Here is a 230686-nt window from a genome sequence, read left to right on the forward strand (position 1 = left end):
CGTCGAGACCGCCGTCGGCATCGGTACGACCATGCTTGCGGGGATAGGCCTGGTGGCCCTGTCCATGGTCCTCATGCTGCGCGTCACTCCCGAGGCTGATCCCCTCGCCCGCGAGGACCTGGCTTTCGCGTTGTCCATCATTTTGCTGGGGCTGCTGGTGATGGTCACCCGCCGCAACGCCGTCAGCCAAGTTGTCGGATTCATGTCGCTCGAGAACGGTCTGGTCCTCGCCGCCACTGGGGCCAAGGGCATGCCCCTGGTCGTCGAGATCAGTGTCGCCTTCTCGATCCTTATTGCCTTCATCGTCATCGGAGTCTTCCTGTTCCGCATCCGCGAGAGGTTCGACTCGGTGGATGTCGGCGCGCTCGACGACTACAGGGGAGAACACCGTTGACCGCGTTTTCTCTCGATGCGGTGGCCGCCATTTTGCTGATACCGGTCTTCGCGGCCGCACTCCTGGCGGTGCTGCCGAAATACCGGCTATCGGCGGGCGTCAATGTCGCTGCGAGCTTGCTGACCTTGCTCGCCGCACTGTCGCTTCTTGTCACCGACCGCCCGCAGCCCGGGCAGTATCTGCTCGTCGACGATCTCAATATCGTCTTTATCGTGCTCAACACATTCGTCGGCTTCACCACCAGCGTCTTCAGCGCTTCCTACATTGCCCACGAACTGGAGATCGGGCGGCTGACAGTCCCGAACTTGCGGTTTTATCACGCAATGTACCAGGTCATGATGTTCGGCATGAACCTGGCGTTCGTCTCGAACAATATTGGCTTGATGTGGGTGGCGGTGGAGCTTGCCACGCTGACCACCGTGCTCATGGTCGGCATCTACCGCACGCACGAAGCGCTGGAGGCAGCCTGGAAATATTTCATTCTGGGCAGCGTCGGCATCGCGCTCGCACTGTTCGGCACCATCCTCGTCTACATGGCTGCACAGCCGGTTGTTGGCGAGGGGACGAATGCGATGGTCTGGACGGTGCTCATCGCTCACGCCGCGCGCTTCGATCCGGCTCTGCTCAATGTCGCCTTCATCTTTCTGCTGCTCGGCTACGGGACGAAGGTCGGCCTTGCGCCCTTGCATGCCTGGCTGCCAGACGCGCATGCTGAGGGTCCAACGCCGATTTCCGCAGTGCTGTCGGGCTTGCTGTTAAACGTCGCGCTCTATGCCGTGCTGCGCTTCAAGCTGTTGCTCGCGGCAAGCCCGGAAGCGATCGCACCTGGGCCATTGATGATCACGATGGGACTGACTTCGCTTGTTTTCGCGGCCTTCATGCTCTACCGCCGCCGCGACATCAAACGCCTGTTCGCGTACTCCTCGATCGAGCACATGGGCATCATCGTGTTCGCTTTCGGCATAGGAGGCCCGCTCGCCAATTTTGCCGGCCTGCTGCACATGGTCATGCACAGCCTGACCAAGTCGGCGATCTTTTTCACGGTCGGCCACATTGCCCAGGTCAAGGGGACACAGAACATCGCCGAAATCCGGGGGCTGACGGAGACGCATCCTGCGCTTGGCTGGGCGCTCGTCATCGGCGTCGTTGCCATTGCCGGCCTCCCTCCGCTCGGCATCTTCATGAGCGAATTCCTGGTCGTGAGTTCGACATTTGCAAGACACCCCCTTTTGGCGATGCCGTTGGTTTTCGGGATTCTGCTCGCTTTCGGCGCCCTGCTGCTTCGACTGACCGGCGTCGCTTTCGGCGAACCGCGCGGCAGCACGGCACCCGCCGAGGCGTCCTACATTCCGATGTATTCCCATTTGGCGTTGGTGTTTGCCGCCGGCATCTATCTGCCGCCACCGCTGGTCACATGGTTCCAGCACGTCGCAAGTATCCTGGGGTGAGAGAGGAGAGAAAGAGCATGCCCGCGCTGATCGATCTCATCCTTGCTGGCCAACGTGTCGAAAATCATTTCCCGTGGTCGCGCGCCGTGGTGACTCCGAAAAAATGGGGCTTTGCCGTCGAGCAATTGGCCGAGGGCCACTGGAGCCTGCTCGGCCTATGGGGTGAGCCAGGCGCCGTCCACATGGCACTTCTCGATGAAAGCGCCGGGGACATCGGCGTTGTCAGCCTGGAATGCCCCAGTGGCCGCTACCCATCGGTCGGCCGGCTGCATCCGCCCGCATTGCGGCTCGAACGTGCGGCTGCTGACCTGTTCGGGCTCCTGCCACAAGGCGCGCCTGATACGAGACGGTGGCTTGATCATGGCCATTGGGGTGTCAGCTATCCGTTGAGTACCCGCGTCCGGACGTCTGCTGCGACAGCCTCCCCCTACAGTTTCCTGCCTGCCGAGGGGGAGAGCCTGCATCAGATCCCGGTCGGACCCGTGCATGCTGGCATCATCGAGCCGGGCCATTTCCGGTTCACGGCGAGCGGCGAAACGGTCGTCCGGCTGGAGGAGCGCCTCGGATACACGCACAAGGGCATAGAAGGCCTGATGGCGGGGTCCGACATCGACCGCGCAGCCAAACTGGCGGGCAGAACCTCCGGCGACAGTACCGTGGCATACTCGCTCGCTTTCGCCCGCGCGGTCGAGGCGGCGCTGGGTGTCGAGATTCCCCCGCGCGCGGTCTGGCTGCGAGCCCTCATGGCCGAGTTGGAGCGCCTGGCCAATCATCTGGGCGACATCGGCGCTATCTGCAATGATGCCGCCTTCGCGCTCATGCATGCCCACTGTGGGGTGCTGCGTGAGCGCGTATTGCGGGCAAGCGATGCTGCCTTCGGTCATCGTTTGATGCGCGACCGCATCGTGCCCGGAGGCGTGGCAAGCTTCCTGAGCGATGAGGGCACGACAGCGCTCAGGTCCCTGATCGCAGAGATCAGGCAACGGTTTCCCGCGCTGGTCGAGCTCTATGATAACACGGCGTCGCTGCAGGATCGGACTGTCGCAACTGGCCGGCTGAAGGTGGAACTCGCCCGACAGTATCGCGCCGGAGGGTATGTTGGCCGGGCCTCCGGTCGGGACTTCGATGCCCGCCGCAATCTCGCTTATCCACCCTATGGCGAACTCGCCTTCGATGTGCCTCTACTCCAGGAAGGCGACGTGAACGCCCGTGTCTGGATTCGTATCCGCGAGGTCGAACAGAGCCTGTCCCTGATCGAACAAGTTCTGCGACAACTGCCAGACGGACCGATCCGTGTCGATTTCTCGCAGACAGACCAACCGCATGAAGGCATGGCGCTAGTCGAAGGTTTCCGCGGCGACATTCTGGCATGGCTGCGCATTGGCAAGGGCGGCTTGGTCGAGCGCTGTCACCTCCGTGATCCGTCTTGGTTTCAATGGCCGCTCCTTGAAGCGGCGATCGAAGGAAACATCGTTGCCGACTTTCCGCTGTGCAACAAATCGTTCAACTGCTCTTATTCGGGCCATGATCTCTGAAGGCACGCTGTCATGCGCAAGCTTCTTTTTGAAAGCCTGATACGCCCCCCTCTCACCGAGCGTCCGCCGTTGGCAAGCAGCACGGCGGTCGACGAACTCGCACGCGCGCTCGACGGGGCTGCTCACAAACGATTGGGGCGAAGCCTGTCGATCCGGGCGATCGATGCCGGTTCCTGCAACGGCTGCGAACTTGAGATGCACGCGCTGAACAATGCCTTCTATGACATCGAGCGTTTTGGGATCCGGTTCGTCGCATCACCCCGCCATGCCGATGTACTGCTCGTCACCGGGCCGGTCACAAAAAACATGCGCGAGGCATTGAAGCGGACCTACGACGCAACACCCAACCCAAAATGGGTGGTCGCACTCGGAGATTGCGCAGGTAATGGCGGCTGTTTCGCCGGCAGCTATGCCGTGGTGCGCGGAGTGTCCGAGGCCTTGCCTGTCGATCTGCACATTCCAGGTTGTCCGCCGCCGCCAATCGAAATTCTGAAAGGCCTGCTCGCCTTGCTTGAGGGCGTGAATTCCAAGACTGGTGCTGCCCGAAGGTGACTATGCAGAGGCTTTGCCAAGGTTGGCCTTGTCGCTGCATAGATCCAACCAATGCGTAGCCGTGAGTTTAAGGGCATCAGCCAACCTGTGTCCCAAAATTGGAAGGCGCTCGGCGGCGGGAACGGCTAAAGCGCCTGCTTTTTCGACGGCGGCTCAGCCCCATTCCGTCGAAGGGTGAACCCGTTCCCTAGTCCGAAATGGTTACTTGCGCTGCAGCTAATGTAGTTACAATCTTGTGCCGTCGGAAGCTGCATTGGCCGGGCAGGCGTGAGTACCGTCTTCGCCGGCGACTCAAAGCAGTCGACCACACTTTTGCGGTGCACTAAGAGGGAAATCGATGAGATTGACGATTGTTTGCGCGGCAATTTTGATTGCCGTATCCACCGCCGCCATTGCGCACGAGAAAAAGAGGGTGGTCAGTACAGAAGTAACGTCGGCCTGCGCCGACCTGTCGGGCAGCACGATCAAGAAAAACAGGGAAACAAAATTGGATTGCAGTTCAACCGGAACTGTCTCCAGCGCGATTTCGAAAGACAAATCGGAGCCGCGCCTGGGCTATGAAACGGTTAATCCTGCAATCATAACGATCTATTAGCTGAGGAAACAGCAGCAGGTCTATCGGAGCTCAGGCTTCGGGAGCAGGGCAAGGACCGACTCGCGGCCATTACCTGCGTACCACATTCAAGCATCGCTTGGTGGCGGCGCGCGGCCTCATTGCGCAGGCTTGATCCTGCGGGTCGGAAATTGCCACTGCCTGCGCTCAATGTTTGATGCGGTCACGCATTGCATACCAAAGCATGCCGAGCACATAGAGCGGGCCGCGCAGCGCCGTGCCGCCGGGGAACGGAAGCGGGCTTAGGGTCGAAAACAGATCGAACCGCGAAGCATCACCGGTGATCGCCTCAGCGAGCAGCTTGCCCGACAGCGTCGACAGGATCACTCCCTTGCCCGAATAGCCATGCGCAAAATAGATCTCGCCATAGCGACCGACATGCGGCAGGCGCGATGTCGTCACCGAGACCAGCCCGCCCCAGGCGTGATCGATGCGGCGGCCGCGCAATTGCGGAAAGGTCTTTTCCATGTGCGGCCGCACGAAGCCGGCAATGTCCGCGGGCGGCGACGGCGTATAGCGCTCGCCGCCGCCGAACAGCAGGCGTCCATCCGCCGACAGCCGGTAGTAATTGACGACGAAGCGTGTGTCGGAGACGGCCACATTGGTTGGGATGGCGTCGCTCGTGTCGCCCAGCGGCTCGGTGGCGATAATGTAGTTGCCGACCGGCATGATGCGGCTGTTGACGCGCGGCTCAAGCCCGTGGAGCAGCGCATCGCCGGCCAGTACGACATGCCTGGCCCGGACCGAGCCTTTGGCCGTCGAAACCCGGGGGGAAGGTCCCCGCTCCAGCCGCAGCGCCACCGAATTCTCGTGGATGGTGACGCCCGCCGCAGCCGCGGCGCGAGCAAGACCGAGGGTGTAGTTCAGCGGATGCATATGGCCACCGAGCTTCTCGTACATCGCGCCGTGATAAGATGTGTTCACCATTCCGCGCGCCTGCGCTGCCGACAGCATCTCGACATCATGAAAGTTCATCATCGTAGAAAGGCACTCGGCCTCTTCTTCGAGGTCGCGCAGGTCGGAACCGTTGACCGCACCGGCCAGATGGCCGGTGAGCCTGAGGTCGCAATCGATGGCATGGCGCTCGATCAGACCGAGCACCAGGGCCCGCGCCTCGAAGGCGAGATCGAACAGCGCCCTCCCCCGTTCCGGCCCATATAGCTTGACCAGCCCCTTGGCGCCCTTGCGCAGGCCGGGGATCATCTGGCCGCCATTGCGCCCCGACGCCCCCCAGCCGATCTTGCCGCCTTCGAGCAGCACCACCTTCAGGCCGCGTTCGGCTGCATGAAGGGCTGCGGAGAGGCCGGTACAACCGCCGCCGACCACCACCAGATCGGCGTCGACGTCGCCCTGCAGCGCCGGATGGTCTGGAGCCGGATTGGCCGTCGCGATGTAGTAGGATTTGCCGATATCCAGGCCGGAGTTGAAGCCCCCAGAATTGAAGCCCATCATCACACCTTGAGCAGCAGATGGTCGCGTTCCCAAGAGGTGACGACGCTCTGGAACAGGTCGAGCTCAACGCTCTTGACGCGCAAATAGGTCTGGAAGAAATCCTCGCCGAGCACCGCCCGAACCGGATCGCACGCAGCGAAACGGTCGAGCGCTTCTTCCATGGTTTTGGGCAGCGTGCTCCTGCTGCGATAGGCATTGCCCAACGCTTCCGTCGAACGAGCGATCTTCTCCTCGACGCCGAGATAACCGCAAAGCAGCGAGCCGGCTATCGCCAGATAGGGATTGGCATCGGCGCCGGGCAGCCGATTTTCCACGCGCCGCGCGGTGCGCCCGCCGGCCGGCACACGCAGGCCGCAGGAGCGGTTGTCGTGCGACCACTCGATGTTGGCGGGTGCACTGTGGTTCGGCCGGATGCGGCGGAACGAATTCACGTTCGGCGCAAACAGCGGCATCACCTCGGGAATGTATTTCTGCAGGCCGCCGATGAAATGCCCGAACATCTCGGTGTCGGCGCCGTCACGCCCGGCAAATAGCGTGTTGCCGGCCTCGTCGACGACTGACATATGGAGATGCATTGAGCTGCCGGCTTGCGCGGCTATCGGCTTGGCCATGAAGGTCGCCTGCATGTCACCTTCCTGCGCGGCCTGGCGCGTCATTCGCTTGAACAGCAACACCTTGTCTGCCAGCGGCAGCGCGTCGCCATGCAGGAAATTGATCTCCAGTTGGGCCGTGCCCGATTCATGGATCAGCGTGTCGAGCGGCAGTCCGGCTGCCGCAGCATAGTCATAGAGGCGCCGGATCACCGGCTCGAATTGCTCCAGTGCCGCCATGTCATAGGGATGCTGCACGCTTTCGGAGCGGCCATTGCGCCCGACCGGCGCCGTCACCGGCCAATCGGGATCGGGATTGGGCGCGGTGAGATAAAATTCAAGCTCCGGCGCCACCACCGCCCGCCAGCCGCGCTGGCGATAGAGATCGAGCACGCCCCGCAACACGTGCCGCGGCGAAGCCATCCACGGCCGGTCGTCCATGTGGAACGCATCGGCCAACACATAGGCCTTGCCTGGTCCGCCACCGGGCGCCAGACAGAGTGTCGCGACATCCGGCACCATCCGCATGTCGGGGTCCTGGTAGGCGAACCCCTCGTCGACGGAACCGGAATAGCGGCCGTCGATGCTGACCAGGAACGCGCTGCTCGGCAGATAGAGTGCTCGGTCCTCGATCGCCTTGAGGAACTTGGCCGCTGGCAGGGCCTTGCCGCGCAGCACGCCGTTCATGTCGGGCACCAGGCACTCGACGTCGCTGATAGCGTGAGCGGCCAACCAGTCTTTCGGGTCGTTAGTGCCGTTCATGGTCGAGGCATCCGTTGTTGTGGTGTCAAGCATCAGACCGGGTCCTTGCGAGAGCGAGAATGGCTTCGGCGGCCACGTCCGTTCCGGGTGTCAGCGCCATATGCACTGCATTCTCCCGGAGGCGTGCGCGCATAGCAGCATCGGCCATCAGGCCGAGAATGGCTCGCTCCAATTCGTCTTCCGTCCAGCCATCGCGGCTGATGTGGCGCCCGACGCCGGTTTCCTCGGCACGTTGCGCATTGTCATGCCCGTCCCAGCAATAGGGCATGACCAGCGACGGCACGCCGAAACGCAATGCTTCGCAAAAGCTGTTGTTGCCGCCGTGATGAATGAAGAGGTCGCATTTCGCCACGACGGAAGGCTGTGGAAACCAGGCGTCGAGATAGACATTGTCCGGAACGGCGCGATAGCTGTCGCGCAGACCTCCGGCATTGACAATGAAGCGGGCCGGCAGCCTGTCGAAAACGGCGAGCATGCGCTGGATCAGGCCGACATCCATGGCGCCAAGACTACCGAAACTGACATAAACCAGCGGTCCGCCATTGCGCGGAAAGACCGGTACGTCGAACGGCCCCTCCGAGCGGACGCAGCCTTCGAGATAGACGAAGCTGGCAGGGTCGAGCGGCTCGGCGCGCTGCCTTCGCACAATCGTTGGGGTCAGCAGCAGATTGAGGGCGGGCGAAGGTTCCAGAAAAAGACCCGTTGGCAAGGGCGCAAGACCGGCGTCGGTCCGAAGCCGATTGAACCGGTCGTGCGCCGGAGCGACCGCTGCCAGATAGCGCGCCTCGAACGCCGCGCGGCTCGGGTCGTCGGCGGCGAGACCGGACAGATAGGGTGGCACATTGGCATCGGGAAGCTCAGTTTCGGCGCAGGAGACGACGCGCACCCACGGGCAACCGGCTGTCGCCAATGCCGGGAACATGACGACGTTGTCGAGCACCACGGCGTCCGGCTTCAGCCGCGCCAGCAATTGGCGCAGCGGCGCCTCGGCATTGACGGCAGTGTCTACGATTGCTTGCCAGGTCGGGGCAACATAGGTTTCGAGCTGATCGATGGGGCTCAACCTGAAATGCGGCAGATGACGGCGCACGAAGGCCTGCCAGTAGCTCTGGCGTTCGCTGTCGGTCAACGGATCGTCAGTCGGCAATTGGTATTCCTGAAACCCATAGTCGGCGAACACGCCAGAAAAGCCGGCATGGCAGATGAACACCGAACGGGCGTCACGAGCGCGCAGGGCCTGCGCTATGCCAACGCAATTCAGCGCAGCGCCGAAGCTCGCTTCCGGAAACAGTGCGATGGTCGGGCTGCCTTTGCGCATGATCCTCGTTATTCCGGCCGGCTGATCATGCCGAACAGCGCGGGCGCCCCGCGACTGGCCGCCTGCGGTCGCTGGCTGCGGGAAAGCCGCAGATGGACCCGAAGCAGATCGGCTGCAACCTCGTACTGCTGGCTCTCCAGATGGTCGAGTATGGTCAGATGCTCGCGCAATGATTGCTTCAGCCGGAAGACATTGACGCCGGCATACGTTCCCGGCAGCCGGCGCAGCCTGAGATGATCGGCCAACGCCTCGGCGACGAAGCGGTTGGCGGAACCACCGGCGATCATCCCGTGAAAATCGATGTCCAGCCGTTGGAACTCTCTGGAATCGAATGCCGCGTCGGGCAGAGCCAGCAGCATTTCCATGCCCTGTCGCAAGGCTGCCGCGCGCGTCCCATCCAGCCGGAACCCAGGCGCCAGAAGGGCGGCGGGTTCCAGCAACAGCCGGAATTCATAGCTCTCCCCTTGTGCGCCAGGATCGTCAGGCACTCTCCTGAAAAGCCAGGACTGCCCCGGCGCGCGGTCCAGAAGATTTTCCTCGGCCAGTTTCTTCAGCGATTTTAGTACTGTCCTGCGCTCGGCACTATACCGTCGCATCAGCGCGCCGACGGTGACCGTCTGGTCCAACCGGCGCGCCGAGCGGTCTCGCAGGATCATGTCGGCAAGTTCATCCTCCTCGGCGCTCGGCAGGTCGGCGGCGACGGTCGCCTGGCTCGTGAGGTCTAAGGCCAAGCGATAGCCGGACTCAGCCTCCCATTGAACTACGCCTTTTTCAGTGAGCAGACGCAACGCGGCCCGCACCGGAGTTCGGGATACGTTGCAGAGCGAAGCGATCTGCTGCTCCGGGAGATGAGCGCCGGGTTCAAAGCCGCGTTGCCGGGCCACATCGAGAATGCGCTGTGCAAGGTCGAGATGGTTGGTGCGGGGACGTCGGGCTGCAACTTGCATGGCAATTCTCATGAAGGACTTGGCGGCTGAGGTTTGGCCGATTGCCCTTGCGGATGCGGTCGGCCGGGATTCCCCCGTGCTTTGACAAATTATGGATTGACGTACTTTTTTCTGCAATAGTACTGTGAGATCAATCGGCAATAAAAAGACCGGGGAACAGGATCGAAGCGGCCCTACGGCTGCAAGCGCTGGTCCGACGACTAAGTTCGATGATCAACCAGAATGGGAGTCTGTCATAACCACCACCACCCTGCGGCACCGTCCGTTAAGGAAATCCTTGATCGCACTTGGCCTTGGCCTGGCGCTATCAGCGCCGGCGGCTGCCTCCGACCTCGTTATCTCCAACTGGGACGGCTACATGGCGCCGGATGCCATGAAAGCTTTCAAGGCGGCGACCGGTGTCTCCGGCGAAGTCGTGGTTCACGCCACCAACGAGGAGATCATGGGCAAGCTCGTCGCGTCCGGCGGCAAGGGCTATGACGTGGTCTTCGTCTCCTCGCCCTTTGCCGAAGTGCTGAACAAGCTCGGCCTGATCGAGGCGATCGACCATGCCAAGATCCCTAACCTCGCCAATCTCTATCCCGAGGCGGCGAAGCTGCCGCACGACGCCGGCAACAATTTTTCCGTGCCCTACACTTGGGGCACCACCGGCCTTTGCTACCGTTCGGATCTGGTGAAGGCGGAGCCGGTGAGCTGGAACGACCTTCTCGCCCCGTCCGACGCGCTCAAGGGCAAGACGACGATGCTGGCGACCGACCGCTGGCTGCTTGCTGCCGGCCAACTCGCCAAGGGCTATTCGGTGAACGAGACCGATCCGGCAAAGCTCAGCGAAGTCAAGGACCTGCTGATCTCGGCCAAGAAGACCTTGCTGGCCTATGACGACACGACCTTTTATTCAAAGCTGGTCTCGGGCGAGGCGCTGATGGTTCAGGCATGGGATGGCTGGTGCAATTACGGGATCGCCGAGAATTCACAAATTAAATACACCATACCGAAAGAAGGCTCGGATCTCTGGGTCGATACAATGGTCGTGATGAAGGCATCGGCCAACAAGGACGCCGCCTTCCAGTTCATCAACTTCATGCTGGACGCCAAGAACCACGCCTGGGCGGCCCAGAACATCGACTACAAGGTACCGAACAAGCCGGCTATGGAAAGCCTGCCGGCCGATTTTCTCGCCAAATTTCCCAATATGAGCATGCCGGTGGCAGAGTTGGTCAAGTTCGAGCAGTTGCGCGATGTCGGCGATGCCCAACGCGACTACTCGAAGATCGTCAGCGAAATCAAGGCCGCGCAATAACCGACATCAAAATCAGAGATCCCGGTCGACGGCGGGGTTTTCGCCGCCGACCGTTGAATGCGGTACCGCAATCTTGTCCCAAACCAGACTTCGCTCATCCTTGCTGATGACGCCGGCGCTGGCCTGGCTCACCGCCTTGATGGTCGTGCCATGCGCGCTGGTGCTGGCGCTCGCCTTCTTCCGGCGCGGCATCTATGGCGGCATCGATTACACTTTCACGCTGGAGAATTTCGGGCTGGTGTTCGACCCGCTCTATGCCGGCATCTTCCTCAATTCGGCGCGCATTGCCGGTACGGCAACCCTGGTCGCGGTGGTGATCGGCTATGCCGCCGCCTATGCGATCGCGGCAGTACCCCGCCGGCTGCAGCCGGTGTTTCTGTTCTTTGCCGTCTTGCCCTTCTGGTCCAATTACCTGATCCGTACCTATGCCTGGATCGTGCTGCTCAACCGCGAAGGGCTGATCACACAACTGTTGCGCTGGTTCGGCTACACCGGCGAGCCGCCGTCGATGCTTTATACCGAAGGCGCCGTCATCGCCGGTCTGGTCTACAACTATCTGCCCTTCGTCATCCTGGCCTGCTACGCGCCGCTGTCGCGGCTCAATCCGGAGCTCGCAGAGGCCTCGCGCGATCTCGGCGCGTCGACCGTGACCACATTTCGCCGGGTCATCCTGCCACTGACCGTGCCGGGTATCGCCGCCGGTGCTGTTTTCGTCTTCGTGCTGTCGATCGGCAATTTCGTGACCCCTGCTCTGCTCGGCGGCGGGCGTTTCCAGATGATCGGCAATGTCGTCTACGAGCAGTTCCTGACCGCCAATGACTGGCCGTTCGGTGCGGCACTGGCAATGGTGCTGATCGCCATCATGCTGCTGGTGCTGACGGCGCAGGCCCTGGCTGCTGATCGCGCCTTGGGCCGTACCGCCGAAGCGAGAGGAGGCGCCGATGGCTGAGCGCTCCCTCGCGACGAGGCGCGCGCTCTGGCTCGTGCTTTCACTGGTCCTGGCCTTCCTCTACATCCCGATCGCCGTGCTGGTGGCGCTGTCGTTCAACCAAGGCGGGCTGCCGACCGTCTGGTCGGGCTTTTCGCTGAAATGGTATGTCTCGCTAATCGGAAACGCCGCAATCCTTTCTGCCGCCCTCAACACACTGATCGTGGCGCTTGTCTCGACCGCCATCGCCACGCTGCTCGGCACACTGCTGGCGATCGGCGTCGAAATACGTCGGCAATACGGCAAAGGTCTCGAGGCGCTGATCTTTGCGCCGATGATCATTCCCGACATCGTGCTGGCGATCGCGCTGCTCAGCTTCTTCTCGATGCTTGATCTCACCTTGGGCCTGCACACCATCATCCTCGCCCATGTCGTCTTCAATCTCGCCTTCGTCTGCTCCGTGGTGCGCGCGCGGCTGAAAAGCTTCGACTGGTCGATCGTCGAGGCCTCTGCCGATCTCGGCGCTTCCGCGCTCACAACATTTCGGCGGGTGACGTTGCCGGTGATCCTGCCTGCCGTCGTCGCCGGCGCGCTGCTCGCCTTCACCCTTTCGGTCGACGAATTCATCATCGCCTTCTTCACCGCCGGCGCCGGCCGCGCCTCGACCACGCTGCCGATGCAGATCTATTCGATGATCCGCTTCGGCATCACGCCGGAGATCAATGCCTTGGCGACTATCGTCATGGCGGTCTCGATCACCGCGCTGACCCTGTCGCAGCGGCTCAACCGTGGGGTGATCGGCCAATGAACGAGCCCCGCACGCTGCTGGCGATCGACAACGTGTCGAAGAAGTTCGGCCGGGTGACGGCGGTCGACGGCATTTCACTGGATATCCGCGAGAACGAGTTCTTCGCCTTGCTTGGACCTTCGGGCTGCGGCAAGACAACGCTGCTGCGCATGCTGGCCGGCTTTGAGACGCCCAATGACGGGCGCATCCTGCTCGACGGCCGCGACATCGCCAGGACCCCACCCAATAAGCGGCCGGTCAATCTGATGTTCCAGTCCTATGCGCTGTTTCCGCATATGAGCGTCAGGGCCAATGTTTCCTACGGCCTCGAAATGGAACGCTTGCCTGCAAAGGAAATCCGCTCCCGTGTCGACGCCATTTTGGTGACGACCGAACTCGTTGCCTTCGCCGACCGCAAGCCGGAGCAATTGTCCGGCGGGCAGAAGCAGCGCGTCGCGCTTGCCCGAGCGCTGGTCAAGCGACCACGGCTGCTTCTGCTCGACGAGCCTCTCGGTGCGCTCGACAAGAAATTGCGCGGGGCCATGCAACTGGAGCTGAAGCGGCTGCAGCACGAGGTCGGCATCACCTTCGTCATCGTCACCCACGACCAGGAGGAATCGCTGGTCATGGCCGACCGTATGGCAGTGCTCAGGGACGGCAAGCTGCTGCAATGCGATACACCCCATGCGGTCTACGAGCATCCGGGGGACCGTTTCGTCGCCGACTTCATCGGCGTCATGAATTTCGTACCGGGCAAAGCCGTCGGCGACGGCGTGCTGGCAAGCAACGGCGTGCGGATCACCGGCGATGTTCCCGCAACACTTTCGCCCGGCGCTGCGGCGGTAGCTTCAGTCCGGCCCGAACGCATCCGGCTGTTCCCGTCGGCAGAAACGGCCAACCGTATCTTCGGCGCGGTCGAGTCGCTGGCCTATCAGGGACTCGATCTGCAACTGCATGTCCGCACCGCCCTGTCGCCAAAGCCGTTCCTGGTGCGCATCACCGCCGACGCCGCCGACCGCCGCCCGGTCTCGTCGGGCGATACAGTCGAGCTCGGCTGGGATGCGGCTGACGTCAGAATTTTCGCAGATTGATCGAAGGAGAACCTCTCATGGCGCAGAAGACGATCGCGTTCTTTCCGGAGGCCGCTTATGGCCCCGCGCTCAATTCCGTCGGCATAGCCCAGGCGATCGAGGCGCGCGGCCACAGAGCGGTGTTCCTGTCTGACCCGGGCTTCGTCGACGTCTACAAGGGCTACGGCTTCGAGGCTCATCCGGTAAACCTGTCCGAGCCGATGCCGCCGGAACAGATGGCCAAGTTCTGGGAAGACTTCATCAACGGCCACATCCCGAACTTCCGCAAATCGCCCTACGACCAGGTCGACAATTACGTGAAGGATTGCTGGACGGCGATCGTCGACAGCGCCAAATGGGCTGAGAAGGATCTGCCTGGCGTGCTTGCGACGATCAAGCCTGATGTCATCTGCGTCGACAACGTCATCCTGTTCCCGGCGATCAAGCAGTATGGCAAGCCCTGGGTGCGCGTCATCTCCTGCTCGGAAAACGAGATCGAGGACGAGGACATTCCGCCACATCTGTCCGGCTGCGGCGAGAACGACCACGCCTGCCATCAGCGTTACCGCGACCATTTCAACGCCGTCATCAAGCCGATCCATGACGACTTCAATGCGTTTTTGAAAGCGAACAACGAAGCGCCGTATCCGATCGGCCAGTTCTTCGAGGCCTCGCCCTACCTCAATCTGCTGCTCTACCCCGAGGCGGCAAAGTTCAAGCGCCGCTATCCGCTCGACCCGGCAAAATTCCAATATCTGGAAGGCTGCGTGCGGCAGGAGAAGCCCTACACCGTGCCGGTTTTTGCGAAGAATAATGACGGGCCGCTGCTCTATGTTTCCTTCGGCAGCCTTGGCGCCGGCGATGTCGATCTGCTGAAGCGCATCGTCGCAACGTTGGGCAAGACGCGCTACCGGGCGCTGGTCAATGTCGGCGGCTACAAGGAGCAGTACGCGCAAGTGCCCGAAAACGTCATCATCGACAGCTGGTTTCCCCAGCCCTCGGTCATCCCGCAGGTCGATGCGGTGATCCACCACGGCGGCAACAACTCGTTCACCGAGTGCCTGTATTTCGGCAAGCCAGCGATCATCATGCCCTACGTCTGGGACGGCCACGACAATGCGACGCGGGTCGAGGAAACCGGCCACGGCTTCGGCATGCCGCGCTACGACTGGAGCGACGCCGAGCTCATCGCCAGGATCGAAACCTGCCCGACCGACCGGGCAATCAAGGCCAAGCTGGCCAAGACGTCGGCCCAGATGCAATCGCAGAATGGCCCCGAAAAGGCGGCTGGTTTGCTGGAGAAATTGCTGTGACCTCCGCCCCACACCTCCACCAAGCCTCGACCCGCACCGACCTCGTCGACTGGGGCACCCAGCCCGATGCGCTGGAAGGCGCTTCGCACTCCACCGGCAGGCTGGTGCACAAGGGGCCGAACAACCAGCCGGAATCCGGCATCTGGGTCTGCACGTCCGGTTGCTGGCGGCTGGCGATTCCGCGCGACGAATTGTGCCATTTCGTTGCCGGCCGCGCGACCTACAGATCGGACGACGGCGAGGTGATCGAGGTATCCGCCGCCACGGTTGTCATGTTCCCGGCCGGTTGGACCGGCGAATGCACCGTCCACGAGACCATCCGCAACGTTTACATGCTGGCCTAAAGGCGGCCACTGGAGCTCCCGACATGCCGACACCAATCATGAAATCGCCGCTCGCCATCACCGACCTTGTCGACTGGGGTGTCATTCCGAAAATGATCGAGGGTGAATCCCGCACCTCGGGCAAACTGCTGCACAAGGGGCCGGAAGGCCGCTCCGAATGCGGACTATGGGTCTGCACCCCCGGCAAATGGCACTGCCATGTCACCCGGGACGAATTCTGCCACTTCCTCGAGGGACGCTGCACCTATGTCCATGAATCCGGCGAGGTGATCGAGATCGAACCGGACACCGCAGCGTTCTTTCCGCAGGACTGGAAAGGCGTCTGCACCGTCCATGAGACGATCACGAAGGTCTACATGATCCGCTGAGCGGGCTTGAAAGGACGACCATGGATTTTTCAGCTGACCGGCCGGCCTTTTTCGTCAATCCGGATTATCGGTCGATGACCGGCACGAAAAAACCGGTAATCGATCCGGCGACACTGGAGACCGTCGGCGTAATAGCCGCCGCCGGCGACACTGAAATCGACGCCGTGCTCACCGCAGCGACCAAGGCGCAAACGGCCTGGAAAAGGCTCGACGCCAAGAGCCGTGCCCGGCATCTGCACGCCGTCGCGAACGCCATCGAAGCGGCTGACTTCATGCGCTGTGCCGAGCTGATGGTGCGCGAGATGGGCAAGCCCTATCCGGAGGCGATCGGCGAGATCGCCAATTGCGCGCCGATCTTCCGCTACTACGCCGAGATGGCCCGTGATGATGCCGGCAAGATCGCCGGCACGACGCAGGCCGGTTCGTTCCAGTATGCCCGCTACGAGCCCTACGGCACGTCGGTGCACATCATGCCTTACAATTTTCCGATCCTGCTGATGTGCTGGACCGTCGCCGCCTCGCTTGCCGCCGGCAATGCCTGCGTGATCAAGCCCGCCGAAGCGACGACATTGTCGACGCTGGATTACATGACCGTGTTCCGCTCCCTGCCGGAGGGCCTGGTTTCCTGCATGCCAGGTGGAGCAGCAACGGCGCAGGCGCTGATCGCCTCGGACCGCACGCATGTGGTTGCTTTCACCGGTTCGGTCGCCGCCGGCAAGGCTGTCGCCGTCGCATGTGCAGAGCGCATGAAGCCTTGCGTCATCGAGGCCGGCGGCAGCGATCCCCTGATCATCAGCAAGCACGCCCCGCTGGACGTGGCGGCGGCCGGCAGCGTCACTGCCGCGTTCCATCTTACGGGCCAGGTCTGCACTTCGGCCGAACGGTTCTTCGTGGTTGATGCCGTTCACGACCGCTTCGTCGATCTGTTTGCCGAGAAGACGCGCGCGCTGCGTATCGGCAACGGGCTGGACAAGAGCGAGATCGGACCGCTGGTTAGCGAGGCCGCGCGCGCGAAGGTCATCCTGCTGGTCGACGATGCGATCCGCAGCGGTGCCAAAGCGATCACCGGCGGACGCATTCCGCCGGCACATAATGTGGGCTGGTTCTACGAGCCGACCATCCTGACCGGCATCACCCCCGACATGGCAATCGTGCGCGAAGAGTGTTTCGGGCCGGTCGCCGCGATCTGCCGGATCAAGGATTTCAACGAGGCGATAGAGCTTGCCAACGACAGCCCCTTCGGTCTCGGCGCCTCGGTCTTCACCACCGATCTTGCCGAAGCGCATGAGGCCGCGGAGCGGCTCGAGGCCGGCATGGTCTGGGTGAACAATCCGCTGATCGACAATGACGCGTTGCCGTTCGGGGGCTGGAAGGCTTCGGGCCTCGGCCGCGAGCTCGGCCGCCAGGGTCTGGATGCATTCCGCCGCTCGAAGATGGTCATCATCGACCACAGACCGGAGATTCAGGGCTGGTGGTATCCCTATCCTGACAGCTGGTTCCGCGAGGCAGGCGGGCGCAAGACTATCTTCAGGCGTGCTGCCAGCTAATTGTTTAGGATATCCGTCTCCGAATACCTGGCATATGCATCGAAACCGTAGCCGAATGAAGCCATATCGGGCGTGGCGTTGTAGCCGGAGTCGGAAAGGCACCTGCGCTCAACGGCCATTCGCCCGGCGGACCCGCCAGATGACGTTACCGACGTCATCGGCGACGAGCAGTGCGCCAGTCTGATCGATTGCAACGCCGACCGGACGGCCCATCGCCTCGCCATTTCGCCCGATGAAGCCAGTGAGCACATCTTTCGGAGGACCGCTCGGTTTGCCACCACGGAACGGCACGAAGATCACCTTGTAGCCGCTGTGCACGCTTCTATTCCACGAGCCGTGCTGGCCGACGAAGGCGCCGTTGCCGTAGGCCGGACCGAGCCGGGCGCCTTTGGAGAAGGTCAGTCCCAGCGAGGCGGTATGAGAGCCCAGGGCGTAATCGGGCTTGATCGCCGCCGCCACGAGATCGGGGCGCTGCGGCTTGACGCGTTCGTCGACGTTCTGTCCGTAGTAGCTGTAGGGCCAGCCGTAGAAAGCGCCGTTACGAACCGAAGTCATGTAATCCGGCACAAGGTCGTCGCCGATTTCGTCACGCTCGTTCACGGCGACCCAAAGCTCGCCAGTTTCAGGATTCCAGGAGAGCCCGTTCGGGTTGCGCAGGCCCGAGGCGAAGACCCGAGTGCGGCGGGTCGACCGATCCACTTCAAGGACAGCGGCGCGGTTCTTCTCCGCGGCTATGCCGTTTTCTCCAACGTTGCTGTTGGAACCAATTGTGACATAGAGCTTGCGGCCATCCGGAGTTGCGATCACGTCCTTGGTCCAATGATGGTTGAGGTCTCCGGCCGGCAAGTCGATGATCTTTTCCGGCGACGTGCTGACTCGGGTCTGGCCATTGGAGTAGGGGAAAGCGACGAGCGCGTCGGTATTCGCGACAAAGAGCTTGCCTTTGGACAGCGTCATGCCGAAGGGCGAATTGAGGCCTTCCGCGAATGTCGTGCGCACATCCGCAATGCCATCGCCATCGGTGTCGCGCAGGAGCGTGATGCGGTTGGCACTTTTGGTCGCGGCGCCAGCCCGCTTCATGGCCAGGTCCATGAACACCTTTCTAAGACTAAAGCCTTCGTCATGCTTGGCAGGGGCATTGGTTTCAGCAACCAGAACGTCGCCGTTCGGAAGCACATGCAGCCAGCGCGGATGGTCGAGGCCGGTGGCGAAGGCGTTCACTGTCAGCCCCTTCGCCGGGGTCGGCATACCGCCTTTCTGCCAGCCTTTCGCCTCGGCGATGTTAACAGTCGGGATCAGTGTCGGTCGTGGTTTCGGTAAGGTGGGATTGGGGCCATAGCCGGTTATTGCCCCGGTTTTTTGCGCCGGCCCGGTTTTTTGCGCCGGAATGCCAGCGCAGCTTGCCACGACGGCGCCCAATACCGCTACGAGTACGCTTCCTCGGAAGCCGGCATGCATTGGACGTCCTCCGCATGGATCTGTGTCGCGCTCTTTGTGTAAACGCAAGTCAGGGGCTTATTCTTCCAATTGGTTCGAAGCAGCGGCACTCGTGATCCGAGGGCCAGGAATTCGCGACAGATCTGCTCTCGGTAGAAATATGGCGCAAGAAGATTGCGGCAACCGCGCGAATATTTGTCGCGATATGAATCTCAGATTCGTATCGCGCGAAATCGATACGGCTTGCGCTTTTCGGTATCGAGTTGCTCATGGGCCAACAGGCGTTCGAATGGAACGAGACCATGAACGGCGGGACCCACAATGACCCACCGATTGCACCAGTTGGTCAAACAGCTGTTGTTGCTGCTTAGCAAGACGCTGCAAATCTGCTAAAGTCTGCGGTGGGAGGAGACGGACATCCAATCGCTGCCGATAGTACATCCAAGTGTAGCGAAGGCGACACCCGGCGCATCACTTCCGCTCGCCTATTCCCTCGCGACGCTCTGCTGGCTCCTGTCGGCCGGCGTCTATATCGCTGCCAAGTGGGTTGCCCCCGAGATGCCGCCCTGGGCGCTCTGCTTCTGGCGGCTGACGCTTGCCTGCGCGATCCTGCTGCCTATCGTCCATCGTCATCACGGGGCGATGCTCGTGCTGATCCAATCCCGGGTGATCGAGGTGCTGGTCATCGGTGCCATCGGGCTGACCTTGTGTCAGGGCATGATCTACACGGGCCTCAACTACACCAACGCGACAACTGCCGGCATCATCATGGCGCTGTCGCCGATCATGACCATGGTGCTTGCCCGTTTTGTGCTCGGCGAGTCCCTCGGTGTCTGGAAAGCGCTTGGAGCGCTGGTCGCTCTGGCCGGCATGGTGGTGATCGTGGCGCGCGGCGACCTTGCTGCGCTGACGCAGCTGCAATTCAATCCCGGCGAGTTGTGGATCGTCGGCAGCGCGTTTTGCTGGGGCCTCTACACCGTGCTGCTGCGTCGCGCCAAATTCGCTATCGAGCTTCTGCCGATGGTGGTCCTGCTGCTGGGAGCCGGCGCGCTGGCCGCACTGCCCTTCTATCTCTGGGAACTGTTTTCCGGGGATCGTTCGGCGCTGCATGCGAACGGCCTTCTGGCTCTCGCCTATGTGGCTGGCCCGGGCGGCGCTCTGATGTACTATCTCTACAACCGTAGCGTCGAGACGCTTGGCGCGGGGCGCGCCAGCATGCTGCTCTATCTCCAGACCGCCTTCGTCGCCGTTCTCGCTTATCTGTTCCTTGGCGAAAGCTTGCAAGACTACGATCTCGCCGGTGCCGCCCTCATCGTCGCCGGCCTGCTGCTCGCCACCGCGATCAAGCCGAGGCAGCGCACGGTGCGTGTCGCGTAGTGAACCTCACCTCCGCCGGAGCGGCGAGGCAGCTCGCAAAATCAGAGCACCACCCGAAGCGAAGCCGGGTCACTGAAGCCGGCTGTTGTGGCGCAGCACGAGGCCGACCGCGCCGAGCAATGCATCGTTCTCCGTGTGCTTGCCAACGATTATCCGTGTGCGCAACGCGGGTGCCACATCGCGGGACTTGATGAGCGTATGGCGTTCATATGACGCGATCAGCGGTGCCAGGAGAATGTCGCCCGCCAACGCCATGCGGCCGCCGATGATGATGAGCGGCGGATTGAGCACCGAACCGATCAAGCCAAGGCCACGACCGGCGAACTCGGCGGTGTCCTCGATCATCCGCAGCGCCCTCACGTCGCCCTTCTCGGCCATCATGATCACGTCGTCCATCGTGACCGGCCGCCGCACGATGCGCGAAATCTGCTCGAGCGGCCGGGCAAAGCTGGCATAGAGCTCCAGGCATCCTCGATTGCCGCACCGGCAAAGGTCGCCACCGGGATCGATGCTGATGTGCCCGAATTCGCCGGCGCCGCCGGCGATGCCGCTCACCAGCCGGCCGTGCTGGACAATGGCCCCGCCGACGCCCAGATCGACCTTGAACAGCACGAAATCGTCCTGGCCGACGGCCGCACCCCACATCAGCTCGGCAATGGCCGAGCAGTTGCTCTCATTGTCGGCGAAGATCGGCTGTTCGAGGACCGGCCCGAACACATCGCGGATGTTGACCCCGGCCCAGGTCGGAACGATACTCGCGCGCAGCACCACTCCTTCGCGGCTGACTGGGCCCGAGACGGAGACCCCAACCCCCAGGAGCCCCGCCATCGGCAGACCGTTCTCTTCGTAGCATCGGGCAATTACTGACTTGGCAAGCTGGGCCGCCTGTTGCGGCTGGTAGTCCAGACCCATGGGGATAGTTTGTTCGGCAACGAAAGAATGCGACACGTCGGCGACGACACACCGCATTTCGTCGAGGCCCAGATGGATGCCGACGCAGGTGCCCGCAGCGGGATTGAGCGTCAATGTCGTGGCAGGCCTGCCAATACCCCTGGCCGCGTCATGATGGGCCGAGGATTCGATCACCATCCCCGACTTTCTCAAGCCGTTGAGCGCAGTTGAAACCGTCGACCGCGCCAAACCGGTAATGCGGGTAATTTGCGACGCAGAAAGCACGCCGCGCTCACGCAGGCATCGGACGATCAGGCTCTCCGGCGACGCAGACGGCCTGTCGATCAGCCAATTTCTAAGCGAAGGTTTGTTCATGATGAGCACAAAGCACGTTGACTGATAGCCCAAATATGTCATCTTGGAAAGAACGGAGATTACTGCATCTCGCCGGCCACGACCTCAAATCGCGGGCCACAAGCGGTCGATACGAACCGTGCATCACATATGGGAGTGAAACGATGAAATACCTGAGGACGGCCTTTGCGGCCGCTACCGCCTTCACTTTGATTACCGGAACAGCGCTCGCAGAGCCGAAGACCAACCTCTTGCATCAATGGGCCACCGGATCGGACGCCCAGGCTATCGCCAAGCTCGGCGAGATGTTTACCGCCAAGGGTGGCACCTGGCAGCAGACCTCCATCGCAGGCCATACGGCCAATACCCTGGCCAAACTGCGTGCCGATGTGATCGCCGGCAACGCACCTCCCGCTGTGCAGCTCAAAGGCCCCGAGATCGCCGAATGGAACGAGACGGGCATGACAGCCAATCTCGACGACCTGGCGAAGGCGGAAAATTGGGAGAAGGTCGTCGCTCCCGAATTACTGCCGGTGATGAAGCCGACCGGGAATTGGGTGGCCGCGCCGATGAACATCCACCGCATCAACTGGCTGTGGGCATCGCCGAAGGTCATGAAGGACGCGGGCGTCACCGAGATGCCGAAGACATGGGCGGAATTCAACGCCGCCTGCGACAAGATCGTGGCCAGCGGCAAGATCTGCATTTCGCACTCGACCGCCGACTGGACCGACTCGACCGTCTTCGAAGTGGTCGTGTACGGTCAGGACCTCGATCTCTACAGGAAAGCTTTCGTCGAGGGCGACGTCGATGCCATGCGCAGCGATGGCATGGTCAAGGCCTTCGAGCAGTTCCGCACCATGACCTCGAAGTACATGGACCCCGGCATGAACGGGCGTGACTGGGATACCATGTCGCATCTCGTCGGCCGCGGCGAGGCCGCCTTCCACATCATGGGCGACTGGACGATCGGCCTGCTGACGGCCGGCGGCTTCAAGGAGGGCACCGACTATGTCTGCGCCCAGGCGCCGACCGATTGGGGCAAGCCGGGTTTCATCTTGAATTCAGACTCGGTCGTGTTCTTCAAACAGAAGGACCCGGACTATATCGAGGGACAGAAGCTGCTTGCCAGCATCATCCTGTCGCCCGAATTCCAGACCATTTTCAATCAGACCAAAGGGTCCATTCCGGCCCGCCTCGACGTCGATCTTTCGAACGGCTTCAATCCCTGCCAGCAACTCTCGCAAAAGGATCTGCAAGCCTCGATCGCCGCCGGCACGCTCGTGCGTTCGATGGCGCACAACATGACGGTTCCGCAAAAGGTCCGCGGCGCAATAATGGATAGCATCACGGAGTTTGTAGCAACGCCGGATATGAGTGCGCAGGACGCGGCCAACGCGATGGCGGATGCGGCCGAAGCGCAGAAATGACGCTGCCGATGATGGCCGGGGGCGAAGCTCCCGGCCAGACCTCGCCGGAGCAGCCCGATGTCCACCCATGATCTGATTGTACCAGCTGCAGCTGCCGCGGCCCGACCGTGGCGCGAGCGCCTGGGCACGATGGTGCCCATTCTGGTGCTGGCGCCGTCGATAGCTGCGAGTTTCATCTATGTTTTCGTCTTCACGCTCTGGACGCTCTACATCTCGCTGTCCAATTCGTCGCTGTTGCCGACCTATGGGTTCGTCGGCTTGGACAATTACGCTTCGCTCTGGGCAAACCGGCGCTGGAACATCGCCTATACCAATCTCTTCCTGTTCAGCGGCTTCTATATCGTTGGCTCGATGGCGGTTGGCCTGCTGCTCGCGATCGCGATCGACCAGCGCGTCCGCGGCGAGGCGGTTTGGCGCACGATCTTCCTCTATCCGTTGGCGGTGTCCTTCATCGTCACCGGTACGGTGTGGAGCTGGCTGTATAATCCTGTCGACGGTATCCAGGCCTTCGTTCGAGGGCTTGGCTGGACCGACTTCAGCTTCGCCCTGACGGCCAACCGCAACACGGCGATCTATGCTGTGATCATAACCGGTATCTGGCAGTCGTCCGGCTTCGCCATGGCACTTTTCCTGGCCGGTCTGCGGTCCGTCGATCCGGACCTCGTCAAAGCCGCGCAAATCGACGGCGCGTCGATTTTCCGGACCTATCGGAGGGTCATCCTGCCAACCATCGCCCCGATATTCCTGGCGGTGGCGGTCATTCAGATACAATTCGCTATCAAAACCTTCGACCTGGTTGCGGCGTTGACGCGAGGCGGGCCAGGTGTGTCCACCACCTTCCCCGCCATCTATGTCTACGACCTGATGTTCCAGCGCGGCCAAATCGGCGAAGGTGCCGCCGCGGCGATGATGATGCTCGCGGCGGTCGCGGTGGTGCTGGTGCCGTACTCCTTGTGGATCGTCTGGCGCCGGCGGGCGGAGGGCCGCGATGGCTGAAATTACCCCCAATGCCCGTTTTGATCCGGAAGAAGCCGCGGCCACGCGCCGGCATTTCTGGAGCCGCTTCCTTGTCTATGCGGTGCTGACGCTGTTTGCGGTCGTCTATCTCGTGCCATTGCTGGTGGTGATCTTCAACTCATTGCGCGAGCAGTCGGAGATTGCCCGCAACGGCCTCATCTCCGTACCGCGCAGCTTCCGCCTCGACGCGTGGGCGCAGGCCTGGGGATCCTACTGTGTCAGCGGTACCTGCGAGGGAATGAAGCGCAATTTTTTCAACTCGCTGGCGATGACGATCCCCGCCACCATCATCTCGACCATTCTCGGCGCCATGAACGGCTACATCCTCTCCAAATGGCGCTTCAGGGGCTCTGAACTGATCTTCAATCTGATGCTGCTCGGCGTATTCATGCCCGGCCAGATTTCGCTGATGCCGTGGGCATTCCTGCTCGGCAAGCTCGGCCTGACCAATTCCACATATGGGCTGGTGCTGATCCACGTCGTCCAGGGCATCTCGTTCACCACCCTGTTCTGCCGCAATTTCTACGTCAGCATACCGGACGACCTGATCAAGGCGGCGCGCATCGACGGCGCCGGCTTCTGGCGGATCTTCCGCAAGATCATCCTGCCCCTGTCGCCGCCCATTCTGATCGTCACCGTCATCTGGCAGTTCACCGGCATCTGGAACGAGTATTTGTTCGGCGTCGTCTTCACATCTGGCCAGCAGCAGCCGATCACGGCGGCGTTGGTAGCACTCACGGCCGGCGGCACGACCGCGCGTGCTTACGATGTGATGAGCGCAGCCGTGCTGATCGGCGCGCTGCCTCCGCTGCTGATCTATCTGTTCGGTGGAAAATACTTCGTGCGCGGCCTCACCCAGGGCGCCATCAAATGAGGCGTCACCCATGTCCGCGTTGATGATCCGCAACCTTCACAAGAGCTACGGCTCGCTCGAGATTCTTGCCGGCATCAATCTCGAGGCTAAGACCGGAGAATTCGTCGCCCTTGTCGGCCCGTCAGGCTGCGGCAAGTCAACCTTGCTCGCCATGATCGCCGGCCTGGAAACCGTCACGTCGGGAGAGATCTGGATCGGCGACCGGCTGGTGAACTCGGTGCAACCTAAGGACCGCGACATTGCGATGGTGTTCCAGTCATACGCCCTCTACCCCACGATGACGGTGCGCCAGAACATCACCTTCGGCATGGAAAGCCGCGGCGTGCCAAAAGCGGTGCAAGCAGAAGCTGTCCAGCGGGTTGCCGCCCTTCTGCAGATCGAACAGCTGCTCAAACGCAAGCCCGGCCAGCTCTCGGGCGGCCAGCGGCAGCGCGTCGCGATGGGGCGTGCCCTCGTCCGCGACCCGAAGCTGTTTTTGTTCGACGAGCCCCTGTCCAACCTCGACGCCAAGCTGCGCGTCGACATGCGCACCGAAATCAAGAAGCTTCACCATCGCGTCGGCAAGACCACGGTGTATGTCACCCACGATCAGGTCGAGGCGATGACGCTTGCATCCCGCATTGCGGTGATGAACCAGGGCTCGGTACAGCAGTTCGACACGCCGAAGCGGATTTACGACCGGCCGACCAACATGTTCGTTGCCGGTTTCATGGGATCGCCGGCGATGAATTTCATTCCCGCCCGGCTTACTGGCCCGACCAGCATCTCGGTACGCGCCGCTGACGGCAGCGACGCCAGCCTCGCCCTTGCCGCGCCGATGCCCGGTGCGCCAAAGGACGTCGTGCTCGGTATCCGGCCGGAACACATCTACCGTTTCACGACCGACCTGAAGTCGCGCAAACCGGCTGTGGCGTCCATGCAGGCGCCGGTCGAACTGGTCGAGCCGACCGGGGCCGAGACGCTTGCCGTGCTCAGGCTGGGCGACCTGGAGATCACCGGCCGTTTCGAGCCGGACGACGCTCCCGTCATGGGCGAGACGATAACGCTGGGCATCGACATGTCGCGCGCCTGCCTGTTCGATCCAACAACCAAGGCGCTTCTGTAATTTGATGTCCGTACAATTCGCAACCTATCCGAGCTTGGCCGATCGGGTCGTGCTGATCTCCGGCGGCGCCTCCGGCATCGGCGCCGATATGGTCCGCGCCTTCGCCTCGAATGGCGCCCGGGTGGCCTTTCTCGATGTGCAGGATGAGCCAGCTGAGGCGTTGGTGCGCGAGCTCGGTGGTGCCGCCGGGCAGGGTCCCTTGTACCTCCATTGCGATGTAACCGACGTCGACGCGCTAAAGGCGTCGGTAGCAGGCGTGCGCATGCGGCTTGGTCCGATCGCCGTCCTGGTGAATAACGCTGCCAATGATCAGCGCCATCCCATCGACGGGGTAACGGCCGAATATTGGGACCGCAGCTTCGACGTCAATCTGAGGCATCACTTCTTCGCCGCCCAGGCTGTGCATCCGCATATGAAGGAACTCGGCTTCGGCTCGATCATAAACTTCTCCTCCATTGCGTGGCGTTTCGGAGCGGACCAGATGGTGGCCTATGCCACAGCCAAGGGGGCCGTGGTGGCGCTGACGCGTGCGTTGGCGCGGTCGTTCGGACCGGATAACATCCGCGTCAATGCGATCGAACCCGGCGCCGTCATGACCGAGCGGCAGCGCGAACTGTGGTTCAAGACGCAGGAGGCAGTCGACCAGACGGTGCAGCGGCAATTGATCCGCCGCGTCCTGCTGGGTGAGGAGATTGCACGCACCGTGCTCTTCCTGGCAGCAGACGACAGCCGCATGATCACCAAGCAGTCCATCACCGTCGATGCCGGTCTGCGCTAGTGACCCCTCCCCGCCCTCCACTGGAACCGTCAAGCTGATGCTTCGTCTCGGCCTCAACCCCTACGGACTGACCTACCATCTCGGCCTGCAGGGCCGCGGCACGCCGCGGCACAATCCGGACGGCGCGGGGCTGGAAGGCTTCATAGCACTGGCGCAGGAACTGGGCGCGCGCACGCTCGAGATCTACGAACCCTGGTTGACCGACTTGACGGACGCCGAAATCGTCGCCCTGCGCAGGCGTCTTGCCGCGCTGGATATCGTCCCGGTGGTGAGCGGCGGATTGCTCGTGGCAGGTCCGCTGGACAACGCCTTTCGGGCTGCGCGCCTGCTCGAGGCGACGACGATCCGCATCGCACTGACGCCCGTCCTGTGCGGCGACCGCAATGCGTGGGGTCCGAAATGGAGCGAGTTCAACGCAATGATTCGCGCTGCCTTGACGGAATGGGGGCCGCGTGCGGCGGCCGAGGGCCGGGTGCTCGGCATCGAGAACCATCAGGACTTCGGCAGCGACGAACTGGTTGCGTTCTGCGAACTCGGCGGGCCGGGCGTTGGCATCACCTACGACACCGGCAACACCTTTCCTGTCGGCGAGGCGCCGCTTGCCTTCACGCGCCGGATCGCGCCCCATGTCCGGCACGTTCACCTCAAGGATTATCGCGTCCAGTTCACGGATGAGGGCTACCGCCTGGTCCGCTGCGCGATCGGCGACGGCGCCGTGCCTTTCGCCGAACTGGCAGCCATCCTTGGCGAGCACCACGGCACGCTGACGGCGGTGCTTGAGCCAGGCGCGTTGGAGGCCCGTCACGTTCGCTGTCTCACCGACGACTGGTGGAACGGATATGCGCCGAAGACCGCCCGCGAATTCGCGGCCTGCCTGAGTGCGGCGCGCCTGAACCGCCTTGCGGACGACGCCGACTACCGCACGCCATGGGAGCGCGACGATGACGGTGCGCTCGTTTCGTACGAGCTCGACATGATCCGGCGCAGCGCCGCCAACATGATGAAGTTCGATTTCATTGCAATGGAGAAACCAGCATGACTGCGCGAGAACTCAGCGGCCTGACCGCCTTCGTCACCGGCTCGGGACGCGGCCTCGGCCGCGTGATGGCCTATCGCTTGGCCGAACTTGGCGCAAACATCGCGGTCCACGACCTCGATTGGGCCCGGCCATCTCAATATGGCGAATTCGCGGACCTCGGCGACTCTGCCAGGGGCTTGGAGAAGCATGGGACGCGCATCACCGCGGTCACCGGCAACATCGGCGACAAGCAGGCCGTCGCCGAAATGAAGAGGAAGATCGAGGCGGATCTCGGCGACGTGCACATTCTGGTGAACTGCGCCGGCGGCGACATCGGCGCCAAGGGCGTAAAGCCCAATCCCAACAACGCACTCGACATCGACTACGAAGACATTAAGGTTCTGACCGAGAACAACCTCATCGGCACGATGCTGGTCTGCCAGGCGTTTGTTCCGCCCATGGTCAAGCGCGGCTCGGGCTCGGTGATCAACATCGCCTCGGCGGCAGCGCATATCGGATGCTCGCCCGAAGTAGTCTACTCGACGCTCAAGGCAGCCGTCGTCCATTATACGCGCTGCCTCGCCAAGGAACTGATCGACGAGGGCGTACGCGTCAATGCGGTGAGCCCTGGCGCCACCAAGACGGCACGGTTCCAGGCGAGCCGCGTGGTCGATCCGCAGCGCATGGATTCGAGCAAGAAATCGCTGAACCGGTATGCGGAGCCTGAAGAGATCGCCGAAGCGGTGGCCTTCCTCGCCGGTCCGCGCGCGCGCTTCATCAACGGACAGGTAATCCGCGTCGACGGCGGCTTCACCCTCTTTCCAGGTTAAGCCGCGACCGTTGCCGGTTTCGGATGAGTATTTGGTTGTGCCGTGATCCGATAAAGCTGTTATCGTGCCCTCGCGTCGGGGGCGAAGCCATGCAGATCGCGGGGGTGGGTTCAGGCAGCATCGGCTGCTGTTTGGCGGTTGTTCGCCGGCCAAGGCGCTACGCTGACGGCGTTGGTGCCGCCTCGAAGCGCTGCTCCGGCGCTAGCACCCGGATCCGCGACAAATGACGGATGACGCCAACATCCTTGATGCGGTGGTGGTCGGGGCCGGTTGGGCCGGCCTGGGCGTCAGCTATTCGCTGGCACGGCAAGGCTTGCGCCATGCCGTATTGGAGCGAGGCCGCATCGGAGAGACCTGGCGCACCCAGCGGTGGGATTCTTTCCGGATGAATACCCCCAACGTTCAGACCGTCATGCCAGGCGACTTCTATGACGGTTCAGATCCGTTCGGTGCCCTGACGCGCGACCAGTTCGTCGCCCTGCTTGAGGACTTCGCCAAACGAAACGAACTCCCGGTCGAACCGGACACTGTGGTGACCGAGCTCGCCGGCGGGCACGGGAATGGCGGCTATCGGCTGACCACCTCGCGCGGCACAGTTTTGGCACGCAACGTGGTGATCGCAAGCGGCGACTTGAATTGTCCGGTGCGCCCAGTGTTCGCCGCTGCGTTGCCGCCGGGCCTGCGCCAGATCGATGCTTCTGATTATCGCAGCGCCGCCGATCTCCCGGCTGGAGCGGTGCTGGTGGTCGGAAGCGGCCAGTCCGGTGCCCAGATCGCGGAAGAACTGGCGGAAGCAGGCCGAAGAGTCTTCCTTGCCACCAGCCGGGTCGGGCGGCTCTCGCGGCGCTACCGAGGTCGCGACATCATGCTCTGGCTCGTCGAAAGCGGATTTCTCGACGTGCGTCGAGACGAGATCATTCGACTTGCGGGGCGCATTCCACCTCGTGGTCTGCTTGGGGTAGAACACACGATAAGCCTGCAAGGGCTCGGCGCCCAAGGTGTCGTGCTGCTGGGGCGGTTCGCAGGCGTCGAAGATGACGGCCGGCTGTCGTTCGCCGACGATCTCGAAGAGCATGTTCGTTTTGCGGATGAGGCCTCCGCCAACGTTAAACGCTATATCGACGAATACATCAGCCGCTCCGGAATCGATGCCCCCGTTTCGGAACCCGACCCAGCGGAGACTGTCGCAGCGCAGCTGCCGAATCCGGCTGTCCGTTCTCTTGATGCTGCCGAGTCCGGCATCACGACCGTCGTGTGGTGCACCGGCTTCAGGGGTGACTTTAGTTGGGTGAGGCTTTCCGGTCTGCTCGACCCGGAAGGACAGCCTGTTCACGAGGATGGCGTAGCCGCCCTGCCAGGCATCTACTTTGCCGGGTTGGATTTCGCCTCCACGCGCAAATCAGGCATAATATTGGCGATCGCCGAGGAGGCACATCGCCTTGTGGAACACATCGTGCGGCATTCGTGACGACCTGGACACCGTCGGCGGGTTTCTAAACCCAAGGCCATTGATGACGACCACAGTCGGAGCTTGACAAAAACTGCGGTGTGGCGGGTATATTAATCGAATAATATGACGCCGTCCATTGTGAGGAGGGCGGGTAGCAAACCCGGGAGGAGACCAAGATGAGCCGCTACAAGTCAGTCGGATTCCTGCACGGCGTGGTTTTGGGTGTGGCCCTGGCGACCGCTACAGCGGCCCACGCCGAGACCTTGACGCTCTATTGGAACGCCGGCCACGCCTATCAAGCCTATGCCGATGCAATAGCAAAGTTCGAAGCCGATCATCCCGGATGGTCGGTGCAGTGGGAGAAATTCCAGTGGCCGGATATGCGCACCAAGCTGGTGGCGGATTTTGCGGCGAAGAGCCCGCCCGACCTCGTCGCCGAACCCGGCGGCTGGGTGCAGGAATTCGGCCAGCGGAATCTGCTGCGGCCGCTGAGCGACTTCATCCAACAAGACGGCAAGGCGATCGGCTATCCCGACGATTGGCAAGCCTATTCCGTCGAGCGCAACAAGCTCGGCGATCAATATTATGGCGTCCAGATCCACCTCACCTGCGCCACCCTCGTCTACAACGTCGATATGCTGAAGCAGGCGGGCTTCGACGCGCCGCCAGCGACCTGGGAGGAGTTCCTGAAGGTTGCCAAGGCGACGACGACCGGCGCCCGCTTCGGCTTCGCTCCCAACCCCAGCATCGGATATTATTCGTCGTGGCTGCTGCAGAACGGCGTGACCTACTACGATCCCAAGACAAACAAGGTCAATCTCGACAGTCCTGAGGCGATCGAAGCGATCCAGTTCCTCGCCGACCTGATCCACAAGGAAAAAGCAGCGACCAGGCCGGCGGCGGGTGCTGACTATGAGGGTCCGCAAAAGCTGTTCACGGCCAACCGGGTCGCCATGATCATAACCGGTCCGTGGGACGTGAAGCCGATCCGCTCGGGCAACCCGAAGCTCAACTGGGCGGTTGCGCCCTCACTCAAGCACAAGGTGCAGGCGACGTTCGCGGGCGGCGTCAGCGTGATGATCCCTAAGGACGCCAAGCACCCGAAGGAGGCCTGGGAGTTGTTGAAGCGGCTCGTCGCGCTCGACACGGAACTGGCGGCTACCAAGGAAGCGGGCATGACGATGCCGCGCAAATCCTGGGCCGAAAACGCCGAGGTTCAGGCCGATCCGGTCATCGGCAGCTTCAGCAAATGCCTGCCTTACGCGCAAGACGTCACCGCAGAGCTGCGCCTCACCGGCAAGCACGCGCGAATCGAGAAGCTTCTGCAAAGTGCGCTCGAGGATATCATCTACAATCAGAAGCCAGCAGCCGAGATCATGCCGAGATTCGCGGCGGAGGCCAACGTCATCCTGGCCAACAACTAGCCGATGATTGTCAGCGGCAGCACCGATACGGCCGATACGGATATTCGCGTCGGCGCGATGCCCACCCGGCGAGCTGGCCGCTTCAGCCGGCGTACCAGGCAAACGCTTCTCGCTTACCTGCTGCTGTCGCCCGCAATCCTCTATTTCTCGGTCTATTTCTTCTATCCGATAGGGCTGGAGTTTTGGGCGAGCCTGTACAGCGGCCAGCCGCTGATCGGCGAGAGCCAATTCGCCGGATTGGACAACTACGCTGCTGCCCTCGGCGACGCGCGCGTTCGGCAGTCGCTCTTCGTGACGCTGGCCTTCGCCATAGGCGTCACCGCGGCCAGCATCGCCATTGGCCTCGGACTGGCTGTCGTGCTCAATCGGCCGATCCCGGGACGCACTCTGATCCGCGCAATCATCTTCTTTCCCTACATCACCTCCTTCGTGATCGTCGCGTTGATGTGGCAGGCAATTCTCGATCCCTACACGGGCATCTTGAACAGCTTCCTTGCCGAGCTTGGCCTGCCGACCCAGAATTGGCTCGGCGACACCTCGACGGCGCTGCCGACCCTCATTGCCATCACCGTCTGGAAGGATGTCGGCTATGCCATGCTGATCTACCTCTCCGCGTTGCAGTCGATCCCGTCCGACTTCTATGATGCCGCATCCATCGACGGCGCCACGCCGACGCAGCAATTCCGCTATCTGACCTGGCCGTTGTTGACGCCGACCACGCTGTTCATCGCCGTCGTCAGCACGATCAGCCAGCTGCAGGAGCTGGCGCCGGCCTACCTGATAACGAAGGGCGGACCGGCCGATGCAACGCGGTTCTTCAGCCTGCACGTGTTCGAGGCAGCCTTCTTCGAGCTCAACATCGGCTACGCCTCGGCGCTGTCTTTCCTGATGTTCCTGCTGATCCTGGCCACCACCTTCGTTCAGTTCCGCCTGCTCAACCGCGAAACCAGCTATTGAGGTTGGCATGACATTCGTAAAAACGCTCCCGTCCTACCTGCTGCTGCTCTTCTGCGTGGCGCTGTCGATCTTTCCGTTCCTCTACATGCTTTCGCTGTCGCTTCAGAGCGATGCCGACGTCTTCAGCGGCATCCCGATTCTGATCCCCGAGACGTGGCAGTTCACGAATTACATCGACATCTGGCAGAAGGCGCCGTTCGCGCGTTTCACGCTCAACAGCTTCATCATCGCCGGCGGGATTACCTTCCTCCATCTGATCTTCGATCCGTTGATCGGCTACGTCTTCGCGAAGATGGAATTCGCCGGCAAGCGCGTCATGTTTGTCGCGGTGCTGTCGACGCTGATGATCCCGTTCTTCATCCGCATGATCCCGCTCTATGTGCTCACCGCGCGGATGGGATGGCTCAACACCTATCAGGGCCTCATCCTCCCATTTGCCATGAGCGCCTACGGAATCTTCCTGATGCGGCAGTTCATCCGTCCGATTCCCGACGAGTTGCTTGATGCTGCACGGATGGACGGCTGCTCGGAACTCGGCCTTTACTGGCGCATCGTGCTGCCGCAGGTCCGTCCGGCACTGGCGACGCTGGCCCTCCTCACTTTCGTGTTCCAGTGGAACGAATTCCTCTGGCCGCTGGTCGCCGTCAACACCACCGAAATGCGGCCGATCACGACGGGGCTGACGCTCTTCAACCAGGAATTCTTCACCCAGTGGAACCTGACGGCGACGGGCGGGATCATTCTCTTCATCCCGAGCCTGCTGCTGTTCCTCTTCACGCAGCGCTACTTCGTCCGCAGCGTGATGCTGGCAGGCATGAAATGACCATTCGGAGCCATTGCATCCCATGACGTCCCGCCGACCGAACGTGATCGTCTTCTTCACCGACCAGCAGCGTTGGGACACCGTTGGCGTCCATGGCAATCCGCTCGAGCTTACGCCAAATTTCGACCGCCTCGCCGGGACCGGCACGTTCGTAACGAATTCGTTTACCTGCCAGCCCGTTTGCGGCCCCGCCCGCTCCGTCTTCCAGACGGGGCTGTACCCGACTACGACCGGCTGCTATCGCAACGATATCCCACTGCCGAAGAGCGAGCGCACGCTGGCGCATCATTTCGCCGCGGCGGGTTATGACACCGCCTATATCGGCAAGTGGCACCTGGGATCCGCCGAGCCGGTCACCCAGGAAGAACGCGGCGGCTATCGCTACTGGCTCGCGTCCAACATCCTGGAGTTCACTTCCGGCCCCTTCGACACCGTCGTCCACGACAATGACGGCAAGGCGGTGAAGCTGCCGGGATACCGCGTCGATGCCCTCACCGACGCTGCAATCCGCTATGTCGCCTCGAGGGAAGACGAGCCCTTCTTTCTATTCCTGTCCTTCCTCGAGCCGCATCACCAAAACCAGACGGACAACTACCCTGCCCCGCTCGGATACGAAGAGAGGATCCGCAAGAAGCTCGCCATTCCCGGCGATCTCGCTGCGCTCGGCGGCACGACAGCCGAACATTTCCCCGGCTATCTGGGCATGGTCGCACGCCTCGACGAGGCGTTTGGACGGCTGATCGAGGCGCTCTATAGCCTTGGCCGGCTTGACGACACGATCATCCTCTTCACCTCCGACCATGGCTGTCACTTCAAGACCCGCAACAACGAATACAAGCGCTCCTGTCATGAGGCGTCGATCCGCGTGCCGACGCTATTCCACGGCCCCGGCTTTGAGCACGTCGGGACATATGACGGACTGGTCAGCCTCGTCGATCTCGCGCCGACCCTGCTCGCCGCGGCCGGCCTGAAAGTGCCCAATTCGATGCAGGGCGTCTCGCTGCTCGACGCGCTGCAGGGCGAACGGCCGCCGCGCGAAGAGGTCTTCATTCAAATCAGCGAGCACCATGTCGGTCGTGCGATGCGCAACCGGCGTTGGAAGTATGAGATCGAAGCGCCAGGAAAAGACGGCTGGCGGGATTCCGGCAGCGACTTCTATGTCGAGGCTAGGCTTTACGACCTCGATGCCGACCCGAACGAACTGACCAATCTCATAGCTTCGCCCAATCACGCAGAGACGCGTGCATGGCTGCGAGGCCGCATCGTTGCCCTGATGGAGGAGGCCGGCGAGGCAAGGCCCGAGATCCTTGCCGCCGGGCATGAAAACTGGAATGAAATCCGGCTGAGCGACAGCTGATCATGTCCCCGTCGCGCTGCTGATCCAACAATGCACGAGAGAAGTTCCGATCGCAGAAAGGCGCCGACCATGGCCGATGTCGCCCGGCGCGCCAATGTATCGACCGCTGCCGTGTCGTACCTGCTCAGCGGCGACAGCGCACGCCTGAGATTCGTCGGCAAGGAGGCGCGGCAGCGCATCCTCGATGCCGTCGCTGAGCTCAACTACGTGCAAAACCGTACCGCGCGGCAGCTGCGCCGCCAGCAGGCCGAGCGAATCTGCCTTGTACTGCCTCGTCTCGGCGTGCCGTTCAGCGACCGGATCGCGCAGGATGTCCAATCTGCAGCGGCGCTGAGGGGATTTTCGACAATTGTCACCGCGGGAGACACCTTCGAGCGAACCGACCGGATCGTGAGGGAAATCGAGAGCGGGCTGGCAGACGGCATTATCGCCGACTGGCAGCATCTCTCCGAGCCCGAGGTGATGCTTTTGGCCGCGCGCCTGGCGGCCGCGGGCCGGCCAGCCGTGATTTTCCATCCGACTATCGAGCCGGCAGGCTTCTCGATTGTGCGCCAGCATACCGGCAAAGCCGTCTTCGAGGCACTCGACTACCTCTATCGAGCCGGCCATCGCTGCATCGCCTACATGCTGCATGAGCAAGCGGTGGACGGGAGCCGTCTCGCCGCCTATCGCAGCTTCCTGCAGGCACGCGGCCTTCCGCTGCGAGACGACCTGGTGATCGGCGGTGCAGAGGCGCGCAAGGCTGCCTTTGCCAATGCCACGGCGCTCGCCGCCCGCAAGGACCGGCCGACCGCGCTTTTCGTCGAATCCGATCTTGCCGCCGTGACCGCCTTGCACGCATTCGAAGAGGCCGGCCTCTCCGTGCCCAGCGACATTGCAGTCATCGGCTGCGGCAATATCGACGAGGGCGAATTCAGTCATCCGGCATTGACGACAATCGGCCCCGAAACCGCCCACTACGACCATCTTGCCGATCATCTGATCTCATTGATCTCGGCAACACCGGGCGCAATACCTACCCTTTTCAGCGTTTCGTGGCAGTTGGTCCGTCGCGCGTCCGCATGAGCGGGATCACCGCTATTTGACGCCCACGCTTTCAGGCCAGAGGACCTGGATTTCCTTTGGCAGCGCATCCCGCACCTTTGCCGACTGGCCAAGGTCGATATGCCGTGCAACCACACGCAGCACTGAGCGTGCCGCATCCTCGGGATCGACAGGACGGGTCGATTTCAATTCATCGGCGATGTGTTGCAGGAACTTCTCGAGCGAGCGTGTCTTGTCGGGCATGTCGGCGGGCCGATAGCGATCATAGTAGGCGCCCCGCACGAGCAGCGGCAATTCCGCTCCCAATTTGGCCGCCAGTCCGATCTGTAACCTGTCCCGAAGGGTTCGCAGAACGGCGCCCAATGTATGCCAGGCGACGTGTCGATCCGGACCAAGATCCGCCATGATCTCGTCAAGCCAGATGTTTGTTATTTGCAGTGTTTTGTCAAAAACGTCCAAGCCGGTTGCGCTCATCCTCGCCTCCTCGAAAGGTTCTGCAGGCGAAACGGCGACCGGAGATAATTGTTTCGTGGTCCTGTGAAAATGTCCGGCGTGGGGAGCTTTGGCCGACCCGGCCTTGAAGTCTCCGACCGAACCCGGACATCTCTTGACTGACTGAGCGGCCCGCGCCGACAATGGCATTGGGAAGATGGCGGGATTTCGCCCACGGTGTTCGGCACCACTTGGCGATCAAGCTGCGAAAGGCCTGTCATGGATTGGAAGCTGGAACTAGTCCCGGTCCCCGTATCGGACGTCGATAGAGCAATCGCCTTTTATGTTGGCAAGGTCGGCTTTCATCTCGATCACGACCACACCGTAAGCGACGAGATACGTTTCGTGCAATTGACGCCGCCCGGTTCGGCCTGTTCGATTGCCATGGGCAAGGGCCTCGTCGACAGCCCCCCGGGATCCATAAAGGGCCTGCAACTGGTCGTGCCCGATATCGATGAGGCACACCGGTACCTGGCCGCTCAAGGCATTGAGGTCAGCGATATCAAGGATTTTCCCTGGGGCAGATTTGTCTTCTTTGAGGATCCCGACGGCAACACCTGGTCTGTCCAGCAACTTCCACCTCGCAGCTGAGGCGGCGCGCTACGGCAGGGTGATGCCCCGACGCAGATAGCGCGGGATGCACGATACAATTAGCATCGCGGCCTAACGCCTCTTCTCGTCGAAGGCGGCATTCCAATTGTGATAAGGCGCGCGATAGGTGGGGATGCGGTCCTCGACATCGGCAAGCGCTTCGAACGGCTTGTGCGGTTCGGCCTGATACCAGAAGGCGACCGACGAGATGTCGTCAGAGCGGCGATTGGCGTGACCGTGCTCGATGGTTACCCGGATGCGTTTGTGGAAGATGACCGGGTCCTCTATGTGCCAGCGATAGAGCGTAACCGGCTCGGTCCAGTTCGGCCCGCCGGCAGCGATGATGCCGTGATAGGGCGCGCTGTAATCCTGTGTCGGGCACCATGCCGTGTTGAAATAATCCTCGGTGCCGGTGCCGTGCAGGGTCGGCGGCCAGGCATCGTTGGCGCCGGGGCTAGTCTCGCCGCGATCGCCGATCGGTTCGGCCTTCGGTCCGATGCGCGGATCGGGCTTGCGCACCGTATCCGGCACGGAAATGCCCGGCTCGCCGTCGACGAAGATCATGTCGTCGCCCTCGCCGTACCAGTCCCAAAGAGCGGAGCGGCGGCGCGAATAGACGGAATAGAGCACGCCGACATAGTGGCCGTGACCTTCCGCCTCGAGGATGGTGTAGTTGCCGTTCCCGTCGGTATTTTCGCCGCCAAACAGGACCTGCTCGTTAGCCAGCCCCGTCTCGTCTATGCCATCAGGTCGCTGCTGCCTGTATTGGGCGTGGAAGCGGCCCAGGCCTTCCTCGAGTTCCTCATGCAGTTCGAGATCGACATAGTAATAGAAAAGCAGGTCGTCCTCGGCCTCGTTGGTGACGGTGAAGCGCATATGGCTGGCAAACGGCATCGGAAAATAGCAGTTGAAGGCCTTGCCATCCTCTGGACTTGCCTGCACCGGCAGGCTGGCAAAATTGCGCGTGCGGGCGTGGCCCATGCCGAAGAAATCGCCGATCGGCGTTTCGATGCTCGGATGTTCCTCGCCATCCCAGTACGCGCGCAGCACGATCTTGCGCAGGAACGCCTCGCTCTCGCAGGCGAGCGTCGCCCAGATATGCGTGACGATGCCGGCACCGTCATGCTCGGCAATCACCACCGTCTGGCCGGGTTCTATGTGCAGCCGGTCGTCATTGCCGCCGGTGCGGTCGTAGCTTGAGAACCGGCGGGTTTTGGCGTCGCGCAATTTGGCGAGCCCGCGAAGCGGCGACAGGCCGGCATTATCCATGTGTTTCTCCTCTTGCTTCAGCGGTTATTTCAGGCCGCTTGTCTTGATGGATTCCATGATCTGGCGCTGGAAGATCACGAAGAGGACCAGCATCGGCACCGCGACGATGGTCGAGGCGGCCATGACGTAATTCCAGGCGGCGGCGTACTGGCTCTTGAAGTTTGCAATGGCTACCTGCACCACCCAGAGGTTGAGGTCCGATGTGATCGTCAGCGGCCACAGGAAAGCGTTCCAGTTGGCGAGGAAGAACAGGATCGCCAGCGCCGACAGGATCGGCCGGCTGAGCGGCAGGATGATGCTCCAATAGATGCGCCAGTAGCCGGCGCCGTCCATGATCGCGGCTTCTTCCAGTTCCCTGGGCAGCGACAGGTAATATTGCCTGAGCAGAAAGATGCCGAATGCGTTGAAGATCGCCGGAATGATCAGCCCGGCATAGCTGTCCAGCATGTGCAGCATCCGCGTCAGGATGAACAGCGGCACGATGATGACCGGAAGCGACACCAGGAAGGTCGAGAACATGGCGAGGAACAGGGTGTCGCGGCCCGGAAAACGCAGCCGTGCGAGCGAATAGCCGGCCATCGAATGGAAGAACAGCGCAGCGACCGTCACCGTCGCCGACACGAAGAACGAATTGAAGAGATAGCGCAGGAACGGCACCTCGGTCAGCACATAGAGGAAATTGCCGAGTGTCGGGCGTTCCGGAATGAGGCTCGGCGTGAAGACGTCGCTCGCCGGTTTGAGCGAGATGACCAGCATCCAGACAAGCGGGAATACCGTCATCAGGCCAAGTGCGGCGGTTGCCAGCATCCAGGCAAGTCTCGCCGCCCGTATCTGCGAACGGCCGGAAGGAGTTCGACCGTCAGTCATGCTCGAAGCGTCCGCCGCGCGTCAGCACGAAGAAGAAGACCGTGACCAGCATCAGCGCCAGCACCAGCAGCGATGCCATCGCCGACGCATAGCCGAAGGCGCCGAACTGGAATGCCTGCTTGTAGATGTAGATGATCAATACCGAGGTCGAATTGACCGGACCGCCCTTGGTCATCACATAGATCAGGTCGAAGACCTGGCCGCCGGCGACAGAAGCGACCAGCGAGACCAGGAGGACGAAGAAGCTGGTCGGCTTGAGCAAGGGCAAGGTAATGTACCAGAAGCTGGTCACCGGCCCGGCGCCGTCGATCTTCGCGGCTTCGTAATACTCCGCCGGGATGTCCTGGAGCCCGCCGAGGAAGATCAGCATGTAGAAGCCCATCAGGAACCAGACGCTGACCAGCACCAGCGTGAACAGCGCCAGGTTTGGGTCGCCGAGCAGCGAGATTCCGCCGAGGCCGACGAGCGGCGCCAGCCGGCTGACGATGCCGACCTTCTCGACCAGCATGAGCTGCCACACGAGCGCCACCACGACGAGGCTGACCATCTGCGGCGCAAAGAACATCGAGCGCATGACCGCGTTGAAGCGGTTGGTCTTCTGCACCAGAAGCGCCAATCCCAGTCCGGCGACGTAGAGCGCCGGCACCAGCATGACGGCATAGGCTACCGTCACCTTCACGGACGACCAGAACAGCGGGTCGCCCCACATGCGCCTGTAATTGCCGAACCCGACGAACCTGTAGCCGCCGAAGCCGTTGACCTCGAAGAACCCGACGGCGAGCGACAGCAGCATTGGCACGCCGACGAACACCAGCAGGCCGAGCGCATCGGGCAGGACGAACAGCCATGCGGCGTAGCGCTCCCTTTGCTTGGCGGTGAGTCCGCGGGCGGAATTCGCGCCCGCGGCTGGCGGTTTCATCTGATCCATGCTGGAAAGTGCCTAAAGGATCGGCGCGCCGGAATAGGAAGCGAGGAACGCGTCTAGTTGCTGACTGGCCGTCGTCGCCGCCTGCTGGGCATCAACCCCGCCAAGCTGTGCCGACTGGATGGCGTCGGAGATGATCTTGTAGGCTTCCGGCGGAACCCGCGGCTCGGCGCGCGTCCCCGGATGGATCTCCTTGGCGAAGGTGCCGAACTTACCCGTGCTGAAGACATCGGCGCCGGCCTTCAGGGCGCTGTTGCGCGGCGGCATGTCGCTCTTTGCGACCGTGCACCAGTTGACGACCCGGTCGATCGAGGCCTGGTCCATCGAGGCCAGCGCCCAGGCGCAGAACTGGGCGGAGGCATCCGGGTTCTTGCCTCCGGCATTGGCGACGAAGGCCCAGCCGCCGCCGACGGTGACGTATTTGCCATTGGCCGGCGTCGGCAATTTGAAGATGCCGTAGGGCACGTCCTTGGCGTTGTTGTCCATCGCCGAAATGCCCCAGATGCCGCAGTTCTGCATGGCGCACAGCCCCGCCCCGAGATTGGCGACGATGTCGAACCCGCCGCCGACCACCTGACGCGGCGCCACGCCGGTATTGGTGGCGTCCTGCCAGAGTTTCAGCGCCTGGACGGTGGCCGGCGAATCGAAGGCGCTCTTGCCGTCCTTGCCCTGGAATTCGCCGCCGCCCTGCCACAGGAACGGATACCAGGTGAAGTTCTGGTAATAGCCGGGAGTCGTTTCGAACAGCACGCCGTAGCGGCTGGGCGTCGTCAGCTTTTTGGCGACCGCCAACAGCTCGTCCCAGGTCTTCGGCACGTCGTTCTCGTTGAGCTTTGCATCCTCGAACGCTTTGACGGAATAGTAGAAGGCCATCGGCTCGACTTCCATCGGCACACCGTAGATCTTGCCGTCCACCATGCGGTTGGCGATGACGCTTTCCGGGAAATCGGCTTTGGCGGCATCCTCGATATGCGGCGTCAGGTCGGCAAGCACGCCGCCATTGTAATAACGCAGGAAATCGCCGGGGCTGATGAGGAAGATGTCAGGGCCCTCGCCCGACGCGAAGGCCGTAGCCAGCTTGGAACCGGAGATGTATTCGCTGTTGACGACATATTCGAGCTCGACCTTCTGGTCGTGCCCGTCGTTCCAGTCGGCCACCAACTTTTCGAACCACCGGACCTGCGGCTTCACGTCTCCGCCAGGCGCATAGAACTGCCAGAATTTCAGCGGCGCTTCCTGAGCGCGCACGGCCATCCTGTTGATGAACGGGAAGCCTGTGAGGCCGGCGGCAGCGAAAGTGGCGCCGCCCTGGATCAGCCGACGGCGGTTCAGGCTGGCCGATGGCCGGTCGCGGGTCGTTTTGTCAGTCATCAATTCCTCCCTTGGGTGTTGTTCGAACGTTGGCGAAGGGACCTCCGTTCCCTTTGCCGGCATCTGGCGTCACGCGCTGTCGAATGGGCTCAGCGCGCATGGGATCACTTCGGTGCGCGGCGCGCCCTCGACTTTGCCACCCAGCCGTTCGAGCAGCATTTCCGTGGCGCGCTTGGCAAGCATTGTCGGACTGTTGCCGACACGGGTCAGCTTCGGCCTGACATATTCCAGTTGAGGCAGGTCATCGAAGACTGCGATGGCGATATCCTGAGGGATATTGGTCCCATGGTCGTAGAATTCGGTCAGCGCACCGGAGGCCATCAGATAGTTGGCGAAGAACATCGCCGACGGCAGGTTTCCGCCGTGCTTCTCCTTGAGCCAGGTGACCGCTTCCCGCCCTGACGGGGCAAGATAGCTTCCCTCGAACCGCAGATCGGCGGAGATTGGCACGCCATTGTCGGCGAGCCCTTTTTCGAAGCCGGCGGCACGCGCCATCGCCTCCTTGAAAAAGGATGGCCCGGTGACATGGGCGACGCGGCGATGGCCCCTCTTCGCCAGATACTCGCCCATCAGATAGCCGCCGCCGAAATCGTCCAGCTGGACGCTGTCGACAGCATGGTTCGGCAGATGGCCGATGAAGACGGCGGGCAGATCGAGGCTGAGCAGTTCGCTGTGCATGCCGTGCAGCGCGAAGTCGGCAACGATGACGCCGTCGACCCGCTTGCGCCCGATCTGGCGCAAATATTCGCGGCCGTGGTCCTGTGAATGTCCGCCCGGCACGTCGGTGTTGAAGATCAGCATGTCGAGGCCGACCAGTTCGAGCCTCGACTGCGCCGTTTTCACCAGCTCCGGATAGAACGGGTTGCGGATGTCCGGGATCAGCATCGCGATGATGTTGGTGCGGCCGGTGCGCAGACTTTGCGCCTGCGGGTTCGGCGTGTAGCCGAGTTCGTCGATCGCCGCTTGTACGCGTTCACGCAGCGATTTCGACACCCGGTCGGCATGGTTGATGACATGCGACACGGTCGTGCGCGACACGCCCGCTCGCGTAGCAACTTTGGAAATCGTGCTCATGGTTTGATAGGTTATGAGCATGTGAATGCATTTGCAAATCGATTTTTACCGATGTCTCGCAAATTAGGCCGTCAGGCGGATTGCACGAATGCCAAAAGAAAAAGGCCGGACTGTTAGGCCCGGCCAGGTGTGAAGGTCTATAACCTCCAGAGGGGAACGCGCCGGACGCAATGGGAGGAGACATCCGACGCAATTCGCATATGGGTCTGTATTGGTGGCGTTTCAACGATGCGGCAGTAGACCAACGGCGTTGCTGCCATAGAGCCAGAAACGCAAAGCATTCGAAGGGGGCGGTGGATCGCAACTGCCAGTTGGACACAAAGGTCGCCGAATGCAGGGCGGCTCCTGGCATAGGGACTTCAGTCTGTAGGCCTATCGACCAAGGACCCGCACAGCCAAACTTTGGTCCGAGGCTGCTATCGCAAAAGCCCGAAATGCGAGAGTTTCAGGAACTGAGTTCCGAGGAGCCCCGTTGCGATGCCGACTGTTGCAGGAGGCCGCCATGGACCCGAGCATTCACCAGGCACGTTGGCTGCTTTTTCCGTTATTTGGCCTGTGTTTCGGGGTCGCGGCCATTGGATTTATTGTTGGCTGACGGTGGAAGTCGGCGCTACCGCGGAGAGACGCTACCAAGGGAAGGCAAAAGACTTGCGCAGTAAATAGTCCCTTCCTGCGCTAGCGAGACCCACCAGTTACCATCGTGGGACTGGTGGGTCTTGACCTTACCGGATACAAACCATTGTTTTAAGCATCAAACGAACTCGAACAGGAGGCAGCACTACAGGTCCGTATGATTAAAGGGATTTCCGACATGCGACTGGCAAGTTCATTGATGACGACCCGGAGACGAAGGACCGGATCTTCACGAGGACGTCGTGTCGGCATTTCTGTAGTCGTCTTGACCTTCGTTCTCGTCGTGAACCCCTATCGCGTCGTATTCGATGGACCGTCGCAGCCGCTCGGCCCGCAGGCTGCCTGGGCCAAAGACGGCGGAAACGGCAACGGCAATGGCGGGAACGGGGGCGGGAACGGGAACGGGAATGGGAACGGCAATTCGGGCAATTCGGGTGGAAACTCCGGCAATTCGAACTCGAACGCCGGTGCCGGCAAGGGCAAAGCAAAGTCGCAGGACGACAATCTCCCTGATCCCGCCCCTGCGGTAAACCCGGACAGCAGGCCAAGACTCTTTATCAATGCAACCACGGGAGACCGGGTCGAGGTAAGTGGGCCGAGCATTGGCGTGGTGCATTCGAACGGCCTCAGCGAGCGCATTGATAGCGGCCAATATGAAATGCGGGATGCCAAGGGTCGCACCATCATTCGGCGCCTGGCGACGCGTTCCGATCGGGACAGATTGCTTGAAATGATCAACTGAGGCTCAGCACACATCGCCGCGCCGTGCGGCAATTTCGGCTCAAGCATGATCGCGAACAGTCGGATGCTGGCGCTCAGTCGCATCACGCAAGGTCATCGCGGCTTCGGTCCTGTTGCTTACGTTGAGCTTGGCCAGGATTCGCGTCATGTGGTGCTTTATCGTTTTCTCATGCAGGTTCAGCCGAAGCCCGATCCGTTTGTTGCTCAGTCCCGCGGCAACCAGCGTCAGGATCTCCCTTTCGCGGCTGGTGAGTTCGGCAAGTCCGTCAGCTTTCGCCGGCTCTTTTGATTGAGCCGACAGATCGGCCAACAGACGCGCCGACAATTGTGGACAGACATATCGTTCGCCCGACGCTACCGTGCGCAGGATCGCAGCCAACGTCCTCGACCCGACCCCCTTCAGTACATAGCCCCTTGCCCCGCTCTGCAACGCGGTCATCACGTGCTGGTTTTCTTCCGAAACGGTCAGCATCACAATTTTCAGTGCCGGATGCCGCTCAAGGGCCGGTCCGATCACGCCAAGGCCACCTCCAGGAACCGAGATGTCCATCAGCAGAATGTCCGGCCGCTGGTCTTCGATTATCCGCAGGGCATCGTCTCTGCTGCTTCCTTCACCGACGATCTCGAACCCGCCGATCTGATCGAGCGTGCGCACAACGCCTTCCCTGAACAGCGGGTGGTCGTCGACGATGGCGAGCTTGATGGCTACTGTCATGTCTGCCCCATTTCAACGATGTTAAGGGCCATTCTTACGACTGTGCCACTCTGTGAGGAAGTCACGGTAAACTGGCCCCCGAGGCTTTCCACCCGCTCGCGCAGCCCAACGAGTCCCAGTCTCTCGGGACGCACGATTCGCGGGTCAAAACCCGCGCCGGCGTCGGCCACTTCGATACAAACGCGCTCGCCGTCGAAATGTTTCTCGACCGACTGACCTTCACCTCCGGCATGACGGAATCCATTGTTCAGCGCCTCCTGGACGAAGCGGAAGATGCAGATCTTGGCGGCCGGCGACAACGGCGTATGGCCGCCGGTCATCGACAATCTCACTTTGACGCCGGTTCGTTCTTCGTGCGCCTGTACGGCAAGCTGGAGAATTTCACCCAGTTCGGCATGCTCGATATGCGGCAGGACAAGGCCCTTGCTGATGCTCCTGATCTCGCGCATGGCATCGTCCAGATGTGCTTTGATGGCCAGCAATTCCTGTGCACGCTTCGATTGCGGCGTAGCGGGATCGGCAATGACGGGGCTGTCGATCCCCAGCGCCGCGAGAGCGACCAGTTGCGCGGGGCCATCGTGCAAGTCCGCACCGATGCGCCTGAGATAGCGTTCGTTAAGTGCGGTGGCACGCTGCGAGGCACGCTGCACCCGCAGCCTCAACAGTCTGTTTTGCGCAAGCAGATCGGAAAGCTCGGCAATGCGCTGCTTCAACGAGCGGCTCTGTGAGCTGATCGTGCGGCTGCCACGGAACACGATTGCCGACAGCCCGAGAAAGAAGGCCGCTGTGACGGCGGCAACGTCCAGCCAGGTTCGAATGAGTGCCTGATGCAGGTTTCTTTCAAAATCAGTGGCGACCTCGTAGAATTCGGAAACGGCCACCACTTCCCCCGACCATGGCTGCAGCACCGGATTGTAGATCTCGAGGAGATGCAAGCCGCTGGCTCTTTCGGCCTCGCTGTCCGGATCGTCGAGCTTGTCGAACTCCGAAACCATTTGGCCTGCGAATGCCGCCCGGAGATTGTCGCCTGGTTCAAAGCGCTTGCCGATCAATGTCTTGTCGGTCGAATACAGGATGGTTCCGTCGCGACGCCAGAGCTTGAAGGATTCGAGCCTTGTGCCGAGTGCCCCCTGTCCCAGCGTTTCATCGAGCGCATGGGCGACGCTCTCGTCGAGGACTTCGCTCTTGCGCATATCCGGAAGCAGCGGCGCGATAACGCTATCCACGTAAAGAGCCGTAGCGGAAGCCGAATTCTGCGTGACCACGGTTTCTATATGGTTCGTGACGGAAATCCCCACCACCACCATCGCCGACAGGGAGAATAGACCGCCCGCGAGCAGGAACTGCGTAGCCAGCGACAGCGCATTCCAGCGGTCGACGAGGCTTGTCAGCCTGTGTGGCCTGGTATTCCGAATAGCCCGCTCGGCAGCACGCCGCACCAGTGGCGCGATTCTGGAGAGCCGGCTAATCCGCTGTCGAACGTCGCTGAAAGACGCCATCCTAGCTGTGTAACCGATCAATCGCGATGGAACTAGGGCCTGATGAGAGGGCGAACAGCGCATCCGGCGCTTTTTTGCGCAAACCGCCTCATTGCGTCGTTCGGTAAAGCTCGGACGCAGCCTGCTTCAGTGCCGCCCGTCCATCCGGCCTCAGATACATCATGTGCCCGCCCTCCAGCACCTCGGTGCGAATGGGCTTTGCGCCGGCAAGCGAAGGAATTTGACCAAGCAGGTAGCGCGAGCCCATGTACGGTGTCACCAGGTCGCTGTAGCCGTTGACGATCAGCACGCCGAGGCTGGGGTTCAGCACGCGCGCCTGCTGAAGGTCGTCCATGACACCCGCATAGCCCTGACGGGTCGGGCTCGTTCCATAGTCCCAATTGCCGCTGACTTCGTGGTTGAGAAGCCGATAGCTGATATCCGTGCGGAAGTTCAATTCATCACGCACATAGCCGACGAAAGCGGAGGTGAGCGCCGGCACGCTTCGATCGAGCACCGGATCGGGACCCTCGACTCCCAGGCTCTCTGGCGCCACGTCCGCTGTCGCGATATTGCCGTCATAGGCGCTCAGAACATTGCCCTTTGCCCGTGCAAACTCCTTGGCGAACAGCCCTATGGGAATGCGTGCAAAGTGCCGCTGGACGAGATCGAGCGGCAGACCGGTGATTGCGGCGACACGCTGGCTCGCCAGGCGTCCACCCTGCTCCAGCCCACCGGCCAGCGCGGCCAGATAATCGCCGAGCGCATAGCGTTCGACTTCCGCCAGCCGCTCCTGCAGGGCCGGGCCGGAAACGCCTTCGCTGTGCAGGCGCACTGCCGCCAGCGACGGCAGTTCCAGCGCCCAGTGGAGCGGCTGGAACTCGTCCGGGCGCACCAGCGTGAATTCGAGCGCCGGCGAGATCAGCACGACGCCACTCGGGCTGATGCCGATGTCTTCCTGAAGCTTCCTGGCGAGCAATGCTGCTCGAAAGCCGCCATAGCTTTCGCCAGCAAGGAAGACGGGCGATGCCGTACGGTTGGTCTGCGCCAGATAGAGCCGGATAAACGCGCCTATCGACGCGGCGTCCTGGCTGACGCCCCAGAAGCTGTGTGCTTCCGTGCCGGGCGCTTCACGGCTGTAGCCGGTTCCGACAGGGTCCACAAAGACCAAGTCGGTCATGTCGAGCCAGGTGTCGGGGTTATCGAACAGCCTCTGCGGCGGCGGCAGGAAACTTCCATCGGCCGCCGTCGCCAGGACCCGCGGACCGAGCGCGCCGAGATGAAGATAGGCGGAAGCTGCTCCCGGACCGCCATTGAACACGAAGGTGATCGGGCGGCGCGGATCCGGTCCCGTTTCTTTCCCGGAATGCAGTGCATAGGCGACATAGAAAATCTCGGCGGTGATATCGCCTTTGCCGGACGGTAATGACAGCGTGCCGGCCTTGGCCTCGTAATCGAGCGTGCGTCCGGCAATGACGATCGAATGATCGGAAATCTGCGGCGGTGGCAGGAGCGAGAGAACCCCGCCTGTGGGGGGCGGCCGCTGGGCCGTCTCCGCGTGACCGAACCCAACTCCGGCAACCAACAGCAGAAGAGCGAGGGCGATTTCTTGCAGCTTGATAGGCATGACGTCTCCGGAGCAATGGCTGGAAACTAGCACACCGTCGGCCGAACCAAAGTCACAGCACCGTGCGCCAGTACATCTGATAAGAAGGGGTCGGGTTTGGAAATCCGATGCCCAGGCGGAAGATAGGGCGCGACGGTCACGGCGGCAGCCTCAACCTCTTGCAGCAGATGCGGCGGCGGAATGGCGGACCAAACGACTTCGTGAATTTTCTGCCGGTTGACTCGATTGGCCCACTTCCTAGGTTGGCATTCGGGGCTCCCGCGCAATCCGAAGTTGGTATGACATCTTTCCACACCCGAAAGCTTGCCCTTCTCCTTCTATCGGCAAGCGCCGCCATCCTGTCATCCTGCGTCATGCCTGACGACACGTCGAGCACTGCAAAGGAGGACGCCACGGCGGCGGCAGCCCGCAGGGAGATGGTCGGCCTTAGCGAGGCGGACGTTCGAATGTGCGCCGGCTTTCCGACCGCCACTGTCGATGTCGGCAAATCCGGCCAGATCTGGACCTATCAGCGCGTCGTCCAACGCGGCAATCTCAACATTGCCGTTCCGACGGTGGCCATTGGCCCCGTCCCGGCGCTCGGAGGTTCCGTCAATGTCGCCCCCGGCGGCTATTGCAACACACAAATTCGAATGGTTGACGGCCGTGTTGCCGAGGTTGCCTACGCCGGCGACAACAACCTGCCGAACAACCGCGATGCGCTCTGTGTCAGCACGGTAGACGCCTGTGTCGCCTATGCCCGTCGGTATCGTCCAAGCAGGGCAATGGGCAGATAGCGGGATGAGTGGCATCGCCGCCGACCTGAACGCCTGAAGTTTCTGGTTTGCCGGCTAATTATTACCTTAGATCTCGATTGAGCATCACCGATTTGACCCGATATTCCCCGCTCTCAACCGCCGACGCCATCGCGAATAGCGGAGAAATAGCGGTCGGTTCCGACCTGCCCGCCCTTGAGGGCAATTTCCAGCCCATCGATCGCCCTTACGCGCGAGTGCGCTACACAAAGCGGCGAGCCCGGCGACGCCGGCAGCGGCATTCGCACCGTCAGCGCGTCGACGCCCATCTGGCCAAGTGCATGGCTCGACGTGTCGCCGCCGGCGATGACCACGCGCAGTAGCTTCTCTTGAAGCGTCAGTTCGCGGAGAAGCTCGCCAAGGCCGCGGCCGAGCTTATGGCGGGCGCCTTCCCGGAGATCGATTTCTGCACCGCGGTCGGCCGCAGGTCCGAGCGCGGTGTAGAGGATCACACTCCGCCCTGCCCGTAGGCTGGAGCGGCCGGTTGCCACCGCACGCGCAATAGCGTCGTTCGAAGCCTCGGAAACCAGTTCGACCGGGTCGAGCTCGATCCCGTCGAAGCCGTCGGCCAGAGCATGCCGGATCTGTCGTTCCGTCGTCGGCGAGCAGCTCCCCGAGACCACGGCGATCCTGTCGGCAGCGCCCGGCGGCGAAAAGGCAGGTTTGGCATCCACGATCCGATTCGATGCCCATTCGACCAGCAAGGCATATTCAATGCCGGAAGAGCCGACGACGAAATAACCGCCCGGCTTGCGAGCGCGCCAAATCTCCTTGCCGGCAAGCGCCTGGGCTTCCAGGCTGTCGACATCGACAAGCACGATACCTGTGCCATTCTCCACAAGCCGGTCGAATGCTTCCGACCGCGACGCAGACTGCAGCGTTGCCAGGTCGACCAGGCCCGAGCTGAGGTCTGTCTGGCGCGACAGATGGATCAGCAGGTCGGATTCGTCCATCGGCGTTATCGGATGGCGGCTCATCACCGGATGGCGGTCTATGCGGAAATATTTTTCGAGATAGGCCGCGAACAGATGACCGAAGGCGGTGTAGCGCTTCAGCTGCGGTGCGCCGACCACCAGCGGCACGCTGTCTTGCCGGAAAACCGAGCGGCCGATCTCGATCGCCCGGCCGATGCTGCCGATCGCCGGGCTGGAATCGAAGGTCGAGCAGACCTTGTAGTGGCAGATCTCGGCGTCGACGGTCTTCAGCCAGGCGAAGGCATCTCGCAGATGCGTGTCCATCCACAGCGGTGTCTCACTGCGGCTGGTGCCGGCAAGCCCGAGGGCGCGGCAATGCGCGAATTGTGAAAGCAGCGCCTCGTCCGGCCGACGCATGAACAGCACGGTCGGCACGCCGCCGAGCTCGAGCGCCTCCATTACGTCGGTGGAGCCGGTCAGGTCGTCGCCATAGTAACTCAGAAGCAGATTTTGCATGGCGTCAGGCCGCCTCGCCGCCGCCGAACTTCTCGATCGACCGCGCCAGCTCGACATGGCCCAAGGCATAATCCGCCAACGGAATGTCTTGGACCGCTGCTTGCCAGGCTTGCTGCACGGCGCGGACGCCGGCACCCGGCCCGTCCGGATGGCTGACGATGCCACCGCCGCAGAGATAGAGAAGATCGACCGTCCGGCCGGTTCGCTGGAAGGTTTCAGGCGCCTGCCCGCCCCACTGGCCGGAGCCGGCGACCGGCAATGCGCAATCGGCCGGCGAAAAGATCGGCGTGGTCACCGCCTTGAAGGATTCGACGAAAGACCAGTCGGGTTCCCAGTATTTCGAGGCGATGCCGTTGATCTGGAACTGGTCGACGCCGAGCAGCCGCCAGAACTGCTGCCAGACCTTGAAATCCATGCCGAGGCCGGGATGGCGGGTGAGAATGTCCCAGCCATTGCGGTGGGCATGGAGCACCAGGCTGGAGCGCTTTCGGAGGTAAGCCATGCCACCAAAGCCGATCGAATTGATGTTGACCACGGCGCAATTGCCGCCGGCCTTTGCCACCAGATCGTGGTTTCGCATCATCTCGTCGGGATCGGCATGTGAAATGCCGAAGGCATACATGACCTTCTTGCCGGTCTTCTGCTCGTGATCGAGGATCAGCGGCATGATTGCCCTCACCCGCTCCGACAGCGGTGAATAGGCGGGGCTCATCAGCTTCTCGTCGTCCTTGATGAAATCGACGCCGGCGGCAATCAGCTCTTGCACCATCGCGGCCGTCTCGTGCGGACGGAGCCCCAGCGCCGGCTTGACGATGGTCCCGATGATCGGACGATCCGCGACACCGGTCAGTCTGCGGCTGCCCGTGACGCCGAATTGCGGGCCCGGATGCGCGCCCCGGTATTCCTCGGGTAGCTTCATGTCGACAACCCGGATGCCGGACAGATCCTTTATCGAAAAGGTGCCGCCGATGGCGATGGTCATCAGCGCCGACAGGTCGGTGCCGATGGCGTCCAGCGGAAAGGCGATGTCGACGTCGGCGCGCTTGACCGGGCCATTGTTTGCTTCGGGGCCGGGTTCCGGAAGAGACGGCCGATCCGCATCCGGCAGATGCCGTATCGCCAGGACGCGCGCCGCGACCCTGGCCTTGAGCTCTTCGGTCTCGCCGGCCAGCGCGACGAAGGTTCCGGTCGACTGGTCGCTTGCGATCTTGGCCGCCAGCGCCTCGATATTGCCCGGCGTTTCGATGCGATAGGTGAGAATAATCATATTCGCGCGGCCTGCCGGGGTGGTTCGAAAAAGGTTCCTTGGCCCTCGAAATCTGGTATAATGAGTACATAAGCATTGCAAGCCCTATCCGGCTTGGCAGGTAAGGGCGAGCCGGCTACAGGCGTTCCGGAATTCACAGCGGAAATGCTAGATAGGGGCCGGTCAACGGAGTGATTCGCGACGATGAACCGTTCGGAGCCGATCGTCCGGCGCAAGCTTTCCGACGAAGTATTCTTGAGACTGAAGCGCCTGATCACCAGCGGCGAATTGCTGCCGGGTGATGACATGCCATCGGAGCGCGAATTGATGGAGCGCTTCGAGGTCGGCAGGCCGGCGATCCGCGAGGCGATGCAGGCGTTGAGCAATATGGGCCTGGTCGCGATCTCGCATGGTGAGCGTGCCAAGGTGCTGCAGCTGACCGCCAAGTCGATCATCAAGCAGGTCGATGGCGCAGCCAAGATCATCCTGTCGTCATCGAAGGACACGCTCGAGCACCTCAAGAACGCGCGCATCTTCTTCGAACGCGGCATGGTCAGGGAAGCCGCGGAGAAGGCAACTGCCGAGGACCTGCAGCGGTTGCGGGCAACGGTCGCAGAACAGCGCAGCCATCGTGGCAACTCGGAAGCCTTCATTTCCGCCGACATGAAATTCCACACCCAGATCGCGGCAATTTCCGGAAACCCGATCTATGTCGCCGTCAGCGAGGCAATGCTTGGCTGGCTAAAGGAATACCACACTGAAATGCTGATCTGGACCGGCAAGGAAAAGTTCACGTTGACCGAGCACGAAGAGATCATCGGACGCATCGAAGCCAAGGATACGGATGGCGCCGAGAAGGCGATGATCAAGCATCTCGAACGCTCGCGCGCGCTTTACGTGATGAACTCCGGCAACTGAACTGGAGTAGAGGCCGGACCGGCGTACCGGCCAGGACCTGTCATCAGGTTTCTGACTGACCACAGCCTGAGCCCGGATCAGCGCAGCTTTATGTTGCCGTCCGAATTCGTTGTATTTGCCGCACCCGCGCCATTTTCATTCAGCGATTTCAGCATTTGCATTTTCCCAGCCATGGATTTCCGCGGGCCGTTTCGTCGGTAGCCCGCACGCGGCCATCCTGGAGGTGCCGCGCCTGTTCGGAATTGGCTATTTTGACAAAGACTATGCTAGACGTGCCACTCGACGAGAACGCCTCCGGGAGAACCGCAATGGCTGACAGAAGCCTCCACGTCGTGATCTGGCTGCCGTCGAATTTCTATTCGGCCGTCGTCTCGACGCTCGTGGAAATGTTTCAGCTTGTGAATGACGTCTGCCGTTCACAGGTTCTCTCCTGTGAGTTCGTTTCAAGGGGCGCGCCGTCGACGTCAAGCACCGGAATTTCCTTCCCGACAAAGGCTCAACCATCCCGGAAAATGGATGTCCTGATTCTCATTGCGATGCCGGGTGTCGAGATCTCGGAGCTTCTGCGCTCACTGGACGACGAGAGTGAGCATTCAAAACCGCTGATCGCGCTCGCGCAGCAGCAGGACGCAATCATCGCAGCACATTGCGGCGCGTGTTATCTGCTCGCCAATTCGGGACTATTGGACGGTAAACGCGCGACGATATCCTGGTGGCTGAAAGCCGAGGCAAGCCGCCGGTTTCCGCAAGTGCGATGGGACGCGTCCCGCCTGCTCATTCGCCAGGACCGCCTTTACACATGCGGAGGCGGGTTTTCCGGACTCGAACTCGCCAGGGCTTTACTCATCGATCTGGGCTTCTCGAAGGAGGAGCGGATCATTCGAAAACTTCTGGTTCTTCCTCCACCGCGCACATTCCAGAGTCCCTATGAATTTCCTCTCGACGAAATTTTGAACGAGGCCAGCCCATTCGAGAACAAGCTGCGCGAGCTCTCGAAAGACAAGATGGCGGAAATCGATCTGAAATTTCTCGCAACCGAATTGGGCATGTCTTCGCGAACCCTGTCTCGCCGATTTTTCGACGAACTCCAGACAACGCCGGGAAAATGGATCCAGGAAAGGCGGCTGGAGTTGGCAAAATCCATGCTTGAGGAAACGAAACTGAGTGTTTCAGAAATTTGCTATCGGGTGGGATATCAGGACGTCGCCTCGTTCAGCCGTCTTTTTTCCAAGACAACTGGAATGGCACCAGGCGAGTTTCGAAAGCAAATCCGGTGACAAGTCGGCATCGGAAGTGCTGCGGCTACGGGCAACCGCTGCCGAGGTGCGGCTATGCATGAACCCCGGCAATGAGTTCAGCCGATCCGGACGATTGCGTAGGGCGTCATCACAAGACGGTCTCGGTCCGACACGTTTCGCTGGATCTGGCGTGACGTTCGTCCATCCCAGATCTTTAGAGGACCCTGATCTGAGCCGAGCCCGGAAACGTCGACCGGAAAATCGTCTGGGGTAAGGTTCGCCAGCCAGACGATGATCTTGCCCGTCTGGGAGCGGCCGGCCAGTGCCAGCACCCGCGTCTCATCAGTCGTTGTCGCCGCCACATGCGCATGGCCGGCCAGCTCGCAAAGTCCTTTCACCGCGTGGAAAATCGGCCGGGGTGCACCTTCTTCGACAGGCTCGCCCGACGAGGCCAGTACGCCGAATGGTCCGGTGAAGTTGCAGAGCGTGAGCATTTCGAGCCCGGCCGGTGCAACGCGCGCGGCATAGCCGATCGTCCATGCGGCCCCGAATAGCCCGGCGTGGCGAGGGTCGCGGTCGGCCATGGCGATGCGCTGATTGTCGGGATTGGCCTTGGTCGCGCCGCCATAAGGGTTCTGGCGCATGGCAATGGTCGACGGCCCGATCCGATAGGGTATTGTTCCGAAGATCGTCCTAACTGACGCCGTGATGAAAGGCAGTGCTTCCAGCGATTGCATGACGCTGAGATCGTCGGCGGCATGCACGATCGGGCAAGTGCAATGCGTGACGAAATCGAGCGGGTCAGCGGGGACGCGCTTGCGGTTCAACTCAGTGAAATAGCTGAACATGCCGCCGCCGAGGCGGATATCGGGGAAGGCGCGGCGGGCGGCAGAGTAGACGTCTTCGAGCGGCGGGCATTGCGGCCACGCGCTGCCCGGTGGCGTCGACTGCCGGTCGACCGAGGGCGAGACGGCAATGGCCGAAAGCTTGAGCCCGGCCTGGCGCACCCTGTCGGCGACGCCTGAAAGCTCGGCGTCGAGATCGCCGTCGCCGGCAATGACACATTCGAGGGTTGTCCGGACCGGATAGGCGGCGGCGAGCCGGGCATAGGACCGCAAGGCGGCGAGCCCGTGGCCGCGCGTCGGGTCATAGTGGAACATCAACTGCTGCGGGCCAAGCTCGGACAGCACCGACAGCTTGCCCAGCGCCGCCTCGACCTCATCAGGGTAGATGATAACGCCGATATCCGGCAGCACCGGTCCAGCTTGGCCGAGCCTGACACGAATCGGTTCGGCGCTTGCCACGGCGGCCGGCACTTTCCCGCGACCCTCTACCCGCAAGCTGACGGTTTGGCGGAAGGTCTCGCCGGCCGGCAGCACGTATGGCCATGGCAGCGCGAGCGGCCGGACATAGGTCTTGTAGGAGGCATCCGACCAGTTGCGCTGGTCCTCCATCTCGAAGGTATCGCCTTCCATCCGGCATTCAGCGGTGACGCCGGGCCGGACCTCGTGGGTGATCGCCCGCAGATCCTTGAACGGCTGCCAGGGATCGATCAGCTGTGGAAGCCTGGTCGCGACCACGCTGCCATCGGTATGCTCGACCGTGACCGGGCTGCCGGCCAGGCCGGCGATCGGATGCAGGATGCAGAAACCGCAGCGATTGGTCTCGAAATCGTCGTCGGGAAGAGCGCTCACGTCGAAGACCAGTCGGCCATCGGCGGCGCCCTTGATGGTCGCACGGAAGTCGAGCCGGCTTCCCTCTGGCCCGAAACAACCTGCCGAATAGCTGACGAAGAAAGCGTCATCGCCCTGGTCGATTTCCAAATCGGTGAGCGTCGGCTCGTAGGTGCCCCAGTCGCGATCCCTGACGATGTAGGCGATGGCACGCAGGACTTCGGTGTCGCCGTGCCGGATGGTGCGCAGATTGCCGTTGACGAAGTCCGCCGTCAGCGCGCCGGCGCGCAGCCTGACCGGTTCGGCTTCAACAGCACGTGTGCCATAGAGGAGGAAGGCGTCGGCTGTCATTTCAGCAAGGTGTCGAGTTGCACCGGCTCCCGGCTTGCGGCGCCGGCGTACGCTGCCTCGACCAGCGCCAATGTCTTGAGGTTGTCCGCGCCCGAGGTCGCGGGCTCGGTTCCGTTGGTCAGGCAATCGACCCAGTGCTTTTGAATGGCGACGACGCTTTCCTGGATGTTATGCCACGGCCGCGATGCCCAGGCCAGCAGCGGTGGCGAGACGTCGCTCACGACTGTCCCGCTCCGGCCGGTGACAGTGAGGCGGTAGCCCTGCGCCAGCCGGATCGTGCCGTCGCTGCCGTCGATCTCGATCAGCGTCTCGGGGAACGGCTCGGTAGCGAGCTTGCTGGCGTAGCTGCAGTCGACCACGGAAGTGGCGCCGCTCGTATGGTCCATCAGCATCGTCGCAACGTCCTCGCCGGCAATGCCAGGGTTGATGCGCGCCGTTCGCGCGGTGACCGTCGAGACGTCGCCCAGCAGGAAGCGGGCAATGTCGAGGCTGTGGATGCCGAGATCCTCGATGATGAAGCGCTTGCCCGTCGCCAGATAAGGCTGGCCGGAGAACACGTCATAGGCAGATCGGAACGAGATCCGGCCGAAGAAGGGAGCGCCGATTTCGCCGCTGTCCAGCACGGTACGCACTGCCTGGATCGGCGACTGCCAGCGAAAATTCTCATGCACCATCAGCGGCACGCCGGCGTCGGCGCAGGCCTTTACCATCGCCTGGGCGTCGGCAAGCGTCGGTGCAAACGGTTTTTGGCAGATTGCCGGAACGCCGTGCTGCGCCGCCATCTCGACGAGCATTCTGTGGCTTGGTGCGGTGGTGGCGATGTCGACGAAATCCAGCCTTTCGCCGGCAAACAGCGCTGACGCGTCCGTATAGCGCCGCGCAATCCCAAACTGGTCGCCGACGATCCGCAGCCGCTCCGGATCGCGGTCGCAGATGGCGGCGATCGAGGCACCCTCGACGTCACGCCAGGCATGCATCTGGTTGACGGCAAAGAAGCCGCAGCCGATCAGCGCTCCACGCAGCTCCGCCATATCAGCCGGCCTTTGCCATCTGCATCAGCGTCACCCGGCTCTGCAATCGGCGCTGTGCCTGGTCGACGACGACGGCGACGATGATGACGAGGCCCTTGATCACCATCTGCCAGAACGAGCTCACCCCCATCATCACCAGCCCGTCCGAAAGGATGCCGATGACGAAGGCGCCGACAATGGTACCGCCGATCGTACCACGTCCGCCCGACATCGAGGTGCCGCCAAGCACTGCCGCGGCAATGGCATTCAACTCGAAGCTCTCTCCAGTCGCGGGATGCGAGGCCATCAGTTCGGACGAGATGATCAGCCCGACGATCGCCGCGCAGAAGCCGGAGAACATGTAGACGAACATCTTCACCATGTTGACGCGGACGCCTGAAATCCGTGCCGCCCGCTCATTGCCGCCCACGGCGAAGATGTGGCGGCCGAGCGGGGTATATTTGGCGAGATAGGCCGCCCCTAGCGCAACGACGAGCAAAATCCACAGCGCGACCGGCAGGCCGAGCAACCGGCCGGCGCCGAGGAAGCCGAACCCGGTGGTACCAAGCTCCGGCTTGCCGACGAGATTGGGGAAGGTACGGCCGTCCGACGACAGCAGCGCCAGGCCGCGCGCGACATAGAGCACGCCGAGCGTGGCGATGAACGGCGCAACGTTAAGCCTGGTGATCAGCAAGCCGTTGACGGCGCCGATCAATATGCCGACGGCAAGCGTGATCAGTGCGATCTCGAAGACGTTGAAATAGATGGTGTAGCCGACCTGCAGGTCGATGCCGTTGAGCACGAGATAGCCGGCCACCATGCCGCACAGGCCGACGATCGAGCCGACCGACAGGTCGATGCCGCCGGTGATGATGACGAAGGTCATGCCCATTGCAAGGAATGCGTTCAGCGCCACGTGCTTCGACATCAGGATAAGATTGGCGGCCGATAGGAAATTGGGGGCAGCTATCGAGAAGAATAACAGCACGGCGATCAGCGCGATGAACGTCCTCGCCTTCATCAGCATCAGCAGGACCGAGCCGCTCGACTTCGAGGTGACCGCCGCCTTGGCTGGGATGTCAGTCATGCGCCTTGCTCTCCGTGCGAGACCGGTCCGTGGCCGAGGGCCGAGGCAGCGACGAGCGCGGCCTCCGTCGCCTCTGCGCGATCGAACATGCCGGTCAATTTTCCATTGCTCATCACTGCGATGCGGTCGGACAACGCCATCACCTCATCGAGATCGGAGGTGGCAAACAGGATCCCCAGGCCGTCGCGCGACAGCTTGCGCATGGTCCGGAACACGTCGGCCTTGGCGCCGACGTCGATGCCGCGGCTGGGCTCGTCCATCAGCAGCACCTTCGGTCCGGTGAGCAGCGCCTTGCCGATCACCACCTTCTGCTGGTTGCCGCCCGACAGCGACGAGACTTCCTGCGCCGGATCGGCGACCTTGATCGCCAGTTCGCGCACCGTCCGGGTCACCGCCTGTCTTTCGGCGGCACCACGAATGTGGAACAGGCGCACGAAACGTGACAGGCTGGCCAGCGTCAGATTGCTGGCGACGGAGAGGATCGACACCAGCCCTTCGCGCTGGCGGTCTTCGGGGATCAGCGCCAGGCCGCGCCGGATGCGCCGCGTCGTGTCGCGCTCGTGCACTTTTTTGCCGGCAATGAATATCGTGCCGGTCGAATGGCCGTGGCGGCCCATGATGCAATCGAACAGCTCGCTGCGTCCGGCGCCCATCAGGCCATAGATGCCGAGGATTTCGCCGGCGCGCAGCGATAGCGAGACGTGATCGACCGCAAGCCCGCCGGTGACGCGCGGCAGGCAAATGTCCTCGGCGCGGAATATTTCCTCGCCCGGCACATGACCGTCGGCCTTGGCGAAGTCCTTGGCGTCCGAGCCGATCATCTGCCGCACGATCCACTGGGTGTCGACGTCTTTCATCTCCGCCTGGCCGGTGATGCGCCCATCGCGCAGCACGGTGATGGTGTCGCCGATGCGGATCAGTTCCTCGAGCCGGTGCGAGATGTAGACGATTGCCACGCCACGCGCCTTGAGGTCGGCAATCACCTTGAACAGGATCTCGACTTCCGCCGCGCTGAGCGCCGAGGTCGGCTCGTCCATGATGAGGATGCGCGCATCGAGCGAAACCGCCTTGGCGATCTCGACCAGCTGCTGCTGGCCGATGCGCAGATCCTCGACCAGCATATCGGGCCGGATGCCGGCTTCCAGGCGTTCAAGGAACTCCGCCGCGCGGCGCTCCTGCTCCTTGCGGTCGATCTTGCGGAAACGATTGGTGATCTCGCGGGTGGCGAAAATGTTTTCGGCGACCGTCAAATTGCCGAACAGGTTCAGCTCCTGGAACACCATGCCGATGCCGCGGCTTACAGCATCACCCGATGACGAGAAGGAAACCTCCTCGCCGTCCAGCAGGATGCGCCCGAGCGTCGGTTGCTCGACACCGGCGATGATCTTCATCAGCGTCGATTTGCCGGCTCCGTTTTCGCCGACCAGCACGTTGACCGCGCCTTTGCGCACCTCGAAATTCGCCCGCTTGACCGCGACGGTGCCGGAATAGACCTTCGAGACATCCTCCAGCTTCAGGATGACATCTTGATCGCCGCTCATGGCTTCGGCCCGATCTCTGCCTCCGCCGGCGTCACCAGCGGAAGGTCCTGGCCAGTGCCCGGCGTATAGGCGCCAAGTACCTCGACGCTGCGGCCCTGGAGTGTCTCGCGCGGCAGCTTGGAAAGCACGGTCTTGTCGGCGTAGGCGTTGAAAGCCTTGCCGAACTGGGCGAAGTCGATCTGGTTGGTGAAATCGTTGAACTGGATGAAGTCGAGGCTGTCGCGCAGCGCGGTTCCGCGCATGGCGGGTCCGATCTGCACCCGCGCATCCGCCTTGCCGTCGCCGTCGGCATCGATGTCCATCGTCGCCGCGCGTGACTGTGTATTGGCTGCAACGACCTTGCCCATGAGCCGAACCGCGAAGGTCCATGGCGAATTCGCCTGCTTCTTCGGATTGCCGTATTTGGCGCCGGCGGCGGCGGGGTCGGCCTTGGCCAAGGCATGCACCTCGGCAAACGGCCCGGCCTTCTGCTGCAGATAGGGTACCACTTTCGCCGCCCAGATGTCCTCGACCATCTTGTCGGGATTGAACGCGGAGCCAGTGCCGCCGTTTTCTGCTGACGGTGTCGGCAGGATCTTGCAGGCGGTCAGGCTGACTATAGCTGCAAGGAGCGACGCGACAAGGATCGGCCGGGTCAGCGTGTTGAACATGTCGGCTCGTTCGGCATGGCGGTCAGGAGCACCCAGAGAAATGGAAGCAAGGGCGAAATGGAAGCAAGGGACGAACCGGAGGCTCGTCCCTTGCTGCTTGATGTTACGCCGGCTCAGTTGGTGAGCGCGAACGTCTCCAGCTTGGCGGCATTGTCGCCATTGACCAGGACGCAGTCCATCAGCTGTTTTTCTTCGGCGGGAGTCTTTTTGTTCTTGATGAAGTCGTTGGCCTGCTCGACAGCCATCTGCGCCTGCGCGAAGGCCGGCTGCAGGACTGTCGCCTTGATGCCGCCGGAGGTGATCGAGTCGCGCACGTCGTTCGAGCCGTCGAAGCCGACGACGATGACGTCCTTGCGGCCGGCAGCGGCAAGTGCCGCATAGGCGCCCATCGCCATCGTGTCGTTGCCGGAGATCACGCCCTTGATATCGGGATTGGCCTGGAGGATGGATTCCATCTTTGAATAGGCCTCGGTCTGGCTCCAGTTGGCCGACTGCTGCGCCACCATCTTCAGGTCCGGATAGTCGTCGATGACGTCGTGGTAACCCTTGGAGCGGATGCCGGCATTGGTGTCGGATTCCTTGCCGACGAGCTCGACGAAATTACCCTTTTCGCCCATCAGCTTGACGAATTCCTGCGCGCCGAGCTGGGCGCCCTGATAATTGTTGGAGACGATCTGCGCGACGGCAACGCCGGTGGCATTGATCTCGCGATCGATCAGGAAGGAAGGAACGCCTGCGTCCTTGGCCTTCTGCACCGCGGCGACGGTGGCGTCGGCGCCGGCATTGTCGAGGATGATCGCCTTGGCGCCGCGGCCGATCGCGGTGTCGATCAATTCCGACTGCTTGTTGGCGTCGTCGTCATGGACGAGCACCAACGCCTCGTAGCCGAGTTCCTTGGCCTTGGCCTCCGCGCCGACAGCTTCCGCCTTGAAGAACGGATTGTCATGCGAGGGCGTGATGATGGCGATCAAATCCGCCGCATAGGCGGGTGCGGCGGTGCCAAGCGCCAGCATGCCGGCAAAAGCTGCAAGCGTCATTCTGCGTGTCAGTTTCATGTATTCCTCCCGTTGAAAATCCGTGCCTTGTCGCAAGGCTATATGCATTCGATTTCGTTAGCGGGCGTAGGCGGCGGGTCGCGTCAGATTCACAAGCCTTGGCCGGCTTCACCCCGACGGACCGCTTCCCCTATCCTCCACTCATCCAGCTCCTGAGCCTGCTGCGAAGCTTGACGATCCGATCCATCGAACAGCTAAGCCAACTGGTATAATGAGTCAATGACAATTTCAGGTGACATGTTCCGGTGAACGCGTCGCTGCCCTCAAGTGATGCGCTGAATGCTCGCGGCAATCTCCTCCGGCTCGAACACCCGCTTCCAGTCGTCGCGCATCAGCACCGGCTTGCCGAACTCTATCGCCTTGTTGCAGGCGTCGGAGAACACACCTTTGGTTTCGCCGAAGATGACGGCGCCAAGCACGTTCATATGGCCTAGCAGGAAATCGAGCGCCGCCTGCTTGTCGACCCCGCGCGCCACCACCTCGTCGACCGCCTCTTTCATGACGACGAGCAGCGAGGCGCATACCGTTTCCGAAAGGCCGGGCTCGAGCAGCGCCATCTGATCGACAGTGACGCGATGGGAGCGCATGACCGGAGCCCAGATGATCTTGGCGATCGCCTCACCCTTGGCGAAATCTTCCTCCGGTCCCTGCATCAAGGCGCTGACCATGTGCTGCTTGGCCTTGACGCCGCCGAAATAATCCTTCTTGGCCGCCATGTCGGTCTCGTCGTTGAAGATCGGCGGATGGCACGGGTGGGTGACGAAATAGGTCAGGTCCGGCCGCTCCGGCAAATGCCCGGCGAAAGGTGCCGCGGCGTCGAGCACGACGACCATCGTGCCTGATGCAAGCTTGCTCTCGACACTCGCCGCGACCTTGCCGATGTGCGTGTCCGGCACCGCCAGGATCACCACATCGGCGCCATCAAGCGCCTCATCGGCGCTGACGGCATCGATGCCGAGGCCCGACTTCAGCCGCTCGCGGCCGGCGTCGCTGACCTCGACATGGCGTATTGTATAGGGAGATCCGCGAAAATTGGTCGACAGACGGTAACCCATTTTGCCGCCCGCACCAAACAGCGCAATCGTTGTCATGTGTCCGTTACTCCTGAATTCCAACGACGGCCCTGCCGATCGTCATCCCATTGACTTGTATGCACATTACCGCCGGTTGGCGGATTAGAAAACGCAGGGGAGCCGCCGCTCGAATGACGATGCCATGGACGATGTCTCGGGCGCCCGGATGTCCAGCACAGCGCAGCTACGCGGAGCATGCTACCTCAGGTACACATTATACCAGCATACCAAATTGGCAAGCGGCCATGGCACGGCTCTGACCACTTCTTGGCCGTCGTTTACCTCCTGTTCAACGGCAAGGAGCGATCATCGCGCTGAACTGCCGACCGGCGGGATGATTCGCAGCCGACAAAGGCCCATGCTCGAAACTTCACTCTACAGCCCGGTCAAGGCCTTCCTGGAAGGCCTTGGATTTATGGTCAAGGGCGAGATCGGCGGCTGCGATCTGCTGGCGCTGAGTGCCGACTCTCCACCGATCGTCGTCATCTGCGAGCTGAAGCTGACGTTCAACCTTGAGCTGGTCCTCCAAGGGGTCGACCGTATGGCGGCGAGCGACGAGGTCTGGCTCGCGGCATGCATGTCGGCGCGTGGCAAGGGCCGTGAGAGCGATGTGAGATACCGCAATCTCTGCCGTCGCCTCGGCTTCGGCCTGCTTGGCGTGCGACCGAACGGCGAGGTTCAGGTGCTGCTCAGCCCGACGGCATTGGCTCCGCGTCGCGATCCCCGGCGTCGCTCGAAGCTAATTGACGAACATCGGCGTCGGCAGGGCGATCCTGTCGCCGGCGGCGGCTCGCGTGCGCCGATCATGACCGCCTATCGCCAGCAGGCACTGGCATGCGCCGCAGCCCTCGCGGATGGCCCGAAACGGCCGCGTGACTTGAAGCCCAACCTGCCGAACGCGCCCAAGATCCTGCTGCACAATGTGTATCGCTGGTTCGCACGCACCGATCGCGGGATCTACGAACTGACCGCTCAGGGCCGTGAGGCGTTGCAGCGCTGGCCGCAGCCCGATCGCGGCCACACCGCTGCCTGAGACAGCCAACGCCGGATTTCGCGCCCTGCTTTCCGCGACAATCACGGCTTTCGGCCAGACGGCACTCAGTACAAGACAGCACCTCAGTCACGGAACCATATTTCGACACGATGGTTTTGTCGTCACCGAATTGATCGTCCGCTGAGCAAACGGAAGGAACGGCCATGCGCCTATCGACGACAATTGCCACACTTTCGGCACTGGCCCTTGCCTCGCCGGTCTATGCGCAATCCGTGGGACCAGAGCTTGCCCCTGTCCCGCCGACGGCGCCGCAAACCCTGCCAGAGCAAGCCACGCCCGAAGGGACCACACCCGACCAGGCTACACCTGACCAAGCCTTCTCCGCCCAGAATTTCACCGCAGTGACAATCGTGGCGATGGAGGATCTGCCTCCTGACATCAAGGCACAGGCGGAGGCCGTCGTCACCCAGACCAGCGCCGAGGATTTGCGCATCCTGCAAAGTTCGATCGACGCATCGCCGCAGGCGGCATCGGCACTGGCGGCGAACGGGCTTAATTCCACGCAGGTCGTGGCGGCCAATATCGACGGCGACGGCACGCTCACGCTGATCATCCAGACGACGACGTGAGCGGCTGAAAGCGGACAAGCCGGTTCCGGCACGGAACCGAAGTCCGCCTGATCGCGGAGGACTGTCATGGCCGAGGCTGCAGTTCGCAACTTCACCATCAATTTCGGGCCACAACATCCCTCCGCTCACGGCGTGCTGCGGCTGGTGCTCGAACTCGACGGCGAGATCGTGGAACGCGCCGATCCCCATATCGGCCTGCTGCATCGCGGCACCGAAAAGCTCATCGAGTACAAGAACTACCTGCAGGCCTTGCCCTATTTCGACCGGCTCGACTACGTCGCGCCGATGAACCAGGAGCATGCATTCTGTCTCGCTGCCGAGAAGCTCCTCGAAATATCGGTTCCGAGACGCGGGCAGCTCATCCGCGTGCTTTTCTGCGAAATCGGCCGACTCTTGTCGCACCTCCTCAACGTCACCACGCAAGCCATGGACATCGGCGCGCTGACGCCGCCGCTCTGGGGTTTCGCCGAGCGCGAGAAGCTGATGGTCTTTTATGAGCGCGCGTCCGGTGCCCGCATGCACGCGAATTATTTCAGGGTCGGCGGCGTGCATCAGGATCTGCCGCCGGAACTCCTCGACGACATCTGGAAGTTCTGCGATCCGTTCCTCAAGGTCTGCGACAATCTCGACGAACTGTTGACCGAGAACCGCATTTTCAAGCAGCGCAATGTCGATGTCGGCGTGATCGGCCTCGATGATGCCTGGGCCTGGGGCTTTTCCGGCGTGATGGTGCGCGGATCGGGCGCGTCCTGGGACCTGCGCAAGGCGCAGCCATACGAATGCTATTCGGAGATGGATTTCGATATCCCGGTCGGCAAGCATGGCGACTGCTACGACCGCTATCTCGTCCGCATGGAGGAAATGCGCCAGTCGGTCCGGATCATGCGGCAATGTCTGGAAAAGTTGCGCTCACCAGAAGGTCAGGGGCCGGTTGCGATCCCGAACCACAAGATCACGCCGCCGCCGCGCGCCACGATGAAGCGCTCGATGGAAGCGACGATCCACCACTTCAAACTTTATACCGAAGGCATTCGCGTGCCGAGCGGTGAAGTCTATGCCGCCGTCGAGGCGCCGAAGGGCGAGTTCGGCGTCTACCTCGTGTCGGACGGAGGCAATGTTCCCTACCGGTGCAAGATCCGCGCACCTTCCTTCGCCCACCTGCAAGCGATGGATTTCCTGTCCCGAGGCCATATGATCGCCGACGTTGCCGCGATCATCGGCTCGCTCGACATCGTGTTCGGAGAAATCGACCGCTAGTTTAGCCAGGTCGCAGGATCTTCCCCGATCGCAGGATCATTCGTCGTTAGTAGCCGCGCAGGCAGGCCTGGACGGCGCTCGAACGCCCGTCCGGCGATGGCCCTCAATTGCGGCAGGCCAACCCAAATTCTCGCATCAAAGACAGACGCATGGCCGCGACAAGGCGCAGCCAAGCGTCGAGGAGTTTCACAATCTGCGCGGCCTGACGGGGCACGAGCCCTTCCAAGTTCGGAAGCGCTCTCCACGGCGCGGAAAGAACGCGTGTTCCGCCGTTCCTCGTACCGCGTCAATGCACGATCAAGCCCTTCATCCAGGCAACAAATCTGTTGCCGCGAACTATCCCGCGCACCCTGGCAGCGGCCCATCTCGCTTGCATCGTAGCGCCGACATGGCAATGGCAGACGATTTGGTGCAACTGCCGGTCGCTCAGTTCGAAGAAGCGCTTTGCCTCACCATAGGTATCATCGCTGAGGCCCATGGCACGCAGAACCGGATCCTCGAAGGCGACAGTGAGCGGCGTCCCAGCGCCACGCGATCTGTCGCGCGCTTCCCTGTTCATATATTCGGTGCCTGGAAGCGCCCCAAGGCATCGCGTCGGGTTTTGTTCGAGAAGTTCCGCCCAACGTTCAATCCGCTGGGTTCGGCTCATCGCCGGATACGCCGCGAAGGACTCAACTTCCGCGACGGCCTGCAGTTGGTCGAGTGTTTGATGTTTCATGGTCGGCTCCTGTCGACAGGTGAATTCGCCCACGCCTATATGAGCAATTATCGCGCCGTCGAGCGCTGACAAGGCCGGACCGCCGCAACATGAGGCGTACGGATCACCTGCCCGGTGAAGCGGCGCTCGAATTCCAACGCGCCCCCGCCTGTGTTCGATGTCGACCCGTTAACCGAACCCGGTTCCAGACAGGAACTTTTGCGGAAGCTTGCCGTTTGGCTTTGCGTCCGCTTCGGCGGCTGCAATATCAGTCTTGAAAGCAATTCCATTGGACACGAAGCCTCAACGCGTCGAGCAAGACGTCGAGCCTGTAAATGAAACCCGGGAGCAACCGGCTCCGGTTCGAGAATCTCGTGAGCGATCGGCAGAGCCCCGGCAGGAAAAACCCGACGGGAACGCCTCGCAACGAAAGGCCGGTCTGCTCGGCTTTCCCAGGCGCCATCCCTATGCGGCTGCAGCCATCGCGCTTGCGCTGTTGCTCGTCGCGGCAGGCATCGCGATCTGGTGGCTGAACGCTCGCCAGTACGAATCGACCGACGACGCCTTCATTGACGCCCGCACGGTGACGATCGGCGCTCAAATAGCCGGCCGCATTACCGAGCTGGCGGTTACCGACAATCAGCATGTACAGGCGGGCGATGTCCTCCTGCGTATCGACGACAGCGACTATCAGGCAAACCTGAAGCAGGCCGACGCCGGCGTCGCCGCGGCCGAGGCCGAAATCGTCAATGTCGCCGCCCAGATCGAGGCTCAAAACGCAAAGGTGAACGCTGCCCAGAGGCAGGTTGCACAGGGCAAGGCAGCGCTGGATTTTGCCAAGGCCGAGGATCAACGCAATCGTGAACTCCTGGCCAGGGGCACGGCAACGCAACAGCAGGCGCAGCAGGCGGCATCGACGTTGCGTCAGGACCAGGCCGCGCTGGACAGCGCCGAGGCCAATGTCGCCTCGGCAAAAAGCCAGGTTTCGGTCTTGCAGGCACAGGCCAGGAGCGCCGAGGCGCAGCTCGATCAGGCCAAGGCCAGCCAGGAGCAAGCCCGCACGACGCTGTCGCGCACGACTATCACAGCACCCGCAGCCGGGCGGGCAACGAGCATTTCGGCCGCTGACGGAACCTACGCCCAACCCGGCCAGGTATTGATGATGTTCGTTCCCGACGAGGTCTGGGTGAAGGCCAATTTCAAGGAGACGCAGCTCGACCTGATGCGGCAGGGACAGCCGGTCGACATCGACATCGACGCCTACCCGGACAAATCCTTCCATGGCCGCGTCGACAGCATCCAGGCCGGCAGCGGCACCGCCTTCAGCCTCCTGCCGGCTGAAAATGCCACCGGCAATTACGTCAAGGTGGTGCAGCGCGTGCCGGTCAAGATCGTCTTCGACAAGCCGCCGGATGTGCTTCTCGGTCCAGGCCTGTCGGTGGTGCCGACGGTCAAGGTGCGATGAGCGGCGAAACCGCCAGAAATCAGGGCGAAAGCCGATCCGCCGCCGGGACACGCAATCCCTGGCTTATCGCCATCGTCGTCTCCATCGCGACTTTCATGCTGGTGCTGGACACCTCGATCGCCAATGTCGCCCTGCGCAACATCGCCGGCAGCCTGGTGGCCGGAATTGATGAAAGCACCTGGGTGATTACCACCTATCTCGTTGCCAACTCGGTGGTCATCCCAGTCAGCGGCTGGCTGGCAAGCGTCATCGGCCGCAAGCGCTACTACATGCTCTGCGTGGCGACCTTCACCGTCGCGTCGCTGCTATGCGGACTGGCGCCCAACCTGGAACTGCTCATCCTGTTCAGGGTCCTTCAGGGCCTCGGCGGCGGCGGTATGGCGCCAAGCGAGCAATCGATCCTTGCCGACACCTTTCCGCCTGAAAAGCGCTCGCAAGCCTTCGCACTTTACGGCATTGCCGTCATCGTCGCACCGACGGTCGGGCCGACGATCGGCGGCTGGCTGACAGACCATTTCTCCTGGCACTGGATCTTCTTCATCAACGTGCCGTTCGGCATCCTGTCGCTGGCCCTGGTGCAATGGCTGGTGGTCGAACCGGACGTCCTCGAACGCGAACGCAAGGAACGGCTGAAAGGCGGCCTGAAGATCGACGGGGTCGGCTTCGTCCTGGTGGCGATAGCCTTGGGGTGCCTGGAGATATTTCTCGATCGGGGCCAGCGCTACGATTGGTTCGCCTCGGATTTCATCACCACTTTCGCAGTGATTTCCGCGATCGCGTTCCTGCTGCTTATCCCATGGGAACTCAGTCGCAGCGATCCGGTCGTCGACATGCGCCTATTGTTCACGCGCCAGTTCGGCACGGCCTTCCTGGTCATGATGGCGGTCGGTGCAATCCTGTTCAGCACCACCCAGATCGTGCCGCAGCTGCAGCAGACGACATTTGCCTACACCGCGACGCTCTCGGGCCTTTCGATGATGCCGGGCGGCATCGCCATGCTGATCTTGATGCCGGTGTCCGGATTTGTAGGCAGCATCGTGCAGCCTAAATACCTGATCATGATGGGCATGTCGGTGGTCGCAGTGGCACTTTGGCATATGACCTCGCTTACCCCGGACGCCAGCTTCCGCTTCTTTGCCTTTGCCCGTGTTTTCCTGATGGTCGGACTGCCGTTCCTGTTCATTCCCATCTCGACCGCGGCCTATGTTGGCCTGCCCCCGCAGAAGACCAACCAGGCATCGGCGCTGATCAACGTTGCACGCAATATCGGCGGCAGCATCGGCGTCTCGCTGTCCAACACCGTCATTGCGCAAAGCTCCCAGATCCATCAATCGAACCTGGTCGGCCACACCGTGCAATCGTCGCCCGCCTATCAGCAGGCGCTTCGGCAGGCGACCGATCATTTCGTCGCCCAGGGTTCGCCGATGGTCGAGGCGAAGCAGCAGGCGATCGGCTGGCTTGGTCAGTTGATCGCCCGCCAGGCCACGCTGCTCGCCTATGTCGATGTCTTCCGCTACTGCGCGGTGGCAACCGCCCTGCTGGTTCCGCTGGCGCTGCTGCTGCGGTCAAGCAAGTCGGGCGGCAGCCAGCCGAATCCCGAAATGGGCTGACCGGCAAGTGCGACGTTGTGGTTCCAAGAACGAGGAAGCCGGGAACCAGCTGACCCGTTGCGTTGTTCTGCGCCAAGAGGAGATGACTACGATGGCCACTATTCCCACACCCGAGCCAACACCGACCCCGGTGCCACCGCCTCCCATCCCCGATCCCAAGCCCGTGCGTGAGCCGGACCCCGACAGGCTCCCCGACGAGGATCCCGTTCCCAACCCGGATGAAAACGACATTCCACCGAAGCGGATGGCTGTTACCCGGCAATTGCCGTGATCGTTCTGCAGTGTGCACTGACGATTGCTTGCGCCAGTGGCGCCGCCTGTCAGATTTCGAGCATGGCGTAGGGGCGGCCGGTCGGCTTGGCGACGTGCATGGCAACGTTATAGACCGGCGCTCCGCCCGGCGTGCGGCCCTCGTAGGCGCCGCGATGCGCATGACCATGCACCACCGCGCTGACCTGGAACCGGTCTATCGTCTCGGCCAGGCGTGACGAACCGAGAAACGGGAAGATCTCCAGCGGTTCGCCTTCGACCGTCTCGACGACAGGCGCGTAGTGCAGAACGACAAGCGTGCGTTTGGCGCGGACCTGTCGCATCGCGTTTTCAAGCCGCATCGCTTCGTTCACGCTTTCCGCCACCATCGACTTGATCGCCGGTTCGCCGAAGGAGCCGAGCATGCGCGAGCCAAACCCGCCAACGAAACCCTTGACCCCCACGAACCCGACTTCGTGAATCTCTGTCGCCTCGCCGTCGAGCAGGTGAACGCCCGCCTGGCGCAGGATGTCGGTGACCTGCTCGACGGCGCCTGACTCATAGTCGTGGTTGCCAAGTACGGCGACGACCGGGATCGTGCAGGCACGCAGTTCCTCGGCAAGGATTTCGGCCTCCCGAGGCTTGCCGAGATTGGTAAGGTCACCCGTCAGCACGAGAACCTGGGCTTCACGCGACATCTCGCCGAAAAGATCGCGGTACGAGGCCTGGTCTTCCTTGCCGACATGCAGATCGCCAATGGCGGCGACTTTGAGTGCGCTGACGTTTTCCGCCTTTGCCGAAGCAGTTTCGAGCTCGTCAGCCATTGCTATGTTCTCCTTCACCGCCGACGTCGGCAAAGCCCCAGTCCTTGACGTCGATCTCATAGTCGGTTCGTGAAAGCATGCGCCCACGGCAGATTTTCATCCGGGAAGGTGGCAATTCGCGCTGCTTGGCCAGCCGGTCAAGCAGCTCGTCGAGCAGCCAGGCGGGTACGCGGCCCCGCTCCGACGGATAGATCCATCGGAAGTTCAAGAGATGCATCAGCAGGACTTCCCAATGAACTTCCATGTAGGAAAGCAGCCTTTGCCAGTCGATCTGGTCGTGCGTCTTGAGGATGGTGTGCGAAACGTCGGCGCCATCGTGGCGGCCGCGGTCCTGGATGAAACATTTGGACCAGACAAGCTCGGTGGGACCGATGATCCGCACCTGGCTGCCCAGCAATTCGCCCTGACGGGCGTGCTCCAGCCACTGGTCGTCGACCGGCATTGTGCCGTTCATCGAGGCGAAAATGACGTCGAAAAAATGCGTCCCCTTGAACACTTTGCCAAGCCACCGGTCGTCCTCGACGACGACGGCGTAACCGATCCGCTTGAAATGGGCGAGGATGCGCGGGCAGTCGCCGGCCTTGCAGAAAATGTCGAGATCCTTGGTCTGGCGGGTGATCCCGGTATAGGCGCTTACGGCATAGGTGCCGGCGACGAGAAAGGGGATGCCGGTCGCGACCAGCTCGCGGATCGCTTCGATATAAAAGACCTCCGCTTCGGCATTGCGAAGCGTCGGGGCGGCCTTTGGATCGACCGACGGGACAGATGCCGGGATAGCGCTTTCCGGTGGGGGATTGATGATCATAAGCAAAGGCTCCTGGCCCGGCAGACCAGCAGCCGCCTGTATCTAATAGCCAAGCATGCCCGATGGTTCCGCCGTTGCGCGCCACTGCCGCTCTTGCCTTCCGCATCAGGTGGGACGCGCCGCCGTGGCAGGCCTTCCAAGAGCTCATGGCCGTCGGCTGCGGCCACAGTGCCAAAAAGACATGTGGGCGGTCATTTTTGACGTCAAGATCGCAGCGCGGTCACCCTCAGGCGCGCCGAGGCGGAGTAGGCCCGCTATCATCCTCGGGTTCGGACAGGATTGGCTTCAACATGGTTCCCGAGCTGTCGGAGGCGCTGCGCACCCGGCGCAACAGCCACTTGAGCGCACGCGGCCAGACCGACGCTGTTTGCCGGAAAGCTGCGGGCGGCGTGGCGAAAAGGCCATTCTCCATTTTGTAGTTCCTCACTGTCTCGGTCCAATCAGCGTTCTTCAACGAGCAAAACTGGTGTTGGTTCCGCGTCGCCGTCGGGGAACGCCGGCTGGCCAGGCGAAGCCACCATTATGGCTTCGAGCAGGCTAGTCTCGTGCGGCAAGATCAGCGCCTCGCGAGATCAGGTCCTCGGCGACCCCAGTCGAGGAATTCAGCTGCCAACCGGCGGGATTCAGCTGGTATCCTGATACGTCGGCTCTGGACACGGTCCGCGAAGGCTGAAATTGTCACCGGTATTTCCAGTTGCAAATTTGGTTGGGCTCGGCGGGGATGGCGCTGGTTTCTGAAGACATTGCCAGCCATCCGGCATTGCGTCGGCATGTCCAGGCTCAGTCGCGAACGCTGCTCCAGACCTATGAAGCGAACCCGCGGCTGGCCTCCGTATTCGCCACCCAACAACGTTGGCTGATGGCCCATATCGGCCTTGCCCTGTATTTCGATCGAGAGCCGGACGATCATCGCAAGGGACTTACGTCCGCACGGTTCATGGACGATACCTGCCGGCATTCGGTGGCCAGCCGCAACACCGCCGACGCCTTCCTGAAGGAGATGCTGCATTACGGCTTCATCCGGCATCTGCCGATTAAATACGGGCGCATCCGCCCGTTTGAGCCGGCCGCGGGCACTCTGGAGACGATTGCCGGCTGGGTCATGGCCCATCTGAAAACGCTGGACAGCCTGGACGGTGGATCTCGACTGGCTGCATTCGTCGCACAACCGGACGTGCTCGCCAAATTGCAGCCATTGGTGGCCGACGGCCTGCTTTCGTCGCATGCCGTGCGCGAGCCAAGACAGACTTTTTCCTTGTTCACCTGGCTCGACAATGGCGGCATCGTCATGGATTGGCTGATGTCCGGCGTCGATCCCGATCATGCCGACCTGGACCGAATTCCGACCGGTGTCGTCTCAATCGGGGATTTCGCGAACTGGCTCAAGCTTTCCCGGACTCACCTGTCGCGCAAATTGCGCGATGCCGAGGAACTCGGCAGCATCGGCTGGCTGGGCCAGCGCGGTCATTCGGTCATGTGGGTGTCGAGCGAGTTCTATCAGGAATACATGACCGCCCAAGCGGTCAAGCTCGCCATCATCGATGCAGCCTTCGACGATTGTGTTGTAACTTCCGAAGCCAGCTGAACAGCGAGTCGAACGCCTTCGTCGCGGTGTTGGCGCCACCGCGACGAAGGTCCGGCATTTCAATCGATGTCGAACGACACGCCCTGCGCAAGCGGCAGCGCCTTGGAGTAGTTCACCGTATTGGTGGCACGCCGCATATAAGCCTTCCAGGCATCGGAGCCGCTCTCGCGGCCGCCGCCGGTCTCCTTCTCGCCACCGAAGGCACCGCCGATCTCGGCCCCTGACGTGCCGATATTGACGTTGGCGATACCGCAGTCCGATCCGTCGACGCTAAGAAAGCGCTCGGATTCCTGCAGGTCGCGGGTAAAGATCGACGATGACAGCCCCGCTCCCACCGCATTGTGTTCTTCCAGCACGGCGTCGAAGTCCGTATATTTCATCACATAGAGGATGGGCGCGAAGGTCTCCTCCGTCACCGGCGAAACCTGCCGCGGCATTTCGACCAGCGCCGGACGCACATAGTAGGCCTCGGGATGGCCGTTCTCGACCCGCATTCCACCGGTTATCTTACCGCCATGCGAAGCCGCCTCCTCCAGCGCCTTCTGCATATTCTCGTAGGCAGCCTTGTCGATCAGCGGGCCGACCAGAGCGCTTGTCTCCAGCGGATTGCCCACCGAGACGCTTTCATAGGCCTTCCTTAACCGCGGCAGCAAAGCATCATAGACGCTCTCATGCACGAACAGGCGCCTGAGCGTCGTGCAGCGCTGGCCGGCCGTGCCCATGGCGCCGAAGGCGATGGCGCGGAGCGCCATGTCCAGATCGGCCGTCGGGCAGACGATGCCGGCATTGTTGCCGCCGAGCTCCAGCACGGCACGGGCAAAGCGCTTCGCCAGCCGCGGTCCGACGTCCCTGCCCATGCGCGTCGAGCCGGTCGCCGAGACCAGCGGCACCCTGGGATGATCGACTAGAATCTCGCCGACGGCGCGATCGCCGATCAGAACCGGCGCCAGCCCCTTCGGCGCATCGCCGAAACGTTCTGCTGCACGCTTGAAGATCGCTTCGCAGGCGAGCGCCGTCAGCGGTGTCTTCTCGGACGGCTTCCACACCACCGCGTCGCCGCAGACCAGCGCAAGTGCCGCGTTCCACGACCACACCGCGACCGGGAAATTGAAAGCCGAGATGACGCCGACGACGCCGAGCGGATGCCAGGTTTCCATCATGCGATGACCGGGGCGCTCGGTGGCGATCGTCAAGCCGTACAACTGCCGGGAGAGGCCGACGGCGAAATCGCAGATGTCGATCATCTCCTGCACTTCGCCAAGACCCTCGGACGGGATCTTGCCGACTTCGATCGATACCAACCGGCCAAGCTCGGCCTTGTGCGCGCGCAATTCCTCGCCGAGCAGCCGTACCAGCTCGCCACGCTTGGGCCCCGGCACTTGCCGCCACGCCAGGAAAGCCTTGTGCGCATTGTCGATGGTCGTCGTCGCATCGGCCGGCGAGATGGTCTTCAGCGCGGCGATCTGCTCGCCGGTCACCGGGCTGCGCACGATGAGGTCGCCGCCCGTAAGCGCGCCCTCGGCAACGCCCAGTTTCGCCAGAAGCCCGGCCGTTTCCTTCGCAATCGTCATTTCGTTTCGTCCCTTTCAGATCCCGTGGCTCATATGGCGTCGGTCCAAGCTTTTCGCCATACCGGTTTCCTGCCGGCCGGCACACCAGGCGCTGTCATGGCGTGGCATTACGCGTTTCAGGGAGAAATCGCCACCCCGGCATGGTCCAAGCCGGCGTCCGACTGTTGAACCAGCCAGATAGAGCGAATTAGAGCAATTCCAGGAAAAGTGTGAACGGTTTTCCGTCCGGAATTGCGTCAAAACAAAGAGATAGAGCGCTTCACCGTTTCTGTGAAACGTGAAGCGCTCTAGTGTGCCGTCTTGGCGGTTTCCCGCACGGCACTTTCTTTCATCAGCCGGTCGATATGCATGCGGATATGCGCTGCCTCGGCGGCCGTATTGGCAAGCGCGATGGCGCGGTCGAAAGCGACGCGCGCCTCCTCGCCGCGGCCAAGCTGCATCAGCAGTCCGCCCTTGAGGCCGAAGAAATGGAAATAGCCGGAAAGCCTTCCCTCCAGCGGCTCGATCATGGCGAGTGCGGCTTCCGGTCCACGCACCTTGGAGACCGCGACGGCGCGGTTGAGCGTCACCACCGGCGACGGCTGCATCTGCTCGAGCAGGCCGTAGAGCAGGTCGATCTCGTTCCAGTCCGTGTCCTCGGGCTTTTCCGCCCGCGCATGCAGTGCGGCGATCGCCGCTTGCACCTGGTAGGGACCGGGCTTGCGATGGCGCAACGCCTTGTCGACCAGCGCCAGGCCCTCATCGATCATCTTGCGGCTCCACAGGCTGCGGTCCTGATCCTCGAGCAGCACGATCTCGCCGTTCTCGTCGAAGCGGGCAGGCGAGCGTGCATGCTGCAGCAGCAACAGCGCCGTCAGCCCCATGATCTCCGGCTCGGTCTGGAACAGCCTGAGCAGCAGGCGGGCCAGCCGGATCGCCTCTTCGCAAAGCGGCGCACGCGCCGCAGCCTCGCCGCTGTTGCTGGAATAACCTTCGTTGAAGATCAGGTAGACCATGGCGGCGACGGCGGCGAGCCGTTCGGAGCGCTCGACCGCTCCCGGCGTCTCGAACGGCACCCCGGCGTCGGCGATACGCGCCTTGGCGCGCGTGATACGCTGCTCCATGGCGCTTTCACCGACGAGGAAGGCGCGGGCGATCTGCTTGACCGTCAGGCCGGAGACGATGCGCAACGCCACCGCGATCTGCTGTGTGGCCGGCAGGTCGGGATGGCAGCAGATAAACAGCAGCCGCAAAATATCGTCGCGGTAATGCGCCCCGTCCAGCCGCTCGGCGACGTCGCTCTCGGCATCTTCCAGATCGGAGATCTGGTCTTCCTCCGGCAGCGGCGCCTGCTTGGCGCGCTTGCGCACCGCATCGATGCCGCTGTTGCGGCCGACGAAGATCAGCCAGGCTGCCGGATCGCGCGGCGGACCGTTTTTCGGCCAGTTGTTCAGTGCCCTCAGGCAGGCGTCCTGGAATGCTTCCTCCGCCGCGTCGAGGTCGCGGAAGTAGCGCAGCAATGCCCCCATCACCTGCGGGCGAGCGGTGCTGATTGCCGTGCTGATCCAGGCGAGTTCGGTCATGCGGAAACCTTGGCGGGATTGAAGAGCGAGACCGGCCGGATTTCATAGGAGCCGCCGCTCGGGTTGACCTCGGAAAGCTCGCGCGCGAAGTCGACGGCCTCATCGAGGTCGGCGCATTCGAGCGTGTAGAAGCCGAGGAACTGTTCCTTGGTTTCGGCAAACGGGCCGTCGATGACGATCGATTCGCCCTTGACCTTCCTCAGCGTCGTCGCCGCGGTCGTCGGCAAGAGCCGCGCCACTGGGCCAAGGCGGCCCGCCTGGGCATATTTTTCCTGCACGCCGATAAGCTTTTCCATGACGGCATCGTCCTGCTCCTTGCTCCAGGAGCAGACGACGTCTTCAGAGGCATAGCAGAGGATCGCGTAGAGCATGGGTCGTCCTTTTCTTTATCAAAGGACGAAACACTAGGACCGATGCCGACATGGCGTCGACAAAAAAATACGCTCCGTCCGGCGTCATTCCCTCGCCTTCAGCCATCTCAAGACCAAGGCCTCCTCGTCGTCGAGCCCGGCGATCGAGCGCTGGCCTTTGTTGGCATCCGCCATTTCGTCGAGCAGCCGTCCTTCGGACCAGGCGCGGAACACTTCCGGATGGATGTAGCATTGGCGACAAACCGCGCGTGTGTTGCCAAGCCGCTCGGCAACCTTGTCGATGATGCTGTTCATCGCCCTTTTTTGCTGCGCCTGGCTTTCCGGACGTTCGGTTTGCGCAAACAGCGACGCCGCATGGATGGTGCCGCCCCAGGTTCTGAAATGCTTGGAGCTGAACTCCGCTCCGGCGTTCTCCCTGATATAGCGGTTGACGTCGTCTGAGCGCACCGGACGCCTGTTTCCATCCTCGTCGAGATACTGGAACAGTTTTTGGCCCGGCAGGTCCTGCGCTCCCCGGACGACCTTGGCAATCCGGCGATCGACAAGCTTCAATCTCCATTCCTTGCCGGATTTGCCGATGAAGGCGAAGCGCAGGCTCGAGCCCTTGATGTCGACATGGCGGTCGCGCAGCGTGGTCAGCCCAAAACTCTTGTTGTCGCGGGCATAGGCGGCATTGCCGACACGGATCATCGTGTTGTCGAGCAGCCAGACGATAGCCGCCACGACGCGTTCCAGCGGCAGGCCGTGACGGCGCAGATCGGCGTCGATCTGCCGCCGCAGTTCGGGCAGGCTCTCGGCGAAGGCGATCAGGCTCGAATATTTGACGCCGTCACGCTCCTCCGCCCAGTGCTGATGATAGCGGTATTGTTTGCGTCCGCGCTGGTCCCGACCGGTCGCCTGGATGTGACCGTCGGCATCTGGCGAGATCCAGACATCCGTCCAGGCCGGTGGAATGGCAAGCGCCTTGATGCGTGCCAGCGCCTCCCCGTCGACAATCCGCCCGTCGGGTCCTTTGTACGAGAACCCCTTGCCCGAACGCAGCCGGCGAATACCGGGTTCAGTGTCGGTGACATAGTTGAGCGAGGCCCGAACGGCCGAGGCTTGCGCGCCGTTCTCCAGCGCTGCGTTCTGCGGCACCCCGTTCCTTGGTGCAGCTTTCCTCACAGCCGATTGGCCAGACGACGACCCGGATTTGTCCAGCATGTCCTCTCCACGGAATTTCCGTAGATAAGCCGCTTGCCGGCTGCAGGTTCCAACGCCTCTTGATCTCTTGGTCCCAGGACAGCCTATCGACGTCGCCGTGCAGCGAAGACGTGCGTCCTCACGCCTTTTCGAGCACGACCGGAATGACGTCGACCGCTTGCTCGCCGACTTGTCCACCAGTGGTTTTCAGCACGCCGACGATCGGCGCCACATCGGAGTAGTCGCGGCCATAGCCAACCGTGATATGGTCGTTGCTTGCCCGCATGCCATTGGTTGGATCGAATTCCTGCCAGCCGGCATCGCGCCCGCACCACACCTTGACCCAGGCGTGCATGGCGTCGGCGCCTTCGAGCCGCGGCTTCCCGCGCGGCGGAATGGTGCGCAGGAATCCGCTGACATAACCGGCGGGAATGCCTAGGCCGCGCAGGCCGGCGATCATGATGTGGGAAAAATCCTGGCAGACGCCGCGCCTCAGGCCGAAGGCGTCGCTGGCCCGCGTCTGCACTGTGGTCGCCTCGCCGTCATAGGTGAAATCGCGGTGAATGCGGTTGCACAGAGCCATGGCCGTGCCGACCGTCGAACTGCCGGCACTGCCTTTGGCATAGGCAGTGATTGCCGCGTCGATGCCGGCATGATCGCTGGCGGCCAGAAAGTGATGCGGCGAAGCTGGCGCCAGCGAGTGCACTGCGCCGAGTTCTTCCCTCAGCCGGCGTATATCCGGCGATACGTCGAGCCCGGGTTCCGGCCGCGATACCGAAACACGCGCGCTCATCCTGATGTCGAGCGCATCATGCGCGTCCCGAAAGGCGATCGAGGTGACACTGTTGCCGAAAAAATCGGAAAAGTCGGAACGTTCGCTGGGCGCCGGCACAAAAGACAGTGAAGCGGCGATGACGCGCTGCACGCCAGGGATGGTCGGCGGCAGCACACGCACCTGATGGCGGCCGCCGCCGGCCGCCGCATCATAATCGTAACGCAGGTGAAGCCTGATGTCGTAGAGCATGCCGTCTCTATCCGAAATAGGCTTTGGCGAGGCTGTTGTAGAGCCCGCCGATTTCATTGGCGAGATCGCCGAGGGCCTTGGCCGTCATGTCCGAGGGCTCCTTGATGGCGATCGACGTGTTGAGTTGCAGAATCTCCTTGGCCGCCGGCGACATATGGCCTTCAGCGCCGACAGCGGGCAGCAGCGCGATTTCGGCCCTCAGCCGTTCGAGCTGGAAAAGGATTGAGCGCGGGTTGAGCGGATCGAGTGCCAGAAGATCGACCACCGTGCGCCGTCCCGCCTGCACCGGATATTGCCGACGGTGGGTCATGACGCTGTCGCCGATCTCCAGCATCATGTCGAGCGCACCTTCCGGCGCCTCGGCTCTGGTCAGCCGGGCGAGCGTGCGGGCGATCTGGATGCCGCGTTCGAGCCTGCGGCCGATTTCCAAGAAACGCCAGCCGGCAAAGCGGTACATGTTTTCGTGCAGCAGGCCGGAAAACCCGGCCAGCTTGCGCAGGATGACCGTCATCGCCCTTGTCGCGTCGTCGCCCGGCGCCACTGTCGCGGCAAATTGATGGATGGTCTTCGACAGATCCTTCAATGCCAGCCAGCCATCGGGCGAGAAGCGGTCGCGGATCTGCCCGGCGCTGTAGACGGCGCTGTCCAGCGTGCCGATGAGCCCCAGTGGAATTGCCGTCTCGACGTCGATGCCGAACGGCGCGAGATAGTCGCTGATATCGGCGAGCAGCGGCATCTCGGGATCGGATGTCTCGGCCAGCCGCACATGGTAGGCGCGCAGGATGCGCACCGTGTCTTCCGACCGCTCGATATAGCGGCCGAGCCATGTCAGGTTCTCAGCCGCGCGGCTGGGCAGGCTGCCCGGCAAGGTTCGGGTGAAGCTGTCGTGCTCCTGCGGCAGCAGCGTCTCGCGCTCCACCGGCCTGTCGCTGACCACCCACACATCCGCCGCCTGGCCGCCGCGCTGCATGGCGATGGCCGTCGGGTCGAGCGAAAAGCCGACACGGGCAAAGCCGCCCGGCATCACCGTCCAGCCTTCCGGCGTCCGCGCCAGATAGACGCGCAGGCTTGCCGGCCGCGGCTCCAGCCAGCCGCCGACATAGACAGGCGTCGTCGACAGCGTCACCGCTTCCTGTCCGACGAAGTCGCCGCCGTCCCGTTCGATCCTGGCGACCAGTTCGGCCCGTTCCTCGACCGACAGCGCCGACCCGAGCTTGGTCGAGCCGTCGTCCTCGAAGGCAAGCCGCGTCGACAGCGCGGGGCCGATCACCATGCTGTCGATATTGGCGAGCACATGCTCGCGCTCCGCCTCCTGCCCGCACCACCATGTCGCGACGGTCGGCAGCAGCAGTTCCTCGTTGCGCAGGGCGCGCGAGATCTTCGGCAGGAAGGCGAGCAGCGCGCGTGTCTCCATCAGGCCGGAGCCCAGTGCATTGACGGCCGAAACCGCCCCTTGCCGAACCGCTTCGACCAGCCCCGGCGTGCCGATCTGCGAGTCCGGCCGCAATTCGAGCGGATCGGCGAAGGCGGCGTCGAGCCGCCGCCACAAGACGCTCACCGGCATCAGCCCCGAAACCGTGCGCACCATCAGCCTGCCGCCCGAGACGGTCAGGTCCTCGCCCTCGAGCAGCATGATGCCGAGATAGCGGGCGATATAGGCATGTTCGTAGTAGGTTTCGTTCAGCGGTCCCGGCGTCAGGATGGCGACACGGCCGCCGGCTTGCTTGGCCATGCCGATCAGCGCATCGCGGAAGCGGCGGAAGAAGCCGGCCAGGCGATGCACATGCATTTCGCCGTAAATGTCGGACAACGCCCTTGTGGTGGCGACGCGGTTCTCCAGCGCAAAGCCGGCGCCCGACGGCGCCTGTGTGCGGTCGCCAAGCACCCACCAGCGGCCGTCCGGGCCACGACCGAGCTCGAAGGCGCAGAAATGCAGGAAATGGCCGCTGGCCGGCCTGGTGCCGACGACCGGCCGCAAATATTCGGGGCTGGCCGCGATCAATCCGGCCGGCAGAATGCCTTTCTCGACCAGCCGGTTCGGCCCGTAAATGTCGGCGATGGTCTCCTCGAACAGATCGGCGCGCTGGACCAGGCCGGCGCTGATGGCAGCCCATTCCTGCTCCTCGATCAGCAGCGGCACATGCGCCAGCGGCCATTCCCGCTCATTGGCGCCGGCCTTGTCGTAGACGCGGTAATAGACGCCGGCATCGCGCAGGTACTGGTCGGCGCGGGCAAAGCGCTGCGCAAGCTTTTCCGGACCCAGTTCCTCCAGCGCCTCGATGAAGTGGCGCCAGGCTGGCCGCGGATTGCCCGACGCATCGACCATCTCGTCGACGACGCCGTCGATCGGCTGGTAGTGCTCCAGCAGACTGTGGGTCTGCGGCTTGCTTCGCAGCTTTCTGTGATTCCCCTTCGCCATGGCTGATCAGAGTCTTTGCGGCCGCCGAAGGTCAAGGGTCATCGGGAAATCTTCAGAGGCTTCTTCGTTGCGCAGCACATAGCTGGACGGCGTATGGCCACGCGGCTCGAAGCGGGCGAGCCGCCGCGCCTCCGCTTCGTTGCCGTTGACCGGGAACGTGTCGTAGCTGCGCCCGCCGGGATGCGCGACATGATAGACGCAGCCGCCGACCGCGCGGCCCGACCAGCGGTCATAGACGTCGAAGACCAGCGGCGTGTTAACCGGTAGCGCCGGATGCAGGCCCGACGCCGGCTGCCAGGCCTTGAAGCGTACGCCGGCCACCGCGATCTCGCGGTTGTCGGTCACCTTCATCGGCACGACGCGGCCGTTGCAGACGACGGCGTGACGCTCCGGGTTGAGCCCCTCGGTCTTCACCTGCAGCCTTTCGACGGAGGAATCGACAAAGCGCACGGTGCCGCCGATCGCGCCTTGCTCGCCCATGACATGCCACGGCTCAAGCGCCTGCCTGAGTTCCAGCTTGATGCCGGCATGCTGGACCTCGCCGCAGAACGGGAAGCGGAATTCGAGCTGGGCATCGAACCATTCCGGACGGAACGCAAAGCCGTTCAGCTTGAGATCGTCCAGCACATCGAGAAAATCCGCCCAGACATAATGCGGCAGCATGAAACGGTCGTGCAGCGAGGTGCCCCAGCGCACGAAGCGGCCGTCGAGCGGGTTCTTCCAGGCCCGGGCGATGATGGCGCGCACCAGCAATTGCTGTGCCAGGCTCATGCGCGCGTTGGGCGGCATCTCGAAGCCGCGGAATTCGACCAGCCCGAGGCGGCCGGTCGGCCCGTCCGGCGAAAACAGCTTGTCGATGCAGATTTCCGAGCGGTGGGTATTGCCCGTCACGTCGGTCAGAAGGTTGCGGAACAGCCGGTCGACCAGCCACGGCAGAGGTGCCGCGCCCTTGTCCGGATGCGGCACCTGCGCCATCGCGTTCTCGAGTTCATAGAGCGAATCGTGGCGTGCCTCGTCGAAGCGCGGCGCTTGGCTGGTCGGGCCGATGAACAGGCCGGAGAACAGGTAGGACAGGGACGGATGCCGCTGCCATTGCAGCACCAGGCTCTTCAACAGGTCGGGGCGGCGCAGGAACGGACTGTCATTGGGCGTTGCGCCGCCGACGACGACGTGGTTGCCGCCGCCGGTGCCGGTGTGGCGGCCGTCGATCATGAACTTGTCTGCGCCAAGCCGCGTCTGCCGCGCCTCCTCGTAGATCGCCGTGGTCGTCGCCACGCAGTCCTGCCAATTCGCGGCGGGGTGGATATTGACCTCGATGACGCCGGGATCGGGTGCGACACGAATGACGTTGAGGCGTGGATCGTGCGGCGGGCCGTAGCCCTCGATGTGCACCGGCAGTCCGATCGCCCTTGCCGCGTTCTCCGCCGCCGCGACCAGTTCGAGATAGTCCTCCAGCGCCTCGACTGGCGGCATGAACACACAAAGCCGTCCGTCGCGCGGCTCGACCGAAAGTGCGGTGCGCACGGCGCCGCCGATCTCGGTGATCTCCTGTTCGACGCGGTCTTGCTGGCCTGTAACGGCCGTGAAGGATACCGCCTGCTGGCGTCGCGCCATCTCGTCGGCGCCTTCCAGTTCGGCCGGAGCGGGCGGAGAAGCAGAACCGGGCAAGATCGCCTCATGCGCCGGCAATGGTCCGCGCGGCAGCGATGGATCGACCGGCACGATATAGGGGAACTGCGCCGGCGGCACATAAGGCAGCGTGCCGAGCGGCAGGCGGTAGCCGACCGGTGAATCTCCCGGCACCAGGAACAGCCTGCCGCGCCGCGTCTTCCACTTCTCCGAGCGCCAGCGCGGTCCGGACGCCTGGCTGTTCCAGCGCTGGACAGGCAGCACATAGCCCGACGGCTTGGTCAGCCCGCGTTCGAACACCCGCGCCATGCGGCTGCGCTCCTCCGGGTCCTCCAGCTTCGAATTGGAAGGATCGACGTTGTCCGGCAGCTTGCCTTCCTTGAGCAGCCATTCCGCCGGATCCTCATAGGCTTCGCTGACCATCGTCTTGTCGATGCCGAGTTCGTCGGCAATCGCCGTCAGCAGGCTTTCGGCCTGCTTCGGCCCGATATCCGCCTCGCTCTTTTCATGCGCGATTAGCGACGGGTCGCTCCACACCGGCTCGCCGTCGGTGCGCCAGTAGAGCGAGAAGGTCCAGCGCGGCAGGCTTTCGCCGGGGTACCATTTGCCCTGTCCGTAATGCAGGAAGCCGCCCGGCGCAAAGCGTTCGCGCAGCCGGCGGATCAGCGCATCGGCCTTTTCGCGTTTTGTCGGCCCGACGGCGGCGGTGTTCCACTCGGCCGCCTCGAAATCGTCGATCGAGACGAAGGTCGGCTCGCCGCCCATGGTTAGCCGCACGTCGCCGGCCTGGAGTGCTGCATCGACCTGGGCGCCCAGCGCGTCGAGCGCCTGCCAGCTCTCGTCGGAGAACGGCTTGGTGATGCGCGGATGTTCGGCGATGCGGTCGACCCGCATGTCGAAGCCGAACTCGACATTGGCGAAGCTCGCCATGCCGGAGATCGGCGCGGCATTGCGGAAATGCGGCGTTGCCGCGAGCGGCACGTGGCTTTCGCCGGTGAGCAGGCCGGAGGTCGGGTCGAAGCCGATCCAGCCGGCGCCCGGCAGATAGACCTCGCACCAGGCATGAAGATCGGTGAAATCGGTCGCCGTGCCGGGCGGCCCGTCAAGCGCGACGAGGTCGGGCTTGAGCTGGATCAGATAGCCGGAGACGAAGCGCGCGGCGATGCCGAGATTCCTCAGTATCTGCACCAGGAGCCAGCTCGAATCCCGGCACGACCCCTTGCCGGCCGCCAGCGTTTCCTCGGGCGAGAAGACGCCGGTTTCCATGCGCACGATATAGGCGATCTCGCGCTGCAGCCGCGCATTGAGATCGACGACGAAATTGACGGTGTTGGTCGGGCTGCGGTCGAGGGTTTTCAGGAATGCCTCCAACAGCGGCCCCGCCGGTTCCGGCGTCCGGTAGATGGTCAGATCGTCCCGGATCTCTTCGGGGTATTCGAACGGAAACGTCTCGGCCGAGGGCTCGACGAAGAAATCGAACGGATTGTAGACCGTCATGTCTGCAACGAGATCGACCTCGATCTTCAGTTCCGTCACCGGCTCGGGGAAGACGAAGCGGGCCAGGAAATTGCCGTAGGGGTCCTGCTGCAGATTGACGAAGTGATTTGCCGGCCCGACCTTCAGCGAATGGCTGAGCACTTTGGTGCGGGAATGCGGCGCAGGCTGCAACCTTATGACTTGCGGGCCTAAGACGACCGGCCGGTCGTATTTGTAGTGGGTCAGGTGATAGACGGCTGCCAGAATTGCCATGGTGCCCCTGAAGTCGGCGTTTCAAAAGGAGTTCGCTGAACCCTGACACGAATGCTGACCATTCTCCAAGCAGAGATGTTGCGCTGCACCTAAATTAAGCAGCTGTCACAGCCTCACAAACGGAGCGCCGACCGTGGGATTCCGCAGCGTGGCGGCAAGACGTTGCAACGCTGCAGAGCCGAAGGCCGGCGGGTCAGCACCGGGCGCTTTCCGCCGATTTCGATGATCGGCAGCATACGCGATGCTTGGTCCAAAAGAGCTGAAAAGAAAACCCGCCTCGGCGGGCGGGTAGTCGGTGCCAATTAGCACCATAACCAAATTAGTAGCATAGCTGCCGGCACAAAGCAAGAACAAAATGTGGCACCGTCGGCGAAAATTGCCCGATCTCTCGCTTTGCCCTGGAAGCGGGGGGCACCTGCCAATGCTAAAAGAACGCCTGCAACCCGGTCTGCGCCCGTCCGAGGATCAGCGCATGCACGTCATGCGTGCCCTCATAGGTGTTGACGGTTTCCAGGTTCTGAGCGTGGCGCATGACGTGGTAGCCGATCTGGATGCCGTTGCCGCCATGCATGTCGCGGGCCTGGCGGGCGATGTCGAGCGCCTTGCCGCAATTGTTGCGCTTGACGAGCGAGATCATCTCCGGCGCCATCTTGCCTTCATCCATCAGCCGCCCGACGCGCAGGCTGCCCTGCAGGCCGAGCGCGATCTCGGTCTGCATGTCGGCGAGCTTCTTCTGGAAAAGCTGCGTGCCGGCCAGCGGCTTGCCGAACTGCTTGCGGTCGAGGCCATATTGGCGGGCGCGGTGCCAGCAATCCTCCGCCGCGCCCATGGCACCCCAGGAGATGCCGTAGCGCGCCCGGTTGAGGCAGCCGAACGGTCCTTTCAGGCCCGAGACATTGGGCAGCAGCGCATCCTCGCCGACCTCGACGCCTTCCATCACCACTTCGCCGGTGATCGAGGCTCGCAGCGACAGCTTGCCGCCGATCTTTGGCGCCGACAGCCCGTTCATGCCCTTTTCCAGGACAAAGCCGCGAATCTCGTTGTCATGCGCGGCCGATTTTGCCCAGACGACGAACACGTCGGCGATCGGCGCGTTGGAAATCCACATCTTCGAGCCGGAGATCCTGTAGCCGCTCGCGGTCTTTTCGGCCCGCGTCTTCATGCCGCCCGGGTCGGAACCGGCATCAGGTTCGGTCAGGCCGAAGCAGCCGATCCATTCGCCTGACGCCAGCTTCGGCAGGTATTTCTTGCGCTGCTCTTCCGAGCCATAGGCATGGATCGGATACATCACCAGCGACGACTGCACGCTCATCATCGAGCGATAGCCCGAGTCGATCCGCTCCACTTCCCGCGCGACCAGCCCGTAGGTGACGTAGTTGGCGCCGAGCCCGCCATATTCCTCGGGGATGGTGATGCCGAGCAGACCCGCCTCGCCCATCTCGCGGAAGATGCCGGCGTCGGTCTTTTCCTCGAGATAGGCTTCCTCGATCTTCGGAGCGAGCTTGTCGGCGGCAAACGCCGCGGCGCCATCGCGCACCATGCGCTCGTCTTCAGAAAGCTGGTCCTCGATCAGGAAAGGATCATCCCAGACGAATGCGTTCTTGTCGGCGGCCATGGCTCTCGGTCTCCCAAACTCATGCATGTCGTCCAAAGCTTGCCCGCGGGCCTGACCCGAGGGTGTTCGGCAGCTTGGGGATAACGACATGCATCGAAACAGAAATCTTGAAACGCGCGGCTTATCGGCTTCCGTCCTGAAAAAATCAAACGAAATAGCTTCGCCGATCCATGAGCATTGGTGATGGATCATCAATGTCGAGCGCCGCGGTCTGACCTGGCGCAGCCCGGCTCGCGAAATTACTTCCGCTTCAACGCATCCGCCAGCGCGGCGCCGAACGCGCCCTGCTGCGCCGGCCGCTCCGGCTGGCGTTGGGGCGCGGGCGCGCGCGGCACCGGCCTGTTGCCATTGTCGCGCGGCTTGGGTGCGCCGCCGTCGCCGTCCTTGCGCATCGACAGGCCGATGCGCTTGCGCTTGATATCGACGTCGACGACACGCACCTTGACCACGTCGCCGGCCTTGACCACCTCATGCGCGTCCTTGACGAAACGGTCGGCCAGTTGCGAGACGTGCACCAGTCCGTCTTGGTGAACGCCGATATCGACGAAGGCGCCGAAGGCCGCGACGTTGGTGACGGTGCCTTCAAGCTGCATGCCGGGCTTCAGATCCTTGATGTCGTCGATGCCGTCGGCAAAAGTCGCGGTCTTGAAGCCGGGGCGTGGATCGCGGCCGGGCTTTTCCAGCTCCGCCAGGATGTCGCGCACCGTCGGCAGGCCGAAGCGTTCATCGACGAAGACGCGCGGATCGAACGCCTTGAGTGCGGCGCTGTCGCCCATCAGAGAGCGAACGTCGCGCCCGCAGGCCGCAACGATCTTCTTGGCCACGCCATAGGCTTCCGGATGCACCGCGGAAGCATCGAGCGGTTCGCTACCGTTTGGAATGCGCAGGAAGCCGGCGCATTGCTCGAACGCGCGGGGTCCAAGGCGGGAGACCTTCAACAGTTCGCGGCGGCTGGCGAACGGGCCGGCGGCATCGCGATGCGCAACGATCGCCTCGGCCAGCGATGCGCCGAGACCCGAAACCCGCGCCAGAAGCGGCGCTGACGCCGTGTTGAGGTCGACGCCGACGGCATTGACCGCATCCTCGACCACCGCTTCCAGCGATCGGCCGAGGCGGTACTGATCGACGTCGTGCTGGTACTGGCCGACGCCTATCGACTTCGGCTCGATCTTGACCAGTTCGGCGAGCGGATCCTGCAGGCGCCGGGCGATCGACACTGCCCCGCGCAGCGACACGTCGAAGCCGGGAAATTCCGCCGCAGCCGTTGCCGAGGCGGAATAGACCGAGGCGCCGGCCTCGCTGACGATCACCTTGAGCGGCTTCGGCCCGGACCCGGCAGGCATATCAGCCAGCATGTCGGCCACCAGTCTTTCGGTCTCGCGGCTGCCGGTGCCGTTGCCGATCGAAATCAGCTCGACCTTGTGCAGCCGGATGAGCTTGGCCAGTTCGGCCTGCGTGCCGCGGACATCGTTCTTCGGCGGAAACGGATAGACCGTTGTCGTCGCCAGCAGCTTGCCGGTGCCGTCCACCACCGCCACCTTGACGCCGGTGCGGATGCCCGGATCGAGGCCCATCGTCGGCCGCGAGCCGGCGGGCGCGGCAAGCAGCAAATCCTTGAGATTGCGAGCGAAGACGTGGATCGCTTCTTCCTCGGCCCGCTCACGCAAATCGCGCATCAGATCGAGCGTCAGGTGCAGCGACAGCTTTATGCGCCAGGTCCAGCCGGCGACCTCCATCAGCCAGCGGTCTCCCGGCAACTGGCGGCCGATGGCGTAGGCATCGGCGATCATCCGCTCGACCGGTTTCACCGGTGACACATCGTCCGCATCGACCTCGATCTCGAGCGACAGCACCTCCTCGTTGCGGCCGCGCAGCATGGCCAGCGCGCGATGGCTGGGCACGTTGGCCCAGCGCTCGACATGGTCGAAATAGTCAGAAAATTTCGCGCCGGCCTCCTGCTTGCCATCGACGACGCGCGAGCGCAGGAAGGCGCGTTCCTTCATATAGGTCCGCAACTTGCCGACTAGGTCGGCATTCTCGGCGAACTGTTCGGACAGGATATCGCGCGCACCCTCGAGCGCCGCCTTGGTATCGACGACGTCTTCGCTGATGTAGGCCAGCGCCAGCTCGGCGGGCATGGCCGTACGGTCGGCGAGAATAGCTTCCGCCAGCGGGCCCAGCCCGCGCTCGCGCGCGATCTCGGCCTTGGTCCGGCGCTTCGGCTTGTAAGGCAGGTAGATGTCTTCGAGCTCGGCCTTGGTGACGGCCGCAGCGATCTTTGCCTCGAGCTCTTCGGTCAGCTTGCCCTGCTCGCGGATCGAACCAAGGATGGTGTCGCGGCGCGCGTCGAGCTCGCGCAGATAGGCCAGCCGCTCGGCAAGGTCGCGCAGCTGCGTGTCGTCGAGGCCGCCGGTGACCTCCTTGCGGTAGCGCGCCACGAACGGCACTGTCGCGCCGTCGTCCAGCAAGCCGATCGCCGCCGCAGCCTGTTCGGGCCGCGCGCCGATCTCGGCGGCTATGATGGTTGCGATGCGCTTGATGTCGGATGCCATGTCGTACCTGTCGCTGGTCGAAACGAGCAGCGACCATAGGCGCAGAGCACCGATGCGCCAACCGCGACGTTTTCAACCCGGCGAGAGGTCCACAGGAAAGGTCGGCTGTCTGGATCGGATCAGACCATCCGGCCCAGCGCCTCGAAGAAAGAAATCATATCCAGATCGAGCGGATCGTCGACCGGTACCGGCTGCGACGACATCTTTGCGATTACCATTTCGGCTTTCGGATCGATGTAAAGCCACTGGCCGTGGATGCCGATGCCGCAGAAGGCGCCGCTTCCAGCTCCCGTCTGGTACCATTTGTTGCGATAGCGGCCACGCGGAAACAGGAACGCCATCGTGCCGCGTTGCCAGGCCTCGGCGTCACCGCCGGTTTCGGTCGTATCGCGGACCCAGGCTTCCGGCACGACGCGGCGGCCATTGGCCGTGCCGCCTAGACGCATCATCTCGCCGACGCGCGCAAGGTCGCGCGGCGTCACCGAAATGCCGCCGGCGGTGCGCGCCGTGCCTTCCATGTCGACGGTTATCGAGGCTTCGCCGACGGCGCCGAGCGGCTCCCATAATTTTTCGCGCATCAGATCGGCGAAGCGCCGGCCCGACGCGCGTTCGAGCAGGATGCCGAGCAGGTCGGAGTTGGGCGAACGGTAGCGGAAAGTCCGGCCATGCGGCTCGGCCAGGCCCTGCAGCGTCATGAGGAAAGTCGCCAGGCTCTCGGTGCCGCCGCCCGGGTTCCACAGCATGGCGCGGCGATAGCGGGCGAATGCGCTTTCCGGATCGAGATAGGCCTCTTCGAAATCGAGGCTGACACTCATGTCGAGCACGTGCCGCACGCTCGCATCGCCATAGGCCGAGCCGGCGGCTTCGGGCAGGTAGCGGGTCACCGGAGCCTGCGGATCGAAGATCCCCTCGCCGTCCAATATGCCGGCAACAATGGCAGTCAGCGACTTGCTGATCGAAAAGACGATGTGGCGCGAACCGAACTCCATATGCGGCGCGAACCAGTCGCCGACGAATTTGCCGCCCTTAATGATCGTCAGCGCGTCGGTTTCGGAGCGCCTGAGAAAAGCCGCGACAGTCTCCGCGCCGCCTGCAAGAGCAACCTTTTCACCAAGTAGCCCGCCGAAATCCTGCGCCGGCGCCTCGCTGCTGCCCGGCTTTGACGCCACGGCAGCGCTCGGCACCAGTTCGCCGGCATTCTGGAACGACCACCGGCTGAACGGGCTTTCCCGCCAATTGCCGAGCAGCACCTGGTTTCGGGCAAAGCCATACCTGGTTTCGAACGCGGTCTTGCCGGCCATAGGCGCTTCCTTCGGTCTTTGGGTTCTGGGCGAGCGCCGCGGCGATGGCTTGCATGGCCGATCGCCGGAAAAACCCGGCGGCAATGCCGCCGGGTTGGGCCGGGTTACTTCTGCAGTTCGGTCCAGATCTTGCTGTAGATGTCCTGCACCTCCGGGGAACACAGTGTCTGCAACTCGCCGCGCGCCTTGACGGCTTCCGGGATAATCACCTCCGGCGCGTCCTTCATGTCGGCGGGCATGTACTTGTCCGAACCGGCAATGCCGTTGGCATAGCGGTGGAAAGCCGACAGGCCGGCGGCGTTCTCCGGATCCATGATGAAGTTCTGGAACAGCTTGGCGTTCTCGACGTTCTTGGCTTCCTTCAGGACCATGACATTGTCGCTCCAGAGACCAAAACCTTCCTTGGGATAGAAATAGTGGATCTTGGGGTTCGCCAGCCGCTGACGCAGGGCCGATCCGTTCCAGTCGCTCGTCGCCTTGAAATCGCCGGCGCCCATTTTCTCGATGGTGTTGTATTCCATCGCGATCCAGTTTGGCTTCGCGGCAACCAGCGTGTCACGCACCTTCTTCAGCGTTTCCTTGTCGCTGGCGCATTGCGCGCCGCCGACATATTTGGTCGCAGCGAACATGACGTCGTTCATTTCCGGCACGACGTTGACCTTGCCCTTCAGTTCATCGGGCGTGTTGAAGATGATGCCCCAACTGTCCGACGGCCCATTGTAGACATCGGTATTCACCACGATGCCTACAGTGCCCCAGGCCCATGGCACCGAATATTTGCGGCCGGGATCGAAATCGGGATTGGCCCATTCCGGCGCCACGTTCTTGAAGTTCTCCATCTTGCCCGGATCGGTTTCCTGGACGAGGCCTTCCTTGATCCAGATCGGCACGAAGGTCTGTGAGGGCACCGCGATGTCGAAGCCGGTGCCGCCCTGGCGGACCTTGGCCAGTGCCGTGTCATTGGAATCGTAATCGGTGATGGTCACCTTGATGTTGTATTTTTGCTCGAACTTCTTGATCACGTCGGGGCTGGTGTAGTTGCCCCAATTGTAGATGTTCAGTTCGCCGTCGGCGCGAGCCAGGCTCGTAGAGGCGAGTAGCGCCAACCCGATCGCAGCCGCTGTTGTCTTCCAGTTCATGTTCTAACTCCCATTTTCATGCTCAGTCCCGTTTCCTGCTGATGAAGAAAAACAACGTCACGATGGCGACCGACAAGAGCAGGAACACGGTCGAAATCGCGTTGATTTCAGGCGTTATGCCTCGGCGTATCTGGCCGAGCATGTAGGTTGGCAACGTGTCCTGGCCGCCGGATTTCACGAACTCGGTGATGACAACATCGTCGAGCGAGATGACGAAGGCCAGCATCAGTCCGGCCAGGATGCCGGGCCACAGCAGCGGCAACGTGATGCGCCTGAACGTCCGCCATGGCGTCGCGTAGAGGTCGGCAGCAGCGCGCTCCAGCGTAAGATCCATGTTCTCCAGCCGCGCCCGGATCGGCAGATAGGCAAAGGGAATGCAGAACGCCGTATGCGCGGCGATCAGATAGCCAAGACCCGAATAGCCGGTGAATATCTTTATGCGCGAAAAGAAGATCAGCAGCGCCACGCCGGTGACGATCTCGGGCACCATCAGCGGCTGGTTGATCGCAGCATATTTGAAAGTCAGGCCCGGATAGGCTGCCGTGCGAGTTGTCGCGAGTGCCGCCATGGTCGCGGCGATGGTCGCAAGGGTTGCCGCGATGGCGCCGATCTGGAACGAACGCAGCGTGGCGTCGATCACCTGCGTATTCTGCCAGGCCGACTGGAACCATTTGAGCGAGAAACCGCCCCATTCGGAGGTCGAAGTCGCGGCATTGAAGGCATAGACCACGAGTATGACGATGGGCAGGTAGAGCACGACGAAACAGGTCGCGGCGATCGCTGTGAATCCTGGCTGATGCTTAATTTCGAAGCTTCTAGCCATGGCGCATCTCCGACCGACCGGCATTGCGCACATAGGCAAGCAGCGCCACCATGACTATGATCATGACGGCGATCGACAGCGCCGAGCCAAGCGGCCAGTTGCGGCCTTGCCCGAACTGCATCTCGATCAGGTTTGAAAGCATCATGGTCTTGCCGCCGCCGAGCAAGATGGGCGTCACATAGGCGCCGAGCGCCGGGATGAAGACGAGGATCGAGCCAGCGATCACGCCGGGCTTGACCAGCGGGAAAATGATGCGCCGGAGCACCTGAAAGCGTGTCGCATAAAGATCGTAGCCGGCTTCGACCAGCCGGAAATCGAGCTTCTCCATGCTGGCATAGATCGGCAGCACCATTAGCGGCAGATAGACATAGGCCATGCCGATAAGGATCGCCGTGTCGGTGAAGAGTATCTGGATCGGCGCGGAGATGATGCCGAGCTTGAGCAGGACCGTGTTGATCAGACCCTCGTTGCGGATGATCTGCAGCACGGCAAAGGTGCGGATCAGCAGGTTGGTCCAGAACGGTATGGTGATCAGGAACAGCCAGAGGTCGCGCGTCTTCTCGCTGCGCGTTGCCATGAAATAGGCGGTCGGAAAACCAAGCGCCAGGGTGGCGAGCGTGGTCACGATGGCCAGCTTGATCGAGCGCCAGAAAATGGTGACATGGGCCGCGGCGAGCGAAAGCGTGTCGTCGAAGATGTCGCGTTCCATGAACACCGAAATCCACGCCTCCGGCGAGAATTGCCACTTCACGTCGCCGTAAGCGCCGGGCGCCAAGAACGAATAGACCAGCACGATCAGCAAGGGACCGGTCGCTGCCACGAAGATGATCAGCAGGGCCGGCGCCGACAGCAGCCAGCGGTCGCGGATGTCGCGCCGTTCGGCCGCCTTGGCGACTTCTTCCGCGCTCGCCATCAATCCCTCAGCACTTGCGCGGCGTCGTTGCCGATCGATACGCCGACCTTGTCGCCGCGCTCGAAACCGCAGCCTGCGCTGCGCGTGTTCTGCTGGCGCACGGTGAAGGCTTCGCCGCTGTCCAGTTGGACATGAATATGCGTGTCGGTGCCGAAATAGACGATGTTTTCGACGGTTCCGGAAAGATCGCCCTTGCCGCCGGTCAGCTTTGCGTGTTCCGGCCTGACCACCAGGGTGGCATTCGCCTTCGGCTGGAAGCCCTCAGCCACCGTCGCGTCGATCGTCGCGCCGGATTTGAGTGTCGCGCGCGCCTTGCCATTGCCGATGCCGGTGATGGCCGCGGTCAGGAAATTGGTTTCGCCGATGAAGTCGGCGACGAAGCGCTCGGCCGGCTTGTCATAGATGTCCCAGGGCGTGCCGACCTGCAGGATCTTGCCGGCCGACATCACGGCGATGCGGTCGGACATGGTCAGCGCCTCTTCCTGGTCATGGGTGACGAAGATGAAGGTGATGCCGGTCTGGTGCTGCAGCCGTTTCAGTTCGATCTGCATTTCCTTGCGCAGCTTGTAGTCGAGCGCCGACAGCGGCTCGTCGAGCAACAGCACTTTCGGCTGCGGCGCCAGCGCGCGCGCCAGTGCCACGCGCTGCTGCTGGCCGCCGGAGATCTGGCTGGTGCGGCGGGCGCTCAGCGCCTCCATCTTGACCAGCTTCAGCATCTCGGCGACGCGCGCCTTGATTTCGCTCTTCGGCTTGCCCAGCATCTCCAGGCCGAAGCCGATATTCTCGGCCACCGTCATGTGCGGGAACAGCGCATAGGACTGGAAGACGGTGTTGACCGGCCGCTTGAACGGCGGCAGCGTCGCGATGTCCTGGCCGTGCAGCAGGATTTCGCCTTCGCTGGGGAAATCGAAACCGGCGATCAGCCGCAGCAGCGTCGTTTTTCCGCAACCCGACGGCCCCAGCAGCGTGAAGAACTCATTCTCGCGGATCGACACCGAAACCGTGTCGAGAGCGGCGACTTGTGCGTCCCCGGTACCGAACACCTTGCGGACGCCGCGGACCTCGATTGCACTCTTACCCGGTTGATCCGGCACGCATTACCCCATTGTCATGTCCGCTCTTGATGGCGGATCCAGTTCCCATTTCGATTGTCAGCATATGCCGGTCGGCTTGGCAACCGTGCATCTGAATCTCGGTTCAGGACGCAAGCTCCGTGCCATAGTCGGTGTCATCATCAAACCTGATAAGTGATCTTGCCGCCGCAGATGGTGCTGACCGGATGCACCTTGTGCAGCAAACCCGGTTCAGTTGCTTCGATATCGGCCGACAGCACCACCAGATCGGCCAGATAGCCTGGTTTCAGCCGGCCCTTACGGTGCTCCATGAATTCGGCATAGGCACCTTCGACCGTATAGCCGGCAAGTGCTTCCAGCAGCGAGAAGCTCTGGTCGGGGTCGCCCGCTGCCCAAGGCTTGCGCAGCACCGCCGCCTGAACGCCCAGGATCGGGTCGACCCGCGACACCGGCCAGTCGGAAGCGAAGACGACATGCGCACCCGCCTGCTTCAGCGTCCGCCAGGCATAGCTCAGCGGCCATCTTTTGCGACCGATGCGCGAAAGCGTCGGCTCCAGCGGGAAGTCCATGGCGCCGGGCGGGTGCGGCGGCTGCATCGAAGCGATGACGCCGAGTTCGGCGAAGCGTGGCACGTCGGCGGCAGTGGTCACCTCGATGTGCTCGACCCGGTGCCGGCTGTCGCGCCTGCCGTTCTTCCGCTGCGCCGCCTCGTAACCGTCGAGAACCGCGCGCACCGCGCCGTCGCCGATCGAATGCACGGCGATCTGCAGGCCGCGCCGATCGGCCTCCACCGCCACCTCGGCGAAATGCTCGGGCGTAAACAGCGGCTCACCGCGCCAGCCCGGCCGGTCGGCATAGTCGTCGACCATGACCGCGGTCCAGCCTTCGAGCACGCCGTCATAAAACATCTTGACCATGCCGGACGACAGCCATTCCGACCGGTAGGCGGAAGCCATCCTCGACGCTTTTTCCAGCATGTCCAGCGGCATGAAATTCTTGAAATGAAAAGGTATCTTGGTGCGGCAGAGCAGCCGCCCTTCCTGCTCCAGCCCGGCAAGCAGCTCGAGCTGGTAGAGATTGCCGTCCATGTTCTGGATCGAGGTGATGCCGTGGCGGGCGCACCATTCCAGCCCGCGATGCAACAGGTCGCGATCGGCCGCGACTTCGGCGGCGGAAGGATACGGGTCGGGCTCTCCGCCTGTCGCAAGGCCGAGCCGAACGCGGTTCTGCCCGGAAAGCTCGAGGATCGGCCCGAACGCCTCGCCCTCGCGCAATTCGCCGGCCGCGAGGCCGTCGGTGCCCATGACGATCTCGTTGCCGGGACCGAGTTGCTTGCCGTGCAGGATGCCAGCCAGCTCCAGCGCCTTGGTGTTGGCCCACATCGTGTGGTGATCGGAAGCCGACATCGCGAACGGCCGGTCGGCGATAATGCGGTCGAGATGATGGCGGGTGACCGGCTCTTCCTTCGAAAGGATAGTGTAGTCGACGCCTGCCCCAAGCAGCAATTTGGCGTTCGGCCGTGCGTCCGCATAGGCGCGGATCGCGTCGCTCATCGCATCGAAGCCATGCACGCCCTGAAGGTGAAGATTATCCAGTTCGGCCGCGCCGCCGAAAAGATGCATATGCGCTTCGATGAAGCCCGGCACCACCGACCTGCCTTGCGCATCGATGACCTTCGTGGCCGGCCCTTTCAGCGCCTCGATGGTACGGCGATCACCAACCGCCAGGATGTTGCCGTCCTTTATCGCCACCGCCTCGGCCGTCGGATTGCCTTCGTCCATGGTCAGCACACGGGCATTGGTGACGATCAGGTCGGCATTTGAACTCATGATTACCCGCGGTTCGGTTGCGCTGCCGGCAGGCTAGACGACCGGCTGCCGGGCCAGCAAGCCATGGCTGGTTGGCCCAGCGCCTTGTGAAAGGCAGTGCAGGACGGTTAGGGTCGCTGCGTATCACCACGGAATAATTTCATGAAGACTGTTTTTTCGCCTCTCCATGCCGGCCATTCCGGCAATGTCGAATTGATCGCCGGCGCCATCGTGCCGGCTTTTGAAAAGCCTTCGCGCGCCGAGTTCATCAGGGCGCGGGTGGAGAGCGAGAAGCTCGGTCCGATCCTGCCGCCGGAAATCCACGACCTCGCCGCCGCCAGGAAGGTGCATGCCGGCGACTACGTCGATTTCCTGCCGACCGTGTGGCCGCTCTGGGAAGCGTCGGGCCGGACCGGTTCGGCCATTCCGTTCACCTGGCCGACGCGCGGCCTGCGCGGCGACGTGCGCCCGAAAGGCATCGACGCGCTGCTCGGCTTCTACTCCTTCGATGGCGGCGCCACGTTCGTCAAAGGCACATGGGATGCGATCAAGTCGTCCTATGACGTCGCGCTGACCGCCGCCGCGCTGGTCAAGGCCGGTGAGCCTTCCGCCTTCGCGCTCTGCCGCCCGCCGGGGCACCACGCCGGCGCAGCCTTCATGGGCGGCTATTGCTTCATCAACAACGCCGCCGTCGCCGCGCAGTGGTTTCGCGACCATGGCGCCGCGCGCGTTTCGATCCTCGACGTCGATTATCACCACGGCAACGGCACCCAGGAGATCTTCTACCGCCGCGGCGACGTTCAGGTGCTGAACCTGCATGGCGATCCGATGACCGAATATCCGTTCTTCCTCGGCCATGCCGACGAACGCGGCGAGGGCGACGGCGAAGGCTTCAACGACAATTATCCGATGCCCTTCGGCACCGGCTGGGAGGTGTGGAATGCCTCGCTCGAGGACGCTTGCACGAGGCTTTTGGCTTATGCTCCCGACGTCGTCGTCGTTTCACTCGGCGTCGACACGTTCGAGAAGGACCCGATCAGCCAGTTCAAGCTGAAAACGGGCGACTACCCCAGGATCGGCCGCCGCATCGCCAGGCTCGGCCTGCCGACGCTGTTCGTCATGGAAGGCGGCTACGCCGTCGAGGAGATCGGCATCAACGCCGTCGGCGTGCTGACTGGCTTCGAGGACCGCTAGAACCGCCGGTGCCTGCAATCACATGGCAGCGCGTGGCAAGCGGTGCCGCCGGCCTGACCGACCGCTTCGCCTGCAACGGCACGCGCTGGCCGGGTCCGCTATCTTGTTGTTGGACCATGATGTTTTTCCAGAATGCGTTCGCCCTTTGCGAAATGATGATCTATTTTTTGAATCCTTGGCTTGAGGGGCCGATTCATCGGAAGAACAAACGCATTTGAGCCTGGGAAAGCATTTATGAACGACGACACACCGGAAAGCGAAAGCGCCTCGGCGCTGGCGCCGTTCCGGCACGGCATCTTCCGGGCGGTGTGGTCCGCCAGCCTCGTCTCCAATTTCGGCGGCCTCATCCAGGGCGTCGGCGCCGCCTGGATGATGACCACGATCGCCACCTCGTCCTACCAGGTGGCATTGGTCCAGGCCTCGACCACCTTGCCGATCATGCTCTTCGCGCTGCTGGCCGGCGCCATCGCCGACAGCTTCAACCGGCGCAAAATCATGCTGATCGCCCAGATCTTCATGCTCGTCGTCTCGGCTCTTCTGACCGTCTTCACCTATCTCGACCTGATGACGCCGTGGACGCTGCTCGCCTTCACCTTCCTGATCGACAGCGGCACCGCGCTCAACAGCCCGTCCTGGCAGGCTTCGGTCGGCGACATGGTGCCTCGCACCAAGGTGCCGGCGGCGATCGCGCTCAACTCGATGGGCTTCAACCTGACGCGCAGCGTTGGCCCGGCGATCGGTGGCATCATCGTTGCCGCCGCAGGCGCCGCCGCGGCCTTTGCCGTCAACACACTGAGCTATGTCGGCCTCATCGTCGTGCTGGCCCGCTGGAAGCCGGAACTGCCGGCATCGACCTTGCCGCGCGAGACGCTGGGCGCCGCAATGGGCGCCGGCCTGCGCTACGTCGCCATGTCGCCCAATATCGGCAAGGTGCTGGTCAGGAGCTCGGCTTTCGGCTTCAGCGCCGGCGCGGTCCTGGCGCTGCTGCCGCTGGTCGCACGCGACGTCGTCAAGGGCGATGCCTTGAGCTACGGCATCATGCTCGGCGCTTTCGGCATCGGCGCCGTCGGCGGCGCGCTGACCAGCGTCAGGCTGCGGCAGCTGCTGTCCAGCGAAACCATGGTGCGCATGGCATTTGCCGGTTTCGCCGTCTGCGCCTTTAACGCCGCCGTTAGCAATCATGCCTGGCAGACGTCGCTCGGCCTGCTGGTCGGCGGCGCCTGCTGGGTGATGGCGCTGTCGCATTTCAACGTCACCGTGCAGATGTCGACGCCGCGCTGGGTGGTCGGCCGCGTGCTTTCGGTCTACCAGACCGCGACCTTCGGCGGCATCGCGCTCGGCAGCTGGGTCTGGGGCGTCGTTGCCGACGCGCATGGCGCCGAAGTCGCCCTGATGGCGGCCAGCGTCGCCATGCTGGCGGGAGGCGCCATCGGCCTGCTGCTGCCGCTGCCGCAGCAGGCGGTGCTCAACCTCGACCCGCTCAACCGTTTTCAGGAGCCGCATCTGGCGCTTGATCTCAAGCCGCGCAGCGGCCCCATCGCCATCATGATCGAATATGTCATCCGTAACGAGGACGTACCGGAATTCCTCGCCACCATGGCCGAGCGCGGCCGCGTCCGCCGCCGTGACGGCGCCCGCAACTGGACGCTGGCGCGCGACCTCGAAAATCCCTCGATATGGATCGAGCACTACCACACGCCGACCTGGGTCGAATATATTCGCCACAATCGGCGCGCCACCTACGCCGACGCGGTCATCGGCGAGCGTATAAGGGCCCTGCACAGCGGCAACGAGCCACCGCGCGTCCGCCGCATGATCGAGCGCCCGACAACGGCCGGCACGGCGCTGGTGATGCCGAAAGGACCGATCGAGCATTAATGGCTGGCGGTGCGTCCAGTTGAACGAGCAAATGAAATTGCGGCGCCTGGCCCAATCCGCGAATGCACGAACAGGATGGCCATTGTGGAGAGACGGTTATATCAGTTGATGTGACTATGACCACTAAGGGGAGACGATGCGTTACATACGTCCGCTTTCAATTGAAGACGCCGCCGGCCTGTTGGCCGGTTCAGCCGGCACGGCCGCCATTCTCGCCGGAGGCAGCGACCTCTTGGTGAGGATGAAAGGCGGCTTCATCGAACCCGACCTGATCGTCGACATCAAGGCGATCGAGGGCTTGAGTGAAATCAGGGAAACGCCGGAGGGCTTCAGCATTGGTGCCGCGGTCCCCTGCGCCGTGTTGGGAGAGAACGCGGCCCTGAACAAGGCATGGCCCGGCGTCGTCGAAGCGGCAAAGCTGATCGGCTCCAAGCAGGTTCAGGGACGCTGCACCATCGTCGGCAATCTGTGCAACGCCTCGCCGGCCGCCGACAGCGTGCCGGCGCTGGTGGCCGCTGGCGCCAAGGCGGTGGTCGTCGGCCCGGGAACCAGGCGCACGATTGCCGTGGAAGCGGTGCCGACTGGGCCGGGCAAGACCTCGCTGGCCAAGGGCGAGATCATCGAGGCAATCCTGCTCGACAAACGTTTGCCGCGTTCGGGCGATGCCTATCTGCGTTTCATTCCGCGCACGGAGATGGACATCGCGGTGGTAAGCGCCGGCGTGAACCTGACGCTCGACGAGCAAGGTCGCGTCAAATCCGCCCGCCTGGCGCTGGGCGCCGTGGCGCCGACGGTGGTTCTGGTCGAGGAGGCCGCCGAGGTTCTCATCGGCTCCAAGCTGGACGAAGCCACGCTGGAGAGGCTCGCCAAGGTCTGCTCGGGCGCCTGCCGCCCGATTGACGACAAGCGCGGCACTATCGAATTCAGACGGAAAGTCGCGGGTGTGCTGGCCAAGCGGGCCGCCATGACCGCCTATGCACGCGCAGGAGGCAAATGATGGCTGGTGTGGCAGTATCAACGACAATCAACGGCGACAATGTCGAGTTCCTTTGCCAGCCGGACGAGACGCTGCTTGACGTCCTGCGCGATCGCCTGGGGCTGACGGGCGCCAAGGAAGGCTGCGGCACCGGGGACTGCGGCGCCTGCAGCATCATCCTCGACGATCGGCTGGTGTGCTCGTGCCTGGTGCTCGGCGCGGAGGCCGAGGGCCGGCACGTCGAGACCATCGAGGGCATGGCGCATGGCGACACGCTGCATCCGCTGCAGCAGAAATTCCTCGAGCACGCCGCACTTCAATGCGGCATCTGCACGCCGGGCTTCCTGATCGCGGCGAAGGACCTTTTGGCCAAGAACCCCGACCCGACCGAGGAGGAAATCCGCTTTGGCCTCGCCGGCAACCTCTGCCGCTGCACCGGCTATGACAAGATCGTGCGCGCCGTCCAGGACGCCGCCATCGTAATGAAACAAGCGTGATGAAGGGAGCCTGACGATGAATTTCGATCCGCGTTATTCGGGACGCAGTTTCACATCTGTCGGCACGCGCCCCATCCGTCCCGACGGCGTCGACAAGGTGACGGGCCGCGCGCGCTACGGCGCCGACTTCAACGTGGCCGGGCAACTGGTCGGGCGCATCCTGCGCAGCCCGCATGCCCACGCCGTGATCCGCAAGATCGACATCTCGAAGGCGCAGAAGCTTCCGGGCGTCAAGGCGGTGATAACGGCCGCCGACCTGCCGGACCTCACCGACGGCGATGCCGCCATGTACGACATCCTCGACAACTGCATGGCGCGCAAGAAAGCGCTCTATGACGGCCACGCCGTGGCCGCGGTCGCGGCGGTCGATGCCCGCACGGCAAGGCAGGCGCTGAAGCTGATCGAGGTCGACTACGAGGTGCTGCCGCATGTCACCGATGTCGACGAGGCGATGAAGCACTCCGCACCCCTGGTCAACGACGCCATCTTCACCGAGGGCCTCGAGCAAAAGCCCGTCAAGCCTTCCAATGTCACCAAGCGCAGCCAGTTCGGCCATGGCGACATCCACCAGGGTTTCGGCCAGGCCGATTTCGTCGTCGAACGCTCCTTCAAGACCGAGCAGACGCACCAGGGTTATATCGAGCCGCATGCCTGCGTGGCCAATGTCAGTTCCGACGGCACCGCCGACCTCTGGGTCTGTACGCAAGGCCATTTTGTCTATCGCCAGCACTGCGCCCAGCTGCTTGGCATGGAGGCCTCTAAGCTGCGCGTCACCTCCTCGGAGATCGGCGGCGGTTTCGGCGGCAAGACCCATGTCTGGGCCGAGCCGGTGGCGCTGGCGCTGTCGCGCAAGGCCGGCCGGCCGGTCAAGCTGGTGATGACGCGCGACGAGGTGTTCCGCGCCTCCGGCCCGACCAGCGCCACCTCGATCGATGTTCGGATCGGCGCCCGCAAGGACGGCACGATCACGGCGGCAGAGGCGACGCTGCGCTATAGCTGCGGCCCCTATGCCGGCACGTGGGCCGAGATAGGCGCCATGACCGCCTTTGCCTGCTACAAGCTCGAGAACGTCAAGACGGTCGGCTACGAAGTGCTCGTCAACCGGCCCAAGACCGCGGCCTATCGCGCGCCGTCGGCGCCGATGGCGGCGTTTGCGGTGGAAAGCGCGGTCGACGAGCTGGCCAAGGAGATCGGCATGGATCCCGTCGAGTTCCGGATCAGGAACGCGGCGCAGGAAGGAACCAGATCATCTTACGGCCCGGTATACGGCCCGATCGGCATCGGGCCGACGCTGGAGGCGGTGAAGAACCATCCGCACATGAAGGCGCCGCTCGGCAAGAACCAGGGCCGCGGCATGGCCTGCGGCTTCTGGTTCAATTTCGGTGGCCAGACCTGCACGGACCTCAATATCGGCATGGACGGTTCGGTCTCGCTTGCCGTCGGAACCGTTGACGTGGGCGGTTCACGCGCCTCGCTGTCGCTGGTCGCGGCGGAGGAGCTCGGTATCCCCTATGAGCAGGTCAAGGCGGTGGTCGCCGATACGTCCAGCCTCGGCTACAACGACATGACGGACGGCAGCCGCGGCACCTTCTCGTCTTCGATGGCGACGATCTCCGCCGCCCGCAACGCCATCAAGGTGTTGCGGGAACGCGCCGCGCAGATGTGGGACATTCCCGTCGACGACGTGGTGTGGGAAGAGGGCCGCGCCATTGCCAAAGGCGCGACGCACGGCAACCTTTCGCCGCTGTCGCTGAAGGAGATCGCGGCCGCGTCAGGAAAGACGGGTGGACCGATTGCCGGCCATAGCGAGCTCGTCGCCGACGGCGCCGGCGTCTCCTTCGCCACCCATATCTGCGATATCGAGGTGGATCCCGAGACCGGCTCCACCAGGGTGCTGCGCTACACCGTCGTCCAGGACGCCGGCAAGGCGGTGCATCCGACCTACGTCGAGGGGCAGTACCAGGGGGGTGCCGCCCAAGGCATCGGCTGGGCGCTCAACGAGGAGTATATCTACGGCAAGGACGGGCGGCTGCAGAACCCTGGCTTCCTCGACTACCGTATCCCGGTCTGCTCGGACCTGCCGATGATCGACACGCAGATCCTCGAGATCCCCAACCCCAACCATCCCTACGGGGTGCGCGGCGTCGGCGAGACCTCGATCGTGCCGCCGCTGGCGGCGATCGCCAATGCGGTGTCGAACGCGGTCGGGGTGCGCATGACGCACATCCCGATGTCGCCGCCGCGGATTCTGGCGGCGATCGAGGCTGAACGGGAAGGCTGATGGTCGAGGTGACGCTCTGGGGATCGCTTGGCGCGCTCGCCGGAGGCAAGAGCAAGGTCGAGATCGAGGCGAAGGATATTCGGGAGCTGTTCAGGAAACTGGCTGAACAATATCCCGGCCTCGAGCCCTACATCGATCGCGGTATCGCCGTCGCCATCGACGGGACGATCTATCGCGACACCTGGTCGAAGGAACTGCCGGAAGGCGCGGAGATTTTCCTGCTGCCGAGACTGGCCGGGGGATAAGTGGACAACCGCGTCCCTAGCATCGACGACCAAGACTTGGCCTAGGCTCGAGGAAGATCTCGGCTATCCACGAGAATTCTTGGCCGGTTCCGCCGGCGAGTTTGGTTCGTTTTCGATGACTGCTTCTGTGTCGATGACAGACATAGAAGCGAGCGAGCTACACGTCAGGTTTGGGCGGGATGCTGATCTGACCCAAAGCCGCTTCTCGCAAGATTGCCGTCGGCAATCGGTGGCGAGAAGCGGTCATTCACTAATGACCTGTTTGCGGCCAAGAGCGGATATTTTTGCATGAACAGCTAGTGTCATGATGCCGGGTTCGCCAGCCCTTCCATCAGCGTGCTTAAAGCCGCATCCAAGGGGGCCGATCCGACTTTCTCTGACACCAGGAGCCCATCGATCGCAAGCATGGTCATACCATGGATGAGCCCCCACCAGGCTGCCGCCTGACCTTCTATCGGCCGCTTGCGAATGCTCCCCGCGGCCTGGCCGCGCCGGAGGATTTCGAGCGCTACATCGAAGACCGCGAGCGCCCGGTCATTGAGATGCATCCCTGCGGCTTTCTCCTCCCCCGCGCTGAACATCAGGCGGTAGAGAGCCGGGTTGTCCGTTCCGAACGCGACGTAGGCATGAGATACCGGAGTGATTTCGTCGCGCAGAGATTTGGGCGTCTTGGGCTTGGCCGCCGATAGACACTCCCGCAGTCGGTCGAAGCCAATCATGGCGAGCTCCGCAAGCAGCGCGGCTTTGTCCGGAAAGTGCTTGTAGGGTGCCGCGTGGCTTACGCCCGCGCGGCGGGCGACTTCGCGCAACGTGAACTGCCAGCCCTTCTCCTCCCGAAGCATATCCAACGCCGTTTCGATAACCGCACGACGGAGGTCACCGTGGTGATAGGGGCGATCGGGTGCGTCCCGCATGATACCTCAAAGTTTCTTGTGGTTACATTGTTGACAGTGACTACTTAAGCGCCTATGTAAGGGCATAAGTTTCTCTTGTCTACATTGGAGTGGACCATGAACGCAACCGCAAATACCACCGACGCTAATCGGCTGTGCAGTCTCCTCGCGGCCCAGCGTGCTGCTTTCCTGCGTGACGGAGCGCCTTCGCTGGCGCAGCGACGCTCTGATCTGGCTAGGTTCAGGGCCACGTTAATCGGGCACCGCAAAGCGATCGAAGATGCCATCAATGCCGATTTCGGGCATCGCTCGAGGTATGAGACGGCGATCATGGAGGTTGGAGGGGTCGCCGAGGGAACGAAGTATTTGATCCGCAACCTTCGCAGCTTCATGGCGCCTTCCCGCCGCCACGTTGCTCTGCACATGCGAATGGGCAACGCCCGCATTGAATACCAGCCGCTTGGCGTTGTCGGCGTCATGTCGCCCTGGAATTACCCGGTAAACCTGTCGCTGATGCCGGTTGTCACGGCCATCGCTGCCGGAAACCGGGTGATGCTGAAGCCCTCAGAGTTCACGCCCGTAACAAATGCGCTGCTCGCAAAAATGTTCGGCGAGATATTCTCCGAGGACCAGTTCGCGATCGTGACCGGTGATGCGGCGGTAGGGGCGGATTTCACTGCCCTGCCGTTCGATCACTTGGTCTTCACGGGGAGCACCGCAGTAGGGCGATCGGTGATGAAGGCCGCAAGCGACAACCTCGTTCCGGTTACCCTCGAACTCGGAGGCAAGTCGCCTAGCATCGTTGCCAAGGGCCACGACCTCGACCAAGCGGCGACTTCAATTGTCTACGGAAAGCTGCTCAGCGCCGGACAAACCTGCATCGCTCCGGACTACGCACTCATCCACGAAAGCGAAGTTGACGCGTTCGTCAAGGCATATGACCGGAAGGTGATGTCCTTCTATGCTGACGGTCCGACGAGTGAACACTACACCTCAATCATCAACGCGCGGCACTATGCCCGGCTACAGGGCCTCACCGACGATGCCCGCTCCAAAGGAGCGCAGATCATAGAGGTTGGCAATCGGCCCGGTGAGGCGTCTCTGCGCCCCAACACGCTGGCGCCAACTGTCGTGCTCGGAGTCACAGACGACATGCGCATCGCTCATGAGGAAATCTTCGGCCCGGTCCTGCCGATTTTTCCCTACCGCGACGTTGAAGAAGCGATTGCCTATGTGAACGCCCGGCCTCGGCCGCTCGCGCTCTACTACTTCGGTGCCGATGACGAACACCGGCGCAAAGTGCTGAGCCGAACAACCTCAGGCAACGTCACTATCAACGGGACGATCATGCACATCGCCCAGGATGACTTGCCCTTCGGCGGCGTCGGGGCCAGCGGCATGGGCGCATACCATGGCATCGAAGGCTTCCATAACCTCAGCCACGCCAAGGGGATCTATGAGCAGGGCCGTTGGAACCTCTCCAACCTTCTGCGCGCGCCCTTCAGACAGCCGATCGATACCATCCTCAACGTGATGCTCCGGTGACCAGCATGCCATCATTAAGTCAAGCTCGGGAGCATCCGAACATGACCAATGACACGTCGTTGCCGCTACGCGGCTCATGCGAATGCGGCGCCTGCTCGTTCGAGGTGCATACCTCGCCGAAAGCCAGGTTCCGGTGCCACTGCCTGATCTGCCAGGCGTTCAACGGCAAACCGTTTGCGGATGTGGTCGCCGTTCGCGGCACGGATGTCGTGCTGAAAAACGCCGGCAATATTTCGTTCAAGAAATACCGCCCGCCTCCGAACTTCAATCGCGGGGTCTGCCGGACTTGCGGCAAGCCCGTTGTGGAGGTTGCGGGCGTCGGGCCGTTCAAGGTGATGTTCATCCCCGCCAGCAATTTCGAGCCCGAGGCCCGGCTGCCGCCGGTTCGGTTCGACATGTTCTATCACCGTCGAGTGCTGGATATGCCCGATAGCGTGCCCAAATACAGCGGCTATTTTGCGAGCGAGTGGGCGGTCGGGAAACTTATCATAAGTGGCTTGTGAAATGGAAAGTCGATCTGTTTGGCGAGGCGTTACCCGATTGCTCCCCTACGCCAGCAGCGAGGCCACGCCGGCGGCAGCTTAGGGTCCCGGACGACAGTACGTTTGAACGCCTTGATCCTGCTAGTTGAGAAAACCCTCGGCTATCCACGAGAATTCTTGGCCAGTTCAGCCGGCGAATTCGGCTCCTTTTCGATGACTGCTTCCGTGTCAATGACAGTCATGGAAGCGAGCGAGCTTTGTGGCCATAAGCGGACTGGCAGCTTCTGGCTGCGCATCTTCAAGGGTGGACATTCAAATCGGCGCAGGCGTCTTCGCGACCTGATACAGGAGCCCTGCCGACATCCTTAGGAGGAAGCTCGGACTGAATCTCACCAGCGAGACGGGCAAGGGTGCTGTGTGCGCCGGTTCTCCAGCCGGGCTCGCAAACGAAACTACTTCATTGGCATTCCCGCGGCCACCAGATCGGCCACCTGTCGATCAATCACTGCAGGATTGGTATGGAAAGTCATATCGCGCCACCGCGCGGCCTTAAGCCACGGCTGCATGGCAAGCGCCTTGAGGGCTTCACTGCGTGCATCGTCAGTTTTTCCAAGATGGACATCGTTGATGGCACGTAGCAGCGGAACAGTGATCATGAAGTCTGAAGCCTTCGTGATCAGTGCAGCAGATTCGGCGTACTTTTCGATATCCGTCAGGGCATTCGCCTTCATCACGAGATAATAATCGGCGAAGTTTGGATCGTTCCTGAGCCCGTATTCTGCTCGCTCAATGGCCTTGTCTGTCAGGCCGCTGAAGCGGGCTGCTGATGAAAGGTCGCCGATGAGAAACGCGTCTCCGGGCGAAAGCGCAATCACCTCATCAGCCCTACGCAGAGACAGATCGAAGTTGCCCTCATGAGCGCTGACGTAGACGGATGACCACAAGCAGCTTTTTCTTGCGTCGGGTCCGAGGTTTGCCCGCGGAAGAACCTTTGCTTCCAGTTCGGACGCCATGCGCCAATGTTCGTCAGGCTTTTCGTCAAAGCCGAGGCCGGCCGCCAAGACGTGATCCCAAGCCAGTCCGCACGATAGCAGCGAGGAGTCGGGAAATTTGGCCAGGCCCTCAAGAATTATGTCCGTCGCCTTCACCAGGCTCTCGGGCGTGAACTGCCCAAAAAAGAAATTGGAGCGAAGGAAGAAGTCGTACTCTTCAAGATCCGGTGTGTCCTTTTCCCAGACCTTCTTGTATTCGCTGTCGTACATTTTTCCGCGCTGGCCACCAAGCGTCCCAATGATGCGTTCGATCGCCTCGTCCTGAATCACAAGGGGATTGCTTCCAGAGCGATCGAACTTTTCCGCCCAGAGATTTTCGCCTGTGCGCGCGTTGATCAGCTGCGCGGTGATGCGCACCCGGTCCGTCTCCTTCCAGATGCTGCCCTCGATCACGTAGGCCGCGTTCAACTCTTGGCCGATCTGGCGGACATCGGTTGGCTTGTCCTTGTAGACAAAGGTAGAGCTACGCGAGAGCACCTTAAGTTCGGTGACGCCTGCCAGCATCGAGATCAAATTGTCTGTCATGCCGTCGCTGAAATACTCCAGCTTCGGGTCGCCGCTCATGTTCTTGAACGGCAGAACCGCGACGGTCGGGATACCACCCTGGCCCATATCGCGCTTTGTTCCATAGAACTGCCACCACGCCAGGACCGCCGTGACTGCTAAGACCAGCACCAGGAAGCTCGCCACGACTGGCAGCCGCGACCGGCTGCGGCGCGCGCGCCTGGGGCTGGCCTTGCCGCCGATCGTGACACGGTATGCCTCCACCGGCTCCGCGATGTTCTTGACCTTCAGCAGGCCCATCGACTGAAAGCCGAAAGCCAGCTTCTTCTCAACCTCGCGCGCGACCTTTGCAGACACCCAGATGCCGCCAGGCTCGGCAAGTTGTTCCAGCCGCGCCGCGATATTTACGCCCTCGCCAAACCGATCGTCACCCTCGATAATCACCTCGCCAAGATTGACGCCGATGCGCACTTCCACGCGCTGGTCTTTCGGCAACGAGGCGTTTCGCTCGGCCAGCCCACGTTGCAGCGAAACCGCGCACTCCATCGCCTCGACGACAGAAGAAAACTCCGCCAGCAGGCCGTCGCCCATCAGCTTGAAGATAGTGCCATGATGACGCGCCACTGTCGGTTCGAAAAGTTCCTTATGACCGGCGCGCACCCGTTCATGCGTACCCGCCTCGTCGCGCTCCATCATGGCAGAATATCCGACAACGTCAGCAGCAAGGATGGCGGCGAGCTTGCGGTCCATTTCGGAGCACTCTGTCGGCGGCCAACCTCGGAGACGAGGTGGCAAACCCTCCCGGTTCCAATCAGTTTCGCCTATCAGGACCTTACCCGCAAGCGGCTGCTGGTTGCGAAACGACTTGATTTGGGCCGGAAGCGTCCGCTTTTAGGGCGCTGCACTGTTCACCTCAATCACAGCTCTCCATAGCCTTCAGCGCTTCGGCGCGGGACGGTTTGTCCGCGATGCGTCGAACAGACGCGTAGAACCTTGGATAGTCGCCGGAACACAGGTCGAACAGGTGAAGAAATGCCGGAACCTGTTCACCGTAGACTGAGGTCGCAGCAAGCTTTGCGTTGTTGATCGGCTGTTCGAACCAGGCGTCGTAGCCCCGGTATCCGGCCCAGCGCCTGTCGCGCATGTGCCGGTAGCGCATCCGTAGCCTGTCGATCGTGGCCGCCTTGGCGGCTGCCATCTGCCGCGGAGTACGGGGACTTCCATAGACCTGGCCCAACTCGTCGCGCGTTTTCGCCACCAGCCCGAGAAAATCGGCGCTGCGCTTGCGATTGGCTTCGTAGCGGCGCAATCCGGCCCGATCGCCGGCGGCGCGGAGCCATTTTCTTGTGCCGGTGGTTTCGACGGCAACCGCGAAAGCCTCATTGAATGCGGAATCGCCATCCACATAGATGCGCTGGTGCGCCAGTTCATGGAAGACAAGGCTTGCGAGGTAGGTGTCGTCCTGACGGAGCATGGTGCTGAGCAGCGGGTCGCTGGACCAGCCCAGTGTGGAATAGGCGGTGATGCCGGTGACATAGACGTCCAGCCCCTGTCTCTGAAGCTCGATAGCGCTTTCCGTCGCGGATTTCCGGGAGAAGTAACCCCGGTAGGGAACGCAGCCGAAAACCGGAAAGCACCATGTTTTTGGCGCGAGCGAGAACTGCGGCGCGGCAAAAACGGCCCAGGTCACCGCATCCCGGTGGATGTCGACATAGCTGCGGTAGCTGCTGTTGTCGGGCAGTGACAGTTCATCCGTCGCAAACCGTCTTATGGCGCTCGCCGACGTCAGCTTGCTGCGCAATGCCTCAGGTGTCGAAGGATCGCGGATCAGTTTTCCAACATTTTTGCGCGCCGCCATGATCTCCACATGGCCCTCCAGCGACTGCGCATAGTAGGAAATGCTTGTGCAGCCGCTCACCCCGAACGCCATGGTCAGCGCGGCCAGTATTCGAAGAACGCGCCTCACCGTTTGCCCACCGCCTGCTTATCTCCCCAAAGGAGCTCTTGCTCTCACAGGCGCACCGATTTTCGTCAAGAAGACACCGGCCCAAGTTACCGCGCTCAGTCGCCCGCCCAGACAATCGCACATGGCGCTCCCCCACTCCGTCTCGGCTTCGCCGAGCCACCTCTCCCCCACATTCGTGGGGGATGAGGAAACCTGGGCTTTCCGAGGTTGCGACCTTGACGATTATCGATTCCTCTCCCTCATGAAATGGGGGAGAGGTGGCTCGGCGAAGCCGAGACGGAGTGGGGGTCGGCGCAGTCCCACGCGATTGCCCTGTTACGGCTCCAGCGTCGGCTCCGTATTCACCTCCAGCGCCTCCTCCGCCTCGTCCTCCTCGCCAAGCACCCCGCCTTTCACTCCCAGCGGGCGGCCTATCCAGATCGGGTCGACCAGATGGTCGCGCTTGGGGTTGGTGGTGTTGGGGTGGATGAGGATGCTCAGGCCGCCATGGTTCAGCATCAGCCATGGAACCAGCGAAGCGAAAATCTCGGTGGCGAAGGAGACCTGGTACATGGCCTGCTCGTGCGGACCGACCGGCTCGTCGCGCCAATTGCCCAGGCGCACGCGGAAACGCTCGCCGATGCGCAGGCGCAGCCATTCGGCATGCTGCCGCTCTGCCTGCCGGTCGTAGTAGATATGCGCGTGATAACTGGCAATTTCCGAAAGCGGCCTTGGACTGGCGGCGTCTTCGTTCACCTTAGTGCTCTCCTTCGATGCCTATCGCGGCGGTGATCAGGGCGGTCTTGGTCGGAAAATGCCGGAACGGCGCTCCCGACGACACCCCGGCCCTTTTGCCGGCCTCGCGAAAGCGGACCGTCTGCATCCGGCGTCGACGGACGGGAAGCGGACATCCAGTCCCCTACGACTCGTCCCTCACATCGCGCAAATTAGACACAACGCGGCGGTTCTGCGACCTGCAGGCGGTGTCGGGGCACTCGCGGACGAGCCTGTCCTTGCCGTAGCCCTTGGCCCACATGCGATTGCGGTCTATGCCGCCGGCGGCGAGGTAGTCCATCACCGCATCGGCGCGCTTCTGCGACAGCGCCGTTTCACTTGCGCCGGGATCGTCGGCGAAACCCTGCAGCTTGAGCAGCCAGCGCGGATGCTTTGCCAGCCAGGCGATCTGGGTGTCGAGGGTGGCCTTGGCGACGGAATCGAGCGCGGCCGAACCTTGCGTGAAATAGGTGCGGCGGCCGACATTGAGGATAAAATCCTCCTCGCTGCCCGGCTGCACGTTCTGGAAGCCGGCAACCTCGGTGTTGGTGACGTCGGGCGTGGGAGGGGCCAGCGTGTTGTTGGTCGAGCAGGATGCGGCCAGCAGCAGCAGGCCGGCGGCGAGCAGCCGGCGCGTGTTTTCAATCATGCGGTTCATGAGGCGCCAATCATTCGACAGTGGTGGAAGCGGGCGCCTGGTCGGCGATGTGCGGCAGGACCTGCACCGCGGTGCCGATCGGACAGCGCTGGTAGAGGTCGATGATGTCTTCCGGGAACATGCGGATGCAGCCGCTGGAAGCGTCGGTGCCGATGCTCCATGGCTCCAGCGTGCCATGCAGGCGGTAGCCGGTGTCGGCGCCGTCGCGGTGCAGATAGAGCGCGCGCGGCCCGAGCGGATTGTTGAACGCGCCGCCTGCGATCATGTCCGGTAGCTCCGGCCTGCGCTTACGCATTTCGGGGGGCGGGACCCAGTCCGGCCACAGCGCGCGGCGGTCGATCGTCGCGCGGCCGTACCATTTGAAGCCTTCCTTGCCGACGCCGACGCCGTAACGGATGGCGGTCTTGTTTTCCATGATGACGTAGAGGAAGTGGTGACGGGTATCGACCACGACGGTGCCGACCGGCTCGCTGCTGAAATACTTGACGATCTGGCGATGCCATCGCTTGTCGATCTTGGCGAAGTTGGTCTTGCGATAGACAAAATTGTTGTCGCTGGCGGTACCGGCGAAAAAGGATTTTGCCGCCGCGGCTTGAGCAGTATTGCTGGTTGCACCCACCGCGACCAGCGCCAGGCCGCCGAGCACGACACCCCTGCGTGATAAAACCATCGGCAATATTCCCCCATGCCTAAAGCCTGACGGACCATAGTTGAGAATTATTTCGCCTCAAAGTGGAAAATGCTGCGTTGCTTCGGTCCGCCGGAAGCGGATCGTCTGCTTTTAAGGCGCTGCACCACGGCGGCGGCGAGCCGACACCGAAGGCGATCGACGACGGGCGCCAAGAGCCGTACCTGACCCTATGTTCCCTTCACGATTCTCGGTTTAGTCGGTCGGCGGGATTGAGCCGCGCTCTCGAGGCCCAAGGCCAACCGCTTCTCGTCTTCGATGGCGCGATCGACTGCCTCAATTTCCTCTTGGAGCACCTTCAGCTCGGCTCCGTAGCTGGAGCCGTCGCTGTCCCCGATCTGAAAGCCACTTGCCCGCATTGCATCACGAGTATGGTGCACGTTACGGACTCCTTCGCGTCGAGTCGCGACCAAGATTTCCCTGAACTCTCCAAGACGTTCAACGTGATTGCGAGCCATTGCGTTCTCCTATTTCCTCGTCATCGTCGCCGACGGCTGTTCAGAACGGCTAAAACTTACGGAGATACTCTCGACAAAGGATGAGTGCGGAAGCTCAAATTTGAACGTCTTGCAACACCTGAAGCGCGGCAGGCGGAAATTGGCTAGAACGCAACCGATCTCAGACCAGGTGCTAGACTCTTCGGCCGAGCGCGTCTGCGGCTCGGCGCGCTTGCTCGTCGGCTTGGTGGTCCATCGAGTTCCCTTTCTGGATCGCGAGGGTCCGTTCCGACCACAGAGCGACGCTGGTCTCAATATCCGAGATAGGCGCCAAGCAGCCACTCAGGTTTCGGTCTGCGAAGGTCAATGTCGGTCTCTCCAGACGTTGGCTCCCCCCTGTCCTACCCCTCGCCCGACAGATCGCGCCGCGCCTTGTCGAGTTCTTCGGCATAACGCCGCATCAGATGGCCTTCGGTCAGCAGCCCGACGACCTTGCGGTCGGTGAAATCCTCGACCACTGCCAATTCCTCGGCGCCGGCGCGCTGGAAGGTCTCGGCCGCCGACTCCACGTTCATGCTCGGCACCAGCACAGCATCCCTAAATTTGGCGAAGGACTTAACCGGCATCTCGTCATCCGACAAATGGCTGTGCAATTCGGCGACGATCAGCACGCCGGCATAATGCAGGTCGGCGTCGACCGCGATGACGCGCTGCGAGGCACCGAGCGGCACCTGCTTGCGGAATTCCGCAAGCGTCGTCGAGGCGTCGATGGTGCGGACATCCTTTCGCATCATCGAGCCGACCGTCAGGCTGCGCATCCAGCCGACATCATGGGCGCTGCGGATGGTTTCGCCGCGCAGGTGGAAGCGCCATGTCGAGAAGGAATAGCCGAACGTTTCGCGCACCAGGATCGCCGCCATCAGCGAGGCGGCCAGCACTACGCCGGTCAGCGTCAGGTCGCGGGTCGATTCCAGCGCCAGGAAGGTCATCGTCAGCGGGCCGCCGACGACGCCGACGGCGAGCGAGGTCATGCCGACGACGGCGGCGACGGCCGGGTCGATGCCGGTCGCCGGCGAGACGAACGCCATCGCGCCGGCAAACATCTTGCCGAGCAGCGCGCCGAGGAACAGCGAGGCAAAGAACAGGCCGCCGCGGAAGCCGGAGCCGAGCGAGATCGCCGAAGCCGCCAGCTTCAGCACGAACACGCTGGCCACCACGGCCAGCCCGTAATTCATCGCGAATTCGCGGTGCAGCGCACCATGGCCGCTGGACAGGACCTGCGGCGTGACCAGCCCCAGCAGCCCGACCATCACACCGCCGATGGCTGGGCGCAGCGAGGCGTCGATCGACAGCCGGGCAAAGACGCGCTCGATCAGGCTCACCAGATGCATGATGGCGATGGAAGCACTGCCGCCCAGAAGCCCGAGCAGCATGAACGGCAAATACTGGCTGACCGTCAGCGCCGGGAGGCCGGCGAGCTCCAGCGGAAACGGCACGCCGCCGAACACCTCGGCGGTCAGCGAGGCCGAGATCGCGGCGGCCATAACCGGCGCGACATTGGCGACCGAGTAGATGCCGATGACCAGCTCGAAACCGTAGAAGGCGCCGGTCAGCGGCGCGTCGAAGGCGGCGGCGATCGCGCCGGCGGCACCGCAGCCGACGAGGATGCGGACATCGTTGCGGCGCAGCCTGAACAAGCGCGCCAGCCGCGACGCCAGGCCCGAACCCACCTGCGTATAGCCGGCCTCGAGCCCGACCGAAGCGCCGAAGCCGCTCGAGATCATCGTCTGCCCGGCGATGATGAAGGTATCGGTCAGCGACATGCGGCCGCCATAAAGCGCGTTGGCTTCGATCGGATCGACCGGCGTGCGGAACTTCCGCTTTCTCAGCCAGATCACCGATAGCCCGAGCAGGATGCCGCCGATCGCCGGTATCAGCGCCTGCTCCGGCCTTTGCAGCGAAAACATCGCCGAAAGCCGACCGCCGGGCTGAACGCCGAACATAAGCCCATGCAGGACCTGCACCAGTCCGCTCATGCCGGTGACCAGCGCACCCGCCATCACCCCGACCACGCCGGCCAGAATGACGACGGCAATGCCGCGCGCCTCGAGCAGCGGGATCGATCTGATCAGCACCGCGCGCAGCCGGCGGGCGTAAACTTGCGGTTCGTTTCTGGAAAGCACCAGGGCGGCTCGCCGATATTCGTGCGGAGTGGAGCCTGATACGCCGGGTAACATCGCATGGCAACAATGGCGGCCGCCAAGCTGTCATGCCTGCGTGATGCTGCGGCGATAAAGCCCATCTTCAGCTAGGGGAACTGCGTTGACGTAAACGTCAACCCGAAGCTATATGCGCCGGCGGCCGTGGCTGTAAAAACCAGGCAAGCGGCTTCGGCCAGGTCGAAGCGCCCCAGATCGAAGCGCCCCAGGTCGAAGCGTCGAGGCGCGACAAACGCAACCAGACGAGGAGAACCGCCATGAGCGTTCAGGAGATTGCCGACAACATCAGGTCGCGCGTGGCGAGCGCCGGGTTCGATCGCTCGGTGAAATTCGACACCGGCAGCGACGGCGTTATCGTCATCGACGGTGCCGATGTCTCGACCACCGATGCGCCGGCCGATTGCACCATAAAGCTGTCACTCGACGATTTGGACTCGCTGATATCAGGCGATCTCAACCCGACCATGGCCTTCATGTCCGGCAAGATAAAGGTCGAAGGCGACATGAGTGTCGCCATGGCGCTCAGCCAGCTGATCGGCTGATCGCTTAAGGCGAGACAAGCCGCCGCGCGACGGCGGCGGCTTGATTCAAAGCGTCAGGCGGCGAGCGGCAGTCTCTGCGCCTTCAGCTTGCGCCCGGCCGCCTTCAGCGTGCCTTGCGCGCCGTCGAGCGCGCCGACAACCAGTTCCCGCGCCAGCAGGCGGTGCCGCTCGTAAGGCCCCGGCATGGCCAGCGAGCCGGTCTTTGCGGCCGAAAACCCGAAGCGCTCGTAATAGGGCGCGTCGCCGACCAGCAGAATCGCCGCATGGCCAAGCCTCTCGGCCTCAGTGACCGCATGGCGCATCAGCGCCGAGCCGATGCCGGCATTCTTGAGCGCCGGGTCGACCGCAAGCGGGCCGAGCAGCAGCGCTGCCTTGCCGCCCTCTCCCAGCACCACGTCCCACAGCCGCACGGTGCCGGCAACAGTGCCCGACGCATCGCGCGCGACAAAGGCCAGACCCTCCGAAGGCCGGCGGCCGCGCCGCAGCTTTTCCGACGACTTCTTCCGGCGCTTCGGCCCCATGGCGCGATCGAGCAAAGCTTCGCGAGCGCCAACGTCGGCGGCGGTTTCGGCAGTGATGACAAAAGCGCCGGCAATCTCCTCCCTCGAGGGGGAGATTCCTGCGGCGCCTTCAACAATGAGATCTACAACGTCCATTTCCGCGATCCTTCACGAGCGGATTGTTCCACAGGCGAGCCTGGGCGGGCGACAGGCGCCCACCTGGGATGATCTGATCGGTTCTTTCGAACCGTCAGATCACGTAGGATCGGAGAGGCTCGAAGCCGTTGAAGGCGACCGAGGCGTAGGTCGTCGTGTAGGCGCCGGTGCCCTCGATCAGCACCTCGTCGCCGATGGTCAGCGAAAGGGGCAGCGGGTACGGCGTCTTTTCGTACATCACGTCGGCCGAATCGCAGGTCGGGCCGGCGAGTACGCACGGCGCGGTCTCGGTGCCGTCATGCGCCGTGACGATCGGATAGCGGATCGCCTCGTCCATCGTCTCGGCGAGACCGCCGAACTTGCCGATGTCGAGGAACACCCAGCGCACATTGTCGTTGTCGGCCTTCTTCGAGATCAGCACGACCTCCGACTTGATGACGCCGGCATTGCCAACCATGCCGCGGCCCGGCTCGATGATCGTCTCGGGGATGGCGTTGCCGAAATGCTTCCTGAGCGCCGAGAAGATCGCCTGGCCATAGGCCTGCGCCACCGGCACATCCCTGAGATAGCGGGTCGGGAAGCCGCCGCCCATATTGACCATCTTCAGCACGATGCCTTCGTCGGCCAGCGTCGCGAACACCTTCTTGGCGTCGGCGAGCGCGCGGTCCCAGGCCGTCAGGTCGGTCTGCTGCGAGCCGACATGGAACGACACGCCATAGGCGTCGAGGCCGAGCGCCCTGGCATGGCGCAGCACGTCGACCGCCATCGCCGGCACACAGCCGAACTTGCGCGACAGCGGCCATTCGGCGCCCTCGCCGTCGGTCAGGACGCGGCAGAACACGCGGGCGCCGGGAGCGACGCGGGCGATCTTCTCGACCTCCTCGACGCAGTCCACCGCAAACAGCTTGATGCCGAGCTGGTAGGCGCGCTGGATGTCGCGCTCCTTCTTGATGGTGTTGCCGAAGGAGATGCGGTCCGCCGGCGCACCGGCGTCCATCGCCATCTCGACTTCGGCAACGGAAGCGGTGTCGAAGGACGAGCCCATCGCAGCAAGCAGGCGCAGGATTTCCGGTGCCGGGTTTGCTTTCACCGCATAGTAGATCTTTGAATCGGGAAGCGCCTTCTCGAAGGCGCGGAAATTGTCGCGCACGACGTCGAGGTCGACGACGAGGCACGGGCCGTTCGGACGTCGGGTGGCCAGAAAGTCAAGGATGCGCTGGGTAGCCATCGGGGTCTCTCCATCAGCGCCTTTCGGCGCGCACAAAGGCTTGCGGACGCGGGCTCTCGGCCTCGCGAACACGCGGTGGACAAAGGCGGGACGGAAATCCATGGAACCAGCCGGTGGAGACCCCGGAACCATGAAGCGCCGTCTCGCGGCGGTGAACCTTGGCCTTGCCCGGCCTCGGTTCGCTTTGTCTGCCTTGGCTTGGATGGGAGACCCGTCCGCACTGCCGGCAATGAAGGTGTGCCTCTTCAGTAACCCCGGTCTTTGGACGACCGGCAGAACACCAGAAAGGCCCGCACCGTCGTTGCTTCAAGGTGTCCTCGGTTGGCGGTTGGCCGCTAAACCGACTGGAGGGGTTGGCTCCAGTTACCTTACCGATTGCCCTCACCATTCGAGGATCGGCGGACACCCACAGGCACGTGCGACTTTGGGCAAGCGCGATATAAGATCGAAAGATTTCACAATCAATAAAAATCGTATGGCAGGTTGTAAAATTTGTGGCATCGAACAATGCTGCGGCAACCAGAAGAACAATGCTGCGGCAAGCACATCCGGATATCGAACGCATGACAGGCACTCGCGGCCCGCTGAACGCTTTTCTCGACCTTGATCAAACCCCTGTAGCCAATACGAAATCCGGCCCGCTTGCCGGCTTGCGGCTTGCCGTCAAGGACATCTTCGACGTCGCCGGCTACCGCACCGGTTGCGGCAATCCGCAGAAATACCGGGAGGCTTCGCCGGCCATGGCGACCGCGCCGGCCGTCCAGGCGCTGCTTGATTCGGGTGCGCGTTTCGTCGGCAAGACGCAGACCGACGAACTGGCGTTTTCCCTGCTGGGATTGAACGCGCATTTCCCGTCGCCGGTCAATCCGGCGGCACCCGATCGCGTCACCGGCGGTTCATCCTCGGGTTCTGCCGCGGCGGTTGCCGGCGGGCTTGCCGACATCGCCACCGGGTCCGACACCGGCGGCTCGATCCGTGCGCCGGCGAGCTTCTGCGGCCTGATCGGCCTCAGGACCACGCATGGCCGCATTCCGCTCGACGGAGCCATGCCGCTGGCGCCTTCGCTGGACACGTTCGGCTGGTTCGCCAAGGATATCGTCACCTACGAAAAGGTCGGCACGGTGCTGCTCGGCGACGATCCGCATTCCCACGAACTGAGACGCCCCGTCGCCCTCGCTGCGCTGGACGGCCTCGTGCTTGGCCCGCACGAGGCCGACGAATATCGCGCCATGCTCCGCAGCGCCGCTTCGGTGCTGGGCGCGCCGCGCAGCGTCGGCCCGCTGTCTCATTCCACCGACGATCTCTATTGGTGCTTCCGCAAGCTGCAGGGCTATGAAGCCTGGCAAAATCACGGCGCCTGGATCGCCGGCGGCGACCGCATGCTGGGACCCGGAGTCAAGGAGCGTTTCGAGCACGGCGCGACTATCCACGCGGCAACCGCGCAACGTGAAACGGAACGTCGCGTTTCGTTTCGCCGCGAGCTTGCCGGCCTGCTTGGCGAGGACGGCGTTCTTGTGCTTCCGACCGTTCCGGGTGCCGCGCCGCTCAAGGCGGCGTCATTCGACGATTTGCAGACCTATCGCGAGCGCGCGCTGAGACTGCTATGCCTTTCCGGCCTGTCCGGTTTTCCGCAAATCACGCTGCCGCTCGGCAAGACCGGCGGGGCGCCGTTCGGTCTTTCGCTGCTCGGCCCGAAGAACAGCGACCGGCAGTTGATTACACTCGCCGCCCGCATCCTTTCGGCCCACCAAGGAGGCGCATGACATGGATACGCTGACCCGCATGCGTGCCTTCATCGACGTGGTCGAGGCCGAAGGCTTTTCGGCGGCGGCGCGCAAGATCGGCCGCTCGAAGGCGCTGTTGTCGAAATATGTGCGCGAGCTGGAGGACGAACTCGGCGCGCTGCTGCTCAACCGCACCACCAGGCAGTTCTCCCTCACCGAGGCCGGCCACACCTATTACCGGCGCGCCTCGGAGATCGTGCGCGAGGTCGACAGCCTTGCCGATGCGGTGCGCGAATCCTCCGGCGACGTGCGCGGCAGGATCAAGCTGTCGGCGCCGCGCACCTTTGCCGACGCGCCGATCGGCCAGTCGCTGATCGATTTCGCCAAGCAGCATCCCGACATCGTGCTCGACATCCATCTCGACGACCGTTTCGTCGATCTGGTCGAGGAGGGTTTCGATCTCGCGGTGCGCATTTCGCGGCTGGAAAGTTCCTCGCTGATTGCCAGACGCCTGGCGCCGTTTTCGGTACGGCTTTGCGCGTCTCCCGAACTGATCGCCAAGCATGGCATGCCGGTCAGGCCGCAAGACCTTGCCCGCGTGCCTTGCATCATCGACACCAATGGCCGCTGGCTCACCAACTGGCCGTTCAAGGGCGACGGCGGCGATACGGTGAGCGTTTCGGTTTCCGGCCCGATCGAGGTCAACAGCCCGATGGCGGCAAGGGCCGCCGCCGTCGCGGGATTGGGGTTTTCCGTCCTGCCGGATTTCATCGCCGCGCCCGACATCGAAAGCGGCAAGCTGGTGACTGTGCTGGATGACCGCATCCTGCCCGGCGGCGGCATTTTTGCCGTCTATCCGCACCGGCGCTATCTGCCTGCAAAAGTTCGCGTTTTCGTCGACTTCCTGGTGCAGTGGTTCAAGACGCTGGACAACGCATGAGCGTTCAGCCGCGTTGCGGTCCCATTTTCGCCCGCTTTCTGGTAACTGTCGACAATTCACCGAAGCCGATTGAATCGCGACCGAGAATGCACCTGAAACGGCAAGCAATGATGCTGGCTTCGGCCTTGACCGCGACGTTTGCCGCCGTCGGACCGGCTGAGGTGCATCCCCACGTCTTCGCCGAGGCCCGTCTCGAAGTGGTCCTCGGCCCGGATCACCAAACTGTGAAGGCATTGCGCCATGTCTGGCGCTTCGATGATTTGTTTTCGAGCACGGTGATGATGGAGTTCGACAAGAATTCCGACCTGAAACTCGACGACAAGGAGCTGAAGGATGTCGCCGACACGGTCCATGCCTCGCTTGCCGAATTCAACTATTTCCAGCTCGTCACCGTCGACGGCAAGGACGTGGCAATGACCCCGCCGCCGCATCTGATGGCCAATTTCGACAATGACCAGTTGATCATCCTGTTTGAGTCCGAACCGAAGGTGCCGATCAAACTGAGCGGCAAGATAGATATCGGCGTCTACGACCCGACCTTCTACACCGCGATCGATTTCACCGAGGATGCCAATCTGCAGGTCGATGGCTTGCCGCCGACCTGCACCAGCAAGGTTGTCCGCCCGAACCCGGACGAGGCGATCGCCCAGAACCAGAAGACCCTGACCGAGGCCTTCTTCAACGATCCGACAGGCACCGACATGAGCAAGATCTTTGCCACCAAACTTGAACTGACCTGTCAGCCGGAAGGATAGATCCAGTGACCAAACCGTCCCTGCGTTTGGCATTCGGTCTTCTGGCCGTCGCCCTTGTGATGACGCACTTTCTCGGCTCCGCCCACGCCCAGAGCTCACTCGGCATCGGCACCAATGACGGCATGGCTCCAACCGCCACCGGCCCGTTCGCCCACATCCTGATGTGGATCAATCTGCGCCAGCAGGAATTCTATCATGCGCTTGCCGGCGCGATGAAGGCGATGCGCCAGGACGGCAGCAAGTTGTGGCTGCTCATCGGCCTGTCCTTTGCCTACGGCATTTTCCACGCCGCCGGCCCCGGTCACGGCAAGGCGGTGATCTCGTCCTACATGGTGGCCAATGAAGTGGCGCTCCGGCGCGGCATCATGTTGTCCTTCGTCTCGGCCCTGCTGCAGGCGCTGACCGCGATCGTGGTGATGCTGGTGGCCTATTTCGTGCTGCGCGGCACTGCTGTGTCGATGACAGACGCCGCATGGTTCCTCGAAATCATGAGCTATGTCTTCGTCACTCTGTTCGGCGCCTGGCTGCTGTGGCGCAAGGCCGGCCCGGCCATCCTTCGCCTGTTCGGGGCAAGCCCCGGCTACAGCCTCTCGGCTGCCCATGCCGGCCATTCACATGCCGGCCATTCACATTCCGCGCATACCCATTCCGCGCATGCCCATGCGGCACATTCCCACACGCTTCAGGCCCACGATTATCATGACCATGCGCATGACCATCACGATCACGGCGCCCACGACCACGCCCATGCCGCGCACGATCACCACAGCCATGCCGCGGGCGAGGTCTGCGAGACCTGCGGGCACTCGCATGCGCCCGACCCGGCGCTGCTTTCCGGCGATCGCTTCGATTGGCGCACGGCCTGGTCGGCGGTGGCTGCCGTCGGTATCCGCCCCTGTTCCGGCGCGCTGATCGTGCTGAGCTTTGCGTTGCTCAACGGCCTGTGGTTCGGCGGCATCCTGTCGGTGCTGGCCATGGCGCTCGGCACCGCAATCACCGTCTCGGCCCTGGCGACACTTGCAGTAACCGCGAAGAACTGGGCGGTGTATTTCGCCGGCGACGGCCGCATGGGCAACCGCATCCATTCCTTCGTCGAGATCGGCGGCGCCGCCTTCGTCTTCCTGTTCGGCCTGCTGCTGCTCTCGGCCAGCCTGACTGGCGCCTGACCTCGTTGCGTCCGATCAGGGCGCGTTAACTAGGGATCTTGCCACCCAACTCGTCCTCGATATGGACGCGGATGATTTCGTCGAAGCTCGTTTCGGCGGCGAAGCCAAGCTTCCTCGAGCGCCGCGCCTCGAAGCGTGTCGGCCAGCCCTTGACGATCGCCCAGATCGTCTCGTCGGGCTCCTCGCGGATCAGTTTCACCGCCTTGGCGCCGCCAACGCGTTCCAGCGCTTCGATCTGCTCGCCGACGCTGACGGCGACGCCCGGCATCGTCAGGTTGCGGCGCGGGCCAACGGCGCTGCCGTCGATCTGAGCCGCATGGATCAGGAAATTCACCGCCGAACGCGGGCTGGCGTGTGTGTGGACGACCGAGCGCGGCACCGGCAGGATCGCTTCATGGCCGCTCAGCGGCTCGCGGATGATACCGGAGAAGAAACCTGAGGCCGCCTTGTTCGGCTTTCCCGGCCTGACGCAGATGGTCGGCAGCCTTATGCCGATGCCGTCGAAGAAGCCACGCCTGGTATAGTCGGCAAGCAGCGCCTCGCCGATCAGCTTCTGCGTGCCGTAGGAGGTCAGCGGCGTCGGGTGGAACTCGTCCGGAATGATTTCGGGAAACGGCGCGCCGAACACGGCGATCGACGAGGTGAAGACGACGCGTGGCGTATAGGCGGCCAGCCGGACGGCATCGAACAGCGCCCTCGTGCCGTCGAGATTGACGCGGTAGCCGAGATCGAAATTGGCCTCCGCCTCACCTGACACCACCCCGGCGAGATGGAAGATCACGTCGGGCCGCGGCGCGACCAGATTTGCCGTCCCCCCCGGTGCCGCAAGGTCGCCGGTGTGGACGCTGATGTCGACGCCTTCGAGGGCGGGCGCCTGCGGCGGCACGATGTCGTGAAGGTCGAGCGCGGCAATCTTGCGGCCGCCGAGCGTCCCGTCCTTGGCCAGCCTGGCGATGAGCTTGCGGCCGACCATGCCTGCCGCGCCGGTAATCAGAATGCGCATGTCACTTTCCCTTTTTGCGCTGGCTGCGGCTACGCAGCCAGAACACGACGAAGATTGCCACCATGAAGATCGCGGCGACGACGCCGGCAAGCACCGTCGAGACCTTGCCGACAACCAGCATCACGGTTGGAAGATAATAGGCTGCGATGCCGAACAGCAGCAAAACCCAGGCGGCGCCGATCGCCGCATTGCGGGTGTCGCGGTCCATCACGTGACCCGAAGGTGGCAGGAGTTCATGTCGATCGTTGCCAATGCCAGGAACTCCCGAAGTCAGTGATAATGGCCGCGGTGCGGTGCCGTGTCATGCGCGTGCCCGTGCTCGTCATCATGCTCATGGCTGTCGGCACATCGGCCGAATTCCGGTTCGACCGTGGCATGGGCTATGCCATGCTCCGCCGCAAGCCGCTTCTTGATCGCGCTGACCGCCATATGCGCATCGACGCCGTCATCGAGGCAGGCATGCAATGTCGCCATGTTGCTGGAGCCGTCGAGCGACCAGACATGCATGTGATGCACCTCGCGCACGCCCTTCACCGAGCTTTCGATGTCCCTCGCGATCAGGTCGCGGTCGAGGCTTGCCGGCACGCCCTCGAGCAGGACGTGCGCTGCCTCGCGCATCAGCGACCAGGCCGTGGACAGGATCAGCAGCGAGACCAGGATCGACAGGATCGGGTCGATGGGCGTCCAGCCCGTCGCCAGGATCACCAGCGCAGCAATGATCGCCGCCGCCGAGCCGAGCAGGTCGCCGAGCACGTGCAGGATGGCACCGCGCATGTTCAGGCTGCCGCGGTCGCCGCCATGCAGCACGTAGAACGAGCCGAGATTGACCAGCAGGCCGGCGATCGCCACGACCAGCATCGGCCCGCCGAGCACCGGAACCGGCGCTTGCAAGCGGCCCAAAGCCTCGTAGACGATCCACAGCGCGATGACGAAGATGGCGATGCCGTTGGTGTAGGCGACCAGCGTCTTGACCCGGCCGAAGCCATAGGTGAGGCGCACGGTGGCCGGCCGGCTTGCAAGATGAAAGGCATACCAGGCAAGGCCGAGCGCGACGCAGTCGGCAAGCATATGGCCGGCATCCGCCAGCAGCGCCAGCGAGCCGGTGAAGATGGCGCCCAGCGTCTCCGCAACCATGAAGCCGGCGGTCAGGCAGGCAGCGATCAGCACGCGCTTCTTGTCGGTCGAGCCATGCACATGCCCGGCGCCGTGGCTGTGGCCGTGGCCTTGCGAAGCGTGGTCGTGGGTATGCGCCATCTATGAGCCCCTGCTAGAGCCTGATCCATCCCGGCGGAACCGGGATGGAAGCTCTATCTTCTTGTTTGACCATGATCTTATCCGAAAACCGGCGTCCACTTTTCGGGATCATGGTCAGGCGCCGAACTCGGCGCGAAAATCCTCGAGCCGCCGCCTCTGCTGGCCATCGCTGTCGAAATTAGCCGGATCCAGCCACGCCTCGTAGGCTCTGCGCAGATCAGGCCATTCCTTGTCGATGATCGAATACCACGCGGTATCGCGGTTTTCGCCCTTGACCACAAGATGCTGACGGAAAATGCCCTCGAACTTGAAGCCGAAACGTTCCGCGGCGCGCTTCGACGGCTCGTTGCGGTTATTGCATTTCCATTCGTAGCGGCGGTAGCCAAGCTCGTCGAAGACATACTTCATGAACAGGAACTGCGCTTCGGTCGCGGCCGGCTTGCGCGAGATCAGCGGGCCCCAATAGATGTTGCCGATCTCGATGACGCCGTAGGCGGCGTCGATGCGCATCAGCGTCTGGCGCCCGGCGACCTTGCCGCTGGCCTTGTCGATGACGGTAAAGAACAGCGGGTCATCGCTGGCTTCGGCCTTGTCCAGCCATGGCTGGAAGTCGGTGCGGGTCTGGGGCGGGTAGTCGAACAGCCAGGCGAAGCGATCGCCGGCATCGGCCACCGACGAGGCCTCGAACAGGCCGTCGCCGTGCTTTTCGGCGTTGAGCGGCTCCAGCCTGACAGTGCGGCCCTCCAGCACCTTGCGTTCGGGCCGCGGGCGCGGTTGCCAATTCTTGAGATTTTCCGACACCGAAAACTCCAATCCGTTTGACTTTTGCGGGCGGACGCTCACAAAAACGCACGCTCGCTGAAAGAACCACACGGACGGGAAAAATGCTCCACACGATTTCGGCCTTCGATCGCCTCGGCGAGGAAAATGCGTTCGCGGTGCTCGCGCGGGCGACATCATTGGCCCACCAGGGCCGCGATATCGTCAATCTCGGCATCGGCCAGCCCGACTTCAAGACGCCGCAGCATATCGTCGAGGCTGCGATCAAGGCGCTGCGCGACGGCCATCATGGCTACACGCCGGCCAATGGCCTGCTGGCGACGCGAGAAGCGGTGGTACGCCGCACGCTGGCCACCACCGGCGTCGAAATCTCGCCGGAAGCGGTGATGATCCTGCCCGGCGGCAAGCCGACCATGTTCGCGGCCATCCTGATGTTCGGCGAGCCGGGTGCCGAAATTCTCTATCCCGACCCCGGCTTTCCGATCTACCGCTCGATGATCGAGTTCACCGGTGCTGCCCCCATCCCGGTGCCGATGCGCGAGGAGAACGGCTTCGCCTTTTCCGCCGAGGAGACACTGGCGCTGATCACCCCGAAGACCAGGCTGCTGATCCTCAACTCGCCCGCCAATCCGACCGGCGGCGTCACCCCCCGCGACGAGATCGAAAAGCTGGTCAGGGGGCTGCAAGCGCACCCGGACGTCGCCATCCTCTCCGACGAGATCTACGATGTGATGACCTATGACGGCGAGACGCATTGCTCGCTGCTCGCCTTCCCCGAAATCCGTGACCGGCTGATCGTCCTCAACGGCTGGTCGAAGACCTGGGCGATGACCGGCTGGCGCATGGGCTGGTCGATCTGGCCGAACGGCGACAAGGGCGCGCATCTCTACGACAAGGTGCGCAAGCTGGCGGTCAATTGCTGGTCCTGCGTCAACGCACCGAGCCAGTATGCCGGCATAGCTGCCATCGACGGCCCGCAGGACGACGTCGACAGGATGATGCGCGCTTTCGACCGCCGCAGAAAGGTCGTGGTCGAAGGGCTGAATGCCTTGCCTGGCGTTTCCTGCATCACGCCGAAAGGCGCTTTCTATGCTTTCCCCAATGTTTCCAAAACCGGCTGGAAGGCCAAGAAGCTCGCCTCGGCGCTGCTCGAGGATGCCGGCGTGGCGCTGATCGGCGGCCCCGATTTCGGCATTCTCGGCGAAGGCTATGTCAGGCTGTCCTACGCCAATTCCGAGGAGAACATCCTGCGCGCGCTGGAGCGGATCGAGGCGTTCCTGGCCAAGTGAGGACGACGAAAGGAGACGCCATATGTTCTATGCCATTCTTGCCTATCACGAGGAAGAAGCGATTACGGCACTGACGCCTGAGCAGGATGCGGCGCTGATGACCGATCTTCTCCAGATCAACGATCGGCTCTACCGGCAAGGCACCCTTGGGCCGGCGGCCCGGCTCGGCGGGACACAAGACGCCTGTACCTTGCGCGGGCCAGGCACCGGAATGGTTATCGACGGCCCCTTCGCCGAGACCAAGGAACAATTGCTGGGGCTCTATGTCGTCGACTGCGCCAACCGTGACGCCGCCATCGACATTGCGCGCGATCTTCGCCGCGTCAATCCGACCGCGGTCTACGAAATCCGTCCGATTTCGCTCTATCTTCCCGGCGTGCCGCTTCCGGTCACGCGGCCCTGATTTAGGACCCGGTTGAGACTAGCTTAGCCTCGCCCGACAAACGGCATCTTCGTCGCCATCACGGTCATGAACAGCACGTTGGCGTCGAGCGGCAGACTGGCCATATGGAGGACGGCATCGGCGACGCGCTCGACATCCATCACCGCTTCGGCGGCAATGGTGCCGTTGGCCTGCGGCACGCCGACCGTCATCGCTTGCGCCATGTCGGTCAGCGCGTTGCCGATGTCGATCTGGCCGCAAGCAATGTCGAAGGGCCTGCCGTCCAGCGCCAGCGTCTTGGTCAGCCCGGTGACGGCGTGCTTGGTCGCCGTATAGGGCACCGAGCCCGGCCGTGGCGCATAGGCCGATACCGAGCCGTTATTGATGATGCGGCCGCCCATCGGCTGCTGCCTGCGCATGGCGCCGAAGGCGGCGCGAGCACACAGGAACGAGCCGGTGAGATTGACCCCGACGATTTCGTTCCACACTTCGACCGGGATGTCGTCGATCAATGTCGATTTGTAGCTCGTGCCGGCATTGTTGAAGAGCAGGTCGACGCGCCCGAAAGCCGCAGCCACCGTCTCGAACAGATCGTCGACCTGATCGGCCTTGCTGATGTCGCAAGCGAAAGCCAATGCCTTGGCCTGCGTCGGCCCGGCCGCGGCGATCGCCTCGTCCAGCACCGGCTTGCGGCGGCCGCAGAAGACCGTGTTCCAGCCGGCCTTGAGCAGCGCCGTGGCGACGCTTTTGCCGATGCCCGTGCCGGCGCCGGTGACGATGGCGGTTTTATAGTCGGTCATGGCTGTACTCCCTGAAAGGAATGAGCCATCGCAAATGACGGGAACCATGGCAAGCCGGCCCAAAGCCTGTGCTCACAAAAAGGGCGGCCATTGGCGACCGCCCCTGATCCGAACCGGGCTTGGGAGGAGAAACGCCGATCCGACTGTCTAAAATCATGCGCTTTCTCGATTAACGAGAAGCTAACGTCGGACGGCTATGTCGCAGTCCGCTTCTACCAGCGCGAATTGACGGCCGGCTTGGCTGCCTCGCCCGTGGCTGCTGCCGGCACCTTCGCCGCCGTCACCGTCGCCTCGACATGGTCGACCAGCGCATCCGGCAGGCCGAGACGGCCGGCAAGCAGGTCGAGATAGCCGCGTTCGGCCCGCGTGTCCGGATCGATGGCAAGACGCGAGGCGGTGTAGAGTTCCAGCTTTTGCGCATCGGTCTTGGCCCCGGCGATCAGCACGTCCAGATCGAGCGGCGCCTCCAGTTCCGCCATCAGGAATTTCTCCGCTTCGGCGCCGACGCCGGCGAGGCTGAGCTTGCCGGCGATCTTCTGCCGCTCTTCGTCATCGACGTGACCGTCGGCCTTCGCCGCCGAGATCATCGCCCTGACCAGCGTCAGCGTGAATTCGTCTTCGCCTTGCGGCGCTTGTGACGGATGGAAGGCGGTATCGGCCGGCGGCGGCAGCAATTCCGGTTCGCCGGCAGCTTGCGTCTCGGCCGGCGCGTTGCCGTTCTTGTAGTTCTGGTAAGCCTTGTAGGCGAGGCCGCCGATCGCAGCCAACCCGCCAAGCTTCACCGCAGCACCAGTGACCTGGCGGCCTGGGCCGGTTCCGAGCAGCACCGCGGCCAGCGCACCGGCGGCAAGCGGATTGTCCTTGGCCATCTGCACCGCCTGTCCGGCCTTGTCGCGGACTGTCGATCCGGTGCCGGGAACTTGCGAGCCGAGCAGATCGTCGAGGAGCTTCTTGGGATCGAACATCTATGCCTCCAGAATTGGCCCGGCCGAAGGTGCCCGGGCAGGTTTGCACGTCGAAGACCTAGGTCCCGCAGTTTGACATTACAATGACGGGGTGCATCCTTTTGCCCGCTGCCACGCATGACTTCGCACCGACATCTGCTGGGATTTCACGCGAAATCAAAGTGCTGCAGCCTCCTTCCGCGCCCAAAAAACACGCGAGGCTGTGGACATTGGATGGGTCGAAACCGCCCTCGACTTCGACTAATGTCGCGGCATGTCGTTTGAGAGGAGCCTGGCATGAGCGATGAGACAGACCGCCAGCCGGCACGCGATCCCCAGGAGCTGGAGCGCCTGCTGATTTCACGGCAATGGGTCGGAGACATTGACGGCATGGCGGCGCTTTTTGAGCCGCACGCAGTCATCGACAGCGGTGGCGGACAGCTGACGTTCGGCCGCGAAGCCATCCGGGCGCTGTTCGCGGAGATCACCGCAACCGGCCGAAAATTTCTGTCCGGAGATCAGCGTCCGGCCGTCATCAATGGCGACCTGGCGCTCACCTCGACCCAGCTTCCCGACGGCACGATCACCACCGAGGTCGCACGCCTGCAGAACGACGGGACATGGCTGTGGGTCATCGATCGCTTCTCTGTTGCTTAACGTGAAGTTGCTTGACGTGAAGCTAACTTCCGATGTGGCGATCGCCGCGTGCTTGCGCCAGCTCGACCTGTCGCTGGCGCTCGGCATAGCGGGCGCGATCTTCATCCGAGCGGGCTTCGAAGCAATGCGGGCATGAAACGCCAGTAGCATATTTCGGCGACAGCCGGTCTTCTGCCGCCAGCGGATGCCGGCAGGCGCGGCAGAGTTCGGCCTCGCCTTCGAGCAGCCCCTGCGACACCGAAACGCGCTCGTCGAAGACGAAGCATTCGCCTTGCCACAGGCTCTGTTCGGCGGGCACGTCCTCGAGATATTTCAGAATGCCGCCCTTGAGGTGGAACACATCCTCGAAGCCGAGCGACTTCACATAGGCCGTCGCCTTCTCGCAGCGTATGCCGCCGGTGCAGAACATCGCGACCTTGCGCCCCTCGAGCTCATGCCGATGCTGCTCGACCCAGGCCGGGAATTCGCGGAAGCTGGTGGTGGCGGGATCGACAGCGCCCTTGAAGGTGCCGAGCGACACCTCGTAGGCGTTGCGCGTGTCGATGAAGATGGTGTCTGTATCCGAGATCAGTGCGTTCCAGTCGGCCGGCGCAACATAGGTGCCTGCACCTGCCGCCGGATCGATATTGTCCACGCCCATGGTGACGATCTCGCGCTTCAACCGCACCTTCATGCGGTGGAACGGCATCGTTGCGGCGTTGCTGTATTTGATCTCGAGGCTGGCGAGACCGTCGATGGATTCGAGATGATCGACGAGCGCGGCGATTGCCGCTTCACTGCCGGCGACCGTGCCGTTGATGCCCTCACGCGCCAACAGCAGCGTGCCCTTGATGCCGCGTGCGCAGCAGAAGGCGGCGAGCGGCGCGCGCAGCGCCTCGAAGGTGTCGAGCCGGGCGAAGCGGTAAAGCGCGGCAACGCGGAAGGCTTGGCTGGGCAGTGTCATCACCAAGCCACTAAACGCTCACGACAGCCGGATCAAGGCAGAGCCGGGAGCGGTCTGACCGCGGGTGCGTTTCGAACACCACGCGTGACATCGCGACACGCCGTGTTTCGTGGACAGAAAAACCGCCTTCTGCTAACCGGTCGACTTGATCAACAGAGGAGAGACGACGAATGCCCAGCACGACCGAAAAGCTCCTGTCGCTCCTCAACGGCCAGCCGGTCATACCGGTGCTGAAGATCGCCAATCCCGCCGATGCGGTGCCGCTGGCCCGGGCGCTGGCCCGTGGCGGCCTGCCGGCGATCGAAATCACGCTGCGCACCGCCGACGCGCTGGAGGCGATCCGCCGGGTGGCAGGCGAAGTCGAAGACGCCGTCGTCGGCGCCGGCACCATCCTGGACGCCCGCCAGTTCGGCGAGGCGGCGGCCGCCGGTTCGAAGTTCATCGTCAGCCCCGGCATCACGCGCGAGCTTCTCGCGGCAGCCAAGGACAGCGATGTGCCGTTGCTGCCCGGCGCCATCACGCCGGGCGAGGTCATGGCCGCCCGCGAAGCCGGCCTGCGCTTTCTGAAATTCTTCCCGGCCGAACAGTCGGGCGGCATCGCCTCGCTCAAGGCTTTCGCCTCGCCGCTTGCCGACGTGAAATTCTGCCCGACCGGCGGTATCACCGGCAAGAATGCCGCCGACTATCTCAGCCTGCCCAACGTCATCTGCGTCGGCGGTTCCTGGGTGGCGCCGGACGATCTGGTCAAGGCCGGCAAATGGGACGAGATCGAAGCCTTGGCGCGCGCCGCAAGCAAGCTCGGGCGCTAGCACCTTCCACATGAAAAGCCGCTGCCGATCTGGCCTGCTGCCGATCTGGTTCGCCGGCTGGTTCCCGCTCATGGGCTCGAACCACGATTCACGCCTTCAAAGGGCGCTGTCCTACCATTAGACGAAGCGGGAGAATGCCGACCAGTGGTTAGCATCCCGGGATGAAGGAAGCCAGTGCCGGCGGTGGAGGCCGCGCGGGGTACCAGCGCAGCCTACTCGGTCTTGAAGCGGGCCACCGACATGAACTTGACGGCTTTGCCGGTGAACCGGTTGGCGTCGGCCATTTCGTTGCCCGGCTGGAAGCCCACCGTATAGACCTCGCTCGGTGCCGTACGGACGAAGTCGTAGGCGTAGCGCGGCGCCGTTGTCGCATCTGAAACGGTTGCGACATACTCACCGCTGTGCAGCGCCCAGCGGGCGGCCTGCGGCGCTGCGGCGACCACCACCGGCTTGGGGCCGGGCTTCAGGTCGCGGGCGGTGGCCCTGGGTTCCTTGCGTGTGGTCTTCACGCCTGCACCGATGACGGCAGCCGGATCGGAGCCTGCCGGGCGGGCAACGATGGCCTCGCGCGGCGATGCCCCGTCGCTCGATGCGCCGTCGTCGTTCGCCGGTTCCTCGAACACCGATGCTTGCTCGGAAAGCGACGCGACCTTGTATTCGTCGGTCGCGCTGACCCGTTCCAGAACGGCCTTGACCTCGTCGGGCTGCGAACTGTCTGGCCGCGCCGACGGCAATACGGAGAATGCGTCGGTGGCGGTGTTGCTTCGCTCGGCCGCACTCGCCAGCGCCAGCAACACTTGCTTGTCCTGCGGTGCAAGACCCGCCTGCGAAAGATCGGCCGGCAGCGAATGATCGGGCCGCCAGCTCGGCACCGGAATGGTGTTGGCCGCGACCTGCACCGGGCCGGCCGCGGCAGACGGGTCTGCCACGCCGAACGGAACACTTGCGGGCGCCACGCTTGCTGGCGCCACGCTTGCCGACGCTTGCGCGGTCGCCACCGCCTGTTCGGTCGATCCAGCCGCATCCGCCACGCCGAACGGAACGTTTTCAGGCGGCTGGGCGCCGACGTCCGTCTTCGGGCGCGGAGCAAAATCCGGCAGCGGAATGCTGCGCGCCGGCAATGCCGCGATGATCGTCTCCGGCGTGTCATTCTCCGGTTCTGGCGCAGGCGCCGGAGCATCGGCGACTTCCGGAATCTCGGCGCGCTTGGCATCCTGAGGCGCCACGATGGCAATGCCAGGCAGGTTGCGGCTCTTGGCGGACGGCGCCGGCTTCACGTTACGGGGCTTTGGCGCTGGCTCGGCCATCGCCACATCGGCGCTGTCGTCCGCCTCGTCGTCGCCGCCGCCGAAGAAGGCTGCCAGGAACCCGCGGGATTTTTTTGCACCGCCGCTTGCGCTGGCCAGTTCGATGGCCGGCGCGCCGGCGCCCTTGCGGGCCTTATAGGAGGCGAGCGCCTGTTGATAACCAGGCAGCGGCTTGCCGTCGCTCGGTACATGCAGCGTCTTGCCGCTGGGGAACACGCGCGCCAGTTCCTGGCGGCTGATGCCGGGCCAGTGGCGCACATTGCCGACATCCATATGCACGAAGGGCGAGCCGGAGCTGGGATAGTAGCCGACGCCGCCGCCCTGCATCCTGAGGCCGATGTCGCGCAGCTTCTTCAGCGGCACGCCGGGAATGTAGAAATCCATCGCCCTGCCGAGCATGTGCTGGCTCTTCTCGGCGACGCCCCTGCTGCGGCTGCGCAGCATCGAATTCGTGGCCGGCGAACGATAGCCGCAGACGACCTGAATGTAATCGGTGGCGCCGCTCTCCCGATACGCCTCCCAGACCAAGTCCAGCAGGCGCGGATCCATCTTGGTCGGCTCGTTGCGACGCCAGTCGCGCAGGATGATGTTGATCTTTCGCAAGCCCGCCTGGTCGTAGCGGCCATTGCGCTTGTAGACGATCTCCGCCTTTTCATGCGTGTGGAGATGATAGAGCTTCAGCGAACGTGTCTCGGCACTGGCGCCGGTTGCCGCCGCTGCAAGGAACCCGGCGGCAACAATCACCGCTGCCAGCCATCTCGGCCAGACGCTCATGTGATAATGCCGCCCGTTTTTGTGTCGTTCGATTCTGTTCAAATCAAAAGGCCTTGCAGGCTGCCGTTTTGTCCCCGGATTTGACCAAACGGATGCGTGGTGTATGCATCCGAATATCGATCCTAATGGTTAATCATCGCTTATTGAAGCCGAAATGCGGTAACACGGTGGCGATATCCCGCCAAAAATATTGCGCAGGATATCTTGGTAAACCGCTGGTTTAGATCATGTTTTGGCGCCAGACCGAAACACGATCTGTTACCGCCCGCCTTAATACGTGAACACTGCGGCGGATACCTCGTTTCGAGGCGTGCTTGCTTCGAATGGATGCCCGGATGAGAACCGGCTTGGCCCTGTGACTCAGGAAGCGAGCCGTTCGACGCGGCCGGTTTCCGGGTCGATGCCATATTCCTTGAGCTTGCGGTAGAGCGTCGACCGGCCGATGCCGAGGCGGCGGGCGACTTCGCTCATCTGGCCGTTGTAGTGGTCGATGGCGAGCTTGATCATTTCGAGTTCGACGTCGGCCAGAGCACGCACATTGCCGCGCTCGTCGAGCGCCCGCAGCGTGCCGAAGCGAGGCCTGGCCGGCGCGTCGGGATCGGCGGTTGCTATGCCGCCGGCGGCCGGCAAGTTGTCGCGCGGCTGGCTGCCCGAAGCCAAGCCGGAAGCTGGCCACCCTGGAGCTGGCCCCCTTGAAGCTGGCCCCCCTGAATCTGCCAAGGCGATACCCGAATCGAGATTGACCGTGCCCTCGACCTGCGCCCGGATCTGCGGGAATTCTTCTTCGGTCAGCATGTCGCCGTCGGCAAGCACCGAAGCCCGGAAGATGGCGTTTTCGAGCTGCCTTATGTTGCCCGGCCAGTCATAGGCCTGCAGCATGGCAAGCGCCGCAGCCGAGATGCCTCGCAGACGGTGGCGCGGATCGGTGGGCGCCACCTTCTCCATGAAGTGCTCGACCAGATAGGGGATGTCGTCGCGACGGTCGCGCAGTGGCGGCACGAAGATCGGATAGACGTTCAGCCGGTAGAACAGGTCCTCGCGGAACTTGCCGTCCTTGACCTGCTGCAGCAGGTTGCGATGGGTTGCCGATATCAGCCTGATGTCGACCCTGACGGTCGAGCGCCCGCCAACCGGATCGACTTCGCCGTCCTGCACGGCGCGCAGCAGCTTGACCTGCACATCGAGCGGCAGGTCGCCGATTTCGTCAAGGAACAGCGTGCCGGTGTGCGCTTCGACGAACTTGCCGGTATGTTTTTCGGTGGCGCCGGTGAACGAGCCCTTCTCGTGTCCGAACAGGATCGATTCGACCAGATTGTCGGGGATGGCGCCGCAATTGACGGTGACGAAGGGTTTCGAGCGGCGGTCGCCGCTGCCCTGGATGGCGCGCGCCACCAGTTCCTTGCCGACGCCGGATTCACCTTCGATCAGGATCGGAATGTTGGAGCCCGCCGCCTTGCGGCCGAGCCGGATCACCCGATCCATTGCCGGACTTTGAGTGATCATGTCCTTGAACGTCAGATGGCCGCCGCGCTGCCGTGACGAGCGCTTCACTTCGCCTTCGAGCGCCTCGACCTTGAGGGCGTTGCCGATCGACGCCTGCAGCCTGTCGGGAGAGGCCGGCTTGACGACGAAGTCGAAGGCGCCGTGACGCATTGCCGAAACGACGGTTTCGATGCCGCCCTGCGCGGTCTGCACGATGACCGGAATGTGGATGCCGCGCTCGCGCATCGCCTTCAGCACGCCGATGCCGTCGAGCCCGGGCATCATCAGGTCGAGGATGACCACCGACACGTCGCGCGCATTGGGTCCGTCGACGAGATCGAGACCGGCCTCACCGCCATCGGCGACGATCGCGGTGTGGCCGAATTTCGTCACCGCCGCCTCGAGCAGCCTGCGCTGCACGGGATCGTCATCGACTATGAGTATGGAAGCTGCCATGACTGATCCGACCGTGCCCGCCCGAGAATGCGCCCTATGGATCATCTTGGCACAGGGTTCTAAATAAGCTTTCAAAAAACCCGGTGAATGAATTCCTTAGCATTTGACCGGCTTCTCGTTTCCTCGAATTTTTGTGTCTGGAAGGATCGGCAATGCGCATGGTTTTTGCTCGAAAGCTGGCGGCGGCGCCCGGTCAGGGCGTAGCGGAGCTTGGCGACCTGCCGGAATGGAATCTGGCCGATCTCTATTCGGGCATGGAAGCGCCCGAGCTGAAGCGCGACATCGCCAAGGCCGCCGCCGATGCCATCGCCTTCGAGAGCCGTTGGAAAGGCACGCTCGCCGCCGAGTCCGGGCGTGGCAGCGCCGGCAGACTGGGCGAGGCGCTTCAGGCCTATGAAGCGCTGGAGGAGCTGATCGGCCGCATCGTCTCCTATGCAGGCCTTGTCTATGCCGGCAACACGTCGGATCCGCAGCGCGCCAAGCTCTATGGCGACACCCAGGAAAAGATGACCGATGCCAGCGCGCACCTGCTGTTTTTCGCGCTCGAGCTGAACCTCATCGACGATGGCGCGATCGAAACCTCACTCGCCGCCGATCCGGCCTTCGCCCATTACCGGCCCTGGGTGCTCGATTTGCGCAAGGACAAGCCCTATCAGCTCGAAGACCGCATCGAGCAGCTCTTCCACGAAAAGTCGATCACCGGGCGCGGGGCCTGGAACCGCCTGTTCGACGAGACGATGACCGATTTGCGCTTCGACGTCGACGGCGAGGAGCTGACGCTGGAGCCGGCACTCAATCGTCTGCAGGACGCCGATGGCGAGGTGCGCCGCCGGGCGTCCGAGGCGCTGGCCACGACCTTCCGCAAGAATTTGCGCGTCTTTACGCTGGTCACCAACACGCTGGCCAAGGACAAGGAGATCTCCGACCGCTGGCGCGGCTTCGAGGACATTGCCGATTCCCGCCATCTCGCCAACCGCGTCGAACGCAGCGTGGTGGATGCACTCGCCGCCGCGGTTCGCGACGCCTATCCGCGCCTGTCGCATCGCTATTATGCGATGAAGGCGCGCTGGCTCGGCATGGAGGTGATGAACCATTGGGACCGCAATGCGCCCCTGCCGGAGACCCCGCAGGCGGTCATCGGCTGGGACGAGGCCAAGAACACCGTCCTTTCCGCCTACCAGCAATTTTCACCCGACATGGCGGAGATCGCCAGAACTTTCTTCGACCGCAACTGGATCGATGCACCGGTGAGACCCGGCAAGTCGCCTGGTGCCTTCGCCCATCCGACCGTGCCTTCGGCGCATCCCTATGTGCTGCTCAACTATATGGGCAAGCCGCGCGACGTGATGACGCTGGCGCACGAGCTCGGCCACGGCGTGCACCAGGTGCTGGCCGGCGGCCAGGGCGCCTTGATGGCGTCGACGCCGCTGACGCTGGCCGAAACCGCATCGGTATTCGGTGAGATGCTGACCTTCCGCTCGCTGCTCGAGCAGACCACCGACAAGCGCGAACGCAAGGCCATGCTCGCCCAGAAGGTCGAGGACATGATCAACACGGTCGTGCGCCAGATCGCCTTCTACGAGTTCGAGCGCAAGGTGCATGCCGAGCGCAAGAGCGGCGAATTGACCTCCGACAAACTCGGCCAGTTCTGGCTGGAAGTGCAGGCCGAAAGCCTCGGGCCGGCGATCAAGCTGCGCGACGGGTACGAGGTTTTCTGGACCTATATCCCGCACTTCATCCACTCGCCTTTCTACGTCTATGCCTATGCATTCGGCGATTGCCTGGTGAACTCGCTCTACGCGGTCTACCAGAACGCCGAGCGCGGCTTTCAGGAGAAATATTTTGCCATGCTGCGCGCCGGCGGCACCAAGCATCATTCCGAGCTTCTGGCGCCGTTCGGCCTCGACGCGGCCGACCCTGCCTTCTGGCAGATCGGGCTTGGCGTGATCAGCGGACTGATCGACGAGCTGGAAGCACTGGACAATTGATGCGCAACATTGGGTGATGCGCAACACTGGGTGATGCGCAACACCGGGTGACCGGGTTTTCCAGAACAGTTTAGCTGCAATGCATATTGGCGACGATTCTATTCTTGTCTTGGATATTTGTTCTTAAATAACTTTCCATGGAAGTTTTCCGTTAGATTCCCGTAAGCTGTATGATAGCGTCCGCCCTCAAGCTCGGCCGGGCACGAATGGATCCCGTCGGAAACTCCCGACCGGTCATGGCGTGTCGGCGGATGCGACAACGGTTGTTGGCCAGGGGCAAACCGGTCGCCGACAGCTCGATCGAAGCCGGCTGTTCTGCAAATTGCGGAATCACCATCGAATGGTCCTTCGCCGAGGTCATGGCTCCACAGGCCAGGGCGGACGGATCGGACTGGAGAGAGAAAGACAATGGGCACTTTTTTCTACATGCTCCTGGCGTTCTTGGTAGGTGTGTTGGTTGGCTGGTTCATTTGGGGACGCCTGCGTGGCGAACTCGACAGTTTGCGCGGCGATCTCGATCGCACGCGCAGCGAACGTGACAGATTGCGGGCCGATAGCGACCGTCTGACCGGTGAGTTGGATGCATGCGGCCGCGCCCGCGCCGATCTCGAACGCCGGCTGGGCGAGGCGAAACCCACCCAGGCGCCAACCGCGAAGGCGGCAACAGCCAAGGCGCCAGCTGCCAAGGCCGGCGCGACCAAGGCGGCGATGCAGGCGCCGTCAACCCTGATGTCGACATCCGCACCAGCCAAACCGGCGCCAAAGAAATCTCCGACGGCAAAGGCCGTGACCGCGCCACGCGCAAGTGCCGCGAAAACGGCAACGCCGAAACCGCCTGCATCGAAAGCGAGCGCCGCGCCCCGGAGCGCACCAGCGGCAAGCAAGGCTGCGCCAGCGGCAAGCAAGGCCGCGCCAGCTGCAAAGAAAGCCGCGAGCGGCAAGGCAACAGCCACTGCCCCAGGCAAAGCCAACGATCTGCGTCGCCTGATCGGCATCGGCCCGACCAACGAGCGGCTGCTCAAAGGGCTTGGGGTCACGACCTATGCCCAGATCGCCGCCTGGACACCCGACGATGTCAAGCGGATCGAGGCGACGTTGAATTTCGACGGCCGCATCGAACGTGAACGCTGGATCGAGCAGGCGAAACTGCTTGCCGCTGGCGACGAAAAGGAATTTGCGCGCCGCTTCCCGACCGCAGGGGAAGCCAGCAACACCTGACCCATCGCAAGGCGGCATCTGGAACAAGGCGGCGCCCTCTGGCGCCGCTTTTGTTTTTGCCCCCCGCGCCTTTGCGTCTTGAGACGCCGTTCCCTCGATTGCGAACGGTCGAGCCCCCATATAGATCGATCGCTGGTGACCGCAGCATCCGAGCCTTATGTCCCTGCCCCTGCCCTTTGCAATTTTCAGGAACGACGAGACCGCGCGTCAGCTCGTTTTCGACCGGCCGGCCGAGATAATCGCAGCGCATGGCGAGGCGGATTTTTTGCCGGCGCTGGAAGCCGCGCAGGCTGCACATGACGGCGGCAAATGGCTGGCCGGCTATTTCTCCTACGAGGCCGGTTACCTGCTCGAACCCAAGCTCGTTCCGCTGCTGCCGGCCGGCCGCCGCGCCCCGCTTTTCTGCCTCGGCGTGTTCGACGCGCCGGTCGAGGAGACGGTCGCGCCAGGCGATCTGCCGGCTAGCAACGGCCCGATCTTCGACGCCAAGGCGGCCTGGTCTTCGGACGACTACGCCAAACGCTTTGCCAGGCTGCATGACCACATCCGCAAGGGCGACTGCTATCAGGGCAACCTGACCTTTCCGGTCCATGCGCAATGGTCGGGCGATCCGCTGGTCGCCTTCAACGCGCTGACCGAACGCCAGCCGGTGAAGTATGGCGCGCTGGTCGCGTTCGGCGATCCGATCGTCTTGTCGCGTTCGCCCGAACTGTTCTTCGACGTCGACGCGGAAGGCATGATCGAGACGCATCCGATGAAAGGCACTGCGCCGCGCGGCGCCACCAAGGCGGAGGACGACCGCCTGAAAGCGTTCTTGCGCAACGACGAGAAGAACCAGGCCGAGAACCGGATGATTGTCGATCTCCTGCGCAACGACATCTCACTGATCAGCGAGGTTGGCACGCTCGATGTGCCGGAGCTTTTCCGCATCGAGAGCTACCCGACCGTCCACCAGATGGTGAGCCGCGTGCGGGCAAAACTTTTGCCCGGCCTCGCCATCCGCCAGATTTTCGCCGCGCTGTTCCCCTGCGGTTCGATCACAGGCGCGCCGAAGATCCGCGCCATGGAGATCCTGCGTGAGCTGGAAAGTGGCCCGCGCGATGTCTATTGCGGCGCCATAGGCTGGATCGCGCCCGGCGGCCGGATGCGCTTTTCGGTGGCGATCCGCACCATCTCGCTCTTTGCCAATGGCGACGCGGTCTACAATGTCGGCGGTGGCGTCGTCTTCGATTCGACGGCCGAAGAGGAGTACCAGGAGTGTCTGCTGAAAGCCCGTTTCGCGACAGGAACACTGCCGATTTCGAACTGATCGAAACAATGCGCTGGGAACCCGGCTCGGGTTTCCTCCGTTTCGACCGCCATCTCGCGCGGCTTTACGGCTCGGCAAACGAACTCGGCTTCGCCTGCGATCCGCAAAGGGTCGGCGAAGCGCTGATGAATGCGGTTGGCCACCAACAGATCGCGTTGCGCACCCGCCTCGTCCTGTCGCGCAATGGCGAAGTTGCGGTTTCGGTGCAGCCCTACGAGCCGCTTGCCGCCGACAAGGTCTGGACACTGCAGCTGGCACGGGTGCGGCTTGACTCGAGCGACACGCTGCTGCGTCACAAGACCAGCCGCCGACAAACCTTTACGCGCGCCCGCGCCGAATATCTTGCCGGCCGGGCCGACGAGGTGCTGCTCGCCAATGAGCGCGGTGAAATCTGCGAGGGCACGATCACCAACGTCTTTGCCGATTTCGGCGACGGCGTGCTGGCCACGCCGCGGCTCGATTGCGGCCTGCTGCCTGGCGTCCTGCGCGGTGAACTGCTGGATCAAGGCCGTGCCGGTGAAGCGGTCTACACGTGGAACGAACTGAAATCGGCCAAGGCGCTGTTCGTCGGCAACTCGCTGCGCGGATTGATCCCGGCGCGGCTGGGCTGAAGCATCGGGAGACAACAATGTTCGTGGTTTCGCTGAACTACAAGGTGCCGCTGACCGAGATCGACCGCCTGCAGCAAGCGCATGTCGAGTGGCTAAAGGCCTGCTATGCGCAAGGCATCTTTGTCGCCTCCGGGCCGAAGCGGCCGAGGACCGGCGGCATCATCATCGCGCACGGTCCACGCGAAGTGCTCGATGCCAGACTGGCGGACGATCCCTTCGCCAAGGCAGGTGCCGCCGATTACGAAATCACCGAATTCACGGCGAGAATGGCCGCTGCGGCACTGGAAGCCTACAAAGAAGCATGAGTTTCCGCCCACCGACCCACACACCCTATGACGGCTCGTCGAAACTGTTCACCATCGGGCTGAAACCGCTCAATCTCGAAAGCTGGATCGAGGTCGACCAATATCTGCTGCCCTATCTTGCCGAGAAACGCCGGCTTTACACGGAAATTCCCGACAGGGTTTTTGTCGAGGAGCAAGCAACGCGCGACGCCCAGCGCGAAGTGCTCGATCTGCTCGGTGCGCATCTGGCGGCGAACTTTCCTGATACCCACAGGCGTACCGCCGACGCGATCGAGGTGATCGGCGGCACCGACAATCTCGAAGGCTCAGGCACCTCAGCTTCTTTCAACGATGCGCCGCTTGTGGCGGCCTCGTTACTCGTCCAGGAGGATTTGATCCTGATGCGCCGCGACGAGAGCGGCTGGCGCCTGGCGGCCGGCTCGCTCTGCTTCCCCTCGTCATGGTCGCTGACCGAAAAATTCGGCAAGCCGCTGCAGCAGATCCACGCGCCGGTACCGGGTTTCGGCCCAGGCACACGACCGGCCGATCTCATCAACCGCATGTTCGATGGCCTCCAGGCCCAAGCCGTCGAGCGCTACAACTGGTCGATCCAGGCGGGCGATGCGCTCTACCATCCGCTCTCCAACCTCGAGCGCATCGACCGTGCCAGCAGTCGCCCGTCGAGATTCCCGGACGGCGACATCGACGCCCATGCCTTTATCCGCGTCGAGCGGCAGACGCTGAGAAAGCTCCCCGTTTCGGGCGACATACTCTTCACCATCCGCATCCATCTCGACCCGCTCGCCGTGCTGGAGCGCCACCCCGACCACGCGGCGCTCGCAGCGTCCTTGGCCGAACAACTTCTGGCGCTGGACGAGGCACAGCTCGACTACAAGGGGATGACCGCCGACCGTGACCGGCTGACGGAACGACTGAAAGTCATGGCTTGGGGAAACAATGATCCAGCATCTTAGCAGTCCGGTCACGTTCATGGCCGCGATCCTGGTACTGTCGACAGCAGCGGAGGCGGAGCCGGTGACTTATGCCGGCAAGCTTGGAAAAGTGATATCGTCGTCGAATTCACCGGCGACCCCGCGGCCGCCGACGGCCCGCTGGCCGGCCGCTACTTCTACCGCTCGAAGGGCGTCGACATCCCGCTGCAAGCCAGGTCGCGGAAGAGCAGCAAGTTCGAACTGGCCGAGGAGGAGGCATGCGGCGCCGATAATTGCGATGACGGAAAGGCCGCGCCGATCGCCGCTGTGTGGCGCCTGGCCTTATCCAGTAACGGCAAGACCCTTGAAGGCAGCTGGAACGGAAAGAAGGCGCTGCCGCTCAGATTGGAACGGGTCGCAAGTCGGCAAGTGAGCGAGAATGAGCCCAGCACCCCGCTCGATCTCTACGATTTCAGCTTCATGAAGTTCTTCGGCAATGACACGCCGCTCACCATGGAAACGTCTCCCTATGACTATCTGCGGATGGACACTCAGCTTGATATCGGCAAGACCACTGGTTGGCCGGACGCAACCTACCGCTATGTCGTCGACCCCCGCACCAAATTCGCCACGCCGCGCATCGTCGAACTGTCCGGCAACGTTCCGATCGAGGCCGCGAATGCTCTGCTGCAGGACAGGCACTGGCGCGCAAACATCGGCGCACTGGGCTGCGTGGCTGCGCAATACGCCGGTTTCAACGAAGGCGGGCCGATTGACGGTGTGAACGACGGCACGCTCGGCGGCTATGAGGACAGCACATTCGAAGTGAGCTCGCTGACGCCGCGGCTGATGAGCTGGCGGGAGTCCGGCAGCATCTTCTGCGGCGGAGCGCATCCGACCAACTATTCGGACGCCTACATCATGGATGTGCGGTGCGGCGTCCTGCTTGGCCTTCAGGACATTTTCTCGGATACGGTGGATGGCAAGCCCGGTCCTTCCCTGGCCTCCTTCGTCAAGCAGCGGCGCAAGAAACCGACCGATCAGACCGACATCGATCACGAAGCCGAATGCGGCATGGACGATCTCATCGGCGAATATCTGGCGGTCAGCCTCTGGCGTGAGGGCGACAAGCAGGTTCTGGTGTTCGGGCTCCAGACCCTGCCGCATGCCATCCAGGCCTGCGCCGACGATCTGCTGGAACTGCCAGTCGCCGAGGCACGTGACGTCTTCAAGCCTGAATTCGCGAGACTGGTCGAGCCGTAGCCGGGATGGCGCGGCGTGAGGCCGGCCGGCCGCTTTTCGCTTTATTGTGACAATGATCTATGGTTTGTCGCGCCGCGGCCAAGCCGCTGTTCCGAAGCGTTTTTTGAGGGAGTAATCGATAAATGGCGAATGAAAACTGGCCCGTTTACGGTGAGATCACCGGCCCTGTGGTGATGATCGGCTTCGGCTCGATCGGACGGGGAACGCTGCCGCTGATCGAGCGCCATTTCAAATTCGACAAGTCGCGCATGACGGTCATCGACCCGCGCGACACCGACCGCAAATTGCTCGACGAGCGCGGCATCACCTTCATGCAGGATGCGGTGACCAAAAAGAATTACAAGAAGCTGCTGACACCGCTTTTGACCAATGGCAGCGGCCAGGGCTTTTGCGTCAACCTGTCGGTCGACACCTCCTCGCTCGAGTTGATGAAGCTCTGCCGCAAGCTTGGCGTCCTCTATATCGACACGGTGGTCGAGCCCTGGCTCGGCTTTTATTTCGACGAAAAGGCCGACAACGCCTCACGCACCAATTATGCGCTGCGCGAGACCGTGCGTACTGAAATCGCGAAGAACCCGGGCGGCACTACGGCGATCTCATGCTGCGGCGCCAATCCCGGCATGGTCTCGTGGTTCGTCAAGCAGGCACTGGTCAACCTCGCCACAGATCTTGGCCTCGACTTCGCGGAACCCGCGCAGCACGATCGCGAAGGCTGGGCCAGGCTGATGAAGAAGGCCGGCGTCAAGGGCATCCATATCGCCGAGCGCGACACCCAGCGCACCAAGAAACCCAAGCCGATGAACGTGTTTTGGAACACCTGGTCGGTCGAAGGCTTCATTTCGGAAGGCCTGCAGCCGGCCGAGCTCGGTTGGGGCACGCATGAGACGTGGATGCCGAAGAACGCCAAAAAGCACAAGAACGGCTCGAAGGCCGCTATCTTTCTGGAGCAGGCTGGCGCCAACACGCGTGTGCGCACATGGTGCCCGACGTCCGGTCCGCAATACGGCTTCCTGGTGACGCATAATGAGGCGATTTCGATTGCCGATTTCTTCACCTTGCACAGCAAGAAAGGCAAGGTGCAGTACCGGCCGACCTGCCATTACGCCTATCATCCCTGCAACGACGCCGTGCTGTCGCTGCACGAGATGTTCGGTGCCGCCGGCAACGCCCAGCCCGTGCATCACGTGCTCGACGAAAACGAATTGGTCGATGGCATCGACGAGCTCGGCGTGCTGCTCTACGGCCACGCCAAGAACGCCTACTGGTACGGCTCGCAGCTGTCGCTGGCCGAGGCGCGCAAGCTGGCGCCCTACCAGAACGCCACCGGTATGCAGGTCACGTCGGCGGTGCTGGCCGGCATGGTCTGGGCGCTGGAAAATCCGGAGGCCGGCATCGTCGAAGCCGACGAGATGGATTACAAGCGCTGCCTCGACGTGCAGAACCCCTATCTGGGGCCGGTCAGGAGCTATTATACGGACTGGACACCGCTCGACAATCGGCCTGGTCTGTTTCCCGAGGACCTCGACACCAAAGACCCGTGGCAATTCCGCAACATCCTCGTTCGATAGCAGCGTTACCTCAACACTCCGCCAGCTTGCAATCGCCCGGAAATCGGGCGATTGAAGAGGGGCGGCCTAGAGCGACGTGCGTCCATTTGGACGCACAAGGTACGCTCTAGCACTTTGAATGCGCGCATCGTCCTTTCCGAAAATCGGATCGATTTTCGGGCCGATGCGAGAGGAGAGGATCTTGATGATGACGATTGCGCAAAGACTGTTTTCGGCTGGCATTGCAGCGGCCGCTACGGTCGCGTTGGCGGCCTGCACCACCACCGGCCCGGGCGAGCCGCCGGTGATCACCGCCAAAGGGGTCGAAGGCTCCTGGATCGACGCGCAGGGCACGGGCTTGTCGACCTTCAAGGGCGGCAGCTTCGCGACCGTGGCAACCGACACCGGCCAGAAGCTTGCCGATGGCAGCTACACCATGACCGGCGGCACCTCGGTCGAGATCCATGGCACTTCGCTGATCCGCCAGACGCCGATCAGCTTCAACTGCTTGATGGTCTCCACCAGCCAGCTCAATTGCACCAGCGCGAGCGGGCAGAATTTTGTGCTGACCAGGCGCACCTGAAGTCCGATTCTGAATTGACTTTGCACAAGGGCGGCGGCTTCAAGCCACCGTCTTCTTGCGCCGGCAAAGCTGATGCCGAATTCCGCTTGCATCGACTGAAACGCGATGTGAACATGGCCCGAGAGGGCTGTTACATCCCAGTCAAACAAGAGCGTTAACGCGTCTGGTCCAGTTATCCGGGAGACGAGAATGAAGAAGATCGCTGCCATCGCCGCGCTGTCGGCATCGGCGCTTGGCCTGTCGGCAGGAGCATCCTTTGCCGACTACACGCTGAACATCCTGCACATCAATGACTGGCACAGCCGCATCGAGAGCAACAACAAGTACGAATCGACCTGCTCAGCCGAGGAGGAGACCAAGGGCGAATGCGTCGGCGGCGCCGCCCGCCTGGTCACAGCGATCGCGCAGGAGCGCAAAAAGCTGGAAGGCCAGAACGTGCTGCTGCTCAGCGCCGGCGACAATTTCCAGGGCTCGCTCTTTTACACGACCTACAAGGGCAAGACCGAAGGCGAATTCCTCAACCAGATGAAATTCGATGCCGAGGCTCTCGGGAACCATGAGTTCGACGATGGCGAGTCGGCGCTGGCGCCGTTTCTCGACATGATCCAGTTTCCGGTGCTCGGCGCCAACGTGAAGGCCAATGCGCAATCCAAGCTCGGCGACCGCGTCAAGCCGTCGATCGTGGTCGAGGTCGGCGGCCAGAAGATCGGCATCGTCGGCGCGGTCACCAACGACACGCCGGAGCTTGCCTCGCCCGGCCCGAACATCGCCATTGAAGACGACGTCAAGTCGATCACCGCGGAGGTCGAGAAACTGAAGGGAGAGGGCGTCAACAAAATCATCGCGGTCACCCATATCGGCTACAAGCGCGAGCGCGACGTGATCGCCAAGATCCCGGGAGTCGACGTGGTGGTCGGCGGCCACAGCCATTCGCTGCTGTCCAACACCGATCCCAAGGCGGAAGGCCCATATCCGACGATGGTCGACAATCCGGACGGCTACAAAGTGCCGGTCGTGCAGGCGGCGTCCTATTCGAAATATCTCGGCGAGTTCAAGATCGTGTTCGACGACAACGGCGTCGTCAAGGAGGCAAGCGGCGATCCCATCCATCTCGACAAATCGATCACGCCCGACCCCGCCGTGCTTGCCCGCATCAAGGAACTCGGCGCGCCGATCGAGGCATTGAAGAACAAGGAAGTCGCCGAGACCACCAAGGCGATCGACGGCAGTCGCGAAAACTGCCGCGCCCGCGAATGCGAGATGGGCAATCTGGTCTCCGACGCCGTCCTCGACCGGGTCAAGAGCCAGGGTGTCGAGATCGTCATCTCGAATGGTGGCGGCTTGCGCGCCTCGATCGACCAGGGCACCGTCACCATGGGCGAGGTTCTCACCGTGCTGCCGTTTCAGAACACGCTGGCGACCTTCCAGATCTCCGGCAAGGATCTGGTTGCCGGCCTCGAAAGCGGCCTCAGCCAGGTCGAGGACGGCGCCGGGCGCTTCCCGCAGGTTGCCGGCCTGAAATATGCGTTCGACAAATCGGCGCCGCCTAATGGACGCGTCAAATCGGTCGAGGTCATGGAAGGCGGCGCCTGGACGCCGATCAAGCCGGACAAGGATTACCTGGTCGCCACCAACAACTATGTCCGCCAGGGCGGCGACGGCTACAAAGTGTTCGCAGAGAAGGCCAAGAACGCCTATGATTACGGCCCGGGGCTGGAACAGGTCGTTGCCGATTACCTCGGTGCGCACCGGCCCTATACGCCGAAGCTCGACGGCCGCATCACCGAGATCGCCGCGACCGTAGCCCCGGCCACAGAACCTGCCAAGCCTGCCGAACCGCCAAAACCTGCTGAGGCCGCGCCGGCAAAGCCTGCTGAGCCGGCAATGCCCGAAATGCCTGCCGGCTCCGGCGACATTTCCAAGACGCCGCCGGCCGTCCCGGCTGAAACCGCGCCGGCAACACCCGCACCCGCCGAGCCGGCCCAGCCGGCGGCACCTGCGGCTCCGGCCACACCGGCTCCGGCGACCCCTGCTCCGGCTGAACCGGCCAAACCGGCCGAGACGGCGCCTGCGCCGAGTCAGCCAACACCAAGTGAACCAGCAAAACCTGCCGAGCCGGCTGCGCCGGCACCAGCCGAAAGCAGCCATGTAATCGTCGCCGGCGACACCTATTGGGATCTCGCGGTGAAGGCCTATGGCGACGGCACCAAATGGAAAATGATCTACGATGCCAACAAAGCCTACGAGCCACGCCGGCTGCCGGTCGGCGCAACCTTGACTATCCCGGCGGCCTCGAAGTAATCCGGCCGCAGGAACACAATGCACCCGCCCGGCAAACCGGGCGGGTGTTGCGTTTCTGGGATTAGCTGCGGCCAGACGCAGCATTTTAAAACCAGCGCAGCATCGGTACTTTCGCCGGGGCACCGTTGGTTCGCGGTGTTGGAGAACCTCATGACCCGTGCCAGCCCTGCTGAAATCAAAGCCGAGAGGACCACCGCCTCGCCATCGGCGGGGCGCCCTCCGGTCAGGACCGGCAAGGTCGGTGTCATGCTGATCAATCTCGGCACCCCGGACGGCACCGGCTTCAAGCCGATGTGGCGCTACCTCCGGGAGTTCCTGTCCGATCCACGCGTCATCGAGCTCAACAAGGCGATCTGGTATCCGATCCTCTACGGCGTGGTCCTCACAACCCGGCCGAAGAAGTCGGGCGCCAACTATGCCAGGATATGGAACCGGGAGCGCAACGAGTCGCCGCTGCGCACCTACACCCGCGCCCAGGCCGAGAAGCTCGGGCTCGCGCTCGGCGACCTACCCAATGTCGTTGTCGACTGGGCGATGCGCTACGGCAACCCTTCGACCGAGAGCGTGGCCAACAGACTGGTCGAGCAAGGCTGCGACCGCATCCTGTCGTTCCCGCTCTACCCGCAATATTCGGCGACGACGACTGCAACTGCCAACGACCAGCTGTTTCGCGCGCTGATGAAGATGCGCCGCGCCCCGGCCATTCGCAGCGTGCCGCCCTATTACAACGAGCCGACCTATATCGACGCGCTCGCCCGTTCGATCGAAAGGCATCTGGCGAGCCTCGACTTCGAACCGGAAATTGTCATCGCCTCCTATCACGGCATTCCGAAACCCTATTCCGACAAGGGCGACCCCTACCAAGCCCATTGCCTCGAGACGACGCGGCTGCTACGCGAAAAGCTCGGCTGGGATGAAAAGAAGCTGATCACCACCTTCCAGTCGCGCTTCGGCGCGCAGGAATGGCTGCAGCCCTACACCGACAAGACGGTCGAAAGACTAGGGCGCGAAGGCGTGAAATCGATCGCCATCGTCAATCCGGGATTTTCCGTCGACTGCATCGAGACGCTGGACGAGATCGGCAGGGAAGCGGCCGAGACCTTCCACCATGCCGGCGGTCAAAAGTTCGCACACATCCCTTGCCTCAACGACAGTGCCGAGGGCATGGCGGTGATCGAGGCGATGGTGCGGCGCGAGTTGTCCGGCTGGGCCTGAACAGATCACCCGTCCATGCACCGGCAATCCGTGATCACCTGATTGTCACGTTGCTGAAACACACTTAAGTGTTTGGTCAAGTCGGCCGAGTGGAATGTCCAACATGGCCGGCCTTTGAGGGGAGAGCCAAATGGGTTTCAGTGGTTTTGATATCGCGCTTCTTGTTCTTGTCGCCCTTGTCATGCTCGTGCTTTTCAAGGGCATCCGGACAATTCCGCAAGGCTATAATTATACCGTCGAGCGCTTTGGCCGTTACACCAAGACATTGAACCCAGGCCTAAACCTGATCGTGCCTTTCGTCGACCGTGTCGGCGCCAAGATGAACATGATGGAGCAGGTGCTCGACGTTCCGACGCAGGAGATCATCACCCGCGACAATGCCACCGTTGCCGTCGATGGTATCGCCTTCTATCAGGTGCTCAACGCGGCGCAGGCCGCCTACCAGGTCTCCGGCCTGCAGAATGCGATTCTCAATCTCACGATGACAAACATCCGCACCGTGATGGGCTCGATGGACCTCGACGAACTTTTGTCGAACCGCGACGCCATCAACGAGCGCCTGCTGCGCGTTGTTGACGAGGCGGCACATCCCTGGGGCATCAAGATCACTCGTGTCGAGATCAAGGACATCAACCCGCCGGCCAATCTCGTCGAATCGATGGGCCGCCAGATGATGGCCGAGCGCAATAAGCGCGCCCAGATCCTCGCCGCCGAAGGCCTCAAGCAATCGCAGATCCTGGAGGCCGAGGGCCGCAAGGAAGCCGCCTTCCGCGACGCCGAGGCGCGCGAGCGCTCGGCCGAGGCTGAAGCACGCGCCACGCAGGTGGTGTCGGAGGCGATCTCCAAGGGCGACGTGCAGGCGCTCAACTACTTCGTCGCGCTGAAATACACCGAAGCGCTGACCAGGATCGGCTCGGCGACAAACAGCAAGCTCGTTCTGATGCCGGTGGAGGCCTCATCGCTGATCGGCACGCTCGGCGGCATTGGCGAAATCGCCAAGGAGGTTTTCCGGAGCGAAGGCACCGCCGGCGCCGCACGACAGGCCCGCCCGCCGGTGGTTCGTCCGAGCGAGACCTGAGACCGCAGCCATGCTCGACCGCATTGTTTCCGAACTCGGCCCCTGGAGCTGGATGGTCCTCGGCTTCGTCCTGCTGGTGATGGAGGTCATCGCGCCGGGTATTTTCATGCTGTGGATCGGCATTGCGGCGCTGTTGATCGGCACCGTCTCGCTTCTCATCTGGGATGCCGGTTTCTGGACCTGGCAGGTCCAGGTCCTCGCCTTCCTCGCGCTGTCGCTGGTCTCGGCCTATGTCGGCAAGCGGCTGGTGGGCGGGCGCCATGATGAAACCGACCAGCCCCTGCTCAACCGTCGCGGTGCACAGATGGTCGGCCGAACGGCGACCCTTGCCGAGCCGATCAAGGACGGGCGCGGCCGCATCAAGCTGGGCGACACATTATGGCGCGTCTCCGGCCCCGACCTGCCGGCCGGCACGCAGGTGCGCGTGACGGGCGCCGCTGACACCGACCTGGAACTGACCGTCGAGGCGGTCTAGAAGCCCGCTAGAGCAATTTCAGGAAAAGTGTGAAACGGTTTTCCGTCCGGAATTGCGCAGAATCAAAGAGATAGAACAGTTCGGCGTTTCGGTGAAACGATGAACCGCTCTAAGCAGCACCGATGCGCAACAGGTCGTGGAGATGGACGAGGCCGATCGGCCGTCTGCCTTCGACCACCATCAGGCTGGTGATGGCCGAATCGTTGATCGTCTGCAGCGCCGTTGCCACCAGCGTGTCGGGCGCGGCCATTTTTGGCTCTCTGGTCATCACCTGATCGACGCTCATGGCCAGGAGATCGCTGCCGATATGGCGCCTGATGTCGCCATCGGTGATGATGCCGATCAGCTTGCCGTCCGCGGCAGTCACCGCCACGCAGCCAAACCCCTTGCGCGACAATTCGAGGATCGCTTCGCGCATGCCGGTGCCGGACGACACCAGCGGCAGCCTGTCGCCGACATGCATGATCTCGCGGATCTGCGTCAGGTTGGCCCCGAGCTGGCCGCCGGGATGGAACGTCCGGAAATGGTCCGGGGTGAAGCCGCGTGCCTCGAGCAGCGCGATGGCCAGCGCATCGCCCATCACCATTTGCAATAGTGTCGAGGTCGTCGGCGCAAGCCCGTGCGGGCAGGCTTCCGGTGCTCGCGGCAGCAGAAGCACGACGTCGGCCGCGCGCGCCAGAGCCGATTTTTCACCCGCAGTGACCGCGACCAGCGGAATCGAGAAGCGCCTCGAATAGGCGATGATGCCCTTGAGCTCGAGGCTTTCGCCCGACCACGAAAGGGCGACGATGGCGTCATTCCTGGCGATCATGCCGAGGTCGCCGTGATTGGCTTCGGCAGGGTGGACGAAGAAGGCCGGCGTGCCGGTCGAGGCGAGCGTCGCGGCGATCTTCGAGCCGATATGGCCGCTTTTGCCGACCCCGGTGACGATGACACGGCCATCGATCTGCGACACCATGCCGACGGCCCGTGCGAACGGCTCGGCCAGCCCGTTTTCGAGAGCGTCTGCCAGTGCCGCGACGCCGGCCTGCTCCGTCGCCACCGTTCTCAGCGCCGAGGCAATCGCGGCCTGCCCATCGTGCCGCTTCCTGTCTGGGGATTTCACGTCCATGGACGATGCGATTAGCGCTTCGGCGCGCGCCTGTCCAACGGAATTGCCGTCCCGAACCTCCTGACGGGCCATCCCTCAACGCTCCGTTAACCATCCCCATTTACGGTTTCGTAAGTATGGCGCGCGTGCGCCGCGCAAGCAGTGGTGCCGATGTCCGGGTTTCAGCCTCAAAACAAAATGGGACGAAAGGGCAAGGCGGTTTGCGCTTTGCTGCTGGCAACCAGTGTCTTTGCGTTGTCGCGGCCGGCACTGCTTTGCGCCCAGGAAACCGAACTGCGCGGCGAGGTTGCGGAATCGACAATCCTGGACGACCAGCAGTACAAGATCAGGCAATCGAGCATAGCCGGAACCCAAGCCGCGCAGGCTGCTGCAACCGCCAACGACAATACGCCGCTGCCTACCTATCGTCCGGCCAGCCAAGGGGCGTTGCCTGACAACGGCACGGGCGAGGCGGCCACAACCGGCGGCACTTTCGATCCACCAGCGGCCAGCGGCGACCCATTTCCCGACAACCCTGCTCCGCCCCCACGACGGCGGCCAAGCGTAACGCAACGCGCCGCCAACGCGGCCAATGCCGAAGACGAGACCGCGGACAGCCAGAAGCGCAAGAGAACCGCGACTGCAGCGACGGCGACGACCGATGACACCGACACCGCCACCATAGACGAGCAGGATACGGTCAACCGCCGTGCCGTCACCGTCGATTCCGCCGAAAGGCTCAGGCTCGACCCCGGCGCCGAGCGCATCGAAGCCATCGAGGGCCAGAACAAAAAGAACGAGGACGACCCGTTCGCCGCCACCGGCATCAAGCTCGGCTCCTTCGTGATCCGGCCGACGCTCGAGCAAGGCCTGACGTCTTCGACAAACGCCGATTCGAGCAGCCTCGGCAAGCCGGCATTGCTGTCGGAAACGACGCTGCGCTTCAACGCCGTCTCCGATTGGCGGGAGAATTCGGCGACGGTTGAGGGCTATGGCATCTTCCGCGAAACCTTGTCCGGCTATGACATTCACGAGGCGCAAGGCCGCGTCGACGGCACACTCAACATCGATCTCGACAATGATCTGCGCGCCATCGCCAAGCTGGGCTATGAGGCCGTGCCCGAATCGGCCTCGGCGCCGGACGCAGTCGTCGGCGCCGTTGGCCAGCCAGTGCGGCAGACAGTGAACGGAAGTCTCGCCGTCGAGAAGGATGCCGGCAAGATGCGCTTCGCGCTGACCGGCGCGGTCGAGCACGACATCTTTGGCGACGCCAAGCTTTCGTCAGGCGGATCGCTGTCGCAGAAGGGCCGCGATTCGACGCTATACACGGCCATTTTGCGCACCGGTTACGAGATCTCGCCTGCCATCACTCCGTTCACCGAAATCGAGATCGGCCGGCGCGCTTATGATTTGCGCGTCGATCCAAACGGCTTCCAGCGCTCCTCCAGCAGGCTTGGCGCACGGGCCGGCGTCGAGCTCGATCTCCGCGAGAAGCTTAGCGGCGAGTTCTCGGTCGGCTGGCTGCGCGAGGCCATCGACGACGACCGCCTGCCGGCGATTTCGGGCGCGACGGTCAATGCCGATCTCAAATGGTCGCCGGAACGCGAAACCACGATCGGGCTCACCGCACAGACGACCGCCGAGAACACGACGAATGCGGGCGAAAGCGGCTCCATGCTCTATTCCGGCAGCCTCACCGGCGAGCGGCAGATCCGCGCCAACCTGACCGGAAATGCCGCTCTCGGCCTTGAATGGCGCGACTATACCGGCTCCGACGATCATGATTTGACGCTGAGCGCCGAGGCTGGGCTGACGTGGTGGCTGAACCGCTACACCGGGCTCACCACCCGCGCCAGGACTGAAAAACTGACCAGCAACCTGGTTGGGCGCGACTACACGGCCAACAGCATCTTCGTCGGCTTGAAGTTGCAGCGCTAGCCGGTGTTGAAACTACAAGGCTACGCCGCGGCGTTCTGACGGCGCGAGTTCGTCCAGAAGCGTGCGAATTACACCGGCCATGCTGGCATTCATATCGCTGCGCCAAAGTGCGAAGGCAACGTTGGCCTCGACGAAGCCTTCGGGCGAGCCGCAGTCGAACGTCCGCCCGCGGTAGTGGTAGCCGTAGAAGGGCTGTTGCTTCTGCAGCTTCAGCATTGCATCGGTGAGCTGGATCTCGTTGCCGGCACCTTTTTCCTGACCTTCGAGTATCTTGAATATCTCCGGCTGCAGGATATAGCGCCCGTTGATGTAGAGGTTCGACGGCGCCGTGCCGGTCTTCGGCTTTTCCACCATGCCGGTGATGCGGAAACCGTGATGCGCGTCCTCGCCGCGGCCGACAATGCCGTATTTGTGCGCCTCGGCCGGATCGCACTCCTGCACGGCGACGATGTTGTTGCCAGTCTCGGCGTAAAGCTCGACCATATCCTTCATGCAGCTTTTTTCCGACTGCATGATCATGTCGGGCAACAGCAGCGCAAAGGGCTCGTCGCCGACGAGCTCGCGCGCGCACCAGACGGCGTGACCAAGGCCGAGCGGTACCTGCTGGCGGGTGAAGCTGGTCTGCCCCGGCGCCGGCTGCAGCCGCTGCAGGCGGGCGAGCTGGTCGTCCTTGCCGCGCTGCGCAAGCGTGTCGTAGAGCTCGAACTGGACATCGAAGTGATCCTCGATGACCGCCTTGTTGCGGCCGGTCACGAAGATGAAATGCTCGATCCCCGCATCGCGCGCCTCATCGACCACATACTGGATGACCGGCCTGTCGACGACCGTCAGCATTTCCTTGGGAATGGCCTTGGTGGCGGGGAGAAAGCGCGTGCCGAGACCGGCAACCGGGAACACTGCCTTGCGAACTCTCTTCATGTGCCAATTATCCATTTGCATGCCTGTTCGGCAATCCCGATTCGAGACATTTTCATGCCGAAATCGAGGATTACTGAACGGCGGGTCAGAAATCTCAGCTGGTAAAGCATTGACGCATCTTTTCACCCCGGACGGCACCTATGGTAAACCAAATGCTAACCGGGTTCGGCGATGAATAGTCTTCCTGAGATGAAGAAGGAGGAAAAGATGTCCGTTCGCAACGCCGCAAGGCGCTTCACCAGCGTCCTGACGGCCGCCAGCCTCTCGCTTGCCTTGCTCATGCCCAGCGGACCGGCTTTTGCCGATGCCGGCTTCCGCCAATGGGTCGCCAGCTTCCGTGCTACCGCCGTGGCGAGCGGCGTTTCCGGCTCCGTCTACGACCAGGCATTCAAGGGCATCAACGACGCTGACCCGGTGGTGCTGGAAAAGGCCCGTACTCAACCCGAATTCACCGCACCCGCCTGGGATTATTTCGACAACCGCGTCCATGACCAGTCGGTCGCCGTCGGCCAGCAGATGGCAAGGAAATGGAAGCCTTGGCTGGACAGGATCGAGGCAAGATACGGCGTCGACCGCTACATCCTGCTGGCCATATGGTCGATGGAATCGAACTATGGCGAAACCCTCAAGCGCGATGATATCATGCGCAGTGTCGTGCGCTCGCTGGCGACGCTTGGTTATGCCGACCCCAAGCGCGCGAAATTTGCCCGCACCCAGCTGATCGCAGCGCTGAAGATCCTGCAGACCGGCGACATCGACGAAAGCCATCTCAGCGGCTCATGGGCTGGTGCGATGGGGCATACCCAGTTCATCCCTACCAGCTACCTGTCCTATGCGGTCGATATGGACGGCAACGGCAAGCGCGACATCTGGAATTCGATTCCCGACGCACTGGCGACAGCCGCCAATTTGCTGCGGAAGAACGGCTGGCAGGCAGGCAAGACCTGGGGTTATGAGGTCAGCATTCCGGACGGCAAGAAGCTGCCTGGGGGCTCGAAGTCGCTGTCGCAATGGCAGGCGCTGGGCGTCACCCGTGCCAACGGCAAGCCGTTCAAGAACGGTGCGGACAAGGCGACGTTGAAGCTGCCCGGCGGCCGCGGCGGGCCAGCCTTCCTGATGATCAAGAATTTCTCGGTCATCAAGCGTTACAACAATGCCGACAAATATGCGCTCGCCGTGGGCCTTCTTGCCGACGAAATCGCCGGCTATGGCGGGCTTGTGCAGGACTGGAAACGACCGTTTACCAAGCTCTCCTTCGAGGAGAGGCAGGAGCTTCAGAAGCGACTTTCCGAGCACGGCTATTACGACGGCAAGTTCGACGGCAAGATCGGTGACGGATCGAAAACCGCCATCATGGCCTTCCAGGCAAAGGCCGGCTTGACCCAGGACGGGTATCCGAGCAAGGAAGTGCTCAAATGGCTCAGGCAGAACTAGAGCCGGTTACGGGATGGAGAGGGTGATTGGTTTCGGCTGCGCGCATCCGGTTAATCGTTCGTCGCGTGCCGATCCTGGTTCTGGCGATCGCCGTTCTGGCAGTCGGCGCCGCCAGTGCCTTTCATACCTCGGCCATGGCGCAGGAGCCGGAAAGTCGTGGCTGGTCGCTGCGCGACCTGTTGTTTCCGCGCAGAAGCGAGCGGTTTGAGCAGCCGCCGCCCGAATTCCAGAGGGAATTCCAGAGAACGAAGCCCAGGGCCAAGCTGAGAAAGCCCCGGTCAGTTCGCCGGCCGCCGGCCGAGCCGACAACCCCGGTGGCCGAGAAGGCGCCGGATGCACGCGTCGTTCTGGTGGTCGGCGATTTCATGGCATCTGGGCTGGCTGAGGGGCTCGACGCCGCCTTTGCCGAGAACACCGGCGTCAGGATTGTCGTCCGTGCCAACGGATCGTCCGGCTTCGTGCGTGATGATGTCTACAACTGGCCAGAACAGGTCAAGTCGCTGATCGCTGCCGAAAAACCGGCAGCCGTCGTCGTCATGCTCGGATCCAACGACCGGCAGCAGATGCGCGTCGGCGATGTGCGCGAGCAGCCGCGATCCGAGAACTGGACCAAGGAATACGAGCGCCGGACCGAAGCGTTCGGCAAGGCCATCGCCGCAACCAAGGTGCCGTATCTGTGGGTTGGCATGCCGGCTATCCGGGTCTCGAAAATGACCTCCGACATGCTGGCCTTCAACGACATCTTCCGCTCGTCCGCTGAAAGCCACGGCGGCGAATTCGTCGACGTCTGGGACGGGTTTGTCGACGAGAACGGCGCCTTCATCACCAGCGGACCGGACATCAACGGCCAATCGGTGCGCCTGCGCTCCGACGACGGCATCAACATGTCGAAGGCCGGCAAGCGCAAGCTCGCATTCTATACCGAAAAGCCGCTGATGAAGATCCTTGGGCTGGCCGCGCCGGGAAGCGTGGTGACTGCTTCTGCCCCGGCCGGCGCTCCCGTCGAGGCGCCGGCACCTGCTGCCGCACCTATAGCCGTCGATCGCACCGTGCCGATGCTGCTCAGCGATCCGGCGCTGGACGGCGGCTCGGAACTTCTCGGCGCCGCCCCGCCGGCAAAAGCGGACAAGCATTTGCCGGGCGAAAGGCTTGTCGTCGAGGGCAAGGCGCCCGACGCCTCACCGGGCCGCGCCGACGATTTCTCGTGGCCGCCCAAGACACAGCCGGCGACGGCGGCTGCATCCGATACGACGACGGCGATCCGGCAGTAAACAGAACCTCTTCGGAACCGGCTCAGCGCGGCAGCACGCTCGATCCCATCAGCGCCTCGTCGATGGCGCGCGCCGCCTGGCGGCCCTCGCGGATCGCCCAGACGACCAGCGACTGGCCGCGCCGTACGTCGCCAGCCGCATAGAGCTTTTCGACAGTGGTCCTGTAGTCCCGGTCATTGGCCTCGACGTTCTTCGAGCGGCGGCTGTCGGTGACGATCTTCATCTGCCCGTCGAGTTCCGACACCGGCCCGCGAGCGGCTGGCCCGGCAAAGCCGATGGCGATGAACGCGAGATCGGCGCGGATGACGAATTCGGTGCCGGCGATCGGCTTGCGCTTTTCGTCGACCTCGCAGCATTTGACCCCGGTCAGTTGGCCGTCCTCGCCGATGAATTCAAGCGTCGCCACCTGGAATTCGCGCTCGGCGCCTTCGGCCTGCGAGGATGACGTGCGCATCTTGGTCGCCCAGTAGGGCCAGACCGACAGCTTGTCTTCCCTTTCAGGCGGCTGCGGGCGGATGTCGAGCTGGGTGACGCGCACCGCGCCCTGGCGGAAGGCGGTGCCGACGCAGTCTGAGGCAGTGTCGCCGCCGCCGACAACGACGACATGCTGGCCGCCGGCAACGATCGGGCGCGATGGCCATGCCACCGACTGGATCGGCTCGCCGCCGATACGCTTGTTCTGCTGCACCAGGTAGGGCATCGCGTCGTGCACGCCGTCGAGATCGTCGCCCGGGATGTTGGCCGGACGCGGCGTTTCGGAACCGCCGCAATAGAGCACCGCGTCACATTCGGCGAGCAGTTCGGCGACCGGCTTGTCGACGCCGACATTGACGCCGCAATGGAAGCTGACACCCTCGCCCTGCATCTGCTCGATGCGCCGGTCGATATAATGTTTCTCGATCTTGAAGTCGGGGATGCCGTAGCGCATCAGCCCGCCCGGCCGGCTCTCGCGCTCATAGACGTGAACGTCATGGCCGGCGCGGCCGAGTTGCTGGGCAGCGGCCATTCCCGCCGGCCCCGAGCCGATGATCGCGACGCGCTTGCCGGTCTTCCGTTCCGGCGGATAGGGCCGGATATGGCCGGTTTCATAGGCCTTGTCGGCAATCGCTTGCTCGATCGTCTTGATGGCGACCGGAATGTCCTCGAGGTTCAGCGTGCAGGCTTCCTCGCAAGGTGCCGGACAGATGCGGCCGGTGAATTCCGGAAAATTGTTGGTCGAATGCAGGTTGCGGATCGCGTTTTCCCAGTCGCCATTGTAGACGAGGTCGTTCCAGTCCGGGATCTGGTTATGGATCGGGCAGCCGGTCGGTCCATGGCAATACGGAATGCCGCAATCCATGCACCGCGCGGCCTGTTTCTCGACCTCCTTGTCCGACATCGGCAGCGTGAATTCGCGGAAATGCCGGATGCGGTCGGAAGCCGGCTGGTACTTGTGCACCTGCCGGTCGATCTCGAGAAACCCTGTTACCTTGCCCATAGTCCAGTCCCTGCTGTCCGGAAGGCACGCCTGGCGACGCACCCGTTAACCTCATAAGGCAGCCGTGGCAACCTTCAGTCCGAGGTCAGGATTGCTGATGAAGATGGTTGCCGGGACGCACGGCCTCCCGGCAATTTCCAATCTATTCCGCCGCCACGTTCATGCGCATCCGTTCCATCTCGATCAGCGCGCGGCGGTATTCGACCGGCATGATCTTCCGGAATTTCGGCCGGAAAGTTGTCCAGTCGTCGAGGATTTCGCGACCTCGTACCGAGCCCGTGTAGTGGACGTGGTTGGAGATCAGTTGGTAGAGCCGCTCCTCGTCGTGGCTGGTCATATCGCCGGATACGTCGACACGGCCCTTGTGGTCGAGATCGCCGCCATGGTGGAGCAGCTTTTCCATCAGGTCGTCCTCTTCCGGAACCGGCTCCAGCTCGACCATCGCCATGTTGCAGCGTTCGGCGAAATCGCCCGCCTCGTCGAGCACATAGGCGACGCCGCCCGACATGCCGGCGGCGAAGTTGCGGCCGGTCTGGCCGATGACGACGACGATACCGCCGGTCATGTATTCGCAACCATGGTCGCCGACGCCTTCAACGACGGCGGCGACACCCGAATTGCGCACGGCAAAACGCTCGCCGGCAACGCCGCAGAAATAGGCCTCGCCCTCGGTTGCGCCGTAGAGCACGGTGTTGCCGACAATAATGGACTCGGCAGCAACGATTTTCGTGTTCTCCGGCGGACGGATGACGATGCGGCCGCCCGACAGGCCCTTGCCGACATAGTCGTTGGCCGCGCCCACCAGTTCGAACGAGACGCCGCGCGCCAGGAAGGCGCCAAAGGACTGGCCGGCCGTGCCGGTGAGCTTGACCGAGATCGTGTCCTCGCGCAGGCCTTTGTGCTTGAAGCGCTTTGCCACCTCGCCTGACAGCATGGCGCCGGTCGAACGGTCGACGTTGCGGATCGGCAGTTCGATGCTGACCGGCTGCCTGGCTTCGAGCGCCGGTTTTGCCAGTTCGATCAGCTTGCGGTCGAGCACGTCGTCGATCGGATGCTTCTGCCGCTCGGTCCAGTGCACCGCCTCGTGCGGCGCATCCGGCTTGTAGAACATCTTGCTGAAGTCGAGCCCGCGCGCCTTCCAGTGCTGGATCAGCTCGCGCTTTTCCAGAAGGTCGGTGTCGCCGATGATCTGGTCGAGATGGGTGCAGCCCATCTCGGCAAGCAGCGCCCGCACCTCTTCCGCCACATAGAAGAAGAAGTTGATGACGTGCTCGGGCGTGCCCTTGAAGCGCTTGCGCAGCACCGGGTCCTGCGTCGCGACGCCGACCGGGCAGGTGTTGAGATGGCACTTGCGCATCATGATGCAGCCGGCCGCGATCAACGGCGCGGTCGAGAAGCCGAACTCGTCGGCGCCGAGCAGTGCGCCGATGACGACGTCACGTCCGGTGCGCAGGCCGCCATCGACCTGCAGCGCGACGCGCGACCTGAGACCGTTGAGCACCAGCGTCTGGTGCGTCTCGGCAAGGCCCATTTCCCACGGGCTGCCGGCATGCTTGAGCGAGGTCAGCGGCGAAGCGCCGGTGCCGCCGTCATAGCCTGATATGGTGATGTGGTCGGCACGCGCCTTGGCGACACCGGCCGCAACCGTGCCAACGCCGACTTCCGAAACCAGCTTGACCGATACGTCGGCCGCCGGATTGACGTTCTTCAGGTCGTAGATGAGCTGTGCCAGATCCTCGATCGAATAGATGTCATGATGCGGCGGCGGCGAGATCAGGCCGACGCCCGGCGTCGAGTGCCTGACCTTGGCTATGGTCGCATCGACCTTGTGGCCCGGCAGCTGGCCGCCCTCGCCGGGCTTCGCCCCTTGCGCAACCTTGATCTGCATCATGTCGGAATTGACCAGATATTCCGCCGTGACGCCAAAGCGTCCCGAGGCGACCTGCTTAATTGCCGAGCGTTCGGGGTTCTTGCCGCCACCCGGCAGTGGCAGATAGCGATCGGCCTCTTCGCCGCCCTCGCCGGTGTTCGACTTGCCGCCGATGGCGTTCATGGCGCGCGCCAGCGTCGTGTGCGCTTCCCTTGAGATCGAGCCGAAGGACATCGCCCCGGTCGAGAAGCGCTTGACGATATCGGCCGCCGGCATCACCTCGTCGAGCTTGACCTTCTTGCGCCCGGTCTCTTGCGCCAGCCTGATCTTGAACAGGCCGCGAATGGTCTGCGCCTGTGCCGTCTCGCTGTCGATCTGGGCGGAATAGTCCTTGAACGTCTCCCACGAGCCTTGGCGCACGGCGTGCTGCAAGGTCGCCACTGCGTCCGGCGACCAGATGTGGGCCTCGCCGCGCATGCGGAACATGTATTCGCCGCCGACCTCGAGGCTGTTGCGCAGCACCGGGTCGTTGCCGAAGCCGTCGGTGTGGCGGCTGACCGTTTCGGCGGCGATCTCGTCCAGCCCGACGCCTTCGATCAGCGTCGCCGTACCGGTGAAGTACTTCTGCACGAAGTCCGACTTCAGTCCGATGGCATCGAAGATCTGCGCGCCGCAATAGGACTGGTAGGTCGAGATGCCCATCTTGGACATCACCTTCAGGATGCCCTTGCCGATCGACTTGATGTAGCGGGAGACGACCTCGTAGGCATCGACCTCCGCCGGCAATTCGCCACGCTTGTGCATATCGAGCAGCGTGTCGAACGCGAGATAGGGGTTGATCGCCTCCGCGCCGTAGCCGGCGAGACAGCAGAAATGATGCACCTCGCGCGGCTCGCCGGATTCCACGACGAGCCCCACCGACGTGCGCAGTCCCTTGCGGATCAAATGATGATGCACGGCGGCCGTTGCCAGCAGCGCCGGAATGGCGATGCGGTCCGGCCCGAGCTGACGGTCCGACAGGATAATGATGTTGTAGCCGCCGGCGACCGCCGCCTCGGCGCGCTCGCACAGCCGGTCGATGGCGCCCTGCATGCCGGCCGCGCCTTCATTCGAACCGTAAGTGATGTCGATCGTCTTGGTGTCGAAACGGTCTTCGGTGTGACCGACGGAACGCAGCTTCTCCAGATCGCCATTGGTCAGGATCGGCTGGCGCACTTCGAGCCGCTTGCGGCGCGAATTGCCGACAAGATCGAAGATGTTGGGCCGCGGCCCGATGAAGGACACCAGGCTCATCACCAGCTCCTCGCGGATCGGGTCGATCGGCGGATTGGTGACCTGTGCGAAGTTCTGCTTGAAATACGTGTAAAGCAGCTTCGATCTGTCCGACATTGCCGAAATCGGCGTGTCGGTGCCCATCGAGCCGACCGCTTCCTGGCCGGTGGTCGCCATCGGCGACATCAACAGCTTGGTGTCCTCCTGAGTGTAGCCAAACGCCTGCTGGCGGTCGAGCAGTGAGACATCCCTGCGCAGGGCGCGCGGCTCGACCGGGTTGAGATCCTCGAGGATGAGCTGGGTGTTGGCGAGCCAGCTCTTGTAGGGGTGCCTGGTCGCGATCTCCGACTTGATCTCCTCGTCGGAAACGATGCGGCCCTTGTCCAGGTCGATCAGCAGCATGCGGCCGGGCTGCAGCCGCCACTTCTTGACGATCCTTTCCTCCGGCACCGGCAGCACGCCGGCTTCCGAGGCCATGATGACGCGGTCGTCATCGGTGACGATGTAGCGCGCCGGCCGCAGCCCGTTGCGGTCGAGCGTGGCACCGATCTGGCGGCCGTCGGTGAAGGCAACCGCCGCCGGCCCGTCCCACGGCTCCATCAGGGCTGCGTGATACTCGTAGAAGGCCTTGCGGTCCTGACCCATCAGCTTGTTGCCGGCCCAGGCTTCCGGGATCAGCATCATCATGGCGTGGGCGAGCGAATAGCCGCCCTGCGTCAGGAATTCGAGCGCATTGTCGAAGCAGGCGGTGTCCGACTGCCCTTCGTAGGAGATCGGCCACAGCTTCGAGATGTCGTTGCCGAACAGTTCGGAATCGACCGAGGCCTGCCGTGCCGCCATCCAGTTGACGTTGCCGCGCAGCGTGTTGATCTCGCCATTGTGGGCGACCATGCGGTAGGGATGCGCCAGCTTCCACGACGGGAACGTGTTGGTCGAGAAGCGCTGGTGGACCAGGATCAGCGCCGTCTCGAAACGCGGGTCGGTGAGGTCCTTGTAGTAGGCGCCGACCTGATAGGCCAGGAACATGCCCTTGTAGACGATGGTCCGCGACGACATCGAGACTACATAGAAGCCGTTGTCGACGCCTTTGGTCTCCTCGTGGATACGGCCGGAAATGACCTTGCGCAGGATGTAGAGCCGCCGCTCGTAATCGTCGTCGTTCTCGATCTCGGCGCCGCGGCCCAGGAACACCTGCCGGTGCACCGGCTCGGAAGCGGCGATGTCCGGCGCCTTGGACAGCGATGAATTATCGACCGGCACGTCGCGAAAGCCAAGCAGCGGCTGGCCCTCGAGCTGCGCCACCTCGGCGATGATGCCTTCGATATGCGCCTGCAGCTCCGGGTCGCGCGGCATGAACACATGGCCGACGGCATAGTGGCCGGGCTTCGGCAGTTCGACCCCTTGCTTGGCCATCTCCTCGCGGAAGAAGCGGTCCGGCAATTGCACCAGCACGCCGGCGCCGTCGCCCATCAGCGGATCCGCGCCGACGGCGCCGCGATGCGTCAGGTTTTCGAGCACGGCAAGGCCGTCCTCGACGATCTGATGCGACTTCACGCCCTTCATGTTGACGATGAAGCCGACGCCGCAGGCATCATGCTCGTTGCGCGGATCGTAGAGGCCGTGCGCGGCATAGCCGGTGCTGGTTCGCCCAATATTGGTCAGGGACGGATTTTTGACGGCTGCCGCTTTCGTCTGCGCGGCCTTCGTCGCAGATGGCGTCATATCCGTCATCGTCCTGTCCTCCGTTCCGTCCCCTTCGGGCGCTGGTTTCCGTCGGGAAGCGCGTGGCTTCCCTTTCAATCTTGCGGCACGTCTTGCGAAATTCTTGCCGACCGTGCGGCTTTCCGCATCGTTCGCATATGGTATTCGTACAGGCCGGAGCCAGGCTGTCTAGCTGTCGCTCGCGGCAATGCCGCAGAGGCGCAATCATATGCCAATGCGGCCAGTTTTGTGCGACAAAATAAGACAGCACTACTGTCCTAAATTTTTATGACAGAAATTTTGGATGCGCACAAGACCGATTCACAAAATTCTTGAAGCTTTCACGACAGAAAATTGCGCGGAACGCCGTGCCAGCGTAACCTTCAGTCGCTGCATCTACGCTCATGCCTTCCGCTGGCTTTAGCGGATTTTCGGTATCTGCCCCTTGCGGCCGGCATGCGAAAGCGGCCAAGCTCGCACCGATTTCCCCAGCATAGGCAGACGTATGATTTTCGCTTCCGACAATTGGGCAGGCGCCCATCCCCGTATCGCTGCCGGCCTGTCGGCCCATGCCGACGGCTTCTCCACCGCCTATGGCGAGGGCGCCCTCGACAAGGCCGTTTACCAGCGCTTCAATGAAATCTTCGAATGCGAGGTCGCGGTGTTTTTCGTGGCCACCGGCACCGCCGCCAATTCGCTATCGCTGACTACCTATAACAAGCCAGGCGGCATTTCCTTCTGCCATCGCGAATCGCACGTCATCGAGGATGAATGCGGTGCACCGGAATATTTTACCGGCGGTTCGCGGCTTTATTCAGTTGAAGGCGCACTCGGCAAGATCGATGCCGGCAATCTGGAACGGGCTGTGGACCGTTTCGCACCCGAAAACGTCCATTCCGGGCGGCCGGTTGCCGTTTCGATCACCCAGTCGACCGAAGTCGGCACCGTCTACTCGCTGAACGAAATCGCCAGGATTTCGGCGATCGCAAAGCAGCATGGACTGCCGCTGCACATGGATGGGGCCCGCTTTGCCAATGCGCTCGTCGCGCTGGAAACGACGCCCGCCGAAATGACCTGGAAGCACGGCGTCGACATCCTCTCCTTCGGCGGCACCAAGAATGGCTGTTGGTGCGCCGAGGCGATCGTGCTCTTCGACCTCGAGCGAGCCAAGGAATTGGCCTTTTTGCGCAAGCGCACGGCCCAGTTGTTCTCGAAATCGCGCTTCATCGCCGCGCAATTCGATGCTTATTTCAGGGGTGGGCTATGGCTCGACACGGCACGGCACGCCAATGCGATGGCGGCACGGCTTGCCGCGGCGATCGAAGATTCCCCTTCGGCCCGGCTGGCCTGGCTGCCGCAGGCGAACGAGGTCTTCGCGGTCATGAAAAAGGCCGAGGCCGAAAGCATGCAAGCGGCAGGCGCGGCCTTCCATGACTGGCACAGGCCGCTCGGCTATGACGGCCACATCGGCGAGGACGAAGCGCTCTATCGCTTCGTCACCAGCTTCGCGACCACGCCCGACGAGGTCGACCGTTTCGGCTACCTGCTCGCCGGATAGCAAGCCTTACCCACCAGCAAAAAGAGCGGCGCATTGCTGCACCGCCCTTTCTTCCCGGGGAGTTGGCGTCCCGGGAGAATTTAGCTGCCTGGCTTAGGCGGCAGTCTTGGCCTCGATCTGCTTGGCCTTGGCCGGAGCCGAGGTGATCGCGATCTTGCGCGGCTTCAACTCTTCGGGGATGTTGCGCTTGAGGTCGACGAAGAGCAGGCCGTTCTTCAGCGCGGCGCCGACAACCTCGACGTGATCGGCAAGCTGGAAGCGGCGCTCGAAGGCTCGGCTGGCGATACCGCGATAGAGCAGTTCGGAGCCTTCGCCATTGCCTTCCTCCTTGCGCTCACCCTTGACGGTCAGCACATTGCGGTGAGCCTCGATCGAAATCTCATCTTCCGAGAAGCCGGCCACAGCCATCGAGATGCGATAGGCATCCTCACCCGTGCGCTCGATGTTGTAAGGCGGGTACGTCTGGCCTTCCGGCTGCGCAAGCGAATCGAGCATGGTGAACAGCCGGTCGAAACCGACGGTCGAACGGTAGAGCGGGGAAAAATCAACGTGACGCATGGTGTGTTCTCCTGTTGAGCAACAAGGTTGCGTATGGCCGGTGCGAAACCCGTAACGGCCTTCCGGATGGGCCAGCGGCCCCGACATTGGCGGCCGCATGACAAATTTGGGAAGCGGACGACGGCATTTCAAGATTTTCTCGCGTCCGAACGGGACCGGTCCCGGCCCACGTCCCGATGCCGATGAACGGCAGATGAACCGTGGCTTCGGCGAGCGTTCAGCCAGGCGGCATTAAAACTGTTCTCGAGATCACGAACAGGTCGCCGGAAAAGGCGACACGACGAGGCCGAACCGGGTGTAACGTCCCTTCCTCCCGGGTCGACAGAGGCCGGAAGCACGCCCAAGGCTGCTTCCGGCCTTGCTTGTTTACTGCCTCGGTCGACCTCCCCGCGTCCCGAATTGCTTTGCTTTTGGCGCATGGGCGTTTATGCCTGACTTGCGCCTGTCGGCACCGACCCCAACCAAACACCGTATGACCGATCTTATCCACCAGCCCCCCCTCTTCAACGAAACTCCGGGCAATCCGCTGCCGGAAAACGCAGCCGGAGGCTTCTTCACCACGCGCGACGGCAAGAATATCCGCTATGGGCTGTTTGCCGCGGTTGCTCGCCCGATGAAGGGCACCGTCGTCGTCCTGACCGGCCGCAACGAGTGCATCGAGAAATATTTCGAGACCATTCGCAACCTTGCCGACCGGGGCTTTGGCGTGGCAACCCTCGACTGGCGCGGCCAGGGCGCTTCCGACCGGCTGATCGGCGACCGACAGCGCGGCTACGTCCGGAGCTTCTTCGACTACACCGGCGATCTGGAGCAGTTCTTCGAGGAGATCGTGCTGCCCGATTGCCGAGGACCCTACTACATACTGGCGCATTCGGCTGGCGCGGTGATTGCGCTGCTCGCCGCGCCCTCAATGGCGAACCGCGTGCGCCGCATGGTGCTGATCGCACCGTTCTTCACCGTGCCCGACCTGCCGGTTTCGGTAAAAACCGTTCGCCGCATCTGTTCGCTGTTCTGCCTTCTCGGCCTCGGCCGGCTCTATGCCGCATGGGGGCCGCGGCCGAAGGAATCGGTGCCCTTCGCCATGAACAAGCTGACCAGCGACCCGGCGCGCTACCGGCGCAACACGCTGATCTACGAAACCTATCCGCAGCTGGCGCTCGGCGGACCGACGATCCGCTGGCTGAAGGCGGCCACGGAGGCGTCCTTGATCGTCAGCGACCCGGGTTTCATGGCCAAGATCCAGGTCCCCTTGCTGATGATCGCCGCCAGCGCCGACCAGGTCGTCTCGACCAGGGCAGTCGAAGCCTATGCGAGACGTCTGCGTGTCGGCTCGCTAGTGATGATCGACGGCGCCCGCCATGAGATCCTCCAGGAAGCCGACCTCTATCGCGAGCAACTGCTTGCGGCATTCGATGCTTTCATTCCAGGAACCGGCGACGCTGTTTGACCGCTTCGCCGGCGCCCGGCAACAAAGCCCGCGCGGTTCGCTTGCCCGGCACAGCTCGCCCCTTATTCCCGTTCAGGCATCGAGCGCTAGGTTGCTGCCAAAGAGGTTGGAGGCCATTCGCCGGGAGAAATGCGACCATGAACGCATCGAACACGCTGTCACGTCAGGGGCATCGGCTACTGCAGATTGGCGTCGCGCTGCTGCTGTTTTCGTCATTCGAAGGGTTTGCGATCCCATACTTGGCCGCGCCGCGACTCGGACTGTCCGTGCACACGCTCAGCGCCCTGCAGGGCGTCCTCCTGCTGGCGCTAGGTCTCACATGGTCTAGGCTCAATCTCGGCGCGGCGATGGCGCGGGTTGCGTTCTGGCTCCTGATCTATTCGGCTTTGGCGATCCTGGCCGCCTATGTGATGGCCAGCATCTGGGGGGCCGGCAATGAGACAATGCCGCTCGCGGCAGGAGCCTCCCACGGGAGCGCTTTTCAGGAGGATGCGATCAAAGTCGTGGGGTATTCATCTGCGCCGTCGGGCCTCATCTCTTTCGCGCTCATTCTGTGGGGCCTACGTCTCAGGGCGCTTGGCCCTCCGCTAAGCCGCTGATCTATACCGCGGCTTGCTCGCATCTCGTTCGCCGGATGCTCAGCCGCGCAGCGCCGCCATCGCCGCCGCGTGCAGCTCCGGTGTCGCCGCCGCCAGGATGTCGCCGCCCTTTTCCGCCGGTCCGCCCTCGAAAGTGGTGACGACGCCGCCTGCCTTCTCGATGATCGGGATCAGCGCCACGATGTCGTAGGGCTTCAATCCGGGATCGGCGACGATATCGACGCTGCCCGCCGCCACCATGGCGAAGGCATAGCAGTCGGTGCCGTAACGGGCGAGTTGGACCTGCTTCTCGAACAGATCGTAGCGCAGGCGAGCGTCTCCCTTGAACAGCGCCGGCGTAGTGGTGAACAGCGTCGCCTCGGCGAGATTCGTCGTCTTGCGCGTCGTGAGTCTTCGCGGGCCACCCGGACCTTCATAATGCGAGCCGGAGGCATTGGCGTAGAACAGCTCGCCGGTGAAGGGCTGCGACATCATGCCGGCGACGGCATCGCCGTCGACCGTCAGTCCGACCAGTGTCCCCCACACCGGCAGGCCGGAAATAAAGGCGCGTGTGCCGTCGATCGGATCGATCACCCAGACATGCCGGCTGGAGATGTTTTCGCTGCCGTGCTCCTCGCCGAGGATGCCGTGATCGGGGTATTGCGCTGATATCACCGCCCGGATGGCGCGCTCGGCTTCACGGTCGGCCTCGGTGACCGGGTCGAAGCTGCCGCGCTCCTTGTTGGTGACCGCGCCCTGATTGCGGAAGCGCGGCAAGGTCTCGGCTGCGGCGGCACGCGCAATGCGCCGCATGAACTCGATGCTGATATCCAACTGATTCTCCCGCTTCAGCATGTTTGAGATGCCGGTTTGCCTACGGATTTATGCCGAAACAAGGGCGTTTGTGCCGAAACAACGGGCGTTCGGAGCCTTTCGCATGATGCCAACTGTTGCTCGAATGCAACGCAGTCGTCGTGGAAATGCAATTTCCACTTCACAGTGAATTAAAAAAGCCGGAACGCGCCTTGACATTTGTGCAGCGCACAATACGTTTGTTCTCGGACAGGGGTTCCTGTCCATGCCCTCCTTGGGCGTTTCCTCCCTAGACTTCGACCGTGTCGTGCAAACGATGCGGTCTTTTTTTACGCTGCCGCATGAGCGGCGAGTACCGCGATTCCGCGCCTATTCGGCGGCCAGCGGCAGATCCATGAAATTGTGATCGGGCATCGCCATCAGTTCGGCCGAAAACCGCGCCAGATCGCCGGCCAGGGCGTCGAAACCAGCCGATCTCTGGAACGTCCGCTCATTCATGTAGAGCCCGCGATTAACCTCGATCTGCAACGCATGCAGATGGCGCACGGGGCGGCCATAGTGCTCGGTAATGAAGCCTCCGGCATAGGGCTTGTTGTGGGCGACGCTGTAGCCCATGCCGGTGAGCAGGCCGATCGCCGTCTCGGTCAACGCCGCCGCCGCGGAGATGCCGAACCGGTCACCGACGATGAAATCCGGCCGCAATCCGCTGTCGCCGACCCTTATGCTTGCCGGCATCGAGTGGCAATCAATCAGCACGGCATAGCCGAAGCGCGCATGGGTTCTGGTCAAAAGCCGTTTCAGCGTCTCGTGATAGGGCTTGTAGACCGCTTCGATGCGCGCCACGGCTTCGGCCAGCGGCAAGCGGCCGGAATAGATGTCGAGCCCCTCGCCTACCAGCTTGGGCACGGTGCCGAGCCCGCCGGCCACCCGCGCCGAGCGGATGTTGCAGAATGACGGCACCGGTTCGGCGAACATGCGCGGGTCGAGTTCCCACGGCTCCCGGTTGACGTCGAGATAGGCGCGCGGGAAGTTTGCCGCCAGCATCGGCGCGCCGAGCGCGACGGCACCGCCGAACAATTCCTCGACATAGCAGTCCTCGGAGCGGCGGATGGCGTTGCGGTCCAGCTTGGCCATCGCCATGAACCGGTCCGGATAGTAGCGGCCGCTATGCGGCGAGTTGAAGAGGAAGGGAACGCGCTGTTCGGCGCCCGATCGGATTTCGAAGGGTGGAACGACCGAAAAATCCTCGGCTGCCGTTTTCAATTTGAACGAACCCGGAAATACCAATGCATCATGATAGGAAAGTGCCACCTCGCCGTCCGCATGTCCAGCCGCCGAAGTGCCAGCCAAATCAGGATTGTGCGCCCAACGTTCACTTGATGTTTACCGTCACCTCCTCATATACAGCATGGTTAACGGGCTTGCCGCACGGCATTGTCGGTTGGGTGATTCGGACGGGACAAGATGGCACGCATTCTGCTGGCGGAAGACGACGACGACATGCGCCGGTTCCTCGTCAAGGCGCTCGAGCGCGCCGGTTATCAGGTCAGCGATTTCGACAATGGCGCCAGCGCCTATGAGCGGCTGCGCGAGGAACCTTTTTCGCTGCTTTTGACCGACATCGTCATGCCCGAGATGGATGGCATCGAGCTCGCCCGCCGCGCCACCGAGATCGATCCCGACCTCAAGGTGATGTTCATCACCGGCTTCGCCGCCGTCGCGCTGAACCCTGATTCCAAGGCACCGAAAGACGCCAAGGTGCTATCGAAGCCGTTCCACCTGCGCGACCTCGTCAACGAGGTCGAAAAGATGCTGCAGGCCGCCTGACGCTCTTTTGTCGCGTCTTGATCGACTAGAGCAATTCCAGGAAAAGTGTGAGGCGGTTTCCGTCCGGAATTGCGTCAAAACAAAGAGACAAGCCAGCCATTCTTTCCCTTTTCCCGCTATTGACGTGCCGAACCAAAAATGGTGTATGCGCGGCTTCGGATGGGCGTGTAGCTCAGCGGGAGAGCACTGCATTGACATTGCAGGGGTCACAGGTTCAATCCCTGTCACGCCCACCATCCAGATAATCCTCAATTGGCCGTCGGTATTTTTTCGTCGACTGACGTTCCCGGCCTATACCGGCCTCAGGCCGCGCCGAGGCGCAGATCCCCGGTTTCGACGTGCTCTAGAAACCAGGCATACGTCTGTTCCAATCCGCTGCGCAGCGAGTAGCGCGGGCGCCAGCCGGTGGCGAACAGGCGCGACACGTCCATCAGCTTGCGCGGCGTGCCGTCCGGCTTCGTCGCATCGAATGTGATCGTCGCATCGGCGCCGGCGACCGACACGATGGTGCGGGCAAGATCGGCAATGGTGATGTCTTCGCCAGAGCCGACATTGATGTGGCTGTCGCCCGAATAATTCATCAGCAGCCAGACCAGGGCGTCGGCGGCGTCGTCGACATGCAGGAATTCGCGCATCGGCGTGCCCGATCCCCACACCTCCAGGCTCTTGCGACCGGCGCGCCTGGCCTCGTGCGCCTTGCGCATCAGGGCCGGCACGACATGGCTTGAATTGAGATCGAAATTGTCGCCCGGACCGTAGAGGTTGGTCGGCATCGCCGAGATGTAGTCGACGCCGTATTGGCGCCGATAGGCCTGGCACAGTTTCAGCCCGGCGATCTTGGCGATCGCATACCATTCGTTGGTGGGTTCGAGCGGCCCGGTCAGCAAGGCGTCCTCGGAGATCGGCTGCGCCGCGAATTTGGGATAGATGCAGGATGAACCGAGAAACAGCAGCTTCTGCACCTCGTTGCGGAAGGCGCTGTCGATGACATTGTTCTGCATGACGAGATTGTCCTGCAGAAAATCGACCGGAAGCCTGTTGTTGGCCAGGATACCCCCGACCTTGGCCGCCGCCATCACCACTGCAGCCGGCTTGCGGTCGGCCATCCAGCGCCGCACGCCGGCTTGGTCGAGAAGATCGAGCTCGGCGCGCGAGGCGGTCAGGACCTCGCAATCCTCGTCGGCCAATCTGCGCAGGATCGCCGAGCCGACCATGCCGCGATGTCCGGCCACGAAAACGCGCTTGCCCTGAAGGTCGAAGGTCATCAGCTTACCCCAATGCAGAACGGCAGCTTTGCCGGTTGGCCGGCGGAGCGCCGGATCGGCTTCTCTGTTGGACGCATACCGCATACAGATTTGCCCAGACAAGGCAAATCGCAAAGCTACCGAACCTGGCTTTGGATCGGACACAGCGTTTGCGATCAGACGCCCGCTACCGCGCAGAGGCTTGTCATTCTGGTAATGGCAAGCTCCGGCTCCGCCAGCAATCCTGCCTGGTCGGCAAGGCGAAAGACATCGGCATAGTGACGGATGCCGCGCGCCGATTGCATGCCGCCGATCATCGAGAAATGCTCCTGATGTCCGTTCAGCCATGCCATGAAGACGATGCCGGCCTTGTAGTATTCGGTCGGCGCCTCGAAGATTTTGCGCGACAGCGGCACTGTCGGGGCCATCAGCGTGTCATAGCCGGCGCGGTCGCCGTCGGCCAGCTTTGCCAGTGCCGCATTGGCGACCGGCGCGATGGCATCGAAAATGCCGAGCAGCGCGTGCGAATGTCTGTCGCCGTCGCCGGCGATCAGCTCGGGGTAATTGAAGTCGTCGCCGGTGAACATCACCACGCCCTCAGGCAGCCGGTCCCTGAGCGCAATCTCCTTGCCAGCATCCAGCAGCGATATCTTTATGCCCTCGACCTTGCCGGCATGGCGTTCAATGATCGCGACCACCGTCTCGAGCGCGGTTTCGAAATCGCTGCTGCCCCAGTAGCCTTTCAGCGCCGGGTCGAACATGTCGCCCAGCCAGTGCAGGATGACCTTGCCGGAGGCCTGGGACAGGATGCGGTCGTAGACGCCGATATAGTCGTCGGGGCCTTTGGCGACCGCCGCAAGCGCGCGGCTGGCCATCATGATCGCCTTGCCGCCAAGCCCTTCGATGAAGCCGAGCTGCTCTTCATAGGCCGCGATGACATCGTCGAGCGTACTCGCGGCACCCGGCGCCAGATGGTCGGTGCCGGCGCCTGACGCGAGATCGGCCCCCTCCACGCTGCGCGCCTCGATAATGGAGCGGCGGATCAATTCCCTGGCGTTTGCCCAATCGAAACCCATACCGCGCTGCGAGGTGTCCATCGCCTCGGCGACGCGAAAGCCGAGCCGCCAAAGATGACGGCGAAACGCCATCGTCCTGTCCCAGTCGACCGCCGGCCTCGACCACGGATCGGTCATGGCGAGGGGATCGGCAACGACATGGGCGGCGGCGTAGGCGATGCGCGAGAACCGCGCGCCGGCCACAGGCTGCACCGGCTGGCCGACAAGCCGGTAGCGGACACGGCCGCCGCCTTCCCCAGGCAAGGTGATGTCCATGGCTCTCTCCCTTCCCAACGCCTATTAAATGGAACGTTCCAATAAATCAAGATATTTTGCCCCCTGGCTCGCGCAGCTCAAAATTGCTGCATCGCAGCAGGCGAAAGTCCTACTTGTCAGAGGATTGCGCCCACTCAGCCGCATTTTTCTCGGGTTCGCAAAAACGCGATTGACTCAAATGCGCCGCAGGGATTAGATCGTTCCAATAAATCGCATAAGAAACCACCGGGAGGACAGATCTGGATGGCCAGCCGGGCCAAGGCAACGATACTCGACATCGCCCGTGAGGCGGGCGTGTCCAAATCGACTGTATCGCTGGTGCTGCAAGGCAGCGGGCTTATCCGGCCTGAAACCGCGCTCAAGGTGCGCAAGGCGATCGAGGATGTCGGCTATGTCTACAATCGCGGCGCCGCCAATCTGCGCAAGGCCCATTCCAACGTCATCGGCATGGTCATCAACGATCTCACCAATCCGTTTTTCGCCGAATTGGCGGTCGGCATGGAGCGCGTCTTCCAGTCGGCCGGCGTCGTGCCTTTCATCGCCAATACCGCTGAAAACCCGGTGCGCCAGGAAGAGGTTTTGAAATCGTTGATGGAGCAGGGTGTCGCCGGGCTCGTCGTGTCGCCGGCGCGCGGCACCACGCCTGGCGCGTTCCGTCGCCTTGAGACCGCAGGCGTTCCGGTCGTCTTCGTCATGCGCCGGCTTCCCGAAAGCCGCATCCCGGTGATCACGCCCGACAATCATCGCGGCGCCTATCTCGCCACCGCCCATTTGATCGGCAAGGGCCATCGCCGGGTGGCCTTCTTCGGCGGCTCATCCGACCTTGTCGTCTATCACGAGCGGCTGGGCGGCTTTCGCGAGGCCTGTGAAGTGCTCGGCATCGCGCCAGCCGACAGGCTGGTCTTCGAGGGCGAAACCAGCCGCAAGGGCGGCATTGCCTGCCTGGAAACCGCGCTTGCCATGGCCGCGCCGCCGACCGCGGCTCTTTGCTTCAACGATGCGGTCGCCTTCGGCGTCTTGCTGGCGCTGCGCAAGCGCGGCCTAGAACCAGGCGCGGACTTTGCCGTCGTCGGCTTCGACGACGTGGCCGAGGCCGAGCACTACATGCCGGCGCTCACCAGTGTCGCGGTGAACACCGCCGGACTCGGCGAGCGCGCCGCCCACGTCGTGCTGAAGATGATCCAATCGCGCACCACGCGCGCCGAGGATCATATCGGCGCCGTCAACCTCGTGGTCAGGGAAAGCTGCGGCCCCGATCGCAAGGAGCATGGCTGTGCAGGAATGGGAGACGCTGCATGACCGTCAGTTGGGGGCTGATCGGCGCCAGCACGATCGCAAGACAGTTCATGATCGGCGCCATCCGCGCGCAGCCCGACGGCGAAATCGCCGCGGTGATGAGCTCCAGCCCGGAGCGGGCTACCGCCTATGCCAGTGAAAACCGCATTCCGGCGGCGGTCTCGACGCTCGACGCCCTGCTCAAATCAGATATCGACGCCGTCTACATCTCGACCACCAACGAATTGCATCTCGAACAGGCACTCGCCGCCATCGAGGCGGGAAAGCATGTGCTTTGCGAAAAGCCGCTGGCGCTGACCAGCGCCGACGCGCGCAAGATGGTCGCGGCGGCCAGGGCCGACGGCGTCGTGCTCGGCACCAATCACCATCTGCGCAATGCGGGCTCGCACCGCGCGATGCGCGAAGCGATCGCTGCCGGCCGCATCGGCAGGCCGATCGCCGCGCGCGTCTTCCACTCCGTCTATCTGCCGGAAAACCTGCAGGGCTGGCGCATCACCAGGCCGGACGCCGGCGGCGGCGTGGTGCTCGATATCACCGTCCACGACGCCGACACGCTGCGGTTCGTGCTCGGCGACGATCCGCTCGAGATCTCGGCCTTCACGCAATCGGCCGGCATGGCCGCCGGCGGACTGGAAGACGGCGCCATGTGCCTCTGGCGCTTCAGATCGGGCGTCATTGCGCAGTCGCATGAGGGCTTCACCACCAAATTCGCCGGCACCGGCTTCGAGGTGCATGGCAGCGAAGGCTCGCTGATCGCCAAGGACGTGATGACGCAGAAGCCGATCGGCACGGTTTTGCTGCGAACGGCAAAGGGCGAGGAGGAATTGAGCTTCGACCGCGAAGACCTCTATGCCCGTTCGCTGCGCCAATTCCACGCGGCGATCCGTGGCGAGGGCCAGCCTTCCGCCACCGGCGAGGACGGCGTCTGGTCACTGACCGCAGCCGAGGCGGCATTGCAATCGGCCAGGTCCGGCAAGGCCGTTGCCATCGACCCGAAGCTCGGGAGCGAAGCGTGAGCAAGCTCGTTTCAGCGGCTGAGGCTGCCGGCCTGATCAGGGATGGCGTGGTCGTTTCCGTCTCGTCGTCGAGCGGCCTCGGCTGTCCGGACGCGGTGCTGGCCGCCATCGGCCAGCGCTTCGACGCCGAGGGCCATCCCAGGGACATCACGACGCTGCACCCGATCGCCGCCGGTGACATGTACGGCATCAAGGGCATCGATCATCTAGCCAAGCCCGGCCTGTTGAAGCGCACTTTGTGCGGTTCGTATCCCTCCGGCCCGTCATCCGCCGAACCGCCGCATATCTGGAAGATGATCGGCGACAATTCGGTCGCCGCCTACAACGTGCCGTCCGGCATCCTGTTCGACATGCATCGCGAGGCCGCCGCCAAGCGTCCCGGCGTGCTGACCAAGGTCGGGCTCGATACCTTTGCCGACCCGCGCCACCAGGGCTGCGCGATGAATGCCGCCGCCAGCGAGCCGATCGTTTCGGTGCAGCAATTCGACGGCGAGGAGTGGCTCTATTTCCGCTCGATCGTGCCCCAGGTCGCGATCATCCGCGCCACCACCGCCGACGAGCGCGGCAACCTCACCTATGAGCATGAGGGCGCCTATCTCGGCGGCCTCGAACAGGCGCTGGCCGCCCGCAACAATGGCGGCATCGTCATCGCGCAGGTCAAGCGCGTCGTCGAGACCGGTACGCTGAAGCCGCACGATGTGCGTGTGCCGGGCGTGCTGGTCGACCATATCGTGGTGGCGCCCGACCAGTTGCAGACGACGCTGACGCCTTACGATCCGGCCATCTCCGGCGAGATCTTCCGGCCACTGTCGAGCTTCCGCAACGCCGAGATGAACGTCCAGAAGGTCATTGCCCGCCGCGTCGCCATGGAGCTTGCCGACGGCATGGCGGTCAATATCGGCTTCGGCATCTCGGCCAATGTGCCGCGCATCCTGCTCGAGGAAGGCCAGCACGGCAAGGTCACCTGGGTCATCGAACAAGGCGCGGTCGGCGGCGTACCACTGCTCGACTTCAAGTTCGGCTGCTCGTCGAACGCCGACGCCTTCATGCCCTCGCCGCACCAGTTCATCTATTTCCAGGCCGGCGGCTTCGACGCCTCGCTGCTGTCCTTCCTGCAGATCGACCGCCACGGCTCGGTCAACGTGTCCAGGCTGTCGGCGCGGCCGCATGTCACCGCCGGCGCCGGCGGCTTCGTCGACATCACCGCGCGGGCGAAGAAGATCGTCTTTTCCGGTTTCTTCAATGCCGGCGCCAAGCTGTCGCTGGCCCGTGGCGGCATCCGCATCGACCAGGAGGGCAAGGTCAAGAAAGTCGTCGGCGAGGTCGAGCATATCTCCTTCTCGGGCAAGCGTGCCGTCGCCCAAGGACAGGACATCACCTACGTCACCGAGCGCTGCGTGATGAAGCTGACGCCGGCAGGGCTGATGGTGACCGAGCTGGCGCCGGGCATCGACCTCGAGCGCGATGTGCTGGCGCAGGCCGAGATCCCGCTCGCCGTAGCCAACGATCTCAGAGTGACGCCGGATGCGCTCTACCGGGACCGGCCGATCGGCCTGTCGCTCAATGGCGGCGCCTCGCTTGGAGGCGCCCATGGCTGAGCGCCTCGTCACCTTTGAAACCGACGGCGCCATCGGCACAATCACGCTGCGCCGGCCGGAGAAATTCAACGCCCTCGACATCCCGATGCTGCGAGCGTTGGAAGCGGCACTCGACGAAGCCGAGGCGGCGGACGGCATCCGCGTCGTGCTGATCTGCGGCGAAGGCAAGGGCTTTTGCGCCGGCGGCGACGTCGAGGCATGGGCAGAAATGAGCGCCGCCGATTTCCAGGTGCAATGGGTTCGCTACGGCCACCGCGTCTTTGATCGGCTGGCGCGGCTGCGGCAGCCGACGATCGCCGTGCTTGCCGGCCATGCGCTGGGCGGTGGGCTGGAATTGGCGGCTGCATGCGACCTCCGCGTCGCGGAAACGCAGGTGAAGCTGGGGTTCCCCGAAACCTCGATCGGCGTCGTTCCCGGCTGGTCCGGCACACAGCGCGCCGTGCGCCGCTTCGGTGCGCAGGCGGTGCGGCGGATGGCGCTCGGCGGCGAGGTGTTTCTGGCGGCCGAGGCTCTTGCGCTGGGGATTGTCGACCGGGTGGTCGAGACCGGTAGGGCGTTCGCCGAAGCCAAGGCCTTGGCCGGCAAGATCGCCGAGCGCGGCCCGCTCGCGACCGAAGCCGCCAAGCTGATGATTGCCATCGCCGAGGGCGAAGAGAGTGCTGCCGCGACCGAAGCGCTGGCCAGCGGCTTCATCGCGCTGACAAGCGATCTCAGGGCCGGCGTCGAGGCTTTCAAGGCCAAGCGGAAGCCGGCGTTCTCAAGATCTTAGGAACCTGAAACTCACATGAACGCGCCTCTCAACATCACCATGCCCGTCGAGGCAGCCGCTGCGCCGAAAAACTACCGGCTGCTGATCGACGGCAAGTTCGTCGACGCCCAGGACGGCCGCACGCTGGAGCGCAGCAGCCCCGGCCACGGATTCACCGTCTCGCGCTATGCACAGGCCGGCGCGGCGGACGTAGAGGCGGCAGTACAGGCCGCGCACAAGGCCTTCGAGACCGGCCCGTGGCCGCGGATGAAGGCCGCCGAGCGCGCTGCGATCCTGCTCAAGGCGGCTGACCTGATCGAGGCGCGGCTGGACGAGATTGCCCGGCTCGACGCGCTGGAATCCGGCAAGCCGATTGCCCAGGCGCGCGGCGAGATCGGCGGCGCCGTCGATATCTGGCGCTATGCCGCGGCACTTGCGCGGACGCTTCACGGCGAAAGCTACGCCAATCTCGGCGATGCCATGCTCGGCGTCGTGTTGCGCGAACCGATCGGCGTCGTCTCCATCATCACGCCGTGGAATTTCCCCTTCCTGATCGTCAGCCAGAAACTGCCCTTCGCGCTCGCCGCCGGCTGCACGGCGGTGGTCAAGCCGAGCGAGATGACCTCGGCCTCGACCTTTGTTCTCGGCGAGATCCTGATGCAGGCCGGCCTGCCGGACGGCGTCGTCAACATCCTTGCCGGGCTGGGCGCCGATGTCGGCGCACCGATGGTCAGCCATCCGCTGGTCGAGATGGTGTCGTTCACCGGCTCCACCCGCGTCGGCAAGATGACCATGGCGTCTGCCGCCAACTCGCTGAAGAAAGTCTCGATGGAGCTCGGCGGCAAGAACGGCCAGATCGTCTTTCCCGATGCCGACCTCGAGGCGGCCGCCGACGCGGCGGTATTCGGCGGCTTCTTCAATGCCGGCGAGTGCTGCAATGCCGGCAGCCGGCTGATCGTTCATGAGGCGATCGCCGACGAGTTCCTCGGCGCCGTCAAAGCACTCACCGCCAAGGTGATTGTTGGCGACCCGCTCGACGACCGCACCAAGGTCGGCGCGATGATCTCCGCCGACCATGTGACCAAGGTCACCGGCTACGTGACGGCAGCAGAAAACGACGGCAGCCGGATCTATTGCGGCGGCAAGCAGCTTGCTTCGAGCGGCGGCCAGTATCTTGATCCGACCATCGTTGGCGACGTCACCGAAGACATGGCCATTGCGCGCGAGGAAGTGTTCGGTCCGGTGCTCTCGGTGCTGACTTTTGGATCGATTGAAAGGGCGTTGCACATCGCCAACAACACGCCCTATGGTCTGTCGGCGGGCGTGTGGAGCGCCAGCATCGATACCTGCATGTCGGTGGCGCGGAATGTGCGTTCGGGAACCGTTTGGGTGAATACGTTCATGGAGGGTTATCCCGAGCTGCCTTTCGGCGGCTACAAGCAGTCCGGTCTTGGACGCGAACTCGGCAAGCGCGCCGTCGAGGATTATACAGAAGAAAAGACAATCCAGTTTCATCGCGGCCAGCGCACCGGATGGTGGGTCGGCTGAGTTGGGAAGAACCCGGTGGGCATCCGCCGGTCGTGCAAGTTCAACAAGGGAGGAAGTACATGTTGCGCAAACTGCTTATCGGGACGGCTCTCGCATCGGGCGTTGCGTTCGCGGCCCATGCCGAGGACGTCAAGGAAGTCCAGATGCTGCATTGGTGGACGTCGGGCGGCGAAGCTGCCGCGCTGAACGTGCTCAAGCAGGATCTGGCCAAGGAAGGCTTTGCCTGGAAGGACGTGCCGGTGGCCGGCGGCGGCGGCGACGCCGCCATGACCGCGCTGAAGGCGATGGTGGCAGCCGGCAACTACCCGACCGCCTCGCAAATGCTTGGCTATACCGTGCTCGACTACGCCGCGGCCGGCGTTATGGGCGACCTGACCGAGACGGCGAAGAAGGAAGGCTGGGACAAGTCCGTTCCGACGGCCTTGCAGAAATTTGCAGTCTATGACGGCAAGTGGGTCGCGGCCCCGGTCAACGTCCACTCGGTCAACTGGCTGTGGATCAACAAGGCGGTGATGGACAAGATCGGCGGCACCGAGCCCAAGACCTTCGACGACTTCATCGCGCTGCTCGACAAGGCCAAGGCGGCGGGCGTCATCCCGCTGGCGCTGGGCGGCCAGAACTGGCAGGAAGCCACCATGTTCGACTCGGTCGTGCTGTCGACCGGCGGGCCCGAGTTCTACAAGAAGGCCTTCAACGACCTCGACGAGGAGTCGCTGAAGTCCGATACGATGAAGAAGTCGTTCGACAACCTCGCCAAGCTCGTCACCTATGTCGACCCGAACTTCTCGGGCCGGGACTGGAACCTCGCCACCGCCATGGTCATCAAGGGCGATGCCCTGGTGCAGGTCATGGGCGACTGGGCCAAGGGCGAATTCAACGCCGCCAAGAAGGTCCCGGGCACCGACTTCCTGTGCTACCGCTTCCCCGGCACCGAGGGCAGTGTCGTCTACAACTCCGACATGTTCGGCATGTTCAACGTGCCGGAGGACCGCAAAGCCGCCCAGATCGCCCTGGCCACCGCCACGCTGTCGAAGAGCTTCCAGTCGGCCTTCAACGTCGTCAAGGGCTCTGTTCCGGCCCGCACCGACGTGCCGGACACCGATTTCGACGCTTGCGGCAAGAAGGGCATAGCCGACCTGAAGGCCGCCAATGAAGGCGGCACGCTGTTCGGTTCGCTGGCGCAGGGCTATGGCGCGCCTCCGGCGGTTGCGAACGCCTATAAGGATGTCGTCTCGAAGTTCGTCCACGGCCAGATCAAGACCTCGGACGAGGCCGTGACCCAACTGGTCAGCGCGATCGAAGACGCCAAGTAAGGCACCCGCCCATGTGAATGATCTCCCCGGCGCAAGCCGGGGAGATCCCCTGCGGCGAGGTTTTGCGGTTGCGCCGACCGGCACGCTTCGTGCCGCAGAGGCCGCGACGACAGAATTCCGGACCCGCGATACGGAATGGACAGATGAGCATAGTTGCTGAAACCAGTATCACGCTGACGCCGGAGCACGATGCCCGTCCGGGCGCCACGGTGCGCTCGCGCCTTCAGGACGCGCTGCCGAAGCTCGTGCTGGCGCCGAGCTTCGCCGCCACTATCGTCTTCGTCTACGGCTTCATCCTGTGGACGATCTATCTGTCCTTCACCAACTCCAAGACCTTTCCTTCCTACGCCATCACCGGGCCACGCGCCTATCAGCGGCTGTGGCGCTGGACTTTCGAAAGCGATCCGCCGTCCTCCTGGTACACATCGATCACCAATATGGGGATTTTCGGCTTCCTCTATATTTCCATCTGCCTGGCGCTCGGCCTGTTCCTGGCGATCCTGCTCGACCAGAAGATCCGCGGCGAAGGTGTGCTGCGGCCGATCTATCTCTACCCGATGGCACTGTCCTTCATCGTCACCGGCGTTGCCTGGAAATGGTTCCTCGACCCCGGCCTCGGCCTCGAGCAGACATTGCACCAATGGGGCTGGACGAGCTTCCATTTCGACTGGATCAAGAACAAGGATTTTGTCATCTACACGGTGGTCATCGCCGGCGTCTGGCAGGCGTCGGGCTTCATCATGGCGATGTTCCTGGCCGGCCTGCGCGGCATTGACGGCGAGATCCTTAAGGCGGCGCAGATCGACGGCGCCACCACGTTCCAGCTCTACCGTCGCATCGTCATCCCCATGCTGCGGCCGATCTTCCTTTCGGCTTTGATCGTGCTCGCGCACCTCGCCATCAAATCCTACGATCTGGTCGTCGCGCTGACCAGCGGCGGGCCGGGCGGCTCGGCCTGGCTGCCGTCCAATTTCATGTATGAGTACACCTTCAAGCGCAACGAGATGGCCGTCGGCTCGGCCAGCGCCGTGATCATGCTGATGACCATCACCGCCATCATCGTTCCCTATCTCTATTCCGAGCTTCGGGAGAAGCCGCGATGAGCGCCATAGCCACTCCTGCCCGCCAGAGCACTGGCGGTATCAGCGCCAGGACGGTCAACCGTATCGTCATTTACGGGCTGCTGGCGCTGTTCGCGCTGTTCTACCTGATGCCGCTGTTCGTCATGCTGGTGACCTCGTTCAAGACCATGGACGAGATACAGAACGGCAACATGCTGGCGCTGCCGCAGGAGCCGACCTTCGCGCCCTGGATAAGGGCGTGGAGCGAAGTCTGCTCGGGTCTCACCTGCGTCGGCATGAAGGGCTATTTCTGGAACTCGATCAAAATGGTGGTTCCGGCCGTCGTCATCTCGACCCTGCTCGGCGCACTAAACGGCTATGTGCTGACGAAGTGGCGCTTCCGCGGGGCGACGCTGGTGTTCGGGCTGATGCTGTTTGCCTGCTTCATCCCGTTCCAGTCGGTCCTCTTGCCGATGGCAACGATCCTCGGCAGCCTGGGCCGGTTCGGCGTCAAGCTGCAGAACGCGACCGGCCTCACCTTCGGCTTCGGCAATCCGACGGTGAACCTGGTGTTCGTTCACGTCGTCTACGGCATCGGCTTCACCACCCTGTTCTTCCGCAATTATTACGAGGCGTTTCCGAACGAGCTGGTGAAGGCGGCGCAGATCGACGGCGCCAGCTTCTTCCAGATCTTCCGGCGCATCATGCTGCCCAATTCGCTGCCGATCATCGTGGTGACGGTGATCTACCAGTTCACCAACATCTGGAACGACTTCCTGTTTGCCTCCGCCTATGCCGGCTCCGGCGACGTGATGCCGATGACGGTGGCGCTGAACAACGTCGTCAACACCTCGACCGGCGTCGTCGAATACAACGTCAACATGGCGGCGGCGATGATCGCCGCGCTGCCGACGCTCCTCGTCTATGTGCTCGCCGGTCGCTATTTCGTGCGCGGCCTGATGGCCGGCGCCGTCAAAGGATAATCGCATGGCTTTTCTGGAAATTGACGGGTTGAAGAAGCGTTTCGGAGCGGTCGAGATCCTGAAAGGCATCGACCTCGACCTCGAAAAGGGCGGCTTCCTCGTGCTGGTCGGGCCTTCCGGTTGCGGCAAGTCCACGCTGCTCAACACCATTGCCGGCCTGGAAACCATCACCGAAGGCGAAATCCGCGTCGACGGACGCACGATCAACGATCTCCACCCCTCCAAGCGCGACATCGCCATGGTCTTCCAGAGCTACGCGCTCTATCCGAATATGACGGTGGCCGGCAATATCGCCTTCGGCATGGAGATGCGCGGCGTGCCGGCCGGCGAGCGCCAGAAGGCCATCGACAAGGTGGCGAAAGTCCTGCAGATCGGCCATTTGCTGAAGCGCAAGCCAAGCCAGCTTTCCGGCGGCCAGCGCCAGCGCGTCGCCATGGGCCGGGCGCTAGTGCGCGATCCGAAGCTGTTCCTGTTCGACGAGCCTTTGTCCAATCTCGACGCCAAGCTGCGCGTCGACATGCGCATCGAGATCAAGCGCCTGCACGCCACCACCGGCACCACGATCGTCTACGTCACCCACGACCAGATCGAGGCGATGACGCTGGCCACCAAGATCGCGGTGATGCGCGACGGCGAGGTGCAGCAGTTCGGCACGCCGGCCGAAATCTATAACAATCCGGTCAACCTGTTTGTTGCCGACTTCATGGGCTCGCCGGCGATGAACCTGATCCCGGCGACGATCGGCAGCAACGGCAGCGGCTTCTCCGTCGTCATGGAGCGCGAGGCGCGCCAGCCGATCTCGCTGCCGCTGGGCAATGCGCCGGCCGGCCTGTCGGCATTCCAGGGCAAACCGATCATCTTCGGCGTTCGCCCGGAAGCACTGACCGATCCCGAGGGCGCCGAACGCAACGCCTCGAACATCGCCCGCGCCGACTGTCACATCGAGGTCATCGAGCCGGCCGGCTCGGATACGTTCGCGGTCACCAATCTCGGCGGCAAGGCGGTGGTGGCGCGGCTGCGCGCCGATGCCAACATCCAGCCCGGCACGGTCACGCCGCTCGCCTTCAACCTGACCAAGGCGGTGTTCTTCGATCCGGCGACCGAGAAACGCATCGTCTGACGGCCATGACAAATCCCGACATCGTCATCATCGGCTCCGGCATAGGCGGCGCCACGATCGCCTCCGGCCTTGCCGGCAGTGGCGCCTCGATCCTGATGCTGGAGCGCGGCGAACCACTGCCGGCAACCCCGCACGCACGCGACACCCGCGCCATCTTCGTCGACGGCCATTATCGGCCGAAGGAGATGTGGCTCGAGGCCGGAGGTGCTGCGTTCAATCCCGGCAATTACTACTATGTCGGCGGCAATTCGAAATTCTACGGCGCCGTGCTGATCCGCTACCGCAGGCAAGACTTTTCGGAGATGGAGCACTATGGCGGCATCTCGCCGGCTTGGCCGTTTTCCTATGAGGAATTCGAGCCCTGGTATTCCACGGCCGAGCAGCTTTTCCGCGTGCGCGGTGCGCTCGGCGAAGACCCGACCGAGCCGTTCCACTCGATGCCCTACCCTTTCGGGCCGGTACCCGACGAGCCGCCGATCGCGCGCGCCCGCGCCGAGCTCAGGAGCCTGGGTCTGCACCCGGCATCGCTGCCGCTCGGCGTCGACATCGAAGCCTGGCTGAAAGACGGCAGCACGCCGTGGGACGCGTTTCCCAACACCGGTGCCGGCAAGGTCGACGCCCAAACGGGGCCGCTGGCGTCGGCCCTTGCCGACCAGAACATCAAGCTCGAGACCGGCGCCCACGTCGAACATCTCGAGGCATCGCCGGATGCGAGGACAATCGCCGCCGTCCATTATCGACAGAACGGTACGCTGAAGAAAGTCGCGCCGAAGCTGGTCATCCTATCGGCCGGCGCGGTCAATTCCGCCGCCATCCTGCTGCGCTCGCCCACCCCTGAGGGCAAAGGCGGTGGCAAAGGCCTGGCCAACCGCTCCGACCAGGTCGGCCGCAACTTCATGAACCACAATTCGAGCGCCATGCTGGCGATCGATCCACGCCGCCGGAACAAATCCGTCTACCAGAAGACGCTGATGCTGAACGATTATTATCTATCCGACGGCAAGGGCGGCAAGCCGCTCGGCAATGTCCAGCTCCTCGGCAAGATCGACGGCAACATCCTCAAGGCCAATGTCAGGCGCGCGCCCAAATTCGCGCTCGATTTCATGGCCGGCCACGCCGTCGACTGGTATCTGATGTGCGAGGACCTGCCCGATCCCGAGAGCCGCATCATGGTCGACGGCAAGGACATCGTCATGCAGTGGCGGCGCTCCAACATGCAGTCGCTCGACGGGCTGACCAAGGTGATGCGCGAGAATTTCCGCGCCTGCGGCTATCCGATCGTGCTGTCGCGACCGTTCGACAAGCGCACGCCCTCGCATCAGTGCGGCACGGTGAAGATGGGCAACGATCCAGCGACCTCGCCGCTGGATCCGTTCTGCCGCTCCTTCGACCACAGCAATTTGTTCGTCGTCGACGCCGGCTTCCTGCCGAATTCGGCCGCCGTCAATCCGGCGCTATCGATCGCGGCACAGGCGCTGCGCGTCGCCGATCATATCCGCAAGACGGAGCTTGCAACATGAGCCGCCCGGCAGCGATCGTCACCGGCGGCACGCGCGGCATCGGCCTTGCCTGCGCCAAAGCGCTCGCAGATTCCGGCTTCGACATCCTCGTCGCCGACCTTGCCGACGAAGCCGCCGACGGGCTCGCCGCTGACATTACAGCGCGCGGCGCGGCATTCGCATACCATCGCTGCGACATCGCCGATCTCGGTGGCCATGCGGCACTTATCGATGCTGCATTGAATGCCTTCGGCCGCATCGACTGCCTGGTCAACAATGCCGGCATCGGCGCCGTCCTGCGCGGCGACCTGCTCGAGCTCAAGCCGGAAAATTTCGACCGGGTGCTCGGCATCAATCTGCGCGGCACCGTATTCCTCGGCCAGGCCGTTGCCAAAGCGATGCTCGGCCTGCCGAGCGATGGTGCGAGATCGATCATCACCATCACCTCGGTCAGCGCCGCCATGGCCTCGCCGGAACGTGCCGATTACTGCATCTCCAAGGCCGGGCTTTCGATGTGGGTGAAGAACCTGGCGCTGCGGCTTGCCAGCGAAAACATAGCCGTGTTCGAGGTGCGCCCGGGCATCATCCGCACCGACATGACCGCCGGTGTCACCGCCAAATATGACGGGCTGATCGACGGCGGGCTGGTGCCGGCAATGCGCTGGGGCGAGAGCGAAGATATCGGTGCCGCCGTGGCGGCGCTCGCCGGTGGCAAGCTCGGCTTTTCGACCGGCTCAGTCATCAATGTCGACGGCGCGCTGTCGGTGCCGAGGTTATGAACAGGTGACGCCATGATCGACTACATCCCATGACCGACTACATAATCGTCGGCGCCGGCCCGGCCGGCTGCGTACTCGCCAACCGGCTGAGCGAAGATCCGTCGCATCAGGTGCTGCTGCTCGAAGCCGGCGGCAAGGACTGGCATCCGCTGATCCACATGCCGGCCGGTTTTGCCAAGATGACCAAGGGCATCGCCGCCTGGGGCTGGTCGACAGTGCCGCAAAAGCACATGCAGGACCGCGTCTTCCGGTACACGCAGGCCAAGGTGATCGGCGGCGGCTCCTCGATCAACGCCCAGATCTACACGCGCGGCAACGCCCGCGACTACGATGCCTGGGAGAAGGAAGAAGGCCTTGCCGGCTGGGGCTATCTCGACGTGCTGCCCTATTTCAAACGCGCCGAGAACAACCAGCGCTACGCCAACGATTTTCACGGCGACCAGGGCCCGCTCGGCGTGTCGAACCCGATCGCGCCGCTGCCGATCTGCGAGGCCTATTTCCGTGCCGGACAAGAGATGGGCATTCCCTTCAATCCCGACTTCAACGGCACCAGCCAGGAGGGCGTCGGCTATTACCAATTGACGCAGAAGGACGCCAAGCGCTCCTCCGCCTCGGTCGCCTATCTCCGGCCGATCCGCGAGCGTAAGAATCTCACCGTCAGGACCGGCGTTCTGGTGACACGCATCGTCGTCGACAAGGGCCGCGCCGCAGGCGTCGAGATCGTCGACAGGCCGGGCGGCCAGCCAACGATCCTGCGCGCCGAACGCGAGGTGATCGTCTCGTCCGGCGCCATCGGCTCGCCGAAGCTTTTGATGCAGTCGGGCATCGGCCCGGCCGACCATCTGAAGGCGGTCGGCGTGACACCGGTGCATGATTTGCCAGGCGTCGGCTCCAACCTGCAGGATCATCTCGATCTGTTCGTCATCGCCGAATGCACCGGCGACCACACCTACGACAACTATGCCAAGCTGCATTGGACGGCGTGGGCCGGCCTGCAATATCTGCTCCTGAAGAAAGGCCCGGTTGCCTCCAGCCTGTTCGAGACCGGCGGCTTCTGGTACGCCGATCCGACCGCCGCCTCTCCCGATATCCAGCTGCATCTCGGCCTCGGCTCCGGCATCGAGGCCGGCGTCGAGAAGCTGAACAATCCGGGCGTGACATTGAACTCGGCCTTCCTGCGCCCGCGCTCTCGCGGCACGGTGCGGCTGAACAGTGCCGACCCGGCCGACCGCCCGCTGATCGATCCGAACTATTGGGCCGATCCCTATGACCGCGACATGTCGATCAAGGGGCTGAGGCTGGCGCGCGAAATCATGCGGCAGAGGGCGCTGCAGCCCTATGTGCTGCGCGAGGTACTGCCGGGACCCGACCTGCAGAGCGGCGACGAGTTGTTCGACTACGCCTGCCGCAGTTCCAAGACCGACCACCACCCGGTCGGCACCTGCCGCATGGGCCACGATGCGATGAGCGTGGTGACGCCCGATCTCAGGCTGCGCGGTATCGAGGGCCTGCGCGTCTGCGACGCCTCCGTGATGCCGCGCATCCCCTCCTCCAACACCAATGCGCCGACGATCATGGTCGGCGAAAAAGGCGCCGATCTGATCCTTGGCCGCGAGCCGCTGCCGCCGGCGGTGTTTTCCACCAACCGAGCGGCATGAGGGATAAAGAATGATCAGGCACTGTGTCTTCGTCAGATTCCGCAACGATGTCGCCGACGCCGAGCGGACGGCAATCCATGCTGATCTCGAAGCGTTGCGGCCGGTGATCGACGGCATGGGCAAGGTCGAATTCAGCGCCAATACCAGCCCGGAACCCTTCGCCCGCGGCTTCACGCACGGCTTCACCATCGACTTCCGCAACGCAGCGGCACGCGATGCCTATCTCGAGCATGAAGCGCATCAGCGAGCCGGCGCAAGACTGGTCGCGGCGCTCGAAGGCGGCACCGACGGGCTGATGGTCTTTGACCTGGAGATCGCCTGACTATCCCATCCTCAGTGCAACGACGCCGGCGACGATGCTAAGCACCGCGGCACCTCGCCATGCCGTCATCTTCTCGCCGAGCGCGAACACCGAGATCATCATGGCGAACAGGATCGATGTTTCGCGCAGCGACGCCACCGAGGCGATCGGCGCCTTGGTCATCGCCCACATCACGATCCAGTAGGCGCCGCCGCTGAGCACGCCGGTATAGATTCCTGCCTTCCAGTCGCGCGCCAGCACCGGCAGCGCCTGTGGGCCGCGAAAGACGACGCACAGCACCAGCGCCCACAGCGCATCGCAGACGAACAGCCAGGCCGCATAACTCGACGCGGTGGCGGCCAGCCTCGCGCCGCTGCCGTCCGACAGCGTATAGCTGGCGATGAAGATCGATGTGCCCAGCGCGAAGCCGACGGCGCGCAGGTTCAATTTCTCCAGATGCGCGCCGCCGCGAAACGACAGCACCAGCGTGCCCGCCGACAACAAGAGGATGCCGACGATGGCGAGCGGCGCCGGCATCTCGGCAACGACGACAATGCCCCCCAAAGCGGCCAGCAACGGCGCGGTGCCGCGCGCCAGAGGATAGGTCTGGGCGAAATCGCCGGCCTTGTAGGCGCCGATCAAGAACGTCCTGTAGCCCATGTGGAAAACAACCGAGGCGAGGATGTACGGCCACACTTCCGGCTTCGGCACCTCGACAAAGGGCAACGTCACCAGCGCCGCGGCACCCATGCCGAGCGTCATCAGCGTGATCGACAGGAAACGGTCGAGATGGACCTTGACCAGCGCGTTCCAGATCGCATGCATGGAAGCGGCGGCGAGCACCGCGAAAAAGACAAACAGGCTCATCGGCGGTTCATCCGCCGCCCGTTCCGATGGCGATCGGCGTCTCCAGGTCGATATCCACCCAGAGCGGAAAATGGTCGGAGGCGATTTGGCCGATTTCGGCACTGACCGAGCGCACGCGCCCCGCAAACATGCCGCCGACGAAGCAATGGTCGAGCCGGCGCTTTGCCACTTTGCCGTCGATGGTCTTCACATGGGTCTGGAAATCCGTTGTCGTTTCTATGGCGACGGCGGCGGCATCGACAAGACCGTCGAGATAGGCGGCACCGCGATGATAGGGCGTGCTGCCGACGATGCGCCGGTACTCGGCGCTGCCTGGCTCCATGTTGAAGTCGCCCATCCAGATCGCCGCCAAGGGGTTTTCGGGCTCCTGTTCGCCATTGCTCCAGTTGCGCGCCGGCTCATCGTCGGCGCCGCTCCACGGGCCGCCTTCGGACGGGGCGCGGCGATGCTCGGCGAGCAAATAGTCGATCTGCTCCAGCCGCTCCTCGGCCGCGATATGCGCCAGATGCAACGACAGCACCCGCACCGGACCGGCGGGGGTGCGGACCATGCATTCGAGTGCCGCGTTGCGGGTGTTGAGCGGCCGCAGCGTGCGCCTGAGCGGCAGCGTATGCAGCCGCGACCAGACGATCGGCAGCTTCGACAGAACCATGGTGCCGAATTGCCGCCGCCGGTTGGCGACGCGGCCGTCACGCCGCTCGCTGGCATCCATGTCGAAGGCCGGGCCATAGGCCCAATAATAGTCGGGCAGCAATTGCGAAAGAAGTTCCGGCTGGTCGTCCTCATTGCTGCGCCGCCAGTGCCGTTCCACCTCCTGCAAGGCGATAATGTCGGCACCGGCCACGACATTGGCACAGCGCGCCAGGTCGTAGCGGCCATCGCTGCCGAAGCCGTACTGGATGTTGTAGCTGACCAGCTTCATTGCTTATCCGGCTCAATTTCCTAGTGGCAGTAGCCGTTCGCCGACAGCCTTGCAATGTGCAGCGAGACGCAGCGGGTTTGGGCCAGCGGCTTAGGGCGTCCTAAGTCGTCAATGGCTGGAACCGACCGGGCGGGGATGCTGCCAGTTCCGACCAGTCGATCTCTTCCTCGAGGCGGTGGTAGGCCTCGTCGCCGATCGTTCCGTCGATGCGCAAGCGCTCCAGCGCATCGCGCTGGCTCTTGATGGCATAAAGACGTAATCTGTCATACTCGGTCGCCGCCTGGGCATCCTCCGGGTTTTCGGCGATGGCGCGCTGGGCGGCATATTGCTCTCGCACCGCGCCTGCCGCGCTCGATGTCTTACCGCTGAGCACGTCCAGCGCCGCCTGCATGATGGCGACGCGCGCCTGCGCCACCTCCCGGTCGACCGTCCGGTCGAGGTCGAGATTGAGCAGAAGCAGCAACGGTTTCAGGCTGACGCCTTGCAGCACCAATGTGCCGAGCACGACCGTGAAAGCGGCGAGCACGATCGGATCACGGCCCGGAAAGTCGGCCGGCAGGGCGAAGGCTGCCGCAAGCGTCACCAGGCCGCGCATGCCGCACCAGCCGATGAGCACGCCGCCGCGGAATGTCGGTGCGTCCTTCCGCCTGTCCTCGTCGCCCAGACGTGCCAGCGCTCTGAGGATCGCGCCGCAGCCCAGCACCCAGACGAGCCGCGATACGATGACGACGGCCAGCACGGCCAGGGCAAAGACGAACGCCTCGCTTTGCCCTTGCTCCGCAAGCCGGCCGACGATCGATCGCGCTTGCAGGCCCATCAGGACGAAGGCCAGGACATTGAGCACGAACACTGCCGTCTCCCAGACCGAGTAGGAGCTGACACGATTCCTTGCCGGCATGCGGCGCGGCGATGTACGTGCGATCGTCATGGCATAGACGACGATCGTGATGATGGCGGAAAGCCCTATTCTGTCGGCCAGGATCCAGACGCCGAAGGTTGAGGCGAATTGCACCACGGTGCCGCTCGCCGGGTCGTCGATGCGGCCGAGTATGGCGAGAGACAACCGGCCGAGCACATAGCCTGCGGCAAGGCTGCCGACCGTCGACAGCAGGATCATCGGTACGGCGCTGCTCAACAGGATGGAGCCCGCGGCTGCGGAAACCGACATCCTGTAGATCAGCAGCGCCGTGGCGTCGTTGAGCAGGCTCTCGCCTTCCAGGATGGCGGTGATGCGGTGCGGCACCTTGAACTGTCCGAGCACGGCCGCGGCTGCCACGGCATCGGGCGGCGCCACGATCGCGCCAAGCGCTATGGCGGCGGCGATGGGCAGGCCTGCCATCGTCCAGCCGACCAGCGCGACCGTCACCGTGGTGAAGATGACGGCGCCCAGCGCCAGCAGGATGAGCGAAACCTTGTAGCGGTTGAGATCGCGCAGCGACGTGTCATAGGCCGCGTCGAGCAGAACCGGCGCGATGAACAGAGCGAGCGCCAGCTCCGGGTCAATCTCGATGGTCGGTGCAAATGGCAGGAAGGCGATGCCGGCGCCGGCCAGCGCCAGCAATGAAGGATAGGGAATCTGCAGACGCCGCGACAGCGCGGTCAGGGCGACCGCGATAAGAAGCAGGACAAGGGTGAGTTCAAAGAGCGCCATGCGTTATGGTAGCGGTGAAGCCGGGCGATTGGCACTGCAAAAAACGGCCACGGTGCTGGTGAATGGTGAATGGTGAATGGTTGCGCAACAGAGAAATTTCGGCCGTAAGGCGCATTCTTACTATTCACCATTCACTATTCACTATTCACCATTCACTCTTCCCCTAATGCAGCACCAGCATGTCGCCCGACGAGAACGAAATCTCGGCCTTTTCGCCGACGGCCGGCGGCGGCGTGGCCGGGCTGTTGAACGTGTCGAGCGAGACCGTGCTGCCGCCGATGCCGACGCGCACCCGGATGACCGAGCCAAGGAAATGCACCTCCGCGATTTCGCCCGAAAGGCTGGAATCGTGGCCGGGGTGTCGGCCGAGCGAGATTGCTTCCGGACGCAGCGCCAGCGACAGCGTGTCGCCGGACTTCGAGCCGTTGAGCTTGCCCTTGAGCGAGACCTCTTGCGAGTTGACGCGCACCTTGCCCGATGCCGCGTCGGTGACTGTGCCTTCGAGCACGTTCAGCGTGCCGACGAAATTGGCGACGAATTTGGATGCCGGCCGGTTGTAGATCTCGAACGGCGTGCCGACTTGCTCGGCCTTGCCGCCATGCATGACAGCAATGCGGTCGGAGATCGACAGCGCCTCTTCCTGGTCATGGGTGACGAAGATGGTGGTAATGCCGAGCTTCTTCTGGATCGAGCGGATTTCCTCGCGCAGTGATACGCGCACCTTGGCGTCGAGCGCCGACAGCGGCTCATCGAGCAGCAACAGCTTCGGCTTCGGCGCAATCGCCCGCGCCAGCGCGATGCGCTGCTGCTGGCCGCCAGAGAGCTGGTAGGGATAGCGGTCGCCCATCTGCGGCAGCTTGATGATGTCGAGCATTTCGGCGACGCGCTTGTCGGCATCGGCCTTCGGCATGCCGGCGACCTTCAGCCCGAAGCCGATGTTCTGCGCCACTGTCAGGTTCGGGAACAGCGCATAGGCCTGGAACACCATGCCGACATTGCGCTGGTTGGGCTTCAGCCTTGTAATGTCCTTGCCGGCCACGACGATCTTGCCGGCCGATGGTTCCTCGAAGCCGGCGACCATGCGCAGCACCGTCGTCTTGCCGCAGCCCGACGGGCCGAGGAAGGAGACGAATTCGCCCGGCTCGACGTCGAGGTTGAAATCCTGCACCACGGTGATGGGGCCGAAGGATTTTCGCACATGCTGGATTGAGAGGAATGGCTCGGTCATGGCTTTTTCCTTGGGGTCAGTTCGGACGGTTCGCCGATCGCGGCGCGAAGCGCGACAGGATCTGGATCAGCGACATGCAGCCCCAGGTGATGGCGAAGGCGATGATGGCAAGCGCCGCCGGCTCGTAGGCGCGATTGGCGCCGACGTTCTGCAGATAGGGTCCGAAGGCAGGCCGGTTGAGCAGGCTGGCCATGGTGAATTCACCGATGACGATGGCGAAGGTCAGGAAGGCGCCCGACAGCACCGCGATCAGCACGTTGGGCAGGATGACCCGGGTGATGATCGTGCCCCAACCGGCGCCGAGGATCTGCGCCGCCTCGGTCAGTGTCCGCACATCGATCGTGCGAAGCCCGGTGTCGACGGCGCGATACATATAGGGCAGCGCCAGTGTCGCATAACCGATGACCAGCAAGGCATTGGCTCCTGTCTCGCTGGCCAGGAACGGCAGCGGTGAGTTCGACCCGTACATTCTGATGTAGCCGAAGACGATGACGATGGCGGGAATGACCAGCGGCAGCAGCGTGATGAACTCGACGACGGGCCTGAGCTGCGGCAGCCGCAGGCGAATCCAGTACGCCGCCGGCACAACCACCAGCACGCCAAGGACGATGGTGAAGATGGCGGCGACCACCGAATAGATGAAGGTCGCCTGGAAGCGGGGATCGCCGAGCACGACCTGATAGGCATCGAAGGAATAGGCGCCGCGCCGCATGCGCATGGAGAATTCCACGGTCGCGATCAGCGGAATGAAGAAATAGGCCGCGCCCAGCGCGAAGACGATCCAGGCCCAGAATCTGCTGGACTTCATTTGAGCCACCTCTCAGAGCGTGTCCGGAACCAGATGTAGAAGACATTGGCCAGCCCGGTGATGACGATCATGCCGAAGGCGATGGCGTAGCCGAGATGGGCATTGTGCAGCACGTCACCGCGGATCTGCGCGTAGAGCAGGATAGGGACGATGTTAAGCGAGGAGCCGGTCAGAGCGTAAGCGGTGGCGATGGCACCGAAGGCGTTGGCGAACAAGAGGATGACGGTGCCGAGGAAGCTTGGCCAGATCACCGGAATGACGACCATGCGCCAGAACTGCGCCTGGGTCGCGCCAAGCGTTGCCGCCGCTTCGCCCCATTCCTTCTTCAGCCCATCGATCGCCGGCACGATGATCACCACCATCAGTGGGATCTGGAAATAGACATAGGTCAGCGTCAGGCCCCAGAACGACAGGATGTTGAAACCATGGGCATAAATGTTGAAGCCGACCAAGACGTTGAGCAGCACCGTGGCGAGCCCGAGCCGGCCAAGCGTCGCGAGAAAGGCGAAGGCCAGCGGCACGCCGGCAAAATTGGAGGCCACGCCGGAGAAGGTCAGTGTCGCCGAGCGTATCCACTCTGGCAGCCCGCCGCGCACGATGGCGATGGCAATGGCAAGCCCCGCGAAAGCACCGATCAGCGACGACGCGAGGCTGACCTTGATTGAGATCCAGTAGGCGGCAACGATCGACGGCTGCGCCAAGGCCGCTATGTTTTCGAAGGTGAATTCACCGGCATCGTTCCGGAATGCGCCCAGCATCAGATAGAGTGTCGGCAGGATCAGGAACATGACGGCGAAGATGAAGAAAGGCGCAACGCCAAGCCATTGCGTCGGCAGCCTCATGCTGCGGGCGTCGGCAGGAGGCGCGGTCTTCCCGGCAACAGCGTGATCGGACAACGAGATATCGGTCATGCGCCGGCTACCGTCCTGGAGGTATGCCGGGCGGCGATTGAAGCCGCCCGGCTGATCTCAAGTCTTACTTGACGTTGGCGCCGACGACGGCATCCCAGTTCTTGGTGATGGCTTCCTTGGCCTTGCCCTGCTCGTCGAGCGTCGGGAACACCGCGGCTGCATAGGACTCGGCCGGCGGCAGCTTGGCCATCACGTCAGCCGGGAGCTTGCCGTTCTTGGCGAGGTCGTTGAAGCGGATCGGGTGACAATAGCCCTTCAGCCAGCCGATCTGGCCTTCGTCGGAATAGAGATACTCCAGCCATAGCTTGGCAGCGTTCGGGTGCGGCGCGTAGGCACTGATCGCCTGAACGTAGACGCCGGCGACGACGCCGGTCTTCGGCACGACGACGTCGACCGGCGGATTGCCCTTCAGCGTATCGCGGCCGGCAAGCGCGTTATAATCCCAGGTCACCAGGATTGGCGTCTGGCCTTGCGCAAGCGTCGCGGGCTTGCCGATGACCGGCACGAAATTGCCGGCGGCGTTGAGCTTCTTGAAGAAGTCGAGACCAGCCGTGCCGGCAGCTTCGCCGGCAGCCGCACCGCCGGAAAGGCCGGCGGCATAGACGGCCTGGATGGCCTGGTTCGAAGCGCGCGGGTCACCGGCGAGCGCCACGGTATTGGCGAACTCCGGCTTCAGCAAGTCGGCCCAGTCGGCCGGCGCTTCCTTGACCAGGTCCTTGTTCACCAGGAACGAAAGCACGCCGTAATAGTCGCCGGTCCAAAAGCCTTCGGCATCCTTGGCGCTGTCCGGGATCGAGTCCCAGGTTGATACTTTATAAGCCTGGATCAGGCCATCCTTCTTTGCGGTCGGGCCGAAGCTCAGGCCGACGTCGATGACGTCGGGCGCCTGCGGGCCCTTATTGTCCTTGTTGGCCTTGATCGCCTCCACCTCGTCGCCGGAGCCGGCATCGGGGTTGAGCTCGTTGACAGTGATCCCCGGATATTTTGCCTTGAAGCCGTCGATGACGGCGCCATAGCCGCACCAGTCATGCGGCAGCGCGATGGTGGTGAGCTGGCCTTCTGCCTTGGCTGCGGCGACCAGTTCATCCATGGACTGGGCCGACGAGATGGCAGAGGTCGCCATCAGGGCGACGGCCGAAAGGGAAAGCAGTTTTCCCGTGAATTTGAACATGTGTTCTCTCCGTTGAACTGACGCCGTTGGACGCCTGCGATGCGGTATCGTTTTCGTGTGACAGCCAGATGAAAGCTTTGTGAAACCGGCGCCCCGCAGTACGAAAAAGTAAACTCTTTTTAACCGGCTGTAGCAATCGCTACGCCGTTATTTTTCCGGCTAACTAGTTTCGGCCTTGCCTTTCATCCTTCCCCCTTTCTTCGCCTCTTTCCCCAAGTCGATTTCCGATGCCTCAGACGGCGCCGGCGATGGCGTTTTCGAGCAGCGTCAGCGCCGCCTTCTTGGTCAGCTTGACCGGGTTGCCGCCGGCGGTCGGGTCGACCACCGCCATGTCGGCGATCAGGCCCTTGCGCTTCTTGTCCATGTCGAGCCCCTTGATCAGGCCGGGTAGTGCGTGCGGAACCTTGAGCTCCTTGCGCAGCTTGACGATCGCCTTGGCAAAACCGTCGAAGCCGCCCTTGATGCCGCAATAGGCGGCGAGCCGGGCTATGCGCGGCTCGATCGCCTCGCGGTTGAAGGCCAGCACGTAGGGCATGAACACCGCGTTGGTCATACCGTGGTGGGTGTCGTAGAGCGCACCGATCGGATGCGACAGCGAATGAATCGCGCCAAGCCCTTTCTGGAAGGCGGCGGCGCCCATGGCGGCGGCGCTCATCATGTTGGCGCGGGCGACCAGATCCTTGCCGTTGGCATAGGCTTTCGGCAGGTTTTCGAAGACCAGCCTGATGCCTTCCACCGCGATGCCGTCTGCCATCGGGTGATAGCCCGGCGCGCAATAGGCTTCGAGACAATGGGCAAGCGCATCCATGCCGGTGCCGGCGGTGATGAAGCCGGGCATGCCGACCGACAGTTCCGGATCGGCAATGACGATCGCCGGCAAAAGTTTCGGATGGAAGATGACCTTCTTGGTATGGGTCGCTTCGTTGGTGATGACGCCGGCGCGGCCGACTTCCGAGCCGGTGCCGGCCGTGGTCGGCACGGCGATGATCGGCGCGATCGCATCGGCATCGGCGCGTGTCCACCAGTCGCCGACATCCTCGAAATCCCAGACCGGACGTGTCTGCCCGGCCTGGAAGGCGATCAGCTTGCCGAGGTCGAGCGCCGAGCCGCCGCCAAAGGCGATGACGCCGTCATGCTTGCCCTTCTTGAACACGGCAATGCCGGCGGTCAGGTTGGAATCCACCGGGTTCGGCTTGACCTCCGAAAACACGCCATACGGCACCTTGGCGTCGTCGAGGATCTTCAGCGTCGAGGCCACCACCGGCAGCTTGGCCAGTCCCGGGTCGGTGACGAACAGCGGCCGCTTGATGCCGGTCGCCGCCAACACCTCCGGCAGCTCCTTGATGCGCCCGGCGCCGAAGCGGACGGTCGTCGGGTAATTCCATTTGGAAACGAGTTTTGTCATTTTTGTCTTTCAGAAAATCAGATGGTTTCGCGCAGATGGTATGATTTCGGCCTGGTCAGATTGTCGTAGCCGATGGCCGACAGTGCCGCGCCCTTGCCAGTGTCCTTGACGCCGGTCCAGACCAGCGCCGGGTCGAGATAGTCGCAGCGGTTCATGAACACGGTGCCGGTCTCGACGCGATCGCCGATCGCCGCCGCATGGTCGGTGTCGCGCGTCCAGATCGAGGCCGTCAGCCCATAAGGGCTGTCGTTCATCAGCGCGATCGCTTCCTCGTCGTTGCGCACCTTCATGATGCCGACGATCGGGCCAAAACTTTCCTCGCGCATGACGCTCATCTGGTGGTCGACCTGGGTCAGCACTTCCGGCGCCAGATAGGGCGAACCTTGCCTGTCGTTGGCCACCTTCATATCGATATGCGCCCTGGCGCCCTTGCGCAGCGCCTCGGCCTTCTGCTCGCGGATCAGGTCGGCGAAGCGCGCCTGCGCCATCGGCCCCATGGTGGTCGCCTGGTCGAGCGGATTGCCGACGACGTAGTTCGTGGTCTCGGCGATGAAGCCCTCGACGAATTCATCATAGACCTTCTCGTGGACATAGACGCGCTCGACGCCGCAGCAGCACTGGCCCGAATTGTAGAAGGCGCCGTCGACCAGATTGGCAACGGCATGGTCCATCTTGGCGTCCGGCAGGACATAGGCCGGATCCTTGCCGCCGAGTTCGAGGCCGAGCGTCATGAAGGTGCCCGCCGCCGCCTTTTCGATGGCGCGGCCGCCGGCGACCGAGCCGGTGAAGTTGACGTGGTCGATCTTGCCGGAGCCGAGCAGCCTTTCGGTCTGCGCATGGTTCATGACGAGGTTCTGGAACAGCCCCTTGGGTAGGCCGGCTCTGTCGAACGCCTGCTGAAAACGTTCGCCGACCAACAATGTCTGCGCCGCGTGCTTGAGGATGACGGCGCTGCCCGCCATCAGCGCCGGCACGATCGTGTTCACGGCGGTGAGATAAGGATAGTTCCACGGCGCGATCACCATGACCACGCCGAGCGGAACCTTCTTCACATAGCGGCGAAAGCCGTCCTTCGGGTTGGAGGCCATGACCGGCTTCAGGGCCGCCTCGGCGATCTCGACCATGTAGGAGACGCGTTCCCTGACGCCGCCGAACTCGCCGCCATAGCGCACCGGCCGGCCCATCTGCCAGGCGATCTCCGGCACGATCTCGTCGGTCATGGCGACCAGCGCTTCCAGCATGGCAAGCATGTACCTGCCGCGCTCGACGACCGGCGTCTCAGCCCACTTCTCCTGCGCCGCCTTGGCGCGCTCAACTGCGGCACCGATCGCCTGGTCCGTCGCCAGAGGCCGTTCGGCATAGATCGAACCGTCGATGGGGGATTTTATCTTGACCGTTTCGGTCATGCCTTGGGTCCTCGCATTCTACAATAATTCTCGTTGGTCACGCCGCCCCTCATCCGCCTGCCGGCACCTTTCCGCCTATAGTGACGGAGAAGGGACAAGCTCCAGCGCTGGCGACCCCCTCTGCCCGTTCTTCACGAGAGGGTAAAGGTGAGGGGCGGGCGGCGCCGACATTGCCAGGCCATTCAATACCGCTCGAACCCCCTGTGCAGTTCCCAGTCCGTAATCCGGCGGTCGTACTCGAACTGTTCCCAGTGTGCCGTGTGGACATAATGTTCCAGCACATCGTCGCCGAGCGCCTGCCTCAGCATTTTCGATTCCGCCAGCGTCGCGGTGGCATCGCGCAATGTCTTTGGAATTTCGGGCAGCTGCGAGGCCTGGTAGGCATCGCCGACGAAGGGCTTCTGCAGTTCAAGCTTTTCATCGATGCCGGCAAGCCCGGCCGCGATCAGAGCGGCGAAGGCCAGATAGGGGTTCAAATCGGCGCCGCCGATGCGGCATTCCATGCGGATGCCCTTGGTGCCTTCGCCGCACAGACGGAACCCGGCGGTGCGGTTGTCCTCGCTCCACATGATCTTGGTCGGCGCAAAGGTGCCGGCTTGGAAGCGCTTGTAGGAGTTGATGTAGGGCGCCAGGAACCAGGTGAATTCCTTGGCATATTTGAGCTGGCCCGCGGCCCATTGCTGGCCGAGCGTCGACAGCGTCCACTCGGCATTTTTGTCGTAGAACAATGGCGTCTTGCCGTCGGCGCTCCACAGCGAATTGTGGATGTGGCTGGAACTGCCGGCAAGCCCGTAGTTGTACTTGGCCATGAACGAGATCGCCTTGCCTTCGGACTCGGCGATTTCCTTGGCGCCGTTCTTCAGGATGACGTGGCGGTCGGCCATGTCGAGCGCCTCGGCGTAGCGGACATTGATCTCTTCCTGGCCGGGACCCCACTCGCCCTTCGAATTCTCGATCGGGATGCCGGCCGCCTCCATCTCGTTGCGCAGCCGGCGCATGACGCCTTCTTCCTTGGTGGTGATGCCGATCTGGTAGTCGCCGATGTAGGGCGATGCCGTCTCGAGGCCCTGCCAGTGCTTCTTGCGGGCGGAATCGTAGGTTTCGCTGAACAGATAGAATTCGAGCTCGGAAGCGAAATAGCCGATATAGCCGCGTTCCTGCAGCCGCTTGACCTGCTTCTTCAGCATGGCGCGCGGCGAATGCGCTAGGTCGTCATGGGTATGGTGGTCGAGCACGTCGCAGATCACCAGCGCCGTCTTCTCCAGCCACGGGACGCGCCGCAGCGTCGCAAGGTCCGGCTTCATGACGAAATCGCCATAGCCCTTCGACCAGCTCGCCGCCTTGTAGCCGGGCACCGGCTCCATATCGATGTCGGCGGCCAACAGGTAGTTGCAGCCATGCGTCTCGTCATGCGCGGAATCGACGAAGTAGTGGGCCAGGAACCGCTTTCCCGCAAGCCGCCCCTGCATATCGACGATGCAGGCCAGCACCGTGTCGACCTCGCCGCTGGAGACCGCTTGCTTCAACTGATCGAACGAGAAATTTCCGGCCATTCCTTTGGCACTCCAGCGCTTGTCGTTTGAAAAGGGAACGAAAACCATGGCCGGCGCGATGCCGGCCATGGCCGTGAGAGAGCGTCAGGCGCCAGCTTCGCCGACGGCTATCTCGGCTGCCTTGATCGCCGCCTGGCGCTTTGCGATCTGGTCGCCAATAGGCGGACCCTGGAAGCGGCGGGCTTCGAAACCGAACCAAAGCACCGCGGTCAGTACAATGAAGCCCAGCGTGATATAGAGCACTTTATCGTTCGGCGGCTGGATGGCGATGTAGAAGATGATCGCCATGCCGATGACCGACAGGATGCAAAACAGCTTGAACAGGCCGGCGCCGAGATTCCACGGGCCGGGATGCGGCCATTTCTCCGTTCCGAAAGCCATCATGCCGAGCACGATCGGAATGATGAAGGACAGAAACAGGAACACCAATGTCGAATTGACGACGATGGTATAGATGTTCGTGCCGCCGACCGAGATGAACTGGGCAAGAAAGACATAGATGATCTCGAGGACCGCAGCCGTCCAAATCGCATTGACCGGCGTGCGCCAGGCCGGGCTGACCTTGGCGAGCGAGGCCGAGCCGACCGGCATGCCGCCGTCACGCGAGAAGGCGAACAGCATGCGCGAGGCGGAAGTGACCGTTGCAAGGCCGCAAAGGAATTGAGCGATCAGGATGCCTAGATAGAGCAGTGTCTTCAGCCATGCCGGCAAGATGGCGTCCATCGTCGCGAAGAACACGCTCCAGCCTTGCTTGGCGCCGGCCGCCAGATCCGGGATCGCCAGTACGATCGCGCACAGCATCACCCAGCCGATCAGCGACGACCAGAGCACCGACGAAACGATCGCCCGCGGAACCGAGTGCGCCGCCCTCAACGTTTCTTCCGAAGTATGCGCCGAGGCGTCATAGCCGGTGATGGTGTAAACTGGCAGCAGCAGGCAGAGCAGGAAGAGATAAGTCATGGAATCGGACTGCGGGAAAACGCCGCCGCCCGCATCGCCCGAATAGTTCGTGAACGTCCACAGCCGGCTGATGTCGATCGCTGGAGCAAACATCAGGCAAGCGACGATCAGCACCGCCGTCGTTGCCAGGATCAGGAAGCCGGAGGCGTCCGTCAGCATCGCCGTCAATTTGATGCCGAAATGGTTGAGCAGCGCCTGCAGCACGGTGATGAAGGCGACAAACCCGACGATCTCGCCAGGCGTACCGGTCATGCCGAAGGCTCCGCCGAACGTGCCGACGAAGAAGAAAGCGGTACCGATGTTGATGGCGCCGAGCACGGTGATCAGGCCGAGCAGGTTGAGCCACGCGGTGAGCCAGCCGGTGAAACGATTGCCGAGGATCGACGCCCAGTGATAAAGGCCGCCGGCGGTCGGAAATGCAGAGGCGATCTGGGCCATGGCGAGCGCGAAAAATCCTGAAACCATGCACCCGACGATCCAGCCGATGCCAGCGCCCGCGCCACCGATCGACGACGTCGCCTGCGCGAAGGAATTGATGCCGCCCGAGAGAATGCAGATGATCGAGAACGAGATCGCGAAATTCGAGAAGCGGCTCATGCTTCGCGATAGTTCCTGGGCATACCCCATTCCGTGGAGAACTTTCAGGTCCTCCTTCTTGTCAACTTCGCTGTAACCCGGTGCTACCATTTTGAAGTCCCCTTTTGGTTTCTTAGCTGGCCGATTGAACTGACTTTCCGACTGCGCTTGGTCTGGAGGCCTTGGCCGCTTCGGGCTCCAGATTGAGAAAAATACCCGCGAGCAGATCCGCCCATTTCCGCTGCCCGGCTGCGCCGGAAATCTCATCGTTGCGGATTTCGATCATCGCGCAGGGCAGCCCGCGCGCGCGAGCATGGCGTTCCAGTGTGAAATAGACGCGGTCGGCCGGCGAATAGGGTTCATTGACGCCGACGGTGATGCCGGCAAGCTGCTGCAGCGCCGCGATCAGCGGCGCCGCCAGCCGGCGGTCCTCGTCATGGATGATGCCGATGTGCCAGGGCCGGCTGCTGCCCTTGTAGACCGGTGTGAAGGAATGGATCGAGACCAGTCTGGTTTCTCGCCCGGCCGCCTGGCGTTCGTCGATGATCGTCGCGATCCGGTCGTGGAACGGCTGCCAAGCCAGCGCGATGCGCGCCTGCCGCTGGTCTGAGGAAAGCCCCTGGTTGGCCGGGATCACGGTTTTTTCGCTGGCGCTGACCGTCACTATCAGGTCCGGCGCATCGAGCGGCCGGTTGCAGTCGATCACGAGCCGCGAGACGCAGGTCTCGACCAGCGTCGCATCGAGCGCCTCGGCCATGCGGCGCGCCACCGGCAAGGCGCCGGGATCCCAGGCGATGTGGCGAGAAAGCTCGTCGGCGGCAAGGCCGAGCGTTCCGAATTCCGGCGGCAGGAAATTGGAGGCGTGATCGCAGGTCAGCACGAAAGGGCTTGATCCGCCGGGGTTCGTCACCCTTACGGTTTCAGGCGATGCAAGGCTGGCGGGCCGTGCTGTCTCCATTGTCTGCTGTCCCCAGGGAGCGCTGTATCGTATGTTACGTATTTTGCCTCATTGCGTCCCTGCGGATGATTTCATACAGTTTGCCCGGCTTTGTCAAACGCGATTTCGATAACGCGGTAACGGCCCGGCCAGGGTGGGGAAAAACATGGTTTCCAGCATTGCCGAACTGATCTCCGACCGCATCGGCACCATGCCGGCCGGCGAGCGGCGCGCAGCGCAAACGCTGATCGCCAGCTATCCGCTGATCGGACTGAAGACGGTCGCCGAATTCTCGACCACGGCCGGCGTATCGTCGCCGACGATCCTGCGTTTCGTCGCCCGGCTCGGCTTCCAGAATTATCCGGAATTCCAGTCGGCGCTGCAGGATGAGCTGGCGGCGCAATTGCAGTCGCCGGCGTCACGGACGCTCAATCCGCCGTCGCCGGGCAGCAGTGCCGTGTCGCCGATGCTGGAGGCGACGCTGGACAATATGCGCGAGACCTTCCGGCACCTTTCGGACAAGCAGCTTGCCGACATTGTCGCCAAGCTGGCCGACCGGCGCGGCAAGACATTCCTGATCGGTGGCCGCTTCACCGACCCTCTGGCGCGCTACATGGCCGCCCACCTCGCTATCATCCAACCCAACGTCTTCCATCTCGCCGGCCAGGAAAGCGTCTGGCGCGACCGGCTGATCGACATGGGCAAGCGCGACGTGCTGGTGATCTTCGACATCAGGCGCTACCAGGACAGCCTGGTCCGTTTCGCCGAGACCGCCAACCAGCGCGGCGTGCAGATAGTGCTGTTTACCGACCAGTGGCTGTCGCCGATCGCCCGCTTCGCCCGTCACGTCATCGCCGGGCGCACTGCCGTGCCTTCGGCCTGGGACTCATCCGCCGCACTTTTCGTCGTTGCCGAAACGCTGATCGGCGCCGTCACAAGGCAGCTCGAGGCCGACGGCGCCAAACGCATCCGCGAACTGGAAAGCCTGCGGTAGCGCAGGTTTTCGGAATGGCACCCTCCTGGCCGTGCCTAGTCAACCAAAAAACTGACCATCTGCAGGATCAGGATCAGCAAAAAAATGCCAAAGACAGACGCAAAGACCGCTGCCAGCAGGACCGTGCGTTGTTTCTTACCCATAGCTTTCGCCTTGAAAGCATAGTCCACGTCCACGAATACGAACGTCAGTCTCGCCCCACTGCTCGGCCACCCTCCCGACTCCTCAAGACCCGCCTGCGGCTTGGGCGGAGGAGTAATGACGACTGGTTCACACGCGAAATGAACAGCTTACAAAGGTGCTCGCTAACGGGGATGGCCGCATCATTCATCCGACCCATGTCACGGCCGAATGAACATCTTGCATTTCGGGCTTAACCATTCAGCCGCTGAGCGTGCCATCGCCCCAGCTACTTTACCCATGGCAAGGATGATCGTAGTTCGGCTAGCCTTGTCGACGTGAAGCCGCTTCCTTGAACCACCAGTCAAAAGCGCGGTGAACTGCGCGGAGGAATTCGATGAGCTATCTGGACGAGCTGTTCTCAGTCGCCGGCAAGACGGCGCTGGTCACCGGCGCCGCGACCGGCATCGGCCGCATGGCGGCGACCGCGCTGGTCAAGGCCGGCGCCACCGTGATGATCGCCTCGCGCAAGGGCGAGGACTGCGTCAGGGTTGCCGGCGAACTGAACGGGCTTGGCGCCTCCGGCCGGGCCGAGGGTTTCGCCGCCGACGTTTCCAGCGAGGCCGGCATCGCGGCGCTCGTTGCCGAGGTCAGGGCGCGGACCGAGCGGCTGCATATCCTGGTCAACAATGCCGGCATCTCCTGGGGCGCGCCGCTGGAAAGCTTTCCCTACCATGCCTGGGCCAAGGTGTTCGGCGTCAACGTTACCGCGGTCTTCCACCTGACGCGCGAATTGCTGCCTCTGCTCGAAGCCGCCGCCAGCGATGCCGACCCGGCACGGGTGATCAATCTCGGATCGGTGATGGGCACGCAGCCGTTGGCCGAAGACGCTTACTCCTACTCGGCCTCGAAGGCCGCGGTTCACCACCTGACACGCATCCTGGCGATCGAGCTCGCCGGCCGCCGCATCACCGTCAACGCGTTTGCGCCCGGCCCTTTCCAGAGCCGGATGACGGCCTTCGCGACCGGCACCGAGGACCAGGCAAGACATGTCGGCAACCACGTTCCGATCGGCCGCGTCGGCGCACCGGATGACATTGCCGGCGCAACGCTCTATTTGTGCAGCCGTGCCGGCAGCTATGTCACCGGCGCCATCCTGCCGATCGATGGCGGGCAGTCGGTGCAACACGGGCTGACATTGTTCAAGGAATGAGACGCACGCCATCCGGCGAGTGAAATGCCGGGGGTGACGATGGAGGACATCAGCGTGGAACCGATCAGTCTCGATGTGCTTCTGGCCAATATCGGCAAGGAAGTCGGCGTGTCGCCATGGCGGGTGGTCACCCAGCGCATGATCGACCAGTTCGCCGATGCCACCGACGACCATCAGTTCATCCATTGCGATCCGGAACGCGCCAGCCGCGAGACGCCGTTCGGCGGTACCATCGCGCACGGCTTCCTGTCGCTTTCGCTGTTGTCGGCGATGACCTTCGAAACCATGCCGCCACTCGAAAACAGCAAGATGGGCGTCAATCACGGCTTCGATTCGCTGCGCTTCCTGGCGCCGGTGAAGACCGGCTCGCGCATCCGCACCCGCTTCGTGCTGGCCGACGTCAAGGTCAGGCCGTCGGGCTGGGTGCAGACTGCGCACGACGTGACGATCGAGATCGAGGGCTCGAAAAAACCGGCGCTGACGGCACGCTGGCTGACGCTGACGCTGATCGAACGCCAGCCGGAAGCGGTTTGACTGTTCGTCAGACGGAGAAGTCCAAATCTATCTGTGCCAAATCTATTTGGCTTCGGCCGCGACGTACTTCATGTGACGACTGACCTGCAGCGCAGTGTTGCCGGGCTATATCGTTTTGTGACAGTCAAGCTTCTGCTTCGTGCCACCCTTGCCCGACGCCGTACAGCGTATATATGCTGCATCCAGCCATCAGTCATAAGGCAGTAGAAAGTTGCAGCTAAGCGTCCAGGAGCGCCGCGAAAAACAAAAGGCCGAACTGCGTTCCGAACTTGTCGATGCCGCGCACAAGCTTGTCCAGGAAGAAGGCTATGACGGCCTCACCATCCGCAAGCTCGCCAAGCGCGTCGGCTATGCGCCCATGTCCGTCTATTCCTATTTCGCCGACAAGCAGGACATCCTGTTCGCGCTGGCCGAGGATGCGTTCGAGACCTTGGCCAGGCGCATCGCAAATCATACGGCCGACGACCCGATCGAGGCGCTCAAGGCGGTGCTTGTCGAATACGCCGCCTTCGGGCTGGAAAATCCCAACGAATACCGCACCGTCTTCATGACCGAAAAAGTCAGGCCGCCAGCCGGAAAGACCTTCGCCGAAATGGAGAGCGGCAACCCGGCGATGAAAGTGCTGATCGAGAGGGTCGAAGCCTGCGTTGCCGCGGGCAGGCTCAGAGGCGATCCACGCGCCATCGCCACCATGCTGTGGGCAGTTGGCCACGGCGCCATCTCGTTGTTGATCACCTTCCCGTTCTACCCGTTCGGCGACCAGACGACGTTCATCACACGGGTCGGCGACATCATGCTCGAAGCCATTGCCGCGCACGAGATCGCGCCGCTGACGCCGCCGGTCAATTGCTGAAGAGCAGCGCTTCTCCCGATCTGTAGGATCTTCTCCGAACGATCCGCGCTCCGGCACCGAGTGTTCGGCAATTCCTGCGCTCAACTTCTCTGTACATGTACGATTTTGCTTGAACTCCGTAAGTCATAGCCGTATCTGTACGCAATACCGTACATGTACGAGTTGAATAACTGGAACCGGAGACTGACCATGAAGAAGGCAATCCTCACGCTCGCCGCCCTGCTGGCGCTCTCTGGCGCCGCATTTGCCGGCAGCAGTCAGCCAGCCAAGCAGGAAGCGGCCTGCGTCGACACCAAGGCCGATGTGAAGCTCGATTGCGCGCCGACCGGATCGCTTGAAAACGCCGATGCCGCGACCCACAAGGCCGGCAGCAAGGGCCCGAGGCTCGGCATCGGCATCGACCCCTGGATCTGCCAAGCAGCTTCTGAGCCGACCGGGCGATAATACGTCGTGAGGAACCGAAAGGGCGGCGGGAAATTTCCGGCCGCCCATCGTGCCGGCGTCAGCCCTGCTTATCAGGCCGTCCAGATCACTTCTTACGCTTCTGTCCTGCCACGCTTTTGGGCCTGCCGGGTCTTGCCGGTGCGCCGGGAATGGCCGTTCCGGTGATCGACACCGGATCGCTGGCTGGAAACGTATCCTCGAGGCCTTCCTCGAGTTCCTCTTCAATATCCGTCCCGGTGCGCTGCTCGTTTTCGAAAGAGCGCACAGCCGGCGTCTTGGCCGGCGACTTCGGCGCGGAGTTCGACGGCATTTGCATTCTCCCTCGGCTCGCTGTCGCAGAACAGTCGGGCGCAGCGAACATGCCTATGCTGCCGTGTCGCGCGCTGCCTCCGACAGAAAAGTAAAGACATAATCGGAAAAGGAACGCCAGCATTCGACGCGGAACGCGTCGGCCGCGGTGCGCAACAGCACGATTTCGACCTTGCCGAGAATGGTACGCGACGCCGCCCCGACCGGAAAGGCGTCGAGCGACAAATCCTGCGGGCAGCCGGCATTGACCGTCGCCGCGGCAGCCGGACCGGTGACCGATATGGCGACGTTGCGGTGCGAGATGCCGACCGCCGAATGCAGCGCGGAAACCCCGGCGCAGTCGGCGAGCGGATCTTTTCCGCTCTCGTCGATGACCAGCCATTCGTCCGGCCCGAGCCACAAGGCCGTGCGCCCGGCCTTTGCCGCCGAGGTTTTCGGCCTTTGCGGCAGGACGACGCCGAGCGCTTTCGAAAGTGCCGCGATCGAGGCGTCCGGCGCGCGCAGCGATATGCGCTCGGCCGGCGGCAGCACGGCAAGTGTGACGCCGGTGGCGGAAAGCGCCCGGCCGGCGAGAGCCGGACGGCGTTCGACCGACGGCCCGGCGGCGGCAGTTTTCAAAGCAGCCTTAGCCATTGAGGCGCTTTCCCTTCTCGTCGAAGAACACCATGCCGGTGACCTCCACCTCGACCACCCCGTTCGGCATCGGCACGTAAAGCGTCTCGCCCATACGATCGCGGCCGCCGGCGACCAGCCCCAGCGCGATCGAGCGGCCGCAATTTTGCGACCAATAGCTCGAGGTGACATGGCCGATCATCTTCATCGGGATTGCCTGCTTCGGGTCCGCGACGATCTGCGCGCCCTCCTCCAGCACCACCTTGGGATCCCTGGTCTTCAGGCCGACAAGCTGCTTGCGGCCCTTGGCGACCAAGTCCGGCCGCGCCATGCCGCGAATGCCGACGAAGTCGGTCTTCTTCTTGCCGACCGCCCAGTCGAGGCCGGCATCGTTCGGCGTAACCGTGCCGTCGGTGTCCTGGCCGACGATGATGTAGCCTTTTTCGGCGCGCAGCACATGCATGGACTCAGTGCCGTAGGCGCAGGCGCCATGCTTCTGGCCCTCGGCCCATAGCGCTTCCCAAACCGCCTCGCCGTAATCGGCCGGCACGTTGACCTCGAAGCCGCGCTCGCCGCTGAACGACATGCGAAACAGCCTTGTCGGGACGCCGCAGATCCGGCCTTCGCGCACCGACATATGCGGCAGCGCCTCATCCGACATGTCGATGCCCTCGACCAGCGGCGCGATGATGTCGCGAGACTTAGGCCCCTGCACGGCAATCACCGCCCACTGCTCGGTGATCGAGGTCAGCCAGACGTTGAGATGCGGGAACTCGGTCTGGAGATAGTCTTCCATATGGTTCATGACGCGCGGCGCGCCGCCGGTCGTCGTGGTCACATGGAAGCGGTCGGGTGCAAGCCTGCCAACGACACCGTCGTCATAGATGAAGCCGTCCTCGCGCAGCATGATGCCGTAGCGGCAGCGGCCGGGCTCCAGCTTCTCCCATGGATTGGTGTAGAGCAGTTCCATGAATTTGGCCGCATCCGGCCCGACCACCTCGATCTTGCCCAGCGTCGAGGCGTCGAACAGGCCGGCCGTCTTGCGCACCGTGACGCATTCGCGGTCGACGGCCGCATGTATATCCTCGCCCGGCTTCGGGAAATACCAGGCGCGCTTCCATTGCCCGACATCCTCGAAGACAGCGCCTTGACGCTCGGCCCAGGGATGGATCGCCGTCTTGCGGGTCGGGTCGAACAGGGGACCCCGCGCGTGCCCGACGATCGAACCGAACGTCACCGGCGTATAGGGCGCGCGGAACGTCGTCAGCCCGACCTGCGGGATCGGCTTGCCCAACGTCTCGGCGGCAATTGCCAGCCCGTGCATATTGGAGGTCTTGCCCTGGTCGGTCGCCATGCCGTTGGTGGTGAAGCGTTTGACGTGCTCGATCGAGCGCATGCCTTCATGCACCGCCTGACGGATGTCCTTGGCGGTGACGTCGTTCTGGAAATCGACGAACGCCTTTACCGTCGTATCCGCCCCGGCGCCGGGTGCCGCACCCAGCATGCCGCGCGACCAGCTCTCGCTGGCATCGACCTTCGGCTTGGTGCCCTTGGCCGGCTTGCTGCCGGCGTCCTTGGCCGCCTTGGCGCCCGCAGCATAGGCCTCGTCGATCGTCGCCGACAGCCCGTCCGTGCCGTTGCAGGCGCCGACGGAGACGCAATCCTGCGCATAAATTCCGGGCACGAAGCGCTTGGTCTCGTCGTTGAAGGCAACCTTGCCGCGCGATTGCGAGAACAGATGCACCGACGGCGTCCACCCCGCCGACATCAGGATTGCGTCAACCGGGATGATGCGTTCGCCGCCGCCATTCTTCGGCTGCACGGTCATCGACGATACCCGCAGCTTGCCGCCGGCGCGGATCACCGCGCGGCCGAAATTGACCTCGATGCCGAGCGCCCTCGCTTCGTCGATCACCGGCCCGGTCGGATTGTCGCGTAGGTCGATGATCGCCGCCACGTTGATGCCGGCCTTCTTCAGGTCGATCGCCACCGCATAGGCGGAATCGTTCGCGGTGTAGACGCCGACATTCCTGCCGACGGCGACGCCGTAATGGTTGAGATAGGTGCGCGCCGCCGAGGCCAGCATGATGCCCGGCCGGTCGTTGTCGGCAAACACCATGTGGCGCTCGATGGCGCCGGTGGCCAGCACCACGCGTTTGGCGCGGATCTGCCACAGCCGCTCGCGCGGCAGGTCGCGGCCGGGGTTCTGCAGATGGTCGCTGACCCGCTCGACCAGCCCGACGAAATTCTGCGCGTAATAGCCGAAGGCCGTGGTACGCGGCAGCACGCGGACATTGTCCATCGCGCTCAACTTGGCGAGAGCCGATTGCGCCCAGGAAAAGCCGTCCTGGCCTTCGATCTTCGCGCCGCTCTCAAAGCGCAGGCTGCCGCCGAATTCCGCCTGCTCGTCGGCAAGGATGACGCGCGCGCCGGTCTCGGCCGCGGCCAATGCCGCGGCGATGCCCGCGGCACCGCCGCCAAGCACCAGCACCTCGCAATGGGCGAAGCGCGCCGAATAATGGTCGGGGTCCGGCTGGTCGGGGGCGACGCCGAGACCGGCGGCTGCCCGGATCTTGGGCTCGTAGAGGTTTTTCCACGCGGCCTTCGGCCACATGAAGGTCTTGTAGTAGAAGCCGGCCGAAAGCATCGGCGAGGCAATGCTGCTGACCGCACCGATGTCGAAGGCCAGCGACGGCCAGCGGTTCTGCGACTGTGCGGTCAGCCCGTCATATAGCTCCTGTACGGTGGCGCGGACGTTCGGCGTCTTGCGTGCCGCGTCGCGCTTGATCTCGACCAGCGCATTCGGCTCTTCGGCGCCGGCCGACAGGAAGCCGCGCGGCCGGTGGTACTTGAACGAGCGGCCGACGAGATGGACGCCATTGGCAAGCAGCGCCGAGGCCAGCGTGTCGCCCTCGATCCCGGTATAGGGGCGGCCGTCGAAGCTGAAGCCGGCTATCTTTGCCTGCTTGAGCCGCCCGGCGCCGGCAATGCGGAACGTCGCGCTCATTTGGCGGCTCCCGGCAGCTTCGTGGGCTTCGGTTCGCCGGCCTTATAAGTCATCAGAAACCTGTCGCTGACGGTGTCGCGCACGGCGTTGAAGAACCGCGCGCAGCCATGCATGTGCCGCCAGCGCTCATAGATGATGCCTTTGGGATTGGAGCGGATGAAAAAGAACTTTTCGAAATCGTCGTCGCTCTCGCCGGCGATGTTTGGGGAACGCGCAATATGCGCCTCGCCGGCGTTGCGGAATTCGAGCTCGGGACGCTCTTCCTCGCAATAGGGGCAGCGGATGAGAAGCATGGTTGGTCCTACAGTTCGCCGTGGCCGACGCGAGCGCCGGCAGGTTGGTCGCAAAGCCTCTGACCCATCGTGACGAAAGGCGCGACGAGCCGGATGCGCTCCTCGATGCTTGCCGCAGGGCGAAACAGAGCGCGATTTGCCATGTTGCCGATGGTCAGCTGGACCGGATCGGTGGTGACGATGACGCCGCGCGGCTGGAAAGGCTCGTCCGGATCCAGATCGGAAGGACGGGCCTCGAAGAAGAAGACGATCTTTCGCCCGCCGCTCCAGACGCAGGTCAGCATGCCGTCGTCGATGGAAAACGGCCAGCCGGCCTCGTTCCCGGCGCGACTGATCGGCTGGGTGCGCACCTCTTCCGGTGACGGAAAATGGAACAGGCCTTGCTCGCCGGCGAGCATCAGCGGCATGGCGACGGCCATCTCGGTCATCATCAGTGCGCCACCGCCGCCGCCGCCGCCTCGTCGATCAGCCGGCCGGTGCGGAAGCGCTCTATGGTGAAGGGCGCGTTGATCGGGTGCGGATCGTCCCTGGCGATCGTATGGGCAAAGACATGGCCCGAACCCGGCGTCGCCTTGAAGCCGCCCGTACCCCAGCCGCAATTGACATAGAGGCCGGGCACCGGCGTCTTGGCCAGGATCGGCGAACGGTCGGGCGTCACGTCGACGATGCCGCCCCACGAGCGCAGCATCTTCATGCGCGTGAAGATCGGGAACATCTCGCAGATCGCGTCGAGCGTATGCTGCAAAATGTGCAGCCCGCCGGTCTGCGAATAGGAGACATACTGGTCGGTGCCGGCGCCGATGACCAGCTCGCCCTTGTCGGACTGCGAGATATAGGCATGCACGGTGTTCGACATCACCACGCAAGGCACCACCGGCTTGACCGGCTCCGACACCAGCGCCTGCAGCGGATAGCTTTCCAGCGGCATACGCACGCCGGCCATGTTCATGATCACCGATGAGTGGCCGGCGGCGACCACGCCGACCTTCCTGGCGCCAATAAAGCCGCGCGTCGTCTCGACGCCGGTAACCGCGCCGTTCGGCGCCCGCTTGACGCCGGTGACCTCGCAATTCTGGATGATGTGGACGCCGCGCGCCGAAGCGCCGCGCGCGTAGCCCCAGGCGACGGCATCGTGGCGCGCCGTGCCACCGCGGCGCTGCAGGGCAGCACCCATAACCGGGTAGCGCGCATCGCGCGAAATGTTGAGCGGCGGGCAGAATTCCTTGGCCTGTTCCGGCGTCAGCCATTCATTGTCGATGCCGTTCAGCCGGTTGGCGTGGACGTGCCGCTTCAGCACCTGGATGTCGTGGATGTTGTGGGCGAGCATCATGACGCCGCGCGGCGAATACATGACGTTGTAGTTGAGCTCCTGGCTGAGCCCGTCCCACAGCTTCAGCGCATGGTCGTAGATGCCGGCGCTCTCGTCATAGAGATAGTTCGAGCGGATGATGGTGGTGTTGCGGCCGGTATTGCCGCCGCCGAGCCAGCCTTTTTCCAACACCGCGACGTTGGTGATGCCGTGCACGGTGGCGAGATAATAGGCGGTGGCCAGGCCATGGCCGCCGGCGCCGACGATGACGACGTCGTATTCCTTTTTCGGCTCCGGCGAGGACCACTGTTCCTCCCAGCCTCTATGACCGCGCATGGCCTCGCGGGCGATGGCGAATACCGAGTATTTCTTCAACGTCGCAGGCCTCGCAAATGGCGGCCGGGCAGATCAGCCAACCCCGGCGCGCGAGCTGTATCACTAGCGAAACCGCGCTGCCAGCCTTGCACTGTTTGCGACGGCGCTTGCCGTTTTGCGCCGTGCCTTCAACGGCCGCCGTTCTGGGCATTGCCCTTTGACGTTTCAGCCGACGCGCGCTTCAAGATGGACGGCCCGATTGCATAGATCGATCGCAAATAACCCTCACGGCAATCGCTGGCGATTTTACGAACTTCCGCGTCGTCCGACTGCTCCGCCATGGCCACGAAGCGCTCGACGATCACCTGGCGTGGCCTGATGGCCACTGCCGCCGCAAAGCGCCGCAACAGTGCGTCCGGATGCTCGAGCAACCGCTGCAGTTCCTTGGCTCTCGGCATGAAATGCCGTCCGTAAGCGTTGACCAACGTCGCAAAAGCCGAGTCGGGACGCAGCGCTGCGGCATTTTCCACCGCGAGCTGCAGCTGCCACCGCTCAGCAAAGCAGACGAACTGGACGACTTTCCATCGAACACCGGCATGTTCGTCGTCCAGCCGCAGCATGACGCGGCCGAGAATGGCGCCATCGGCCGGCGTCGTGCATCCCAGAAGCGCCTCGATTGCGTCGACCCTGATCCCCACAATTTCGCTGTCGAGCAGATCGGCGATCTCCGCAACAACGCAATTCATCTTGTAACTCATTTTGGAATTGGCTTCGGCCACCAAGTACGCGGCCGCGGCCTGCGTATGAAGGTTGTCGGATGTCAGCAGCGGCCGGAGGTTTTCGATCGGAAAGCCTTTGCCAAGTTCCGAACGAAGAGCGAACGTCAACTCGCTGTCGCCCTCGTAGCCGGGCTCCAGCAACTTGCTCATCATGTCTTGGGGGGTCATTGCAAATGGGCGGCGCGTCCACCCGCAAAGTTGAATGGCGACTTGGTAGCCCGGTGTCCATCCAGCGTCAAGAAATCTTCGCAGATGCCTTCGCACGTATCGGGTGGCTCGCGCCACCCTAATTTGCGACCAAGCATCCCGATTGCTGGCAAAGGCCGGCGCGAAAAAAGGACGCAAAAATGTTCGCACTTGCCAACAAGGTCGCCATCGTCACCGGCGCCAGCTCCGGCATCGGCCGCGCCACGGCAAAGCTCTTTGCCGAGCAAGGCGCCAGGCTCGTCGTCGCAGCCCGCCGCCAGGCGGAGCTCGACGCGCTGGTTGCCGAAATCGAAGACGCCGACGGCAGCGCCATCGCTCTTGCCGGCGATGTCCGTGACGAAGCCTACGCAAAAGCCCTCGTCGGCCTGGCGGTCGAGAAATTCGGCGGGCTCGACATCGCCTTCAACAATGCCGGTTCGGTCGGCAAGATGGGGCCGGTTTCGGAGCTGTCGCTGGAGGGCTGGCGCGAGACGCTCGACACCAATCTGACCAGCGCCTTTCTCGGCGCGAAATACCAGGTGCCGGCGATGATCGATCGCGGCGGCGGCTCGTTGATCTTCACCTCGACCTTCGTCGGCTACACGGTCGGCATGCCCGGCATGACCAGCTATGCCGCGAGCAAGGCCGGTCTGATCGGATTGACGCAGGTGCTGGCCGCCGAATATGGCCCGAAAGGCGTCCGGATCAACGCGCTGCTGCCGGGCGGCACCGACACGCCCTCGGCAACGTTCAAGACACCTGAATCGCGAGCCTTCGTCGAAAACCTGCATGCCTTGAAGCGCGTCGCCGAGCCTGAGGAGATCGCCCGCTCGGCGCTTTATCTCGCCTCCGATGCATCGAGCTTCACCACCGGAACGGCACTGTTCGCCGACGGCGGCGTCTCGATCACCCGGACGTGAAGCGTTTCCCGGTCGGCCCATCGGCGCGCAAGCCAACGTCAAAAAAACCGGTCTTGCTTTTTCCGGCGATTTGACGATTCCGTCTTCTCCTCGAAGACGGATTGGAAACATGCTGCTAATCAGAACCTATATCGCTGCAAGCGCAATCGAAGGCGTCGGCGTGTTCGCCGCCGAGCCGGTCCGGAAGGGGGCGCAGATCTGGCGTCTCGATCCGGACTTTGACCGGCTGATCCCGGTCGAAAGATACGAGACGGCGCCGCCGCACCTCAAGGAATTGCTCGACAGATATGCCTATCCCAGTCCGGACCGGCCGGGCTTCATGGTCTATGAGGTCGACAATGGCCGCTTCATGAACCACGCCGACAAGTCGAACACCGACTTTTCGCAATATGGCGGGGCCACCGCGACCCGCGACATCGCCGCCGGCGAGGAGATAACCTGCGACTACGGCGAGTTCTTCGAGGGTTTCGAGCAGCTCCACCTGGCCATTGCGTAGCGGCGCTATTTGACCCCAAGGCGAATTTTGTTCTTGCTTTGTGCCGGCAGCTATGCTACTAGTTTGAGTAGGGTACTGATTCACACCGAAGACCCGCCGCCGAGGCGGGTTTTTCGTTTCGGGGTCGGCACCGTCTCTCAATCGGCTGTGGACAGCGCCCCTTGATTCTGCTATCAGCCGCCCCAATTCGTGGTGTAACGCGCCGCGGAGGCTTGTGGCTATGGCCGCTTGCCTGTTGATTTCAAACCGAAAGACAGGATTGCACGTGCAGGTACTCGTCCGCGACAACAATGTTGATCAGGCGCTTCGCGCGCTCAAGAAAAAGATGCAGCGCGAAGGCATCTTCCGCGAAATGAAGATGCGCGGACATTACGAGAAGCCGTCCGAGAAGCGCGCCCGTGAAAAGGCGGAAGCCGTGCGGCGCGCCCGCAAGCTGGCCCGCAAGCGCGCCCAGCGCGAAGGCCTGCTGCCGATGACGCCGCGTCCGGTCGCGGCCGGTGCTGCCGGTGCCGGTGCTCCGCGTCCGCCGCGGTTCTGACGTCAATTTTTCGTCCTTTTCCAAGGATATCCAAGGTGGCGCGATGCGGAATCGCCGCCACCTTTTTGTTGTGAGTTCGACCCGGTCCGAGAGGACCGGTTGGGAGAGATGCCGGTTCGGAGGGGGAACGGACCAGACGGCGCAGTAAGGACAGGGCAGACATGGACGCAATCACCGTAGAGCGCAGAACCGCGTGGCGCGGCCTCGCCCTGACGGCAGCCCTGCTTTCCGGGATGGCGCTTGCCGGCTGCCAGAGCGTTCCGACCGGCGAGTTCAACAACATCGACAAGGCGCAAGCCTCGAGCGAGAACATCTCCTCGCTGTCGGCGGTGATCCAGCGCAACCCTCAGGATCCGGAAGCCTACAATGTGCGCGGCTCGGCCTATGGCCGCGGCGGCCAGTACCAGGCGGCGCTGAAGGACTTCGACACCGCCATCCAGCTCAATCCGAATTTCTACCAGGCCTATTCGAACCGCGCGCTCATCCAGCGCTTCCTCGGTGACCAGGCGAGCGCGCTGGCCGACTACAACCGCTCGATCCAGATCAATTCCAATTATGACGCCGCCTATATCGGCCGCGGCAATCTCTACCGCAGGGCGGGCCGGGTCCAGGAAGCCTTCAACGATTTCCAGAAGGCCATTCAGCTCGACACGACCGACGCGCGCGCCTATCACAATCGCGGCCTGATCTACCAGAGTCAGGGCCAGCACGCCTTTGCCATCGAGGACTTCTCGACCGCCATTTCGCTGGCGCCGGATGCTTCCGAGCCTTACAACGGACGCGGCCTCTCCTACCTTGCCATGAACGACGAGGACAATGCCTTCGCCGACTTCAACATGGCCATCAAGCTCGACGGCAAGAACGCTGAGGCGTGGTCCAACCAGGCGCTGATCTACGAACGGCGCGGCGATAAGGTCAGGGCCGCGAAATCCTACCGCGAGGCCGTGCACCTCAATCCGACCTACCAGCCGGCCAAGGACGGCCTGGCCCGCACCAGCGCCGGCTGATCGGGCCGGTTTATCGGGCGGCCCCTTTCCGCACTCCGACAACCCTGCGTTTACCCTTGCCTTGCTGGCGCCAAGTTTTCGGCGGAACGCTCGGCGTGCTCAGCCGTTTGTACAAGGCAATTTCGAAAGGACCTTCCCATGATCAAGAAACTCGCCTGTGCCGCTGCTCTCGCCACGATCGTCGTTGCCGCTCCCGCCAGCGCCAGCAAGCTCCAGCTCGGGGTGCTCGACTGCACCATCGATGGCGGCACGGCCTATCTCGTCACCTCCAACAAGGGTGTTTCCTGCGTCTTTCGTCCGCATCGTGGCGGCCCCTCCGAAGTCTATACCGGGGTGATTTCCAAGCTCGGCGTCGATGTCGGCCGGACGCATCAGGGCCAGCTGGTCTGGGCGGTTCTGGCGGCGACCCGCAACCACGACGAAGGCGACCTTGCCGGCAGCTACTATGGCGTGAACGCCGAGGCCAGCGTGGTCACCGGTGGCGGCGCCAATCTCCTGGTCGGCGGCCTCGACAGCGCCTTTTCGCTGCAGCCGCTCAGTGTCCAGGCACAGACCGGCGTCAACCTGGCGGTCGCCGTCACTTCGCTGGACCTGATCCACTCGTTCAAATAACGGCGTAGCGCGGCTCCCGAGCGGCGGGGCAGCGTAGGACCTGCGAATAGCTGCCGAAAGTTCATGGATTCCGGCAGGCCCACTCCGCAGAGAATGGGCCGCCCTGATGTTCAAAGTTGCAGCGCTCCAAGGTAACGGCATGGATCCCAGGATCCATGCAGTTACTGTAACCGAAGATTGCGACGATCCAATTTTGCTTGTCTTCGGTCCAACCAGAAATCTCAGCGCCTCGTGATTGTCCCCCATCGCACAAATTTGACATCCGCCCCACCAACGGCGATCAAAACCGCTTGATCTCAACTACGGTTGAGGTTCTAGAAGTCCTCCCCATACTGCGGCATGCGCTCATTTGGACGTGAAGAACGCTCGAATACTTTAGACCAGCTTGGGGGACTGGATGATCAAAACAAGCAAAAACAGGGTCGATTGGCGCGCGCTGTGGGCGAGCGGCGACCTCGCGCGCTTCTGCTTTATCAGCCTCGGCATCCTGCTGCACGCCACCAACGAAACGATGGTGGCAACGATCATGCCGGCCATGGTCGGCGAACTCGCCGGCGTGCAGCTGGTCGGCTGGTCGCTGGCGATCTACGAGCTCGGCGCCATCGTTGCCGGTGCGGCCGCCGGACGGCTGGTGAGCTATGTCGCGCTGCGCACCAACATGATGGTCGCAGCAATGCTCTATGCCGCCGGCGCGCTGGTCTGCGCCACCGCGCCTTCGATGCCGCTGTTCCTCTGCGGCCGCCTGATCGAAGGGCTCGGCGGTGGCGCGCTGGTGTCGCTGGCCTTCGTCTCGGTCGAGCGGCTGTTTGCCCGCGCGATCTGGCCGCAGCTTTTCGGCGTCATGTCGGCGATCTGGGGTGTCGCCGCCTTCAGCGGGCCGGTGCTCGGCGCGGTCATGACCGAATTGCTGTCCTGGCGCTGGGCCTTCGGCGTCTTCACCCTCGGCGGCACGGCCATGGCGCTGGCAAGCTTCCTCGTGCTCGATACGCCTGAAGCAATAAGGCCGCAGACGACGGGCGGCTCGGCGCCGCCCTTCCCCTTTGCAGCACTTGGCTGCCTTGCCGTCAGCGTCGTGCTGATCGCCACCGCCGGCGTCGACATCGCCCTGCTGCGCTCGTCGCTGCTGCTCACCCTCGGCCTGATCGGCCTGGCGCTGTTTATCTATATCGACGCACTGAAGCCGCGCTCGCGCCTGTTCCCGTCGCGGCTGTTTTCATGGCGCTCGCCGGTCGGCGCGGGCATGACCATGGTTGCGGCGTTCTCGATGGCGACCTGTTCGTTCGCGGTCTACGGACCGCTGCTCCTGACCAGCCTGCACGGTATTCCGATCCTCACCACCGGCTACATCATCGCCGCCGAATCGATCGCCTGGTCGATCCTGTCGATCCTCGTCGCCAATGCGCCGCCGGAGCGCGAACGGCTGATTATCGTCGGCGGCGCGCTGATGATCGCCGCGGGCGTCGCCGGTTTCGCCTATACGGTGCCGGCGGGCTCGATCCCGTTGATCCTGCTTTGCGCTTTGCTGCAGGGCGGCGGTTTCGGCATTGCCTGGCCGTTCGTCACGCGTGTCGTCGTGGCATCGGCGCGGGAAGGCGAGCACACGATCGCCTCGGCCGCTGTGCCGACCATGCAGCGCATCGGTTATGCCGTGGGTGCGGCACTGACGGGCATCGTCGCCAACGCCAGCGGCTTTTCCGAAGGCCTGAACCGCGAGGCCGCGGCAAACGTCGCTACCTGGCTGTTCCTCGCATTCGTGCCGCTCGGCATCCTGGGATGCCTTGCCGCCTTGCGGATTTCGGGGGCGAGCGACACGAAGCCGGCGAAGCTGCCAATCTCCGTGGGTGAGATTAACTAAACCACCACCGTCTTCAGCCGGCCGGCGATCAGTGCGGCGAGCCGCGTCGCCACCTCGTCCTTGCTCATCTCCGGCCATTCCTCGACGCCGGCCTTCGAGACGATCCGCACCTTGTTGCGGTCGCCGCCCATCACGCCCGGAGAACCGCCTTCATGCGAGACGTCATTGGCAACGATAAGATCGGCACCCTTTTTCGCAAGCTTGGCCTGGGCGTTCCTGACCAGGTCCTGCGTCTCCGCGGCGAAACCGACCACCAGCATCGGCCGCTTTTTGTGATGCCCGACACCGGCAAGAATATCGGGATTTTCCACCATTTGCAGCGCCGGAGGTCCCTCGCCTGCCACCTTCTTGATCTTTTCCCCGGCCGAACTTTGAGTACGCCAGTCGGCAACAGCCGCGACGAACACCGCCGCGTCGGCCGGCAGCAGCTGCTCGACCGCGTCCTTCATCTCGACGGCGGTTTCGACGTGCAGCGTGGCGACGCCGACCGGATCGGCAATGCCGACCGGACCGGAGACGAGACGCACGTCGGCGCCGAGCCTGGCCAGCGCCGCCGCGATGGCGTGACCCTGCTTGCCCGACGAGCGGTTGGCGATGTAGCGCACCGGATCGATCGGTTCATGCGTCGGTCCGGAAGTAACGATGATCTTTCTTCCCGCCAGCGGCTTTGGCCAGCTGTCCAGCAGCGCCTCGACCGCGGTGACAATCTCCAGCGGCTCGGCCATGCGGCCCTCGCCCGCCTCGTTGCTTTCGGCCATCTCGCCTTTCGCCGGGCCGACGAATGCGACGCCGTCCTTACCCAGCATCGCACGGTTGCGGCGGACCGCCGGGTGTGCCCACATTTTCGGATTCATCGCCGGCGCCATCAACACCTGCTTGTCGGTGGCGATGAGCACCGTCGAGGCAAGGTCGTTGGCGTGGCCGTTGGCGAGCTTTGCCATCAGGTCGGCGGTGGCCGGCGCCACGACCACAAGGTCGGCCTCGCGCGACAGCCTGATGTGGCCGATGTCGTGCTCGTCCTGCCGGTCGAACAGCTCGGTGAAGACGTGGTCGGCGGACAGTGCTCCGGCCGACAGCGTGGTGACGAATTCCTGCGCCGCGGCTGTCATCACCACGCGCACCGAAGCACCGCGCTCGCGCAGCCGGCGGATCAGATCGAGCGCCTTGTAGGCAGCGATGCCTCCGCCGATGATCAGCAGGATGCGCTTGCCGGAGAGGACACCTCGCACGACCTGGCTGGGGACCGCGACCACCGGAGCTGCAGGATTCTGCAAGCTTGTCAGTTCGCGCAACGTTTTCTCGATCTGGTCGATGCGGCCGGACGAACCGAGTTGGCCTTCGACCGCTGCGCGGATCATGACCCGCGCCTGGTCTTCCATTGACCGGCCATTCTCCGCAGCCAATCGGCGCAGCATATCCTTGACCTCGTCATCAAGGTTGCGGATCGTGATGCTGGCCATGTGATTGCACTTTATCCAAAATCGCCGAAGGCAATGATAGCAATGCAATCAATTGACAACAAGGCGTTAGAGCAGCTTCCAAGCGATGTACAGCAGGCTCAGCGCGATCACCCACAGCGCCAGCCGGCCGGAGCGGGTGTAGCGCGCCTCGGCCTTGCCGATCGCGTGCGCGGTCCTTTCGTCGAAGCGCAGGCCGTGTTCGGCCATCAGGTCGATCTCACGCGACAGCCGCTCGGTGCGGGCGGCGAGGTCCGGCGCCTGGCGGGCCAGCGCCAGCAGCGCGTTGGCGCCGTCGCGCGCATCGGCCAGCAAAGCGCGCGGACCGAGATTGCGGGCAATCCAGCCGCTGACCACAGGTTCCGACGTCTTCCACATGTTGAAGGCCGGGTCGAGGGTGCGGGCGACGCCCTCGACAACGACCATGGTCTTCTGCAGCAGCACCAGCTCGGATCGCGTCGCCATGTCGAAGAGGTCGGTCACCTCGAACAGCAGCGTCAGCAGCTTGGCCATCGAGATGGTCTCGGCCGGCTGGCCGTGGATCGGTTCGCCGATCGCCCGGATCGCCTGGGCGAAGGCTGCGACATTGTGCTGGCGCGGCACGTAGCCGGCCTCGAAATGCACCTCGGCGACGCGCTGGTAATCGCGCGTGATGAAGCCGTAGAGGATTTCGGCGAGGAAGCGGCGCTCCTTTTTGCCGAGCCGGCCGGCAATGCCGAGATCGACGGCGACGATGGTGCCGTCGGCCTCGACGAACAGGTTGCCCGGATGCATGTCGGCATGGAAGAAACCGTCACGCAGCGTATGGCGCAGAAACGACTGGACGAGGTTGGCGGCAATTGCCTTCAGATCGTGGCCGGCGGCAGCGAGGCCGGCAATATCGTTCAGCTTGATGCCATCGACCCATTCCATGGTCAGCACGTCACGGCCGGTGCGCTCCCAGTCGACCGACGGCACGCGAAAGCCAGGATCGTCCTTGGTATTCTCGCCGAGCTCCGAAAAAGCCGCCGCTTCCAACCTCAAATCCATTTCGATCTTGGTCGTCTGGGCCAGCGTCTCGGTCACCTCGACCGGCCGCAGCCGGCGCGATGACGGAATGTACTTTTCCTGCAGCCGGGCGGCGAGGAAATAGCTCTCAAGATCGCGAAAGAAGCGGCGGCGTACGCCCGGCCGGATGACCTTCACCGCCACTCGGCTAACGACGCCGTCGTGCAGGGTTTCGGCGGTATGGACCTGGGCGATCGAGGCGGCGGCGACCGCCTCGCCGAAACTGACGTAGAGCTCGCCGACCTTGCGGCCGAGCGAGGCTTCTATCGCCGCGACGGCCTCGGCCTTGGGAAAGGTCTGCATCTTGTCCTGCAGCATGGCGAGATCAAGCGCGATATCGTTGCCGACGACGTCCGGCCGTGTCGCCAGGAACTGGCCGAGCTTGACATAGGACGGGCCGAGCCGCACGACCGCCTTGGCCAGCCTGTCGCCGCGCTCATAGGCAAGCGCGCGACGGCGGGTGAATAGACGGGCCATGCGCCAGCCGAATTTCGGCAAGCCGAAGAGCTCGTCACCGGGCAAAGCCGCGATGACGCCCTCGCGCACAAGCACCCAGCCGGCCCGCACGAGCCTGAAACCAGCGCCGATGCTGCTCATGGCTGGGTTTGCCCTGCCGGTTTCCTGAACTGGCGAAAGGCACGTCGGGCTATGAAAATGCGGGCCAGCCTCAAAGCTTCCAGCCCGAATGAAGCGCGGCGATGCCGCCGGAATAATTGCGGAATGAGGCGCGGTCAAAACCCGCGCGCGAGATCATCGCCGCGAAATTCTGCTGATTGGGAAATTTGCGGATCGATTCGACCAGGTAGGAATAGGGCTCGCCATCGCCGGTCACCACCTTGCCGATCCGCGGGATGGCGTTGAACGACCATGCTTCATAGACGTTGTCGAGCAGCGGCATCTCGACCTCGGAAAATTCAAGGCAGAGAAAACGCCCGCTAGGCTTCAGCACGCGATACGCTTCGGCAAGCGCCACATCGATGCGCGGCACGTTGCGGATGCCGAAAGCGATGGTGTAGGCATCGAAAGTAGCGTCGGCAAAAGGCAGTTCCTCGGCATTGGCTTCGACGAAATCGGTATTTGCCGACAGGCCCTTTTTCTCGGCCCGGTCGCGGCCGACGGCGAGCATCGAGCCATTGATATCGAGAACCGTTGCATGAGCGTGCCTGCCGCTCGCCTCGACGATGCGGAAGGCGACATCGCCGGTGCCGCCTGCAACGTCGAGAACGCTCCAGCCCGGCCGCTTCGGAGGATTGAGCCAGGCGACCATGGCGTCCTTCCACAACCGATGCAGCCCGGCCGACATCAGGTCGTTCATCAGGTCGTAGCGGTTCGCCACCTTGTGGAAAACATCATTGACCAGGGACTGCTTGTCGCCTGGCCCTACCCGCTTGAAACCATAGGAGGTTTCCATGCCGCCCGCAGCAGTGGTTCTTTCAACCGACATCGTTTTGATCCGCCATAAAATCGGCGGGACCATAGCCGATCACTGGTGCGGGCGCTATTGTTTAAGGCGCGGTGTTCGGCCGCGCTTCGAAGCAGGTTCCGGAAAAGTGTCACACCGTTTTCCGACAGGAACTTGCGTCATAAGAAAAAGCCTGACGGGATAATCGAATGCCTTTGAAAGCAGAACTGCACTGCCACATCGAAGGGGCAGCGGCGCCTGAACTCGTCCTCCGCCAGGCTGAGAAATACGGCAAGGATGCCTCGCCCTACATCCAGGACGGCTCCTTCGTCTGGCACGATTTCACCTCTTTCCTCGCCGCCTACGACTTCTCCTCCGACCTGTTCCGCACCGAAGAAGACTATGCGCGGCTGGCCGATCATTACCTGACCAGCCTTGCCCGCGACGGCGCCATCTATTCCGAGGTTTTCACCTCGCCCGATCATGCCAGCAAGGCCGGGCTGTCGCCGAAGGCTTATACCGACGCGCTCGGCGAAGGCATGGCACGCGCCAAGGCGAAGACCGGCATCGAAGGCCGTATGATCGTCACCGGCGTGCGCAATTTCGGCGTCGAATCGATCGAGCGGGCGGCTCGTTTCGCCGCCCGCAGCGGGCATCCGCTGGTCACTGGCTTCGGCGTCGCCGGCGACGAGCGGATAGGCGATCTGGAAGATTATGTCAGGGCCTTCGAGATCGCCCGCGAGGCGGGCCTCGGCATCACCGTCCATGCCGGCGAATTGATGGGCTGGGAGAGCGTCGAAGCGGCACTCGACCTCATCCGCCCGTCTCGCATCGGCCACGGCGTGCGCGCCATCGAGAACCCCGATCTCGTGCGGCGCATTGCCGACGAAGGCGTCGTGCTCGAATGCTGCCCCGGCTCCAACATCGCCCTGAAAGTCTTCGACAGCTTCGCCGACCATCCCTTCCCTGCGTTGCGGGCGGCCGGCTGCAAGGTGACGCTCAACTCCGACGACCCACCCTATTTCTGGACCTCGCTGAAACGCGAATACGACATCGCCGCCGAGCATTTTGCCATGGACGACAAGGCGCTCACCGCCGTCACCAGGACGGCCATCGAGGCAGCTTTCGTCGACAGGAAGACCAGGGCGGCGCTGCTGGCGAGGCTCGGCGCCAAGGGCAGGTGAATGGTGAATGGATCGCCCGCGCTTCGGTTCGTCAACCGCGAGTTTTTTCAGCGCAACCAAGGACTCGCAAACCAGTTCACTATTCACTATTCACCATTCACCATTCACTATTCACCTGCGCAGTTGGAGAACACCATGAAGGGCGTCACCGTCGTCGACCATCCGCTTGTCCAGCACAAGCTGACCATCATGCGCAAGAAGGAAACCTCGACGGCCGGCTTCCGGCGGCTGCTGCGCGAGATCTCGCTGCTGCTCGGCTACGAGGTCACCCGCAACCTCGAACTGACCACAACGACGATCGAGACGCCAATCGAGACGATGGAGGCGCCGACGCTGGAGGGCAAGAAACTGGTCTTCGCCTCGGTGCTGCGCGCCGGCAACGGCTTGCTCGAAGGCCTGCTCGATCTGGTGCCGGCGGCGCGTGTCGCCCATATCGGCCTCTACCGTGACCACGACACGCTGGAAGCGGTCGAGTATTTCTTCAAGGCGCCGGGCGACCTCGCCGACCGGCTGGTGATCGTCGTCGACCCGATGCTGGCGACCGCCAATTCGGCGATCGCCGCGATCGACAAGCTGAAGGGCCGCGGTGCCACCAACATCCGCTTTCTCTGCCTGTTGGCGGCACCAGAGGGCCTCGAGCGGTTCACACAGGCGCATCCCGATGTTCCGGTCTTCACCGCTTCCATCGACCGCCAACTCAATGAGAAGGGCTACATCATGCCGGGTCTCGGCGATGCCGGCGACCGCATGTACGGCACCAAATAGATCCGTTTACCGATTGTTTACGCAAACGGCTGGTTTCCGCATTCGTTAAAGCGGCAAACACCATGTCGGACTAAGGATCGGCAACCACAAAGGCCGGTCCATGCTGCGCAAGCTTCTCATCCTTGGCGTGTTTGCCGGAACGTCGGCATCGCTGCCGATCGTGTATCAGTCCAATTCACAGGTAATCGAACGGCTGTTGAAATCAGCCATCGGAGCCAGGCCGGCCGACGACACCCAAGCCGACTTGAATCTCGCCGCCGTTCCGGACAGGCCGGCAACGCCGCAGCCGCTCGGCCGCAAGGTCGTCGTCACCGCGGACGCGCGCGGGCATTTCATGTCCGTCTTCAAGTTGAACGGCCGCCAGATCGACGGCATGATCGATACCGGCGCGACGCTCGTCGCCATCAACACCTCGACTGCGCGCCGGATCGGCATCTCGCTCAATTCGACGGACTTCAGCCATCAGGTCAATACCGCCAACGGTGCGATAAAGGCCGCCGTGGTGACGATCGACCGCCTGCAGATCGGCAAGATCACCGTCGAGGGCGTCGAGGCCGTCGTGCTCGACGACAGGGCGCTGCACACCAATCTGATCGGCATGAGCTTTCTGCAGCGGCTCGAAAAATACCAGGTCGAAGACGGCACGTTGCTGCTGATTCAGTGATCACCCGCGCGGCAGGATCCGCCGGATGACGGTTTTCTCGGTGGCCGGCTTGGAAGTGCCGATCGTATAGGCCGAAAGCACGGCGGCCGCGGCCGCTTCGGCATCCCCAGTATTGCGGGCATGGACCAGCGCCAGCGCTTCGCCGGCCCGCACTTCGGCGCCGACCGGCAACAGCCTGGTGATGCCGACGGCGTGATCGATCCTGTCGTCGGGCCGCGTCCGCCCGCCGCCAAGCCCGACCACGGCAAGCCCGATCTCGCGGGTCGCGATACCGGTGACAAAGCCGTTCGCGCTCGCCTTGACGGCGAATTCCGTTGCCGCCTTCGGCAGATATTTTTCGGGATTGTCGACAAAGTCGGCCGGACCGCCAAGTGCCGCCACCATGCGCCCGAAGATGGCAGCGGCGCGGCCGCCGGCCAGCGTCTCGGCCGCGCGGCGCAAGCCGTCCTGGTTGGACGACACCAGGCCTGCCGATTGCAGCATCTCGGCGGCCAGCGCCAGCGTCACGTCCTCGAGCCGCCGGTCGCGAAAGCGGCCGGTGAGAAAGTCGACGGCGTTGCGCACCTCGACCGCATTGCCGGCGGCGGATGCCAGTGGCTCGTTCATGCCGGTGACCAGCGCCGAGGCCTTCAGGCCGGCGCCATTGGCGACCTCGACCAGGCTGTTGGCGAGGGTCGTTGCGTCGCGCGATTTCTCCATGAACGCGCCATTGCCGACCTTGACGTCGAGTACCAGCGAATTGAGGCCGGCGGCCAGCTTCTTCGACAGGATCGAGGCGGTGATCAGGGGCACTGATTCGACCGTTCCCGTCACATCGCGGATGGCGTAGAGCCTGGCGTCGGCGGGTGCCAGATCGGCGGTCTGGCCGATGATGGCGCAGCCGGTTTCGAGCACGGTCTTGCGGAAGCGCGCAACATCCGGCTGGCTGATATAACCGGGGATCGCATCCATCTTGTCCAGCGTGCCGCCGGTATGGCCCAGACCCCTGCCGGAAATCATCGGCACATAGGCGCCGCAGGCAGCGACGATCGGCGCCAGCATCAAGGAGACATTGTCGCCGACGCCGCCCGTCGAATGCTTGTCCGTGACCGGGCCGGGCAGATCCGACCAGTCGAGCACATCGCCGGAATCGCGCATCGCCATTGTCAGCGCCACCGCCTCGTCGCGGCTCATGCCGTTGAAGAATACCGCCATAGCGAAAGCGCCGACCTGCGCGTCGGTGACGGTGCCGGCGGTCAGGCCGTCGATGAAGAACGCTGTCTCCTCAGCCGAGAGCTTCTGGCCATCGCGCTTGCGGCGGATGATTTCCTGGGGAAGCATCAGGCTTCGATCCTGTGCTCCGGGAGCCCGTCCTGAAAAACGCGCTGCAGAATGGTCGCCAGCCGCGCGCCGCCGACCGGCGCCATGTCCTTGGTCTCCTGGTGCGACAGCTCGGCTCCGGTCATGCCGGCGGCAAGGTTGGTCACGACAGAACAGGCGGCGACGCGCAGGCCGAGGAAGCGGGCGAGAATGACCTCCGGCACCGTCGACATGCCGACCGCGTTGGCGCCCATGACGCGCGCCATGCGGATCTCGGCCGGCGTCTCGAAGCATGGGCCGGAGAACCACATATAGACGCCCTTGTGCAGCGTTGTACCGGTGGCCTTCGCCGCCTGCTCGATGGCGGAGCGGAGACCGGCGTCATAGGCTTCGGTCAGGCCGACGAAACGGCGGTCGCTCGGCTCGCCGATCAGCGGGTTGGAGCCCGAGAAATTGATGTGGTCGGTGATCAGCATCACCGAGCCCGGGCCCATCCCGGGATCGACCGAACCGGCGGCGTTGGTGAGGATCAGCCTGGAGATGCCGAGACCGGCGAGCACCTCGAGTGCCGGCCGCATCGCCGCTGCGTTGCCGTGCTCGTAATAGTGTGCGCGGCCGGACAGCATCAGCACCGGTGTGCCGGCAAAAAGCCCCGCTACCACCTCGCCGGCATGGCCGCTGACGCCGCTTCGGGGAAACCCCGGCAGGTCGGCGTAGGAGATGCGCACCGCATCCTCGACCTGGTCGACAAGCCCGCCAAGCCCTGACCCCAGCACCAAGGCGGTGGTCGGCGCCAGCCCGTCCAGCCTTTCGACGAGGTGATCGAGCGCTTCCTTCATTTCAGCACATCGCCTTCAAACCCGTATGGCAACAACTCGCCCATGGTCACGGTCTCGACCACGCCGCTATCATCGCAGAGATAGAACTTCGTTTCCGGCCGGCAGAATTCGGCCAGCCGCTGCCGGCAACCGCCGCAGGGCGAGCATTTTGCCACGCGTTCGGCGATCACGGCGATTTCCGTGATCTTGCCGCCGCCGCCCATGATGTAGTTGGCAAGTGCGGTGGTTTCGGCGCACCAGCCCTCCGGATAGGACGCGATCTCGACATTGGCGCCGGTGAAGACGCGGCCGTCCTCGGTACGCAACGCCGCGCCGACCGGAAATTTCGAATAGGGCGCATAGGCCTTGGCCATGGCGGCTTTCGCCGCTTCGAACAGATCATGAGCCATGATAAATCAGCGTTCCTTGACATAAGGCACGCCGCCGGCGCGCGGCGGGATTGCCTTGCCGATGAAGCCTGCAAGCAGGATGACGGTCAGCACATAGGGCAGCGCCTGCATGAATTGCACCGGCACCTTGCCGATCAGCGGCAGAGGCGTGCCTTGCAGGCGGATCGACGCCGCGTCGAGGAAGCCGAACAGCAGGCAGGCGAACATGGCGTTGACCGGTTTCCATTTGGCGAAGATCAGCGCGGCCAGCGCGATATAGCCCTTGCCGGCGGTCATGTCCTTCACGAAGCCGCCATTCTGCACCATCGACAGATAGGCACCTGCAATGCCGGTGAGCACGCCGGTGCAGATCAGCGCCCGGTAGCGCAGCCAGGCGACGGATATGCCGGCGGTATCGACCGCGGCCGGGTTCTCGCCGACGGCGCGCAGGCGCAAGCCGAAGCGGGTGCGAAACAGCACCCACCAGGTGAACGGCACGGCCAGGAAGGCGAGATAGACCAGCACGGAGTGGCCGGAGACGAGTTCCGAATAGATCGGCCCGAGGATCGGCACGCTCCTGAGCGCTTCCGCGCCCGGCCAGATGATCGCCTCGAAGCGCTCGCCGGCGGCCAGCGCCGGCGTGCGCCCGCCTTGCTGGAACCAGGCCTGGCCGAGCATGATCGTCGATCCGGCGGCAATGAAATTGATCGCGACACCAGAGACGATCTGGTTGCCGCGATGGGTGATCGAGGCAAAGCCGTGGATCAGCGCGAAGGCAACCGAGATGAGGATGGCCATGCCGAGGCCGAGATAAGCCGAGTGGAAGACCGAGGCGGCGGCCGCACCGGCGAAGGCGCCGACCAGCATCTTGCCCTCGAGCCCGATGTCGAAGACGCCGGCCCGCTCCGAATAGAGGCCGGCGAGGCAGGCGAGCAGCAAGGGGACCGACAGGCGGATGGTCGAGTCCAGGACCTGCACGATGGCGTTGAAGAAATCCATCTCAGGCGCCCTTCCCCTTGACCGCTTCCATGCCGACCGATCTCGGGCTGAGCGAGGCGAACAGCGCCTGGACGTAGGGCCGGAACATATGCTCGAGCGCGCCGGCGAACAGGATGACGAGGCCCTGGATGATGACGATCATGTCGCGGCTGATCGCCGGCATCTCGAAGGCGAGCTCGGCGCCGCCCTGGTAGAGCATGCCGAACAGGATCGCCGCCAGCACGATGCCGACCGGGTGCAGGCGGCCCATCAGCGCCACCGCGATGCCGACGAAACCGGCGCCCGAAACGAATTCGAGCGCGACATTGTGCTGGTCGCCCATCGTCGGGTTGAGCGCCATCATGCCGGCCAGTGCGCCCGAGATCATCATCGCGATGATGATGATGCGTATCTCCGAAATGCCGGCATAGCGCGCCGCTTTCGGGCTGTGGCCATAGGTGCGCATCTCGTAGCCGAGCTTGGTGCGCCAGATCAGGGCCCACACCAAAAAGGCCATTGCCAATGCCAGCAGCGAGCTGACGTTGAACGGCGCCGAGCGGATCTTGGCGCCGAACAATTCGATGACCCAGTTGAGCTTCGGCAATTGTGCGCCTTCGAGGAAGGTGCGCGTCTGCGGCGCCATCGAGCCGGGCGGCTTCAGCATGCCCACCAGCGCATAGACCATGACGCTGGCGGCGATGAAATTGAACATGATGGTAGTGATGACGATGTGCGAGCCGCGCTTGGCCTGCAGATAGGCCGGGATCAGCGCCCACAGCGCGCCCATTGCCGCGGCGGCGATAATGGCAATCGGGAAGGTCAGCCACCAGGGCAGCACGCTGTCGAAGGCCAGGCAAACGATGCCGATGCCGAGACCGGCGATATAGCCCTGGCCCTCGCCACCGATGTTGAACAGGCCGCAATGCGCCGCAACCGCCACCGAAAGCCCGCTGAAGATGAAGGTGGTGGCATAGAAAAGCGTGAACGCGATGCCTTGGCCGCGACCGAATGCACCCTCGACCAGGACGACCGCTGCGCGCAGCGGGTTCTCGCCGACCAATATGACGACGAAGCCGGCAACGACGAAGGCGACGAACAGATTGATCAGTGGGATCAGCACGTAATCGGCCCAGGCCGGCAGCTTGGCATAGGGAGTGCTCACTCGGCGGCCTCCCGGTGCTCGACGCCGGCCATCAGCAGGCCGAGCTCGCCCTCGGTTGCGTCGGGGCCGCGCTCGCCGACGATGCGGCCGGCAAACATCACTAGAATGCGGTCGGAAAGCGAGCGGATCTCGTCGAGCTCGACCGAAACCACCAGCACCGCCTTGCCATGGTCGCGCATGGCGATGAGGCGCTTGTGGATGAATTCGATGGCGCCGACATCGACGCCGCGCGTCGGCTGACCGACGATCAACACGCCGGGATCCTGTTCCATTTCCCGCGCCAGCACGATCTTCTGCTGGTTGCCGCCGGAGAAATTGGCGGTCTTGAGGCGGCAGTCGGCTGGGCGGATGTCGTATTTGACGATCTTGTCCCTGGCATCGTTACGGATGGCGTCGATGTCGAGGAACAGCCCCTTCAGATAGCGCTCGTCGTCCTGGTAGCCGAGGATCGAATTCTCGTTCTCCTCGAAGGCCAGCACCAGGCCGACGTGATGGCGGTCCTCCGGCACATGGGCGAGGCCGCGCTCGCGCAACTCACCGGGATCGGCGGCGCCGGTGAGGTCGATCGGCTTGCCGTCCAGCATGACCGAGCCCGACACGGCGTGCCTGATGCCGGAAATCGCCTCGAGCAGTTCGGATTGCCCGTTGCCGGCGACGCCGGCAATGCCGACGATCTCGCCGGCATGGACGTCGAAGGAGACGTCGTCGACCATTGTGACGCCGCGGGAATCCTTCACCGTCAGGTTCTTGACCGCGAGCTTGACGCCGCCGGCCTTCGCCTCGCCCTTCTCGACGCGCAGCAGCACACGCCGGCCGACCATCAGTTCGGCCAGCTCCTCGACTGTGGTCTTCCTGGTTTCGCGTGTCGCCACCATCGTGCCTTGGCGCATCACCGAGACCGTGTCGGTGATCGCCATGATCTCGCGCAGCTTATGGGTGATCAGCACGACCGTCTTGCCCTGCTCCTTCAACTGCCTGAGGATGCGGAACAGATGGTCGGCCTCGGCCGGCGTCAGCACGCCTGTCGGTTCGTCGAGGATCAGGATCTCGGCGCCGCGATAGAGGGCCTTGAGGATTTCGACGCGTTGCTGCAGGCCGACCGGCAACTCCTCGATGATCGCGTCCGGATCGACTTCGAGCCCGTATTCGCGCTCGAGCCGCTCCAGCTCGGAACGCGCCTTGGCGATGCTCTTCTTCAGCAGCGCATCGCTTTCGGCGCCGAGAATGACGTTTTCCAGCACCGAGAAATTGTCGACCAGCATGAAGTGCTGATGCACCATGCCGATGCCGAGCGCGATCGCATCGTTCGGCGTCTTGATCGATGCCGGCTGGCCGCCGACACGGATTTCGCCGGAATCGGCCTGGTAGAAACCATAGAGGATCGACATCAGCGTCGACTTGCCAGCGCCGTTTTCGCCGACGATGCCATGGATGGTGCCGCGCATAATCTCCAGATTGATGTCGCGGTTGGCGCGCACGGCGCCGAAGCTCTTGTCGATGCCGATCAGCTCGATTGCGGCTTGCGCCATGCAGCCTGTTCCCACTGTTATTTTTTTACCGCTTGGTCAAACGCCTAGCATGACGCCCAGTCTGTGCCAATTGGGTCTGTGCCAATTGGCCGGAGCAGGGTTCACTCTCGACAAATCCCGCCATGCTTGTCAATTTCCAACGTGGCCGCAGCCTGCACAATCGTCTGATCGAGGATTTCAAATGACCATGCCCGAGGACCGGCTGACTACGCTGGAAATCCGCGCCGCCGAGCAGGAGAAGACCATCGAGGAACTGTCCGGCCAGATCGCCGAGCAGTGGAAGGTGATCGAGCGCATGCAGCGCAAGCTCGACGCGCTGGCCGAGCGCTTCCTGGCGCTGGAGGAACAGGCCGCACCCGACGTGCCGGTAACCAAGCCGCCGCACTGGTGAGCGGCTGAAATGTAAAACCGCCGGGCTTTCACCCGGCGGCTCGGCAGTCTGCAATGTCGATCAATCAATACGGGCAGGCATTGTCCGACATGTAGTCGTGCACCTTGATGGTGCCGGCGATTATGTCGGCCTTGGCTTTTTCGACCGCCGCTTTCATCGCATCGTCGACAAGCGCCTTGTTGTTGTCGTCCATGGCGTAGTCGACGCCGCCTTCCTTGAGGCCGAGATCGTTGACGCCGGCCGTGAACTTGCCGTCCTTGGCATCCATGAAGGTGTTGTAGACGGCAACGTCGACGCGCTTGACCATGGAGGTCAGCACCTTGCCGGGCTGCAGGCCGTTCTGGTTGGAATCGACGCCGATGCCGAGCTTGCCGGCGTCGGCCGCTGCCTGCAGCACACCGACACCGGTGCCGCCAGCCGCTGCGTAGACCACGTCGGCGCCCTGGTCGATCTGCGTCTTGGCGATCTCGCCGCCCTTGGCCGGATCGTTCCAGGCTGCCGGCGTATCGCCGGTCATGTTCTGGATGACGTCGGTGGCGCCGGCCGCCTTGGCGCCGCCGACATAGCCGCAGCCAAACCTGCGGATCAGCGGAATGTCCATGCCGCCGACGAAGCCGACCTTCTTGGTCTTGGAAGCCATCGCCGCCATCACGCCGACGAGGTACGAGCCTTCCTGCTCCTTATAGACCAGGGAGCGGACATTGGGCTTGTCGACGACCATGTCGATGATGGCGAATTTGGTGTCGGGGAACTCGGTGGCGATCTTGTCCAGCGCGTCCGCCCAGGAAAAACCCGCCATGACGATCGGATTGCGGCCGTCCTCGGCGAAACGGCGCAGCGCCTGCTCGCGCTGGGTGGCATTGCTGACCTCGAATTCCACATAGGGGATGCCGGTCTCGGTCTTGAACTTTTCGGCGCCGTGGAAGGACGCCTCGTTGAACGACTTGTCGAACTTGCCGCCGAGATCGTAGAGGATCGCGGGTTGAATGTCCGCGGCGAAGGCCGGAAGAACCATTGCAGCTGCGGCCATAAGGCCGAGAACGATACGTTTCATGTGATCCACACCCCTGTCGGTTATTTGTCCATTATGCACCGCATGCCGGCCCGGTTCTCCGGCGGGCATGCGGCGTCAGGCAGGAGTGTCTTCCTCCCGCTTCGGGTCAATCTGGCACGGCCCGAAACAAAATTCACGTGGAATTTTGACCCCTTGGAAAAGCATGGCGCCGCAACGCGGCGCCACAGCATATTCATTGCGTCAGGGGCATAAAATCAGGCGGAGACGGCGGCCGGAATGGCGCAGGAGACGCCGGTTCCCTGCAGGCCGCAATAGCCGTAAGGGTTCTTCGCCAGATATTGCTGGTGGTCTTCCTCGGCGAAGTAGAATTCCGCCGCCGGTGCGATCTCGGTGGTGATCTTGCCGCGTCCGGCACCGCGCAGCGAGGCCTCGTAAGCATCGCGCGAGGCGATCGCAGCCTGGTACTGCGCGTCATTGAACGTATAGATCGCCGAGCGGTAAGTGGTGCCGACATCATTGCCCTGGCGCATGCCTTGCGTCGGGTCGTGACTTTCCCAGAACAGCTTCAAAAGCTCGGCATAGGACACGATCTTCGGATCGTAGACGACGAGCACGACTTCGGCATGGCCGGTGAGCCCGGTGCAGGTTTCCTGGTAGGTCGGATTGGGCGTCACGCCGCCGGCATAGCCGGCCGCCGTGACCCAGACGCCCTCGACCTGCCAGAACAGGCGCTCGGCGCCCCAGAAGCAGCCCAGGCCGAACATCGCCGTCTCCAGCCCTTTGGGATAGGGACCTTTGAGCGGCCTGTTCGAGACGAAGTGCTTCGATGCAGTCGGGATCGGCCGGTCGCGGCCGGGCAGCGCCTCGGAGGGCTTCGGCAGGTTGAGCTTCTTGTTCAGCATGTCGCTGAGAAACATAGTGCGGTTTCCTTTTCTTCTTGGTTGAGCTTTTCCCGGTCCACGAACGCAGGGTCCGGGAAAGCTGGAATTTCAGGTCGCGGCAAACCGCCCGCTGGGGCGCTGCCGCCTGTAGCCGATGGCGTAAAGAATGAACGCCAGCACCGCGAACACGGCGAAGCCGGGCTGGCTGAGCACCCAGGCGATGGCGCCATCCCACAGCAGCGGATTGACCTTGTCGCGGACGAAGCTTTCGAAGGCGCTGCGCGTATCCGGCGAGACCGCAAGCCAGCTGGTATTAAGCGGGGTCATCACCAGCGCCGAAGCCGCCACCGAGCGGGTCGCATCGAGCACGGCCATGATGACCGAAACCGACAGCGCGACCATTGCAGCGAGACGAAAGATGAAGCGGAACATCCAGACCCTTCCTCCCCAGGAGATTATCAGAATGTCGTGTCGGACTGTTAGATAGGATCTACTTGCTTCGCCTGCAATCGCGACACGCGAAGTTGAACCCGCGACCGCCGGTTCGGCGGAACCGGCGGCGCGCCGGACGGCGA

At 63.1% G+C, this 230686-nt stretch carries 208 protein-coding genes, 2 tRNA genes and 1 pseudogene (1 of these 211 running past the window's edge); 106 read left to right on the forward strand and 105 right to left on the reverse strand.

Translation table 11 applies throughout. From position 1 onward, the window contains the following. The 5 genes from AC0L2X_RS06645 to AC0L2X_RS06665 all read left to right on the forward strand — a co-directional run. Nucleotides 1-394, forward strand: the 3' portion of a protein-coding gene (locus AC0L2X_RS06645; protein WP_352488877.1) for a hydrogenase-4 component E. The gene continues 269 nt to the left of window position 1, outside the view; 394 of the gene's 663 nt are visible here — the last part of the coding sequence; its start codon lies beyond the left edge, outside the window; it ends in the stop codon at nt 392-394. Further along, nucleotides 391-1842: a hydrogenase 4 subunit F gene (locus AC0L2X_RS06650; protein ID WP_352488876.1), complete on the forward strand. Its 1452-nt coding sequence runs from the start codon at nt 391-393 to the stop codon at nt 1840-1842. Before AC0L2X_RS06645 ends, AC0L2X_RS06650 begins: the two co-directional genes overlap by 4 nt. A 17-nt stretch (nt 1843-1859) precedes the next feature. Beyond that, nucleotides 1860-3377, forward strand: coding sequence for a hydrogenase large subunit (locus AC0L2X_RS06655; RefSeq protein ID WP_473599450.1), 1518 nt, complete (start codon nt 1860-1862; stop codon nt 3375-3377). A 12-nt stretch (nt 3378-3389) separates the two neighbouring features. Further along, nucleotides 3390-3929: an NADH-quinone oxidoreductase subunit B family protein gene (locus tag AC0L2X_RS06660; protein WP_352488872.1), complete on the forward strand. Its 540-nt coding sequence runs from the start codon at nt 3390-3392 to the stop codon at nt 3927-3929. A gap of 337 nt (nt 3930-4266) precedes the next feature. Next, nucleotides 4267-4524 (forward strand): hypothetical protein, encoded by a 258-nt coding sequence (locus AC0L2X_RS06665; RefSeq protein WP_473558812.1) that lies wholly within the window; start codon nt 4267-4269, stop codon nt 4522-4524. 165 nt (nt 4525-4689) lie between these two features. Here the strand turns inward: AC0L2X_RS06665 and AC0L2X_RS06670 are convergent, their stop codons facing one another. Genes AC0L2X_RS06670 through AC0L2X_RS06685 form a run of 4 tightly spaced genes read right to left on the reverse strand, consistent with a single transcriptional unit; the run spans nt 4690 to nt 9752 of the window. Then, nucleotides 4690-5994 carry an NAD(P)/FAD-dependent oxidoreductase gene (locus AC0L2X_RS06670; RefSeq protein ID WP_473599451.1) on the reverse strand — a complete coding sequence of 435 codons (1305 nt, stop codon included), beginning with the start codon at nt 5992-5994 and terminating at the stop codon, nt 4690-4692. Further along, nucleotides 5994-7379 (reverse strand): glutamine synthetase family protein, encoded by a 1386-nt coding sequence (locus tag AC0L2X_RS06675; RefSeq protein ID WP_473599452.1) that lies wholly within the window; start codon nt 7377-7379, stop codon nt 5994-5996. The genes AC0L2X_RS06670 and AC0L2X_RS06675 overlap by 1 nt, the downstream gene beginning before the upstream one ends. Beyond that, nucleotides 7372-8667 carry a nucleotide disphospho-sugar-binding domain-containing protein gene (locus AC0L2X_RS06680; RefSeq protein ID WP_473599552.1) on the reverse strand — a complete coding sequence of 432 codons (1296 nt, stop codon included), beginning with the start codon at nt 8665-8667 and terminating at the stop codon, nt 7372-7374. The genes AC0L2X_RS06675 and AC0L2X_RS06680 overlap by 8 nt, the downstream gene beginning before the upstream one ends. Before the next feature lie 5 nt (nt 8668-8672). Further along, a complete protein-coding gene (locus AC0L2X_RS06685) occupies nt 8673-9752 on the reverse strand; it encodes a GntR family transcriptional regulator (protein ID WP_473558819.1) in 1080 nt (359 codons plus the stop codon). Between the two features lie 94 nt (nt 9753-9846). On the opposite strand from AC0L2X_RS06685, the gene AC0L2X_RS06690 reads away from it, so the two are divergent. The 8 genes from AC0L2X_RS06690 (at nt 9847) to AC0L2X_RS06725 (ending at nt 17268) form a co-directional block, all read left to right on the forward strand. Then, nucleotides 9847-10911, forward strand: coding sequence for a polyamine ABC transporter substrate-binding protein (locus AC0L2X_RS06690; protein ID WP_473599553.1), 1065 nt, complete (start codon nt 9847-9849; stop codon nt 10909-10911). 106 nt (nt 10912-11017) lie between these two features. Continuing rightward, on the forward strand, nt 11018-11860 hold the full coding sequence (locus AC0L2X_RS06695) for an ABC transporter permease (protein WP_473599554.1): 843 nt from the start codon (nt 11018-11020) through the stop codon (nt 11858-11860). Then, nucleotides 11853-12647, forward strand: coding sequence for an ABC transporter permease (locus AC0L2X_RS06700; RefSeq protein WP_352454154.1), 795 nt, complete (start codon nt 11853-11855; stop codon nt 12645-12647). Before AC0L2X_RS06695 ends, AC0L2X_RS06700 begins: the two co-directional genes overlap by 8 nt. Continuing rightward, nucleotides 12644-13717, forward strand: coding sequence for an ABC transporter ATP-binding protein (locus AC0L2X_RS06705; protein WP_473599454.1), 1074 nt, complete (start codon nt 12644-12646; stop codon nt 13715-13717). Before AC0L2X_RS06700 ends, AC0L2X_RS06705 begins: the two co-directional genes overlap by 4 nt. A gap of 17 nt (nt 13718-13734) precedes the next feature. Further along, on the forward strand, nt 13735-15009 hold the full coding sequence (locus tag AC0L2X_RS06710) for a glycosyltransferase (protein ID WP_473599455.1): 1275 nt from the start codon (nt 13735-13737) through the stop codon (nt 15007-15009). Next, on the forward strand, nt 15006-15353 hold the full coding sequence (locus AC0L2X_RS06715; RefSeq protein ID WP_473558829.1) for a cupin domain-containing protein: 348 nt from the start codon (nt 15006-15008) through the stop codon (nt 15351-15353). The genes AC0L2X_RS06710 and AC0L2X_RS06715 overlap by 4 nt, the downstream gene beginning before the upstream one ends. Nucleotides 15354-15376: 23 nt before the next feature. Then, a complete protein-coding gene (locus tag AC0L2X_RS06720; protein WP_473599456.1) occupies nt 15377-15721 on the forward strand; it encodes a cupin domain-containing protein in 345 nt (114 codons plus the stop codon). Between the two features lie 20 nt (nt 15722-15741). After that, nucleotides 15742-17268 (forward strand): aldehyde dehydrogenase family protein, encoded by a 1527-nt coding sequence (locus AC0L2X_RS06725; protein ID WP_473599457.1) that lies wholly within the window; start codon nt 15742-15744, stop codon nt 17266-17268. Between the two features lie 108 nt (nt 17269-17376). Here AC0L2X_RS06725 and AC0L2X_RS06730 read toward each other — a convergent pair whose 3' ends face one another. After that, nucleotides 17377-18726, reverse strand: a complete 1350-nt coding sequence (locus tag AC0L2X_RS06730) for a PQQ-dependent sugar dehydrogenase (protein WP_473599458.1) — start codon at nt 18724-18726, stop codon at nt 17377-17379. Nucleotides 18727-19122: 396 nt separating this feature from the next. Here AC0L2X_RS06730 and AC0L2X_RS06735 point away from each other — a divergent pair, with 396 nt between their 5' ends. Then, nucleotides 19123-20082, forward strand: a complete 960-nt coding sequence (locus AC0L2X_RS06735) for a DMT family transporter (RefSeq protein ID WP_473558942.1) — start codon at nt 19123-19125, stop codon at nt 20080-20082. Nucleotides 20083-20151: 69 nt separating this feature from the next. Here the strand turns inward: AC0L2X_RS06735 and AC0L2X_RS06740 are convergent, their stop codons facing one another. Then, nucleotides 20152-21108 carry an ROK family protein gene (locus tag AC0L2X_RS06740; protein ID WP_473599555.1) on the reverse strand — a complete coding sequence of 319 codons (957 nt, stop codon included), beginning with the start codon at nt 21106-21108 and terminating at the stop codon, nt 20152-20154. A gap of 66 nt (nt 21109-21174) precedes the next feature. Beyond that, nucleotides 21175-21390 (reverse strand): annotated as a pseudogene (locus AC0L2X_RS06745) (ArsR family transcriptional regulator); the annotation flags it as partial. A 101-nt stretch (nt 21391-21491) separates the two neighbouring features. Here AC0L2X_RS06745 and AC0L2X_RS06750 point away from each other — a divergent pair. The 13 genes from AC0L2X_RS06750 to AC0L2X_RS06810 all read left to right on the forward strand — a co-directional run bounded on the left by AC0L2X_RS06750 (nt 21492) and on the right by AC0L2X_RS06810 (nt 35455). Beyond that, on the forward strand, nt 21492-22757 hold the full coding sequence (locus AC0L2X_RS06750) for an ABC transporter substrate-binding protein (RefSeq protein ID WP_352664528.1): 1266 nt from the start codon (nt 21492-21494) through the stop codon (nt 22755-22757). Between the two features lie 57 nt (nt 22758-22814). Next, on the forward strand, nt 22815-23753 hold the full coding sequence (locus tag AC0L2X_RS06755) for a carbohydrate ABC transporter permease (protein ID WP_473558839.1): 939 nt from the start codon (nt 22815-22817) through the stop codon (nt 23751-23753). Further along, nucleotides 23746-24648 carry a carbohydrate ABC transporter permease gene (locus AC0L2X_RS06760; RefSeq protein ID WP_352488851.1) on the forward strand — a complete coding sequence of 301 codons (903 nt, stop codon included), beginning with the start codon at nt 23746-23748 and terminating at the stop codon, nt 24646-24648. Before AC0L2X_RS06755 ends, AC0L2X_RS06760 begins: the two co-directional genes overlap by 8 nt. 10 nt (nt 24649-24658) lie before the next feature. Continuing rightward, a complete protein-coding gene (locus AC0L2X_RS06765) occupies nt 24659-25753 on the forward strand; it encodes an ABC transporter ATP-binding protein (protein WP_352488850.1) in 1095 nt (364 codons plus the stop codon). Nucleotides 25754-25757: 4 nt separating this feature from the next. Continuing rightward, entirely contained in the window at nt 25758-26531 is a 774-nt protein-coding gene (locus AC0L2X_RS06770; RefSeq protein ID WP_352488848.1) for an SDR family NAD(P)-dependent oxidoreductase, read from the forward strand. A 37-nt stretch (nt 26532-26568) separates the two neighbouring features. Beyond that, the gene (locus AC0L2X_RS06775) at nt 26569-27570 is read left to right on the forward strand and encodes a sugar phosphate isomerase/epimerase family protein (RefSeq protein WP_352488847.1); all 1002 of its coding nucleotides are present in this window, start codon (nt 26569-26571) and stop codon (nt 27568-27570) included. Beyond that, nucleotides 27567-28379, forward strand: coding sequence for an SDR family NAD(P)-dependent oxidoreductase (locus AC0L2X_RS06780; RefSeq protein WP_473558843.1), 813 nt, complete (start codon nt 27567-27569; stop codon nt 28377-28379). Before AC0L2X_RS06775 ends, AC0L2X_RS06780 begins: the two co-directional genes overlap by 4 nt. A gap of 223 nt (nt 28380-28602) precedes the next feature. After that, nucleotides 28603-29847 carry a flavin-containing monooxygenase gene (locus AC0L2X_RS06785; protein ID WP_473599459.1) on the forward strand — a complete coding sequence of 415 codons (1245 nt, stop codon included), beginning with the start codon at nt 28603-28605 and terminating at the stop codon, nt 29845-29847. A gap of 158 nt (nt 29848-30005) precedes the next feature. Next, a complete protein-coding gene (locus AC0L2X_RS06790) occupies nt 30006-31253 on the forward strand; it encodes an ABC transporter substrate-binding protein (protein WP_473599460.1) in 1248 nt (415 codons plus the stop codon). A gap of 3 nt (nt 31254-31256) precedes the next feature. Continuing rightward, nucleotides 31257-32210 (forward strand): carbohydrate ABC transporter permease, encoded by a 954-nt coding sequence (locus AC0L2X_RS06795; RefSeq protein ID WP_473599461.1) that lies wholly within the window; start codon nt 31257-31259, stop codon nt 32208-32210. Between the two features lie 7 nt (nt 32211-32217). Continuing rightward, the gene (locus tag AC0L2X_RS06800) at nt 32218-33033 is read left to right on the forward strand and encodes a carbohydrate ABC transporter permease (RefSeq protein WP_473599462.1); all 816 of its coding nucleotides are present in this window, start codon (nt 32218-32220) and stop codon (nt 33031-33033) included. A gap of 22 nt (nt 33034-33055) precedes the next feature. Then, a complete protein-coding gene (locus AC0L2X_RS06805) occupies nt 33056-34390 on the forward strand; it encodes a sulfatase family protein (RefSeq protein ID WP_473599463.1) in 1335 nt (444 codons plus the stop codon). A 69-nt stretch (nt 34391-34459) separates the two neighbouring features. Then, nucleotides 34460-35455, forward strand: a complete 996-nt coding sequence (locus AC0L2X_RS06810) for a LacI family DNA-binding transcriptional regulator (RefSeq protein ID WP_473599464.1) — start codon at nt 34460-34462, stop codon at nt 35453-35455. A gap of 12 nt (nt 35456-35467) precedes the next feature. Here the strand turns inward: AC0L2X_RS06810 and AC0L2X_RS06815 are convergent, their stop codons facing one another. Beyond that, nucleotides 35468-35908 (reverse strand): DUF2267 domain-containing protein, encoded by a 441-nt coding sequence (locus tag AC0L2X_RS06815; RefSeq protein ID WP_473599465.1) that lies wholly within the window; start codon nt 35906-35908, stop codon nt 35468-35470. Between the two features lie 237 nt (nt 35909-36145). Between AC0L2X_RS06815 and AC0L2X_RS06820 the strand changes: the two genes are divergently transcribed. Continuing rightward, nucleotides 36146-36517: a VOC family protein gene (locus AC0L2X_RS06820; protein WP_292664516.1), complete on the forward strand. Its 372-nt coding sequence runs from the start codon at nt 36146-36148 to the stop codon at nt 36515-36517. Nucleotides 36518-36589: 72 nt separating this feature from the next. Here the strand turns inward: AC0L2X_RS06820 and AC0L2X_RS06825 are convergent, their stop codons facing one another. The 5 genes from AC0L2X_RS06825 to AC0L2X_RS06845 all read right to left on the reverse strand — a co-directional run bounded on the left by AC0L2X_RS06825 (nt 36590) and on the right by AC0L2X_RS06845 (nt 42023). Beyond that, on the reverse strand, nt 36590-37786 hold the full coding sequence (locus AC0L2X_RS06825) for a glycoside hydrolase family 172 protein (protein ID WP_473599466.1): 1197 nt from the start codon (nt 37784-37786) through the stop codon (nt 36590-36592). 24 nt (nt 37787-37810) lie between these two features. Then, nucleotides 37811-38653, reverse strand: a complete 843-nt coding sequence (locus tag AC0L2X_RS06830) for a carbohydrate ABC transporter permease (RefSeq protein WP_352863338.1) — start codon at nt 38651-38653, stop codon at nt 37811-37813. Beyond that, nucleotides 38646-39581: a carbohydrate ABC transporter permease gene (locus tag AC0L2X_RS06835; RefSeq protein ID WP_473599467.1), complete on the reverse strand. Its 936-nt coding sequence runs from the start codon at nt 39579-39581 to the stop codon at nt 38646-38648. The genes AC0L2X_RS06830 and AC0L2X_RS06835 overlap by 8 nt, the downstream gene beginning before the upstream one ends. A 12-nt stretch (nt 39582-39593) precedes the next feature. Continuing rightward, complete coding sequence (locus AC0L2X_RS06840) at nt 39594-40949, reverse strand: ABC transporter substrate-binding protein (RefSeq protein ID WP_352488836.1); 1356 nt, start codon at nt 40947-40949, stop codon at nt 39594-39596. Nucleotides 40950-41018: 69 nt separating this feature from the next. Further along, nucleotides 41019-42023, reverse strand: a complete 1005-nt coding sequence (locus AC0L2X_RS06845) for a LacI family DNA-binding transcriptional regulator (RefSeq protein ID WP_352564955.1) — start codon at nt 42021-42023, stop codon at nt 41019-41021. A gap of 898 nt (nt 42024-42921) precedes the next feature. Here AC0L2X_RS06845 and AC0L2X_RS06850 point away from each other — a divergent pair. Then, nucleotides 42922-43398 carry a hypothetical protein gene (locus AC0L2X_RS06850; protein WP_352564953.1) on the forward strand — a complete coding sequence of 159 codons (477 nt, stop codon included), beginning with the start codon at nt 42922-42924 and terminating at the stop codon, nt 43396-43398. Nucleotides 43399-43437: 39 nt separating this feature from the next. Here AC0L2X_RS06850 and AC0L2X_RS06855 read toward each other — a convergent pair whose 3' ends face one another. From AC0L2X_RS06855 to AC0L2X_RS06865, 3 genes are all read right to left on the reverse strand, one after another. Further along, nucleotides 43438-44112 carry a response regulator transcription factor gene (locus AC0L2X_RS06855; protein ID WP_352488833.1) on the reverse strand — a complete coding sequence of 225 codons (675 nt, stop codon included), beginning with the start codon at nt 44110-44112 and terminating at the stop codon, nt 43438-43440. Further along, nucleotides 44109-45611 carry a sensor histidine kinase gene (locus tag AC0L2X_RS06860; protein WP_473599468.1) on the reverse strand — a complete coding sequence of 501 codons (1503 nt, stop codon included), beginning with the start codon at nt 45609-45611 and terminating at the stop codon, nt 44109-44111. Before AC0L2X_RS06860 ends, AC0L2X_RS06855 begins: the two co-directional genes overlap by 4 nt. Before the next feature lie 88 nt (nt 45612-45699). Continuing rightward, a complete protein-coding gene (locus AC0L2X_RS06865; protein ID WP_473599469.1) occupies nt 45700-47217 on the reverse strand; it encodes a S10 family peptidase in 1518 nt (505 codons plus the stop codon). 278 nt (nt 47218-47495) lie between these two features. Here AC0L2X_RS06865 and AC0L2X_RS06870 point away from each other — a divergent pair, with 278 nt between their 5' ends. After that, nucleotides 47496-47993 (forward strand): hypothetical protein, encoded by a 498-nt coding sequence (locus AC0L2X_RS06870; RefSeq protein WP_473599470.1) that lies wholly within the window; start codon nt 47496-47498, stop codon nt 47991-47993. A 113-nt stretch (nt 47994-48106) separates the two neighbouring features. On the opposite strand, the gene AC0L2X_RS06875 is transcribed toward AC0L2X_RS06870, so the two are convergent. Both AC0L2X_RS06875 and oiaX read right to left on the reverse strand, forming a co-directional pair. Next, nucleotides 48107-49441: a four-carbon acid sugar kinase family protein gene (locus AC0L2X_RS06875; RefSeq protein WP_473599471.1), complete on the reverse strand. Its 1335-nt coding sequence runs from the start codon at nt 49439-49441 to the stop codon at nt 48107-48109. Between the two features lie 4 nt (nt 49442-49445). Then, nucleotides 49446-50708 (reverse strand): 3-oxo-isoapionate-4-phosphate decarboxylase OiaX, encoded by a 1263-nt coding sequence (oiaX, locus tag AC0L2X_RS06880; RefSeq protein WP_473599472.1) that lies wholly within the window; start codon nt 50706-50708, stop codon nt 49446-49448. Between the two features lie 183 nt (nt 50709-50891). On the opposite strand from oiaX, the gene AC0L2X_RS06885 reads away from it, so the two are divergent. Both AC0L2X_RS06885 and AC0L2X_RS06890 read left to right on the forward strand, forming a co-directional pair. After that, nucleotides 50892-51605 carry a transcriptional regulator NanR gene (locus AC0L2X_RS06885; protein ID WP_473599473.1) on the forward strand — a complete coding sequence of 238 codons (714 nt, stop codon included), beginning with the start codon at nt 50892-50894 and terminating at the stop codon, nt 51603-51605. 308 nt (nt 51606-51913) lie between these two features. Then, nucleotides 51914-52882, forward strand: coding sequence for a GlxA family transcriptional regulator (locus AC0L2X_RS06890; protein WP_473599474.1), 969 nt, complete (start codon nt 51914-51916; stop codon nt 52880-52882). Between the two features lie 77 nt (nt 52883-52959). Here the strand turns inward: AC0L2X_RS06890 and apnL are convergent, their stop codons facing one another. From apnL to AC0L2X_RS06925, 7 genes are all read right to left on the reverse strand, one after another. After that, nucleotides 52960-54867, reverse strand: coding sequence for a D-apionate lactonase (apnL, locus tag AC0L2X_RS06895; RefSeq protein ID WP_473599475.1), 1908 nt, complete (start codon nt 54865-54867; stop codon nt 52960-52962). Then, nucleotides 54864-55898 carry a Gfo/Idh/MocA family protein gene (locus tag AC0L2X_RS06900; RefSeq protein WP_473599476.1) on the reverse strand — a complete coding sequence of 345 codons (1035 nt, stop codon included), beginning with the start codon at nt 55896-55898 and terminating at the stop codon, nt 54864-54866. The genes apnL and AC0L2X_RS06900 overlap by 4 nt, the downstream gene beginning before the upstream one ends. Nucleotide 55899: 1 nt before the next feature. Further along, nucleotides 55900-56964: an ABC transporter permease gene (locus AC0L2X_RS06905; protein WP_352488819.1), complete on the reverse strand. Its 1065-nt coding sequence runs from the start codon at nt 56962-56964 to the stop codon at nt 55900-55902. Further along, complete coding sequence (locus tag AC0L2X_RS06910; RefSeq protein WP_352488818.1) at nt 56961-58505, reverse strand: sugar ABC transporter ATP-binding protein; 1545 nt, start codon at nt 58503-58505, stop codon at nt 56961-56963. Before AC0L2X_RS06910 ends, AC0L2X_RS06905 begins: the two co-directional genes overlap by 4 nt. Then, entirely contained in the window at nt 58502-59155 is a 654-nt protein-coding gene (locus AC0L2X_RS06915) for a DUF2291 family protein (protein WP_352564949.1), read from the reverse strand. The genes AC0L2X_RS06910 and AC0L2X_RS06915 overlap by 4 nt, the downstream gene beginning before the upstream one ends. A 113-nt stretch (nt 59156-59268) precedes the next feature. Further along, nucleotides 59269-60210: a D-ribose ABC transporter substrate-binding protein gene (locus tag AC0L2X_RS06920; protein WP_352488816.1), complete on the reverse strand. Its 942-nt coding sequence runs from the start codon at nt 60208-60210 to the stop codon at nt 59269-59271. A gap of 263 nt (nt 60211-60473) precedes the next feature. Further along, nucleotides 60474-61301, reverse strand: coding sequence for a phosphogluconate dehydrogenase C-terminal domain-containing protein (locus AC0L2X_RS06925; protein ID WP_352488815.1), 828 nt, complete (start codon nt 61299-61301; stop codon nt 60474-60476). A 340-nt stretch (nt 61302-61641) separates the two neighbouring features. Between AC0L2X_RS06925 and AC0L2X_RS06930 the strand changes: the two genes are divergently transcribed. The 3 genes from AC0L2X_RS06930 to AC0L2X_RS06940 all read left to right on the forward strand — a co-directional run bounded on the left by AC0L2X_RS06930 (nt 61642) and on the right by AC0L2X_RS06940 (nt 64163). Then, nucleotides 61642-62316 (forward strand): DUF2161 domain-containing phosphodiesterase, encoded by a 675-nt coding sequence (locus AC0L2X_RS06930; RefSeq protein ID WP_352565162.1) that lies wholly within the window; start codon nt 61642-61644, stop codon nt 62314-62316. A 164-nt stretch (nt 62317-62480) separates the two neighbouring features. Beyond that, nucleotides 62481-62906, forward strand: a complete 426-nt coding sequence (locus AC0L2X_RS06935; protein WP_352448156.1) for a hypothetical protein — start codon at nt 62481-62483, stop codon at nt 62904-62906. Between the two features lie 66 nt (nt 62907-62972). Next, nucleotides 62973-64163, forward strand: coding sequence for an NADH-quinone oxidoreductase subunit D (locus AC0L2X_RS06940; protein WP_352564946.1), 1191 nt, complete (start codon nt 62973-62975; stop codon nt 64161-64163). A 286-nt stretch (nt 64164-64449) separates the two neighbouring features. On the opposite strand, the gene AC0L2X_RS06945 is transcribed toward AC0L2X_RS06940, so the two are convergent. Next, the gene (locus AC0L2X_RS06945) at nt 64450-64881 is read right to left on the reverse strand and encodes a hypothetical protein (protein WP_352565160.1); all 432 of its coding nucleotides are present in this window, start codon (nt 64879-64881) and stop codon (nt 64450-64452) included. 268 nt (nt 64882-65149) lie between these two features. Here AC0L2X_RS06945 and AC0L2X_RS06950 point away from each other — a divergent pair, with 268 nt between their 5' ends. The 3 genes from AC0L2X_RS06950 (at nt 65150) to AC0L2X_RS06960 (ending at nt 68206) form a co-directional block, all read left to right on the forward strand. Further along, nucleotides 65150-66325, forward strand: coding sequence for an HlyD family secretion protein (locus tag AC0L2X_RS06950; RefSeq protein ID WP_473599477.1), 1176 nt, complete (start codon nt 65150-65152; stop codon nt 66323-66325). Next, complete coding sequence (locus tag AC0L2X_RS06955) at nt 66322-67935, forward strand: DHA2 family efflux MFS transporter permease subunit (protein ID WP_473599479.1); 1614 nt, start codon at nt 66322-66324, stop codon at nt 67933-67935. The genes AC0L2X_RS06950 and AC0L2X_RS06955 overlap by 4 nt, the downstream gene beginning before the upstream one ends. A 91-nt stretch (nt 67936-68026) precedes the next feature. Further along, nucleotides 68027-68206, forward strand: a complete 180-nt coding sequence (locus AC0L2X_RS06960; protein ID WP_352664457.1) for a hypothetical protein — start codon at nt 68027-68029, stop codon at nt 68204-68206. Nucleotides 68207-68255: 49 nt separating this feature from the next. Here the strand turns inward: AC0L2X_RS06960 and AC0L2X_RS06965 are convergent, their stop codons facing one another. Together AC0L2X_RS06965 and AC0L2X_RS06970 are read right to left on the reverse strand one after the other, a co-directional pair. Continuing rightward, complete coding sequence (locus AC0L2X_RS06965) at nt 68256-69008, reverse strand: metallophosphoesterase family protein (protein ID WP_473599480.1); 753 nt, start codon at nt 69006-69008, stop codon at nt 68256-68258. Continuing rightward, nucleotides 69001-69813 carry a nucleotidyltransferase family protein gene (locus AC0L2X_RS06970; protein WP_473599481.1) on the reverse strand — a complete coding sequence of 271 codons (813 nt, stop codon included), beginning with the start codon at nt 69811-69813 and terminating at the stop codon, nt 69001-69003. Before AC0L2X_RS06970 ends, AC0L2X_RS06965 begins: the two co-directional genes overlap by 8 nt. Nucleotides 69814-70534: 721 nt before the next feature. On the opposite strand from AC0L2X_RS06970, the gene AC0L2X_RS06975 reads away from it, so the two are divergent. Then, the gene (locus tag AC0L2X_RS06975; RefSeq protein WP_473599482.1) at nt 70535-71398 is read left to right on the forward strand and encodes a hypothetical protein; all 864 of its coding nucleotides are present in this window, start codon (nt 70535-70537) and stop codon (nt 71396-71398) included. A 59-nt stretch (nt 71399-71457) separates the two neighbouring features. On the opposite strand, the gene amaB is transcribed toward AC0L2X_RS06975, so the two are convergent. The 15 genes from amaB to AC0L2X_RS07050 form a co-directional block, all read right to left on the reverse strand. Further along, the gene (gene amaB, locus AC0L2X_RS06980; RefSeq protein WP_473599483.1) at nt 71458-72969 is read right to left on the reverse strand and encodes an L-piperidine-6-carboxylate dehydrogenase; all 1512 of its coding nucleotides are present in this window, start codon (nt 72967-72969) and stop codon (nt 71458-71460) included. A 287-nt stretch (nt 72970-73256) separates the two neighbouring features. Continuing rightward, the gene (locus AC0L2X_RS06985; protein ID WP_473599485.1) at nt 73257-74531 is read right to left on the reverse strand and encodes an RNA polymerase sigma factor; all 1275 of its coding nucleotides are present in this window, start codon (nt 74529-74531) and stop codon (nt 73257-73259) included. Continuing rightward, nucleotides 74528-74902 carry a YciI family protein gene (locus AC0L2X_RS06990; protein WP_292663532.1) on the reverse strand — a complete coding sequence of 125 codons (375 nt, stop codon included), beginning with the start codon at nt 74900-74902 and terminating at the stop codon, nt 74528-74530. The genes AC0L2X_RS06985 and AC0L2X_RS06990 overlap by 4 nt, the downstream gene beginning before the upstream one ends. Nucleotides 74903-74986: 84 nt before the next feature. Continuing rightward, nucleotides 74987-76105 (reverse strand): DNA topoisomerase IB, encoded by a 1119-nt coding sequence (locus AC0L2X_RS06995; RefSeq protein WP_473599486.1) that lies wholly within the window; start codon nt 76103-76105, stop codon nt 74987-74989. 118 nt (nt 76106-76223) lie between these two features. Next, nucleotides 76224-77108 (reverse strand): transglutaminase family protein, encoded by an 885-nt coding sequence (locus AC0L2X_RS07000; protein WP_473599487.1) that lies wholly within the window; start codon nt 77106-77108, stop codon nt 76224-76226. Between the two features lie 7 nt (nt 77109-77115). Further along, nucleotides 77116-79527: a circularly permuted type 2 ATP-grasp protein gene (locus AC0L2X_RS07005; RefSeq protein ID WP_473599488.1), complete on the reverse strand. Its 2412-nt coding sequence runs from the start codon at nt 79525-79527 to the stop codon at nt 77116-77118. A 6-nt stretch (nt 79528-79533) separates the two neighbouring features. Next, nucleotides 79534-82905 (reverse strand): transglutaminase family protein, encoded by a 3372-nt coding sequence (locus tag AC0L2X_RS07010; RefSeq protein WP_473599489.1) that lies wholly within the window; start codon nt 82903-82905, stop codon nt 79534-79536. A gap of 424 nt (nt 82906-83329) precedes the next feature. Then, a complete protein-coding gene (locus AC0L2X_RS07015) occupies nt 83330-84520 on the reverse strand; it encodes an acyl-CoA dehydrogenase (protein WP_352454106.1) in 1191 nt (396 codons plus the stop codon). Nucleotides 84521-84759: 239 nt separating this feature from the next. Further along, the gene (locus tag AC0L2X_RS07020) at nt 84760-87072 is read right to left on the reverse strand and encodes a Tex family protein (protein ID WP_473599490.1); all 2313 of its coding nucleotides are present in this window, start codon (nt 87070-87072) and stop codon (nt 84760-84762) included. Between the two features lie 119 nt (nt 87073-87191). Further along, complete coding sequence (locus AC0L2X_RS07025) at nt 87192-88373, reverse strand: serine hydrolase domain-containing protein (RefSeq protein WP_473599491.1); 1182 nt, start codon at nt 88371-88373, stop codon at nt 87192-87194. A 104-nt stretch (nt 88374-88477) separates the two neighbouring features. Then, on the reverse strand, nt 88478-89512 hold the full coding sequence (locus AC0L2X_RS07030; RefSeq protein WP_473558910.1) for an ABC transporter substrate-binding protein: 1035 nt from the start codon (nt 89510-89512) through the stop codon (nt 88478-88480). Between the two features lie 22 nt (nt 89513-89534). Then, complete coding sequence (locus tag AC0L2X_RS07035) at nt 89535-90335, reverse strand: ABC transporter permease (RefSeq protein ID WP_473558911.1); 801 nt, start codon at nt 90333-90335, stop codon at nt 89535-89537. Next, nucleotides 90328-91248, reverse strand: coding sequence for an ABC transporter permease (locus tag AC0L2X_RS07040; protein WP_473558913.1), 921 nt, complete (start codon nt 91246-91248; stop codon nt 90328-90330). Before AC0L2X_RS07040 ends, AC0L2X_RS07035 begins: the two co-directional genes overlap by 8 nt. After that, the gene (locus tag AC0L2X_RS07045) at nt 91248-92342 is read right to left on the reverse strand and encodes an ABC transporter ATP-binding protein (protein ID WP_473558915.1); all 1095 of its coding nucleotides are present in this window, start codon (nt 92340-92342) and stop codon (nt 91248-91250) included. The genes AC0L2X_RS07040 and AC0L2X_RS07045 overlap by 1 nt, the downstream gene beginning before the upstream one ends. Before the next feature lie 140 nt (nt 92343-92482). After that, nucleotides 92483-94150 carry an amidohydrolase gene (locus AC0L2X_RS07050; RefSeq protein WP_473558917.1) on the reverse strand — a complete coding sequence of 556 codons (1668 nt, stop codon included), beginning with the start codon at nt 94148-94150 and terminating at the stop codon, nt 92483-92485. 141 nt (nt 94151-94291) lie between these two features. Between AC0L2X_RS07050 and AC0L2X_RS07055 the strand changes: the two genes are divergently transcribed. From AC0L2X_RS07055 to AC0L2X_RS07085, 7 genes are all read left to right on the forward strand, one after another. Beyond that, complete coding sequence (locus tag AC0L2X_RS07055; protein WP_473558919.1) at nt 94292-95323, forward strand: histone deacetylase family protein; 1032 nt, start codon at nt 94292-94294, stop codon at nt 95321-95323. A gap of 8 nt (nt 95324-95331) precedes the next feature. Then, nucleotides 95332-95541 carry a hypothetical protein gene (locus tag AC0L2X_RS07060; RefSeq protein ID WP_473558921.1) on the forward strand — a complete coding sequence of 70 codons (210 nt, stop codon included), beginning with the start codon at nt 95332-95334 and terminating at the stop codon, nt 95539-95541. 16 nt (nt 95542-95557) lie between these two features. Then, nucleotides 95558-97201: an MFS transporter gene (locus AC0L2X_RS07065; protein WP_473558923.1), complete on the forward strand. Its 1644-nt coding sequence runs from the start codon at nt 95558-95560 to the stop codon at nt 97199-97201. Nucleotides 97202-97337: 136 nt separating this feature from the next. After that, nucleotides 97338-98198 carry an FAD binding domain-containing protein gene (locus AC0L2X_RS07070; protein WP_473558925.1) on the forward strand — a complete coding sequence of 287 codons (861 nt, stop codon included), beginning with the start codon at nt 97338-97340 and terminating at the stop codon, nt 98196-98198. Further along, nucleotides 98198-98674, forward strand: coding sequence for a (2Fe-2S)-binding protein (locus tag AC0L2X_RS07075; protein ID WP_352488787.1), 477 nt, complete (start codon nt 98198-98200; stop codon nt 98672-98674). Before AC0L2X_RS07070 ends, AC0L2X_RS07075 begins: the two co-directional genes overlap by 1 nt. A 16-nt stretch (nt 98675-98690) precedes the next feature. Continuing rightward, nucleotides 98691-100955 (forward strand): xanthine dehydrogenase family protein molybdopterin-binding subunit, encoded by a 2265-nt coding sequence (locus AC0L2X_RS07080; RefSeq protein ID WP_473558927.1) that lies wholly within the window; start codon nt 98691-98693, stop codon nt 100953-100955. Next, complete coding sequence (locus tag AC0L2X_RS07085; RefSeq protein ID WP_473558928.1) at nt 100955-101200, forward strand: MoaD/ThiS family protein; 246 nt, start codon at nt 100955-100957, stop codon at nt 101198-101200. The genes AC0L2X_RS07080 and AC0L2X_RS07085 overlap by 1 nt, the downstream gene beginning before the upstream one ends. A 302-nt stretch (nt 101201-101502) precedes the next feature. Here AC0L2X_RS07085 and AC0L2X_RS07090 read toward each other — a convergent pair whose 3' ends face one another. Beyond that, the gene (locus tag AC0L2X_RS07090) at nt 101503-102114 is read right to left on the reverse strand and encodes a TetR/AcrR family transcriptional regulator (protein ID WP_473558930.1); all 612 of its coding nucleotides are present in this window, start codon (nt 102112-102114) and stop codon (nt 101503-101505) included. A 96-nt stretch (nt 102115-102210) separates the two neighbouring features. On the opposite strand from AC0L2X_RS07090, the gene AC0L2X_RS07095 reads away from it, so the two are divergent. Both AC0L2X_RS07095 and AC0L2X_RS07100 read left to right on the forward strand, forming a co-directional pair. Beyond that, a complete protein-coding gene (locus AC0L2X_RS07095) occupies nt 102211-103638 on the forward strand; it encodes a coniferyl aldehyde dehydrogenase (protein ID WP_473558931.1) in 1428 nt (475 codons plus the stop codon). Between the two features lie 41 nt (nt 103639-103679). Continuing rightward, complete coding sequence (locus tag AC0L2X_RS07100) at nt 103680-104141, forward strand: GFA family protein (protein WP_473599492.1); 462 nt, start codon at nt 103680-103682, stop codon at nt 104139-104141. Nucleotides 104142-104572: 431 nt separating this feature from the next. On the opposite strand, the gene AC0L2X_RS07105 is transcribed toward AC0L2X_RS07100, so the two are convergent. From AC0L2X_RS07105 to AC0L2X_RS07140, 8 genes are all read right to left on the reverse strand, one after another. Then, complete coding sequence (locus AC0L2X_RS07105) at nt 104573-106426, reverse strand: adenylate/guanylate cyclase domain-containing protein (protein ID WP_473558933.1); 1854 nt, start codon at nt 106424-106426, stop codon at nt 104573-104575. Nucleotides 106427-106589: 163 nt separating this feature from the next. Further along, nucleotides 106590-107606, reverse strand: a complete 1017-nt coding sequence (locus tag AC0L2X_RS07110; protein ID WP_473558946.1) for an aminopeptidase — start codon at nt 107604-107606, stop codon at nt 106590-106592. Nucleotides 107607-107957: 351 nt separating this feature from the next. Further along, nucleotides 107958-108377, reverse strand: coding sequence for a DOPA 4,5-dioxygenase family protein (locus tag AC0L2X_RS07115; protein WP_473558472.1), 420 nt, complete (start codon nt 108375-108377; stop codon nt 107958-107960). 1 nt (nt 108378) lies between these two features. Continuing rightward, nucleotides 108379-108504, reverse strand: coding sequence for a TetR family transcriptional regulator (locus AC0L2X_RS07120; protein WP_473558475.1), 126 nt, complete (start codon nt 108502-108504; stop codon nt 108379-108381). Between the two features lie 36 nt (nt 108505-108540). Continuing rightward, nucleotides 108541-109053 carry an OmpA family protein gene (locus AC0L2X_RS07125; RefSeq protein WP_473558477.1) on the reverse strand — a complete coding sequence of 171 codons (513 nt, stop codon included), beginning with the start codon at nt 109051-109053 and terminating at the stop codon, nt 108541-108543. Between the two features lie 10 nt (nt 109054-109063). Beyond that, nucleotides 109064-109723 carry a L,D-transpeptidase gene (locus AC0L2X_RS07130; protein ID WP_352488778.1) on the reverse strand — a complete coding sequence of 220 codons (660 nt, stop codon included), beginning with the start codon at nt 109721-109723 and terminating at the stop codon, nt 109064-109066. 188 nt (nt 109724-109911) lie between these two features. Next, a complete protein-coding gene (locus AC0L2X_RS07135; RefSeq protein WP_473558479.1) occupies nt 109912-110199 on the reverse strand; it encodes a hypothetical protein in 288 nt (95 codons plus the stop codon). A gap of 380 nt (nt 110200-110579) precedes the next feature. Then, entirely contained in the window at nt 110580-112361 is a 1782-nt protein-coding gene (locus tag AC0L2X_RS07140) for a chloride channel protein (protein ID WP_473558481.1), read from the reverse strand. 293 nt (nt 112362-112654) lie between these two features. Between AC0L2X_RS07140 and AC0L2X_RS07145 the strand changes: the two genes are divergently transcribed. Continuing rightward, nucleotides 112655-112939 (forward strand): SCP2 sterol-binding domain-containing protein, encoded by a 285-nt coding sequence (locus AC0L2X_RS07145; RefSeq protein WP_352448193.1) that lies wholly within the window; start codon nt 112655-112657, stop codon nt 112937-112939. Nucleotides 112940-112992: 53 nt separating this feature from the next. Here the strand turns inward: AC0L2X_RS07145 and AC0L2X_RS07150 are convergent, their stop codons facing one another. Further along, on the reverse strand, nt 112993-113595 hold the full coding sequence (locus tag AC0L2X_RS07150) for a GNAT family N-acetyltransferase (RefSeq protein ID WP_473558484.1): 603 nt from the start codon (nt 113593-113595) through the stop codon (nt 112993-112995). A 94-nt stretch (nt 113596-113689) separates the two neighbouring features. Beyond that, complete coding sequence (gene odc2, locus AC0L2X_RS07155; RefSeq protein WP_473558485.1) at nt 113690-114823, reverse strand: ornithine/lysine decarboxylase; 1134 nt, start codon at nt 114821-114823, stop codon at nt 113690-113692. Between the two features lie 563 nt (nt 114824-115386). Between odc2 and AC0L2X_RS07160 the strand changes: the two genes are divergently transcribed. The 4 genes from AC0L2X_RS07160 (at nt 115387) to AC0L2X_RS07175 (ending at nt 119408) form a co-directional block, all read left to right on the forward strand. Continuing rightward, nucleotides 115387-116586 (forward strand): amidase, encoded by a 1200-nt coding sequence (locus AC0L2X_RS07160; RefSeq protein WP_473599493.1) that lies wholly within the window; start codon nt 115387-115389, stop codon nt 116584-116586. A 1-nt stretch (nt 116587) separates the two neighbouring features. Then, the gene (locus AC0L2X_RS07165) at nt 116588-117487 is read left to right on the forward strand and encodes a LysR family transcriptional regulator (protein WP_352709214.1); all 900 of its coding nucleotides are present in this window, start codon (nt 116588-116590) and stop codon (nt 117485-117487) included. A gap of 86 nt (nt 117488-117573) precedes the next feature. Beyond that, the gene (locus AC0L2X_RS07170) at nt 117574-118242 is read left to right on the forward strand and encodes a DUF1007 family protein (RefSeq protein ID WP_352564924.1); all 669 of its coding nucleotides are present in this window, start codon (nt 117574-117576) and stop codon (nt 118240-118242) included. Next, a complete protein-coding gene (locus AC0L2X_RS07175) occupies nt 118239-119408 on the forward strand; it encodes a nickel/cobalt transporter (protein WP_473599556.1) in 1170 nt (389 codons plus the stop codon). The genes AC0L2X_RS07170 and AC0L2X_RS07175 overlap by 4 nt, the downstream gene beginning before the upstream one ends. Nucleotides 119409-119433: 25 nt before the next feature. On the opposite strand, the gene denD is transcribed toward AC0L2X_RS07175, so the two are convergent. From denD to AC0L2X_RS07195, 4 genes are all read right to left on the reverse strand, one after another. Continuing rightward, on the reverse strand, nt 119434-120411 hold the full coding sequence (gene denD / locus AC0L2X_RS07180; protein WP_473599494.1) for a D-erythronate dehydrogenase: 978 nt from the start codon (nt 120409-120411) through the stop codon (nt 119434-119436). 1 nt (nt 120412) lies between these two features. Then, nucleotides 120413-120619 carry a hypothetical protein gene (locus AC0L2X_RS07185; protein WP_473558493.1) on the reverse strand — a complete coding sequence of 69 codons (207 nt, stop codon included), beginning with the start codon at nt 120617-120619 and terminating at the stop codon, nt 120413-120415. Nucleotides 120620-120681: 62 nt separating this feature from the next. Then, nucleotides 120682-121665, reverse strand: a complete 984-nt coding sequence (locus tag AC0L2X_RS07190) for a cation diffusion facilitator family transporter (protein WP_473558494.1) — start codon at nt 121663-121665, stop codon at nt 120682-120684. A 114-nt stretch (nt 121666-121779) separates the two neighbouring features. Beyond that, complete coding sequence (locus AC0L2X_RS07195) at nt 121780-122466, reverse strand: GNAT family N-acetyltransferase (protein WP_352465830.1); 687 nt, start codon at nt 122464-122466, stop codon at nt 121780-121782. Nucleotides 122467-122549: 83 nt separating this feature from the next. Here AC0L2X_RS07195 and AC0L2X_RS07200 point away from each other — a divergent pair, with 83 nt between their 5' ends. After that, on the forward strand, nt 122550-123734 hold the full coding sequence (locus AC0L2X_RS07200; RefSeq protein WP_352564916.1) for a pyridoxal phosphate-dependent aminotransferase: 1185 nt from the start codon (nt 122550-122552) through the stop codon (nt 123732-123734). 22 nt (nt 123735-123756) lie between these two features. Further along, nucleotides 123757-124137 carry a YciI family protein gene (locus AC0L2X_RS07205; RefSeq protein WP_352564914.1) on the forward strand — a complete coding sequence of 127 codons (381 nt, stop codon included), beginning with the start codon at nt 123757-123759 and terminating at the stop codon, nt 124135-124137. A gap of 23 nt (nt 124138-124160) precedes the next feature. Here AC0L2X_RS07205 and AC0L2X_RS07210 read toward each other — a convergent pair whose 3' ends face one another. After that, nucleotides 124161-124916, reverse strand: a complete 756-nt coding sequence (locus tag AC0L2X_RS07210) for an SDR family oxidoreductase (RefSeq protein ID WP_473599495.1) — start codon at nt 124914-124916, stop codon at nt 124161-124163. A gap of 212 nt (nt 124917-125128) precedes the next feature. Next, nucleotides 125129-125881: a tellurite resistance TerB family protein gene (locus AC0L2X_RS07215; RefSeq protein ID WP_352564910.1), complete on the reverse strand. Its 753-nt coding sequence runs from the start codon at nt 125879-125881 to the stop codon at nt 125129-125131. A gap of 276 nt (nt 125882-126157) precedes the next feature. Here AC0L2X_RS07215 and AC0L2X_RS07220 point away from each other — a divergent pair, with 276 nt between their 5' ends. Further along, entirely contained in the window at nt 126158-126517 is a 360-nt protein-coding gene (locus AC0L2X_RS07220; RefSeq protein ID WP_352564908.1) for a YybH family protein, read from the forward strand. A gap of 22 nt (nt 126518-126539) precedes the next feature. On the opposite strand, the gene trhO is transcribed toward AC0L2X_RS07220, so the two are convergent. Then, on the reverse strand, nt 126540-127460 hold the full coding sequence (trhO, locus tag AC0L2X_RS07225) for an oxygen-dependent tRNA uridine(34) hydroxylase TrhO (protein ID WP_473599496.1): 921 nt from the start codon (nt 127458-127460) through the stop codon (nt 126540-126542). 170 nt (nt 127461-127630) lie between these two features. On the opposite strand from trhO, the gene AC0L2X_RS07230 reads away from it, so the two are divergent. Further along, on the forward strand, nt 127631-128269 hold the full coding sequence (locus AC0L2X_RS07230; protein WP_352469543.1) for a 2-dehydro-3-deoxy-phosphogluconate aldolase: 639 nt from the start codon (nt 127631-127633) through the stop codon (nt 128267-128269). 58 nt (nt 128270-128327) lie between these two features. On the opposite strand, the gene AC0L2X_RS07235 is transcribed toward AC0L2X_RS07230, so the two are convergent. The 3 genes from AC0L2X_RS07235 to AC0L2X_RS07245 all read right to left on the reverse strand — a co-directional run bounded on the left by AC0L2X_RS07235 (nt 128328) and on the right by AC0L2X_RS07245 (nt 132288). Then, a tRNA-Gln gene (locus tag AC0L2X_RS07235) sits at nt 128328-128401 on the reverse strand. A gap of 80 nt (nt 128402-128481) precedes the next feature. Further along, the gene (gene mepK / locus AC0L2X_RS07240) at nt 128482-130350 is read right to left on the reverse strand and encodes a peptidoglycan L,D-endopeptidase MepK (protein WP_473599497.1); all 1869 of its coding nucleotides are present in this window, start codon (nt 130348-130350) and stop codon (nt 128482-128484) included. Between the two features lie 360 nt (nt 130351-130710). Beyond that, nucleotides 130711-132288 (reverse strand): sigma-54-dependent transcriptional regulator, encoded by a 1578-nt coding sequence (locus AC0L2X_RS07245; RefSeq protein WP_352488757.1) that lies wholly within the window; start codon nt 132286-132288, stop codon nt 130711-130713. Nucleotides 132289-132440: 152 nt separating this feature from the next. On the opposite strand from AC0L2X_RS07245, the gene AC0L2X_RS07250 reads away from it, so the two are divergent. The 13 genes from AC0L2X_RS07250 to AC0L2X_RS07310 all read left to right on the forward strand — a co-directional run bounded on the left by AC0L2X_RS07250 (nt 132441) and on the right by AC0L2X_RS07310 (nt 147092). After that, nucleotides 132441-134276, forward strand: coding sequence for a M3 family oligoendopeptidase (locus tag AC0L2X_RS07250; RefSeq protein ID WP_473599498.1), 1836 nt, complete (start codon nt 132441-132443; stop codon nt 134274-134276). 408 nt (nt 134277-134684) lie between these two features. Next, on the forward strand, nt 134685-135494 hold the full coding sequence (locus AC0L2X_RS07255; protein ID WP_473599499.1) for a proton-conducting membrane transporter: 810 nt from the start codon (nt 134685-134687) through the stop codon (nt 135492-135494). Nucleotides 135495-135651: 157 nt separating this feature from the next. Next, the gene (locus AC0L2X_RS07260; RefSeq protein WP_473599500.1) at nt 135652-136803 is read left to right on the forward strand and encodes an aminodeoxychorismate synthase component I; all 1152 of its coding nucleotides are present in this window, start codon (nt 135652-135654) and stop codon (nt 136801-136803) included. Then, nucleotides 136752-137414, forward strand: a complete 663-nt coding sequence (locus tag AC0L2X_RS07265; RefSeq protein WP_473599501.1) for an aminotransferase class IV family protein — start codon at nt 136752-136754, stop codon at nt 137412-137414. Before AC0L2X_RS07260 ends, AC0L2X_RS07265 begins: the two co-directional genes overlap by 52 nt. Before the next feature lie 17 nt (nt 137415-137431). Next, on the forward strand, nt 137432-137719 hold the full coding sequence (locus AC0L2X_RS07270; protein ID WP_473558516.1) for a YciI family protein: 288 nt from the start codon (nt 137432-137434) through the stop codon (nt 137717-137719). After that, nucleotides 137716-138672 carry a heme-dependent oxidative N-demethylase family protein gene (locus AC0L2X_RS07275; protein ID WP_473599502.1) on the forward strand — a complete coding sequence of 319 codons (957 nt, stop codon included), beginning with the start codon at nt 137716-137718 and terminating at the stop codon, nt 138670-138672. The genes AC0L2X_RS07270 and AC0L2X_RS07275 overlap by 4 nt, the downstream gene beginning before the upstream one ends. Before the next feature lie 387 nt (nt 138673-139059). After that, complete coding sequence (locus AC0L2X_RS07280; protein ID WP_473599503.1) at nt 139060-139893, forward strand: hypothetical protein; 834 nt, start codon at nt 139060-139062, stop codon at nt 139891-139893. A gap of 122 nt (nt 139894-140015) precedes the next feature. After that, nucleotides 140016-141461, forward strand: coding sequence for a homospermidine synthase (locus AC0L2X_RS07285; protein ID WP_473599504.1), 1446 nt, complete (start codon nt 140016-140018; stop codon nt 141459-141461). A gap of 187 nt (nt 141462-141648) precedes the next feature. Continuing rightward, the gene (gene omp10 / locus AC0L2X_RS07290) at nt 141649-142023 is read left to right on the forward strand and encodes an outer membrane lipoprotein Omp10 (protein WP_352489110.1); all 375 of its coding nucleotides are present in this window, start codon (nt 141649-141651) and stop codon (nt 142021-142023) included. 189 nt (nt 142024-142212) lie between these two features. Then, nucleotides 142213-144324, forward strand: coding sequence for a 5'-nucleotidase C-terminal domain-containing protein (locus AC0L2X_RS07295; RefSeq protein ID WP_473599505.1), 2112 nt, complete (start codon nt 142213-142215; stop codon nt 144322-144324). A gap of 150 nt (nt 144325-144474) precedes the next feature. After that, on the forward strand, nt 144475-145539 hold the full coding sequence (gene hemH, locus AC0L2X_RS07300) for a ferrochelatase (RefSeq protein WP_473599506.1): 1065 nt from the start codon (nt 144475-144477) through the stop codon (nt 145537-145539). A 130-nt stretch (nt 145540-145669) separates the two neighbouring features. Next, on the forward strand, nt 145670-146617 hold the full coding sequence (locus AC0L2X_RS07305; protein ID WP_473599507.1) for an SPFH domain-containing protein: 948 nt from the start codon (nt 145670-145672) through the stop codon (nt 146615-146617). Nucleotides 146618-146627: 10 nt separating this feature from the next. After that, nucleotides 146628-147092 (forward strand): NfeD family protein, encoded by a 465-nt coding sequence (locus tag AC0L2X_RS07310; RefSeq protein ID WP_473599508.1) that lies wholly within the window; start codon nt 146628-146630, stop codon nt 147090-147092. 109 nt (nt 147093-147201) lie between these two features. On the opposite strand, the gene AC0L2X_RS07315 is transcribed toward AC0L2X_RS07310, so the two are convergent. Then, nucleotides 147202-148203, reverse strand: a complete 1002-nt coding sequence (locus AC0L2X_RS07315; RefSeq protein WP_352489108.1) for a KpsF/GutQ family sugar-phosphate isomerase — start codon at nt 148201-148203, stop codon at nt 147202-147204. A gap of 150 nt (nt 148204-148353) precedes the next feature. Between AC0L2X_RS07315 and AC0L2X_RS07320 the strand changes: the two genes are divergently transcribed. Continuing rightward, on the forward strand, nt 148354-150120 hold the full coding sequence (locus AC0L2X_RS07320; protein WP_473599509.1) for an outer membrane beta-barrel protein: 1767 nt from the start codon (nt 148354-148356) through the stop codon (nt 150118-150120). A 12-nt stretch (nt 150121-150132) separates the two neighbouring features. On the opposite strand, the gene galU is transcribed toward AC0L2X_RS07320, so the two are convergent. After that, on the reverse strand, nt 150133-151038 hold the full coding sequence (gene galU, locus AC0L2X_RS07325) for a UTP--glucose-1-phosphate uridylyltransferase GalU (protein WP_473599510.1): 906 nt from the start codon (nt 151036-151038) through the stop codon (nt 150133-150135). A gap of 207 nt (nt 151039-151245) precedes the next feature. Here galU and AC0L2X_RS07330 point away from each other — a divergent pair, with 207 nt between their 5' ends. Together AC0L2X_RS07330 and AC0L2X_RS07335 are read left to right on the forward strand one after the other, a co-directional pair. After that, on the forward strand, nt 151246-152472 hold the full coding sequence (locus tag AC0L2X_RS07330) for a lytic murein transglycosylase (RefSeq protein ID WP_473599511.1): 1227 nt from the start codon (nt 151246-151248) through the stop codon (nt 152470-152472). A gap of 26 nt (nt 152473-152498) precedes the next feature. Continuing rightward, on the forward strand, nt 152499-153743 hold the full coding sequence (locus AC0L2X_RS07335) for an SGNH/GDSL hydrolase family protein (protein ID WP_473599512.1): 1245 nt from the start codon (nt 152499-152501) through the stop codon (nt 153741-153743). 22 nt (nt 153744-153765) lie between these two features. Here AC0L2X_RS07335 and AC0L2X_RS07340 read toward each other — a convergent pair whose 3' ends face one another. Beyond that, nucleotides 153766-155220: a glutamate synthase subunit beta gene (locus tag AC0L2X_RS07340; protein WP_473599513.1), complete on the reverse strand. Its 1455-nt coding sequence runs from the start codon at nt 155218-155220 to the stop codon at nt 153766-153768. Between the two features lie 142 nt (nt 155221-155362). Beyond that, a complete protein-coding gene (gltB, locus tag AC0L2X_RS07345; RefSeq protein WP_473599514.1) occupies nt 155363-160093 on the reverse strand; it encodes a glutamate synthase large subunit in 4731 nt (1576 codons plus the stop codon). Between the two features lie 475 nt (nt 160094-160568). Here gltB and AC0L2X_RS07350 point away from each other — a divergent pair, with 475 nt between their 5' ends. Beyond that, entirely contained in the window at nt 160569-161621 is a 1053-nt protein-coding gene (locus tag AC0L2X_RS07350; RefSeq protein ID WP_473599515.1) for a threonine aldolase family protein, read from the forward strand. A gap of 93 nt (nt 161622-161714) precedes the next feature. On the opposite strand, the gene AC0L2X_RS07355 is transcribed toward AC0L2X_RS07350, so the two are convergent. Then, complete coding sequence (locus AC0L2X_RS07355; protein WP_023675381.1) at nt 161715-162179, reverse strand: Hsp20 family protein; 465 nt, start codon at nt 162177-162179, stop codon at nt 161715-161717. A 472-nt stretch (nt 162180-162651) separates the two neighbouring features. On the opposite strand from AC0L2X_RS07355, the gene AC0L2X_RS07360 reads away from it, so the two are divergent. After that, entirely contained in the window at nt 162652-163626 is a 975-nt protein-coding gene (locus AC0L2X_RS07360) for an alpha/beta fold hydrolase (RefSeq protein WP_473599516.1), read from the forward strand. A gap of 137 nt (nt 163627-163763) precedes the next feature. Further along, the gene (locus AC0L2X_RS07365) at nt 163764-164225 is read left to right on the forward strand and encodes a hypothetical protein (RefSeq protein ID WP_473599517.1); all 462 of its coding nucleotides are present in this window, start codon (nt 163764-163766) and stop codon (nt 164223-164225) included. 39 nt (nt 164226-164264) lie between these two features. Here the strand turns inward: AC0L2X_RS07365 and hisN are convergent, their stop codons facing one another. Both hisN and AC0L2X_RS07375 read right to left on the reverse strand, forming a co-directional pair. After that, complete coding sequence (hisN, locus tag AC0L2X_RS07370; RefSeq protein ID WP_473599518.1) at nt 164265-165038, reverse strand: histidinol-phosphatase; 774 nt, start codon at nt 165036-165038, stop codon at nt 164265-164267. A 348-nt stretch (nt 165039-165386) separates the two neighbouring features. After that, nucleotides 165387-166328: an N-formylglutamate amidohydrolase gene (locus AC0L2X_RS07375; protein ID WP_352665531.1), complete on the reverse strand. Its 942-nt coding sequence runs from the start codon at nt 166326-166328 to the stop codon at nt 165387-165389. Between the two features lie 153 nt (nt 166329-166481). Between AC0L2X_RS07375 and cpdR the strand changes: the two genes are divergently transcribed. Both cpdR and AC0L2X_RS07385 read left to right on the forward strand, forming a co-directional pair. Continuing rightward, entirely contained in the window at nt 166482-166844 is a 363-nt protein-coding gene (cpdR, locus tag AC0L2X_RS07380; RefSeq protein WP_006199474.1) for a cell cycle two-component system response regulator CpdR, read from the forward strand. A 161-nt stretch (nt 166845-167005) separates the two neighbouring features. Further along, nucleotides 167006-167080: transfer RNA gene (locus tag AC0L2X_RS07385), tRNA-Val, on the forward strand. Nucleotides 167081-167146: 66 nt separating this feature from the next. On the opposite strand, the gene fcl is transcribed toward AC0L2X_RS07385, so the two are convergent. Further along, a complete protein-coding gene (gene fcl / locus AC0L2X_RS07390; RefSeq protein WP_473599519.1) occupies nt 167147-168109 on the reverse strand; it encodes a GDP-L-fucose synthase in 963 nt (320 codons plus the stop codon). Nucleotides 168110-168264: 155 nt separating this feature from the next. Next, nucleotides 168265-169419, reverse strand: coding sequence for a dihydrodipicolinate synthase family protein (locus AC0L2X_RS07395; protein ID WP_473599520.1), 1155 nt, complete (start codon nt 169417-169419; stop codon nt 168265-168267). A gap of 243 nt (nt 169420-169662) precedes the next feature. Between AC0L2X_RS07395 and AC0L2X_RS07400 the strand changes: the two genes are divergently transcribed. The 13 genes from AC0L2X_RS07400 to AC0L2X_RS07460 all read left to right on the forward strand — a co-directional run bounded on the left by AC0L2X_RS07400 (nt 169663) and on the right by AC0L2X_RS07460 (nt 184360). Then, the gene (locus tag AC0L2X_RS07400; RefSeq protein ID WP_473599521.1) at nt 169663-170718 is read left to right on the forward strand and encodes a LacI family DNA-binding transcriptional regulator; all 1056 of its coding nucleotides are present in this window, start codon (nt 169663-169665) and stop codon (nt 170716-170718) included. After that, nucleotides 170715-171731: a Gfo/Idh/MocA family protein gene (locus AC0L2X_RS07405; RefSeq protein WP_473599522.1), complete on the forward strand. Its 1017-nt coding sequence runs from the start codon at nt 170715-170717 to the stop codon at nt 171729-171731. The genes AC0L2X_RS07400 and AC0L2X_RS07405 overlap by 4 nt, the downstream gene beginning before the upstream one ends. After that, a complete protein-coding gene (locus AC0L2X_RS07410) occupies nt 171728-173329 on the forward strand; it encodes an acyl CoA:acetate/3-ketoacid CoA transferase (protein ID WP_473599523.1) in 1602 nt (533 codons plus the stop codon). Before AC0L2X_RS07405 ends, AC0L2X_RS07410 begins: the two co-directional genes overlap by 4 nt. Further along, a complete protein-coding gene (locus tag AC0L2X_RS07415) occupies nt 173322-174098 on the forward strand; it encodes an enoyl-CoA hydratase/isomerase family protein (protein ID WP_473599524.1) in 777 nt (258 codons plus the stop codon). Before AC0L2X_RS07410 ends, AC0L2X_RS07415 begins: the two co-directional genes overlap by 8 nt. A 39-nt stretch (nt 174099-174137) precedes the next feature. Further along, nucleotides 174138-175625 (forward strand): aldehyde dehydrogenase family protein, encoded by a 1488-nt coding sequence (locus tag AC0L2X_RS07420; RefSeq protein WP_473599557.1) that lies wholly within the window; start codon nt 174138-174140, stop codon nt 175623-175625. A 59-nt stretch (nt 175626-175684) separates the two neighbouring features. Beyond that, nucleotides 175685-176938, forward strand: a complete 1254-nt coding sequence (locus AC0L2X_RS07425; RefSeq protein ID WP_352488720.1) for an ABC transporter substrate-binding protein — start codon at nt 175685-175687, stop codon at nt 176936-176938. Between the two features lie 143 nt (nt 176939-177081). Then, nucleotides 177082-178041 carry a carbohydrate ABC transporter permease gene (locus tag AC0L2X_RS07430; protein ID WP_473599525.1) on the forward strand — a complete coding sequence of 320 codons (960 nt, stop codon included), beginning with the start codon at nt 177082-177084 and terminating at the stop codon, nt 178039-178041. Next, nucleotides 178038-178982 carry a carbohydrate ABC transporter permease gene (locus tag AC0L2X_RS07435; protein WP_473558579.1) on the forward strand — a complete coding sequence of 315 codons (945 nt, stop codon included), beginning with the start codon at nt 178038-178040 and terminating at the stop codon, nt 178980-178982. Before AC0L2X_RS07430 ends, AC0L2X_RS07435 begins: the two co-directional genes overlap by 4 nt. Before the next feature lie 4 nt (nt 178983-178986). Then, entirely contained in the window at nt 178987-180102 is a 1116-nt protein-coding gene (locus tag AC0L2X_RS07440) for an ABC transporter ATP-binding protein (RefSeq protein WP_473558581.1), read from the forward strand. Between the two features lie 5 nt (nt 180103-180107). Continuing rightward, complete coding sequence (locus AC0L2X_RS07445) at nt 180108-181622, forward strand: GMC oxidoreductase (RefSeq protein ID WP_473599526.1); 1515 nt, start codon at nt 180108-180110, stop codon at nt 181620-181622. Further along, nucleotides 181619-182380: a 3-ketoacyl-ACP reductase gene (locus tag AC0L2X_RS07450; protein ID WP_473599527.1), complete on the forward strand. Its 762-nt coding sequence runs from the start codon at nt 181619-181621 to the stop codon at nt 182378-182380. Before AC0L2X_RS07445 ends, AC0L2X_RS07450 begins: the two co-directional genes overlap by 4 nt. A 29-nt stretch (nt 182381-182409) precedes the next feature. Next, nucleotides 182410-184038, forward strand: a complete 1629-nt coding sequence (locus AC0L2X_RS07455; RefSeq protein ID WP_473599528.1) for a GMC family oxidoreductase — start codon at nt 182410-182412, stop codon at nt 184036-184038. A gap of 10 nt (nt 184039-184048) precedes the next feature. After that, the gene (locus AC0L2X_RS07460) at nt 184049-184360 is read left to right on the forward strand and encodes a Dabb family protein (RefSeq protein ID WP_473599529.1); all 312 of its coding nucleotides are present in this window, start codon (nt 184049-184051) and stop codon (nt 184358-184360) included. On the opposite strand, the gene AC0L2X_RS07465 is transcribed toward AC0L2X_RS07460, so the two are convergent. The 12 genes from AC0L2X_RS07465 to AC0L2X_RS07520 all read right to left on the reverse strand — a co-directional run bounded on the left by AC0L2X_RS07465 (nt 184361) and on the right by AC0L2X_RS07520 (nt 198755). After that, nucleotides 184361-185206 carry an EamA family transporter gene (locus tag AC0L2X_RS07465; RefSeq protein ID WP_352465875.1) on the reverse strand — a complete coding sequence of 282 codons (846 nt, stop codon included), beginning with the start codon at nt 185204-185206 and terminating at the stop codon, nt 184361-184363. A gap of 7 nt (nt 185207-185213) precedes the next feature. Then, a complete protein-coding gene (locus AC0L2X_RS07470) occupies nt 185214-186128 on the reverse strand; it encodes an endonuclease/exonuclease/phosphatase family protein (RefSeq protein ID WP_473599530.1) in 915 nt (304 codons plus the stop codon). 100 nt (nt 186129-186228) lie between these two features. After that, entirely contained in the window at nt 186229-187779 is a 1551-nt protein-coding gene (locus tag AC0L2X_RS07475) for a cation:proton antiporter (protein WP_352620344.1), read from the reverse strand. Between the two features lie 163 nt (nt 187780-187942). Continuing rightward, complete coding sequence (locus AC0L2X_RS07480; protein WP_473599531.1) at nt 187943-189007, reverse strand: ABC transporter ATP-binding protein; 1065 nt, start codon at nt 189005-189007, stop codon at nt 187943-187945. Nucleotides 189008-189023: 16 nt separating this feature from the next. Continuing rightward, a complete protein-coding gene (locus AC0L2X_RS07485) occupies nt 189024-189815 on the reverse strand; it encodes an ABC transporter permease (protein ID WP_473599532.1) in 792 nt (263 codons plus the stop codon). Further along, nucleotides 189812-190726: an ABC transporter permease gene (locus tag AC0L2X_RS07490; RefSeq protein ID WP_376703246.1), complete on the reverse strand. Its 915-nt coding sequence runs from the start codon at nt 190724-190726 to the stop codon at nt 189812-189814. The genes AC0L2X_RS07485 and AC0L2X_RS07490 overlap by 4 nt, the downstream gene beginning before the upstream one ends. A gap of 64 nt (nt 190727-190790) precedes the next feature. Beyond that, the gene (locus tag AC0L2X_RS07495; RefSeq protein ID WP_352469502.1) at nt 190791-191897 is read right to left on the reverse strand and encodes an ABC transporter substrate-binding protein; all 1107 of its coding nucleotides are present in this window, start codon (nt 191895-191897) and stop codon (nt 190791-190793) included. 232 nt (nt 191898-192129) lie between these two features. Further along, entirely contained in the window at nt 192130-193302 is a 1173-nt protein-coding gene (locus tag AC0L2X_RS07500; protein ID WP_023719041.1) for an iron-containing alcohol dehydrogenase, read from the reverse strand. A 17-nt stretch (nt 193303-193319) separates the two neighbouring features. Then, nucleotides 193320-194708 carry an aldehyde dehydrogenase family protein gene (locus tag AC0L2X_RS07505; RefSeq protein ID WP_473599533.1) on the reverse strand — a complete coding sequence of 463 codons (1389 nt, stop codon included), beginning with the start codon at nt 194706-194708 and terminating at the stop codon, nt 193320-193322. A gap of 182 nt (nt 194709-194890) precedes the next feature. Further along, on the reverse strand, nt 194891-196261 hold the full coding sequence (locus AC0L2X_RS07510; RefSeq protein WP_473599534.1) for a glutamine synthetase family protein: 1371 nt from the start codon (nt 196259-196261) through the stop codon (nt 194891-194893). An 84-nt stretch (nt 196262-196345) separates the two neighbouring features. Further along, the gene (locus AC0L2X_RS07515) at nt 196346-197908 is read right to left on the reverse strand and encodes an amino acid permease (RefSeq protein ID WP_352488703.1); all 1563 of its coding nucleotides are present in this window, start codon (nt 197906-197908) and stop codon (nt 196346-196348) included. A gap of 22 nt (nt 197909-197930) precedes the next feature. After that, entirely contained in the window at nt 197931-198755 is an 825-nt protein-coding gene (locus AC0L2X_RS07520) for an N-formylglutamate amidohydrolase (protein WP_352488702.1), read from the reverse strand. A 145-nt stretch (nt 198756-198900) separates the two neighbouring features. On the opposite strand from AC0L2X_RS07520, the gene AC0L2X_RS07525 reads away from it, so the two are divergent. Continuing rightward, a complete protein-coding gene (locus AC0L2X_RS07525; protein ID WP_352488701.1) occupies nt 198901-199728 on the forward strand; it encodes a MurR/RpiR family transcriptional regulator in 828 nt (275 codons plus the stop codon). 35 nt (nt 199729-199763) lie between these two features. Here the strand turns inward: AC0L2X_RS07525 and AC0L2X_RS07530 are convergent, their stop codons facing one another. Beyond that, nucleotides 199764-199904, reverse strand: coding sequence for a hypothetical protein (locus AC0L2X_RS07530; RefSeq protein WP_352488700.1), 141 nt, complete (start codon nt 199902-199904; stop codon nt 199764-199766). Nucleotides 199905-200245: 341 nt separating this feature from the next. On the opposite strand from AC0L2X_RS07530, the gene AC0L2X_RS07535 reads away from it, so the two are divergent. The 4 genes from AC0L2X_RS07535 (at nt 200246) to AC0L2X_RS07550 (ending at nt 202892) form a co-directional block, all read left to right on the forward strand. Beyond that, entirely contained in the window at nt 200246-201061 is an 816-nt protein-coding gene (locus tag AC0L2X_RS07535; RefSeq protein WP_473599535.1) for an SDR family oxidoreductase, read from the forward strand. Between the two features lie 39 nt (nt 201062-201100). Then, nucleotides 201101-201595 (forward strand): MaoC family dehydratase, encoded by a 495-nt coding sequence (locus AC0L2X_RS07540; protein ID WP_473599558.1) that lies wholly within the window; start codon nt 201101-201103, stop codon nt 201593-201595. 211 nt (nt 201596-201806) lie between these two features. After that, complete coding sequence (locus tag AC0L2X_RS07545; RefSeq protein ID WP_473599536.1) at nt 201807-202448, forward strand: TetR/AcrR family transcriptional regulator; 642 nt, start codon at nt 201807-201809, stop codon at nt 202446-202448. Between the two features lie 189 nt (nt 202449-202637). Next, nucleotides 202638-202892: a DUF680 domain-containing protein gene (locus AC0L2X_RS07550; RefSeq protein WP_473599537.1), complete on the forward strand. Its 255-nt coding sequence runs from the start codon at nt 202638-202640 to the stop codon at nt 202890-202892. Nucleotides 202893-202977: 85 nt separating this feature from the next. Here the strand turns inward: AC0L2X_RS07550 and AC0L2X_RS07555 are convergent, their stop codons facing one another. From AC0L2X_RS07555 to AC0L2X_RS07585, 7 genes are all read right to left on the reverse strand, one after another. Further along, a complete protein-coding gene (locus tag AC0L2X_RS07555) occupies nt 202978-203202 on the reverse strand; it encodes a hypothetical protein (RefSeq protein WP_473599538.1) in 225 nt (74 codons plus the stop codon). Nucleotides 203203-203255: 53 nt separating this feature from the next. Beyond that, the gene (locus tag AC0L2X_RS07560) at nt 203256-203834 is read right to left on the reverse strand and encodes a sarcosine oxidase subunit gamma (RefSeq protein ID WP_473599539.1); all 579 of its coding nucleotides are present in this window, start codon (nt 203832-203834) and stop codon (nt 203256-203258) included. Next, complete coding sequence (locus AC0L2X_RS07565) at nt 203827-206820, reverse strand: sarcosine oxidase subunit alpha (protein ID WP_473599540.1); 2994 nt, start codon at nt 206818-206820, stop codon at nt 203827-203829. The genes AC0L2X_RS07560 and AC0L2X_RS07565 overlap by 8 nt, the downstream gene beginning before the upstream one ends. Continuing rightward, on the reverse strand, nt 206817-207113 hold the full coding sequence (locus AC0L2X_RS07570) for a sarcosine oxidase subunit delta (RefSeq protein ID WP_292519105.1): 297 nt from the start codon (nt 207111-207113) through the stop codon (nt 206817-206819). Before AC0L2X_RS07570 ends, AC0L2X_RS07565 begins: the two co-directional genes overlap by 4 nt. Before the next feature lie 8 nt (nt 207114-207121). After that, nucleotides 207122-207544 carry a hypothetical protein gene (locus tag AC0L2X_RS07575; RefSeq protein ID WP_352565630.1) on the reverse strand — a complete coding sequence of 141 codons (423 nt, stop codon included), beginning with the start codon at nt 207542-207544 and terminating at the stop codon, nt 207122-207124. Beyond that, a complete protein-coding gene (locus tag AC0L2X_RS07580) occupies nt 207544-208797 on the reverse strand; it encodes a sarcosine oxidase subunit beta (protein ID WP_352709259.1) in 1254 nt (417 codons plus the stop codon). The genes AC0L2X_RS07575 and AC0L2X_RS07580 overlap by 1 nt, the downstream gene beginning before the upstream one ends. Before the next feature lie 128 nt (nt 208798-208925). Next, nucleotides 208926-209657: a hypothetical protein gene (locus tag AC0L2X_RS07585; protein ID WP_352709260.1), complete on the reverse strand. Its 732-nt coding sequence runs from the start codon at nt 209655-209657 to the stop codon at nt 208926-208928. Between the two features lie 206 nt (nt 209658-209863). Here AC0L2X_RS07585 and AC0L2X_RS07590 point away from each other — a divergent pair, with 206 nt between their 5' ends. The 6 genes from AC0L2X_RS07590 to AC0L2X_RS07615 all read left to right on the forward strand — a co-directional run bounded on the left by AC0L2X_RS07590 (nt 209864) and on the right by AC0L2X_RS07615 (nt 215130). Continuing rightward, nucleotides 209864-210622 (forward strand): SDR family oxidoreductase, encoded by a 759-nt coding sequence (locus AC0L2X_RS07590; RefSeq protein ID WP_352709262.1) that lies wholly within the window; start codon nt 209864-209866, stop codon nt 210620-210622. 109 nt (nt 210623-210731) lie between these two features. Then, on the forward strand, nt 210732-211118 hold the full coding sequence (locus AC0L2X_RS07595; protein WP_352709263.1) for an SET domain-containing protein: 387 nt from the start codon (nt 210732-210734) through the stop codon (nt 211116-211118). 265 nt (nt 211119-211383) lie between these two features. After that, nucleotides 211384-211656 carry a 30S ribosomal protein S21 gene (rpsU, locus tag AC0L2X_RS07600; RefSeq protein ID WP_023675331.1) on the forward strand — a complete coding sequence of 91 codons (273 nt, stop codon included), beginning with the start codon at nt 211384-211386 and terminating at the stop codon, nt 211654-211656. 161 nt (nt 211657-211817) lie between these two features. Next, entirely contained in the window at nt 211818-212663 is an 846-nt protein-coding gene (locus AC0L2X_RS07605) for a tetratricopeptide repeat protein (RefSeq protein WP_352665583.1), read from the forward strand. Between the two features lie 138 nt (nt 212664-212801). Next, nucleotides 212802-213275, forward strand: coding sequence for a DUF992 domain-containing protein (locus AC0L2X_RS07610; RefSeq protein WP_473599541.1), 474 nt, complete (start codon nt 212802-212804; stop codon nt 213273-213275). 397 nt (nt 213276-213672) lie between these two features. After that, nucleotides 213673-215130 (forward strand): MFS transporter, encoded by a 1458-nt coding sequence (locus tag AC0L2X_RS07615; RefSeq protein ID WP_473599542.1) that lies wholly within the window; start codon nt 213673-213675, stop codon nt 215128-215130. Here AC0L2X_RS07615 and coaBC read toward each other — a convergent pair. From coaBC to ubiE, 3 genes are all read right to left on the reverse strand, one after another. Then, nucleotides 215127-216590, reverse strand: coding sequence for a bifunctional phosphopantothenoylcysteine decarboxylase/phosphopantothenate--cysteine ligase CoaBC (gene coaBC / locus AC0L2X_RS07620; RefSeq protein WP_473599543.1), 1464 nt, complete (start codon nt 216588-216590; stop codon nt 215127-215129). The genes AC0L2X_RS07615 and coaBC overlap by 4 nt on opposite strands. Before the next feature lie 66 nt (nt 216591-216656). Continuing rightward, complete coding sequence (gene ubiB / locus AC0L2X_RS07625) at nt 216657-218231, reverse strand: 2-polyprenylphenol 6-hydroxylase (protein ID WP_473599544.1); 1575 nt, start codon at nt 218229-218231, stop codon at nt 216657-216659. A gap of 70 nt (nt 218232-218301) precedes the next feature. Next, a complete protein-coding gene (ubiE, locus tag AC0L2X_RS07630; RefSeq protein ID WP_473599545.1) occupies nt 218302-219078 on the reverse strand; it encodes a bifunctional demethylmenaquinone methyltransferase/2-methoxy-6-polyprenyl-1,4-benzoquinol methylase UbiE in 777 nt (258 codons plus the stop codon). Nucleotides 219079-219245: 167 nt separating this feature from the next. Between ubiE and AC0L2X_RS07635 the strand changes: the two genes are divergently transcribed. The 3 genes from AC0L2X_RS07635 (at nt 219246) to AC0L2X_RS07645 (ending at nt 221649) form a co-directional block, all read left to right on the forward strand. Further along, nucleotides 219246-220220, forward strand: coding sequence for an adenosine deaminase (locus tag AC0L2X_RS07635; protein ID WP_352488684.1), 975 nt, complete (start codon nt 219246-219248; stop codon nt 220218-220220). Nucleotides 220221-220355: 135 nt separating this feature from the next. Further along, on the forward strand, nt 220356-220985 hold the full coding sequence (upp, locus tag AC0L2X_RS07640; protein WP_473599546.1) for a uracil phosphoribosyltransferase: 630 nt from the start codon (nt 220356-220358) through the stop codon (nt 220983-220985). Nucleotides 220986-221085: 100 nt separating this feature from the next. Further along, nucleotides 221086-221649, forward strand: coding sequence for a TIGR02281 family clan AA aspartic protease (locus AC0L2X_RS07645; protein WP_473599547.1), 564 nt, complete (start codon nt 221086-221088; stop codon nt 221647-221649). On the opposite strand, the gene deoA is transcribed toward AC0L2X_RS07645, so the two are convergent. The 6 genes from deoA to AC0L2X_RS07675 are packed head-to-tail and all read right to left on the reverse strand — an operon-like array spanning nt 221650 to nt 227824. Further along, nucleotides 221650-222969, reverse strand: coding sequence for a thymidine phosphorylase (gene deoA, locus AC0L2X_RS07650; protein WP_352488682.1), 1320 nt, complete (start codon nt 222967-222969; stop codon nt 221650-221652). It lies immediately after the preceding gene. Further along, nucleotides 222969-223787 carry a purine-nucleoside phosphorylase gene (locus AC0L2X_RS07655; protein ID WP_352488681.1) on the reverse strand — a complete coding sequence of 273 codons (819 nt, stop codon included), beginning with the start codon at nt 223785-223787 and terminating at the stop codon, nt 222969-222971. The genes deoA and AC0L2X_RS07655 overlap by 1 nt, the downstream gene beginning before the upstream one ends. Then, nucleotides 223784-224176 (reverse strand): cytidine deaminase, encoded by a 393-nt coding sequence (gene cdd, locus AC0L2X_RS07660; protein ID WP_352488680.1) that lies wholly within the window; start codon nt 224174-224176, stop codon nt 223784-223786. The genes AC0L2X_RS07655 and cdd overlap by 4 nt, the downstream gene beginning before the upstream one ends. A 6-nt stretch (nt 224177-224182) precedes the next feature. Continuing rightward, nucleotides 224183-225154 carry an ABC transporter permease gene (locus AC0L2X_RS07665; protein WP_352565620.1) on the reverse strand — a complete coding sequence of 324 codons (972 nt, stop codon included), beginning with the start codon at nt 225152-225154 and terminating at the stop codon, nt 224183-224185. Nucleotide 225155: 1 nt separating this feature from the next. Next, nucleotides 225156-226295 (reverse strand): ABC transporter permease, encoded by a 1140-nt coding sequence (locus AC0L2X_RS07670; RefSeq protein ID WP_473558651.1) that lies wholly within the window; start codon nt 226293-226295, stop codon nt 225156-225158. After that, nucleotides 226292-227824, reverse strand: coding sequence for an ABC transporter ATP-binding protein (locus AC0L2X_RS07675; RefSeq protein ID WP_473599548.1), 1533 nt, complete (start codon nt 227822-227824; stop codon nt 226292-226294). The genes AC0L2X_RS07670 and AC0L2X_RS07675 overlap by 4 nt, the downstream gene beginning before the upstream one ends. A 181-nt stretch (nt 227825-228005) precedes the next feature. Between AC0L2X_RS07675 and AC0L2X_RS07680 the strand changes: the two genes are divergently transcribed. After that, nucleotides 228006-228215 carry a SlyX family protein gene (locus tag AC0L2X_RS07680; RefSeq protein WP_031211352.1) on the forward strand — a complete coding sequence of 70 codons (210 nt, stop codon included), beginning with the start codon at nt 228006-228008 and terminating at the stop codon, nt 228213-228215. 64 nt (nt 228216-228279) lie between these two features. Here the strand turns inward: AC0L2X_RS07680 and AC0L2X_RS07685 are convergent, their stop codons facing one another. From AC0L2X_RS07685 to AC0L2X_RS07695, 3 genes are all read right to left on the reverse strand, one after another. Continuing rightward, complete coding sequence (locus tag AC0L2X_RS07685; RefSeq protein WP_292657345.1) at nt 228280-229269, reverse strand: BMP family lipoprotein; 990 nt, start codon at nt 229267-229269, stop codon at nt 228280-228282. 215 nt (nt 229270-229484) lie between these two features. Next, a complete protein-coding gene (msrA, locus tag AC0L2X_RS07690; protein ID WP_473599549.1) occupies nt 229485-230147 on the reverse strand; it encodes a peptide-methionine (S)-S-oxide reductase MsrA in 663 nt (220 codons plus the stop codon). 72 nt (nt 230148-230219) lie between these two features. Beyond that, complete coding sequence (locus AC0L2X_RS07695; RefSeq protein ID WP_352488674.1) at nt 230220-230543, reverse strand: hypothetical protein; 324 nt, start codon at nt 230541-230543, stop codon at nt 230220-230222. Between the last annotated feature and the right edge of the window lie 143 nt (nt 230544-230686).

Source organism: Mesorhizobium sp. WSM4828 (assembly GCF_055811175.1).

Bases quoted from the DNA above. Each gene is read 5' to 3' on its own strand.
- AC0L2X_RS06655 (WP_473599450.1), top strand. From the start codon at position 1,860: ATGCCCGCGCTGATCGATCTCATCCTTGCTGGCCAACGTGTCGAAAAT.
- AC0L2X_RS06660 (WP_352488872.1), top strand. From the start codon at position 3,390: ATGCGCAAGCTTCTTTTTGAAAGCCTGATACGCCCCCCTCTCACCGAG.
- AC0L2X_RS06665 (WP_473558812.1), top strand. From the start codon at position 4,267: ATGAGATTGACGATTGTTTGCGCGGCAATTTTGATTGCCGTATCCACC.
- AC0L2X_RS06670 (WP_473599451.1), bottom strand. From the start codon at position 5,994: ATGATGGGCTTCAATTCTGGGGGCTTCAACTCCGGCCTGGATATCGGC.
- AC0L2X_RS06675 (WP_473599452.1), bottom strand. From the start codon at position 7,379: ATGCTTGACACCACAACAACGGATGCCTCGACCATGAACGGCACTAAC.
- AC0L2X_RS06695 (WP_473599554.1), top strand. From the start codon at position 11,018: ATGACGCCGGCGCTGGCCTGGCTCACCGCCTTGATGGTCGTGCCATGC.
- AC0L2X_RS06700 (WP_352454154.1), top strand. From the start codon at position 11,853: ATGGCTGAGCGCTCCCTCGCGACGAGGCGCGCGCTCTGGCTCGTGCTT.
- AC0L2X_RS06705 (WP_473599454.1), top strand. From the start codon at position 12,644: ATGAACGAGCCCCGCACGCTGCTGGCGATCGACAACGTGTCGAAGAAG.
- AC0L2X_RS06710 (WP_473599455.1), top strand. From the start codon at position 13,735: ATGGCGCAGAAGACGATCGCGTTCTTTCCGGAGGCCGCTTATGGCCCC.
- AC0L2X_RS06720 (WP_473599456.1), top strand. From the start codon at position 15,377: ATGCCGACACCAATCATGAAATCGCCGCTCGCCATCACCGACCTTGTC.
- AC0L2X_RS06725 (WP_473599457.1), top strand. From the start codon at position 15,742: ATGGATTTTTCAGCTGACCGGCCGGCCTTTTTCGTCAATCCGGATTAT.
- AC0L2X_RS06730 (WP_473599458.1), bottom strand. From the start codon at position 18,726: ATGCATGCCGGCTTCCGAGGAAGCGTACTCGTAGCGGTATTGGGCGCC.
- AC0L2X_RS06750 (WP_352664528.1), top strand. From the start codon at position 21,492: ATGAAATACCTGAGGACGGCCTTTGCGGCCGCTACCGCCTTCACTTTG.
- AC0L2X_RS06755 (WP_473558839.1), top strand. From the start codon at position 22,815: ATGTCCACCCATGATCTGATTGTACCAGCTGCAGCTGCCGCGGCCCGA.
- AC0L2X_RS06760 (WP_352488851.1), top strand. From the start codon at position 23,746: ATGGCTGAAATTACCCCCAATGCCCGTTTTGATCCGGAAGAAGCCGCG.
- AC0L2X_RS06765 (WP_352488850.1), top strand. From the start codon at position 24,659: ATGTCCGCGTTGATGATCCGCAACCTTCACAAGAGCTACGGCTCGCTC.
- AC0L2X_RS06770 (WP_352488848.1), top strand. From the start codon at position 25,758: ATGTCCGTACAATTCGCAACCTATCCGAGCTTGGCCGATCGGGTCGTG.
- AC0L2X_RS06775 (WP_352488847.1), top strand. From the start codon at position 26,569: ATGCTTCGTCTCGGCCTCAACCCCTACGGACTGACCTACCATCTCGGC.
- AC0L2X_RS06780 (WP_473558843.1), top strand. From the start codon at position 27,567: ATGACTGCGCGAGAACTCAGCGGCCTGACCGCCTTCGTCACCGGCTCG.
- AC0L2X_RS06785 (WP_473599459.1), top strand. From the start codon at position 28,603: ATGACGGATGACGCCAACATCCTTGATGCGGTGGTGGTCGGGGCCGGT.
- AC0L2X_RS06790 (WP_473599460.1), top strand. From the start codon at position 30,006: ATGAGCCGCTACAAGTCAGTCGGATTCCTGCACGGCGTGGTTTTGGGT.
- AC0L2X_RS06795 (WP_473599461.1), top strand. From the start codon at position 31,257: ATGATTGTCAGCGGCAGCACCGATACGGCCGATACGGATATTCGCGTC.
- AC0L2X_RS06800 (WP_473599462.1), top strand. From the start codon at position 32,218: ATGACATTCGTAAAAACGCTCCCGTCCTACCTGCTGCTGCTCTTCTGC.
- AC0L2X_RS06805 (WP_473599463.1), top strand. From the start codon at position 33,056: ATGACGTCCCGCCGACCGAACGTGATCGTCTTCTTCACCGACCAGCAG.
- AC0L2X_RS06810 (WP_473599464.1), top strand. From the start codon at position 34,460: ATGGCCGATGTCGCCCGGCGCGCCAATGTATCGACCGCTGCCGTGTCG.
- AC0L2X_RS06815 (WP_473599465.1), bottom strand. From the start codon at position 35,908: ATGAGCGCAACCGGCTTGGACGTTTTTGACAAAACACTGCAAATAACA.
- AC0L2X_RS06820 (WP_292664516.1), top strand. From the start codon at position 36,146: ATGGATTGGAAGCTGGAACTAGTCCCGGTCCCCGTATCGGACGTCGAT.
- AC0L2X_RS06825 (WP_473599466.1), bottom strand. From the start codon at position 37,786: ATGGATAATGCCGGCCTGTCGCCGCTTCGCGGGCTCGCCAAATTGCGC.
- AC0L2X_RS06830 (WP_352863338.1), bottom strand. From the start codon at position 38,653: ATGACTGACGGTCGAACTCCTTCCGGCCGTTCGCAGATACGGGCGGCG.
- AC0L2X_RS06835 (WP_473599467.1), bottom strand. From the start codon at position 39,581: ATGGATCAGATGAAACCGCCAGCCGCGGGCGCGAATTCCGCCCGCGGA.
- AC0L2X_RS06840 (WP_352488836.1), bottom strand. From the start codon at position 40,949: ATGACTGACAAAACGACCCGCGACCGGCCATCGGCCAGCCTGAACCGC.
- AC0L2X_RS06845 (WP_352564955.1), bottom strand. From the start codon at position 42,023: ATGAGCACGATTTCCAAAGTTGCTACGCGAGCGGGCGTGTCGCGCACG.
- AC0L2X_RS06855 (WP_352488833.1), bottom strand. From the start codon at position 44,112: ATGACAGTAGCCATCAAGCTCGCCATCGTCGACGACCACCCGCTGTTC.
- AC0L2X_RS06860 (WP_473599468.1), bottom strand. From the start codon at position 45,611: ATGGCGTCTTTCAGCGACGTTCGACAGCGGATTAGCCGGCTCTCCAGA.
- AC0L2X_RS06865 (WP_473599469.1), bottom strand. From the start codon at position 47,217: ATGCCTATCAAGCTGCAAGAAATCGCCCTCGCTCTTCTGCTGTTGGTT.
- AC0L2X_RS06870 (WP_473599470.1), top strand. From the start codon at position 47,496: ATGACATCTTTCCACACCCGAAAGCTTGCCCTTCTCCTTCTATCGGCA.
- AC0L2X_RS06875 (WP_473599471.1), bottom strand. From the start codon at position 49,441: ATGCAAAATCTGCTTCTGAGTTACTATGGCGACGACCTGACCGGCTCC.
- oiaX (WP_473599472.1), bottom strand. From the start codon at position 50,708: ATGATTATTCTCACCTATCGCATCGAAACGCCGGGCAATATCGAGGCG.
- AC0L2X_RS06885 (WP_473599473.1), top strand. From the start codon at position 50,892: ATGAACCGTTCGGAGCCGATCGTCCGGCGCAAGCTTTCCGACGAAGTA.
- AC0L2X_RS06890 (WP_473599474.1), top strand. From the start codon at position 51,914: ATGGCTGACAGAAGCCTCCACGTCGTGATCTGGCTGCCGTCGAATTTC.
- apnL (WP_473599475.1), bottom strand. From the start codon at position 54,867: ATGACAGCCGACGCCTTCCTCCTCTATGGCACACGTGCTGTTGAAGCC.
- AC0L2X_RS06900 (WP_473599476.1), bottom strand. From the start codon at position 55,898: ATGGCGGAGCTGCGTGGAGCGCTGATCGGCTGCGGCTTCTTTGCCGTC.
- AC0L2X_RS06905 (WP_352488819.1), bottom strand. From the start codon at position 56,964: ATGACTGACATCCCAGCCAAGGCGGCGGTCACCTCGAAGTCGAGCGGC.
- AC0L2X_RS06910 (WP_352488818.1), bottom strand. From the start codon at position 58,505: ATGAGCGGCGATCAAGATGTCATCCTGAAGCTGGAGGATGTCTCGAAG.
- AC0L2X_RS06915 (WP_352564949.1), bottom strand. From the start codon at position 59,155: ATGTTCAACACGCTGACCCGGCCGATCCTTGTCGCGTCGCTCCTTGCA.
- AC0L2X_RS06920 (WP_352488816.1), bottom strand. From the start codon at position 60,210: ATGAAACTGACACGCAGAATGACGCTTGCAGCTTTTGCCGGCATGCTG.
- AC0L2X_RS06925 (WP_352488815.1), bottom strand. From the start codon at position 61,301: ATGACAACGATTGCGCTGTTTGGTGCGGGCGGCAAAATGGGTTACCGT.
- AC0L2X_RS06930 (WP_352565162.1), top strand. From the start codon at position 61,642: ATGCTCGAAACTTCACTCTACAGCCCGGTCAAGGCCTTCCTGGAAGGC.
- AC0L2X_RS06935 (WP_352448156.1), top strand. From the start codon at position 62,481: ATGCGCCTATCGACGACAATTGCCACACTTTCGGCACTGGCCCTTGCC.
- AC0L2X_RS06940 (WP_352564946.1), top strand. From the start codon at position 62,973: ATGGCCGAGGCTGCAGTTCGCAACTTCACCATCAATTTCGGGCCACAA.
- AC0L2X_RS06945 (WP_352565160.1), bottom strand. From the start codon at position 64,881: ATGAAACATCAAACACTCGACCAACTGCAGGCCGTCGCGGAAGTTGAG.
- AC0L2X_RS06955 (WP_473599479.1), top strand. From the start codon at position 66,322: ATGAGCGGCGAAACCGCCAGAAATCAGGGCGAAAGCCGATCCGCCGCC.
- AC0L2X_RS06960 (WP_352664457.1), top strand. From the start codon at position 68,027: ATGGCCACTATTCCCACACCCGAGCCAACACCGACCCCGGTGCCACCG.
- AC0L2X_RS06965 (WP_473599480.1), bottom strand. From the start codon at position 69,008: ATGGCTGACGAGCTCGAAACTGCTTCGGCAAAGGCGGAAAACGTCAGC.
- AC0L2X_RS06970 (WP_473599481.1), bottom strand. From the start codon at position 69,813: ATGATCATCAATCCCCCACCGGAAAGCGCTATCCCGGCATCTGTCCCG.
- AC0L2X_RS06975 (WP_473599482.1), top strand. From the start codon at position 70,535: ATGGCGCTGGTTTCTGAAGACATTGCCAGCCATCCGGCATTGCGTCGG.
- amaB (WP_473599483.1), bottom strand. From the start codon at position 72,969: ATGACGATTGCGAAGGAAACGGCCGGGCTTCTGGCGAAACTGGGCGTT.
- AC0L2X_RS06985 (WP_473599485.1), bottom strand. From the start codon at position 74,531: ATGACCGAACTCGCCTGGATCAGCACGGCAATCAGCACCGCTCGCCCG.
- AC0L2X_RS06990 (WP_292663532.1), bottom strand. From the start codon at position 74,902: ATGCTCTACGCGATCCTCTGCTATGCCTCTGAAGACGTCGTCTGCTCC.
- AC0L2X_RS06995 (WP_473599486.1), bottom strand. From the start codon at position 76,105: ATGCTGGACAAATCCGGGTCGTCGTCTGGCCAATCGGCTGTGAGGAAA.
- AC0L2X_RS07000 (WP_473599487.1), bottom strand. From the start codon at position 77,108: ATGCTCTACGACATCAGGCTTCACCTGCGTTACGATTATGATGCGGCG.
- AC0L2X_RS07005 (WP_473599488.1), bottom strand. From the start codon at position 79,527: ATGGCGAAGGGGAATCACAGAAAGCTGCGAAGCAAGCCGCAGACCCAC.
- AC0L2X_RS07010 (WP_473599489.1), bottom strand. From the start codon at position 82,905: ATGGCAATTCTGGCAGCCGTCTATCACCTGACCCACTACAAATACGAC.
- AC0L2X_RS07015 (WP_352454106.1), bottom strand. From the start codon at position 84,520: ATGGCCGCCGACAAGAACGCATTCGTCTGGGATGATCCTTTCCTGATC.
- AC0L2X_RS07020 (WP_473599490.1), bottom strand. From the start codon at position 87,072: ATGGCATCCGACATCAAGCGCATCGCAACCATCATAGCCGCCGAGATC.
- AC0L2X_RS07025 (WP_473599491.1), bottom strand. From the start codon at position 88,373: ATGGCCGGCAAGACCGCGTTCGAAACCAGGTATGGCTTTGCCCGAAAC.
- AC0L2X_RS07030 (WP_473558910.1), bottom strand. From the start codon at position 89,512: ATGAACTGGAAGACAACAGCGGCTGCGATCGGGTTGGCGCTACTCGCC.
- AC0L2X_RS07035 (WP_473558911.1), bottom strand. From the start codon at position 90,335: ATGGCTAGAAGCTTCGAAATTAAGCATCAGCCAGGATTCACAGCGATC.
- AC0L2X_RS07040 (WP_473558913.1), bottom strand. From the start codon at position 91,248: ATGGCGAGCGCGGAAGAAGTCGCCAAGGCGGCCGAACGGCGCGACATC.
- AC0L2X_RS07050 (WP_473558917.1), bottom strand. From the start codon at position 94,150: ATGAGTTCAAATGCCGACCTGATCGTCACCAATGCCCGTGTGCTGACC.
- AC0L2X_RS07055 (WP_473558919.1), top strand. From the start codon at position 94,292: ATGAAGACTGTTTTTTCGCCTCTCCATGCCGGCCATTCCGGCAATGTC.
- AC0L2X_RS07065 (WP_473558923.1), top strand. From the start codon at position 95,558: ATGAACGACGACACACCGGAAAGCGAAAGCGCCTCGGCGCTGGCGCCG.
- AC0L2X_RS07070 (WP_473558925.1), top strand. From the start codon at position 97,338: ATGCGTTACATACGTCCGCTTTCAATTGAAGACGCCGCCGGCCTGTTG.
- AC0L2X_RS07075 (WP_352488787.1), top strand. From the start codon at position 98,198: ATGGCTGGTGTGGCAGTATCAACGACAATCAACGGCGACAATGTCGAG.
- AC0L2X_RS07080 (WP_473558927.1), top strand. From the start codon at position 98,691: ATGAATTTCGATCCGCGTTATTCGGGACGCAGTTTCACATCTGTCGGC.
- AC0L2X_RS07085 (WP_473558928.1), top strand. From the start codon at position 100,955: ATGGTCGAGGTGACGCTCTGGGGATCGCTTGGCGCGCTCGCCGGAGGC.
- AC0L2X_RS07090 (WP_473558930.1), bottom strand. From the start codon at position 102,114: ATGCGGGACGCACCCGATCGCCCCTATCACCACGGTGACCTCCGTCGT.
- AC0L2X_RS07095 (WP_473558931.1), top strand. From the start codon at position 102,211: ATGAACGCAACCGCAAATACCACCGACGCTAATCGGCTGTGCAGTCTC.
- AC0L2X_RS07100 (WP_473599492.1), top strand. From the start codon at position 103,680: ATGACCAATGACACGTCGTTGCCGCTACGCGGCTCATGCGAATGCGGC.
- AC0L2X_RS07105 (WP_473558933.1), bottom strand. From the start codon at position 106,426: ATGGACCGCAAGCTCGCCGCCATCCTTGCTGCTGACGTTGTCGGATAT.
- AC0L2X_RS07110 (WP_473558946.1), bottom strand. From the start codon at position 107,606: ATGGCGTTCGGGGTGAGCGGCTGCACAAGCATTTCCTACTATGCGCAG.
- AC0L2X_RS07120 (WP_473558475.1), bottom strand. From the start codon at position 108,504: ATGCAGACGGTCCGCTTTCGCGAGGCCGGCAAAAGGGCCGGGGTGTCG.
- AC0L2X_RS07125 (WP_473558477.1), bottom strand. From the start codon at position 109,053: ATGAACCGCATGATTGAAAACACGCGCCGGCTGCTCGCCGCCGGCCTG.
- AC0L2X_RS07130 (WP_352488778.1), bottom strand. From the start codon at position 109,723: ATGGTTTTATCACGCAGGGGTGTCGTGCTCGGCGGCCTGGCGCTGGTC.
- AC0L2X_RS07135 (WP_473558479.1), bottom strand. From the start codon at position 110,199: ATGGCTCGCAATCACGTTGAACGTCTTGGAGAGTTCAGGGAAATCTTG.
- AC0L2X_RS07145 (WP_352448193.1), top strand. From the start codon at position 112,655: ATGAGCGTTCAGGAGATTGCCGACAACATCAGGTCGCGCGTGGCGAGC.
- AC0L2X_RS07150 (WP_473558484.1), bottom strand. From the start codon at position 113,595: ATGGACGTTGTAGATCTCATTGTTGAAGGCGCCGCAGGAATCTCCCCC.
- odc2 (WP_473558485.1), bottom strand. From the start codon at position 114,823: ATGGCTACCCAGCGCATCCTTGACTTTCTGGCCACCCGACGTCCGAAC.
- AC0L2X_RS07160 (WP_473599493.1), top strand. From the start codon at position 115,387: ATGACAGGCACTCGCGGCCCGCTGAACGCTTTTCTCGACCTTGATCAA.
- AC0L2X_RS07165 (WP_352709214.1), top strand. From the start codon at position 116,588: ATGGATACGCTGACCCGCATGCGTGCCTTCATCGACGTGGTCGAGGCC.
- AC0L2X_RS07170 (WP_352564924.1), top strand. From the start codon at position 117,574: ATGCACCTGAAACGGCAAGCAATGATGCTGGCTTCGGCCTTGACCGCG.
- denD (WP_473599494.1), bottom strand. From the start codon at position 120,411: ATGCGCATTCTGATTACCGGCGCGGCAGGCATGGTCGGCCGCAAGCTC.
- AC0L2X_RS07185 (WP_473558493.1), bottom strand. From the start codon at position 120,619: ATGGACCGCGACACCCGCAATGCGGCGATCGGCGCCGCCTGGGTTTTG.
- AC0L2X_RS07190 (WP_473558494.1), bottom strand. From the start codon at position 121,665: ATGGCGCATACCCACGACCACGCTTCGCAAGGCCACGGCCACAGCCAC.
- AC0L2X_RS07200 (WP_352564916.1), top strand. From the start codon at position 122,550: ATGCTCCACACGATTTCGGCCTTCGATCGCCTCGGCGAGGAAAATGCG.
- AC0L2X_RS07205 (WP_352564914.1), top strand. From the start codon at position 123,757: ATGTTCTATGCCATTCTTGCCTATCACGAGGAAGAAGCGATTACGGCA.
- AC0L2X_RS07210 (WP_473599495.1), bottom strand. From the start codon at position 124,916: ATGACCGACTATAAAACCGCCATCGTCACCGGCGCCGGCACGGGCATC.
- AC0L2X_RS07215 (WP_352564910.1), bottom strand. From the start codon at position 125,881: ATGTTCGATCCCAAGAAGCTCCTCGACGATCTGCTCGGCTCGCAAGTT.
- AC0L2X_RS07220 (WP_352564908.1), top strand. From the start codon at position 126,158: ATGAGCGATGAGACAGACCGCCAGCCGGCACGCGATCCCCAGGAGCTG.
- trhO (WP_473599496.1), bottom strand. From the start codon at position 127,460: ATGACACTGCCCAGCCAAGCCTTCCGCGTTGCCGCGCTTTACCGCTTC.
- AC0L2X_RS07230 (WP_352469543.1), top strand. From the start codon at position 127,631: ATGCCCAGCACGACCGAAAAGCTCCTGTCGCTCCTCAACGGCCAGCCG.
- mepK (WP_473599497.1), bottom strand. From the start codon at position 130,350: ATGAGCGTCTGGCCGAGATGGCTGGCAGCGGTGATTGTTGCCGCCGGG.
- AC0L2X_RS07245 (WP_352488757.1), bottom strand. From the start codon at position 132,288: ATGGCAGCTTCCATACTCATAGTCGATGACGATCCCGTGCAGCGCAGG.
- AC0L2X_RS07250 (WP_473599498.1), top strand. From the start codon at position 132,441: ATGCGCATGGTTTTTGCTCGAAAGCTGGCGGCGGCGCCCGGTCAGGGC.
- AC0L2X_RS07255 (WP_473599499.1), top strand. From the start codon at position 134,685: ATGGGCACTTTTTTCTACATGCTCCTGGCGTTCTTGGTAGGTGTGTTG.
- AC0L2X_RS07260 (WP_473599500.1), top strand. From the start codon at position 135,652: ATGTCCCTGCCCCTGCCCTTTGCAATTTTCAGGAACGACGAGACCGCG.
- AC0L2X_RS07270 (WP_473558516.1), top strand. From the start codon at position 137,432: ATGTTCGTGGTTTCGCTGAACTACAAGGTGCCGCTGACCGAGATCGAC.
- AC0L2X_RS07275 (WP_473599502.1), top strand. From the start codon at position 137,716: ATGAGTTTCCGCCCACCGACCCACACACCCTATGACGGCTCGTCGAAA.
- AC0L2X_RS07285 (WP_473599504.1), top strand. From the start codon at position 140,016: ATGGCGAATGAAAACTGGCCCGTTTACGGTGAGATCACCGGCCCTGTG.
- omp10 (WP_352489110.1), top strand. From the start codon at position 141,649: ATGACGATTGCGCAAAGACTGTTTTCGGCTGGCATTGCAGCGGCCGCT.
- AC0L2X_RS07295 (WP_473599505.1), top strand. From the start codon at position 142,213: ATGAAGAAGATCGCTGCCATCGCCGCGCTGTCGGCATCGGCGCTTGGC.
- hemH (WP_473599506.1), top strand. From the start codon at position 144,475: ATGACCCGTGCCAGCCCTGCTGAAATCAAAGCCGAGAGGACCACCGCC.
- AC0L2X_RS07305 (WP_473599507.1), top strand. From the start codon at position 145,670: ATGGGTTTCAGTGGTTTTGATATCGCGCTTCTTGTTCTTGTCGCCCTT.
- AC0L2X_RS07310 (WP_473599508.1), top strand. From the start codon at position 146,628: ATGCTCGACCGCATTGTTTCCGAACTCGGCCCCTGGAGCTGGATGGTC.
- AC0L2X_RS07315 (WP_352489108.1), bottom strand. From the start codon at position 148,203: ATGGACGTGAAATCCCCAGACAGGAAGCGGCACGATGGGCAGGCCGCG.
- AC0L2X_RS07320 (WP_473599509.1), top strand. From the start codon at position 148,354: ATGTCCGGGTTTCAGCCTCAAAACAAAATGGGACGAAAGGGCAAGGCG.
- galU (WP_473599510.1), bottom strand. From the start codon at position 151,038: ATGAAGAGAGTTCGCAAGGCAGTGTTCCCGGTTGCCGGTCTCGGCACG.
- AC0L2X_RS07330 (WP_473599511.1), top strand. From the start codon at position 151,246: ATGTCCGTTCGCAACGCCGCAAGGCGCTTCACCAGCGTCCTGACGGCC.
- AC0L2X_RS07340 (WP_473599513.1), bottom strand. From the start codon at position 155,220: ATGGGCAAGGTAACAGGGTTTCTCGAGATCGACCGGCAGGTGCACAAG.
- gltB (WP_473599514.1), bottom strand. From the start codon at position 160,093: ATGACGGATATGACGCCATCTGCGACGAAGGCCGCGCAGACGAAAGCG.
- AC0L2X_RS07350 (WP_473599515.1), top strand. From the start codon at position 160,569: ATGATTTTCGCTTCCGACAATTGGGCAGGCGCCCATCCCCGTATCGCT.
- AC0L2X_RS07355 (WP_023675381.1), bottom strand. From the start codon at position 162,179: ATGCGTCACGTTGATTTTTCCCCGCTCTACCGTTCGACCGTCGGTTTC.
- AC0L2X_RS07360 (WP_473599516.1), top strand. From the start codon at position 162,652: ATGACCGATCTTATCCACCAGCCCCCCCTCTTCAACGAAACTCCGGGC.
- AC0L2X_RS07365 (WP_473599517.1), top strand. From the start codon at position 163,764: ATGAACGCATCGAACACGCTGTCACGTCAGGGGCATCGGCTACTGCAG.
- cpdR (WP_006199474.1), top strand. From the start codon at position 166,482: ATGGCACGCATTCTGCTGGCGGAAGACGACGACGACATGCGCCGGTTC.
- fcl (WP_473599519.1), bottom strand. From the start codon at position 168,109: ATGACCTTCGACCTTCAGGGCAAGCGCGTTTTCGTGGCCGGACATCGC.
- AC0L2X_RS07395 (WP_473599520.1), bottom strand. From the start codon at position 169,419: ATGGACATCACCTTGCCTGGGGAAGGCGGCGGCCGTGTCCGCTACCGG.
- AC0L2X_RS07400 (WP_473599521.1), top strand. From the start codon at position 169,663: ATGGCCAGCCGGGCCAAGGCAACGATACTCGACATCGCCCGTGAGGCG.
- AC0L2X_RS07405 (WP_473599522.1), top strand. From the start codon at position 170,715: ATGACCGTCAGTTGGGGGCTGATCGGCGCCAGCACGATCGCAAGACAG.
- AC0L2X_RS07415 (WP_473599524.1), top strand. From the start codon at position 173,322: ATGGCTGAGCGCCTCGTCACCTTTGAAACCGACGGCGCCATCGGCACA.
- AC0L2X_RS07420 (WP_473599557.1), top strand. From the start codon at position 174,138: ATGCCCGTCGAGGCAGCCGCTGCGCCGAAAAACTACCGGCTGCTGATC.
- AC0L2X_RS07425 (WP_352488720.1), top strand. From the start codon at position 175,685: ATGTTGCGCAAACTGCTTATCGGGACGGCTCTCGCATCGGGCGTTGCG.
- AC0L2X_RS07430 (WP_473599525.1), top strand. From the start codon at position 177,082: ATGAGCATAGTTGCTGAAACCAGTATCACGCTGACGCCGGAGCACGAT.
- AC0L2X_RS07435 (WP_473558579.1), top strand. From the start codon at position 178,038: ATGAGCGCCATAGCCACTCCTGCCCGCCAGAGCACTGGCGGTATCAGC.
- AC0L2X_RS07440 (WP_473558581.1), top strand. From the start codon at position 178,987: ATGGCTTTTCTGGAAATTGACGGGTTGAAGAAGCGTTTCGGAGCGGTC.
- AC0L2X_RS07445 (WP_473599526.1), top strand. From the start codon at position 180,108: ATGACAAATCCCGACATCGTCATCATCGGCTCCGGCATAGGCGGCGCC.
- AC0L2X_RS07450 (WP_473599527.1), top strand. From the start codon at position 181,619: ATGAGCCGCCCGGCAGCGATCGTCACCGGCGGCACGCGCGGCATCGGC.
- AC0L2X_RS07455 (WP_473599528.1), top strand. From the start codon at position 182,410: ATGACCGACTACATAATCGTCGGCGCCGGCCCGGCCGGCTGCGTACTC.
- AC0L2X_RS07460 (WP_473599529.1), top strand. From the start codon at position 184,049: ATGATCAGGCACTGTGTCTTCGTCAGATTCCGCAACGATGTCGCCGAC.
- AC0L2X_RS07465 (WP_352465875.1), bottom strand. From the start codon at position 185,206: ATGAGCCTGTTTGTCTTTTTCGCGGTGCTCGCCGCCGCTTCCATGCAT.
- AC0L2X_RS07470 (WP_473599530.1), bottom strand. From the start codon at position 186,128: ATGAAGCTGGTCAGCTACAACATCCAGTACGGCTTCGGCAGCGATGGC.
- AC0L2X_RS07475 (WP_352620344.1), bottom strand. From the start codon at position 187,779: ATGGCGCTCTTTGAACTCACCCTTGTCCTGCTTCTTATCGCGGTCGCC.
- AC0L2X_RS07480 (WP_473599531.1), bottom strand. From the start codon at position 189,007: ATGACCGAGCCATTCCTCTCAATCCAGCATGTGCGAAAATCCTTCGGC.
- AC0L2X_RS07485 (WP_473599532.1), bottom strand. From the start codon at position 189,815: ATGAAGTCCAGCAGATTCTGGGCCTGGATCGTCTTCGCGCTGGGCGCG.
- AC0L2X_RS07490 (WP_376703246.1), bottom strand. From the start codon at position 190,726: ATGACCGATATCTCGTTGTCCGATCACGCTGTTGCCGGGAAGACCGCG.
- AC0L2X_RS07495 (WP_352469502.1), bottom strand. From the start codon at position 191,897: ATGTTCAAATTCACGGGAAAACTGCTTTCCCTTTCGGCCGTCGCCCTG.
- AC0L2X_RS07500 (WP_023719041.1), bottom strand. From the start codon at position 193,302: ATGACAAAACTCGTTTCCAAATGGAATTACCCGACGACCGTCCGCTTC.
- AC0L2X_RS07505 (WP_473599533.1), bottom strand. From the start codon at position 194,708: ATGACCGAAACGGTCAAGATAAAATCCCCCATCGACGGTTCGATCTAT.
- AC0L2X_RS07510 (WP_473599534.1), bottom strand. From the start codon at position 196,261: ATGGCCGGAAATTTCTCGTTCGATCAGTTGAAGCAAGCGGTCTCCAGC.
- AC0L2X_RS07515 (WP_352488703.1), bottom strand. From the start codon at position 197,908: ATGGTAGCACCGGGTTACAGCGAAGTTGACAAGAAGGAGGACCTGAAA.
- AC0L2X_RS07520 (WP_352488702.1), bottom strand. From the start codon at position 198,755: ATGGAGACAGCACGGCCCGCCAGCCTTGCATCGCCTGAAACCGTAAGG.
- AC0L2X_RS07525 (WP_352488701.1), top strand. From the start codon at position 198,901: ATGGTTTCCAGCATTGCCGAACTGATCTCCGACCGCATCGGCACCATG.
- AC0L2X_RS07535 (WP_473599535.1), top strand. From the start codon at position 200,246: ATGAGCTATCTGGACGAGCTGTTCTCAGTCGCCGGCAAGACGGCGCTG.
- AC0L2X_RS07540 (WP_473599558.1), top strand. From the start codon at position 201,101: ATGGAGGACATCAGCGTGGAACCGATCAGTCTCGATGTGCTTCTGGCC.
- AC0L2X_RS07550 (WP_473599537.1), top strand. From the start codon at position 202,638: ATGAAGAAGGCAATCCTCACGCTCGCCGCCCTGCTGGCGCTCTCTGGC.
- AC0L2X_RS07555 (WP_473599538.1), bottom strand. From the start codon at position 203,202: ATGCCGTCGAACTCCGCGCCGAAGTCGCCGGCCAAGACGCCGGCTGTG.
- AC0L2X_RS07560 (WP_473599539.1), bottom strand. From the start codon at position 203,834: ATGGCTAAGGCTGCTTTGAAAACTGCCGCCGCCGGGCCGTCGGTCGAA.
- AC0L2X_RS07565 (WP_473599540.1), bottom strand. From the start codon at position 206,820: ATGAGCGCGACGTTCCGCATTGCCGGCGCCGGGCGGCTCAAGCAGGCA.
- AC0L2X_RS07570 (WP_292519105.1), bottom strand. From the start codon at position 207,113: ATGCTTCTCATCCGCTGCCCCTATTGCGAGGAAGAGCGTCCCGAGCTC.
- AC0L2X_RS07575 (WP_352565630.1), bottom strand. From the start codon at position 207,544: ATGATGACCGAGATGGCCGTCGCCATGCCGCTGATGCTCGCCGGCGAG.
- AC0L2X_RS07590 (WP_352709262.1), top strand. From the start codon at position 209,864: ATGTTCGCACTTGCCAACAAGGTCGCCATCGTCACCGGCGCCAGCTCC.
- AC0L2X_RS07595 (WP_352709263.1), top strand. From the start codon at position 210,732: ATGCTGCTAATCAGAACCTATATCGCTGCAAGCGCAATCGAAGGCGTC.
- AC0L2X_RS07605 (WP_352665583.1), top strand. From the start codon at position 211,818: ATGGACGCAATCACCGTAGAGCGCAGAACCGCGTGGCGCGGCCTCGCC.
- AC0L2X_RS07610 (WP_473599541.1), top strand. From the start codon at position 212,802: ATGATCAAGAAACTCGCCTGTGCCGCTGCTCTCGCCACGATCGTCGTT.
- AC0L2X_RS07615 (WP_473599542.1), top strand. From the start codon at position 213,673: ATGATCAAAACAAGCAAAAACAGGGTCGATTGGCGCGCGCTGTGGGCG.
- coaBC (WP_473599543.1), bottom strand. From the start codon at position 216,590: ATGGCCAGCATCACGATCCGCAACCTTGATGACGAGGTCAAGGATATG.
- ubiB (WP_473599544.1), bottom strand. From the start codon at position 218,231: ATGAGCAGCATCGGCGCTGGTTTCAGGCTCGTGCGGGCCGGCTGGGTG.
- ubiE (WP_473599545.1), bottom strand. From the start codon at position 219,078: ATGTCGGTTGAAAGAACCACTGCTGCGGGCGGCATGGAAACCTCCTAT.
- AC0L2X_RS07635 (WP_352488684.1), top strand. From the start codon at position 219,246: ATGCCTTTGAAAGCAGAACTGCACTGCCACATCGAAGGGGCAGCGGCG.
- upp (WP_473599546.1), top strand. From the start codon at position 220,356: ATGAAGGGCGTCACCGTCGTCGACCATCCGCTTGTCCAGCACAAGCTG.
- AC0L2X_RS07645 (WP_473599547.1), top strand. From the start codon at position 221,086: ATGCTGCGCAAGCTTCTCATCCTTGGCGTGTTTGCCGGAACGTCGGCA.
- deoA (WP_352488682.1), bottom strand. From the start codon at position 222,969: ATGCTTCCCCAGGAAATCATCCGCCGCAAGCGCGATGGCCAGAAGCTC.
- AC0L2X_RS07655 (WP_352488681.1), bottom strand. From the start codon at position 223,787: ATGAAGGAAGCGCTCGATCACCTCGTCGAAAGGCTGGACGGGCTGGCG.
- cdd (WP_352488680.1), bottom strand. From the start codon at position 224,176: ATGGCTCATGATCTGTTCGAAGCGGCGAAAGCCGCCATGGCCAAGGCC.
- AC0L2X_RS07665 (WP_352565620.1), bottom strand. From the start codon at position 225,154: ATGGATTTCTTCAACGCCATCGTGCAGGTCCTGGACTCGACCATCCGC.
- AC0L2X_RS07675 (WP_473599548.1), bottom strand. From the start codon at position 227,824: ATGGCGCAAGCCGCAATCGAGCTGATCGGCATCGACAAGAGCTTCGGC.
- AC0L2X_RS07680 (WP_031211352.1), top strand. From the start codon at position 228,006: ATGACCATGCCCGAGGACCGGCTGACTACGCTGGAAATCCGCGCCGCC.
- AC0L2X_RS07685 (WP_292657345.1), bottom strand. From the start codon at position 229,269: ATGAAACGTATCGTTCTCGGCCTTATGGCCGCAGCTGCAATGGTTCTT.
- msrA (WP_473599549.1), bottom strand. From the start codon at position 230,147: ATGTTTCTCAGCGACATGCTGAACAAGAAGCTCAACCTGCCGAAGCCC.
- AC0L2X_RS07695 (WP_352488674.1), bottom strand. From the start codon at position 230,543: ATGTTCCGCTTCATCTTTCGTCTCGCTGCAATGGTCGCGCTGTCGGTT.